Below are 213,831 nucleotides of genomic sequence, written 5' to 3'. Positions count from 1 at the left end.
TGCACTGTTTGGCACAGGCGTTGCGGAAACCATCTTGGCCAGTGGCCCTGTGCGGCCACACCGAAAGGCCGAACATATGGAAGCAAGCGATCCGATCAAAAAATCTGCAAAAAACACTTGCAAGGGGAAGCCGTCCACATAAGGGATGAGAGGAGAGATTGCACTCATCCGAAAAGTTTCCTACAGCGCCGCGCCTCTTATAAGACGCGCAAAGGTCGTTGTAGCCTTTCGAACTGCTGCACGTTTTTGTCCATTGATCGGCTAGGATCAAAGGAAACATGGCGTTGCAAGACAGTCACTTCATTTCATTCGATCGATTGACTTAGTCGATTGATTGGCGCATCATCGATGCATGATCAAGGATGGAAACCGCCCCACTGTGCTCCGAGCCGACCGCGGCGACGCGACGCGGGAGAAGCTGCTCAACACGGCCATCGACGTCTTCGGACGCTATGGCTTCGATGGCGCGACCACGCGAAAGCTCGCCGATGCAGCGGGCGTCAATCTCCAGGCGATTCCCTATTATTTCGGCGGCAAGGAAGGGCTTTATGTAGCCGCCGCCGAGCACCTTGCGTCGATGATCGGCGGCCATGTCGGCGACCTGCGGAGCATGATCCTCTCCCGCCTTGCCGAACTCGATGCCGAAGGCGCTGCGATGACGCCGATGGAGGCGCGGCGTTTCCTGACCCAGATGGTCCAGAGGATGATCGCTCTCTTCGTCAGCAAGGAATCGGAAAGCTGGGCACGCTTCATCATTCGCGAGCAGATGGAGCCGACCGAAGCATTCAAACGCATCTACGGCAGCATCATGGGGCCGATGATCGACATGGCGAGCCGGCTGATCGGCGCGATCATCGGGGACGACCCGGCTTCGGAGCACATTCGTCTGAGAACGCTCTCCTTCGTCGGAAGCGTTCTGGTGTTTCGAATGGCGCATGCAGCCGTCTATGCCCAGCTCGAATGGGAATCTGCCGGACCGAAGGAGATCGAGACATTGCACCGCCATGCCGCCGAACTCGTGGCGGTGCTCGGTGCCGAGAGGGACCGCCGGTCATGAGGAAGGTCGCCATACTCGTTGCAATCGTCGCCGCAGCTCTCGCCGGTGCCTGGTGGTTCGACCTGCCGGCGCGCCTCGGCTTTGCGGGTGAGCCGCGGCAGGCGGTGCTCTACGGCAATGTTGACATTCGGCAGGTGTCGCTTGGCTTTCGGGTGAGCGGGCGGATCGCTGAGTTGCGCGTCGACGAGGGCGATAGCGTGAAGGCAGGCGACGTGATCGCGAGGCTCGACGCCGAGCCGTTCCGCCAGGCACTCGGTGCCGCCGAAGCGGACGCCGAGGCTGCCCGGGCGACGCTGGCAAAACTCAAGGCCGGCGCCCGCGCAGCCGAAATCGCCCAGGCGAGCGCCACGCATGAAGAACGCCTTGCGGAGCTTGAGAATGCGAAGCTCGCCTATGAACGCGCAAAGCAGCTGCGTCCGAACGGCACGATCTCGCAGGCGGAGCTCGACCAGGCAAACGCCAGCCGTGCAGCGGCGGACGCACGCGCAAGGTCGGCCCGCGAGGCTTTGGTGCTTCTCGAAGAGGGAAATCGCGCCGAGGACATAGCGGCAGCAGCGGCCCAGGCGAATGCCGCGACGGCAAAGGCCGAGAGCGCCCGCATCTCGCTCGATGACACCCAACTTGCCGCCCCGAGCGACGGCGTCATCATATCCCGCGTGCGTGAAACCGGCGCGATCGTCTCGCCCGCCGATATCGTCTACGTGCTTTCGCTGACGGAACCGGTCTGGGTCCGCGCCTATGTCGCAGAGCCCGACCTCGGCCGTGTGCATCCGGGAATGAAGGTGACGATCACCTCCGACACCGCGCCCGATCGCAACTATGAGGGAACCGTCGGCTTCGTATCCCCGGTCGCCGAGTTCACGCCTAAATCGGTTGAGACACCCGAGCTCAGAACCGATCTCGTCTACAGGCTGCGCATCGTGATCGCCAATCCGGGCAAGGATCTTCGCCAGGGCATGCCGGTCACCGTGCACCTGCCGGAAGCGAAGGAGGCTTCCTGATGCCCGCCCCCGCAACGGAGCCCGGTACGGCCCCGTTCGTTCGGCTGAACGCCGTCACCAAGCGGTTCGGTACCGCGCCCCCGGCGCTCGACGCAGTTGCGGGTGAAATCTTCGGCGGATGGGTAACCGGTCTCGTCGGTCCGGATGGCGCAGGCAAAACGACGCTGATCCGGCTGATGACCGGCCTGATGCTGCCGGATGCAGGCACCATAGAAGTGCTCGGCTACGATACCCGGAGGGATCCCGCCAGTATCCAGGCGGCAATCGGCTATATGCCGCAGCGCTTCGGACTCTATGAAGACCTGTCGGTCCAGGAGAACCTCGACCTCTACGCCGATCTGCGCGGCCTGCCGAAGACCGAGCGCAGCCGGACCTTCGGCGAGTTGCTCGACTTCACCGATCTTGCCCGCTTCACGACGCGGCTTGCCGGCAAGCTCTCCGGCGGAATGAAACAGAAGCTCGGCCTCGCCTGCGCGCTCCTGCGCAAGCCGCGGCTCCTGCTTCTCGACGAGCCCGGCGTCGGCGTCGATCCGATTTCGCGGCGCGACCTCTGGAAGATGGTCGGAAATCTGAGGGCGGAGGGCATCGCCGTCGTCTGGTCGACCGCCTATCTCGAAGAGGCGGAAGCCTGCGACCATGTTTTCCTGCTCAATCAGGGGAGGCTCATGTTTTCCGGCCCGCCGGCGGAGATGACCGGCCGCGTCGAGGACCGCGTCTTTCGCCTCTCCGGCATCCGCGGCCGCCGCCGCGAAGCGCTTGCGCGCCTCGTCGAAGAGCAAGGCGTGGTCGACGGCGTGATCCAGGGCGAAGCCATACGTCTCGTCATGAAGCAGGGTCTTTCACCGCCGCTCGGCGACACGGCCGATGCCGCTCACGCAGCGATCACCCCGCCCCGCTTCGAGGACGCTTTCGTCGATATGCTCGGCGGAGGTCCCGGCGGCCGGTCGAGGCTTGCGGAAACACAGCGCGAGTTCGCCGAAGACGCCGGCAGACCCGTGATCGAGGCGCGGGGTCTGACGAAACGCTTCGGCGACTTTACCGCCGCCGACAACATCACCTTCGATATTCCACGCGGCGAGATTTTCGGCCTCCTCGGCCCCAACGGCGCCGGCAAGTCGACGACGTTCAAAATGCTTTGCGGCCTCCTGAAGCCGACCGCCGGCGAAGGCCGCGTCGCCGGCTTCGACCTCAGGCGCAACGCCCCCGAGGCGCGCAATCGGCTGGGTTACATGGCGCAGAAATTCTCTCTCTACGGTGATTTGAGCGTCATCCAGAACTTCAATTTCTTTGCCGGCGTCTACGGGCTGTCCGGCGCGAGAAAACGCGAACGCATCGCTCTGATGAGCGAAATCTTCGACTTCCGCACGATCCTCGACATGTCGGCCAAGGACCTGCCGCTCGGTCTCAAGCAGCGTCTGGCGCTTGCCTGTGCCGTGCTCCATGAACCGGAAGTGCTTTTCCTGGACGAACCGACCTCCGGCGTCGATCCAATCACCCGGCGCGAGTTCTGGACCCATATCAACGGCCTTGTCGAAAAGGGCGTGACCGTGCTCGTCACCACGCATTTCATGGATGAGGCGGAATATTGCGACCGCATTTCACTCATCTATCGCGGCCGCTCGATCGCACTCGGCTCGCCGGACGACATGAAGGCCCGTGTCGCAAGCAAGGATCTCCCCGACCCGACCATGGAGGACGCGTTCATCGCGCTCGTTCAAGGCTCCGAGGCGAAGGAGGCTGCATGAACGCCGAGAGGAAAATGGCGAAAGCGTACGAACCCGCGGGCCGGGCCCGGCGTTTTGCCGCCCTGGTGCGCAAGGAAACCTATCAGGTCGTACGCGATCCGAGCAGTATCCTGATCGCCTTCGTCCTGCCATTGGTCCTGCTCTTCCTCTTCGGTTATGGCGTGTCGCTCGATACGACGCGCACGCGCGTCGCCCTCGTGGTCGAGGAGGCGACCCCGCTCACGCGCGATCTCGCTGCCAGCTTCGAGGCATCGCGCTACTTTTCCGTCGTCACCGGACGCGACCGCAGGGAATTTGAGGACGACCTTGTCCTCGGACGGGTGCGCGGCATCCTCGTGATCCCCGCCGGCTTTGCCGCCGACCACGCGGCGGGGCGCCATCCGTCGGTCCAGGTGATCGTCGACGGCTCCGATCCGAACACCGCCAATTTCGTGCAGAACTATGCACAGGGTGCTGTTGCCAATTGGGAGCGCCAGCGCTTGAGCGAGGGCCGGAGCCCGCCTCCGGCGATCTCCGCCGAACAGCGCTTCTGGTTCAACCCGCAGCTGACAAGCCGCAACTTCCTGGTTCCGGGCTCGATCGCGATCGTGATGACGCTGGTCGGCACGCTGCTCACCTCGCTCGTCGTCGCCCGCGAATGGGAGCGCGGCACGATGGAGGCGATGATGGCGACGCCCGTCTCCGCCGCCGAGCTGCTCGCCGGCAAGCTGCTGCCCTACTTCGTCCTCGGCCTTACGTCGATGACGCTTTGCGTGCTTGTGGCGGTCTTTCTTTTCGATGTCCCCTTCCGGGGATCGGTGGCGGCGCTCTACGCCCTTTCGGCCACCTTCCTGATGCCGGCGCTCGGACAAGGGCTGCTGATCTCGGCCGCGACGAAGAACCAGTTTCTCGCTTCGCAGCTCGCGCTGATCTCGGCCTTCCTCCCGGCCTTCCTGCTGTCCGGCTTCCTCTTCGAGATCAATTCCATGCCCACCGTCATCCAATGGGTCACCTATGCCGTCCCGGCGCGCTACCTCATTCCCAGTCTGCAGACAGTGTTTCTCGCCGGCGATATCTGGCCGATGTTCGCACGCGCCATCACGGTGATGTTCCTGATCGGCTGCATGTTCTTCGCGCTGGCGGCGCGCAGCACCAGAAAGAGGATCGGCTGACATGTGGTGGACGCGGCTGAAAGCCCTGATCGTCAAGGAGCTGCTCGCGGTCCTGCGCGATCCGAAGGGCCGCACCGTTTTGATCGGCCCGCCGATCATCCAGCTCCTGGTCTTCTCCTATGCGGCGACGCTCGAGGTAACTGACGTCGATCTCATGGTGCTCAACCGTGACAGCGGCCAATGGAGCCAGGAACTCGTGCAGCAGATCGGCGGCTCTCCGACCTTTCGCTCGATAGAGCTCGCGAGCAGCCCTCACGAGGTCCGCCTCGCGATCGATACCCAGCGAGTCCTGGCCGCACTGGAGATCGGCCCCACCTTCTCCCGCGATATCGAGGCGGGGAGACCGGCGGAAGTGCAGATGATCCTCGACGGCCGGCGTTCCAACGCGTCGCAGATCGTCTCCGGCTATCTCGGCCGAATCGTCGGCGCCGTCGCGGCCGAAACGCCGGCGGGCAGGCGTGCGGCCTCCGAGACGATCCGGGTCGAGGTCCGCAACTGGTTCAATCCGAACCTCACCTACCAATGGTTCATGGTGCCGAACCTGGTCGCGAGCATCGCTCTCCTGATCGGGCTTATCGTCACGGCGCTGTCGGTCGCGCGCGAGCGGGAGCTCGGCACTTTCGACCAGCTCATCGTGTCACCGTTGCGCACCCATGAGATCCTGCTCGGCAAGCTCATCCCGCCGATGATGATCGGCCTCTTCCACATCACCATCTATATCCTTGCCGCGGTCTTCATCTTCGGCGTGCCGCTGCGCGGCTCTCTGTTCCTGCTCTATGGGAGCGCCATCTTCTATCTCGCCGCCGTCGTCGGCCTCGGTCTCTTCATCTCGGCGCTGTCCATGACGCAGCAGCAGGCAATCCTCGGGGCCTTCCTCTTCATGGTCCCGGCTATGCTGCTATCCGGCTTCGCGACGCCGATCGAAAACATGCCCTCCTGGCTGCAGCCAGTGACGCTGATCAATCCGCTGCGCTATTTCCTGGTGATCGTGAAAGGTGTGTTTCTAAAGGACATTCCCCTTGCCGAAGTCGTCCACCAGACGCTGCCGCTTTGCCTGATCGCGATCGTCACCCTCTCCTGCGCCGCGTGGCTGTTCCGCAGGCGGCTCGAATGAAGACTAAACAAGCCGGATAGGACCGCGGTAGCGGCTGACGACTTCATCGGACGTGACGAGCGTAAGTCCTTCGACGAGAGACTGCGCGATGAGAATGCGGTCGAATGGGTCCTTGTGGATCAGGGGGAGTTGATCAAGCGCCACCGCATGGGTGCCGTCGACCCGCAGTTCCCGGTAACCATTGTCCAGCAAACCTCGACGCAGGAGCCGTGGATCGGCATCGAAGTCCATCCGCCCCAAGCCACGCTTGATCGCGATCTCCCACACGCTCGCCGCACTGAAGTAAAGCGTATTCTCGGAGCTTTCGATAAGAGCGCGGGCCTCTTTCGACAAGCGGCCGGGTACACCGGCCGCCCAGAGGAGAATGTGCGTATCAAAAAGAATATTCATGCGCCAAAAAGATCTGCAACCTCGTCACGGCCCATCTGATCGAAGTCGTCCGGTACCGTAAACTGACCCGCCATGAAGCCGATCCGCTGCACTTTCGCATCGGAAGGCTGATCGATCGGGATCACCTTCACCATCGGCTTTCCCGCTTTTGCAATGATAAAGGGCTGCCCCTGCGCCGCCTTCTCGATCAGTCGCGATAAGTGGGTTTTCGCTTCGTGAATGTTGACGGTTTCCATCGGGGTCCTCGTAATCGAACTTAGTTCACTGAACTTAGTTCAATCCCCGTCTCTTTTCAAGGTACCGCGCCGCCAGCCCTTATGCTGTCAGCCTTTAACGAACGCTTCGATGGCGGCGATCTCGTTCTGGCGGATGTCGTGGCCGCCGGAATGCCACTCGAATTCCACCTTCGCCTTCTGCTTCGTGAAGTAGTCCTCGAGCGCCCGTGTCAGCGGGGCCGGGCAGATCGGGTCGCGTTCTCCGGCCGTAATCAGGATCTTGCGGCCGGCGAGCGCGGGATTGTCCTCCGGACGGAACGGGATCAGCGGATGCATGAGCACAGCCTTGTCGAAGAGGCCCTCTTCGATCAGTACATTCGCGAGAATGTTGGCACCGTTGGAATAGCCGAGACCGACAATCTCCGAGGCGTCGTGTTCGCCAGCGAGCGCCTTCACGAAACCCGCCATCTTCTCCGTCGCACGCGCGAGGTCCGCCATGTCGTAAACGCCCTCGCCCGTTCGCCGGAAGAAGCGGGCGGCCCCGTGTTCCGATACGTCGCCCCGCGGCGACACAACGGTGGCCTCCGGCAGGAGCTGCGCCCCGAAGCCGAAAAACTGGTTCTCGTCGCCGCCCGTCCCGTGAAGTACGAAAAGGATCGGACCGCCGGACCTGCCGGATTTCAATGTGTGCACATAGCCATGATCGACCATCGATTTCTCCTTTGTGCGCGCGTGGTTGCGAACACTTCTTCTATCTAAAGAAGTGCACTCCTTCCTGCGCCAGCGGAAGGAGCTTACAGGGTGCTGGCCGCTAGGCGTCCAGCTTCTGCAAATGGCTTTCGAGAACCGGGCGCAGATGCTTGTGTTGCTGCGGCAGCTTCAGCGCCTCTCCCAGATGCGCGATGTCCTCGTCCCGGTCGAAACCGGGCTCGTTCGTGGCGATCTCGAAGAGAACGCCGCCGGGCGTGCGGAAATAGATCGCCCAGAAATAGTCCCGGTCGATCACCGGTGTCACGTGGTAGCCGGTGTCCATCAGCGCCTTGCGCACCTCCAACTGCTTCTCGCGGTTGTCGACGGCGAATGCGACGTGGTGAACCGAGCCGGCACCCTGTGCGGCGCGGCTGATGTTTGGCAGCGTCTCCAGATCGACGAGGCTCGCGCCGTTGCCGCCGGGCACGATCAGCCTGGTTACGCCGTCCTTGCGGTCGAGTTCCTCGTAACCCATGAACTTCAGCAGTTCCGCAGTCGCGCCTTCGTCGCGTAGCCGCATGGCGACCGAGTGGAAGCCGCGAATGGCGTGATCCAAGGAGATGCCGCCTTCGGTCCAGGGCGTACGCGGGTCATCCTCGGCCTCGACGAGAGCGAAGCCGTCGCCGTCCGGACCGGCAAAGTTCAGGCGCTTTTCGCCAAAGCTTTCCGTCTGCTTGAGACCGCTCGCACCGAGTGTCGCCAGGCGCTCCTGCCAGAAGCCGAGCGAGCCCCGCGGGATTGAGAAGACGGTCGTCCCGACCTCTCCGGTGCCCGCGCGGCCGCGCGGCATCTGCGGAAAGGGAAAATAGGTCATCACCGTGCCGGGGGTGCCGGTCTCGTCGCCATAGTAGAGATGGTAGACGTCCGGCGAGTCGAAGTTCACCGTCTTCTTGACGCGGCGCAGGCCGAGCGTATCGGTGAAGAACCGGTTGTTCGTGCGGGCGTCGTTCGCCATCGACGTTACGTGATGCAGGCCTTTGATCTGGTCAAGCATGATCCGCTTCCTTTCTGCCCGCGCTTTGCGGGGTGCGTTGATGTCGGTTAGATGCTCTCTGGACGCCGAGAGCGAAAGACCGTTGCAAAAGAACGGATTGTCAATGGGATGTTGACACGACAGGATGACCGTTAACAATTACGACCACAGACCGGAGAGGACTGCCTGCATGGCAGCTTGCCACGCGTCAGAGCGCCATTTAGCATCGCGGCGGCCGGCAACATTCGATCCTGCGGCCAACACCGCGAGCGGGAGGAGGAGCCCGGCCATCCCGTGAAATACCGTCTCGTTCTTGCCCTCCTTCTCCTGCCGGCAGCCGCAGGATTGATCGCCGTCCAGGGAACCGCCGTCGCCACGCGCAGCTATATGCAGGAGGCCTCGTCGCAGGCGAACACGGCTCTGCGGCTGGCGGTTGCGGCCCTTAGCGGCCACCTGAACCGCTATCAGGCCCTGCCCGCGCTGATCGCCGACCATGATGACGTCAAGGAACTGGTCACGCGTCCGCGCGACCGGCGGCTGCGCGGGGCCGTCAATTCGTATCTCAAGGAGATCAACGAACTCCTCAAGTCTTCCGACATCTACGTCATCACACCGGACGGCAACACGATCGCCGCCAGCAATTACGATGGACCGACGAGCTTTGTCGGCGAGAATTTCAGTTACCGCCCTTATTTTCAGGATGCACTCAAGGGGAACCAGTCCCGCTTCTATGCTCTCGGCACGACATCGCTGAAGCGCGGTTACTATTTCGGTGCGCCGGTCCGCGTCGGAGGGGACATCCGCGGCGTGATCGTGTTCAAGGTGGATATCGAAACCATCGAAGCCTCCTGGCAGGGTGGCGAATACCGGATCTTCGTCTCCGACCCCGAAGGCATCATCTTCATGAGCGGCAATCCTGCATGGCTCTATGCCGGGATCCTACCGCTGACGCCTGACCGGCTTGCCCGGACGGAGGGGTCGCGGCGCTATGCGGACGCCACGCTCCGCCCCCTGCCGGTCGTACAAAGCGAGCTTTCCGGACATCGATTGCTAAAGGTGTCCGAGGGCAGCGAGCGGGAATATCTGGCCCTCTCGCATTATATGCCGGAGGCGGATTGGACCGTGAACGTTCTTACGGACACGGCATCCGTGCGGACCCAGGCCCTGACCACGGTTGCAGCCGTCATGCTGCTCCTTTGCCTCGCCGGCCTGGCGATCGCGATCATCATCCAACGGCGCGCAAGGCTCAGGGAACGCATTCTGATGCAGGAGCAGGCGCAGGAGGAACTCGAGCGCCGCGTCGAGGAGCGCACGGCGGATCTTGCACGCGTCAATTCGCAGATCGAAGCGGAGATCGCCGAACGGCGGCTCACCGAGCAGCAGTTGCGCCAGACCCAGGCCGATCTCATCCAGGCGGGCAAACTCGCCGGCCTCGGGCAGATGTCCGCTGCCCTGTCTCACGAATTCAACCAGCCCCTCGCCGCCGCCAAGACCTATGCCCACAGCGCCGCGCTGCTCATCGAGCGTGGCCGCACGGCCGAGGCGAGCGACAATGTCCGGCGGATTTCGGGCTTGATCGACCGTATGGCCTCGATCAGCCGTCACCTGCGCAATTTTGCGCGAAAACCCAATGAAAAGCTCGGCCCGGTCCGTCTCGACGAGGTGATGCGCGACACGCTGGAAATCGTGGCAGTCCGGTTGAAAGCGGCAGACGCCGAAATGGATACCGATCTCGGCGATGAGCTGGCGGTCCTCGCCGGTTCGGTCCGCTTGCAGCAGGTGCTCGTCAACGTGATCTCGAACGCCGCCGACGCCGTCGAAGGACTTGACGATCGCAAGCTTTCCGTGCGCGCCTGGCGCGAAGGCGGCAGGGTCGTGCTGACGGTGCGCGATCGCGGCGCGGGCGTTGCTCCGGCAGTTGCGGAACGCATCTTCGATCCGTTCTACACGACCAAGGGCGTGGGAAGAGGCCTCGGCCTCGGCCTGTCCATTTCCTACAACATCATCAAGGATTTCGGAGGAAGCCTCACCGTGTCGAACCATCCGGAGGGTGGCGCGGTGTTTCGTATCGAGCTTGCCGTTGCCGGAGAAACCGGGCGGGAGGCAGCTGAATGAGCGAAACCCGCATCCTGCTCGTCGACGATGAAGAGGAACTGCGTCGCTCCAGCGCTCAGGCGCTGGAACTCGCCGGCTTCCGGGTGGATACGTTTGCCAGCGCCGAGCATGCGCTCGAACGCATCGCCTTCAGCTTCCACGGCGTCGTCATCAGCGATATCCGCATGCCCGGAATGGACGGAATGACCTTTCTGCAGCGCATCCGCGAGATCGATGCCGAACTGCCGGTGATCCTGGTGACCGGACACGGCGATGTGCAGCTGGCGGTCCGGGCGATGCGCGAGGGCGCCTATGATTTCGTCGAAAAGCCCTTCACCGCCCAGATGCTTGCCGGCACCATTCGCCGCGCGCTCGATTGGCGTGGTCTCGTGCTCGAGAACCGCCGCCTGCGGGCCGTTGCGGGCAAACGCGACGACATAGAACAGCGGCTGCCCGGGCGAAGCCAGGCAATGGTCGACCTGCGCTACCGCATCAGGGCGATCGGCGCCTCCGACGCCGATACGCTGATCATCGGCGAAACGGGAGTTGGAAAAGAAGTCGTCGCCCGCGCGCTCCACGATTTGAGCAGCCGCGCGAGCGGCCCGTTCATCGCCATCAATTGCGCCGCTCTTCCCGAAAACCTGATCGAAAGCGAGCTCTTCGGGCACGAACCGGGCGCATTCCCCGGAGCGCTCAGGCCGCGCTACGGCAAATTCGAGCATGGCCGCGGCGGCACCATCCTGCTCGACGAGATCGGCTCCATGCCTTTCGATCTCCAGGCGAAATTCCTTCGCGTGCTGCAGGAGCGGGTCATAACGCGCCTCGGCTCGAACGAGACCGTACCGCTCGATGTTCGTTTCATCGCGACCAGCAAGGTCGACCTGGAACGCGAGGTAGCAAGCGGCCGCTTTCGTGCCGACCTGCTTTACCGGTTGAACGTCGCAACCTTGAGAGTGCCGACGCTTTCGCAGCGCCGTTCCGATATCTCCCTGCTCTTCATGCAGCTCGTCCGCGAATCCGCCGCTCGCTACGGCCGGGACGACATCGTCGTCTCGCCCGCGCTCGCTTCGGAAATGGCCGCACGCGAGTGGCCCGGCAACGTGCGCGAGTTGCGCAATGCCGCAGAGCGTCTGGTCCTCGGGCTCGAAGCCGAACGCGAAGAAGTGCTTGCATCGGCGAACGGCCGGCGCCTGGCCGACAAGGTGGCCGCCTTCGAAAAGAGCGTCATCGCCAGCGCTCTCGCGGCCCATGGCGGCGCGTTGAAGCCCGTCTACGAGTCGCTCGGCATTTCACGCAAGACGCTCTACGAGAAGATGCAGAAGTTCGGGCTCGACAAGAAGGCGTTATCGGAGGAGCGGTAGTGCTCCCCCGCACGCGGGGTGAGGGGATGCCCTGAAAATGTGCGGTCATGTTGACGAAGTCGGCCCATATAGTCCCTTCTCCCCGCCTGCGGGGAGAAGGTCGCGGCGGCGGGATGAGGGCAATCCGGCACGAGTTGCCTACCTCACACGTTGAACGCGGCTCCGATCAGCGTCTTGGTATAGGGCTCCCTCGGCGCATCGAAGATTGCGTCCGTTTCCCCCTCTTCGACGATCCGGCCGTTCTTCATCACGATCACATAGTCGGACATCGCCTTCACCACCGAAAGATCGTGGCTGATGAAGATGTAGGAGAGACCGTGCTTTTCCTGCAGATCGCGCAGGAGGTCGATCACCTGCCCCTGCACCGACCGGTCGAGGGCCGAAGTCGGCTCGTCGAGAATGACGACCTTCGGCTTCAGGATGATCGCGCGGGCGATCGCGATGCGCTGGCGCTGTCCGCCGGAGAATTCATGCGGATAGCGGTTGCGCGAGGCGGGGTCGAGGCCGACTTCCTTCAGCGCTGCGATGGCCCTGCGGTCGCGGTCGGCACGGCTCAGGTCGGGCTCATGCACATGGAGGCCTTCGGTGATGATCTCGCCCACGGTCCGGCGTGGCGAGAGCGACCCGTAAGGGTCCTGAAAGACGAGCTGCAGCTGGCGGCGCAGCGGTCGCATCGCGCCGCGGTCGAAGCCGGAAATGTCGGTCGAGCCGAAACGGTAGTAGCCGCTGCTCGGCAGAAGCCTCAGCAGTGCCCGGCCGAGCGTCGACTTCCCGGAGCCGGATTCGCCGACGATCCCGATCGTCTGGCCCTGCCTGAGCCTCAGATTGACGCCGTCGACTGCACGGAAAGCGGCCGAGGCTCCGCGGAAGAGGCCGCCAGGGATCGTATAGTCCACCGCGACATTGCGACCCTCCAGGATGATCGGGGCATTGTCGGAAGGCGGAGGCTTGCGCCCGCTCGGTTCGGCCTCCAGCAGCATCCTGGTATAGTCCGCCTTCGGCCGCTCGAAGATATCGGCCGTCACCCCCTGCTCCACGACCTCGCCGCGGCGCATGACCGCGACCCGGTCGGCGAAGTACTTGACGATGCCGAGGTCGTGGGTGATCAGAACGATCGCCATGCCGAAGCGCCTTTGCAGCGATTTGAGCAGATCGAGGATCTGGGCCTGGATGGTCACGTCCAGGGCGGTCGTCGGCTCGTCGGCGATCAGGATGTCCGGCTCGTTGGCAAGCGCCATGGCGATCATGACGCGCTGGCGCTGGCCGCCGGAAAGCTCGTGCGGATAGCTGTCGATGCGCCGCCCCGGTTCGGGAATGCCGACGAGCTCCAGGAGCTCGAGGACGCGCCTGCGCGCCTCCTTGAAGCTGCCGCCCCGGTGATGGACGATCGGCTCGGCGATCTGGCGGCCGATCGTGTAAAGCGGGTCGAGCGAAGTCATCGGCTCCTGGAAGATCATGGTGATCTTCGAGCCGCGCACCTTGTTCAGTGCCTTCGGTGCAAGGCCCACGAGTTCCTGGCCGCGATAGCGCGCCGAACCCGTCACCGTCCCGTTCTTGGCGAGCAGACCCATGATGCCCATCATGGTCTGGCTCTTGCCCGAACCGGATTCGCCGACAACTGCGAGCGTCTCGCCGGAACGGACGTCGAGATCGATGCCCTTGACCGCTTCGACGGTGCCGTCAGGGGTGGAAAAGTCGACCTTCAGGCCGCGCACAGCGAGAATGGAATCCTTCATCTCTGTCATGTCAGCGGTCCTTCGGGTCGAGCGCATCGCGCAGGCCGTCGCCGACGAAATTCAGCGAGAACAGCGTCACGACGAAGAAGATGGCGGGGAAGATCAAGAGCCACGGCGCCGACTGTATGTTGTTCGCACCTTCCGAGATCAGGGCACCCCAGCTCGTAAGAGGCGCCTGCACGCCCAGTCCGAGGAACGACAGGAAACTCTCGAGCAGGATGACCTTCGGCACGACGACGGTGACGAAGACGATGACCGGACCGATCGTATTCGGGATGATGTGCCGGCGGATGATCTGCCAGTCGGTCAGACCCAGCGCCTGCGCCGCTCCGACGAACTCACGCCGCTTGAGCGCCAGCGTCTGGCCGCGCACGATGCGGGCCATATCCAGCCATTCGACAGCCCCGATCACCAGGAAGATCAGGATGAAGCTCCGGCCGAAGAAGACGACGAGCACCACGACCAGGAAAACGAAGGGCAGCGAATAGAGGATCTCGACCAGGCGCATCATGACGTTATCGACGCGCCCGCCGATATAGCCCGATGTCGCCCCGTATACGACGCCGATGCCGAGCGAAACGAGACTCGCCAGCAGGCCGACGGCGATGGAGATCTGGCCGCCCAGCATCACCCGGACAAGCAGGTCGCGGCCATTGGAATCGGTGCCGAAGGGGAAATATTCCCGAGCCACCTCGCCCTCGACCTTCAGGGTACGGCCATCGTTCTCCGTCGCGACCACCTCGGTGTTCTCGAACTCGTTCGCCCGGTCGAAATAGCGCGTGGCGCGAGGATCGATAGGCTCGTCCGAAGTCACGGTGGCGGTGAAGGTCTGGCCTTCGACGTTGAATTCCGTGAGCGTGACGCGTGCACGCGTCGCCACGCCCTCCATCACGTCCTGAAGTGTCGAGGTGTCTGGACGCGGCTCGAGGCTGGGGCCGATCGTGACATAGGACGGAAAGACCTGATCGTAGCTGTGAGGCGAAAAAAGCGGCCCGACGAAGGAAAAGAGCGCGATGAGCACCAGCATGACGCAACCGGCCATGGCCGGGCGGTTGCGGCGGAAGCGGAGCGTTGCGAGCTGAAAGAGGCTTCGGCCTCTGGTGTCGGGCATCGATGCCGGGATCTGAGCGATATCAGTCATGGCGAACCCTCGGATCGAGCAGGCCGTAGAGAATATCGACCAGAAGATTGAAGAGGATGACGAAGATGGCGATGAGGATCACGGTGCCCATTACCAGCGTATAGTCGCGGTTGATCGCTCCGAGCACGAAGTAGCGCCCGACGCCCGGTATAGTGAAGATCGTTTCCACCACGGCCGAGCCCGTAAGGAGGGCGGCGGCGCAAGGAGCAAGATAGGAGACGACCGGCAGCATGGCACCGCGCATGGCGTGCGTCACGACCACGGCGCGGGACGGCAGGCCATAGGCTTTCGCGGTGCGGATATGATCCGTATTGAGGGCCTCGATCATCGAGCCGCGCGTGAGCCTGGCAAAGACCGCAAGCTGGGGAAGCGCAAGCGCGATCATCGGCAGGATGAGAAAGCGGAGAGAACCGTCGCCCCAGCCGCCGGCGGGCAGCCACGCGAGCACGATCGCAAAGATCAGCGTCAGCACGGGACCGACGACGAAGTTCGGGACGGTGACCCCGATCGTGGAAACCGACATGACCGCGAAATCCAGGAAGCTGTTCTGCCGCAAGGCGGCGATCGTTCCCGTTATGACGCCGCCGACGACCGCGAGCAACAGCGCGTAAAAGCCGAGCTCCATTGAATAGGGCAGTCCCTTGCCGATCAGCTGCGCGACATTGTTGTCGTGGTAAATGTAGCTCGGACCGAAGTCGCCCGTGATGGCATTGCCGAGATAGGTGGCGTATTGGCGCCAGAGCGGCTGATCGAGGTGATAGGTCCTCATCAGGTTCTCCATCGTGGAGGGCGGGAGAGGACGCTCGAGGTTGAAGGGCCCACCGGGGGCAAAACGCATCAGAAAGAAGGATATGGTGACGACGATGAACAGCGTCGGCACCGCACTCGCCAGCCGGCGAAGGATGAAGGAGATCATTGACTTTGCTCCGGAGGCGACGCGCGGGTGCCCGCGCGTCGCCTCAGTTCGTTATTCGGCGATGCTCAGGAACTTGCTCAGGTGCGCATTCGGCGCATTGTCCTGCCAGCCCTTGACCCGCTCCGAAACGAGCCAGAGGTCCGCCTGGGTCAGGAACGGCGCTATCGGCTGCTCCTTCATCAGCAGAGTTTCAGCCTCGTGCATGATCTTCGATCGTGCCGCCGGATCCTGTTCCTCATAGGACTTCTTCATCAGCGCATCGAATTCGGCGTTTTCGAAATGGCCGTAGTTGAAGGTCTTGTTGGTGCTGAGGCTCAGTGCCAGGAAGTTTTCGGCATCGGCGTAATCGGCGACCCAGCCGGCACGCGCGACGTTGAACTTGCCGCCCTCCTGCAGGTAGGCATAGTGCGACGACACGTCGAGATTCACCAGCGAGACCTTGGCGCCGAAGGTGTTCTTCCACATGTCGGCGACCGCCGTAGCGACACGCTCATGGTTGGGATTGGTGTTGTAGCGGATTTCGATGTTGAGCGGCTTGCCGCCCTCGCCGTAACCGGCTTCCTTCATCAACTCGATCGCCTTGTCCTCGCGGTCGAGTTGCGACATGTCGGCAAAGTCGGCCTTGGTGGGATCGCCGTAGCTCTCGATGCCCGGCGGGACCATCGAATAGGACGGCAGCTGCGAACCGCTGTAGATTTCCTTGGCAAGGAAGTCGCGGTCGACCGCCATCGAAAGTGCCCGGCGGACGCGGACATCGCTATAGGGCTCCTGGCGGGTGTCGAAAGCGTAGTAGTAGGTGGCAAGCGTCGGGGAAACGTGCACCTGCTCTCCATAGGACGTGCGCAGGCGCTCGATCTGGTCGGCGGAGAAGTTGTAGGCGAGATCCATTTCCTTCGCTTCGAAACGACGGACAGAGGCCGCCTGATCGTCGATCGGATAGAAGATCACCTTGTCGAGCTTGACATTGGCGGCATCCCAATAATTGGTGTTCTTCTCCACCGTCAGGCTGTCGTTCGGCACATGCGCCGTCAGCTTGAATGCGCCATTCGAAACCATCACACCCGGTTTGACGAAGTCCGCGCCGTTCTTTTCGACGCTCGCCTTGCTGACCGGAAGCGCCGTCTGGTGTGCGAGCAGTTCCAGGAAGAAGGGCGTCGGCCGTTCGAGGGTAACCTCCAGGGTCTTTTCGTCGACGGCCTTTACGCCGAGCTGGTCGACCGGCACTTCGCCCTTGTTGACCTTTTCGGCGTTCTTGATCGGGAAGAGGATGTTGGCGTATTCGGCCGCGGTCTTCGGATCCTCCACGCGGCGGAAGGAGAAGGCGAAATCCTCTGCCGTCACCGGCGATCCGTCCGACCACTTGGCATCGGCACGCAGTTTGAACGTGTAGACGGTACCGTCGTCCGAAAGCTCCCAGGTTTCGGCGGCGCCCGGAACGATCTTGCCCGCGGCATCGTAGATCGTCAGGCCTTCATAGAGGTCCTTGAGGATGAACTCCTCGATGTTGATGGAGGTGTGGGCCTGGTCGAGCGTCTGCGGTTCGCCGGCATTGCCGCGGTGAAGTACCGCCTCGGCGAGCGCGGGGCTTGCCCCGATGAGCAGCGAGCCTATGAGCGCAGCGGCCCTGAGATTGAGTTTCAGTGAAGCCATTTTTCTTCTCCTTCCCCTCGTTTTGGGTTCATTGATCGCAGGAGAGAAGTGCAAATTTTCAGCGAACGCAAGCGATCTGCCCGGAAAATTGCAGCCTTCTCTTTAAAACGCGAACGCCGATAATCGCTCAGGTTGTATAGGCGTTTGCGACGAATTTCCTCCCTTTCACGACGCAGGTCTGCCGGCCGGCCCCGGCGCGCGGAGATCCACCTGCAACGTTGTAGATCGCTTCGGCATGTTGCGCTTCGTTACGGAAGAATGCTCCGAAAGAGCAGTCATGCAACCTTCATGAATTGTAGCGGCACTTTACGTAATATGCATAAAAAATTGTCCCAATCGCTGCAATCTTTTTGCACATCGGCTCCCCCTCACGCGGACGCCGAACGCCGCCACGATCCGGACCGAACCTGCCGCCGGCCGCGAAAACCCGCGGCTGCTCTGCGGGCACAACTGAGATTGGCAACACCACCAGAGGGCGAAAGTAGCGATTTCTGGCAGGGGGATTTCTCATCCACAGCAATTTGGTCTGACGCACGTCCATCAAGCGACCGGCACGACCGCCGGCCCGGTTGCCAAACGCCCCGCATGAATTATTGTGCGCTTGAACTGGCGCCTGGAGTGGCGCGGAGCATCAGGGAGTTAAGAATGGCATTGATCACATTGCGGCAACTGCTCGACCACGCGGCAGAGAACAATTACGCACTGCCGGCCTTCAATGTGAACAATCTCGAATATATCCAGGCCGTCATGAGGGCCGCGGATGCGACCGACTCTCCTGTCATCCTGCAGGCAAGCCGCGGCGCGCGGGCCTATGCCGGCGATGCGTTTCTGCGCCATCTGATCCTCGGCGCTGCGGAAGAATATCCGCATATCCCCGTCTGCCTCCACCTCGACCATGGCGACCAGCCGTCGACCTGCATCTCGGCGATTACCAACGGCTTCACCTCCGTGATGATGGACGGCTCGCTGGAGAAGGACGGCAAGACCGTCGCGAGCTACGAATATAATGTCGCCGTCACCGCGGAAGTCGTGAAGATCGCCCATGCTGCCGGCGTTTCCGTCGAAGGGGAACTCGGCTGCCTCGGCAATCTGGAAACGGGTGCCGGCGACAAGGAGGACGGCCATGGATTTGAAGGCAAGCTCTCACGCGAGGAACTGCTGACCGACCCCGAGCAGGCCCTCGACTTCGTTTCGAAGACCGGCGTCGACGCTCTTGCGGTCGCCATCGGCACCAGCCACGGCGCCTACAAGTTCACCCGCGAACCCGACGGCGAGATCCTCTCGATCGAGACTATCGCCAAGATCAACAAGCGTCTGCCGAACACCCACCTCGTCATGCACGGTTCCTCGAGCGTCCCCGCCGATCTCCAGGAACTCTTCAACGCCTATGGCGGCAAGATGAAGAAGACCTGGGGCGTTCCGGTGTCCGAGATTCAGAAGGCCATTCCGCTCGGTGTGCGCAAGGTCAATATCGACACGGACCTCCGCCTCGCCTTTACCGGCGAGATCCGCAAGCACCATATCGAACATCCGGATAATTTCGATCCGCGCAACTATCTGAAGCCGGCAATTGCCCACATGACCGAGGTCTGCAAGGAGCGCTTCGAGGCCTTCCACGCCGCCGGCCAGGCATCGAAGATCCGGGTGCTGCGGTTGCCGGAGATGGCCAAGCGCTACGCCGCCGCATAATTTTCAGATCAGAGCCCCCCTCCGCCTGCCGGCCCCTTCTCCCCGTCCAAACGGGGAGGTCGCGGCAGCGGGTAGAGGGGCCGCGCCTCAGCGCCCGCAACCAGGGTCGATGGACAAGCAGCCGGGGTCCTCGCGCGCCCTGCATCCGGCAGTCTGCGCGCACACCGCAAACCTCTACCCTCCGCCCCCCGTGCCGGTCTCATGCTCGTAGAGCTGGTCCATGCTGAGCGACGCGACGTCCGCCAGCGCGGCCTGGCCCTTGACGCGCCCGGAGCCGAGGACCACGACGTCGTCGCAGAACGAGATCGTGCTCCGGTGATGGCTGATCACGATCGTCGTGCGCCTGCCGGCCCTCGATCTCAACGTCTCGACGATCGCCGCCTCCGACAGGCCGTCCACCGCATTCGTCGCCTCGTCGAGGATCAGGATCGCCGGATCGCGCACCAGCGCTCTGGCAAGCGCGATGCGCTGGCGTTGGCCTGCCGAGAGGCTTGCACCCCTGTAGCCGACGAGCGTCTCATAGCCCTGCGGCAGCAGCTCGATGAAGCCGTGCGCTTCGGCAAGCTTCGCGGCGCGTTCCGCTTCTGCAGGTGTGGCGCTTTGACCGTAGGTGATGTTTTCCAGGATGGTGCCGTCCACCAGTTCGAGGTCCTGGCTGGCGACCGCGATCTGGCGCCGCCACTGAACGGGATCGAGCTCGTCGAGCGGCACGCCATCGACGAGGATGCGTCCTTCATCCGGCTCGACGAAACGGCAGAGGAGATTGACGATCGTCGTCTTTCCGGCGCCGGAACGGCCGATGATTGCGGTGGAACGGCCGCTGCGGATTTCGAAGCTTGCGGAATGCAGCACCGGGGGACGCACCTCGGAACCGGGATACCTGAAGGTCACCCGGTCGAATTTCATGCCCTCGTGCAGGCCGTCGACCGGGGCATTGCCCTGAGGAGGCTTCGGCTTGTCGGAGGAGTCGAGAAGCCAACGCACCTCTTCGAGCGATCCGCTCCAGCCCTGAATCTGGCTCCAGGACATCTGCAGGGCGCGCATATGCGGCTGCAGTCGATATAGCAGCACGACGAAGGCGACGATCACCGGAAAGCTGACGCCGACGGACCAGGCGCTTACCACCACGGCCAGAAACAACGCCGAGTGGAGCACCTCGGTCAGCGGCGGCAGCGCCCCCTGTCGTGACTGGAGCGCAAAGCCGGCACGGCGAACGGCGTCGGACGCGGAATCGAATGCATCCTTCTCGCGTGTTTCCTGGCCGAACACGCGGATCAGCCTTCCGGCATGAACGAGATGCAGCATTCTGGCGGCAAGCTCGCTGTTGAAGGAGGTCACATGGCGGCTTGGGCCCTTGAGCGTCGCGGAGAGCGCTGCATGGGCAAGCTGGACAAGGACGAGGCCGAGCGCCACGAACAGCGTCATCTGCCAGGACATGAGCAAGAGAAAGGCGAGCAGGATGACCGCCGCCGAGCCGTGCACGATAGACGAAAGGACCGTCTGGATCGCGTCGGACGCGCGCCATGACTCGTTGGAGATGATGTTGAGCAGCCGGCCGGGACTTTGCTGCATGAAGAACGGATATCCAATCCGCAGGAGCTGATCCGAAAGCGCGCTGCGGATGGCGTGGCTGGCCTTGCCGTAGATGAAGGTCGTGAGCAGCGTGTTAGCGAAGGCGAGGATATTCTTGAGCACGATCAGCGCGAGCACGGCGGCCGCAATGACCAGCAGGCGTTCGCCGTCTCCCAAGCCCGCTCCTACCGCCTGAAAGTAAGCGGAAATGCCGCTCAAGCCGTTGGCTTGTCCATCTCCTGCGATGATGCCCAGCATCGGAATGATGAGGCCGATGCCGGCGCCTTCGAGCGCGGCGCTGGCAAGGCCGAGAATGACGACGACCGGCAGCAGGCGCATTTGCCGCCCCAGCGCGCCGCGCAGGACCTCCAGTCCCGGCAATAGGAATCTACGCATATGCGATCCTCACCTGAGCTTCGGTGCTGCTTGTTCGGGCTGGCGCCGTTCGGTCGGTTGCGCCGCGTTTGCCATGGCAATCCGCGCGAAGCGCGCGGCGCCGACAATGTTCATCGAAACGATCGGCCAATGTGACAGTTGCAGCTTTGGGTCGAAGCGGGCGCCTCCGAAAACTTCGCCGCATGCGGACCTGACGGTCCAGCCGAAATGCTTGAGGAGCCAGGGCGCGCCGAGCAGGTGCTTCAGACAGAGCCCGCCATTGCCGAGGCTGTAATTACGATGCAGTTCTTCGATCGCCGCACGAAAACGGCGGCCGTGATGATGATGGACGATCATATCCGGCACGTATTCGACCGGAATGCCGAGCCGAAATGCCCGGACCAGGTAATCCGTATCTTCCGCGGCCTTCAGCGGCGCGCCTGCGCCGAAGCGCTCGTCGAAAGGACCGATGCGTGCCGCGACGTCGCGATGCATGGTCATGTTGCAGCCGAGCACGAAGCCGCCGGGGTGGACATCGCGGGTCAGACGTGCCGCGACTTTCGACCGCTTGATGGTGAACGGCAGGTCGGCAGGATCGCCGAGTTCCACGCGTCCTCCGCGGATGACCCGCGCGTCGCCACTGGCGTAGTGCCGTTGGAGGTCGGCGAGATAGTTCCTGTCCACCTCGCAGTCGTCGTCGATGAAGACGAGAATCCGGCCCCGCGCGCGCGCCATCCCTGTATTGCGTGCCGCGGCGAGACCCGGGCGAGGCTCGGTGGCGAGCGTGATCGGCATTGTCGAGGCTGCTGCCATGCGTGCGAGTTCTTCCGGGGTGCCGTCCGTGGAGCCGTTGTCGACGACGACGAGTTCGCTCCTGTTCGCCGCATGGGCATGGCATGCGGCCTCGATCGATCGGATCGAGGCGCCAAGCGCCCGGACGCGGTTGCGCGTGCAGACGATGAAGCTGACCAACGGCTCCGACTCTTCGGACAATGAAGCGGCCACCGAGTGCCGAGCGGCCGCTGCTCTTAGATGTTTCTGCGCTTTTGCAGGCTGTTCGACGGCCATGTCAGATCCAGCCATGCCCGGAAAGCACGCTCGCGGCGGGCACCGACTGCAGGTGGCGCGCGAGCCGATCCACCCGCTTGCTCGCGGCGAGCGAAATCCGGCTGCACCAGGGTGCGCGAGCGGCCGCGAGCAGCCCGTATCGCTCGCGGCGGCGGATCAGGCCCCATTTCCCGGTCCGCGTCAGGAACTCATGGGTCAGTCGCGGCTGCTCCTCGTCGGCGATGAGCTGGTAGAGGAAGTAGAAGAAGCAAAGGGCGCCGTCCTCATAGGCACGCCGAACCTCGCCCGGCTGGGCCGAAATCTCACCCTCTAGCGCCAGGACCCAGTCGGCAAGACGTGCCACCGTCTCGCTCGTCACCGCGGCGCCGATCGCTTCGAGGGCTGCGGATTCTCCGAGAAGGGCATCCCGCGCCAGGTTCTCGGCGACGATGGTCAAATGGGTTCGGCGCATCTGCCGCTTGTGCTTGCTGGTCACGCTATCCTCATGGATGCGATAGGCGACCAGCGCCTCGTCGATCATGTGGACTGGGAAACGATCCGCGATCCGCCTGAAGAGATCGAAATCTTCCGCATGCACATAGTTCGGGTCGTAGCGGAGCATCTCTTCCGGGATGACGTTACGGTTATAGACGACGGTCGAGTGCATGAAGATGGTGAAGAACATCGACAGGATTCGCAGGCTTCCCGGGCGGTATATGGGATTGGGCTTGCCGCGGATGATCCGATTGCCAATCAGCATGTCGATGCCCGTGCCGGAAAGGGCGAGCCGGGGCTCTGCGGAAAACAATGCGACCTGACGCGACAGGCGCGACGGATAGGCGATGTCGTCGGCATCCATTCGCGCGACAAGCTCGCCCTTTGCAAGCGCGAGGCCTTCATTCAGTGTCGCTATGAGGCCGCGGTTCTCGCGGGAAATGATGGAAACGCGAGAATCGCTCTTGCGATAGCGTTCGAGAATGTCCCGCGACCGATCCGTCGACCCGTCGTCGATCGCGATTACCTCCAGACGCTCGTAGTCCTGGCGCAACACGCTCTCGATAGCTGCGGCGATGTACGGCTCCGCATTGTAGACAGGCAGGACGATGGAGACGAGGGGCGTCGGCATGGTTCGGCTCGTGAGCTTATCGGAGGTTCTGGGGCTGCAGGGCTTCGTCACGACCGGCGCCAGGGATAGCGACTGCCGCCCCGGCTCCGCCGTCGGAACGAATATAGGGAAAGTGCCGCTTCAGCCCGTTGAGCGGCTTTTCGAAGAACAGCCAGGAAACCGAGGCGAGCATCAGGGTCAGGGAGCCCGCAACGACGAACCGCCCTGCCCCCTGATCCGAGACATTGACCGGGATGAAAGGCTGCGCTTGAACGACCAGGGCCAGCACGACCGCGTGGAAAAGATAGACGCCATAGCTGATCCGGCCGAGCGCCGCCAAAGGCGAAAGCGCGACGAGCCGACCGGCAAGCCCGCCGATCCCCTTCGAACAGCCGCCGACCAGCATGGCGAGCGGCAGGAGCGGGAGGACCTCCAGGCCAATCCAGGCGAACCACGCGACGACCGGTGACATGGCAACAGGCTTCGACCACACGAGGACGAGCGAAGCGAGCGAAAGCGGCATCCAGCTCAGTTTTGCCCATGCCGGCCAACCGACTCGCCAGGATGGGCGGGCGGCGAGCAGCGCGCCCACGGCCAGCGCATCCATCGACGCCGGCGGCAAAAGATCCCGCGCGAGTGATGGAGTACCGGTGAGCGGCCAGTAAAAGCGGTAGGCGAGCGAGCAAACGATAACGCCGATGCAAACCCCGGCAACCGACCGGCGCGGCACGAGCAGCACGATCAATGGCCATACGAGGTAGAACTGCTCCTCGATGCTCAGACTCCACGTATGACAGAGAACCCACGGCGTCCATTCGTTCTGCAGCGCGTACCAGAAATTGGACAGATAGAGGGCGTGCCACGCCATGACCTCCTTCGATCGTTCCAGATCAAGGAAAAAGACGGCGGCGAGGACGGCGAAGTAAGGGGGGAAGATGCGAAGTGCGCGGCGCGCGTAGAAGGATTTGAGTGCCGTCGCCGGCTCGAAACGGGCAGCGTCGCGCGCATCGAGCAGCAGGCGCGTTATCAGGAAGCCGCTCAATACGAAAAACAGCCGAACGCCGAGATGGCCCCAATGGGATCCATCGGCTGCGAAGAAATGCGCATAGAGCACCATTGTGACAGCTACGGCTCTCAGGCCGTCCAGCTGCTGGTCGCGCACCATCTGCATCAACACTCCCTCTCCGTTCGAGCTTTCTTCCGTCGATTCGCGAACAGGTGCATCGTCTGCAATCAGGTTCGTTGAGCGCTTGGCGATGGAAGCAAGCAGTCGGGCAGGCTAAAGAACTGTTCGAGGCTGAACGGGGGAATCGGGCCAAACTTTGTTCCGCCCTTCATCAACATAGCCGGCCGATTCCCAAGACGCCGGGAGTGTGTCTTGGGCGCAATATTCAGCGTCGGCACGATCGAGTAGGCGTTGGTTGGCAGCGGCCCGACTCATTACGTCGGAATACATCTGTCAGCACATAAACATCTGAATTATTTTCACGCTGTAAGTGCCGATGTTTTCAAAACGTCGGCGGCGTGTTGATCCACAACAACACCGTTTCGCCGTCGTGCCTGTTCGACCAGGCATGGCGGCGGCGGCTCTCGAAATAAAGGGAGTCGCCCGGGTGGAGATCGTAGAACTGATCCGAATCCAGCACGAACTCCACATGTCCGGAGAGGACGTAGACGAATTCCTCCCCCTCATGCCGGTAGGCGCCCTCGCTCGAGGCGCCTGGCGCCAGAACGAAGCGATGGCAATCCATCTGGTTCTTGCCTTCGGCAAGCAATTGCACCGTCACCCCCGGTGTCGTGCGCGGCCAGTTGCGCCATTCGCCGGCCCGCACGAGCGCACGCGCTCTTGTCTCCCCTTCGCCGGAGAGGCTCGATACTGTGGTTCCGAAATATTCGGCAAGGTTGTGCAGAACGGCGACGGAGACGCCCTGCGACGTCCGCTCCAGGGTCGAGAGCACGGATGCGGCAATGCCGATGTCGCCGGCCACCTGCTCCAGCGTCTTGCCTGCGGCATGTCTCAGACTGCGCAGCTTCCGCCCGACCTGCAGGTCGCCATTGTCGTCGGTCGGCGTGGCGGAGCCATTTTCGTCTTCGGTGAAGGCGCTTTCAGCCTCCAGAGCCTCCCTGATCGCTGCGGGGTTGAGGCCGCGTTCGGAGCGGAACCAGGAAATGCGCTTCAGCCGGGCGAGATCGGCATCGGTATATTGTCTATGCCCCGTCACCGAACGCTCCGGCACGACGAGACCTTGCGTTTCCCAAAGCCTGAGCGTCGAGGCGGACACGCCCGCTAGCCTTGCCGCCTCGGCAACCTTGTAGCGAATGGTGCCAATACCGCCCATCAATTCATATCCTCATCACCGTGCCGGATCCGTGCCGCCGATCGCTGGCGGCTATCTAGCCGCGAGCGCGGCGGCTGCACAAGAAGCGCCCATCAATCCGGGTGTTGTCTCGATCAGCAAATTTGATTTGCAATCCATCCTGAAAAATGTACCTCTTCCTGAGAAAAGTTGCAGAAAAAATGCAATATATTCCCTCTCGACCAGGACGACAACGATGACGAGCCTCACAGATCGCAAGAATGCAGCCATCTCCCGCGGTGTCGGAATGACCACGCAGGTCTATGCCGAGCGCGCGGAAAACGCCGAGATCTTCGACAAGGAAGGCAACCGCTACATCGACTTTGCCGCCGGCATCGCGGTGGTCAATACCGGCCACCGCCACCCGAAGGTGATCGCTGCGGTCAAGGCGCAGCTCGATCGCTTCACCCACACCTGCCACCAGGTGGTGCCCTATGAAAACTACGTACATCTGGCGGAGCGCCTGAACGCGATCGTGCCAGGCGAGTTCGCGAAGAAGACCATCTTCGTCACGACCGGCGCGGAAGCCGTCGAGAACGCCGTCAAGATCGCGCGCGCCGCGACGGGCCGCCAGGCGGTTGTCGCCTTCGGGGGCGGTTTCCACGGCCGCACCTTCATGGGCATGGCGCTGACGGGCAAGGTCGTTCCGTACAAGGTCGGTTTCGGCGCGATGCCGGCAGACGTCTTTCACGCCCCCTTCCCGATCGAGCTTCACGGCGTGACTGTCGAGCAGTCGCTTTCGGCGCTGAAGAAGCTCTTCGCGGCCGATGTCGATCCGGCCCGTGTCGCGGCGATCATCATCGAGCCGGTTCAGGGAGAAGGCGGCTTCTACCCGGTCCCGACCGCCTTCATGAAGGCCCTTCGCGAGATCTGCGACCAGCACGGCATCCTGCTGATCGCCGACGAGGTGCAGACCGGCTTTGCCCGCACCGGCAAGCTCTTCGCCATGGAACATCACGGTGTCGCGCCGGATCTGACGACGATGGCGAAGAGCCTCGCCGGCGGCTTCCCGCTTGCGGCCGTCACCGGCCGTGCCGAGATCATGGACGCGCCCGGGCCGGGCGGCCTCGGCGGCACCTATGGCGGCAATCCGCTCGGCATCGCCGCCGCGCATGCGGTCCTCGACGTGATTGCCGAGGAGAACCTCTGCGAGCGGGCGAACCAGCTCGGAAACCGGCTGAAGCAGCGCCTTGCGGCCATCCGCGAGAAAGCACCGGAAATCGTCGACATCCGCGGACCCGGCTTCATGAACGCCGTCGAATTCAACGACGTGAGGACGAACCTGCCGAGCGCCGAATTCGCAAACAAGGTCCGCCTCCTTGCCCTCGAAAAGGGGCTGATCCTGCTGACCTGCGGCGTCCATGGCAATGTCATCCGCTTCCTGGCGCCGATAACGATCCAGGACGAGGTCTTCGCAGAAGCCCTCGACATTATAGAGGCATCGATCCTCGAAGCACGCGGTTGACGGCTGCCGGACCGGCCGCTATCGCGGTCGCCCATGCCGGGGCGCACGATTTGCGCCCTCACAAAGAATAGAAGCGAAGCCTGCGGTCGCCGCAGGCATCGCGGGAGGACGCCCCATGGCCCTGACGCCCGCACTCACCAGACACATCCGGCGACCGAAGGTCTTCGCCTCCCTCGGCGAAGTCACGCGGTCTTTCGGACAGCCGGCCGGCCCCACCTTCGATGTTTCCAACCCATCGACCGGCGAACTGCTCGCGACGCTTCCGGACATGGGAATCGATCACGCACGCGCGGCTATCGACGCGGCCGCCCTCGCCCAGCCTCTGTGGGCCGGCAAGCCGGCCAAGGATCGCAGCATCATCCTGCGCCGCTGGCACGACCTGCTCGTCGAGCATGCCGACGACCTCGCCTCTATCCTGACTGCCGAAATGGGCAAGCCCGTCGGCGAGGCAAAGGGCGAAGTCCTGCACGCCGCATCCTATGTCGAATGGTACGCGGAGGAAGCCAAGCGCGTCTACGGCGAGACCTTCCCGGCACCCGCCAACGATCGGCGTATGCTCGTGATCAAGCAGCCGGTCGGCGTGGTCGGCACGATCACGCCCTGGAATTTCCCGGCTTCGATGGTCGCGCGCAAGATTTCCCCGGCGCTTGCCGCCGGCTGCACGATCGTCCTGAAGCCCGCCGAACAGACGCCGCTGGTGGCCGGCGCGATGTTCGCGCTTGCCGAGAAGGCGGGCTTTCCCGAAGGCGTGCTCAATCTTCTTTACGCCTCCGAAGGCGCCCCGATCGGGCGCGAACTCTGCAGCAATCCCAAGGTTCGCAAGATCAGCTTCACCGGATCGACGGAGGTCGGAAGGCTCCTGATGCGGCAATGCTCCGACCAGATCAAGAAGGTAAGCCTCGAGCTCGGCGGCAACGCCCCGTTCATCGTCTTCGACGACGCCGATATCGACGAGGCGGTGGACGGCGCGCTCCAGGCGAAATTCCGCAATGCCGGCCAGACCTGCGTTTCGGCGAACCGCATCTATGTGCAATCCGCGGTGCATGACGCGTTTGCCGACAAGTTCGTCACGCGCGTGCGCGAACTCACGGTCGGTGACGGTTTTGCTCCCGACGTCGCCATCGGTCCGATGATCGACGTCCACGCGATCGACAAGATCGAAGCGCATGTGGCCGACGCGGTAGCCAAGGGAGCGCAAGTGCGCTCGGGCGGCAGCCGGATCGGAACGACCGGCACCTTCTTCGAACCGACGGTGCTTACCGGCATCTCGCACGACATGCGCATCGCCCAGGAAGAGACATTCGGGCCGATCGCCCCGATCATCCGCTTCGAGACCGCCGAACAGGTGGTGGCCGAGGCGAACGATACGATCTACGGTCTCGCGGCCTATTTCTACGCCGAGAACCTCAAGCGGGTCTGGCATGTCGCCGAGGCTCTGGAGTACGGCATGGTCGGCATCAATACGGGCCGCATGTCTTCTGAGGCCGCTCCCTTCGGCGGCATCAAGCAATCCGGCATCGGCCGGGAAGGCTCCCGCCACGGACTCGAGGACTATCTCGAGATGAAATATCTCTGCATGGGCAACATCTGACCGGGGTGCCTGCCGACCGCCGCGACGCCCCCCGAGACGCCCCCTCTGGCCTGCCGGCCATCTCCCCCCACAAGGGGGGAGACGATTTGCGGCACGGGTCACGCTTCAGCCGAAGCATGCCACATGTAGAAGCGTTCCGTATTGGGAGGGGAGCTGTCGGAACGACAAGATTTCGGGCCGGCTCTTCAAGGAGCACGGATGAGCGCAAGCGTATGGCGGGCGATCATCAGCTCCTCGTCGGTGGGCATGACGTGGAGCGCGACGCGGCTTCCTGCCTTCGAGATGACCGAGGCATCTGCATCGTTTGCGGCCGGATCGAGCTGCGCGCCGAGCCAGGCCAGGCCTTCGGAAATACGGGCCCGGATCGGCGCCGCGTTTTCGCCGACACCGGCGGTAAACACAAAAGCGTCGAGGCCTCCCAAGGCTGCGGCCAGCATGCCGGCGTTGAGCGTGCAGCGGTGCACGAAATGGTCTATCGCGAAGGAAGCGCGCGGGTCCTCGCTCGCCAGAAGCTCGCGCATGTCGTTCGATATGCCGGAGAGACCTTTCAGGCCGGACCGATGGTAGAGCAGGTCCGACACAGCTTGTGCACTCATGTCCCGGAGCAGGTGGAGAACGACGCCGGGATCCAATTGGCCCGGCCGCGTGCCCATCGGCAGCCCGTCAAGTGCGGTAAAACCCATCGTCGTCTCGACGCTGCGTCCGTCGTCCAGCGCGCACATCGACGCGCCGCTGCCGAGATGGGCGACGATCACCCGGCCGCGGGCGACCTCCGGCGCCACCTCGCGCAGTCGACCGGCGATATATTCATAGGAGATCCCATGAAAGCCATAGCGCCGCACACCCTGCTCATAGAAGGCGCGCGGCAGGGCATAGCAATCGGTATGCTCGGCGCGCCCTCGATGGAAGGCCGTGTCGAAACAGGCGACCTGCGGCACGTCGGGTTTGATTTCCATAGCGAGCCGGATCGGCGCGAGATTGTTGGGCTGGTGCAGCGGTGCGAGGTCCTGATAGCTTGACAGACGGTCGAGCACCGTCGTGTCGATCAGCACCGGCCGGACGTAATCCGGACCGCCATGCACCACCCTATGGCCGATCGCCCGGAGGTCGAAACCGCGAAGCGTCGCCAGCCAGTCGCGTGCGACCGACAGGGCCGCGGGAAGGTCGCGAACATCGGTCGTATCCAAGCTCCGATCGATGAGCTCGGTGCCGTCGGCTGCCGTCGCCTTCAGGCGCGACCGGGTTCCGATGCCGTCCAGTTTCGCACGAACCTGCCGCTCGAGCCCCGCCGTGGCGATCCCGAATATCTGGAACTTCAGGCTGGACGAGCCGGCATTGATGACGAGCAGCGCTTCCATCTGACAGGAGCTTCGCACCGAAGCGGGGCTGCCGCAAGACGACCCTTGAAATTCAGGCCGCGGCTTGCCAATTGGGAGCAAACGTCAACGAGGTCCGAAAACGCAATGAGTGAAGTCGAAACGTCCGTAGAGAAACATGTCTTCGAAGCCGACGTGGCGAAGCTGCTGCACCTGATGGTGCACTCCGTCTATTCCGATAAGAACGTCTTTCTCCGCGAGCTGATTTCGAATGCGGCCGACGCCTGCGAAAAGCTACGCTACGAAGCGATCGTCGCCCCCGAGCTCCTCGGCAGCGATCCCGCCTCGCGCATCACTCTGACGCTCGACGAGGAGAATGCCCGCCTGGTCATCGAGGACAACGGCATCGGCATGGGCCGCGACGAGCTTGTCGAATCGCTGGGCACGATTGCACGCTCCGGCACGCGTGCCTTCATGGAGCGGGTTGAAGCAGCGCAGAACAAGGACGGCGCCCAGCTCATCGGCCAGTTCGGTGTCGGCTTCTATTCGGCCTTCATGGTCGCCGACAACGTCGATGTCGTTTCCCGCCGCGCCGGCACCGACAAGGCCTGGCACTGGGCATCCGACGGCAAGGGCAGCTACACGGTTTCGGCGGTCAATCTCGCGGACGCGCCGTCGCGCGGTACGCGCATCACGCTGCATCTGATGGACGACGCCAAGACCTACACCTCGCGCTGGACGGTCGAGCGCATCATCAAGGAGCAGTCCGGTCACGTGCCGGTTCCGATCTCGATCGTCGAGAAGCCCGGTGCAGAACCGGCACAGGTAGCAGACGGCACGGCGCTCTGGACGAAGCAGAAAAGCGAGATCAGCAAGGACGATTATACCGATTTCTACCGCGGCGTTGCCGGGCAGTACGACGATCCGGCGCTGACGGTTCATTTCCGCGCCGAGGGGCGCCACGAATATACCGCGCTTGCCTTCGTGCCCGGCTCGAAGCCGTTCGATCTTTTCGACCCCGATCGCAAGGGCCGGATGAAGCTCTACGTCAAGCGCGTCTTCATCACCGACGAGGCGGAACTGCTGCCGCGGTACCTGCGCTTCGTGCGCGGCCTCGTCGACACGGCGGACCTGCCGCTCAACGTCTCGCGGGAAATGATTCAGGAAAGTCCTCTTCTCGCAAATATCCGCAAGGGGCTGACGAACCGCGTGCTGACCAGCATCGAAAAGCTTGCGGAAAGCGATCCCGAGGCCTTCGCCAAGATCTGGGAAAACTTCGGCAGCGTGATCAAGGAGGGCATTTACGAGGATTTCGAGCGGCGGGGCCAGCTCCTGGCGCTGTCGCGCTTCCGCACGACCGCGGATGACGACAAGCCGCGCGGTTTGAGCGACTACGTCAAGGAGATGAAGGACGGCCAGTCGGCCATCTACTACCTGACCGGCGACAACCTCGCCCAGCTGAAGGCGTCGCCCCAGCTCGAAGGTTTTCGCGCCCGCGGCATCGAGGTGCTGCTCCTGACATGCCCGGTCGACAGCTTCTGGGTGACGACCGCTCCCGATTTCGAAGGAAAGCCGTTCAAGTCGATCACCCAGGGTGCGGCCGATCTCGCCGCCATCGCCAAAAAGGACGATGCGGCCGCCGCTTCGACGGAAGCGGGCGCCGCCGTCACCGACTTCGTGGCCTTCGCGAGGGAGACGCTCGGCGACGTGGTTTCGGACGTCCGGACCTCCGACCGCCTCACGGAAAGCGCCGTCTGCCTTGTTGCGCCCGAACAGGGGCCTGACCTTCAGCTCCAGAAAATGCTCCAAGGCGCCGGACGTATGGAGGGCGCTCCCAAGCCAGTCCTCGAGATCAATCCCGGCCATAACCTGATCGCCGCGCTTGCCGCCTGCTCCGCGGAGGACAAGGGCTTCCGGGAGGACGCGGTCAAACTTCTCCTCGACCAGGCCCGCGTTCTCGACGGCGACAAGCCCGAAAACCCCCGCGCCTTTGCAGAGCGGCTTTCCCGCGTGTTCGATCGAGCCTTGAAGGTTTAGGGCTCAAGAGAAAGGCTCCTTCGTCCCGCAGGCGGGGCGAAGGAGATTGAGGCCGGCCTGACTTACCGGTCTTTCGGCAAGACCATTCCGATCTCAGCCAGCACCTCATCCGTATGTTCCCCGAGCCGGGGCACGCCGCGCTCGAGCGAAAGCGTTGCACCGGAGAAGCGGATCGGCGTGCGGACGCCCGGCGACGTTCCTGCCGCCGCGCCGGTATGGGGTGTCTCCACCCGCATCTGCCGGTGGACGACCTGCGGATCGGCGAAAACGTCGGCGACGGAGTTGATCGGGCCACCGGGGACGCCTGCGGCTTCGAGCCGGGCGAGCAACGTATCCCGCTCGAACTTCGCTGTTTCCGCCGCGAGCTCCGGTGTCAGGCTCTCGCGGTGCTGCACGCGGTCTGCATTCGTATGGTAGCGGGCATCCGAGGCGAGATCCGGCCGGCCGAGGAGTTCGCAGAATTTCACGAATTGGCGGTCGTTGCCGACTGCGACGATCAGATGCCCGTCGGCGGTCGGAAACACCTGATAGGGTGCGATATTCGGATGGGCATTGCCGAGCCGCCGCGGTGCCTTGCCGGAAACGAGAAAGTTCAGCGCCTGATTGGCGAGCACGCCCGTCATGCAGTCGAGCAACGCCATGTCGATCTGCTGGCCCTCGTCCGTGCGTTCCCGCTGTGCCAGGGCCGCCTGCACCGCGATAACACCATAGAGCCCGGTGAAAATATCAGCGAAGGCAACGCCGATCTTTTGCGGTTCACGATCCGGCTCGCCCGTCAGGTCCATGATGCCGCTCATGCCCTGGACGATGTAGTCGTAGCCGGCGCGGTGAGCATAGGGCCCGTCCTGCCCGAAGCCGGTGACCGAGCAATAGATGAGCCGCGGATTGATTTTCCTGAGGCTTTCATAATCGAGACCGTATTTGGCGAGGCCGCCGACCTTGAAGTTCTCGAGCAAGACGTCGGATTGCGCGGCAAGCCGGCGCACCGCCTCCTGCCCCTCTGCGGTCGTAAAGTCGAGAACGACAGACCTCTTGCCGCGGTTGCACGCGTGAAAATAGGCGGCATCCAGCCTTTCGTCGCCTTCGCCTTTCACGAAGGGAGGTCCCCAGGTCCGGGTGTCGTCTCCGGCCGGGCTCTCGACCTTGATGACGTCGGCGCCGAGATCGGCAAGGGTCTGCCCGATCCAGGGGCCCGCCAGTATGCGGGCAAGTTCGAGCACGCGGATGCCCTTGAGCGGCGCTTCCATGGCGGCGCCGCTCAGAAGAAGGCCTGCAGCCCGGTCTGGGCGCGGCCGAGGATCAGCGCATGCACGTCGTGCGTGCCCTCATAGGTGTTGACGGTCTCTAGGTTCATCATGTGGCGCATGACCTGATATTCCTCGGAAATGCCGTTGCCGCCATGCATGTCGCGGGCCATGCGCGCAATATCGAGTGCCTTGCCGCAATTGTTGCGCTTGACGATCGAGATCATCTCCGGGGCCATGCGGCCCTCGTCCATCAGCCGTCCGACCCTGAGCGAGCCCTGCAGCCCGAGCGCGATCTCGGTCTGCATGTCGGCGAGCTTCTTCTGGAAAAGTTGGGTCTGGGCGAGCGGTCGGTTGAACTGCTTGCGGTCGAGCCCGTACTGACGGGCCGCATGCCAGCAGAATTCGGCCGCGCCGAGCGCGCCCCAGGAAATTCCGTAGCGAGCACGGTTGAGGCAGCCGAATGGTCCCTTCAGCCCCTCGACATTCGGCAGCAGCGCGTCGTCTGCGACCTCGACATTGTCGAGGACGATTTCGCCGGTGATCGAGGCGCGCAGCGAGAGCTTGCCTGCGATCTTCGGTGCGGAAAGGCCTTTCGCGCCTTTTTCCAGTACGAAGCCCCGGATGGCATTGTCATGCGCTTCCGACTTCGCCCAGACGACGAAGACATCGGCGAGCGGCGCATTGGAGATCCACATCTTGGAGCCGACGAGACGGTAGCCGCCTTCGGTCTTGATCGCCCGGGTCTTCATGCCCGCCGGATCGGAGCCGGCGTCCGGCTCGGTCAGCCCGAAGCAGCCGATCCACTCGCCGCTGATAAGCTTCGGAAGGAACTTCCGCTTCTGCTCTTCCGAGCCGTAGGCGAAAATCGGATAGATGACGAGCGACGATTGCACGCTCATCATCGAGCGATAGCCGGAATCGACGCGCTCCACCTCGCGTGCGACGAGACCGTAAGCGACGTAGGACGCGCCGACACCGCCATAGGTGTCGGGAACGGTCACGCCGAGCAGGCCGAGGTCGCCCATCTCGCGGAAGATCGCCGGGTCCGTCGTCTCCTCGCGGTAAGCTTCGATCACGCGCGGCTGCAGCTTTTCCTGGGCATAGGCGCGCGCCGTATCGCGGATCATCCGCTCGTCTTCGCTCAGTTGATCTTCGAGGAGGAACGGATCGTCCCACTGGAATTGGCTTTTGCCGGCCATCTCTATCTCCCGTCGCATTGTCGCGCCTGTGTTATGACAAGCCGGGTCAAGGCTTTCAAACGAAATTGAGACACTGGCTCATGCGCCTGCTGCATGATTCATCTGATCGGCCCCGTGGCGATTGGCCTTGTGCAAGCGACCATTCTTCTGAATATGCATAAAGTACATTATCGCTCCGCCGGCCACCATGACCAACAACCGCCTTGAACGTTTCGCCCACAATCTCGATTGGAACCTGTTGCGCACCTTCGTCGTGGTCGTCGAGGAGGGCAGCATCACGGCGGCCGCAAACCGGCTGCTCCTGCAGCAGCCCGCCGTCAGCATGGCCCTCAAACGGCTCGAGCAGACCATCGGGCAGAAACTGATCGACCGCCGCCCGGGGCGTTTCGATCTGACGGAAGCAGGCGAGAAACTGCACCTCCAGTGCCGCGATATCTTCGCGGCCGTCATTCGCCTGCCGCATGTTCTGGAAACGGCGGGCGAGGAGATCACCGGTCATCTCAACATCCATGCGGTGAGCCACGCCCACAATCCCGCCTGGGACCGGAAGCTCGGCAGCTTCTTTCGCATGCATCCGAAGGTCACGATATCGATGACGGTGGCGACGACCGTCGACGTGTTGAGCGCCGTCGAGCGCAACATTGCGACGATGGGCCTCTGCGACGGCATCATACCGGAGGGCTTGAACAAGAGCTTCCACATACGCGAGCGCTACGCGCTCTACTGCGGCCGCGGCCACCGGCTTTTCGGCGTCGAGGGCGTTGATTTCCACGATCTGCGCGGCGATCCTTACATCGCCTTCATAGCCGATGTACTCGGCGGTCAGCACATGAATTCCGTGACCGCAGTCCGCGCCGTAGGCTCCTTCGGCCAGCAGGTTCGGGGCGTCTCCTGCAACGTCGAGGAGGTCATGCGGCTGATCGCCGCCGATGTCGGCATCGGCATGCTGCCCGATCATATCGCCCGCGAGGCCGTCGCGGCGGGAGATTTGTGGCAGTTGCCCCCCTATCGCGACCTGCCGACGACCGACGTGTTCCGCATTTCCAATCCGAATTCCATCCTCAATCCGGCCGAAGCCGCCTTCCTCGCCCACGTCGCCGACACCGAAGCGCTGGATCATTGCGACCATCAGCAGGATTGATAACGACATTTACAACTATAAATTTGAGCGGCACCCGCACCGTCCCTATTCTCCGCCGTCAAGTTGCGGGAGCGGTACATGCCAAACTACGACGTTGTGATTATCGGGGGCGGGATCGCCGGCTTGTCGCTCGCCTATTTCCTGAGCCCGCATCGTTCCGTCGCCGTCCTGGAACGGGAGGAGGCGCTCGGCTATCACAGCACCGGCCGCTCGGCCGCCGAGTTCGTGCTCAGATACAACGCGCCGGAGATCTGCAAACTCGCGACGATATCGAAAGCCTTTTTCGATCGGCCGCCGGAAGGCTTCAGCGACGTGCCGCTGTTAAGGCAACGCGGCGGCGTGATGATCGCGGGTGCCGGGAAACTCGATCGATTTGAAAAGCTGCTCGCCGAAGAACGCGAATTCACGCCTGAAATCGAACGGCTCACGAAAGACGAGGCGCTTGCCCGCGTTCCGATTCTCAATCCCGACTATGTCGCAGCCGCCTTCCACGACCCGAATTTCTGGGACATCGAGGTCGAGAACCTGCTCCAGGGCTACGTCAAGGGCGCCCGCCGCAACGGCTGCGACATCCTCGAGCGCCATGAAATCCTCGCCGCTCGGCATCATGGATCGGGCTGGCTGCTGGGCACGGCGGCCGGTGAGATCGGAGCCAGGATCGTCGTCAACGCCGCCGGGGCCTGGGCGGACCCGGTTGCCGCGGTCTTCGGCGTAAGGCCGAGCGGCATCGTCCCGCATCGGCGCACCGCCATCACCGTTGACCTTCCGGCAGGTATCGATGCAGCAAAGCTTCCTGAAATCAACGAGATAGATGAAGACTTTTACATGAAGCCCGAGGGCGGAAGGCTGCTCGCCTCGCCCGCCGACGCGACGCCGTGCGAAGCATCGGACGTACAGCCGGAGGAGATCGACGTCGCCTGGGCCGCACACTACGTCGAAGAGGCGACGACGGTCCCGGTAAGAAGAATTGTCAAGAGCTGGGCGGGTCTGCGCAGCTTTTCCCCTGACCGGCTGCCGGTCATCGGTTTTGCGCCAGGCTGCCCGGATTTCTTCTGGCTGGCCGGCCAGGGAGGCTACGGGATTCTCACCTCGCCTGCGCTGGGCGCTCTGGCGGCTGCCCTTCTGAGCGACACCGCACCGCCGGCAGCCTTCCGGGCCGAAGGACTCGATCCCCGACAGTTCGACCCGCGTCGCCTGCCGAGCTGAAGCAATTTTGCGAGCCTGGCCGCAATCGCGACAAATTCCAAAACCACAGGCCACAACTCCATTTATCGTCGTCGAACAGCCGTCACGCGACTGAGGAGCCGTTCCTGACATCGATCAGGCTGCCCACGTTCGCATCGTTCGCGAAGTGCCGATCCTTTCGGTGTTCAAGCTCTCAACGAAATCACCCCGGAAAGGCGCGTAGCGAGGAGGGTTCCTGCTGTGCAACGGCCACAAAAGATCTGCGTCTGCGCGCGCAATGTTGAACTCCGTTAAATCCGAGCTCTTAGGCAGCGCCATGGGCGAAGCTCCGGGGGCGATCAGCCGCTGATCGGACAATGGAAACGTGTGGCAGTTCAATTTTCGATTGACAGCCACCGCTTATCCAATATTCTTTTATAAGAACACATATAACATAATAGTGGAACAAGGGGAACTTCAACGTGAGAAAAGTGACTGCACTTCTGCTGGGAACTGCACTGACAATCCTTCCTTCCGGCCTTTTCGCTCAAGAAAAGGGCGGCATTGTCAATGTCGCCACGATCGGTGAGCCGCCGACGCTTGATCCGATGTCATCGACGGCCGATCTCGTCGGTATCGTCACGCAGCATATTTTCGAGACCCTCTACACATTCGACAAGAACTGGAACGTCACGCCGCTTCTGGCCGATAGCCTGCCGGACATCAGCGCCGACGGTAAAACCTACACAATCAAGCTGCGTACCGGCATCAAATTCCACGATGATACGGACATGACATCCGAGGATGTTGTCGCCTCTCTTGCCCGCTGGGAAAAGATTGCCTCGCGCGGCAAGCAGGCAGCAGGCTTCATTGCTTCCATCGAAGCTGCCGATCCGGCAACGGTGAAGATCACCCTGACGCAGCCCTACGCGCCGCTGGCGTCCCTGCTCGCCTTCAACAATTCGGCAGCCATCATCATCCCGTCGGAAAAGCAGGATGACGTGATGAAGGACTTCATCGGTACAGGTCCCTACATGCTCAAGGAGCGCAAGGCCGACCAATATATCCAGCTGACCCGTTTCGAGGGCTACAAGTCCCGGGCCGGCGAGAGCGATGGCTACGGCGGCGCTCGCCACCAGTATCTCGACGAAATCCGCTTTGTCCCCGTTCCTGATCCCAACACGCGCGTCGAAGCGGCAGTATCGGGCCAGTATGACTATGTGGATTCCATCCCGGTCGAATCTTTCGACAAGGTCAAGGCCTCGGCCTCGACGCAGCCGATTATGCTCAAGCCATTCGGCTATCCGGTCTTTGTCTTCAATACGGCCGAGGGGCTGAACAAGGACGTCGCCGTGCGCAAGGCCATCCGCCAGGCGCTCAGCATGGAAGACATGATGGCTGCGGCCTTCGGCAGCCCGGACTTCTTTTCCCTCGATGGCGCGATCTACCCGGAGGCCTATTCCTGGCATACCGAAGCGGGCACTGACGGAGCCTACAATGTGGCGGACCCGGAAGGCGCGGCGGCAGCGCTGAAGTCCGCCGGTTACAATGGCGAGCCACTGCGGATTCTCACCAGCCGCCAATATGAATTTCATTACAAGATGGCCCAGGTCGCGGCGGAATATCTCAAGCTTGCCGGCTTTACCGTCGATATGCAGGTGGTCGACTGGGCAACGCTGACGCAGCGCCGGGCCGATCCCAAGCTTTGGGACGTCTATATCACCCACAGCCCGTTCCTGCCGGAGCCGGCTCTGATCGGCTCGCTTTCGACCAGTTCGCCGGGCTGGTGGAACACCCCTGCCCGCAAGGCAGCCGTGGATGCATTCACTTCCGAGGTCGATCCAAACAGGCGTGTCGCGCTCTTCGCCGATGTCCAAAAAGCGATCTATGACGACGCGGCCTTCATGAAGATCGGTAATTTCAACGCGGTGGCTGCCAAGTCGACAAAACTGGAAGGCGTCGATCCGGCCCCTTGGCCATTTTTCTGGAACGCGTCGATTACGAAATGATCATTCCTCAGTCGGAGACATCGGCTCGCTCGAGCCGGTGTCCTTTACAGACCTGCGCGCTCTCCGGAGCATGAGGATCAGGCTTTCATGATACGGTATATTCTCCAGCGCCTCTTCGGCATGATCATCGTGATGTTCCTTGTCGTCACGATCGTGTTCGTGATCGTACGGGTGACGCCCGGCGATCCGGCAGCGGTCATGCTCGGGCCGGACGCCAGCGCCCAGGATATTGCGGAGCTGCGCATACGGCTGGGCCTCGACCGTTCGCTGGGCGTTCAATACATCTATTATATGGGTCAGCTGCTGAAGGGCGATCTCGGCCAATCGATCTTCCTCAACATGCCGGTCGCATCGGCCCTGCTCGAGCGGGCCGAACCGACCTTTTTCCTTACGGTGTTCTCGCTGCTCATCGCCAGCGCCATCGCCTTGCCGATCGGGATCTATGCGGCCTATCGGCGTGGTTCGCTCTTCGACCAGGCAGCAACAGCGCTGGCGATGCTGGCTGCCAGCATTCCGAGCTTCTGGCTTGGCCTGATCATGATGCAGGTCTTTGCCGTCCGTCTCGATCTGTTCCCCGTGTCGGGCTACGGCGGACCGGGATCGACGTTTGCTGAGCGGATGCATCATCTGACGCTGCCGGCGTTTGCGCTCGGCATCGTCTCCTCGGCGCTGGTCCTGCGCTTCACCCGCGCCTCGATGCTCGATGTGCTCGGAGATGACTATATCCGGACTGCGCGCGCCAAGGGTCTGATCGAGCGGCGTGTCATCCTCAAGCATGCGTTGAAGAATGCGCTGGTTCCGATCCTCACGGTGATCGGCCTGACTGCGGCGGTTCTCGTCTCGGGCGCCGTCGTGACCGAGACCGTGTTCGGCCTGCCCGGCGTCGGCAACCTGGTGGTATCCGCCGTGCTCAGGCGCGATTATCCGGTCATCCAGGGGGCGTTGCTGGTCATTGCCGCACTCTATGTCCTGATCAATTTTGCCATCGACATGCTCTACCTGCTGGTCGATCCGAGGGTGCGTTACTGATGACAGCAATCGTCTCGAAACCGGCGCTCAGTGAGCGCAACAAATTCATCCGGCGCCTGCTGAAGCGCAAGACCGTGGCCTTCGGACTGATCGTTCTGACGATCTTCGTGCTGCTTGCCATCTTTGCCCCGCTGATCGCGCCTTATGCGCCGTCAAAACTGTCCATCGTCAACCGGTTGAAACCGCCGGGCGGCACGTTCATCTTCGGTACCGATGAGTTCGGCCGCGACGTGTTTTCGCGGACCATCTATTCGGCGCGGCTGTCATTGCTGGTCGGCGCCGCCGTCGTGACATTGTCCGCGATCATCGGTGTGACGCTCGGGCTGATCGCCGGATTCTTCAAGCAATTCGATGCGCCGATCGCCCGGCTGATCGACGCGATGATGGCCTTTCCGGACATTCTTCTTGCCATCGCGCTTGTGGCCGCGCTGGGGCCATCGCTGACCACCGTCATCATCGCGCTCAGCATCGTCTACGCGCCGCGCCTGGCGCGTATCGTTCGTGCGTCGACCCTGGTGATCCGCGAGCTCCCCTATATCGAGGCCGCCCGGGCGCTTGGCATTTCGACGCGCCACATCATGACGCGGCATGTGCTGCGCAACCTGCTGTCGCCGATCCTCGTGCAGGCGACATTTCTCTTCGCCAATGCCATGCTGGCCGAAGCGGGACTTTCGTTTCTCGGGCTTGGCGTCAGCCCGGAAATCCCGACCTGGGGCACGATGATCTCCGCCGGCCGGCAATATATCGGCCAAGCCGACTGGATGACGCTGTTTCCTGGCTTCGCCATCATTCTCTCCGTGCTGTCGCTGCAGATGGTTGGCGACGGATTGCGCGATCTTCTCGATCCAAGGCTTCGAAAGGACTTATGAAACATGTCTTATCGATATGAGGCGAAGGGGCCCGTGCTCCTCGCCAATGTCAAACCCATTGCCTTCGGCGCCAGCACACCAAACGGCCCGATCGATATCCTGATCAATGCTGACGGCCGCATCGCCGAAGTCGGCCCGTCGCTTGCCGTATCCACTGAGGTGCAGCGCATCGATGGCAACGGCGCGTGGATCTCGCCCGGCTGGATCGATCTGCACGTGCACATCTGGCACGGCGGCACGGATATTTCCCTGCGCCCGTCCGAATGCGGCGCGGAGCGTGGCGTCACGACCCTGGTGGATGCCGGCTCTGCCGGCGAAGCCAATTTCCATGGTTTTCGCGAATATATCATCGAGCCGTCGCGCGAGCGTATCAAGGCTTTCATCAATCTCGGCTCCATCGGTCTTGTCGCCTGCAACCGCGTGCCGGAACTCAGAAGCATTCAGGACATCAATCTCGACCGCATTCTTGAGGTCTACGCCGAAAACAGCGAGCATATTGTCGGCATCAAGGTCCGAGCGAGCCACGTCATCACCGGATCCTGGGGCGTGACGCCGGTCAAGCTCGGAAAGAAAATCGCCAAGATCCTCAAGATACCGATGATGGTGCATGTCGGTGAACCCCCGGCGCTCTATGACGAAGTGCTGGAAATCCTCGGCCCAGGCGACATCGTCACCCATTGTTTCAACGGCAAGGCCGGCTCGAGCATCATGGAAGACGAGGATCTGTTCGATCTCGCCGAGCGATGTGCCGGCGACGGTATCCGGCTGGATATCGGCCATGGCGGGGCGTCCTTCTCGTTCAAGGTTGCCGAGGCGGCAATCAAGCGGGGTCTTCTGCCATTCTCTATCTCGACCGATCTGCACGACCACTCGATGAACTTCCCGGTCTGGGATCTGGCGACGACCATGTCAAAACTGCTGGTGGTCGGCATGCCGTTCGAAAAGGTGGTGGAGGCAGTTACTCAGGCGCCGGCGTCCGTTATCAAGCTGCCGATGGAAAACCGCCTCACCGTTGGCGAGCGGGCCGATTTCACCGTTTTCGATCTGGTCGATGCCGATATCGAGGCGACCGATTCGAATGGTGAAGTCTCGGTGCTCACCCGCATTTTCGAACCGCGCTATGCCATCATCGGCGCGGAAGCTGTGTCAGCCAGCCGCTATATCCCGCGCGCGCGAAAACTCGTGCGTCACAGCCACGGCTATTCATACCGCTAAGCCGGGGCCACTCTCATTTTTACAGGACACAGGAGTTCGCGTGAACAGTTCCACGGCAACCGCCGCCGACAGGACGGGTTCGCCTGCCGACCGGCTGACGTCGCTCGGCATCGTGTTGCCGCCGCCCCCGCCGCCGATAGCCAATTTCGTGACGCATGTGCGCGAAGGCAATCTGATCTATCTTTCCGGCCAGGGTCCGCGTGAGGCCGATGGTTTCATGCATACCGGCAAGGTGGGACCGGGCGGCGTCGATGTCGCCGATGCCTATAGCCACGCGCGACTGACAGGCATCAACCTGCTGGCCGTCCTGCAGGAGGCACTGGGAGACCTTTCCCGGGTACGGCGCGTCGTCAAGCTGCTCGGCATGGTCAATGCGACACCAGACTTCGAGGATCATCCCGGCGTCATCAATGGGTGCTCGGACCTTTTCGTCGAGGTCTTCGGCGATGCCGGGCAGCATGCCCGGTCCGCGGTCGGCTTCGGGTCGTTGCCCGGCAATATCACCGTCGAGATCGAAGCGATCGTCGCCTTGCACGGTTAAGAAAAAGCATGTCAGTGACCGCGCCAGCCCATCAGTTTTTCGATCCTGTCCGCGGAAGCGCGCGCATGCGAAGTGTAATGCGTTTCGTCGGAAAAGGCCTTCTGCTCCGGCAGAACGATCGAGATGGTCGCGACGCACCGGCCATCGCGATCGCAGATCGGCGATGCGATGCAGGCAACCGCATAGTCGGATTCGCCCGCCTGAATCGAAAGTCGCGCCTTCATCGCATCCACGGCCGCGGCAGACAGCTTGGCCGGATCGACATCGGCGCGTCCGGTCGGCGAGGAACGGGCGCATCGCCTGAAGAGCTCGAGCCGCTCATCGTCCGGCAGATGACCCACCAGAAGCCGGCCGGACGCGGTCCAGTTCAGCGGCACACGGGTTCCAACGCGCGAGGCGACCTGGAAATGGCTTGGACCTTCCGCCATCGCAAGCACCAGCATATGGTCGCCGTCACGGCCACAAAGCTGGACGGTTTCACCGACCTGGCGACAGAGATCGTGCATTTCATGGGTGGCGACACTCATGAAATCCAGCGAGCGGGCATAGGCCAGACCGAAGTGGTAAAGCCGCGCTCCAAGCCAGATCAAGCCATCGGCACCGCGCGTCAAAAGGTTCTTTTCCACCAGATCATCGACGATCACGTAGACCGTGGAAAGCGGCGCGCCAATTGCCTTGGCAATAGCATAGGCACTACAGGGCGCGCCGGTCTCGTAGAGGTGATCAAGAACCTGCAGGGCCCGGTCTATGCCGCTGACCCGAGAGCGTTTTCCGCTTTTCACGCTGTCCTCATCGATCACGGAAATGGGGTGGATTTTGGCGTTCAAGACACGAACTCACATGATGATTTTGGACTGTTATTACATTGTAATGGCATAGCTGTCGATGATCGGAAGGCAATCCCCTCCGTTTTCGGCCGCAATAATTTCGGAGAGCACAATGCCCAGTGAAGACATTCGCACATCCCTCGGACTGCGTCCGGTCATCAATGTTTCAGGCACTATGACAAGCCTGGGGGCATCGATCGTGGTTCCGGAAGCGATTGCCGCTATGACATCCATCCTGCCGCAATTCGTCGAGATGAATGACCTGCAGCGAAAAGCAAGTGCCGTGATCGCGCGGGTGACCGGCGGCGAAGCCGGTTTCGTGACGGCATCGTGCGCGGCAGGCATCACCCTTGCCGTTGCCGGAACCATCACCGGCAGCGACCTGCTCGCCATCGAGAAACTGCCCAGCGTCAGCACAGAAAAAAATGAGGTCCTTGTGCAGATGGGCCATATCGTCAGTTACGGCGCGCCGGTCGATCAGTCCATTCGTCTGGCGGGCGCCAAGACCGTGATGATCGGGCAAGCGACCTCGACCCATCGGTACCACATGGAGAACGCGATCACGGAAAAGACGGCTGCGGCCCTTTACGTCGTCTCGCATCACGTCGTCGACTACGGCCTGTTGAAGCTGACGGAATTCGTGGAAATCGCCCGCGCGAAATCAGTGCCCGTCATCGTTGATGCGGCATCGGAATACGATCTGCGTAGCTTTCTCGAGCAGGGAGCGGACATCGTGCTTTATTCCGGTCACAAATTTCTGGGCGGCCCGACTTCCGGCATCGTGGCTGGTAGGAAGGACCTCGTGCGCAACGCCTTCCTTCAGAATATGGGGATTGGGCGGGGCATGAAAGTCGGCAAGGAGAGCGTCTTCGGCCTCATGGCGGCCCTGGAAGCCTGGGAAAAGCGCGATCATGACGGTATCCGCGCCCGCGAGACCGGCTATCTCCATCTCTGGCGCGACACGCTGGAGAACCGACCAGGCGTCACAGCGCTGATCGAGCCCGATCCGACCGGCAATCCACTCGACAGGCTGCGGGTGATCGTGAGCGCGCGCGAAGCCCATATCACGGCGTGGGATCTTGCCGCTGCGCTGGCGCGCGGTACGCCGCCTGTCATCGTCCGCGACCACGAGGTCGAGCATCACTACTTCTACCTCGATCCCTGCAACCTGCATCCGGGTCAGGAGACCATCGTTGCCAACCGTCTGGCCGAGGAACTCGATAAGGCCAGCGCCTCGAACGACATCATCGCCACACCGCTGGAAAACCGCAGCAAGCACCGTTTCGATGGCGCACTGCGCTGGCCGGATTGAACCCGACGGCTTAAACCGAAGAAGGATCCCGACATGGCAACCCTCCCCGCCTTACAAACAGAACCCGTGCCGCCGATTTTGTCCGTGGAGAACCTGACGACGTCGTTCATCGTCGACGGGGAGTGGAGGTCCGTTGTGCGGGATATGTCGTTCACGGTGGCCCCTGGCGAGACCGTGGCGATCGTCGGAGAATCCGGCTCCGGCAAGAGCGTCACCTCGCTGTCGATCATGCGACTGCTCCCGGCCGATACCAGCCATATCGCGGGAAGGGTCGTGCTCGACGGCCGCGATATTCTGCAACTGCCTGAGACCACGATGCGGCAGGTGCGCGGAAACGATGTTGCGATGATCTTTCAGGAACCTATGACAAGCCTCAATCCGCTCTTCACTATCGGCGACCAGATCTCCGAAGCGCTTCTCTGCCACTCGCAGATGGGCAAGCGGGACGCCAGGGCCGAGACCATCCGGTTGTTGGAAAAGGTGCGCATTCCATCCGCCGCCTCCCGTTTCGATGAATATCCGCACCGGTTTTCGGGTGGTATGCGCCAGCGCGTAATGATTGCCATGGCACTTGCCTCACGACCAAAGCTGCTGATTGCCGACGAGCCGACGACAGCACTTGATGTCACCATCCAGGGACAGATTCTCGATCTCATCAAAACGCTGCAGGAGGAAGAGGGAACCTCCGTGCTCTTCATCACGCACGATATGGGCGTCGTTGCCGAAATTGCCGACCGAACGGTGGTAATGTACCGCGGCGAGCAGGTGGAATCAGGCCCAACGAGCGATATCTTCTTCCGCGCCAAACACCCGTATACGCGTGCGCTTCTGTCCGCCGTTCCTGTCCTTGGCTCGATGGGCGGCAGGGATCGGCCCATGCGCTTTCCTGTCGTCGATACGGCGACCGGGCTCTCCGATGTCCCGGTCGAGACGGCAGATACCGTTGCACTCGGGAAACGCCCGGTGCTCGAAGTCAGGAACCTCACTAAGCATTTCGACATCCATTCCGGCCTGTTCAGCCGCTTGAGTGGCCGCGTCCATGCGGTCGAAAACGTTTCCTTCGACCTCCATGCCGGCGAAACTCTATCTCTGGTCGGTGAATCCGGCTGCGGCAAGTCGACGACCGGTCGTGCGATTATGCGCCTGATCGAGCCGCAGGCCGGCTCCGTTCTGGTGGATGGAACCGAGATCTTGACGCTTGATGCAAGCGGAATGCGCGAGATGCGCAAGACCGTCCAGATGATCTTCCAGGATCCCTTCGCGAGCCTCAACCCACGCATGCGGATAGGTGCTGCAATCGCCGAACCCTATCTCGAACACGAGATGGGAACCGCCAAACAGGCACGTGATCTGGTGGCCGATCTCCTGGTCAAGGTCGGACTGACAGCCGACATGGCTTCGCGCTACCCGCATGAGTTTTCCGGAGGCCAGCGTCAGCGCATCTGTATCGCCCGGGCGCTGGCGCTCGATCCGAAGGTGATCGTCGCCGACGAGAGCGTCTCGGCTCTCGACGTTTCGATCAAGGCGCAGGTGATCAATCTGCTGCTGGATTTGCAACAGAGCCTCAATCTTGCTTTCCTCTTCATTTCCCACGATATGGCCGTCGTCGAGCGCGTCAGCCATCGCGTTGCAGTCATGTATCTTGGTGAAATCGTTGAGGTGGGCCCTCGCGCTGCGGTCTTCGGCAATCCGCAGCACGCTTATACGAAGAAACTGATTTCCGCTGTGCCGGTCCCCGACCCGGATCGCCGCCGGGGAAAGGGCCTTATCAGCAATGAGGAGATAAAAAGCCCGATCCGTCCGGTCGATTACAAGACTGTACCAATCCGGTACCACGAGGTTTCGCCGGGGCACTTTGTCGCCGCGTGATCTCGACGCAATGATTGGCCCTCTCCTCGCATCAGGCTGTTTCCCGAGGCTTCGTCTATGACGTGCCCAGCTCGGAGTTCGAATGAGGACCTTTGCTGCACGTCTGAAAGCTACGGCTTCGGCACCGACCATTCCGCGCTTCCGCTGCCGTTCGATCCGCGGCTGGAAGCCGACCTGCGCTGCAGGCTGCGGGGGTGACGGATGTCACCTGTCACGATGACTTCGGCCGGTGCGTTCGAGATTCATGAACCGCACCCGTGCACTGTTACAGAACCTACACGAAACTGACACTGCGCCTTCATGAAGCGCGGATATGGCAGGGTCATACCGATGATCGGTCTCCCCGAAAGAGGAAGCTGCCAATGTTTCAGTTGAAGAACGTAACCCGCCAGTTCGGCAAGAAAACAGCCGTCAGCTCGGTTACCTTCGACATTCCGCAGGGCCAGATGGTTGGCATTATCGGCCGCTCCGGCGCCGGCAAGTCGACACTCCTGCGCATGATAAACCGTCTGGTGGACCCCTCCTCCGGCTCGATCGAATTCGCCGGGGTACAGGTCTCCTCGATCAAGGGGGCGGCCCTGCGCGAGTGGCAGCGCGACTGCGCCATGATCTTCCAGCAGTTCAATCTGGTGCCTCGCCTCGACGTGCTGACCAATGTTCTCCTCGGGCGGCTCAACCATCGATCCACCGTATTGAGCGTCCTCAACATGTTCAGCCGCGAAGAGCGCATCATGGCGATCGGTGCACTGGAGCGTCTGGGGATCGAACAGACCGCCCTTCAGCCGGCCGGCACGCTCTCGGGTGGACAGCAGCAGCGCGTCGCAATCGCCCGCGCGCTGATGCAGCAGCCGAAGATGCTGCTCGCCGATGAGCCGATCGCGTCGCTCGACCCGCTCAACGCCAAGATCGTGATGGACGCGCTGCGCGACATCAACGAGCGCGACGGCATCACCGTGATCACCAACCTGCATACGCTCGATACCGCGCGGAACTATTGCGAGCGGATTATCGGCATGGCGCATGGACGAGTCGTCTTCGACGGACAGCCGAAGGATCTGACCGCCGCCGCGGTCGCGGCGATCTACGGCGCGGAAACGGCGATCGAAGAGTCGATGACCTCGACCAGCATCAACATCCCCGCGGAAGCACCGCAGGAAACAGCATCGGCCGGCTTGAAGCCGCTGGCACTGGCCGGCCCTTAAGGTCCGCCGCGATCGAATGCCCGCGTCAAGGGCGCCTTTTCGAAACCGAGAAAGACCCGGCGCGTCCGGGAAACGGGAGAACGAACCCAATGCTTAAAAAAGCTCTTCTGAGCGCGGTCGCGCTTTTCGCCCTCGTCGGCCACGCACAGGCCGAAGACCTGAAGGAATTCCGCGTCGGCATCATCGGCGGCGAAAACGAAGCCGACCGCCTGCGCAACTACCAGTGCCTCGTCGATCAGCTCCCGGCAGCCATCGGCGTCGAGAAGGTCTCCCTCTTCCCGGCGGCGGACTATGACGGCGTGATCCAGGGCCTCCTCGGTGGCACGCTCGATTACGCCGAACTCGGCGCCTCCGGCTATGCCAAGATCTATCTCGCCAAGGCTGACGCCGTCGAGCCGATCCTGACGACCGTCCAGACCGACGGCTCCACGGGCTATCATTCGATCATGGTCGCCCGCAAGGACTCCGGCATCACAAAGCTCGAAGACCTAAAGGGCAAGAAGCTCGGCTTCGCCGATCCGGACTCGACCTCGGGCTATCTCGTTCCCCTCGTCACGCTGCCGGAAGCGATCGGCGCGCCGATCAAGGAATATTTTGGTGAAACCGGCTTCGGCGGCGGCCACGAGAACCTCGTGCTTGAAGTCGTTAAGGGCACCTTCGATGCTGGCACGACCTTCGGCTCTGGCGTCGGCGAGTTCAAGGACGGCTACACCTCGGGCAACCTGCGCAAGATGGTCGACAAGGGTATCGTCGACATGAACGATCTCGTTGAACTGTGGAAGTCGCCGCTGATCCCGAACGGCCCGATCGTCGTGCGTACCGCATTGAACGACGACATGAAGGCCAAGTTCAAGCAATTCATGATGGATCTGCCGAAGACCGACGCCGCCTGCTTCTCCGCCATCCAGGGCGGCGACTTCACCGGTTTCGTCGAGGTCAATAGCGATTTCTACAAGCCGATCATCGACGCCCGCAAGGCGACGATCGGCGGCTGATCGCCGAACGCATCATCCTCGCCGGCCGCCAAGCTGCGGCCGGCGTTCGACTATCGGGCAGCTGCAGCCGCCCGCTCCCGGATCGTCTCGATCAAGCGATCCTACTTTTTGAAACGACGCACTTCCTCTTCCCGGAAGCGCTCTAGAGGCCGGCCCCTGGCCGGAAACCCAATGGCCACTTCCGTGTCAACACGACACCTCAGCGAGAACGGCGCCCTTATCGAGCGTCACTGGCAGGAGCTCAACAATCGCCGGCGTCTTTATACCTGGCTCGGTCTCGCATTTCTCGCGTTGACGCTTGTCGGTTCGCTCTGGTTCGCGAACGAGTCGAACGCGGGCAAGTTCTTCGACCGGCTGCCGCACTTCTTCGATTTCGTCGGCCATCTCATGCCGCGCGATCCGATAGAGATCGTTCGCGCCCTCTTCGATCTGCCTTCGCCCTATGACGACGGCAGCTTCAAATACAATTACCCGGAGGGCCGCCTCTACGTGACGGAGAGCTTCTACATCCCGGAATATGTTCACAAGATGCTGGAGACCGTGAACATCGCCATCTTTTCGACTGTTATCGGGGTCTTCTTCGGCTTCATCCTGTGCTTCCTCGCCGCGCGAAATCTGATGCCCAATCCCTGGATCAGGGGCATCGTACGCCGGCTGATGGAAATCCTGCGCGCCTTTCCGGAAGTCGTCATCGCCGGCTTTTTCCTGGCAATCCTTTCGCTTGGGCCTATTCCCGCCATCGCTGCGGTCTCGATCCACACGATCGGCGCGCTCGGCAAGCTGTTCTTCGAAGTGGTCGAGAATGCCGACATGAAACCGGAGGAAGGTCTGCGTGCCGTCGGCGCCAACTGGATCGAGCGGGTCTGGTTCGGCATGGTCCCCCAGGTGCTGCCCAACTTCACCAGCTATTTTCTGCTCCGGCTCGAAATCAACGTGCGCGCCTCGACGATCATCGGCGCCGTCGGTGGGGGCGGCATCGGCGAACTCCTGCGCCTGTCGATCGGCCAGGGCCATGAAGCAAAGACGCTCGCGATCGTCCTCCTGCTCTTCGCCACGATCTTCGCAGTCGATCAGTTCTCCGCCTGGCTTCGCCGCCGCCTCGTCGGCGACCAGGCCTTTCAGCTTGCGCAATAGGACCGCCTCATGATTGCCTCGACCAACCTCGACGCGCGCGAAATGGAAGCTATCGCCGCGCGCCACCCGCATCTTCTGCAGTCGTCGGCCGCCAAGCGGCGCAGCAAGGCATTGATAACGGCAGGCGTCGTTCTTTACATGATCTTCAGCTGGTGGTTCTTCTCGATCGGGCACGTGCTCGCCAACGCCAATTGGGGAATTGCCGGCATCTACCTCGCCGACTGGGTTTCCTACGAAGTCCGGCCGGAGATCGCCGTCGCGCCCGATGGAACGATGAGCATCTCATACGGACGCAATTCGCCGCTTGGAGACAATCCGAGCCCGGAATGGGTCACGCTCGAAAAGCAAACGGTCACGCGCACCGTTGAAACGTCGACGGCCCCGACGCAGGCCCCGAAGCCAAAGACCGCCTCCTCTTTCAGCTTTATGGCGCCGAACGCGGCGCGCGGCGGCGATACGAACGAGACGCCGCAGGAAGAGGCCGTCACGACCCGCACCGAAGAAGTCGTCACGCACGCCGTGGTGAACTTCGATAGCTCGACCCGCATCGAAGTTGCCGAAAAGCTCGTCACGGTCACGCATGCCGGCGAAACGCTCCGACTGAAGGTCGACGGCGCCGACACTGTCACGCCTGAAGGTGCCCTTCCCTCCTGGGCCGTCCAGAAACGTCCGGGCGAGAAGGTGACGCTGTCCTTCGGCGCCACCGGCTGGGCCCAGGTGGAGGGCGACGAGGTCTCCATCCGCAATCGCTTCTTCGGCTGGGTGAATTTCCTCTTCGACACCAACTCGCCCTTTTTCGGGAAGTCCTACAGCGACGTTGCCTCCTTGATCGTCTCCGGAGAACGGATCGATCCGGCGCGCTCAAACCTCTCGCTTGCCTGGAACAACATCCTCTACAATGCGGAATGGCAGCATCTGGATGTTTGGACCAAGCTCCTGCAGACGATCGTCATGGCTTTCGTCGGAACGCTCTTCGCCTCCTTCATCGCCTTCCCGCTTTGCTTCCTCGCGGCGCGCAACATCACGCCGAGCCGACTCACCAATCAGTTCGTGAAGCGCTTCTTCGACTTCCTGCGGTCGGTCGACATGTTCATCTGGGCGCTGTTCTTCACGCGCGCCTTCGGGCCTGGACCGCTCGCGGGCATCTCGGCGATCTTCTTCACGGACACGGGCACGCTCGGCAAGCTCTACTCCGAAGCCCTCGAGAACATCGACGACAAGCAGCGTGAGGGCGTCAAGTCGGTCGGCGCCGCGCCGGTCGCCGTGCAGCGCTTCGGCGTGCTCCCGCAGGTCCTGCCGATCTTTGCCAGCCAGGCTCTCTACTTCTGGGAGTCGAACACGCGTTCGGCCACCATTATCGGCGCCGTCGGCGCCGGCGGGATCGGCCTGAAGCTATGGGAGGCGATGCGCACAAATTCGGATTGGGAAAATGTCGCCTATATGGTGCTGCTGATCTTGATGGTTGTCTTCGTTTTCGACAGCATCTCCAATCTTTGCCGATCGCGTCTCATGGGCCGTACACGCTAGCGCGCGTTGAGATTCATTTTGAGTTTGTGACGGCTGCTGCGAGATGGATAATGGCGTTGAAGCTCTGGTCGGTCTTGTCGGCGCGCATGGCGATGCGCTTGAATTCCTTGAGTACCGAGCGTGCGCCCATTGCATGTTTCGATTGGTCGTAGCCGATCAATCGACAAAAACATGCAGCAGATCGTCTCATAAGACGCGCGGCGCTGTAGGAAACGTATCGGAGGACTGCAATCTCTCCTTTACCTCACCCTGTGCCCGTCACAGGGATCCAGCAGCGCCGCGTCTGCGGCGCGGAAGAGTTCTTTCAGCCCAAGGACTTGGTCTGGCTGGATTCCTGTGACAAGCACAGGAATGAGGGGGTCGGGATGTGCGGCTACTGCAACTTTCGCTTGCGGATATGCTAGGGAATGGTCAACCTGTCACGCAATGAAGGTTACGTCTACATTTTCGCATCGAAGCGAAGCGGGACGCTGTATGCGGGCGTGACCCGGGACCTGCCGTGTCGCCTCGCTATCTTCACGGTTTATGAAACGCGCCGAGGGGCCGCACCCTCTCCATCTTCATCCCTGTGCTCGTCACAGGGATCCAGCAGCGCCGCGTCTGCGGCGCGGAAGAGCCTTTCCAGCCCAAGGACTTGGTCTGGCTGGATTCCTGTGACAAGCACAGGAATGAGGAACCCGGGATGATGAGGAAAAGTGTGTGCGGTTTTCCGCCCGCTCATGATTTCAGGTTGTTCCGACCTAAGATCATCGTGGTCTAGAAACGGACCGGCCGATTCGGATAATGATGACTGATTCCGATCACTGGCGCGGGAACAGGCGAAGCTGCAAACAAATCCATCCCGCTCCCAACCGATTTGCGTTCTGGGCCGATGTCATCATGATGTTGTCATGCAAATCGGCTAGCTGCGCATTCGATCCCGCGAACCGTCGACTCGGGGCAACTGCGTCGAAGCGACTGATGAAGAAAGTGTGAACCCGTGCGCTATGCAATCTACTTCGCGCCGCCGTCCGATGACCGGCTGTCGCAGACCGCTTCCCGTTGGCTGGGACGCGACGCGTTCACCGGCGGCGCCCTGGACTGCCCGGAAAATCCGGCAGTAGGACGTGAAGAGCAGATGGCATTGACGACCGAGCCCCGCCGTTACGGCTTCCACGGGACCCTGAAAGCACCGTTCGAGCTTACCTCCGGCCGCGGTGAAGCCGACTTGATCGCGGCTTTCGACGAGTTCGCCGCGGAGATCGAGCCGTTCGAAGTGCCGGAGATCGCCTTGCATCAGATCGGCCCCTTCTTCGCGCTCGTCGCGGCCGATCCTTGCCCGCCTCTGCAGCGCCTTGCGGAGCAGGCGGTTCGCCGTTTCGAGCCATTCCGGGCGCCGCTTTCCGAAGCCGATCTCGCCCGCCGCAATCCGGACAGGCTTACGCAGCGTCAGCGCGAGTACCTGGCGGCATGGGGCTACCCATACGTCTTCGAGGAGTTCCAGTTCCATCTGACGCTGACGGGGCCGGTGCCGGAAGACATGCGGCGGCCCATGAGAAAGGCGCTCGAAACGGTCTTCGCCGAATTCATCGGCAAGCCGCTTGCCGTCTCGACGATTGCCCTTTTCGCCGAAGAGCGCCGCGGCGCTCCTTTCACCGTCCATTCCTTGCTGCCGCTTGGCGGCGCATCCGAACGAAAGATTGCATGACATGCCCAAAGAACAGGTTTTGACCAACGCCCGCATCGTTCTGGAGGACCGGATCCTCGACGGTTCGGTGCTGATCCGCGACGGCAGGATCGCCGACATCTCCGAAGGGGCGAGCGCCACGGGCGAGGATTTCGAGGGTGACTACCTGCTGCCCGGGCTGGTCGAACTGCACACCGATCATCTCGAGGCGCACTATTCTCCGCGCCCCGGTGTTCGCTGGCTGAAGATCGCGGCGATCCAGGCTCATGACGCCCAGGTCGTCACCTCCGGCATCACCACCGTCTTCGATTGTCTGCGCCTGGGCTCGGACGAGGACAGCGGCTTTCCGAAGGGCGAGATGCGCAGCATGGCCGATGCGCTCGCCCAGGCCAAGCAGGAGGGCCGTTTGCGGGCCGATCACCTGATCCACCTGCGCTGCGAAGTGTCGACCGCCGACGTGCTGGAACACTATGAGGATTTCCGGAACGATCCGCAGGTTCGTCTCGTCTCTCTGATGGACCACGCTCCCGGGCAGCGCCAGTTCCAGACCATGGACCAGTACATAATCTACTACAAAGTCAAACGCGGCCTTACCGACGAAGCCTTTGCCGCCTTCATCGACCGCCAGCAAGCGCTATCGGCGCGCTATGCGACCCCTCATCGCATCGCGCTCGCGAAAGCCTGCGCCGAGCGGGGCATTACGGTCGCCAGCCATGATGACGCGACGCTCGAGCATGTGGACGAGTCGATCGGCTACGGCATCCGGCTCGCGGAGTTCCCGACGAGCTTCGAGGCGGCCGAAGCCTCTCATCGCGCCGGTCTCAGCGTATTGATGGGGGCGCCCAATATCGTGCGCGGCAAATCGCATTCCGGCAACATCGCCGCGCGTGATCTCGCCGAACGCGGCGTTCTCGACGTGCTTTCTTCGGATTACGTGCCTTTCAGCCTCATCCATGCGCCGTTCATTCTGGCAGATGAGGTCGACTCGATCGACCTCCCCCAGGCCATCGCGATGGTGACGGCAACGCCGGCGCGCACTGTCGGGCTCGAAGATCGCGGCCGGATCGCCGTTGGGCTCCGCGCCGACATCGCGCGCGTCCGCAGGCCGGAGGGAATACCGGTCGTCCGCTCGGTCTGGCGCGAAGGACGGCGTGTCGCATGACCGCCGATCGAGGATCCGGAACGCTCATCGTCGTCGTCGGTCCGAGCGGTGCGGGCAAAGACAGCGTCATGGGCTTTGCCGCCCGCCATTTCGCGCAGCGGCCCGATATTCTCTTCGTCCGGCGGGCGATCACACGCCCCTCGGATGCAGGCGGCGAGGTGCACGAAAGCGTGTCCGACGCCGAATTCGAGGAGATGAGCCGGAGCGGCGCTTTCGCCGTTTCGTGGCAGGCGCATGGCTTGAGCTACGGCATCCCGGCGGAGATCGCCGAAAAGATCGCCAGAGGCATGACCGCGATCGTAAACGGCAGCCGTGCCGCCCTCCCTGCCATTCGCCAGGCGTTCGGTACGATCGCCGTTGCGGTGATCACCGCCGAGCCGCCGGTGCTGGCGAAGCGGCTGGCCGAGCGCGGCCGCGAGAGCGAGGAAGACGTGCTGCGCCGCCTGACGCGGCAGGCACCCGACGTCATCGCCGATCCCGACGTAACGGTGATCGACAACAGCGGCAGGCTTGATGTGGCCGGCCGGCAATTCGTCGCGCTGGTCGAGCGCCACTCGGCCAAGAGCCATCACCCTGCCTGAAGAAGCGGCGAGCGGTTAGGTAACCCTTTATCGCGCCTCGCCCTGTGCCAAAGCTTCCTCTGCATCCTCGATCTTCTTGACCATGGGCAGGTCCACCGCGGCGGCGATAATGGAATCGAGGAGGCCGGGAAAGCGGATGTCGAGATCGTCCCGCCGCAGCGTGATCAACCGGCTGGTGCCGGAGACCTCGGTACGCGTAATGCCCGCCTCGCGCAGCTTGGCCAGATGATAGCTGATATTGGTCTTGGAGCCGAAATCCGTGAAGTTCAGGCACATGGTCGGCCGTCCGTCGCGGCGGGCGAGATAGCCCACGATCGCCAGGCGCGTCGGATCGCCGAGAGCCGCGAGGACATTGGACAGAGTGATCTGGTCGGCGGTGGGATGCGGTAGGGTCATTGGATCAACAATTAGCAGTCTCGGCATATTGACACGGCGAGCCACCAAGTTCAATAGTTCAATATCTTTTGAACAAGAGAGGTCTCCCGATGGACAGGCGCATCATCTGGCTCGCCGTTGGCTCTTTCACGATGAGCACGGTCGGCTTCGTCTTTTCCAGCCTTCTGCCGTCGATCGCTGCCGATACGCACACGACCATTCCCCATGCGGGGCACCTGATCACGCTGTTCTCGCTATCCTATGCCATCGGTGCGCCGCTGCTTTCGGCCCTGGCAGGCGCGGCGGACCGGCGTCGATTGCTGGTGGCTGCAATGCTCGTCTTCGTCGTCGGCAATTGCATCGCGGCGATGAGCGTCTCCTTCACCACGCTGCTGCTCGCCCAGATCGTGATGGGAATGGCAAGCGGACTGTTCGCCGCCACGGCTCAAGCGACGGCGGTTTCACTGGCAGGACCGGAGCACCGCGCATTGGCGATTTCCATCGTGGTGGGCGGCACCACATTCGCGGTGGCGCTCGGCGCGCCCCTCGGCGCGCTGATTGCCGCCTTCTGGGGATGGCGCGGCACGTTCGGGGCGGTCGCGCTGCTTGGGCTCACCTGCGCTGCCGTGCTCTGGCTGCGCCTGCCGCGGGGCCTCAGCGGAACGAAGCTGACAATGTCCGAGCGCTTCGGCGCCATCGGCCGTCCGGGCGTGGCCTCGTCGCTCATGGTGACGTTTCTCTATCTTACCGGCGGCTTCATAATCATCTCCTATCTCGCGCCGCTGGCGATCGACGGAGCCGGGCTTTCGCAGTTGGCGCTGCCGGGGCTGCTGCTCGCCTTCGGGGTCGGCGCGGTGATCGGCAATCTCTCCAGCGGCTATCTGGCCGACCGGCTCGGCGCCACGCGCGTGGTGACAGCTTCGCTCATCGCCGCGCTCGCGGTCTCGCTGATGATCGCCTTCGGCCTGCACTTCCTCACGCGCGATCTCGCCGGCCTGCTGCTGATCGGCATAATGGTGCCATGGGGGATCGTAGGATGGGCGTTCCCGCCGGCCCAGGCGAGCCGTATCGTCGGCTTCGCGCCGGAGGTCGCCCATCTGACCCTGTCGCTCAACGCCTCGGCGATCTATCTCGGCATCGCGACCGGCACGGCGATCGGCGGACGGGTGCTCGAGAATACGGCTGCCGCCGATCTCGGCTTCTTCGCGGCACTGTTTCCGGTGGCTTCGCTCGCCGTCCTATATGCGGGGCTAAGATCCCATCGGCGCCGCCTGGCGACTGCGGCGGCGGAATAGACGCACATGGTACGCGGGCCCGCCGCGAAACAGCTTCCCGCTTCCGCATAGTCGCCGACGCGGGCCAGCCTCAGTTCTCTCCATAAGCCCCGGACGGAAGTTTCGGGGCTTTTCTGCGCTTCTTTCCATGCTTCTGGCCGGCAGCTCCCACCGCGTTATCTCACGGACCATAATCCCACTTGTCATCGCCGGTATTATGTATATACATTAACAGCGAAGAAAGGGCGGTATAGATGGACGGAAACGACAACCCAAATTCTGCCGGAACCAGTCTCTGGCGCAATGCACGCCTTGCCACACTTCGCGAGGACCTGGGGCCACTCGGGGTCATCGAAAACGGCGTCATTGCCGTGCGCGGCGAGCGGATCGTCTATGCCGGCCCGGAGGCCGGTCTGCCATCGGAGCTCGCGCGCGCCGACCAGGTCTTCGATTGCGAAGGCCGCTGGGTCACTCCGGCGCTGATCGACTGCCACACGCATATCGTTCATGGCGGCGACCGCGCTCGGGAGTTCCAGCTCCGCCTTGAAGGCGCGACCTATGAGGAGATCGCCCGTGCCGGAGGCGGCATCGCTTCGACCGTCGCGGCAACCAACGCCCTTTCCGTCGACGCACTCGTGGAGGCCGCACTTCCACGGCTCGACGCCCTTCTCGCCGAAGGCGTGTCCACCGTCGAGGTCAAGTCGGGCTATGGCCTCAACGTCGAGGCCGAACTCAAGATGCTGCGCGCCGCCCGCCGGCTGGAAAGCCTGCGCCCGGTGCGCATCGTCACCACTTATCTCGCAGCCCATGCGACCCCGCCGGAATATCGCGGACGCAACGGCGACTACATCGCCGAGGTCGTCCTGCCGGGCCTCGTTGCGGCTCACGCCGAAGGGCTAGCCGACGCCGTCGACGGCTTCTGTGAAGGCATAGCCTTTTCGCCGGCAGAGATCGCTTCGGTCTTCGACAAGGCGAAGTCGCTCGGCCTTCCCGTGAAGCTTCACGCCGAACAGCTTTCGGATCTCGGCGGCGCGAAGCTCGCTGCTTCCTATGGCGCTCTGTCGGCCGACCACCTCGAATATCTCGACGCTGCGGGAGCCGCCGCCATGGCAGACGCCGGCACGGTCGCCGTCCTCCTGCCCGGGGCTTTCTACACCCTCCGGGAAAAACAGCTTCCGCCAGTGGAAGCACTCCGAGAAAACGCAACGCGCATCGCCATCGCCACCGATTGCAATCCCGGTACTTCGCCGCTGACCTCGCTGCTCCTCACCTTGAATATGTCCGCAACGCTTTTCCGCCTGACGCTGGAGGAATGCCTCGCAGGCGTTACCCGCGAAGCCGCCCGTGCGCTCGGCATCCTCGAAGAGACCGGCACGATTGAATCCGGCAAGTCTGCGGATCTTGCCATCTGGAACATCGATCAGCCGGCGGAATTGATCTACCGCATCGGTTTCAATCCCCTTCGGGAGCGGATCTTCAAGGGTGAAAGGATTCTCCGATGACCGTCATTCTCAGTCCCGGCTCCGTTTCGCTCAGTGACCTCGAAACGATCTACTGGACCGGCGCGCCGGCGCGCCTCGACCCCGCCTTCGATGCCGGCATTGCCAAGGCCGCAGCGCGGATCGCCGAGATCGTAGCGGGCAATGCGCCCGTCTACGGCATCAATACCGGCTTCGGCAAACTGGCTTCGATCAAGATCGACAGCGCCGACGTGGCGACGTTGCAGCGCAATCTGATCCTCTCGCATTGCTGCGGCGTGGGCCAGCCGCTCACGGAAAACATCGTGCGCCTGATCATGGCGCTCAAGCTGATCTCGCTCGGCCGCGGCGCCTCCGGCGTGCGGCTGGAGCTCGTCCGGCTGATCGAAGCGATGCTGGACAAGGGCGTGATCCCGCTCATTCCCGAAAAAGGCTCGGTCGGCGCTTCCGGCGACCTGGCGCCGCTTGCCCATATGGCTGCGGTCATGATGGGCCATGGCGAAGCCTTCTTTGCAGGCGAGCGCATGAAAGGCGACGCTGCATTGAAGGCGGCGGGGCTCTCCCCTGTAACGCTTGCCGCGAAGGAAGGCCTGGCGCTGATCAACGGCACGCAGGTCTCTACGGCCCTCGCCCTTGCCGGGCTCTTCCGTGCGCACCGCGCCGGCCAGGCCGCTCTCATCACCGGCGCCCTTTCGACCGATGCGGCCATGGGCTCTTCCGCCCCCTTCCATCCGGATATTCACACGCTGCGCGGCCATAAGGGCCAGATCGACACGGCCGCCGCCTTACGGCAGCTGCTGACCGGCTCCCCAATTCGCCAGAGCCATATCGAGGGCGACGAGCGGGTTCAGGACCCCTATTGCATCCGCTGCCAGCCGCAGGTCGATGGCGCCTGCCTCGATCTCCTGCGCTCCGTCGCAGCCACGTTGACGATCGAAGCCAATGCCGTCACCGACAATCCGCTGGTGCTTTCGGACAATTCCGTTGTTTCCGGGGGCAACTTCCATGCCGAACCGGTCGCATTTGCCGCCGACCAGATCGCGCTCGCGGTATGCGAAATCGGCGCCATCTCCCAGCGCCGCATCGCCCTTCTGGTCGACCCCGCGCTCAGCTACGGCCTGCCGGCCTTTCTGGCCAGAAAGCCGGGCCTCAACTCCGGAATGATGATCGCCGAGGTCACTTCGGCGGCACTGATGTCGGAAAACAAGCAGCTTTCCCATCCGGCCTCCGTCGACTCGACGCCGACCTCGGCGAACCAGGAGGACCACGTGTCCATGGCCTGCCACGGTGCGCGCCGGCTGCTCCAGATGACGGAAAACCTCTTTTCGATCATCGGCATCGAGGCGCTTGCCGCGGTGCAGGGCATCGAGTTCCGCGCCCCGCTCACCACCAGCCCGGAACTTCAGAAGGCCGCCGCAGCCGTGCGCAGCGTCTCCTCCAGTATCGAGGAAGACCGCTACATGGCCGACGATCTCAAGGCCGCGGGCGATCTCGTCGCGTCGGGCCGGCTGGCTGCCGCCGTCTCCGCGGGCATTCTTCCGAAACTGGAGAACTGACATGGCCGTCTTCGAAGTCCGGCAGGGCAGCTCGCCCGTCATCCTGGGCTTTCCGCACACGGGCACCGACGTGCCTGCCTCGATCCGGGAACGCCTCAACGACAACGGCCGCATCCTCGCCGACACGGACTGGCACATCCACGATCTCTACGAAGGCCTTCTGCCGGATGCGACGACGGTTCGCGCGACCTTTCACCGCTACGTCATAGACGCCAATCGCGACCCTGCAGGCGTCAGCCTCTATCCCGGCCAGAACACCACCGGGCTCGTGCCCGAAACCGACTTCGACGGTCAGCCTATTTGGAAGGAAGGCGAAGGACCGACGGAGGCCGACATCGCGGAGCGCCTGCGCGCGTTCCATGCGCCCTATCACGCGGCGCTCGCCGCAGAGATCGCCCGTGTCAAGGCGATCCACGGCGTGGCGGTGCTCTACGATTGCCATTCTATCCGCTCGCATATTCCCTTCCTCTTCGAAGGCCGCCTGCCGGACTTCAATATCGGCACCGATACGGGAAAGACCTGCGCTCCTGAAATTGAGCAGGTAACCGCAGAAATCGCAGCCGGGGCAGACGGTTACAGCCATATTCTCAACGGCCGCTTCAAAGGTGGCTGGACGACCCGTCACTACGGCCGCCCGGAACAGGGCGTGCACGCGATCCAGATGGAACTGGCGCAATCGACGCATCTGGCGACGGAAGCACCGCCCTTCGCTTTGGACAAGGCGAAAGCCGACAGGCTTCGCCGTCCGCTGAAGACCATTCTGGAACGCATCGAAACAGTCGCTAACGAGCTCAAAAGGACAGGGAGCGAGGCATGAACATGAACAATCCGCGCCACAATATTCGCGAAGTGCGCAGCCCGCGCGGCACCGAGATCAGTGCCAGGAGCTGGCTGACGGAAGCGCCGCTTCGCATGCTGATGAACAATCTCGACCCTGATGTCGCCGAAAACCCGCACGAACTCGTCGTCTATGGCGGCATCGGCCGCGCAGCCCGAACCTGGGCCGATTTCGACCGCATCGTCGCGTCGCTGAAAGACCTCAATGAAGACGAGACCCTCCTCGTCCAGTCCGGCAAGCCGGTGGGCGTCTTCCGCACGCACAAGGATGCTCCGCGTGTGCTGATCGCCAACTCCAATCTCGTGCCGCACTGGGCGACCTGGGATCATTTCAACGAGCTGGATAAGAAGGGTCTCGCCATGTACGGCCAGATGACCGCCGGCTCGTGGATCTATATCGGTACGCAAGGCATCGTCCAGGGCACCTATGAGACCTTCGTCGAGGCCGGCCGCCAGCATTATGGCGGCAACCTGAAAGGCAAGTGGATCCTGACGGGCGGTCTCGGCGGCATGGGTGGAGCCCAGCCGCTTGCGGCCGTCATGGCCGGCGCCTGCTGCCTTGCCGTCGAATGCAACCCCGACTCGATCGATTTCCGCCTGCGCACGCGCTACCTCGACGAGAAGGCCGAGACGCTCGAAGAAGCCATGGAAATGATCGAACGCTGGACCGAGGCCGGCGAGGCGAAATCGGTCGGCCTTTTGGGCAATGCGGCGGAAATCCTCCCGGAAATGGTCCGTCGCGGCATCCGCCCCGACATGGTCACGGACCAGACCTCGGCTCACGACCCGATCAACGGCTATCTGCCCAAGGGCTGGACGATGGCCGAATGGAAGGCCAAGCGCGAGAGCGACCCGAAGGGGGTCGAAAAGGCCGCCCGCGCCTCGATGCGCGACCATGTCGAAGCGATGCTCGCCTTCTGGGATTCCGGCGTCCCGACCCTCGACTACGGCAACAACATCCGCCAGGTGGCCAAGGACGAAGGCCTCGAGCGCGCCTTCGATTTCCCCGGCTTCGTGCCGGCCTATATCCGTCCGCTGTTCTGCAGGGGCATCGGCCCGTTCCGTTGGGCGGCGCTCTCCGGCGATCCGGAAGACATCTACAAGACCGACCGGAAGGTGAAGGAGCTGCTGCCGGACAACAAGCACCTGCACAACTGGCTCGACATGGCGCGCGAGCGCATCGCTTTCCAGGGCCTGCCCGCACGCATCTGCTGGGTCGGCCTCGGCGATCGTCACCGCCTCGGCCTCGCCTTCAACGAAATGGTGCGCAGCGGCGAACTGAAGGCCCCCATCGTCATCGGCCGCGACCATCTCGACTCCGGCTCGGTCGCCTCGCCGAACCGCGAGACCGAGGCGATGAAGGACGGGTCCGACGCCGTCTCCGACTGGCCGCTCCTGAACGCGCTTCTCAACACCGCCTCAGGCGCAACCTGGGTGTCGCTGCATCATGGCGGTGGCGTCGGCATGGGCTTCTCGCAGCATTCCGGCATGGTGATCTGCTGCGACGGTACGGACGATGCGGCGCGCCGCATCGAGCGAGTCCTGTGGAACGACCCGGCAACGGGCGTCATGCGGCACGCCGATGCGGGCTATGACATTGCGCTCGACTGCGCTCGTGAAAAGGGCCTGCGCCTGCCGGGCATATTGGGCGAGTGAAGAACGGACAGGACGCCACGGCATCCTTCTGCCGCGTCTTCTTCAGGACGCAGACGCTTTTCCTCGGCCGTCGCCGTCGAGGAAAAGCAACAGCAAGAGCCCGGCGACGCCCGCAAGGGAGCTTAGAAGCGCGGTTCCCGAATAATCGCTGATGCGCGTTCCGAGTGCGAAAAGAACGGCGCCGAACCCCGCGCCCAGGAAGACGTTCACCGAGATCAGCGAACTGCCCAGACCGGGCCGGTCCGCGATCAGTTCCTGCAGGTAGCTGATCGGAATGCTGATCAGCGCCGCTGCGCCGAAAGCGCTGATCAGCGTCAGCGCATAAATGTGCCAACGCTCGGTCGAAAGCCCGAGCAGGGCCATGTTGACGACATAGATCGCCGTGCCGAGCGCGAGCGCATAGATATGGCTGAGCCGGTACTGGATACGTCCCCAGACCACGATGAACACCACCTCCAGCAATGCGACGATACCGACGATGATGCCGATGTCGCTCACCTGGCCGCCGGCTGCACCGGTGACGATCAGCGGCAGCACCGCCGCATTGACGTGCAGCATTGACGAGATCAAGGCGATGGCGAGAAGCCGCGCCAGAACGCGCAGCGACAATATCTCGCCGAAGGACGCGAGAAACGAGAGGCGTTTGCCCAAAGCACCGTCCACGCCCGCCCTCTCCGGCAGCAGCCGCAAGACGAGCACGAAATTGGCGAGACAACCGAGGCTTGCCAGAAGATAGGCCGGCAGCATGCTGCCGCGTGCCGACAGCACCAATCCGACCAGTCCGGGAACCAATACCCAGGAAAGCGATATGGCCGCGCGAATGCCGGAATTGACGGCAGCCGCATGCCTGCCGCCCATGTCTTTCGCAGCCGTGCGGACATAGGCGAAGAGCAGCGGATTGAGTGCGCCGTGAACCGGCAGCAGCATGAGGGCCGCGACCACGAAGCTCCCCTTCGTCGGCAGCAGATAAACCGCCCCGTAACCCACGACCCCGCAGAGAATGACCGCCAGCATCAGTGTCCGGTAGTTGCCGACGCGGTCGGCGACGATGCCGATCGTCACGCTGACCGCAACATTGACCAGCGCCGCTGCGAAGATCAGCGCCGAATAGAACCCGTCGCTCAATCCCAGTTCGGTGATGCCGACGACCGACTGGTAGGGCGACGTCGCGGCCCCCGACAAGCCGAACAGAACGATGGCGATCATGCTTGTCCGGATGACCGGATGGCGCATGGCGATCGACAGCGGGGAAGACATGAGGGGGCAAAGTCCGCGGAAGGGGAACGTCTTGATGAAACCCGCCCGGAGACCAGGGCGGGTTTACTATCTCAGGTCCAGCGGGCTGACAGGCTGGCGCTGGGGTGAAACTCGAAATCGCGGTCGAAGGGGAAGATCGGCCGCTGCCGACGCAGGCTTTCCAGCTTCTCGATATCCTGATTGACGACGCCGTTCGTCAGCGCCATCAGGTTCGGATTGGCGATCGGCGCAAGCTCCGGCGAGAGATAACCGGACTTGACGACGAGCAGCCGCACGGTCTTCGGGTCGAGACCGAGGAGAGCAAAGTCCTCGATGTTATGATAGGGGCGGCGCCGCGCCGACAACACGACCACTATGCCCCCGACCTGAACCACCGCCTGCCGCTCGGCAACCGCTCCCGGATCATTCAGATGCACCACTTTGGCCTCGACCTCTGCGGACGGGCTGGACGGGTCGAGACTGCCGCCGATCCGCAACGCCAGCGTCCTACCCGCGCCGGTCGCGAAACAGGCATTAACGGCCGGCCTATCGGCGATGCCGGCGATCAACGCATCGCGCCAGCCGCGCTCGAGAAGCGCGACCAACACATCCGCCCGGTCGCCGACCCCGCCACCCGTGGGGTTGTCGCCGGAATCGGCGAGGATTACCGGCGCCGTGGTCGCCCGCTCGGCGATGTCGAGCATCTCGGCAAGCGAGCCGGTGAGCGATCCGAAACGAAAATTTTCCCTCTGGTGCCAATAGTTTGCAGCAATTTCCTCAGCCGCCTTCGAAGCGGCGGCCTGGTCCGAGCCGGTGACGACGGCGCAGGCGGTCGCTCTCGGTTCATCGGCCCAGACGTAGCCCACCATCAGATTGGCGTCGAGGATGCCGGGCCGCCTGTCGAATTCAGGCAGGACGCGATAGAGGCTCGCCGCCGGCTCGTCCTCCGTCGAAGTGCGTTCCCCGGGAAGGAGAAGCGGTACAGGTGCCCAGGCGACACCGGGCCGCTTCCCGGAACGAAGCGTTTCCACCAGCATCGACCATGCCCGCACCATGGTCTCGCGCGTATCGATATGCGGCGCGGTCCGGTAGGCCGCGAAGATATCGACCTGATCGATGATCCGCTGACTGACATTGCCATGGAGATCGTAGCTCACGGCAAGCGGGCAATCGGGGCCGATGACGGCGCGGGCGGCGGTGATCCAGTCGCCCTCGGCGTCGTCCTTCCCATCGACCTTGATCGCGCCATGCATGGCGAGATAGAGCCCGTCGAGTGGGAGCGCCGCTTTCAGCCACTCCAGGAACTCGGTCTTGAAGGCGTCATAGGCCGGGCGCGAAACCGGTCCGCCGGGGACGGCCCGCGCGTGCAGGAGCGGAAGGTGGCTTATCCCTTCGGCGCTGAGGAAGCCGAAATAATCCGACCGCAAGAGGTCCTCTCCCCTCAACACCCGGAAATCTTCGGCCGCCATCAGGACGGGCGAATAGGTGCTGCATTCCGTATGAATTCCACCGACCGCGATCCGCATGGCTCAACTCACAGAATGGGGCTCAATGGCGCGATCGCTGCAAAGCGCAGCCAATCCTTCTTGTCCTTCGGGGTCCAGGCGGCCTCGGCGATTGCCGGCAGCCTTGGAAAAACGAGGCGGTTGAAATATCCGCGCGACAGGAAATGCTCGGACCAGATGCAGGCCTGGACTCCCTTCATCCGGCTTTTCAGCTCTTCCGGGAACTCTCCTTCCGCCTCGTAGGCATAGGTGTGCGCCGGCGTCGCCGTGCCGGCCCAGCTCGCGCCGGGTTCCTGCCAGGCATCCGCCTGGGCCATGTCGAGATAATAGGCCTGGCCAGGGGTCATTACGACGTCGTAGCCTTCGCGCGCGAGCTCGATGCCGACTTTCGGGTTCTCCCAGGCCATCAGCAGCGTGCCCTCGGTTCCGACGCCACCGCCATGCGCGACCTCGTTCCAGCCGACCAGTTTGCGCCCGCGCGCCGTCAGCATCTGCTTCACCTTCTTGAGAAAATAGGACTGCAGCGCGAAGGTGCCGGAAATCCCTTCCTGTTCCATGAGTTTTCGCGCCAGCGGTGACGCGAGCCACGAGCCGTCGGCCACCTCGTCGCCGCCGACATGGATATATCGGCTGGGGAAGAGCTCGACCATTTCGTCGAACACCTTCTCGAGGAATTCGTAGGTGAGCGGGATGGCCGGGTTGAGGGCGTTGTTCGGGTAGCCCTGGACCGAGTGATAGCTTTCCGGCGCCTCCTGGCCGTCGGAGAGTTCGGGAAGCGCCACGAGCGCGGCAGTGCTGTGGCCGGGTATGTCGATCTCCGGGACGACTTCGATGCTGAGTGCCTCGGCATGCGCGACGATCGCCTTCACGTCCGCGTGGCTATAGAAGCCGTCGACCGGTTCGGCGCCGTTGCCGAGTTGAGGCAGCATGGGCTCGTCCGGGCCGCGCATGACGCCGAGCGTCGTCAGCGTCGGATAGGCCTTGATCTCCAGCCGCCAGGCTTCGTCGTCGGTCAGGTGCCAGTGGAAGATGTTGAGCTTGAACCAGGCGAGAATATCGATGAGCCGTACGATGTCGGCGGTGGGGTAGAATTGCCGCGAGACGTCGAGATGACAGCCGCGCCAGCCATAGCGTGGCCGATCCGCGATTGCGCCGCCGGCGGGAAACCTGAATTCGCCTCCGTGGTTTCGCGCGCCGTCGATCAACTGCGCGAGCGTCGTCAGGGCATATTGCCTGCCTGCCGCCGCTCCATATTCAAGCCGTATCTCCCGCTCGGAAAAGGCAAGCCTGTAGGCTTCGCCTTCGAGCTCCGCTTTCTTCGTGAAGACGATCGGCAGCCCTTGCGAGGACGGCGCAAGACTGAAGGGAGCATGTCCGGCCGAAAACAGCCTATGGAAGAGCGCAAGGACGTTGGAAACGGCATCGATCTCGTCCGCATCGCTGCCCGCTGCGGGATAGAGGACGTCGGGAACCGCGTCCCCGGGCGCCGCGTCGATCTCGGCAGGCCAGGGCTGCAGTGCGAAAGGAAGTTCGAGCCAGCCTTCCGGAAGACGCACCGGCGGCGGTTCGCTTATGGCGCCTTCGAGACGCAGATCGGAGACCGCCACAGGAACATGTCTGCCATCGGCGAGCGTCAGATAGGCCGATTTCGCCCCGTCGGTGCAATGCTTCGCCTCGCGGTGCAGACCACTGACGGTGAACGTCCAGTGTTCGCCATGGGCGAGCGTCAGTCCGTCGGGTGGCGCGAATTCATGGAAATTGGCGTTGCGGCGCAGGAAGACCGCGTTTTCGCAGGCGGCCCCGTCGATGACGCGGGTGAGCGATGTGTAAACCAGCCGGAAGGCGCTGAGCGGCCCGCCCGAGAGATTGAAGAGGCTGAAGGTGAAGCGCCCGAACGGGCCGCCATCCGGTTGCCAGGCAGATTCAAGGCGATAGAGAACCGGCAGCATGAACATCCTCCCAAGCTGGGTTTGTCAGTAATGGATCGATTGCGAGAAGGTCCGCGCGACCTCCGCCTGTCCTGCGGTCAGCCCGCAGTCGACCGGCAGGCAGATGCCGGAAATGGCTCCGGCGGCGGGGCTGGCAAGGAAATGCACCGCTTCGGCGACGTCCTTCGGCTCGACGATACGCTGCAAGGGATACCAGCGCTTCGCCTCCTCGAAGACCTGCGCATTGGCGGCCGCGCGTGCCTCCCAGGCCTGCGTGCGCACCGTCGCCGGCGCCACCGCATTCGCGCGGATGCCGAACTTCCCGTATTCGACCGCGATCAGTCGCGTCAGGTGCAGAAGGCCCGCCTTGGCGGCGCTATAGGCCGGATGGCCGAAAACATTCATGCCGTTCACGGAGGCGATGTTGACGACCGAGCCCCTGCTCTCTTTCAGCATTTCCTCGACCGCCCGGAAACAGAGAAAGGCCGCTTCGAGGTTGAGTGCATTGTCCATGCGCCAGATGTCCTGCGTGGTGTCGTGCAGGCTGACCGCGCGGGCGGCACCCGCATTGTTCACGAGGGTGCGCACGGTACCGACGGATGCGGCGGCCTCCGCCATTGCGGCCACGCTTGCGGCGTCCGTCACATCGCAGGAAACGGACAGGAAGCGCTCCGTTCCGCCGAGATCAAGCGCCGTCCTCTTTACCGCCTCACCGTTGATGTCGGCCAGGAGAACGGCATCGTGTCCGTCGCCCAGGCGCGCGGCAATGGCGCGGCCGATGTCGCCGGCAGCTCCTGTGACGATCGCTACGGATTTCGGCATGGGCGTTCCTTCTGACACGTCAGTCTCCGAGAAGCTGTCGGTCGTCGCCATCCCTGTGCACCACCAGCTGCTGCTTGATGCGCCTGAGCGTCACCGTCGCCTGCGGCTGGACGCGATAGGCGACGAGGCTCGCGACGATATCGAGCACTGCGATATAGGCGATACGGGTGGAGGTCGGACGATAGATGTTGTTTCCTTCCGGCAGGTCGACCGGCACGGTGATATCGGCGGCCTGCGCGACCGGACTGCCGCTCTGGGTAAGGGCGATCGTCGGCACCTCGGCCTCGCGCGCAAGTGTGAAGGCGCGCACCATCTCCGCATTGCGTCCCGAAAAGGAGGAACCGACAATGACGTCGGCCGGCCGCGCGGCCGCCGCCATCATCATCTGCATGCTGTGATCGGAACTCGCGGTGATGCGCAATCCCAATCGGAAAAGACGGTTCTGGAACTCCCCGGCGATCATCGATGAGTTGCCGCCGGAGCCGAAGGCATAGATCATTTCCGCTTGCGCGAGCCGGTCGGCTGCGCGCTCGATCGCTGCAAGGTCGAGCGAACGGTGCAGCAGAAAGAGCGCATTCTGCGCCTTGGTGATGATGTCCTGCGCCACATCGCCGGGCTCCTGGCTCTTCGGCTCGGGCTTCAGGTAGCGCATGCCGACATAGGGGGTGCGTGCCAGCTGCACCTTGAAATCGGAAAAGCTCTCGCAGCCGAGGCGTCGGCAGAATCGCGTGACCGTCGGCGGCGAAACGTCGGCCTTGCCGGCAAGCTCGATGATGGAAGCGTTCACCGCAAACTCGAAATCATTGAGCAGGATATCGGCAATGCGGTTTTCCGATTGGGATAACCGCCCCTTCTCCTCCTGCAGTGTCGCGAAAATATCCATCGAACGCCGCCCTTCCCTGTTCAGGCGTCCTTCGGCTTGTAGGCGACGCAATCGATCTCCACCTTGCAATCGACCATCATGGAGGACTGTACGCAGGCGCGCGCCGGCGGATGAGCTCCGAAATATTCCTGATAGATCCGGTTGAAGCTCCAGAAATCGCGCGGATCGTCCAGCCAGACGCCAACTCTCACCACGTGCTCGACACCGTAACCGGCCTCTTTCAAGATGGCCAGAAGATTGCCGATCGCCTTGTGAGTCTGGGCGACGATGTTGCCGCCGATGATCTCACCGTTTTCCATCGCCACCTGACCCGAGACATGAAGCCAGCCGCCCGCCTCGACGGCACGTGCGAAAGGCAATGTTTTTCCGCCTGCGCCAACCTGTTCGGCACCATAGCGCTTGATCGACATCGAAGACCCGTTCTGCAAATTATTTTCTTTATCCGTTGACAAATGACCATAGAATACGGAATTTGACCAGTGAAAATCATCATTTATGAAAAGAATTTCAATCCAGGCGAAAATACATGCGGAATCCCTTCCAGAATCCGTTTCCAGATAGCGACACGGCCCGCCACTCCATATGGGAGATGCTGGTCACCCGCGATATCGACGCATTCCTGGCCGCCGATTGGTCGATGGTAGCCGACGATTTCGTCGAGGAGAGCTTCATCGGCATCGACGGACGGCGGGAGACGAACCCGGACAAATGGCGGCTCACCTTTCCCTCGCTCGCCGTCTATCGGGACGAATGGCTGCGCCAGGCGCGGGACTTCGCCGGGCAGTCCTTTGCCGAGGATCCGCGGGAAGCGATCTTCGCCACTACGACCCTGGAAGACATCGAGGTCGACGGAGAGCTTGCCCTTGCGCGCAAGAAATTCGACGGGGGGCTGAAGAAAGCGGACGGCACGTTCGATATAATGAAGTGGCAGACGGTTTACTATTGCCGCCTCCACCGGGGCCGGTGGAAAATCTGCGGCTTCACCGGCTATCTCCCCAATCCGATGGGATCGAACTGAGTTGAGGGACAAGGCGAAGCCATTGCGCATCTTCACGGCGGCGCTCGCGACCGAGACGAACACTTTCTCTCCCATCTGCATCGACAGGCGCGCATTCGAGGCATCGCTTTACGCTCCGCCAGGAAAGCACCCGGAAACGCCGACGCTCTGCACGGCGCCGATCACGGTCGGGCGCCGCGTGACCGCGCAAAAAGGCTGGGAACTGATCGAAGGCACCGCCGCCTGGGCTGATCCTGCCGGTCTCGTCAATCGGCAGACCTATGAGGATCTGCGTGACGAGATTCTCGACCAATTGCGTGCCGCCCTGCCCGTCGATGCCGTCGTTCTCGGCCTGCATGGGGCAATGGTCGCGGACGGCTGCGAGGATACCGAAGGCGACCTGCTTCAGCGCGTGCGCGAAATGGTCGGTCCGGACGTGCTCGTCTGCGCCGAACTCGACCCGCACAGCCACCTCACTGCCAGGAGAGCGGCGGCCGCGGATTTCTTCGTCTTCTTCAAGGAGTTCCCGCACACCGATTTCGTCGAGCGCGCCGAAGACCTCTGGCGGATCGCGATCGATAAGCTCGAGGGCCGCGTAGAGCCGGTGATGTCCATTTTCGACTGCCGGATGATAGACGTCTTCCCCACCTCGCGCGAGCCCATGCGCAGCTTCGTCGACAAGCTGATACAGATCGAACGGGACGATGCCGATGTGCTGTCATTGTCCGTCGTGCATGGCTTCATGGCCGGCGACGTGGCGGAAATGGGCACCAAGATGCTGGTCGTGACCAACGGCAAGGCGGAGAAAGGCGAGGCACTCGCCCGTGAACTGGGTCTGGAGCTCTTCTCCCGGCGCGGGACCTATCGCATGCCGGAGATCGACGAACGCCAGGCGGTGGCACAGGCGCTGGCGGCTCCAGCCGGGCCTGTGGTGATTGCCGACATGTGGGATAATCCAGGCGGCGGCACGGCGGGCGATGCGACGGTCGTGCTGGAGGAACTCATTGCGAGGAACGCCACCGACACGGCGATCGGCACGATCTGGGATCCCATGGCCGTGCAGATCTGCATGGCGGCCGGCGAAGGCGCCGAGATCCCCTTGCGCTTCGGCGCGAAATCAGCGCCCGGCACGGGGCGGCCGATCGATGGCATCGTCAAGGTCGTCAAGCTGGTGCGCAATGCTGAAATGCGCTTCGGCGAGAGCTTCGCTCCCTTCGGCGACGCCGTTCACATACGCGTCCACGGCATCGACATCATCCTGAACACGACGCGCGCCCAGAGCTTCGACCCGAGCCTTTTCTCCGTGATGGGCATCGACCCCACGTCGAAAAAGATCCTCGTGATCAAATCCACGAACCACTTCTTCGCGTCATTCTCCAGGATCGCGTCCGAGATCCTCTATTGCTCTGCCGGGACACCCTACCCCAACGACCCGGCGAGGACTCCCTATCGGCGCGCAAGGCGCGACATCTGGCCGATGGTCACCGACCCGCACGGGTTGGAAACGACGGCCTGAGCCGAGCGCCATCACTGGAGCGGGATTCAGCCCAGGGACGTGGTCTGGCTGGTGGACGAGCACAGCGATGAGGACATCAAACAAGCCGCGGCGGGAATCTTCGAATCTCAACGGGCCTCAGACCCCCAACATGCGCCCCAACCTTGCCGCATTTCGCCCGGTGCCTGCCTCAATCGCGGTCCATCCTCCAGGAAAACGCGCCCAACTTTGAAAATTCACAGTTGCGTCGCTCAACCGGCGATTGCCCCAAAATATTGCGGGGCGCAATTTCTGCAACATGCCGCGAAACCGGGATTTTTCAAGAATGCGACCCCCCTGCCGGCGGCTATCTTCTTTGCGCGAGCTCGCGGCTTAGGTGCACTGCAGCATGATTCTGTTCGCTTTTCTGCTGCAACGCCATATTTTTTCTTCGGGAGTGCCCTAGTTTCTCATCCTGCGGGCTGAGGTCTGCTCTGTTGAAACGGCTGCCGCGAGGCGCTGCCCGATAGGGAGTGACTGATATCGTGAGTATGGACGCGAATGTCTCGGCGCGCATCAACCTGATGCGTATTCTGCTGATCTCCGGCATCGTATTTGTGCACGTCCCGTACAATCCGCAGTGGAGTCCCTTTCTGGGCAACTACGGCATGTTGGACTGGATTCGCGTCTTTCTCGGCGAAAGCCTGTTTCGGATCGGTGTGCCGTGCCTCAGCGCGATCTCCGGCTATCTTCTCTTTCGCAGGGGCCTTGCCGATTTCGACTATTGGAAGACACTGAAGACCAAGGCGCGGACCGTTCTCCTGCCGTTCCTTATCTGGAGCGTCTCCTTCTTTGTGGTGGTCTACGCCATCCAGCGCCAGGGCCTCGGCTTCGGCTATCTGCCCGACACGATTAATGCGACCCCGCGCCAGTGGCTGAGCATGGCCTTCGCGCTCGAGGCAACGCCCGTCAATCTGCCCCTGTATTTCCTGCGCGACCTGATGCTCTGTATCCTGCTGTCGCCGCTTCTGGCATTGCTGGTGAGCCGTTATCCGCGCGTGACGCTCCTTGCACTGCTCGCCTATGCGATACTGCCGCTGCCAAACGGAATATTTCTCAAGAAATCCATCCTGTTCGGCTTCTCGGCTGGAATCTGTGCGAGCCTGCATGGCGTGAACATCAAAATGCTTGATCGCTTCGCTGCACCGATCGCGGCCGGGTTCCTGGCAATCGCAGTCGTGATCGCCGTCGGCCTCTATTACACCGGCCCGGATTTCCCGCTTTGGCTCGACATGGCACTTCGCCTGACGTCGATTGCGGGAATCATCGGCTCCTGGGCGATCTCGGAGCTGCTCGTGCGCACCCGCTTCGGTGAAAGATTTGGCCGCGGGAGTGGACTGAGCTTCTGGATCTTCTGCGGCCACTATCCGCTGCTCGTGTTGTTCTGGATGATCTGGAACCGCACCGGGCTCAGCTATTACCCGCTCTTCTATTTCACCGCGCCGTTCATCGCCATTGCGATCCTCGTTGCGTCCCACAATCTCGTAGGGCGCTTGGCGCCGGATCTGCTTGGAGTGCTCACCGGCAGCCGAACAGGTACGAAACGAATGGCCACGCAGCCGCCGCAAGGCGCGCAGGCAGGCTATTCGCCCCAGCAAAGGTAACGACCATGACAATCGATCGCTACAGACGCTTTGCCCGTCTCGCTTTCATCGCAACGCTCCCTCTCGCCGGCCTTGCAGACGCTGCGGCCGCGCAGGAAGGCGCCAACGGCACCTCCTTCAAGGACGACTTCGACACTCTCGACACCCGCGTCTGGTTCGTCTCGGACGGATGGAACAATGGCGGGCATCAGAATTGCACCTGGTCGAAGAAGCAGGTGAAGACCGTCGACGGCATTCTGGAACTAACCTTCGAGGAGAAGAAGGTAAAGGAGCGCAACTTCGCCTGCGGGGAAATTCAGACGCGCAAGCGCTTCGGCTACGGCACCTACGAGGCGCGGATAAAGGCGGCCGACGGTTCCGGGCTGAACTCGGCCTTCTTCACCTATATCGGTCCGACCGACAAGAAGCCGCATGACGAGATCGATTTCGAGGTTCTCGGAAAGAACACGGCGAAGGTCCAGATCAACCAGTATGTATCGGCAAAGGGCGGCAACGAATTTCTCGCCGACGTTCCGGGCGGCGCCAACCAGGGTTTCAACGACTACGCCTTCGTCTGGGAAAAGAATCGCATCCGCTACTACGTCAACGGCGAACTGGTTCACGAAGTGACCGATCCGGCGAAGATCCCGGTAAACGCCCAGAAGATCTTCTTCAGCCTCTGGGGGACGGACACGCTCACCGACTGGATGGGCACCTTCTCCTACAAGGAGCCGACAAAGCTCCAGGTCGATCGCGTCGCCTTCACTGCTGCCGGCGACGAGTGCCAGTTCGCCGAGTCGGTAGCGTGCCAGCTGGAGCGGGCGCAATCCGAGTGAATGGCGGGTAACTGAGTAATTTATCCATTTTGTTGCAGTGCACAAAGAATTGAACTAAGCTCAGCCCCGGGCTGGGCAGGAAAACGGACGTTTTCATGCTGCAGATACTCTATCTGGCACAGGATCTTGCCGATCCCGCAGTGCGCCGGAGAACCCTAACGCTCGTCGCGGGTGGCGCACGCGTGACGCTCGCCGGATTCCGCCGCGGCGACAATCCTCTGGCCGCCATCGACGGCGTCGAGCCGATCGAACTCGGAACCACCGCCGACGGCCGTTTCGCCCAGCGGATCGGTGCCGTCGCTCGCGCCTGCCTGTCGCTGCAACGCCAGCTCGGCCATGTCCGCAAGCCGGATGTGATCATCGCGCGCAATCTGGAGATGCTTGCCGTGGCGAGGAGAGCGGTCGCGTTCTTCGGCGGTACGGTTCCTATCGTCTACGAATGCCTCGATATCCACCGCCTCATGCTGCGCAAGGATATCGTCGGGCGGATGCTGCGCGGAGCCGAAAGCCAACTCGGCAAGAATGCGCGCCTGTTGATCACCAGCTCCCCCGCCTTCATCGAGCATTACTTCCGGCCCCTTTCCGGCATCGGCGCTCCGCCGATGCTTCTGGAAAACAAGGTGCTCGAAATCGACGGCACGGTCGAGCGGCGGACGGCCTCACCGGCCGAATGCCCGCCGCCCGGCGCACCCTGGAAGATCGGCTGGTTCGGAGCGCTGCGCTGCCGCAGGTCGCTCGCCCTTCTCGCGGAATTCTCGCGAAAGATGGAGGGCCGCTTCGAGATCGTTCTGCGCGGCAGGCCCGCCTATTCCGAATTCGACGATTTCGACGGCTTCGTTCGCAACGAGCCCTTCATGCGGTTCGAAGGCGCCTATCGCAATCCTGAAGACCTGGCGGAAATCTATGGCGAGGTCCACTTCACCTGGGCGATCGACTTCTTCGAGGAGGGCCAGAATTCTGCCTGGCTGCTGCCGAACAGGCTTTATGAAGGCTGCCGCCACGGCCGAATTCCGATCGCCATGAAGGGGACGGAGACCGCTCGTTTCCTGTCCGTGCGGAGCATCGGCTTCGTTCTCGAGGGAGCCGACCCCGAGAGCCTCGCCACAACTCTCGGCTCGCTGACGCCAAAACGCTATGCCGACGCCGCAGAGCGTATCGGCCGCTGCAATCCGGGATCCTGGGTGTTCGACCGGGCGGATTGCGAAACCCTGGTGCGGCAGCTGGCAGCGCTCACGCTCCAGGCGCCGCAGACCGCTCCCGTAGTCGCGATGGCCGGTTCCAGCCACAACGAAGGTGGATTTCTATGAGCTCCGATGAACTGACGTCCACGTCGAGCCTTATCGTCATACCCTGCCTCAACGAGGCCTCGCATATCGAGGCGCTGATCGAAAAGCTGCGTCCGTCGCTCACGCCCTTGAACGCGCGGGTGGTCATTGCCGACGGCGGCAGCACGGACGGAACGCGGGAGATCGCCCGTCGCCTTGCCACTGAGGATCCGCGGGTGCTCTTCCTCGACAATCCGAAGCGCATACAAAGCGCGGCGGTCAATCGCGCCGTCGCCGAACTCGGCGCCGGCAGCGACTACCTGATCCGCATCGACGCCCACGGGACCTATCCGGACGATTATTGCGAGCGGCTTGTCGAGGACGCGCTGGCGACCGGCGCGGATTCGGTCGTGGTCGCCATGCAGACCGTCGGTTTCAGCACCTTCCAGAAGGCAACGGCCTTCGCGCAGAACTCCAAGCTCGGCAATGGCGGCTCGAAGCACCGCACCGGTGCCGTCGGGCACTGGGCCGAGCACGGTCATCATGCATTGATGCGCATCGAAGCCTTCGAGGCTGTTGGAGGCTATGACGAGAGCTTCAGCCACAACGAGGACGCCGAACTCGACTATCGCCTCGGAAAAGCGGGCTACCGGATCTGGATGACCGACAAGACGAGCATGGTCTACTATCCCCGTGCCAAGCTCGTCCCGCTGTTTTGGCAGTATTTCGGCTACGGCCGCGGCCGGGCAAAGAACTTCCTCAAGCACCGGGCAATGCCGGGGCTCAGGCAGATGCTGCCGCTTGCGGTGGCACCCATCGCTTTCGGCGCGCTTCTCGCGATCGTCAACTGGATGGCCGTGGTGCCGGTGGGGGTTTGGGCTGCCGCGTGCCTCGGCTATGGCGTCTGGATGGCGCTCGGCCAGCGTAATCCTTACGGACCGCTTGCAGCCGTTGCAGCCATGGTCATGCACCTTGCCTGGTCCGCCGGGTTCTGGCGGGAACTCCTCGACTTCCGCCGCAGGGTGGCCTGATGCCGAACAAAACGCTTCACATCGACATCGGCGTCTGCACGTACCGCCGGCCGGAGCTTGCCGAAACGCTTCGCTCGCTGGCTGCGATGAACGTGCCGGAGCGCGCCAGCTTGCGCGTCATCGTCGCCGACAACGACGCGGAACCGAGCGCCAGGGCTCTAGTCGAAGGGCTTCGGCCGCAGATGCCGTTCGACATCCTCTACGTTCACTGCCCGCACTCGAATATCTCGATCGCCCGCAATTGCTGCCTCGACAACAGCACCGGCGACTTCCTTGCCTTCCTCGATGACGACGAGACCGTTTCCGGCGACTGGCTGATCCGGCTTCTGGAAACGGCGCGCATCACGGGCGCCGCCGCCGTGCTCGGTCCCGTCAGGGCGCATTACGGGCCTACGGCTCCCGGCTGGATGCGCAACGGGGATTTCCACTCGACACTGCCGGTCTGGGTAAAGGGAGAAATCCGGACCGGATACACCTGCAATGCGCTGCTCAGGCGCGATGCGGCCTCGCTCCATGGCCGGCGCTTCAAGCTTTCGCTCGGCAAGAGCGGCGGCGAGGACACGGATTTCTTCGCCGGAATGCACAGCGCCGGCGGAATGATCGCCTTTTCGCCGGAAGCCTGGGTGCATGAGCCGGTACCGGAAAACAGGGCCTCGCTTGCCTGGCTCGCGAAGCGTCGTTTCCGCTCCGGACAGACCCATGGACGCCTTCTCGCCGAGAAAGCCAATGGCTTGCGTCAGGCCTGGAATGTCGCCCTTGCCGGCGCAAAGTCCGGCTTTTGCGCAACTGCCGCGGTCCTCTGCTTTCCTTCGGCCGCAAGGCGGAACCGCTTTGCGCTACGCGCCGTACTGCATGCCGGCGTCATCAGCGGCCTGCTGGGGTTGAAGGAAATCGAACAATACGGAGCCCGCGAGGTGACCTCGGCATGACCCGTCCGGCGATCGATAAGGTCCCCGACGTCACATTCGTCGTGGCCGCCTATAATTCCGCGGATACGATCGTGCGCGCGATCGAAAGCGCACTGGCGCAGGAAGGCGTGACCGTCGAGGTCGTAGTCGTCGACGATCGCTCGGCAGATGCGACGCCCGCGCTCGTGGCGGCGATCCCGGATCCCCGGGTCCGCCTGATCGCCCTCGATCGCAACCGCGGTCCGGGCGGCGCGCGCAATGCCGGCATCGACGCGGCGCGCGGCCGGTGGATCGCCGTTCTCGATTCGGACGACACGGTCCGGGCGGACCGGCTCAGGCGGATGATCGAACGAGCGGACACGGCCGGGGCGCAGATCGCCGTCGACAATCTCGACGTCGTGTCGCTGGACGGGCGCAGTCTCAGGATGTTCTCCGAAGCCGACCTCGCCCGGCTGCCGCAGCTCACGCTTCCCGCCTTCATCGAATCCAACGTGCTCTTTCGATCCGAGCACAATTTCGGCTACATGAAACCGATCTTCGAGCGCCGTTTTCTGGAAAACCAGCAGCTTCGCTTCGACGAGACGCTGCGCATCGGCGAGGACTACATCCTGCTGGCATCGGCGCTTGCCTGTGGCGGGCGCTGCGCGGTCGAGCCTTCCGCCGGCTATATCTATCATATCCGCGAGGATTCCATCTCGCGTGTGTTGAGGCTCGATCATATAGACGCGATGATCGCCGCCGACGAAGCCTTCCTGCGCCGCTACGCGCTCGACGGCCCGGCGCAGAAAATGCAGCGCAGGCGCATGCGCGGCTTCCGCGAAGCTCGCTCGTTTCTGGTGCTCGTCGAGCAGTTGAAAAAGAGATCGTTGGCCGGTGCGTTCAAGACCGCGCTGGCCGACCCACTTGCGCTCCGGCATCTCAGCATGCCGATCGCTGCCCGATTGCGCCGCCTTGCCGCGCGATTCGTGCATCCCTCCTCCCATTCGGCCCCCCGTGCCGCCCCCATGACGGCGGCGGCTGAACGATCCCCGCTGGGCAACGACCCCCAATAAGCAAAGGATGATGAAATGGACCGTGTCAGGACCGTCAGAAAAGCAGTAATCCCGGTTGCCGGAAACGGAACGAGGTTCCTCCCGGCGACAAAGGCAGTGCCCAAGGAGATGTTGACGATCGTCGACCGGCCAGTCGTTCAATATGCCGTGGATGAGGCCCGCCAGGCCGGAATCGAGCATATCGTCTTCGTCACCAGCCGGAACAAGCAGGTGATCGAGGACCATTTCGACGACGCGCCGGAACTCATCTCGTCGCTTTCACGCTCGGGCAAAAGCGCGCAGATTTCCGAACTCGAGGCCATGTTGCCGGCAGCCGGCTCGGTCAGCTTTACCCGCCAGCAGGCCCCCCTCGGCCTCGGGCACGCGGTATGGTGTGCGCGTGACTTGATCGGCGACGAGCCCTTCGCGCTTCTGCTGCCCGACATGGTCTCCTTCGGCGCGCGCGGTTGCATGGCCGGCCTCATGGATCTCTATCACGAGGTTGGGGACAACGTCGTCGGCGTCGAGCAATGCGCCCCCGAGGAAGCATCGAAATACGGCATCGTCGGCAAGGGCGAGACGGTCCGGCACGGTTTCTCCGTGACCGAGATGGTCGAAAAGCCCGCCGCAGGAAAGGCGCCGTCCAACTACTATCTCAACGGTCGCTACATCCTTCAGCCGGAAATCTTCTCGATCCTGGCCCACCAGACGCGCGGCGCCGGCAATGAGATCCAGTTGACCGATGGCATGCTGACGCTTTCGCAATCCCAGTCCTTCCACGCGCATCCCTATGAGGGCCGCACCTTCGACTGCGGTTCGAAGCAGGGCTTCATCGAAGCCAATGTCGCCTTCGCGCTTGCTCGTGCGGACATCGGCGATATCGTTTTCGAATCCGTCCGCGACATGGTTCTGTCTCACGAAAGCCGCATCCGGGCGGCATAAGCGGCGGCTTCCGGCAGTCCTTCGGGACTGCCGGAACAAGGACCGGAGAAGAAGATGAACAGAACGGCCCCCATGAAACAAAGAAGCGTTCCATTGAGCAGCATCATACCCAGCGAAGAACAGTCAGACGGCTTTATCGACCTCGACCGGCTTGTCGCCGCAGTCTTTCGTCGTGCCCGGCTCGTGGCCGCATTCGTCCTGCTCTTCATTGCGCTGGGGGTCGCTTATCTCCTGTTTGCCACGCCCTATTACACGTCGATGACGCAGATCCTTCTCGACGAAAACCTGTCCAAATATGCCGAGGAGGAGCCTACCCCGGTAAACAGCCAAATGCTCGACACGCAGATTGCGAGTGCGGTCGAGATCCTGAAGTCCGGCGAACTCGCATTGCGCGTCGTCGACAAGCTCAAACTCGACGAAAACGATACGATACTCAATCCGCCGCAGTCGCCCGTTGCCGTCGTCAAGGACTGGTTGAAATCGGCAACCGGGCTTTTTTCCGGCGGTCCCGACGTTACGGAAGAACAGGCGCGCAACGGACGGCGGCAGAAGGCAGCCGCGATCATACAGCAATCGCTCGCGGTCGAGCGTGTTTCGCGCAGCTCGGTCGTGGCCGTTGCCTTTCGCTCAAGCGACCCCTTGCTTGCGGCGACCATCGCGCGCGGTTACGCAAGTGCCTATCTGACAGATCAGTTGAACGCCAATTTCGAGGCGACCGAGCGCGCTTCCGTCTGGCTGCAGGAACGGCTTACGGATCTTCAGCAGCGCTCGCAGGCTGCCGCGCTCGAAGTCGCGCATTTCAGGGCCGAGAACGGTCTGACGGCTGCACGGGGCGAGCTGATGTCCGAGCAGCAGATGGCCGATCTCAACAGCCAGCTCATCGTCGCCCAAGCCGATACGGCAAGTGCGTCGGCCCGTTACAACCAGTACAAGTCGATCGTCGATCAGGGACCGGAGAACGCGGTCAAGAACGCCACCATTTCCTCAAAGGAGGGTGACAATTCGGTGATCCGCGACCTTCGGACCCGCTATCTCACCGTCGGCAAGCGCGAGCGGGAAGTCTCGGACAATTTCGGCGCCGACCACCCGCAGGCGGTATCGCTCCGCGCCGAGCAGGAGGATGTCGCACGGCAGATCTACCAGGAACTGCAGCAGCTCACCGCAAGCTACAAGAACGAATACGAGGTCGCGCAGTCGCGCGAGGCATCGCTCAGGAAGAGCATTCAGGGCATTGCCGGCAAGACCTCCGACGCCAGCGAGCAACTCGTTCAATTAAGGGAGCTCGAACAGAAGGCAGCGGCTCTGAAGACGCTCTACGAATCCTATCTCGGCCGCTACGAACAGGCGACGCAGCAGCAATCCTTCCCGATCGCCAAGGCGCGCGTCATCTCCGAGGCCGGCGTGCCCGTGTCGCCGTCGAGCCCCAAGAAAACGATGACTCTCGCGCTCTCGGCCGTGCTCGGCATGATGGTCGGCGGGGCTTACGCGGCCTTCCTCGAATTCCGCGAACGGACTTTCCGCCTGGAAGGCGACATACGCTCGATCCTCGGCCATCGCTCGCTCGGCTACGTCCCGCTGCTCGGAACGCGCATGAAGAAGAAGGCACAACTGGTCCATGCGCATTTCGGCTCGGTGAAAAGACACGACGAAGCTGTGGACGACACGATGCCGTTCCAACGACTTTCGCGCATCGTCGTCGATGCGCCGCGTTCGACCTTCGCGGAGACCTTCCGCAACGCCAAGCTTGCCTGCGACCAGATGCTCGCCGGCAGCGAAAGCCGCGTGATCGCCATTGCATCGGCCCTTCCGGACGAGGGAAAGTCGATCATTGCCGCGAACTTCGCCGCACTTCTGGCGGCGAGCGGCAAGCGGACCCTGCTCATCGATGCCGATATACGCAAGCCGGGACTGACTCAGATGATCACGCCCGCCCCGCGCACCGGGCTCGTCGAAACGCTGACCGGAGAAGCCACCTGGCCCGCCGGAATCAAGGTGGACCAGCGCACCAAGCTCGCAATCCTTCCGGCCGGCGGCGCATCGCATCAGCGGCATCAGAGCAATGAACTGCTCGCCTCCCCGGCCATGGCGAACCTCATCGAGAACGCCCGCAACGCCTTCGACTACGTCGTCGTCGATCTTGCCGCACTCGCCCCCGTCGTCGACGCCAAGGCTTTCGCGCCGCTTGCCGACGGTATTCTCTTCGTGGTCGAGTGGGGAAGGACGCCTTCGCGGCTCGTACGCGATCTCCTCAACTCGGAACCATTGATCAACTCGAAGGTGCTTGGCGTCATCCTCAACAAGACGGACATGAACGAACTCGGCAAATACAGCGACTTCGACGGGGCGGAGAAATACCGCCACCGCTACGGCAAATATTACGTCGAGAATACGATTACGGAAAACAACGCCGCTTGAGGCGACCGCGGCCGCGCCACCTGTGCGCGGCCTTTTCGCCCTTCGCCGTCAGACCTTGCGGCGATCGACGATCCAAGCGGCTGCCATTAGCGCGATGACCGCCGTAAGGGCAACGAGTGCCAGCGCATAGAAAAGCGAATATTCGACCAGCGACGGCAGCATCGAAAGACAACGCCGCACCCTGCCAGGCGACCGCCGCCAATCCGGCAGGTCGTCACGGTTGAAAGCCTCCAGCCGGCGGGTAAGAAAATGCATATCGCGAGAACCGATCGCCAATCGAAGCCATGGACGCCGTCATGCTGCTGAACAACAGTGGCGATAGCGAGGCACTTCAGCTCCCCGAGCCGTCACCCGGCAGTCAATCTTCCCACCACCAGTGGAAATGATGGACCGGGCCGCGCCCCTGGCCTATCTCCAGGCGGTCGGCCGCAGAGATTGCGGCATGCAGATAGGACTTGGCGGCACTCACCGCTTCGACCAGCGGCAAGCCTTTCGCAAGGCCGGCGGCAATGGCTGCCGACAGCGTGCAGCCGGTGCCGTGGTCGTTGCGCGTCTCGATCCGCGCGGCGGGAAGGCGGACAAGAGTGTCGCCGTCGAAGAAGAGGTCTGTGGCCTCCTGGCCCTCCAGGTGCCCGCCCTTGACCAGAACCGCATATGCGCCGGTCCGCATGATCGCTTCCGCCTGGCGCGCCATCTCCGCCTCGTCCTCGGCGATTGCGCGCCCGGTCATGAGCGCGGCCTCGGCAAGATTGGGCGTGGCGACGAGCGCCAGCGGCAACAGCTCTTCGATGAGCGCCGTAACGGCATCCGGCCGAAGCAACGCGTCGCCGGAGGTCGCAACCATGACCGGATCCACGACCGCCCGTTTTCCGGACCGGCGCAATCCATCGGCAATGGCGGCGATTGTTTCCCGACGCGAGACCATGCCGATCTTGACGGCCTTCACGTCGAGATCGGAGAAGACGGCGTCCATCTGCGCCGACACGACTTCAGCGGAGACATCCTCGACGGCCGTCACACCCCTGGTGTTCTGGGCCGTGATCGCAGTGATGACGCTGGCGCCGTAAACGCCGAGCGCTGAAAACGTCTTGAGGTCCGCCTGAATACCGGCGCCGCCGCCGGAGTCCGAGCCGGCGATGGTGAGTGCAATCGCCGTCATGCCCAGTCCTCCTTCGCACGAGGGCGGATGATGCTTGCGAGCGGTACGGCAGTGGACGTCATCGATCGATCTCCAGACGGAACATCACGGAGATCCAGGAAAGGCGATGAAAAGGAGAACTTGCCGCTGGCGGCCTTCTTTCCGTTCCTACGCCGGCATGACCCGGATCAGGTTCAAGGGTCCGGCTCAACGCCATCTCAGCACCGTCTGGTGCTCCCCTCGGAATGCGCTATCTATGCGGCTGTGGCAAAGCGATGTCAACGCGCCCGCGCAAAGGCTTGTAAGACCTGGCTTTTAGGCCAGCCGGCAAAAATATACCCGCAGCCTGGCCACCTATGATGCAGTCATTCCTTCTGCCGCCGTCAATCGCTCGTTTCCTCCTCGAAAACGGCGGCGATTGCGTTATTCTTAGCGAAATTTCGTCGTACAGGAGGGAACACGCCATGAGTCTGCGCATCAACGATACCGCCCCTGATTTCACCGCCGAGACAACGCAGGGCACGATCAATTTCCATGAATGGATCGGCGACGGCTGGGCTGTCCTTTTCTCCCATCCGAAGAACTTTACTCCCGTCTGCACCACGGAACTCGGCGCCATGGCCGGCATCGAGCCGGAGTTCCGCAAGCGCGGCGTCAAGATCATCGGCATTTCGGTCGACCCGGTCGAAAGTCACACCAAGTGGAAGAACGACATCAAGGTCGCGACCGGCTTCGAGGTCGACTACCCGCTGATCGGCGACCGCGATCTGAAGGTGGCAAAGCTCTACGACATGCTGCCGGCCGGCGCCGGAGAGACGTCCGAGGGCCGGACGCCTGCGGATAACGCCACGGTGCGTTCGGTCTACGTCATCGGCCCCGACAAGAAGATCAAGCTGATCCTCACCTATCCGATGACCACCGGCCGCAACTTCAACGAGATCCTGCGCGCCATCGACTCGATCCAACTCACCGCCAAGCATCAGGTGGCAACACCCGCGAACTGGCAGCAGGGCGAGGACGTCATCATCACGGCCGCCGTCTCCAACGAGGACGCCGTGCAGCGTTTCGGGTCGTTCGACACCGTGCTTCCCTATCTCCGGAAGACGAAGCAGCCAACGGCCTAAGCAAACCCACTGGCCAACAGTCAGTCGGTCGGGCGCGTCAATTCATCAAGGTCGACGCGCCCTTGGCGTTTTTTGCTAACAAGTTTGTTTAACGCGCACAGAGCAGAACCATCTGCCTCAATCCGCTTTGGCGATGGAGATGATCTCTGCCAGCACCCCGTGCAGAGCGTCGCGATAGCCGTTGCGTGCCGAAGGGCCGCTTTCATCCGACGTCATGACCACCGTCAGGTCCAGGGACGGCACTATGTAGAGCATCTGGCCGCCATAGCCCCAAGCGTAATACACATCCTCGTCGCCGATCCGGCGCGTGAACCAGCCGTATCCGTAGCCGTCGCCGGTAAAACGGGAGGCCGTGCGCGGCTGCCAGGAAAGCTCCACCCAATCGGCCGGGACGACCTGCCGTCCGTCCGCGGTGCGGCCGCGGTTGCGATAGAGCTCACCGAAGGCAAGGAGCGATCGCGCGCTCATCGCCATCTGGTTGCCGCCGAGATAGATGCCCTGGGGATCCCGCTCCCAGGCACCGATCCGGAAACCCTCGACCGGACCGAGCCATTCGCGCGCAAGCGCCAGTGTCGACTTGCCGCCGACCTTGGTCAGTATTGCCGAGAGCAGATGGGTCGAGGCGGTCGAATAAAGCATCCGACCTCCGGGCTCTTCGTCGAAGGGCTGTGCCAGTGCGAAACGAACCCAGTTGCGGCTCGACACCCAGCGGCCGTAATTCGGTCCGGACATGCGCCCCAGTCCCGCTTGCATCGAAAGCAGGTTGCCGATGGTGATGTCGTTGATCCGGGGGTCGGCCTGCGACGGGAGGTCTTCCTTCAGGAACGGCGCGATCTTCTGCTCCGGGCCGTCGAGCAGACCCTTGTCGATCGCAATGCCCACAAGTGCGGATACGATCGATTTCGATGCGGACTTGATGTTGGTCGACTCCGAGGGCGTGTGGCCGCGATAACCCTTCTCGGCAATCGTCTCCCCGTCCCTGGCAACGACCACGGTCTTCAGCGGTTTCAACTCTTCTCTGGTCGCCAGGGCCGTCAGCAAGGTGGTGACGGACTGATCCTGCGCGGCTGCCGCCGAGTGGAAACCGAAGAGCGCAAGGAACGTAACAACGAGCATAGTCATGCGTTCGACCTAGGGCGAATGGCACGACAAGTCATCAAGTGCAGTCCAAGCTCACGACGATGTGACCTTGCCTGAAGGTCGGCTACATCGATGCTCCGGGGTTCATTCCCTCCAGATCGCAACATCGACGGGTTTCAGCGTGCGGCCCCCCAGGTAGAACTCGGCCGACGGCCCTGCGGGCACCTCCGCGGGGGTCCGGCCGAAATTGAAGGCGAAACGGAGATTGCCGCGGCGCGTCACGCGAAGATCGCCGAGGTCGGGCAGGCTTTCCAGTCCAGCCCAGCCGAGCGCGTCGCCGATCACCTTGTCGAGCAATGCGCCGTTGGCCGCAACGGCCAGATAGCGTGCCTTGTCGTTGCCGACGAGCGCCGGAGCGCCGTTACGATACTCCCCGTCGAAGCTTGCGAGAACGGTCTCGTTCGTCCTGACCGTCTCGCGCCAGCCGCCCGCCTGATAAGCCTCGTTGCCGTAGAGAACGGTCTCGCTATGAAACTCCGGCAACGATTCAACCCGCGAGACGCTGATATCGATGAGCTTCGCCAGCGGTCCCGGCGGCAGTCCCTCAGGGATGTGCATGTCCTTCGTCTTGCTGCCGCTGCGCGCGCCGAAGACCACCTTGGCGTCCGCTCGCGCGAGCCGCTCGACGAAAGCCTCCTCGGCAACGACGAGGTCCGGCGCAAGGATCAGCTTGTATCCGTCGAGGTCCGAGTGCTGGCCTATGAAATCCACATCGACCCCCAGACGCGCCGCCGTCGAATACCAATCGAGCGCAACCGCCGAAGCGGAATAGCTCCGCCCCTGCGGCAGGACGCGTGTCGCCCAGCGCGATTCGTAGTCGAGAAGGATCGCGACTTGCGCCTTGCCACGCACCTCTCCCTCGGGCAGGCGCTTCATTTCCGCGACGACTTCGGCGACTTCAAGATAGCCCTGATCCGCCTCGCTGTTTGGAAGAAGGAGGCCTGCGTGAAACTGTTCCTGCGCGAAAGGCGCCTGGCGCCAGCGGAAATAGGAGACCATGTCGACCCCATGGGCATAGGCGAGCCAGGTCCAGAGCCGAACCATGCCGTCGGCCGGCGACTGGTTGTGCGCCGCCCAGTTCACGGGCCCCGGCTGCTGCTCCATGACCCAGACGCGGCCGCGGCCGACGGCTCGGTAGAGGTCGTGGTTGAAGGCCGGCTGATCGGGATCCCCCACCCGGAGATAATGCTCCTTGTCCTTCGCTGCGAGCCGCCCGTTGAGCAGGCCGCCCATCGGGTAGACGTCCCAGGAGGCAATGTCGATGTCCTCGCCGACGGAGTAATGGTCGAAATCGGTATTCTGCGACATGAAGTTGTGCGTCACCGGACGGCCGGGCGAATGCGCCCGGATAATGTCGACCTGGGCCTTGTTGAAGCTCTTCACCTGATCGGAAGAGAAGCGGATGAAATCAACACCGTGGGTCGGGCTCGGCTCCTCCACCAGGCTGTTCGGCAGATCGATTTCCTCAAAGCTGTTGTAGTTCATCGACCAGAACGAGGTGCCCCAGGCGCGGTTCAGTTCCTCGATCGAGCCGTAGCGTTCGGCCACCCACAGGCGGAACGCCCTGACCGCTTCGGCGGAATAGCTGTAGATCGTGTCGTGGTCGCCATATTCATTGTCCGTCTGCCAGGCATGGACATAGATGTGTTCGCCATAGCGGCGCGCCATCGCCTCGGTGATGCGCGCCGCCTCGGAGCGGTAGCGCCGGCTCGAGAAGCAATAGTGGCGTCGCGCGCCGAATTTGCGGACCGCCCCCGTCGCGTCCACCGGCAGAATGTCGGGATAGCGGTCCACGAGCCATTTCGGCGGGGCCGCCGTCGGCGTGCCGAGGATGACCTTGAGGCCGGCCTTGCCCAGAACGTCGATCGCTTCGTCCAGCCATTCCCAATGAAATTCGCCCGACCGCGGCTCTATCTTCGCCCAGGCGAATTCGCCAATGCGGACCCAGGAGAGGCCGAGCTCGACCATCCGCCCGGCGTCTTCCGCCCATTTCTCGCGCGGCCATTGTTCGGGATAGTAGCACACGCCGAGTTCGAGCCTGTCAGGCGTCCGAAAGGCCGAATTGAAGCGATTGGGGCTCGTCAGCGGCATGTGCAAGGTAAAGTCCTTTGTCGTTTTTCTGGATTGGCGGCGGACGCACGTGGCGAGCAGGCGCGACGGGGCCGGATCGAACTTAAACGTTTATATTAACCGGCGACCTCGATGGAGGATTGGTCGCTCATAGCTTCGGCCTCAGTCGGTCGTCCGAGCGCTCGATGAGATCCGGCATCAGGAGCGTCTGCAGGGCCTCGGGCGGTTCTCCCTCCATCCGCCGCAGGATGAATTTGCCGAGCAGCGCGCTCGGCTCGCCGATCGGCAGGTAGTAGCTCGTGATCGGCGGTGCGAAATACTGGCTGACGTTCAGGTCGTCGGTCGCATTGATGACCGCGTCACGCCCATGCACCAGCCCGCGCGCGTGGAAGCCGGAAAAGGCGCCGAGCGCAGTGGCTTCGTTGGCACAGATATAGGCGGTGGGCGGATCGGCGAGCGCAGACATGGCCACCACATTTTCCCTGCCGAATGCGGGCGTCAGCCGACCATGAGCGACGAGCGCGGCATCGTAGGACAGGCCTGCCTCTTCGAGCGCTTTGCGGTAGCTTTCCAGGCGAACGACACCGTAGGTGAACTGCTCTTTCGGATTGAGCAGCGCGATGCGCCTGTGGCCACGCTCGATCAGCCGCGCCATGGACAGGCGGATCATCTGTGCGTTGTCGGCGTCGACATAGGCGTGCGGCGCATTGTGGATGCTCATGCCGTAGGTCACGAAGGGGAACTCCGCTTCCTGCATCAACCGGATACGCGGATCGTCGGCGCGCGTGCCCGAAATGATGATGCCGTCGGCCTTCTTCATCGAAACGATCTGCCTGATCGTTTCCTGGCTTTCCTCGAAGTCGCGCACGGCGTAGAGCGAGACGCGATAGGGGCTTTCTTCCAGCGCCCAGGAAATACCGCTGAGGAGCTGCGCATATTCCACGCCCTCCCATTCGTTTTCCTTCGGGCCCGGCGCCGTCATGATGGCGGCAACCTGATAGGTCTTGCCGGTGCGCAGCTGCACGCCATGAAGATTGAGCTCGTAGCCCACGCGCTCGGCCGCATCGAGCACGATGGCCCTCGTCTCCGGGCGAACCTGCGGAGAATGCTTCAGAGCCTTGGAGACCGTCGCAATCGACAGTCCCGTCTCCCGCGCTATCGTCTTTATGGTCGGTCGTTGCATGACGGCTTCAACTCTTCACCGGTTTTCGTCGCGGAGGGATTGCGCCAGCAGCAGGTAGACTGCGGACGTCCAGGCGAATGCCCGATCCCGAAGGCCCCTGCCCGAGCGCGCGTCGAAGTTTTCGGCCATACCGTGTGCATTGGCAAGTGCACAGAACCTCTGCGCGATTTCCCGCGCCAATGCACCCTCGCCCTGGCGGCGCAGTCCGTCCCAGAGGAGATAGGTCGTCGGCGCCCAGATAGGCCCGCGCCAATACCCATCGTCCTCGTAATAGGAACTCCGGGGGCTTTCCGTCGCCGGGCCCCAATCGGTAATGAATGCGCCTTCGACCAGCCGGGCGACGAGCTGGCGGCACATCGCTGCCGGCAAGCGGGAGCCCAGCAGCAGCGGCATGAACTGGATCAGACTATCCCCAGGGAGAATTCGTTCTGGGTCGGCGGCAAGACGCGCGGCAAAAGTCTCGCCGGTCCAGAGCGTGCCGACGAGGAGCGCTTGAAGTTCGTCTGCGGTGCGAAGCCAGCGGGCTGCCTTTTCCGGATCATCCTCCAGCAGATTGGCAAGCGCCTCGCAGGCCAGGATGAGGAAGACCGGAAGGTCGGGTGACAGAACCGGGCCGCCTTCGGCAAAGAAACTCGCATTGTCCCAGCCGCTGTCATTGCCGTGGAAGTAGCTCGGCAGCACGCCGCCGCCGGCGCGGCCGTGGGTCAGCCAGTAGGAGACCTGCCTGCCGATCGCATCGCGCAGATAGGCCCGTCGCTCCGGCGTCAGGAAGGCGGGATTTTCGCGCGCCAAGCAGGACACGGCCCAGCCGTGAACGGGGGGCTTGGTGAAGGCGAAGAGCGCTTCGCGGTCGTTCACGTAGTCCGGCAGCAGGCCGGAAGCGTCCTGATGGTCGAAGATCGCTGCGAACTGGTCGAAGGCGAGCTCTTCGTCGAAGCCGGCCACGCCAAGTGCCGAGAAGGCATTGTCCCAGCTCCAGATGTTGATCATGGCGTTTTTCGACATGTAGACCGCCGGCCGGGTCAGAACGCCTTCGGCCGGCACGGTATTCGCCCAGAGGAGATAGGCCGCGAGCCGTTGCGCTTCCTCCTGTCCGGGGACACCCGCCGGGATCGATCGATACCAGGCGCTGAACTCGGCTGCGACGGCTGCATGCGCCACCTCGAAGCTGCCGGGCCCTTTCGGCTGCGGGAGGGCGCGAAAGAAATCGACATTGCCCTCGAATGTCCCCTCGCCCGAGAGCGTGAAGGAAACGTCGGTGGACCGGTCCCTGTCCCATTTGCCGGAAACGGCCAGATCACCGAGACGCGCCCGCGGAATGAGTTTCACGTTCTCACTTGCTGCCACAAGGCACCATTCGCCGCCGGGCGTGCGGTAGACATAATCGTAGCGCGATCCTTCGACATGGAAACGCACGCCGGCATTTTCGCCGCGCACGTGCAAGCGTTCGCCGTCTCCGATGACGAAGCGGACGATGCCCCCGCCGGTCCACGCCACAAGCTGGTCCGGCGACAGTTCGAAGCGCGCCGCCGCCGGTCGGCCTTTCCCGTCCAGCAACTCGACCCGACACAGCCGTCCAAGCGAAGGACGCTCGTCGCCGCCACTGACGCATCTGAGATAAAGCGCACGCTCCCCGTCGCGCCCGGGAACACGCATCGTCGACAGCGTCAGGAAGCGCCCCTTTCGGCTGAAAGGAACATGGTCGATATCGAACAGCATCGCCTATCCCTTCACCGAAGAGCCGACGGCTCCATCCATGATATAGCGCTGCGCCAGGAAGAAGAGGGCGAGCGGCGGAAGGCAGAGGATGACGGTGATCGCCGCGATCGAGGTGACGTCGATCTCATGCAGGCCCTTGAACATCGAAAGCCCGAGGGTGAGCGTGTATTTCGACTGATCGTTGAGGAAGATCAGTGGTCCCAGATAGTCGTTCCACGCATTCATGAAATGGAAGGTACCGACCAGCACCAAAGCGGGCAGCATCAGAGGCAGATGGATGCGCCAGTAGATGTCGAAACTGTTGGCACCGTCCATGCGGGCAGCCTCGTCGATCTCCATCGGTATCGTCATGATGTATTGGCGGAGCAGGAAGACGAAGAAGGCGTCGGCGAAATAGGCCGGCACGATCAGTGGTTTAAGCGTGTTGATCCAGCCCAGCATGTTGAATTCCATGTAGAGCGGGATCATCTTCACGTCCCAGGGTATCATCATGGTCGCGAGTAGCAGCACGAACAGGGCGTCGCGTCCGGGAAACCGGAAGCGGGCGAAGCCGAAGGCGACGAGCGAACTCGAGAGAAGCTGGCCGAACGTCGAAAGGACGACGACGATCAGCGAGTTCGAAAGATAGGTGCCGAAGGGCTGCTTGTTCCAGGCGGCTGCGAAATTCTCCCAGTGCCACTCGGACGGCCAGAGGACCGGTGGGAACTGATATAGCTCCGCCGTGCTTTTGACCGCCGTCATGAAGGTCCAGTAGAACGGCGCGATGAACAGGGCGGACAGCAGGAGCAGCGTCGCATAGAGGACTGTCTTACGCATTGCGGTCTCCATCGGCCGGCCGGACCTCGCCCTCGTAATAGACCCATGCGGCGGACCAGCGCATGACGACCAGGCTGAGTGTCAGCACGATCGCGAACATCACCCAGGAGCCCGCGGCGGCATAGCCCATGTCGAAATATTTGAAGGCGTTGTCGTAGATGTACATCGCAAAGAAATAGGTGGAGCCGAGAGGGCCGCCCTTCGTCAGCAGAAGCGCTATCGTCAGCTGCTGGAATGCGGAGATGATCGAGGTGATGAAGGTGAAGATCAGCATCGGCCCGAGCATCGGCAGGGTGATGAACAGCATCTGCGCCCAGCCCGGAACGCCCGAGACGGTCGCGGCCTCATAGAGCTCTTTCGGAATGGCCTTGAGACCGGTCAGAAGGATCAGCATCGTACCGCCGAGGCCCCAGAGGCTTGCGACGATGATGGCGACGAGGGCCAGGCTGGGATCGCCGAGCCAGTTCGGTCCATCGATGCCGACGAGCGACAGCATGAATTTCAACAGCCCGTATTCCCTGCTGTAGATCCAGCTCCAGATCGTCACAAGCGCAACGCCCGAGATCACGCTCGGCAAATAGAACACCGTGCGAAAGAAGCCGCTGGCGAAAGTGGCATGGTGCAGCAACAGCGCCAGCAGAAGCGACATGACGATGTTGAACGGCACGTAGATCGCCGCGAACTTCACCGTGATCCAGAGGCTCTCCCGGAATTGCGGATCCTCCATGAACATGGAGCGGTAGTTGTCGAGTCCGACGAAGGTGCGCTCGCCGACGACGGGCCAGTCGAAAAAGCTCATCGTCAGCGAGAAGCAGAGCGGGCCGAGGGTGAAGAAGAGGAATCCGAGGATCCATGGGGAGATGAACAGGAAGGGCGCAAGATGCCTTCCGGCATTCGCTCGTCTGCGCCGAACGACATCCACCTTCGGTTCAGCATGGGCGGCCATGTCCATCCCCCGCACTCCTTACTTCAGCAGGCGCTTGGAGCGCTTGACCGCATCGTCGAGATGGGCCTTGGCATTGCCCTGCTCGATCATCGTCGCCTCGATGGCGCGCGCCAGATTGTCCTGGATCTTGCTCCAGTTGGCGTTCTTCAGATAGGCGTGCCTTTCGGTGTTGGAGGTGGCGAGAATATCGAAGAAAGGCTTGTAGACGGGGTCCTTCGTCATCCCTTTCGCCTCGGCCACGCTCTTGCGCACCGGCAGGTCGTTGACCCGCATCGCGACCGACTCGGGCGAGGAGAAGAATTTCACGAATTCCCAGGCCAGGTCGGGATGGGCGGCGTCCTTGGCGATGGAGATCGCCGAAACGCCGAGTGCGGAATGGGCGGGGCGGTCGCCGAATGTCGGCAGCGGTGCGACGCCATAGCTGAAGCCCGCGGCATCGATATCTGCCTTGTCCCACATGGCGCTCTGGAACATGGCGATCTTGCCGCCCTGGAACAGCGTGTCGCCCCCCGTTTCGTCTCCGAGGTGCAGTGTCACGGCTTCTTCTTTCCGGGCCATGTCGGCGAACATGCCGAGCACCGCGGCAGCCGCGTCGCTGTTCATGTAGCCGTCGATCTCCTTGCCGTCGTCCGAGATGTATTTCGTGCCGTTCGACCAGAGGAACTGCTCGAAATCATAGGGGTCCGGCTTGGCGTCGACGGCGAACCCGTAGACCTTGCCGGCCTTGTCGCGGAACTTGGCTGCCTTGGCGCGCAGATCGTCCCAGGTCCAGCCCTCCTTCGGCTCTTCCACACCCGCCTTTGCGAACATCTCCTTGTTGTAGAAGACGACCTGGGTGGTGAAACCCGAGGGCATGCCGTAGGTCTTGCCTTCGATACGTGCCGTGTTCATCAGGCCTTCCGGAAAATCGTCCGGCTTGATCTCGGCCGAGTCGCGCGCGATCAGCTCATCGAGCGGCATCAGCGACGTGTAGTATTGCGGGAAGTTCCACATATACATGACATCGGGCGGATTGCCCGCGCCGAAGGCGGCGACGAGCTTCTGGTCGTAGCCCTCGGCATAGGGCTCGACCTGAACCTTCACGCCCGGGTGCTTTTCTTCAAATTTTTTGGCGATCGCCTGCTGGATGGCAAGGCTCTCGCCCGTGTCCCAGGTCGCGAAGCGCAAGACCTCCTCTGCGCGCGCAGTCGCCGCGCCGGCAACCGACAGGGCCAGAAGCGATCCGATGATCGTCCTTTTCATATCAGGCATGTCTCTCCTCCAAAACCGGCGCACGCGCGCCCCTTGCCTTCTCGTTATCGATAAGTGCCTTCGTCTCCGGGTCGAGCCGCCTCGCGATCGCCGTGCCTTCTGCATCGAACAGATGGCAGTGCTCGGGGGGAAGGCGGAGATGAACTTGATCTCGGCTCGCGACGGGATGGGTGCCGCGCACCACGGCGGTCAGATCACCACCGCCCTCGACACGGATGTGAACGTGACTTTCGGTGCCGAGCCGCTCGACGAGCCTCACCGTGCCGGCGAGATGCGCCTCCTCCGGGGAGGTCAGTTCGAGTTTGTCGGGGCGAATTCCCAGGGTGACCGGACGAACCCGGTCGATCGGTTCGGACGAACACGTATCGAGCGTCACCGGCCGCGATAAGCCGCCTCCGGCAAGCGTCACGCGGGTTGCGCCCTGCTCCGCGACGCCCGCCGGCAGGAAATTCATCCGCGGCGAGCCGATGAAGCCGGCGACGAAGAGATTTGTCGGACGGTAGAACAGTTCGAGCGGGGTGCCGAACTGGCTGACGCGTCCCTTGTCGAGCACCACGACCCGGTGGGAGAGAGTCATGGCCTCGACCTGGTCATGCGTCACATAGATCATCGTCACGCCGAGGCGTTCGTGCAGCGACGCCAGTTCGACGCGCATCGTCACCCTCAAACCGGCATCGAGGTTGGAGAGCGGCTCATCGAGCAAGAAGAGCTTCGGCTCGCGCACGATCGCCCTGCCGATCGCCACACGCTGGCGCTGGCCGCCGGAAAGCTGGCGTGGCTTGCGGTCCAGGAGCTCCGTGATCCTCAGAATTTCGGCCGCATTGTTGACACGCCGCTCGATCTCGTTTCGCTTCATGCCGTTCAGCGCAAGGCCGAAGGAAAGATTCTTGCGCACGTTCATGTGCGGATAGAGCGCGTAGTTCTGGAAGACCATGGCGATGTCGCGCCTGGCGGATGGAAGATCGGTGATGTCGCGCTCGCCGAGGCGGATCGATCCCCCGTTGAGATTTTCAAGTCCCGCGATCGAGCGCAGGAGCGTGCTCTTGCCGCAACCGGACGGCCCCAGGAAGCAGACGAACTCGCCGCCGGCGATCTCGAGATCGATGCCCTTCAGAATTTCATGCGAGCCGAAGGACTTGCGAAGATTGTCGATGCGAATAGCGACCAAACTCTCCTCCCGCCAGGCGGCGGATCAACCGCCTGGTCGTCAGCCTGTTAAACGTTTTTATCAGAAATAAAAACGTTTAACTTCGTTGTAAAGGGAAAACTTTCGTCAGGCGGCCTCTACCCGTGCCAGCACCGCGTCGAGGGCATCGAGGAAACGGTCGCAATCGTCCGCGCTGAATGGCGCGGGCGGCTTGATCTTCAGTACGTTGTGCTGCGGTCCCTCGCTCGACAGCAGGATGCGGTGCCTGTCCTTCATTTCGGCAATGACGAAGTCGAGCTCCGCTGCGGCCGGTTCGAGGGTGTCGCGATCGCGCACGAGCTCGATGCCGTTGAAGAGACCGTAGCCGCGCACGTCGCCGATGATCGCGTGGCGGCTGGCGAGTTCGCGCGCTCCATCCATCAGACGGTTTCCAACGACCGCGCAATGGTGCATCAGGCGCTCGTCGCGGATGACGTCGAGTACGGCGAGGCCGATCTCGGCCGATACCGGATTTCCGCCGAAGGTGTTGAAATATTCCATTCCGTTTGCAAAGGCCGCGGCAATCGCCTCGGTCGTCACCACAGCCGCCATCGGGTGGCCGTTGCCGATCGGCTTGCCCATGGTGACGATGTCGGGCACGACCCCTTGCGTCTCATGCGCCCACATGTGACTGCCGACGCGGCCGAAGCCCACCTGAACCTCGTCCGCGAGGCACAGCCCGCCGGCCGCACGCACATGCGCATAGGCCTCTCTGAGATAACCTTCCGGCAGCACCAGTTGGCCGCCCGTGCCGAGAATACCCTCGCTGAAGAAGAGCGCGGGTTTGCGCCCGTCCGCCGCCAGCGCATCGATCTGCCGCTGCACGTCCCCGGCATATTTGCGCCCCGCGTCCGTATCGCCATAGCGATAGCGTCCCCGATAGAGGTCCGGCATCTCGGCAACCCGCACATGCGCCGACCGCCCTTCCCCGCCCTTGCCCGCGAATTTATAGGGACTGACATCGATCAGGCTCGTCAGATGGCCGTGATAGGCGTGATCGACGGTGATGACGTCGCGGTTGCCGGTATAGGCGCGCGCCAGCCGGATCGCGAGATCGTTGGCTTCGCTGCCGGAATTGACGAAGAAGCAGACGTTCAGCGGATCAGGGAAGAGCGCCGCAAGCCGTCGGGAATATTCCACCAGACTGTCATGCAGATAGCGCGAATTGGTATTGAGCCGCGCCGTCTGCATCTGCGCCGCCTTCACGACGCGTGGATGGCAATGGCCGACATGGCAGACATTGTTGACCATGTCGAGCCAGCGCCTACCCTCGTCATCGATCAGGTAGGCGCCCTCGCCGGCGACGATCTTCAGAGGCGCCGCGCCGTAGGCGATGCTTAAGGAACGACCGATGCGGCGCTGGCGTTCGCGCACCAGGAACGCCTTGTCGCGCTCGACGATCACCGACGCCGGAACGGAAAGGCCGAGCACGACGCTAGGATCCGGGCTGATCTCCCGCCAGACCTGCCACTGCTCTCTGACGCCGACGCCGTGCATGCGGCCCTCGAGGCCGAGATGATCGGTGACGATCTGGAAATGCAGGTGCGGAACCCAGCCGCCGTTTTCGGCGCGATCCCCCAGGGTCGCGAAAGCTTCGCCCCTGGCGACCGGCTGGCCGATCGAAAGCCGTGAGGCGCTTTCACGGGAGAGATGCCCGTAGAGCGTCCAGAACGTGTCGCCCTCGCCCGTCGTGTGTTCGAGCAGAATTGTCGGCCCGAAACCGTAAGGGACCGCGTCGTCGTGGTAGAAGGCGACCTTGCCGGCGAAGGGTGCATGCACCGGCTCGTTGGCGGGAGCGAAGAGATCGATGCCGAGGTGAATCGTGCGCCGCAGGCTTGCAGTCGCCTGGTAGGCGTCACCCTTGTAGACCGCTCTGTCCTCCCCGTAGAGGCCAAGGCCGAAATCCGCCCCCTCCGCATGGATATGCGCTTCGATGCGCGCTTGCGCCACGTCCTTGTCGAGACCTGCCCAGTTCTCCGAGCTGTTCGCCGAGAAATCGAAGACGGCTGCCTTCGGCCTTGCAATGCCCGGCTTGATGACGCCCGAAAAATCATGCGCATTGCGCTCCAGCCACCGCACCACCCGTGCGGCCCTCGGGATGGGTGCAAAGCCGCAGGCGTCGCGAAGGCGGGCGATGGCGAACGAGCGGTTCTCTTGCTCGAGGCGTCTCAGTTCGCGCCAGACGTCCTCCTGGCTGACGAGCAGATAGGCGTTCTCGGGGTTGTCGCGGATCTGCCTTGCCGCCATGCACATGCTGACGGCGTAGCGGGTGCGCACGAGATCGAAGATCAGCTCGGCCTCCGTTTCGCCGAGCCGATTGACGCCGTGATAGGCGCCCGCCAGCCGCGCGATGGCGCCGATCGGATCCGGCGTGCCGATCAGCGCATAGGCTGAGGCGACGGCCACTTCCACCACCCGATAGCTCTCGACCATATCGCCGAAGTCGAGCAGTCCGCTGACGCAGCCGTCGGCGCCGACGAGCACGTTATAGTCATTCGCATCGTTGTGGATGACCTGCCGGGGGCACGCCTCAAGGCGCGGCAGCACGGTGGAGACGAAGTGATCGAGGATCGCGCGAACCGCGCTCCGCTTTTCCACATCCTCGATCAGATCGACATTGGCGAGGTGCATTTCCGCCCGGGCGATATCCCAGGCGTACTCTCTCCTTGCGCCGGGATGCGAGAAACCGGCGAGGCTGCGGTCGAGCTTGCCGAGCAGCGCCCCAAGGGTCTCGGCGCTGTTGCTCGAGCGGTTGGCGGCTCGTGCCCAGATCTCCCCGGGCAGCCACGTCAGCAGACGTGCGACACGCTCTCCTTTGAATTCGACGCGGGTGAACGAGGCGCCGGAGCGGCTCGGCAAGGCCTTCGAGACGGGCAGATCCGTCGCCTCGCGCGCGAGATGGTCGAGAACTGCAATCTGCATGTCGAGCTCCTCGGGCGCGCCGAGGGCATGCAGTTTCAGGAGGAACGCGCGACCGTCGCTCGCCTGAATACGGAAATTGAGATCGTGCTCGCCGGGCAGCGCCACGATTTCTCCCGCGACGCCGTATTCGCGGGCAAGCAGCGCTTCGATTGCTTCTATTTCCTGCACGTTCTTGAACTCGCTCGTCGTCATCGTCCCCCTCGCTTCACCACGATACCGTTCTTCCGTCGAAGGCCCGGAAGCTGCCGCTCTCGTCGAGCCCGGCCCTGTCGATGATCGCCTTCAGGCCGGCGGCGCTTTCCGCAACCGGCACGCTCGCCTGATGGCCGCCCATATCGGTTCTGACCCAGCCGGGGTGGAGCGACAGCACGGTGACCCGGTGGGGGCGCAAATCCTGGGCGAGCTTGACCGTGGCCATGTTCAGCGCCGCTTTCGAGCAACGATAGGCATAGTCTCCTTCGTCGTCGTCGAGCGTGCCCTCGGCGAGCGATCCTGCGCGGCTGCTGATATTGGCGACGATGCGATCGCCGCCGGCGAGGAGATTTCGCAGCAGCGCCTGCACGACCAGGATCGGCGCAAGGGCATTGACACGCATGACCTCCAGGAAATCCTCGGGCCTGACGGTCGACAGTCCGCCTGTGTCGCCGCGGACTCCGGCATTGTTGATGAGGACATCGATCGGCCGCTCGCCGAGGCTTTCGGCAAGCGCCGCCATCGACCTCGCGTCCGTGACGTCGAGTATCCGACGTTCGATGCCGGTTTCCCCATCCCTCGCCGACGGTTGGCGGACGCAGGCGATCACCCGCCAGCCGGCGGCTGCATACTGCCGTGCAAGCTCCTGACCCAGGCCCCGCGATGCACCGGTGATCAGCACCGTGCGCGGACCCTCTTCCCCTCTCCTATCGATGCTTGATGTCATATTTCCGCTCGATCATGTTGATGAGGCTCGCCGCCGCGAGCGTCAGGAAGATGTAGAAGATGGCTGCCGAGTTATAGGGCGCAAAGGGCAGGAAACTCGCCGACTGGAACTCGCGCATGCGCTGGGTGATGTCGCGGATCGACAGAATCGATAGGAGCGACGTGTCCTTGAGGATCGCGATCAGCTCGTTGCCCAGCGGTGGAATGATGATCCGGAACGCCTGCGGCAGGACCACCAGCCGCGCCGTCTGCCACCGGTTGAGCCCGATGCTGCGCGCCGCTTCGATCTGGCCGACCGGGATGGCGTTGATGCCGGAGCGGAAGATTTCCGCCAGATAGGCGGAATAGGCAAGCGCCATGGCGACGATGCCGCGCATCAGATTCGGCGGGTCGAGCACGCCTTGCGTCGCATCCTTCAACGCCCCGCTCAAGGGCAGGCCGACATAGAGCACGATCACCAGCATCGGAATGCCGCGGATCGTATCGACGACGAATTCCGAGCCGATCGCCAGGGGATGACGACGGTGCAGATAGCCGCCGAAGGTGAGCAGACCGAGGATGATTGCCAGGACGGCGAAAGTGATGCCTGCGGCCCGGTCTCGATCGTTCAAAGCCGCCGTTTCCCAAAGGAGCGGCAAGCCCCCGGGCACGGCTTCGGCCGGCAGAAGCGCGGCCGTCACCTCGTCCTTTTCCATCGCCGCGACTGCCTCCGCCGGGCCAAGGAAGGTTCGTACCGCCGCCTCTTCAGCGGGCGCGCCCGGATATTGGCCGAAGCGCACCGCGCCTATGAGGCCGGACGGCGTGTTGCTGACGATCGCGACCCTGCCGTCGAGCCGCCCCGCAAGCACATATGGCGTGCGAGGCTGCAACAGGAACCAGGCGGCGACGAGCACCAGGCCGAGGGTCGCGAGCGCGAAGAAGAGGCTGGTGCGCGCCGTATAATGCAACTGAAGCAATCCGACCCAGATGAGGCCGATGATCGCAGCGAGAAGATAGGCGGCAATGGCCGCGCGGACCGTGGTCGCCACGCCGGCGGCAAAGGCGATATGCGCAAAGAAGAGGATGAACAGGAGCCCCGTACCGTTGACGAGGCCGATGCTCCACGCTCCTGCGCGATGCAGGATGCTCTCCTGCGCAGACGCCTTGCCGGCACCGAAGAAAAGCATGGAGCCGAACAGGGTCAGCGCGAAATAGGCCGGAAAAAGCACGGCTTCGATGCCGCGCAGGGTCATGTCCGCGGCGTCCGTCAATCGCCGGGGGCTAAGCCCCTTCACGACGAGATCGGACGTGAAGGGATCGACGGCATTGGCGACGACCGACGCAAGGTAGGGATGAACGGCGTCGCTCAGAAGCAGGATGGCCGCCGCAGCGAGATTGAGCACGGCGGCAGCGAGCGCCAGCCGCGGCCGCGGCGCCTTGGCTTGGGAAAAGACGAGAACGGCGATACCCGAGCCGAAGGCGACGAGCAGGGCAAGGAAGCCAGGTACGAAGGCGGACGAGCCGTTCTCGACTCCGAGAATGGCTCTCAGCGAACGTTGGTAGTCACCGGAGGAGGCGAAAAGATAGATGATGAACGGCAGCGCTGTCAGAATGATCAGATTGCTGGGCCGCACGCTTCTCAGGAACGACATTCATCCCTCCGGGGATTCTGCGCAGAAATTCGGCCCCGGAGCGCAGACTGCTCCGGGGTGCTCGGATGAGGTTATTTCACGCCCCAGTATTTGTTGACGAGCTGATCCAGCGTGCCGTCGTCGCGGATCATCTTCAGTCCTTCGTTGAAGGCGGCGACGTTGGCATCGCCCTTGCGGAAGACGAGGCCGAGCGGATCAGATTCGAGGTCCCGGATCGCGACCACGAGTTCGCCGACGAACTCGCGTTCGTAAGCGGCAGCATTGGCTCCGTTGATGACGACGCCGTCGACATCTTTGTTCTTGAGCGCGATGATCGCGGCGCTGAAGCTGTCATAGGCGACGACGTTTTCTTTGCCGACCACCCCTTCGGCGACCTGCGCATCCGTGGTGTTGGCCTGGGCGGAAAGCTTCTTCCCCTTCGACTTGAAGTCTTCCAGTGACACGCCCTGGTCCTCGACCCGCATCAGCACCGCCTGGCTGTTGACGATGTAGGGATCGGAGAAATCCATGGCCTTCTTGCGTTCCTCGGTGATCGACACGCCCGAGGCGACGAGATCGAAGTTGCCCTGATCGAGCGCTGCGAAGATGCCGTCCCAACCGGTGGTCACGAATTCCGCCTGGCAGTTGATCTTTGCGCAGATCGCATTCACCACGTCGATATCGAAACCGACGATCTGGCCGGTCGCGGGATCGACGCTCTCCATCGGCGGCGAGGTCGTGTCCGAGCCGACCTTCAGCAGCTTCCCGCCGAGATCGGCGGCCGACGCGCCGCCTGAGACGAGGGCCGCCATCGCAAGTGCAATTACGAGTGTTTTCACTTTGGTTCTCCTCCGTTGTGAATTCTTCTCCTACGCCGACTGCGCCAGGCGCCCGCCGAGATTGTCGGACTGCCTCTCGATCAGCGTTGGCCTGAAAACCTGCTTCAACGTTTGCGCGTCCTCTCCCGCCATGCGCCGCAGCAGAAACTCCCCGAGGGTTCGCCCGAGTATCTCGATGGGCTGATAGAAGGTCGTGATCGGCGGCGTGAAATAGGCGCTGACATTGATGTCGTCATAGGCGACCACGTCGACATCGACGCCGATCCGCCGTCCACGCGAGCCCAGGCCCGAAAGCACTCCGAGCGTGGTCGACTCGTTGCTGCAGACGAAGGCCGTCGGCGGCCGCGCCGCGTCGAGAAGACCGAGCGCGCTCTCGCGGCCGAACTGGGTAGAGAGATCGCCTTCGGCGATCAGATCGTCGGACGGCGATAGGCCCGCCTCGCGAAAAGCCCGCATGAAGCCGTCCACCCTGTCCTCGGCGTAGGAGAGATGCCGGAGCGGATTGACGAGCGCGATCCGCCGGTGTCCGCCGGCAATCAGCCGGGCGGTCGCCGCATGGGCCGCCCATTCGTTGTCGATATCGACATGTGCGTAGTCGAGGGGTTTCCGGCAGCGACCGAGAGAGACGAAGGGAAACTGGCTCTCGACCAGGAGATCGATGCGCGGGTCGTCGGCGCGTATGCCTGAGAATATCAGTCCGTCCGCCAGACCCTCATCGATGACCCGGCGCGCCGCCTCGCAGCCGTCCTCCACATTGCGCACGACATGGACCGACATGCGATAGTCGCTGCCTTCCAGCGCCTGACTGATGCCGCTGAGTATCTGGGTATATTCGACGCCGTCCCATTCATAGTCGCGCGCAGCCGTTACCGGCATGAGCACGGCAGCCTGGCAGGTCCGGCCGGTCCTCAGCGCCATGCCGCGGGCGTTGGCACGATAGCCGATCTCCGCCGCGGCACGATGGATGAGTGCCTTCGTGGCCGGGGCAACCATGGGAGAGCCGTTGAGCGCCTTCGACACGGTCGCAATGGAATAGCCCGTGGCCTCGGCCAGAGCCTTGATCCCCGGCCGTGCGCGCGGCGACTGCGTGTTTTCCATGATCGGCCTCCCGACGAAAGCCGTATCAGCTGATAAAAACGATTTCAATGAAAAATATAAACGTTTTTATTCCGTGTTCGCATGAGTACATGCGATCGATGGAATATGTCGGCGGGCGGAATTCTGGAGGATGGCCGCGCTACGAGACCCGGCGGTGCAACAGGATGCGAGGGAAACGAGCTCATGCCGATTACGGCGACGCCGGCAAGCGAACGCTCGTTTCTTCGGTTTCTGTTTTCTACTTCTCGGTCTTGCCGACAAAATCCGCGGGGTTCTTGTATTTCACCGTTTGCAGATGCTCGCAGTAGAGCACCAGCTCGCCCTCGTTCTTGAAGACTTGGTAGCTGGCGCGAATGAGCCCGAGGTCTTTGTAACGGGGCGTTTTTTCCATGTTGGTCCGGATCGTGTAGATGGTGTCATCGATGAAGACCGGCTTGATGAATCGGAGCTTGTCGTAGCCATAGGAAAAGGCGTTGACGCAATTGGTGGCGACGAGGCCGAGACCGGCCGAGAACACGAAGGCGCCGGCAACGAGACGACGGCCGAAGATGCCTTCCCGCTCCGCAAACATCTGATCCTGGACATAAGGATGGATGTCGACGACCAGGGTGTTGAAGAGGTGGCTATCGCTCTCGCCAATCGTGCGGCGTAACGACCGGATGCGCTGACCGACGGGCCAATCCTCGTAGAACCAGTTTTCGGCGTTCCAGACCGGCAAGGCGGCATGGTCTTCCGGCATGTCGGCGGGACGTGTCGAAGAAACTCCGACGGTGGGCGTGAACTCATCCATAGTCAGTACCTGCGTAAAAAGTCGGGATTATCGGAGCCGTTTCCGGCCTATGCGCCACCATGGCGCAGAGGCCGTCTTTCGTCGCGCTATTGGACCGCCGTCGTCCCATAGACCAGGTTCGGCAGCCAAAGCGACAGCTGGGGGAACATGCTCAGCATGACGAGAATGACCATCATCATCGCCAAGTATGGCAGCACCTCGCGGGCATAGGCCATCATCGGCACTTTCAGCACCATGGACGAAATGTACATCAATCCCCCGACTGGCGGCGTGATGCCGGCGATGGTCAGGTTCGTGATAAACACGACGCCGAAATGCACGCGATCGATGCCGACGCCATCGATGATCGGAATCAGCATCGGCGTCAGAATGATCAGTGCCGCCGACCCCTCGATCGCCGTGCCGATGACGATCAGCAGGACGTTGATGAGGAGCAGCATCAGGAGCGGATTGTCGGTGGCTTCGCCGAGCCAGCCGGACATGGCCTGCGGCACCTGCTCCCAGGCGAGATAGAAACCGAAGGCTGCCGCCGCGCAGATCATGATCATGACCACGGCCGAATCGCGCACGGCCTCGGCAAGCACCTCCGGGATCTGGCGAAAGGTGAATTCGCGGTAACCGAACACGGCGACGAAGAGCACATAGACGACGACCACCGCACCGGCTTCTGTGGTCGTGAAAAGACCGTATCGCGTACCGGCGAAGATCACCACCGGGATCGACAGCGCCCAGAGCCCGTCGATCAGCGCCCGGATGCCCTCCGCGCGGGTGGCACGCTCCTTGCGCAACGGCTTGTAACCGCGTTTGCGGGCGATGAAATAGGTGGTGACCATGAGCCCGGTCGCCAGCACGAGGCCAGGCACCACACCCGCTGCGAAGAGCCGGCCGATGGACGTCTCCGCGAGAAAACCATAGACGATAAGACCGATCGACGGCGGAATGAGGCTCGTGATGATGGCCGCCGACGATGTGATGACCGCGGCGAAGGCCCGGCTGTAGCCCCGTTGCGACATCTCGACGCCGAGCGTCTTGGCGAGCATCGCCGCATCGGCATTGGCAGATGCGGTAAGTCCGCCGAGCAAGGTGCCGAGCACGGTGCACATCTGCGCCAGCGCGCCCGTCATGTGGCCGACAAGCATGTCCGCAAGCGCCAAAAGGCGTCGGGTGATGCCGGACGCGTTCATGATGCAGCCGGCAAGAACGAACAGCGGCAGCGCCAACAAGGACACGGACTGGCTGCCCTCCGCCATTTCCTGGGCGAAATTGGCGAGCGGGATCATGTCCCTATTGATGAGGAAGAAAGCGAACGCTCCGATCGCCATGGCCCAGGTGATCGGCGTCGACAGCAAAAACAGGACGACGACGAGAAGCGAGGGACCGGCCAAATGGAACAGGGTCATATCAACGATTCCAAATTGCGGTGCTGACGGACGGTCCAGGGCCTCTCCACGATCAGATGCTGGACGAACATCCCGGCAGAGGCGAGCGCCAGAGGCGCATAGGACAGGCTGCGCGACAGATCGAGGGCGATCGTATGCACATTGCGTGAGATCCAGGCCTGCCACGCGAAGAGGATGGTCATGACGATGAAGAAGAGTGCCAGCAGCAGATAGTTGAACCAGGCGACGGCTTTTCGCCAGCTGTCCGGGAGAGCCGCGACAAGCACGTCGATCGCCGCGTGCGTGCCGAGACGGACGCCGGCGACGGCACCGAAGAAGACGAGATAGGCGAAGGCCATCATCGCCAGCTCATAGGTCCAGGCGGCCGGCTGGGGGAAGACATAACGGCTGACGACCCCCCAAAGGATCGAGAAGACGATGACGAGGAGCGCCACGACGCCGATTGCCTCATCGGCGCGGCGCAGGCTGATGAGAGGAATTATCTCCTCCGGCGGGCGTGAGCTTTCCATGATGCCTCGATTGTTGAGGGGCAATCCGAGCTGGCGTCGATGCAGGGCCCGATTGACGTTCGGAGCGCGATCCGGCCGGCGAAGACGGCCCCCCGCGGCAGCAGCGTCCAAGAGCGGGATGACGTGTATACGGTCTCTCCGCCCGCATCCCGCTCGAAACGGCGTCGCCTACTCTGCCATCGCCTTTTGCACCTGATCGTAGATGCCGGGCGTGATGTTCGGCACCTTCTCATAGGCTGCACGCGAGGCCTCGATGAATGCCGGAATGTCGACATCGGTCACGATCTCGACGCCGGAGGCGGCGAGCTGCTTTGCATAGGCATCGTCCGTGTCCAGCGTCATCTGCGTAAGCTCTTTGGCAATTGTCTGCCCTTCCTCCAGAAGAATCTTCTGCAGGTCTTCGGGCAGGCTGTTGAAGAGCTGGCTGGAAGCCACCCAGGCCGTGAACATGATCTGGTGGCCGGTTTTCGAAATGACCTTGCGGGTCTCGTTCAGCTTCGCTCCGGCTATCGACCCGAAGGGGCCTTCGGCCGCGTCGACGACTCCGGTCTGCAACGCATTGTAGACGTCTCCCCACGGCAATTCCGTCGGCCTTGCACCGTAATTGCCGAAAGTCGCCATCATGATCGGCGACGAGGGCACGCGAATGGTGACGCCGGCCAGGTCCGCGGGTGAGCGAACCGGCTTGTTGGCGATGATGTGACGGTAGCCGAATAGGCCGTTCGGCATGATGATCTTGATGCCCCGCGCCTCCAGCTTGCTGGAAAGGTCCCTATAGAGATCCGAAGCGAAGAGACGGTCCGTCGCCGCCAAATCCGGATAGACATAGGGGCCGGCAAGGATCGACAGATCCGGCACGAACTGGCCGAGCTGACCATAGTCAGTGGCGCTGAGCAGGCTTGCGCCGCTCATGACCATCTCGTTGACCTTTTTCTGCGCGCCGAGCTGATCGCCCGTCATGACGGTAATGGCGATGCGTCCGCTGGAGCGCTCACCGACACGCTCGGCATAGGTTTTCATGGCCTTGATGATCGGCTCGTCCGGATTCACCTGCGAGGTCGAAAATCGCAGGCTGTATTCCTGCGCGTTGGCAATGCCGCAGAACGACAATGCAGCCATTGCGGCCGCAGCGATCAAGGTCTTCATGCTGTCCTCCCTATTCCGGACTCCGCCTCCGGACTTTCACAAGTTTGAATAATGTATTCACAAATGAACGAATGGCGTCAAGCCGTGAATCGTCGCTCAAAGGCCATGAGGACAAAGAAAACCTTCAGGCTTTTCACATCGCCAGGGTTCCAGATTGCGCGAACAATCCATTCCCAAATGAATTTTTTCGGGCCGTCGGGATCTGGAGCGCCTGCAGTCAATCCTTCCGCAGCCCGCGATCCTCCGGCTTCTCACAGCGTCATCCTTGACCAAGGTCAAGCCGAAGGATGACGGAGTTAGGCAAGAACGGGCGCGGCGAGACCGTGCACACTCGGCTGATCAGAGGCGAGCCGCACAAAATTTCATCACTGCACGCAAACGGCTTATTTTTAAATCAGCGGGCTTACTTCGAAGACAAAGGGCGTTGTCCGCCTTTTGCAGATTTTTCAAGGAGATGGCCGGCGGGCGGATATCTGGCACGGCACTTGCATTTCTACACCTGCTTCGGTCAACGGCGATTGAAGCGAGCCAGGCGCCACATACGCCTGCCGAAGACACCGACGTCGCAAGGTCTTTGCCTCCGTAAGGGTTTCCTCCCGGTCCCGGAGCGCAGATTTCCGAGCGGCGTTTTTTAATGCCGGTTTTCGGCCGGCCAAATCGAACCGACCTGAACTGCCGCGAAGCACTGCTCGAATTCCTCTACGAGCGCGCGCTTCGTAAAGCTGCGGAGTGACCACATGACTGAAACTGCACTCGAAAAACTCGTCATCGTCGGCAACGGCATGGCTCCGGGCCGGATGCTGGAAGAGCTCTTCGAAAAGGCGCCCGGGCGTTATGCCGTGACGATCTTCAACGCCGAGCCGCGCGTCAATTACGACCGCATCATGCTTTCGCCGGTGCTATCCGGTGAGAAGGAGTATGAAGAAATCATCATCCATGGCGATGGGTGGTACATCAAGCACGGCATTACCCTCTACAAGGGCCACAAAATCGTTGCGATCGATCGCGACGCCAAGACCGTCACTTCCGACCACGGCGTTACGGAAAGCTATGACAAGCTGGTGATCGCCACCGGTTCGGTGCCCTTCATCATCCCTGTGCCGGGCAAGGAACTGCGCGGCGTCATCACCTATCGCGACCTGGACGATGTGCAGGCGATGCTGCTCGCGGCGCAATCGCGCGAAAAGGCCGTCGTCATCGGTGGCGGCCTGCTCGGGCTGGAGGCGGCAGCTGGTCTTCAGGCGCGCGGCATGGACGTCACCGTTCTGCACGTCATGCCGACACTGATGGAACGCCAGCTCGATCCGGCCGCAGGCTACCTCCTGCAGAAGGCCGTCGAAGAACGCGGCATCAAGGTCGTCACCAAGGCGAACACGAAACGCATCCTCGGCGAGGAGAAGGTCCAGGGCATCGAGCTCGACGATGGCCGGATCATTCCGGCGACGCTGGTGGTGATGGCTGTCGGCATCCGGCCGAATGCCGGTCTTGCCAAGGAGGCCGGGCTGGCCGTCAATCGCGGCATCGTCGTCGACGCCGGAATGCAGACGTCCGATGGGGACATCATGGCGCTCGGCGAGTGTGCCGAAGTCGGCGGCATGGTCTACGGCCTCGTCGCGCCCCTTTACGAAATGGCGCGCGTCGCCGCCTCCCACCTCGCTGGGGACCGCCGCGCCGCCTTCGCGCATTCCGACACGCCGACCAAATTGAAGGTGACGGGCATCAACCTCTATTCGGTCGGCGACTTCGCCGATGCCGACGGACGCGAGGAGATCGTACTGCGCGATGCCACCGCCGGCATCTACAAGCGGCTCGTACTGAAAGACAACCGTATCATCGGTACCGTGCTCTACGGCGACACCGCCGACGGAGCCTGGTTCAACGACCTTTTGAAGCGCGGCACGGATATCTCCGAAATGCGCGACACCCTTATCTTCGGCCAGGCCTATCAGGGGGGATCTCCGCTGGACCCTACGGCGGCCGTTGCAGCCTTGCCGGATGATGCGGAAATCTGCGGCTGCAACGGCGTGTGCAAGGGCAAGATCGTCGGAGCGATCGTCTCCAAGGGCCTGACCTCGCTCGACGACGTGCGCGCCCATACCAAGGCTTCCGCCTCGTGCGGTTCCTGCACCGGCCTGGTCGAGCAGATCATGTCGCTGACGCTCGGCGACACCTACAATCCGGCTGCGGTGCAGCCGATGTGCACCTGCACGGAGCTCGGCCATGACGACGTGCGGCGCCTGATCAAGGCGAAGAAGCTGAAGTCCATTCCCGCCGTCATGCAGGAACTGGAATGGAAGACCTCCTGCGGCTGCGCAAAGTGTCGCCCGGCGCTCAACTACTATCTCGTCTGCGATTGGCCGGACGAATATGCCGACGATTACCAGTCGCGCTTCATCAACGAGCGTGTCCACGCCAATATCCAGAAGGACGGCACCTATTCCGTCGTACCCCGCATGTGGGGCGGCGTCACCAATGCGAAGGAACTTCGCGCCATCGCCGATGTCGTCGACAAGTTCAACGTGCCGCTGGTGAAGGTGACCGGCGGTCAGCGCATCGATCTGCTCGGCATCGAGAAGGAGGATCTGCCCGCCGTCTGGGCCGATCTCGGTCAGGCGGGCTTCGTTTCGGGTCAGGCCTACGCGAAGGGGCTTAGAACGGTGAAGACCTGCGTCGGCTCCGATTGGTGCCGATTCGGCACACAGGATTCGACCGGCCTCGGCATCCGCATCGAGAAATTCATGTGGGGCTCCTGGACGCCGGCCAAGCTGAAGATGGCCGTCTCCGGCTGCCCGCGCAACTGCGCGGAGGCGACCTGCAAGGACGTCGGGGTCATCTGCGTCGACTCCGGCTTCGAGATCCATTTCGCAGGGGCGGCCGGCCTCGACATCAAGGGCACCGAGGTTCTGGGTCTGGTCAGGACCGAGGACGAGGCGCTCGAACATATCGTCGCGCTGACGCAGATGTATCGCGAGCAGGCCCGCTATCTCGAGCGCATCTACAAATGGGCAAAGCGCATCGGTCTGGACGAGATCCGCCGGCAGATCATGGAGGATGCGGAAAAGCGCAGGGCCTATTTCGACCGCTTCGTCTTCAGCCAGAAATTCGCCCAGGTCGATCCCTGGTCGGAGCGCGTCTCCGGCAAGGACAAGCACGAGTTCCGGCCGATGGCGACGGTCGGCTTCAATCAGGCAGCGGAGTGACCGATGAACATGAACTGGATTGCAATCGGCGACATCAACGACATCCCGCTGCGGGGGGCCCGCTGTGTCAGGACGCCCAACGGCAAGATCGCCGTCTTCCGGACTGCCGAGAACGAGGTCTTCGCGATCGAGGACCATTGCCCGCATAAAGGGGGCCCTCTTTCCCAGGGCATCGTACACGGCACGGCCGTCACCTGCCCGCTGCACAACTGGGTGATCTCGCTCGAGACCGGCAAGGCGCTCGGCGCCGACGAGGGCGAGGTGCGCACGATCCCCATCCGCAACGACAATGGCGCGCTGTTCTTCGCTCTTGAGAGCCTCTCGCTGGCAGCGGCGGAATAAGCATGGCGCAAGAGGTCAAGACCACCTGTCCCTATTGCGGTGTCGGCTGCGGTGTCATTGCCCGCGTGGATGATGACGGTGCAGTGAGCGTCAAGGGCGATCCGGAACATCCGGCCAATTTCGGCAGGCTCTGTTCGAAAGGGTCGGCACTCGCCGAGACCCTCGATCTCGACGGCCGCCTCCTTCACCCGGAAATCGGCGGCCGTCGCGCAGGCTGGAGCGAGGCGCTCGATCTCGTTGCCGAACGCTTTTCGCACAGTATCGCCAATCACGGTCCCGATTCGGTTGCCTTCTACGTCTCGGGACAATTGCTGACGGAGGACTATTACATCGCCAACAAGTTGATGAAGGGTTTCATCGGCTCGGCGAATATCGATACCAACTCCCGGCTCTGCATGTCCTCCTCCGTCGCGGGCCACCGCCGGGCCTTCGGTTCCGACACCGTGCCGGGCGTTTACGAGGACCTGGAACTCGCCGATCTCGTGGTGCTGACGGGCTCCAATCTCGCCTGGTGCCACCCGGTGCTCTATCAACGCCTCTCCGCAGCCAAGGCAAACCGCCCGGAGATGAAGATCGTCGTCATCGACCCCCGCCGCACGATGACGGCGGACATCGCCGACATGCATCTGGCGATCGCATCCGACGGAGACGTCGCCCTCTTCAGCGGGCTGCTTGCCCATCTCGCCGCAAGCGGTGCGGTCGACCGGAACTACGTTTCGAATTACACGGGCGGCTTCGACGAGGCCGTCGCGGCCGCATCGAGGCTCGATCCCCCGTCGCTTCCCAAGGCGACCGGGCTGACGCCGACGCAGCTTCGCGCATTCTTCCGACTTTTCGAGACGACCGAAAAGGTCGTGACCTGCTATAGCCAGGGAGTCAACCAGTCCGCTACCGGGACCGACAAGGTCAACGCCATCATCAACTGCCATCTTGCGACCGGCCGCATCGGCCGGCCGGGCATGGGGCCCTTCTCGCTGACCGGGCAGCCAAATGCGATGGGCGGGCGCGAGGTCGGGGGGCTGGCAAATATGCTTGCCGCCCATATGGACATCGAAAAATCACTCCACCGGGACAAGGTACGGCGCTTCTGGGGCGCGCCGGCAGTCGCGAACGGGCCCGGCCTCAAGGCGGTCGATATGTTCCGCGCCGTCGCCGACGGGCGCATCAAGGCGCTGTGGATCATGGCGACCAACCCGGTCGTCTCGATGCCCGACGCCGATGCCGTCGAAGCGGCGATCAAAGCCTGTCCCTTCGTGGTCGTCTCCGACATCGTGAGAGACACCGACACCGCCCGGCACGCCCACGTGCTCCTGCCCTCGCTCGGCTGGGGCGAGAAGGACGGTACGGTCACCAATTCCGAGCGCCGCATCTCGCGTCAGCGCGCCTTTCTCGCAGCTCCCGGCGAAGCGCGGCCCGACTGGTGGCAACTCGCCGCAGTCGGCAGGCGCATGGGCTTCGCCGCGGCCTTCGCCCATGTTTCACCAGCCGAGATCTTCGCCGAGCATGCCTCGCTTTCGGGCTTCGAAAACGACGGACGCCGCGACTTCGACATCAGCGCCCACGCGGAGATCGAAGGCCCCGCCTATGACGGCCTGAAGCCGTTTCAGTGGCCGCAGCCCAAGGGCAGCGCGCCGCACGAGAGGCGGTTCTTTGCCGAGGGCGAATTCTATCATCCGGATGGCCGCGCGCGCTTCGTCGCCGTCGAGGTGCCACGGCCAAGAAGCGCCGACGATGCCTTCCCCTTCACGCTCAACACCGGCCGGGTGCGCGACCACTGGCATACCATGACGCGCACGGGCAAGAGCGCCAGGCTGTCGGGTCATCTCGCCGAGCCCTTCGTCGAGATTCATCCGCGTGACGCACAGGCGCTCGGCATCAGCGACGCCGACCTCGTCACCCTGGAAAGTCCGCACGGCGCGGCGATCGTCCGGGCGCTGGTCACCGATCGGCAGGCGGAGGGCAATCTCTTCGTGCCCATGCATTGGAACGACCAGTTCGCCTCCAGGGCGCGGATCGATGCGCTGGTTGCGCCGGTAACCGACCCGGTCTCCGGCCAGCCGGCGTCGAAGAACATGCCGGTCCGCGCGAGCCGCTTTGCGGCTGCCGCCTATGGCTTCGCGGTTTCGGCGCGTAAACCAAGGGAACTCGACGCCGCCTATTGGGCGCTCGCGAGAGCCGAGGGCGGGTGGCGGGTGGAACTCGCCTTCGCCGAAACGAATGTCGACTGGCTCGACTGGTGCCGGAAGACTTTTGCGATCGCCGCAGAGATCGAACCGATCGGCTATACGGACCGCACCTCCGGCGAGCTTCGCCTGGCCTTTTTCGAAGGGGACCGGCTGCTCGCCAGCCTGTTCCTTTCTCCGCGGCCGGTCGCCGTGGCGCGCAGCTGGGCGGTATCGCAGCTCGGCGCTTCGCACCACAATCTCGCCAAGCGCATTGCGGTAACCGCCGGCCGCCCGGGCGCCGATACGCCCGATCCGGGCGCGACCGTCTGCTCGTGCTTCAGCGTCGGAGTCAACCAGATCACTGCGGCCGTCCGCGACGGTTGCCATAGCGTCGAAGCGGTGGGCGAGAGGCTCAGCGCCGGCACCAATTGCGGCTCCTGCCGCGCCGAGATCAGGGGGATCATAAATGGCTGCCTCACCCTCGCTGCTGAGTGATCCGGCCCAAAAGCCTCAGCGCGTGACCGCTCTCGCGACGCTGCCGCTCTTCTGGCCCCTGAACGGCAAACGGGCCGTTGTCGCCGGCGGCAGCGATGCGGCCGCCTGGAAGGCCGAACTGCTGGCGGCCTGCGGCGCGGAAGTTCATGTCTACGCGCCGCGGACGTCGCTGAGCGATCTCTTCCTCGACCTCCTCGCCCGTGGGCCCGCGCATGAACACGGCTTGCTCGTTCACCACGACCAGGCGTGGCATGAGGGTGTTTTTCGCGATGCGGCAATCGGCATTGCCGATTGCGACGACCAGGCCGACGCAGAAGCATTCTTCCGAGCCGGTCGGAGCGCCGGCGTGCCCGTCAACGTCATCGACAAGCCGGCTTTCTGCGCGTTTCAGTTCGGATCGATCGTGAACCGCTCGCCCGTGGTCGTTGCGATCTCGACGGATGGCGCGGCACCGATCCTGGCACAGGCGATCCGCCGGCGGATCGAGGCCCTGCTGCCGCCGGCACTCAAACGGTGGGCGACGGTGGCGCAGGCGATCCGCGACCGTGTGAACGCGCGCCTGAAACCCGGTGCCGCGCGCCGCGCCTTCTGGGAGCGCTTCGTCGACAGGGTCTTTCTGGATACACCGGAGGAGGGTGTAGAGACGCGGCTGATGGCGGAGGTGGATCGTCTGGTCACGCGCCCCTCCGCCATCGGCCGCGTCACCATCGTCGGCGCCGGACCCGGCGACGCGGAACTCCTCACCTTGAAGGCAATTCGCGCCCTGCAAGCCGCCGACGTGATCCTCTTTGACGAATGGATTCCTGACGACGTCCTGGAACTGGCGCGCCGGGAGGCAAGGCGCGTCCCCCTCGCGCCGAGCGCCAAGGGTCGAAACAGAGACATCGCGGCTCTCGTCGGGGAAGGGAAACGCGTGGTGCGCCTTCGGTCCGGGAACCCGATGGCGCTTGCCGGTGCCGTCGAGGAGATCGCAGCGCTTGAGAGCCTTGGAATTCCTGTCGAGATCGTGCCGGGTGTCGAGGCGGCACCTTGCCGTTCCGACGTAATCCAGGTGGCCTTCCGCAGGAGGGAAGTCTCGCAGCCGGGCCTGCGCGCTGCCCATTGATGCAGATCGGGCGTACGCAACCGCTCAGGAGGCGGAACCCGCGGAGCGGCTGGCGTTCCGCGAAGCCTCCAGCCGATCGATGAACGGGCGTTGGGAAACATTTATCTTGCCGCGCGCCTCTTCGAGCGTGAACCATCCGGCGCGGTCGACCTCCGGGAAGACCTGCATCCTGCCGCTCCGTGGCGGCCACTCTGTCTCGAACACGTTGCTGCGCAGGCTGGCGACGTCGAATTCGCTCTCATGCGCATAGGCGGTGACGAGCTTGCCGCCCTTTTGGCGCTCCTCGCCGAGAAACTCCAAGGGGCCCGTTATCGAGATGCCGGTCTCCTCGAGGAACTCCCGGCGCGCAGCGGCTTCCGGCTCTTCATCGGCATCATACTCACCCTTCGGGATCGACCAGGCGCCGAGATCCCGGTTCATCCAGAATGGCCCGCCCGGATGGACGAGCAGAACCAGGAGGTCGCTCGCCTCGTAACGATAAAGCAGAACGCCCGCACTTCTCTTCGGCATTTTCGACCTCTGTCTGAAGCGGCACCGAGCGCCAATCCATGTGTCCATTGATTGTAGCCGATCAATGGACAAAAGCATGCAGCAGCTCAAAGTGCTACAGCGACCTGCAATCTCTCCTCGCCTCATCCCTGTGCTCGTCACAGGGATGAGAGCAGCGCCGCGTCTGCGGCGCGGAAAACGTTCTTTCAGCCCAAGGACTTGGTCTGGCTGGATTCCTGTGCGGCCTTAGGAGGAACCCTCCTTCTTCGTCGCCAGCATGTCGGCGATCTCCATCGGGAACGGGAAGATTATCGTCGAGTTCTTTTCGCCGGCGATGACATTCAAGGTGCTGAGATAGCGCAGCTGCATGGCCTGGGGTTTCCGGGCGAGAATTTCTGCCGCTTCCAGCAATTTCGCAGCGGCCTGCTGCTCGCCCTCGGCATTGATCACCTTGGCGCGTCTTTCGCGTTCGGCCTCGGCCTGGCGGGCGATCGCCCGGATCATCGATTCGTTGATGTCGACATGCTTGATCTCGACGGTAGCGACCTTGATGCCCCAGGCGTCCGTCTGCACGTCGAGGATCTTCTGAATGTCCTCGTTCAGACGGTCGCGCTCCGCCAGCATCTCGTCCAGATCGTGTTTGCCTAGCACGGATCTCAGCGTCGTCTGGGCGAGCTGGCTCGTCGCGGCCATGAAATCCTCGACCTGGATCGTCGATTTCTCCGCGTCAATGACGCGGAAATAGATCACAGCGCTGACCCGCACCGAAACATTGTCGCGCGAGATCACGTCCTGGCTGGGCACGTCGAGAACACGGGTCCTGAGATCGACGCGCACCATCTGCTGCACATAGGGGAGGAGCAGGATCAGCCCCGGTCCCTTGACGCCGGTGAAACGGCCGAGCGTGAAGATCACGCCGCGTTCATATTCCCGGAGGATCCTGATCGCAAAGGCGATGACGATCAGCAGGAACAGGAGCGCGGCGGCAAAGGGCGCAAGATTTCCAAGCCAGGTCATGAGCGGTCTCCTTTTCCCCCGTGGTCGATTGGGGAGTTGGTGAGGGACGCGGGCGGAAAACCGCGCATGCTTTTCATCATCCCGCTCCAGCCGGTTTGCGCGCCACCTTGAGCGTGAGGCCCTCCCGGCCGACGACCATGACGTCCTCGCCCGGTCCAAGCGGTTCGCTGCTGACGGCTCTCCACCGCTCGCCGTGGGCGATCACGTAGCCGTCCGCTCCCGCCCAACTGTCGACCTTGCCGGAAATGCCGATCATCTCTTCCGCGCCGGTGGCGACCCTGTGCCGGCGCGAAACAAGGGCGAGACGCGCGACCAGCAGGCTGAACGCCAGACTGGCTATCGCAATACCGCTCAGTGCAGGCCAGGACACCTGCAGTCCGGGCATGTCCGTGTCGAAGAGAATGGCAGCGCCCAGCACCAGGGCCACGGTGCCGCCGAGGCCGAGCACGCCGAATGACGGCGCATGCGCCTCCGCCACCAGCAGTCCCGCCCCAAGGAGGATAAGGCCCACGCCGGCATAGCTCACCGGCAGCACCGCAAGTGCGTAGAGACCGAGCAGGAGGCTGATGCCGCCGATTGTACCCGGCACCACTGTGCCGGGCGCGAGAAACTCGAAGATGAGCCCGTAGATTCCGACCATCATCAGGAGGAGGGCGACGTTCGGGTTGGTGATCACCGACAGCAGCCGCGTCCGCCAATCCGGCGGAAGATCCTCTATGGCGAGCCCGGACGTATCGAGCCGAACGTCGGATTGGCCGATGCGGACGGGGCGGCCGTGGGCCTGCTTCAAAAGGTCGTCGACGCTGACGGCGGTGAAGTCGATGACCTGCTCGCGCGCGGCTGCGGCGGAGGAAAGGCTCGCAGCCTCGCGCACGGCCCGCTCCGCCCAATCGACGTTGCGGTTGCGCAATTCCGCCAGGCCGCGGATATAGGCGACCGCATCGTTGATGAGTTTCGCTTCACCGGCATTGGCCGGTTTGCGCGGTTCGGGCTCGTCGGGCTTGCCCGTCTTTTCCTCGCCTTCCTGCTCGTCATTGCCAAACAGTCCTCCGCCGATGGCGATCGGCGTCGCCGCGCCCAGATTCGTCCCCGGGGCCATGGCCGCAATATGGCTCGCATAAAGGATATAGGTGCCGGCGCTTGCTGCCCGCGCTCCGCTGGGCGCGACGAAACTCGCGACCGGCACGGGCGAATCGAGGATGGCGCGTATGATGTCGCGCATCGACGTATCCAGTCCGCCGGGCGTGTCCATCTGCAGGACCACCAGCGCGGCACCGCGATCCCTGGCCTGTTGAAGACCGCGCGTCACATATTCTGCCGCGGCGGGACTGATGGCTCCGTTGACGTGCAGGACGATTGCCGTGCGCTCGGCTCCGGGCACCGGCGTGACAGGAAATGCGAAGGCCGACAGGAGACTGAACAACAGGATGAGGATGCGGGCCATTCGCCGTCGATACCTCACGGCTTCTCGTCTGCGGGCGCAGGCGGATAGCTGCAAACCACCTCGCCCGCTCCACCTTTCGTCGAAATCAACACATCCTAATATAGTGCAGAATCGCGGAAAGCGTAAGCGATGCCGCAGGCATGCTGCCGCAGAAGTTGCATCGTCGTCGCCGCTCGGTCAGCGGGCCGGTGCCGCGGCCGAGCGCGGACGCGCGCGCCGGTGCACTCGGCGCGCCTGCGCCAGCGCAGCTATCTGCGCCGCCACGAAAATGGCGTGGTCGTTGACCTGCGGCAGGCCCATAAGTTCGCCAAAGGTGCCGCGGGCGAGAGGACCGGCGACGAAGAGGTCGTCCACCTCCCTGTTTTCGCTGTCGAGCGCCCTGCTCGTTTCGCTGCAGGCGAGGCCCAGCCCAACTGTATCGGGGCGCAGATAACCTGCGGCTCCGAGCGAATCCAGCCAGGATTGGCTTTGCAGGATCGACCGGTGCGCCGGGCCGGTGGTGATCACCACGGCGTCGAATTCCTCTTCTTCCGTTCCGCCAGCCCGCCGCCTCCGGAAAGTGACCGCGACATTCTCGCCGACGCGCGCCATATGAGCGACCGAACCGGCGAGGACGCGTATATCGCCGTCCCTCAGCCCCGCGCTCACGACCGCATCGATTTGCGGAGCTACACGGAAACGGTGCACGTCCCAGAAAGGCCGCACGTGACGGACAAGCCGCCGCCGCTCGCTCATCGGCAGATTGCGCCAGATCTCACCGCCTTGTGCTCTGAGGGCATCGAGGACCGCATGCCATGTAAAGCCTTCCGCTTCCGCATCGCGGATCGTCCGGCGTACCTGGGAGAGCAACTCCGCGGCCGATCTCCAAGGCCGTGAGATGAAGTCGCCATAGGGGTCCTGCGCCCGGTCGGCATGTCCACGAGAACGCAGACCCCGCCGGGAAAAGGCGGTGATCGGCCCCTTATGCCCGCCTCTGCGCAGGGTGGCGATCACATCGGCCGAAGTCAGCCCGGTACCGATGATCAGCACGCGGTCACCGGTCCGGATTCTGTCGAGCGCGCCGGGCTCGGTCGAATCCGGCACGTAGCGGGGGTACCCCGTGAGGATGGCGCCTACGCCTTCAGGAGCCTCCGGAGCCGGGTGCGTCGTCGCCACCACCAGCACGTCGGCGCGGCTTAGCGTCCCGCCGTCGCCGCGAACCGCCCAAGCCGCTCCCTGACGCTCGACGGCGATCACTCTCTCCCGATGGTGTGCGATGCGCCCGTGTTCCAGGAACGGCGCGATCGTTTCGGCGACATAGCGGCCGAAGAGCTGCCGGGCGGGATAGAGATGGCCGTCGCAGGCAAGCGCCTCGGGATCGTCGCGCGGTTCGCCCCGAAGCTCGAGCCAGCGCATGAAATGGTCGGGATCGCCCGGCTCGATGCTCATGCGTGCGGCCGGGACATTGACGCGATGCGCGGGCTCCGCGGTATCATAGGCAAGGCCGCATCCCAGCCGCTCACGCGGCTCGAAGACGGAAAGCTGCCAGCCATCCATGGCGCGAGACCGCGCCAGGTGCGTCGCGACCACGGCACCGGTGAAGCCGCCGCCGATGATTGCGACGGTGGGGCGCGTGAGGTAATGGCCGACGGCATCCGTCATATCGAAGACCTGCTGCGCAGCGACGACCCTGTCCGTCCTTGAGTCTACCGTTTGAATTTCCCTGAGCGCTACTGCCTGCAGCGGGCCGGATGACCGGCATTCGTCGGCCGCCATTCCGGCCGCCGCAGTCGTGTCTATCCGGCCTTCAGCGCCAGCCGCTTGCCTGTCACGATAAGCCGTGCTGCCGCATAGGTCTGGGTGACGATCTCAGGTACCAGGTCGATGTCGGGCAGGCTTCCCAATCCGAGCGGACCGATCGCGAAGAGGTTCGGCGTGCGTCCAGACGGGCTCAAGACTTCTCCCGTCGGACTGACCGCGACGCCGAGCTCGAGTTCATCGGGTTCGGCAAGCCCACCCGCAAAAAGACTCCGGAGCAAGGGCGTATCAAGCTCCGGGGCGGAACAGCGGCATTCGATCACCTGATCTGCCCTGAGCAGTTCCTCGGCATGCCGACCCGCCCAGCGCACCATGATGCCTTCCGGCAGGCGCCGCCCTGCCCGTCCGCGGCGAAGCACGGTCCGCCCCTCGGCAAGTTCCTGCTGCAGCCGCGCGTGGACAGCCGCCGGGAGGCGGTTTCTGTGGCTGTCGTAGATGGCCCGCAGGTGGCGGTTGAACTGCCGCTTTTCCTGCGCCGAAAGCGATTGCCAGAGCGAGCGCGCCCGCCGGCGCAGGCCGTTCATGGCCGACTGCCAGCTTTGCCCCTTCGCTTCGGCTTCGGCGCAGGCCTGACGCACGAACCGGACGATACGGCGCAGGCCCTGCGGCATCGGATCGACCGGGAAACTCGGGGCCGCTGCGAGCTGCGTATGCGCCTGCGGCAGGAAGCCGTGGCGCGAAACGAGCGTGATTTCTCCCGCATAACCGTTATCGCGCATCTGGAAAAGCTGGTCGACCACGCGAATGCCGCTGCCGAGCAGGACCGCGTGGCGCGGGTCGACGAGGCGGCGCGTCCGCACAAGCGGTCGCTCCTCGTCAGAAACCTCGAGGTCGCGCGGATGCACGCCGAAGCCCGTTGCAAGAATGACGATGTCGCATGCGTCATGTCCGCCGTCACGCACAAGACTGAAGCGACCGCTTGCGAGTTTGCGCAAGCCCGTGACCTGCTCGTGGGAAAACCTCACCGTGATGTCGGAACGTCGGGCAAGCGCCTCGGAAAAGCGTTGATGCACGTAGTCGCTGAAGATGCCTTTCGGCACGAAAATCTGCCGAAAGCCGGGAATGGCCGCCGGAACGGCTGTTCGGAACTCATCATTGGCGCAAAGCCAGTCGTTGAAATCGTCGGGCTGGCCGGCCGCGACCGACAGGTCGCGCACCCGGCTGTTGAGTATCTCGCAGCGCTGCGCCGCGGAAAAGGCCTGGCCGCCGCTGATAGATGGATGCGGGTCGTACATGGTGAGGTGAAAAGTTCCCCGCATCGACTTCATCAGCGCGATCGCCATCATGATGCCGGAAAATCCACGGCCGACGATCGCAATTTCCGGCTGCGAGGACGAGGCGGCCGCCGCTGACCTGCCGGCAAACAATCCACGAACGGTCATGTGAGCTCCTTTCGCGAGCTGGCTGTCGCTCCGTGGTCGGGGCAACTCTTAAGCAGGACTTCGAGACACACAAAAGCTCTGGTGAATTTCACGGGCTCGTATACCGCTCGCCCGTCGGGATTTTCCGGAACGACGCGCCAGCCAAGAACGCCTTGCGCCGCCTCCCTCCCGCTTCAAGCGAAATAATACTCCGGTCGAATACCGCCTAACGCGCGCAATGACCGCTGCAGCACTTCCAGTTCTTGCATGTTGTACCCTCAAATCGGCTCCGACGTAAGAAACATGCAGCAGCGTTTCGGCCTGACGGTCATCCTTCGAAGTAGTCTATAATTTTTGTATTCTATTGCAAATGCACCCCACGGCAAGCTATTTTTCTTAAGGCAACCGCAACAGCGCGCCGTCGTCACGCACAACTCAGTGATTCTACCGGGGAAATTTTCATTTTCCAAAGCGATTCCCCTACCGGGCGTCCACCTGCGCGACCGCCTCCGGGAGGGACTGGAAGAAAATAGCGCCTGCTCCATACTAAAGGGCGGCGGCAATGCTCCACGGAGGGACAAGGATGGGGAACATCTCGCAATTCGCCGGAAAGACCAAGCCGACGCCGCACCGCATCGAGAGCGAGGAAGAGGCCCTGGCGATTGCAAGGGAGCTGGCACTCCGGTTCTCCGACCGCGCCATCGAGCGCGACCTGGAGCGCGTCCTTCCTCACGACGAACTCGACCAGTTGGCCCAATCGGGACTGCTGGCGATCAGCATTCCATCGGAATACGAGGGCATCGACGTCTCCAACGTCGTGCTTGCCGAGATAACCGCGATCCTGGCGGAGGCCGACAGCTCCATTGGTCAGATCCCGCAAGGCCACTTTTACGTCCTCGAGGCGCTGCGTCAGCATGCCACCGAAGAACAGAAGCGGTTCTTCTTCGGGCGCGCCATGGCAGGCGACCGCTTCGGCAGCGCACTTTCGGAAAGCGGCGACGACAAAGCCCGGATCACCGGGAATGGCGCCGGCTACCGGATCAACGGCCGGAAGCAAAATTCCACGGGCGCTCTCTTCGCCGACTGGCTCGCCATCTCCGCGCTCGATCCCGCCGACCGCATGACCATGTCGTTCGTTCCGCGCGCGATGGACGGCGTCCGGATCATCGACGACTGGGACAGTTTCGGGCAGCGCGTCACCGGCAGCGGCACCGTGGTCCTTGAGGACGTTCATGTGGATCTCGGTTCTGTCGTGCCGCATCACCGCGGCTTCGAGCGACCGAATACGATCGGTTCCGTCGGCGAGATCATCCATGCCGGCGTCGATCTCGGTATCGCGCGGGCGGCGTTCCGAGAGACCCTCGATCTCGTCCGAAACGCGGCAGCAGCCAAGAGCGATGTGCTGGAGCGGGCATCGGAGGATGCTTTGACGATCGCAAGGGTCGGCGAAGTCGCAATACGCATCGAGGCCGCCACCGCGCTCATCGAGCATGCCGGTCGCAAGGTCGATACCGCTCAGGTCGATCCGACCGAGGAACACGCGGTCGAAGCCAGCCTCTCGGTTACCGCCGCCAAGGTCCTTGCCGCCGCGGCCGCGCTGGAGGCAGCCAATGCGCTTTTCGATCTCGCCGGCTCCGCCTCTGCGAAAGTTGCGCTCAATCTCGACCGCTATTGGCGCAACGCCCGCGCTCACACGCTGCAGGACCCGGTGCGCTGGAAACATCACCTTGTCGGCAACTACCACCTGAAGGGCGTAAAGCCGCGCAGCGGGTCACTGTGAGGATGAACGCTCGCATTGATGAGGATCGGACGTACACCTAAGTCTGCCGCGGGGGGACCGCACCCTCCGCGCTCAGCCCGCTTCGCTGAGAAGCGGCGCTACGGCGGCCTCTCTCTCGCTTGCTGCAAATTGCGCGAGCGTCATGTTGTCGAGAATGTCGGCCACGGCATCGCGCACGACGATCATCGAACGGCGCACGTGACAGGTTTCCGGATCCGAACAGTCATCGCAGACTTCATAGGCGGTCCGGCTCGCACAACGGATCGGCGCCAGCGGCCCGTCAAGCGTGCGGATCACCTGACCGACGCGGATCTCGGATGCGGGCCGCGCCAGCGCGTAGCCGCCGCCGGGGCCTTTCTTCGAGCGAAGAAAGCCGGCATTTCTGAGTTCGAGCATGATCGTGTCGAGAAACTTCTTCGGCAAGTTGTTGCGAACGGCGATTTCCGTGATGAAAGCCGTTTCGCCCGGCTGAAGCTGGGCAAGATCGACCATCGCCTTCAAACCGTACTTTCCTTTTTTTGTCAGCATGAGAACATCGCTTTTGAGACGGATCGCGGCAAACGAGAAAAGAACGCGATCTTCATCCGCGACCGCGCCCCAGACACATCGATCCCGACGACGCGGATCGTCCAATTCTCGCAGAGCCAAGTGCCGTTTCCCAGCCTGCCGAGCCAATCTGCCACGGCTCGCCAACGTCGGCATCCTAGGATTCAGTTATAGATCAAGCCTAAATTGGCGGCAAGGAAATCAATTCACCTGCTACATAGATTTACTCTATTAGCGCGGTAGATGGCATCAAAAAGCGCCGCAGTGCGAAACGAATCGTGAGTTCGTTTGCTGCCGCCGGAGCTCTCAGCGCCTTTTGCGCGCCTTCGACTCGAAGGGATTCTCCGACGCGCGGAAATGCACGCGGATCGGCACGCCCGGCAGGTCGAAGTCGTTTCGCAAGCCGTTGATGAGGTAACGGGTGTAGGACTCCGGCACCGCCTCGGGACGTGTACAGGAAATCATGAAACCCGGTGGCCGCGCCTTGACCTGCGTCATGTATTTGAGCTTGAGGCGGCGGCCCGAGACGGCCGGCGGGGGATGCTGCACCTGCTGCGTTTCCAGCCACCGGTTGAGGCGCGCCGTGGAGATGCGCCGGTTCCAGACCTTGTCCATTTCGATGATGGCCTGCATCAGCCGGTCGAGGCCGTAGCCGGTGTGCCCGGAAATCGGCACTGCACGGATGCCGCGCGCCTGCGGCAACAGCCGCTCGGTCTTTTCGCGCAAATCTACAAGCAGTGCCTGCCAGTTCTCGACCAGATCCCATTTGTTGAAGGCAAGCACGGCTGCACGCCCCTCGCGCAGCACCAGATCGACGATCTGCAGGTCCTGCTTCTCGAAAGGGATCGTGGCGTCGAAGACGATGACGACGGTCTCGGCGAAGCGGATCGCCCGCAGCGCATCCGCAACCGAAAGCTTTTCGAGCTTCTCCTGAACCTTCGCCTTGCGGCGCATGCCGGCCGTATCGAACATCTTTATGGTGCGGCCGCGCCAATCCCATTCGACAGAAATGGAGTCGCGGGTAATGCCCGCCTCCGGCCCCGTCAGCAGCCGGTCTTCGCCAAGGAACCGGTTGATCAGAGTCGATTTTCCGGCATTCGGCCGGCCCACGATCGCCACCCTAAGCGGCTTGGTCTCGTCATAGGCGGGCTCAACCTCCTCGTCCTCGGTACCTTCACCGGCAACGGGGCGGATATCCACATTCGTCTCGGCAACGTCTTCCGCCGGCGGGAACGCCCTCTCCTCGCCGAGTGCGGCGACGATCGCGTCACGCAGGTCGAGCATGCCCTGGCCGTGTTCGGCCGAGATCGGGCAGGGTTCACCGAGGCCGAGCGTGAAGGCGTCGTAGAAACCGCCTTCGGAGCCGCGGGCCTCGGACTTGTTGGCGACGACGACGACGGGCTTGCCCCGGCGGCGCAGCATCTCGCCGAGCGTTTGATCTGCCGGCGTCAGGCCGGCCTTGGCATCGACGACGAAGAGCGAGAGATCCGCCTCGTCGATGGCCGCCTCCGTCTGCGCCCACATCCGCCCCTGGAGGCTGTCTGGTGACGATTCCTCGAGACCGGCCGTATCGATGATGCGGAACTTGAGGTCGACCAGCTTCGCGTCGCCCGGACGCCGGTCGCGGGTAACCCCCGGCGTATCGTCGACGAGCGCCAGCTTCTTGCCAACCAGGCGGTTGAACAAGGTGGACTTGCCGACATTGGGGCGCCCGATAATGGCGACGGTGAAGGTCATCTTGACATCCGTGCTAAAGCGCCTCGCGTTCAGTGGTCACGCGACGCGCTTTAAGTTTCTGTTTTTGTGCATGTCGTTATCCCAAAACCGCTGCGCACTTTTGGGCGACATGCCTGCGTCAGGCCTTGCCTGTCGACGCGATCACATCCAGCAGCATCTGCGCCCGATTCATGATGCCGCGCGGGCTTTGCGCATCGTCGACGATCTGCTGGAACCAGCTCTTCGCCTTGGTATAGTCACCGGCCTTGTAGGCCGAAAGGCCGAGCGCCTCGCGCGCCGAATGACGCATGGCGTTCTGCGGAACGGCCAGTTGCTCGACCTCGGAGGACACCTGCTCGTAGGATCCTGCGTCGATAAGCAGATAGGCCGCACGCAGCCGCGCCGCATCGCGAAGCGCGGCCGGAATACGCGTATCCCTGCCGATTTCGGAGAACGCCGCGACTGCCGCATCCGTTTCACCCTTTTGCGCCTGCAGCGTCGCAACGCGCAACTGCGCCAGAACCGGATAGGATCCGTAACCGTCCTTTTCGAGTTCGGTCAGAGCGGCGAGCGCCTCGTCCGACTTGTTCTCCCGGGCAAGGTTGAGCGCCGCGAGGAAGGTGTCGCCCGATTGCGACGAGGAGGCCTCCTGCCAATAATCGTATCCGACCTTGCCGACGGTGCCGAGCACGATCAGAACGGCAATCCCGATGATGATACCGCCGAAGCGCGTCCAGACGGCCTTCATCTGGTCCGAACGGAGTTCGTCATTGACCTCGCGGATAAAGCTGTCGTCCTGGTTTACCATGTCCCGTCCCGGCCGCCCGGCCCTGATGTGAAGAAGTTGGCGCGTTCTACCCGATTTTACGCCTGATGTAAGGGGGAGATCGACATTTAGAGAACGACCGGCTGAACGCCTATCAGAAGTTCATGCAGCTTCCAGACGAAGAGCACAAAGGCGACGAGGCCGATAAGAACCGCCAATACGTCGTTGCGCGTCGATTTAAACACGGGAAGCACCTTCTCACCGGCGCGCTCGCGCCGTTTCAACGAGATGCGCAGGATCACCGCCCAGGCGAGAAAGGAACCGAAAAGCAGAACCGAGGACGTCTCGCCATTCGCAAGGAGGTGCGCCAGCGCCCATATCTTGATCGAGAGGACCTGCGGATGCTTGAGCGCGACGGCGATGCGGCCAGCCGGCAGGAAGCCGGCGGCAAGCACGATGAAGGCGACGAGCATCAGCAGAAGGGCGATATGGCGCAGGAATATCGGCGGATCGTAGAGTATGCCCGTTTCGCCGCGCGCCTGACCAAAACCGTAGATGATCAGACAGAGGCCGACGAGGCTGACGATCGTATAGAGCCCCATCCAAGTGCCCTTGCCGCGGCTTTCGATAATGCCGGCACGAAAGCCGGGCGCAACCACGCGGACGAGGTGCATGCCGAGAAATATGATGATGCCGAGAACGAGTATGGCCATGGGTCACCGCTTGTTCGAGAATGTCGGACCGCTACAGCGCTGCGCTTTGCCGATCCACCTGACTACGCACTACCTTCGATAGCGCCTGTTTTCCAGCCCAATCAAAGGATTGCCGCAATTTCCGGACAACTGCGACGAAACCAAACGTCACAGTTGAAACATGATTCGTATTTTCCTGGCTTTATCACTCGCTCTTTTTCCCGCTCTCGCCCTCGCCGATCCGCCGCCGGCACCCCCGTCGCCGGACGGCAAACAGCTCGTCGTCATCTCCTTCGACGGCGCGCACGACAATGCGCTTTGGGAGAAAAGCCTTGGCATGGCAAGGCGAACGGGCGCGCATTTCACCTATTTCCTCTCCTGCACCTTCCTGATGACGAAGGCCGACGGGAAGCAGATCTACCGGGCGCCCGGACAGAAGCAGGGACGCTCGAATGTCGGCTTCGCACAGAGCCGCGAAGAGATCGCGATCCGCGTCGGCCATATCTGGCAGGCGCATCGCGATGGTCACGACCTCGGCAGCCACGCCTGCGGCCATTTCGACGGCAAAGGATGGAGCAAGGCCGATTGGGAGCGGGAGTTTTCAGCGTTCCGCGCGGCGCTCGCCGAAGCCTGGAAGAGGGCCGGCAAGCCGGAAGCCGAGCCGGAAGGCTGGGCCGATTTCGCGAAGAACGGCATAAAGGGCTTTCGCGCCCCCTATCTGTCACTCAGCGACGGCCTGGTGCCTGCACTCGAGGCGTTCGGTTTCAGCTATGATGCGAGCCTCGTCACCAAAGGCCCCGGCTGGCCCAGCTTCGCCGACGGTCTGCCGCGCTTCGGCCTGCCGCTCATTCCCGAAGGCCCTTCCCACCGGCCGGTCATCGGCATGGACTACAATCTCTTCGTCCGCCATTCGATGGGAGTCGAGAACAGAAAGGACAGCGTCCGCTTCGAGGAGCGGACGCTTGCGGCGTTCCGCAATGCCTTCCGTAAAGAATATGAAGGCGAGCGGATCCCTCTTCAGCTCGGCTTCCACTTCGTCGAGATGAACGGCGGCGCCTATTGGCGGGCGCTCGATCGCTTTCTCTCGGAGACCTGCAACAAGCCGGACGTCGCCTGCGTCAGCTATGCCGAGGCGTTGCCGATTATCGAGGCTGCAAGAAAGAAGGCGGATCGCTCCGCCTTCTGATGCCGCCGCTACAGAGCCAGCTCTTCCTTACCGCCAGCGTCGATGAACTGCCGGTCGATCTCCGGCAGCGGCTCGTCGACCAGCACCGACTCGAAGGCTTTGAGGCGTTTGTAGATCGACAGCAGCTCGACGATGGTCGTCCAGGAATTGACGAGATACTGGAATGACTCCCGCACCTGCCCGAACACATTCAGCACCTGGTTCATGACGCCGAGTGTGAGCTTTCCCGCCACGATTGCCGGGACCAGCACGAAAGTGCCGAAGAGATTGTCGGCCTGCAGGTAGAAAATGCGGGCGATATTGAAGTACATGTAATGGAAATACAGGCGAAAATAGTTACGCCTGACGTTGTCGAAGAGCTGCGCGAGCGTTATCGGATCGGCACGGTCTTCATGGTCCTCGCCATAGACCAGTTCCTTCCGGTATGCGGCTTCGACGCGCTGATTGCGAAATTCCAGTCCCGGAAGCTTGATGCCGACTGCGGCCAGGAAAACCGTACCAAAGACCGACCAGAATACGGCCGCCCAGACAAGGGCGTGCGGTATCTCGCCGACAATGGGCAAGACGTTCACCTGTTCGGAAAACTTGAAGAGAACCGGGAGAAAGGCGATCAGCGTCATGATAGAACTGACAAGACCGACACCCAGCCTCTCGACTGTGCTGGAGAAGCGCATTGTGTCCTCTTGCACACGCTGCGATGCGCCTTCGACGTGGCGCAGTCTGGGCCAATGCGCGACATAAAATTCATTCATCGCCGTACGCCAGCGAAAGATGTAGTGGCTGACGAAAAAGAGGTTGAGCACACCGACCGTCACCGCCACGAAGGCAATGCCCGAAAATCCGACCATTCCCGAATAGAGCTGTCCTGCGGTGACCGGCGCCGTACGCGCCAGCGCCTGCTGGATCAAATCATAGAACGGGCCGTACCACGCGTTGATCGCGACGCTGACCTGAACCGAAAAATAGGTATTGAAAATGATCAGCGCCGTGCCGAGTACCGACCAATACTGCCACCGATGCGGGCTGTAGGCGAACCAGAACGCGGAGAATAATCCCGAGACCACCGCATAATAGATGTAAAACCAGAGAAAGGGGGTCGACCAGAAAACGGACACGCCGATGACGGGTTCCTGTCCTGGAGGAAGCGGCGGCAAGCCCACGTAGGCGCCAATGTCCCGCCCCCCGGCATACCAGGCAAGGACGGCGAGCAGGCTCCAGACGGCGGAAGATATGAAAAACAGCTTCGGCTTGGGAAAGAAGGATTGGAACAAGGGACGGCACTCTCGTTTCGGGGAGGTCAAGGACTTGCCTCCTGATGCGCCGAAACTAGGGCAAATCACATTGCGCAACAATTACGGAATGCGAATGTTACTGTTATTTCATGTGGCTGCCGACGCGGCCTGCCCGGATCAGTGAGGACCCGTCATCGTGCCAGAGCTTCACTTATCCGGCGCAATTCGGCGAGGACGACGATCCCGCAGATCATGAGAACGACGGCCGCGACGAGGGTCGGCAAAGCGTAGCTTCCGGTGCGCTCGGCGAGCCAGCCGGCGACCAGCGGCCCGACGATCTGGCCGACCCCGAAGGCAGCGGTCATGAAGGCGAGGGCCCGGCGCGGACTTTCGGGGGCGAGTTGTCGTCCGATCTGCAGTCCATAGGCCGTGACCATCATGAAGGTGGCGCCCAGCATCAGCCCGCCGACGAGCGGCGCAAAGGGGGAAGGCAACGAAACCGTCAGAATGAGGCCGGCCGCCTCGACCAGCAATCCGGCCGCATAGACCCCGGCCAATCCGAGACGCGGCACGGCGAAGCGCCAGAGATAGACCGACAGGGCGGCGCTCACTCCGGTGATCAGCCAGGAAAGAAACTCGATGCTGTGGCCGCCGCTCGCGTCGCGGGCCATGGCGACGAGGAACGTGGCAGTGATCACGTAGCCGAACCCGAAAAGGCCGTAGGTCAGCGTCATCGTCATGAGCGGCCGAGATCGGACGAGCCGCGCCTCCGGTGGACCGCCAATGGCGGCGTGACGGCCCGCCGGCAGCAACGCGGCCACCAGAACCGTACCCGCCAGCGCGACCAGACCGCCCGCGAACCAGTCGGCCTGCGACTTCGAAAGATCCGCGACGCCTGCGAGCGGCGCGATCCAGACCACGACGGAGGAAAGCGCGATGCCGAAACCGACGCCGCCGAAATGCACCGAAGGCACGTGCTCGGATCTGGCAGCGAGCCCCTGCCCCAGCACTATCCCCGAGATGAAGATCATCGCAAAGGCGCTCGCCAGACCCGCAAGAAAGCGGATGATGGAATAGGCAAGCACCGAGGACGTAAGTCCCATGGCGGCAAGCAGCACGGTCGTCGCGACGAGAGCCGCGAGGCCGACCCCGCGCTCGCGGCCCTGCGCCCAGCCATAGCCGGCAAGCACCGCGCCTGCGAGATATCCGATGAAATTCGCCGAGGCGACCAGGCCTGCATCAGCAGGAGAAAGGCCGGTGTCGATCATCATCGCCGGCAGGATGGGCGTATAGGAGAACCGGCCGAAGCCCATGGCCACCGCCATGGCGACCGCACCGGCGATCGCGGTCGCCGAGAGACTTCCGCTCGAGCCGCTGCCGGCGGACTCGAAGCCGCTCGGCTCTGTCGAGTGCCTGGGCGCCGGTTCGCGGTCCTGCCGTCTCTGGAGAGTGCTCATGCCCCGTTATTGCATCGCAGCAAGAGAGCGGCAAATCATTATAATTGAACGGTTCATTGATGGAATCGAATGATCTGCGCTGAGAAAAGCGGGAGCGGGTGTGATACCCCCCTCTGCCCTGCCGGGCAGAGGGGGAGAGCCTTCCGTCGCACACTTCTCCTAAGTTGCCTAACCCGGCAGCGTCACGACCAGCGGCCCGCTGCGGGTGACGACCACCGTGTGCTCATATTGGACAGTCGGTGCGCGCGGTTCGCTGTAGAGGGTCCAGTCGTCGTTGCCTCCTTCAGCCCATTGCGCGCCCATCGACAGGAAGGGTTCGACCGTGAAGACCATGCCCTCGGTCATCCGCCGCCGCTCGGACGGGTCCGGCCAGGTTGCAATTTCGCTCGGTTCCTCGTGCAGCGACCGGCCGATGCCGTGGCTCGCCAGATTGGCGACGAGGGAGTAGCGGTTCTTGCGCGCGAACTCGCCGATCGAATTGCCGATCGCGGCAAGCGACTGGCCTGGCTTGACCTGTTTCAAACCTACCCACATCGCCCGCTTGCCGTCGCGGCAGAGCCGGTCGATCTCGGTCTTGACCGGCGGCACGGGAAAGGACGCCCCCGTATCGGCGAAGAGCCCGCCCTTTTCGGCGGAAACGTCGATATTGACGAGATCGCCCGGCTGGATCACCCGGAGACCCGGTATGCCGTGGGCGATCTCCTCGTTGACGCTGATGCAAGTCGCGCCGGGGAAATCATAGCAAAGCTCGGGTGCCGAACGGGCGCCTGCCTCCTCCAGCACCTTGCGGCCGATCGCGTCGAGCTCGGCCGTGGTAATGCCGGGTTCCAGCGCCTCGCCCATCGCCTGTAGCGCATTGGCGCAAATCCGGCCGATTTCCTTCAGCCTTTCGAGGTCTTCGTCGTTGTTGAGGGTCATGGATGTCTCGCTTTCGCGGCCACATTTAGCGCTACGACGCCGCATATGCCAGTGCCGACGGAAGCGGCCGGCTTAGGAAGCGCGCTCCTCCGCCAGCATCTCGCGTACCAGAGGCGCGACCTTGGTGCCGTAAAGTTCGATGCCGTGCAGGATCCGGTCATGCGGCATCGGACCGATCGCCATCTGCAGCAGGAAGCGGTCGTTTCCGAAGAGCTTCCGATGCGCAACGATCTTCCTGGCAACGGTTTCCGGATCGCCGAGGAAGAGATTGCCCGTCGGGCTGATCGCCTGATCGAAATGGGCTCGGCTGGTCGGCCCCCAGCCGCGTTCGCGTCCGATGCGGTTCATCACCTCGGCCTGCGGCCCATAGAACTGATCTGCAGCTTCTTGCGTGCTATCGGCGACGAAGCCGTGGACGTTGATGCTCGTCTTCAGCTTCGACGGATCCTGCCCCGAACGGCGCGCAGCTTCGCGGTAGAGCTGGAAGAGCGGCGCAAACCGTGCCGGTTCGCCGCCGATGATCGCAAGCGCCATCGGCACGCCGAGCGCACCGGCACGCGCAACCGACTGCGGCGTGCCGCCGACCGCAATCCAGAGCGGCAGCGGGTCCTGCAGCGGGCGCGGATAAACGCCCCGATCGTTGATCGGAGAGCTCAGCGCACCCGACCAGGTGACCCTTTCACGATCGCGCAGCGCCAAAAGGAGATCGAGCTTTTCGGCGAAAAGCTGGTCGTAATCGTCCAGCGACTGGCCGAAGAGCGGGAATGATTCGATGAAGGAGCCACGTCCGGCCATGATCTCGGCGCGTCCGTTCGATAGGAGGTCGAGGGTGGCGAATTGCTGGAAGACGCGGACGGGATCGTCGGAGCTCAACACCGTGACCGCGCTCGTCAGCCGGATGCGGCTGGTGCGTGCGGCAGCCGCCGCGAGGATCACCGCCGGTGCCGACGCCGCATAGTCGGGCCGGTGATGCTCGCCGAGGCCGAAAACGTCGAGGCCCACCTGATCGGCAAGCTCGATCTCCTCCAGGAGATCGGCCAGACGCCGGCGCCCCTCGGCTCCCTTGTCGGCTGCATTCGGATCGACGTCGGCGAATGTATAGAGTCCGAGTTCCATGACTGACTTCCTGCGAGGTCTGCGCGCGATGAGGAAAAGTGCGTGAGGCTCCCCGCCCGCATTCCGCGCCTCAACTTATTGGATCTAGCGTGAGGCTAGAGATAATCGGCGCAGGACCAGGTCGCAAATGCGCCTTTGGGAAACGCACTGTTTCCCGCTGATGTCCGCTGGAGTCAGGCGCTCTTCGGCTTCTTCTGCAAACGGGCGCCTGTGCGTACTGATGTGTTCAGCGCCACCGCGGCACGAACGAGCGCGATGAACGCCTCTTCATCGATCTTCTCGCCCTCACGGAAATCGATGGCGCGCCGCGTATTGCCTTCCAGGCTGGAGTTGAAAAGGCCCGAAGGGTCTTCCAGCGAGGCACCTTTGGCAAAGGTCGTCTTCACGACCGCCTTGTAGACTTCGCCGGTGCAGATTATCCCGGCGTGTTCCCACACGGGGACCCCTCTCCACTTTACTTCCTCGATCACATCCGGGTCGGCCTGCTGGATGAGTTTCCGGATACTGGCGAGCGTCTCGCCGCGCCAATCGTCAAGAGCATCGATTTTCGCATCTATCAGTTTGGAGGGAGACGCTTCGTTCGAACCGCTCGTCCTGTTCTCCATGGTCTGCACTTTCCTGATGGTTGTGGCTTACATACGTTCGCCGGGCAATCGGCTGGCTTGCCTTACCCAGGCGGAGAATTGAGCTTCGTCGAGTTGCCCCTCGTAAACATCGAGGTAGCGTACTTCCGGATATTTGGACCTGCCGGGCGGCACAGGATCGAGCGCCGCGCCGCGGAAGAACGTCACCTTGATGTATTTGGTGAAGCAGTGGAAGCTGAGAAACCAGGCATTGTCCTCGACACCGTAGAAAGGCGAGTTCCACTTCACCGCCTTGTGCACGCCGGGAACGGCCTCAACAATCAGAGCATCGAGGCGCCGCCCGATATCGCTCTTCCAGCCCGGCATCGCCGTGATATAGGCCTGCACGGGGGCATCGCCATAGCCCTTCGCGATCTGGGGGTTGCCGCCCGAGAGCAGGGTCGGCCGTCCAGAGGCCGGCTCGGCGGCGGCCTTCTTCGCAACATTCCTGCTCTTCCCGGGCGTCTTGCCGACCATCGTCTTCACCTCATTGCCGCGGGCCGGCCGCTGCGCCTCCTCGCGGCATAGGGTAGCACGAACATATAGAGGCCGGTGAAAAGCAGCAGGAAGAGCGGCAGCAGCGGGGAATAGACCACCCATGCAGGAGGTTCTCCCAATCCCATGGCCGCGAAGTTGGCGATGACGGTTACCGTGAAGACGATGGACAACCACCGGTGGATCTGACGAATCCAGGCGTTCCATTCCATTGAATGATCTCCCATTGACATGAAGCGAGCGAGCCCGCACCGGCCCGACGGTCGGGTTTCAGTTCATACCCGCGAGAACGCGCTCCAGATTTTCGAAGAACTGCTGCCATCCGGCCCTGGCGCCGCCATAGGCCTGCCGCTGATCCGGCCGGAATCCAACCTGCTCCATGCGCAACTGGGTTCCCGTGCTTGTCGGGACGAGGGTGAAGGTCACCACGCTCTTCAAGTCGTAGGCCGGATCCTCATGGGCGAAATTCCAGGCGTAGCTCAGTCTTTTGTTCGGCTCCACGACGAGGACCTCGCAGTCCAACACGCCACCCCACTCGCCGCGCAGGTTGAAACGGTGCCCGACGACAGGACTGAAATCGTTCTTCATCAGCCACTCCTCCATCAGGTGTGGTTGGGTGAGCGCGCGCCAGATCTTCTCCGGCGGATAAGCGATCTCCCGCTCGACGACGACGGAACGTGTTTCGCTCGGCGTTTCGTTCATTGGTCCATCCTTTTCAGTAGGTCTTCGAGATCGTCGAAGCGGTTCTGCCAGAACCCGGCCATCTCACGCGTCCAGTCGACCAGCGGAGCAAGAGCACCGAGTTGCGCGCTATAATAGGTGTGGCGGCCTTCGTGCCGGTCGCGCACCAATCCAGCCTGCTTCAGGACGCCGAGATGTTTGGAGACGACCGGCTGCGAGACACCGGCGCGAGCCGTCAGAGCCCCGACCGTCCTCTCCCCTTCGCGGCACAGCCGCTCGAAGAGAGCCCGCCGAGTGGGATCGGCAAGCGTTCTGAAGAGCATGTCGTGCGCGTCGGACATCTGGGATATATACCCGATTGACTATGGGTTAATCTATAGCCAACGAGCTATGAATGAGTCAAGGGCGTTCGATCAAGACTTTACCAGCTTACCGCGGAGCACCGGAAGCAATACCCTGATAGCGATGCGTTGCATTGTTATCGATATCCTACCCCCCTCTGCCCTGCCGGGCAGAGGGGGGGTGCCGCCTTCGCATCGTAGACAGACAGCGGCCTATTCAAGCCGCAATCAACGTCCGCTTGACCGCGCTGCGCCAGCCCTTGAGCTTCACCTTGCGCGTGGCCTCGTCCATATCCGGTTCGAAACGGCGGTCGCGGGCCCAGGACTTGGCGAACGCTTCCTGGTTCGGCCAGACGCCGGCGCGGCTGCCCGCAAGCCAGGCGACGCCAAGCGCCGTTGTTTCGAGAATGACCGGGCGGTCGACCGGAGCGTCGAGCAGATCCGAAAGGCGCTGCATCGTCCAGTCGGAGGCGACCATGCCGCCATCGACGCGCAGGACCGTATCATTGCCGTTGCGGCGCCAATCCTTGTGCATGGCCTCCAGCAGGTCGCGAGTCTGGTAGCAGACCGCCTCGAGGGCCGCCCGTGCGAACTCTGCCGGGCCGGTATTGCGCGTCATGCCGAAGATCGCGCCTCGCGCATCCGGATCCCAATGGGGCGCTCCGAGGCCGGTGAAGGCCGGCACGAGATAGACCTCCTGCGAGGGATCGGCGCTCTCGGCAAGCGAGCCCGTATCGGGGGCCGCCTTGATCACCTTGAGCCCGTCGCGCAGCCACTGTACCGCAGCACCGGCCACGAAGATCGAGCCTTCGAGCGCGTAGGTCGTTTCGCCGTCGAGGCGGTAGGCAATGGTGGTCAGGAGACGGTTCTTCGAGCGGACCATGTCCTTGCCGGTGTTGAGCAAGGCGAAGCAGCCCGTACCATAGGTCGATTTCAGCATGCCCGGCTTGAAACAGGCCTGACCGATCGTTGCCGCCTGCTGGTCGCCGGCAACGCCGAGGATCGGGATCGCGGCGCCGAAGAGGGAGGGCTCCGTGACGCCGAAGTCGGCCGCGCAGTCCTTCACTTCGGGCAGCATCTCCTTCGGCACGCGCAGAATGTCGGTGAGCTCCTCGTCCCAGGCATTCTCGGCGATATTGTATAAGAGGGTACGCGAGGCATTCGTCGCGTCGGTGCAGAAGCACTTGCCGCCCGTCAGCCGCCAGATCAGAAAGGTGTCGATGGTGCCGAAGCAGAGTTCGCCCCTGGCGGCGCGCGCCTGCGCGCCCTTGACATTGGAAAGCAGCCAGTTGAGCTTCGTTCCCGAAAAATAGGGATCGAGCAGCAGGCCGGTCTTCTTGACGAAGGTCTTTTCCAGTCCCTTCTTCTTGAGCTTGTCGCAGAAGGCGGCAGTACGGCGGTCCTGCCACACGATGGCATTGTGTACCGGCTTGCCGGTCTCGCGATCCCAGACGACCACAGTCTCCCGCTGATTGGTGATGCCGATCGCGGCAACATCGTTCGCGGTGATGCCGGCCTTCTGGATCGCTTCCTTGACCGTGCTGACGACCGTCTGCCAGATCTCCTCCGGGTCGTGCTCCACCCAGCCCGATTTCGGAAAGTGCTGCTTGAACTCTTTCTGCCCGACGCCTGCGATTTTCTGGTTGCCGTCGAAAACGATCGCGCGCGTCGACGTCGTGCCCTGATCGATCGCGAGAATAAATCCGCCCATATGCCCCTCCTCGGCACGCGATTGAAAAGGCCGACCGGAATGCGAGCGGAAGCCCGCATACGCTTTCCTTATACCGCCCCCTCGCCCTTCCTCGAGGGCGACATTCGAACGACTTCAATACGATAGAAAAACGAATGTCAAACGAAAACAAAACGCAACTTTTGCCAAGTGCTGTCGCGGACAGGGACTCTGCTTTGCCGGGCGGAAAAACACAATTGTCACTGCCGCGCATTTGCGCGTAGGCTGATGCTGTTGCGTCGCAATAACCTGTGCGGCATCAGGACGGAGAGAGCGGGAATGACCAGAACTGCGGTGATAACGGGTTCCACGAGCGGCATCGGATTGGCGATCGCCCGGACCCTGGCAAAGACCGGCGCCAATATCGTCCTGAACGGCTTCGGTGCGCCGGACGAGATCAGAGCCGTCACGGACGAAGTCGCAGGCCTGAGCTCCGGTACGGTGCTTCATCACCCGGCCGACATGACCAAGCCCTCCGAAATTGCCGACATGATGGCGACGGTTGCCGATCGCTTCGGCGGCGCCGATATCCTCGTCAACAATGCCGGCGTGCAGTTCGTCGAAAAGATCGAGGATTTTCCCGTCGACCAATGGGACCGGATCATCGCCGTCAACCTCTCCTCCTCCTTTCACACTATTCGCGCCGCCATTCCGCCGATGAAGACAAAAGGCTGGGGCCGGATCATCAATATCGCGTCCGCACACGGCCTCGTGGCCTCCCCCTTCAAGTCCGCCTATGTCGCCGCCAAGCATGGTATCATGGGGTTGACGAAGACCGTGGCGCTGGAGGTGGCGGAGAACGGCATCAGTGTGAACTCGATCTGCCCCGGCTACGTTCTGACGCCGCTCGTCGAAAAGCAGATACCGGATCAGGCGAGAACGCGCGGCATCACCGAGGAGCAGGTGATCAACGAGGTGATGCTCAAGGGACAGCCGACGAAAAAGTTCATCACCGTCGAACAGGTTGCCTCCCTGGCGCTTTATCTTGCAAGCGACGATGCCGCCCAGATCACCGGCACGCATGTCTCGATGGATGGCGGCTGGACGGCGCAGTAATCGACGGCTGAGGGACAAGGAAGTGGCATGGCACAGGCATCCGACAGCATCCGCTTCATCCTGAACGACACCGAGATCGCCCTTTCCGACGTGGCGCCGACAGCGACGCTGCTCGATTTTCTGAGGCTGGAGCGGCGCCTCACCGGCACCAAGGAAGGCTGCGCGGAGGGCGATTGCGGCGCCTGTACGGTGCTCATCGGCCGGCTTTCCAGGGATGGCAGCGGAGCCGAAAACCTCGTCTATGAAAGCGTCAACGCCTGCATCCGCTTCACAGGATCGCTGAATGCCACGCATGTGGTGACGGTCGAGCACCTGGCCGCTGCAGACGGCACGCTTCATCCGGTGCAGCAGGCACTGGTGGATTTTCACGGTTCCCAATGCGGCTTCTGCACTCCGGGGATCGTGATGTCGCTTTACGGGCTCTGGCTTACCACTGAAAAACCAAGCCGCGGGGCGATAGAAAAGGCGCTGCAGGGCAATCTCTGTCGCTGTACCGGCTACGAACCGATCGTGCGCGCGGCGGAAGCCGCGGCGGCGGAGCGCCCGGCCGTTCTCTTCGACCCGATCACCCGCACGCGGGAAGCGGTTACGGCGCGCCTCCAGGCGCTGGGGCAAACGGAGAGGATCGTCGTCCGCAGCGGCGCGGACTGTCTGATCGTACCCGTGGATGCTGCGGATCTTGCAGGCGTTCTCTCGGATCATCCCAGCGCGACGATCGTCGCCGGCTGCACCGATGTCGGGCTCTGGGTGACGAAGCAGATGCGCACGCTCAATCCGGTGGTCTTCATCAACGGCATCGCCGAACTGCAGCGGGTCGAAAGCTCGAAAGCAGGGCTGACGATCGGTGCAGGCGTAAGCTATACGGCGGCGCACGAGGCCCTTTCCTCAGCCTATCCGTCCTTCGGCCGGCTGCTCGACCGCATCGGCGGCGACCAGGTGCGCAACATGGGCACGATCGGCGGCAATATCGCCAACGGCTCGCCGATCGGCGACAGCCCGCCGCCCCTGATCGTTCTCGGCGCGACGGTTACCCTGCGCTCGAAGGACGGTCAGCGCACGCTTCCGCTCGAGGATTTCTTCATCGCCTATGGCAAGCAGGATCGCAGGCCCGGAGAATTCGTCGAGAGCCTCTTCGTCCCGGCTCTGCCCGCGAACGAGCGTTTTGCCGCCTACAAGATCTCGAAGCGCCGCGACGAAGATATTTCCGCCCTGCTCGGCGCCTTCCGCATCGCGTTCGACGGCGACCGGGTGAAAGCCGCAAGAATAGCCTTCGGTGGCATGGCGGCAACGCCGAAGCGGGCGAAGACCGTCGAAGCCGCCCTTGTCGGTCAGCCATGGAACGAGGAGACGATCCGCAAGGCGCAAGCCGCCTTCGAGACCGATTACCAGCCGATCACCGACTGGCGCGCCACCGGCGCCTATCGCATGCTGGCGGCGAAAAACCTGCTGATGCGCTTTTTCCTCGAGAGCATGGGGGAAACGGTGCAGCTTCAGCGGTTCGAGGAGGTGGCATGAGTACCCGTCGCAATATCGGCGAGTCGAAATTGCCCCTCACCGGTTGGCGGGAATGGCTGCCCACCCTAATTCTCTCCCCACTGGCGCGGAGAGCGGACGAGGGCGGCGCGGCAACGTCCCTTCTCCCCGTCAAAACGGTGAGAAGGTGGCCGGCAGGCCGGATGAGGGGCCTCTCCATGCATGGGAGCTCGCGGCATGGATAAGTCCACCCTCGAAGCCCGCACCATCACCGGCCCGATGCACGCACCGCTCCGTCACGATAGCGCCCACAAGCATGTGGCGGGCACCGCGGATTATATCGACGACATGCCGGAACCCGCCGGCACGCTGCATGGCGCGCTCGGCCTCACGGACCGGGCGCATGCGGAAATCCTGGAGATGGACCTCTCCGACGTCGCGGCAGTGCCCGGCGTCGTTTGCGTGATCACCGCCAGGGACATGCCGCATTCCAACGACATCAGCCCCACCCATCTGCACGACGAGCCGGTGCTAGCCGACGGGCGGGTGGAGTTCCATGGCCAGCCGGCCTTCGCGGTCATCGCCGAAACGCGCGACATCGCCCGTCGCGCCGCGCGGCTCGCCAGGATCACCTATCGTGACTTCCTGCCGGCGATCGATGTCATCGATGCCGTGGCAACCGGCGGCGAACTGGTGACCCCCCCGCTGACACTCGAGCGCGGCGACGCCGAAGGGGAGCTGGAGCGGGCGCCCCGCCGCATCCAGGGGCACATGCGAATCGGGGGCCAGGAGCACTTCTATCTGGAAGGCCATATCGCGCTTGCTATTCCCGGCGAGGACGACGAAATGGCAGTCTGGGTGTCGACGCAGCATCCGAGCGAAGTCCAGCGTATGGTCGCGCAAGTGCTTGGCGTTCCATCCAACGCCGTCACGGTGAATGTCCGCCGCATGGGCGGCGGCTTCGGCGGCAAGGAGACGCAGGGCAACCAGTTTGCGGCACTCGCCGCCGTCGCCGCGCGCAAGCTTCGCCGCGCCGTCAAGTTCCGCCCGGACCGGGACGACGACATGACCGCCACCGGCAAGCGGCACGATTTCCTGGTCGATTACGATGTCGGCTTCGACGAGGAGGGACGCATCAAGGCGGTCCAGGCGAATTATGCCGCGCGGTGCGGCTTCTCCGCCGATCTCTCCGGCCCGGTCACCGGCCGCGCCCTTTTCCATGCGGACAACGCCTACTTCTATCCGCATGTGAAGCTCACCTCCCAACCGCTTAAGACCAATACGGTCTCCAACACTGCCTTTCGCGGCTTCGGCGGGCCGCAGGGCATGCTCGGCGGCGAGCGGATAATCGAGGAGATCGCTTACGCCCTCGGCAAGGACCCGCTCGAAATCCGAAAGCTGAACTTCTATGGCGACGCGCATTCCGGCCGCAACGTCACGCCCTATCACCAGAAGATCGAAGACAACATCATCGGCCGGATCGTCGATGAGCTGGAAGCGAGCGCCGACTATCAGGCGCGCCGGGCGGCGATCATCGAATTCAACAGATCGAGCCGCGTGATCCGCAAGGGGATTGCATTGACGCCGGTGAAATTCGGCATCTCCTTCACCCTCACCCATCTGAATCAGGCCGGCGCCCTCGTCCACATCTACACGGACGGTTCGGTCCACCTGAACCACGGCGGCACCGAAATGGGCCAGGGCGTCTATACGAAAGTGGCGCAGGTCCTTGCAGACAGTTTCCAGATAGACATCGACAGGGTGAAAATAACCGCGACGACGACCGGCAAGGTGCCGAATACGTCTGCGACCGCCGCCTCCTCCGGCTCCGACCTCAACGGCATGGCTGCCTTCGATGCGGCGCGTCAGATCAAGGAGCGCCTCGTCGCCTTTGCGGCCGAGCGCTGGCAGACGACGGCCGAAAACGTCACCTTCATCGCCAATCATGTCAGGATCGGTGACGAGCTCGTACCGTTTGCACAGTTCGTGCAGGAGGCCTACGGTGCACGTGTCCAGCTCTCCGCCGCCGGCTTCTATGCGACGCCTGGCATCCACTGGGACAGGGCCGCCGGCCGCGGCACACCCTTCTACTACTTTGCCTATGGCGCGGCCGTTTCCGAGGTCTCAATCGATACGCTGACAGGCGAATACATGGTCGATCGCGTCGACGTGCTGCATGACGTGGGCCGTTCACTCAATCCGGCGATCGATCTCGGCCAGATCGAAGGCGGCTTCGTCCAGGGGATGGGCTGGCTCACGACGGAAGAGCTCTGGTGGGACGAGAAGGGACGGCTGAGGACGCATGCGCCCTCGACCTACAAGATACCCCTTGCCTCGGATCGGCCGAAGATCTTCAACGTGCGCCTCACCGAATGGTCGGAAAACGCGGAAAAGACGATCGGCAGGTCGAAGGCCGTGGGAGAGCCGCCCCTCATGCTGCCGATCTCGGTGGTCGAGGCCCTGTCGATGGCCGTCGCCAGCGTCGCCGACTATCGCGAGTGCCCCCGGCTCGATACGCCGGCAACGCCCGAGCGTGTCCTGATGGCGGTGGAGCGGCTTAGAGGGACCTGAACCGCATCGAGGATATTTCCCCCTATCGCAGGATTTCATCGTCCGGCCGCGGTTCGCGACCATCCATGAAGCCCAAATCTCTCTTCATGTAATCGGATGTCGATTCCAGATCGAGCCGCGCGCTGCGCCCTCGCACCCGCCGCAGGGCTGATGCGGCAAGCCGCATCGCCCCGTTCAACGAGAGGAGTGGTTTTCTTTCAGTATATTCCAATGTATCGCAAGACATCTGAGCACCCTTTGCAAGCGGTGAAGTTGACTTGCAGGATGCCGGGAAAGATGCTCGAATTCCAATCGAACATCCGTCTGTATGCATCAAGAGACCTTATCCATGAAGATGTCGAAGCAGTTCCCGCTGAATGCGCTGAGGGTCTTCGAAGCCGCCGCCCGGCTCGGCAGCTTCACCAAGGCCGGCAACGAGCTCGGCATGACCCAGACGGCCGTCAGCTACCAGATCAAACTCATCGAAGAGAGCGTCGGCGAGCCGCTGTTCCTGAGGCGTCCCCGCCAGATCGCACTGACCGAAGTCGGCCAACGCCTGGCGCCGAAGGTGACGGAAGCCTTCGAACTGATGCAGGAGGCGGTCGCCTCCGCGCGCGGCGATGCAGCGTCGGCCCTGCTCATCAGTTCGACTGCGACCTTCGCCTCGCAATGGCTCGCCCGCCATATCGGCACCTTCCAGCTCGCCCAGCCGAACATGGCCGTTCGGCTGTCGGCGAATGATGCGATGATCGACTTCAGCAAAGAGGCAGTGGACGTGGCAATCCGGTCCGGGTTGGGCGTTTGGCCGGGTCTCGTCAGCCATCGACTGATGAAAGTAGAGTTTACGCCGATGCTCAGTCCCGCGCTCGCCGCGACGATCGGCGGCGTGAATGAACCGCGCGACCTCCTGAAGCTGCGCATCATCGACCCTCAGGACCGCTGGTGGCCGCAGTGGTTTCGCGCTGCCGGCGTCCACGACGCGGACCTCGACGGTCGGGTCCCGACACGGCTCGGCGCCCAGTCCTTCGAAGCAGGCGCCGCGATCGCCGGGCAAGGCGTTGCGATCCTCACTCCTCAATTCTATACCGATGACGTCGCGCTCGGTCGGCTTTATCAGCCCTTCGATTTGCGCGGCAGCGATGGCCACGACTATTGGCTGGTCTATCCGCATGCTCGACGCAACGTCCCGAAGATCCGCAATTTTCGCGACTGGATTCTTTCAGAGTTCAATCAGGATTGCGGCGCCTGAACCTGCAGAGTGGATTGCCGAGAACGCCCCTTTCCCGTTTCGGCTTTTTCTCGCAAGCTGCGTCAACGGAGAGAAAAGGGACCCCGAATGTATGAATTCGCCATTGCCTGGGAATGGCTGGCCTTCGCCGTCCGCTGGCTGCATGTCGTCACCGCCATCGCCTGGATCGGCTCGTCCTTCTATTTCATCGCGCTCGATCTTGGTCTCGTAAAACGCGATCATCTGCCTCCGGGCGCCTATGGCGAGGAGTGGCAGGTCCATGGCGGGGGCTTCTATCACATCCAGAAATATCTGGTGGCGCCGGCCGCCATGCCGGAGCACCTCACCTGGTTCAAGTGGGAGTCGTACGCGACCTGGCTCTCGGGCTTCGCCATGCTCTGCATCGTCTATTACGGCGGCGCCGACCTCTTCCTCATAGACCGGCATGTCCTGGACATTTCGGCCACCACCGCGATCCTGATCTCGCTCGCCTCGCTCGGTCTCGGCTGGGTCCTCTATGACCTTCTCTGCAAATCGCCGATCGGGAAGAGCACCTGGGGACTGATGGCGCTGCTCTATCTGGTCCTGGTCGCCATGGCCTGGGGCTATACCCAGGTCTTCACCGGCCGCGCCGCTTTCCTGCATCTCGGCGCCTTCACCGCCACCATCATGTCGGCCAACGTCTTCCTGATCATCATCCCCAACCAGAAGATCGTGGTCGCCGACCTGATCGCCGGCCGCATGCCGGATCCACGGCTCGGCGCGCAGGCGAAGCAGCGTTCGCTGCACAACAACTACCTGACGTTGCCCGTCATCTTCTTCATGCTCTCGAACCACTATCCGCTCGCCTTCGCGACGGCCTTCAACTGGATCATCGCGGCGCTCGTCTTCCTGATGGGCGTGACGATCCGTCATTGGTTCAACACCACGCATGCGCGCAAGGGCAAGCCGACCTGGACCTGGCTCGTCACCACACTCCTTTTCATCCTGATCATGTGGCTCTCGACGGCGCCGAAAATACTGACGGGAGAAGAGCGAGCCGAGACGGCACCGGCCTTCAGGCGCTTTGCGGAAAACGCGCATTTCCCCGCAGTCCGGGAAACGATCTCGACCCGCTGCAGCATGTGCCACGCGGCCGATCCGGTCTATGAAGGAATCGTTCGGGCTCCCAACGGCGTCATGCTCGAAAGCGACGCCGAAATTGCTGCCCGTGCGCGGGAAATCTATATCCAGGCGGGACGCAGCCATGCCATGCCGCCCGGCAACATAAGCGACATGACGGTGGAAGAGCGCAGGTTGGTGACGGCCTGGTTCGAAAGCGCCGTCGGGGAGACACGATGACATCCACCCTCATTCGCGGCCGCCTGCTGAGCTTCCATCGCGAACCTCAAGGCATCGAAGACAGTGCTGCCTATGCTTACGAAAGCGACGGCGCCCTTCTCGTCGAGAACGGCGTGATCATGGCATCCGGCGCCTATGCAGCGGTCAAGGCGGCAGCACCCGAGGATGTCCCCGAGCTCGATCACCGCCCGCATCTGATCGTGCCGGGCCTCATCGACACGCATCTGCATTTTCCGCAGATGCAGGTGATGGCTTCTTACGCGGCCGATCTGCTCGAATGGCTGAACACCTACACCTTTCCCGAGGAATGCCGCTTCGTCGAAACGGCGCATGCGGAGCGGATCGCCCGCCATTTCTTCGACGAGATGATCCGCCACGGCACGACGACGGCGACGGCCTACTGTTCGGTGCACAAGACCTCCGCCGACGCCTTCTTCGCCGAGAGCCTGAAGCGCGGCATGTGCATGGTTGCCGGCAAGGTGATGATGGACCGCAATGCGCCTCAGGGCCTGCTCGACACGCCGGAAATGAGTTATGACGAGACCCGCTCCGTCATTGCCGACTGGCATGGCAAGGGCCGCAACCATGTGGCGATCACCCCCCGTTTCGCCATCACCTCGACGCCGGAGCAGATGGAGGTCGCAAAATCGCTCGTCGGCGAGTTTCCCGACCTGCATGTGCAGACGCATCTCTCGGAGAACCGCGACGAAATCGCCTATACCTCGCAACTCTATCCGGAGGCGACCGACTATACCGACGTCTACGCCCGCTATGGTCTGCTGGGACCGAAAAGCCTGTTCGGTCATTGCATCCACCTCTCCGAGCGCGAGGCGGATGCGATGAGCGAGACCGGCTCGGTGGCCGTCTTCTGCCCGACCTCCAATCTCTTCCTCGGTTCCGGCCTGTTTCCGCTGCGGGCGCTGAAGCGCCGCCAAAAACCGGTGCGCGTTTCCGTCGCCTCGGACATCGGCGGCGGCACCAGCTACTCGATGCTGAAGACGCTCGACGAGGCCTACAAGATCCTGCAGTTGCAGGGCGAAAGGCTGAACCCCTTCGACAGCTTCTACATGATGACCCGCGGCAATGCCGAGGCACTGTCTCTTGCCGACCGCATCGGCACGCTCGAGCCCGGATCCGATGCGGACCTTACGGTGCTCGACATGGCGGCGACGCCCGCAATGGCGCTCAGGGCCGAAGTGGTCAATTCGCTGGCCGACGAACTCTTTCTGCTGCAGACGATGGGCGACGACCGCGCCGTGGTCGAGACCTACGTCGCCGGAAAGCCTTGTAAATCGACCCTTGGCGCCGATTGAGCAGCCCTGAAAACAAGAGGTAAGATTTTTTGACCTCTTGTTTTCTGCGTCTATTACAAGTCCTCCGAAATCATGATAAGGGCTCGCCTGTCATTCACTCGATGAGGCCGATCCATGACGCAGATTCTCGAAATACGGGACCTCAAGGCCCTGGCCAGACGGCGCGTGCCGAAGCTTTTCTTCGATTATGCGGACAGCGGCGCATGGACGGAGGGAACCTACCGCGCCAACGAGGAGGATTTCGCCGGGATCAAGCTGCGTCAGCGGGTGCTGGTCGACATGTCCGACCGGTCGCTCGAAACGACGATGATCGGGCAGAAGGTTTCGATGCCGGTCGCGCTCGCGCCCACCGGCCTGACGGGCATGCAGCATGCCGACGGCGAGATGCTGGCGGCCCAGGCGGCCGAGGCTTTCGGCGTCCCGTTCACGCTGTCGACCATGAGCATCTGCTCGATCGAGGACGTCGCCTCGGTGACGACGAAGCCGTTCTGGTTCCAGCTCTATGTCATGCGCGAGCGCGAATTCGTGCTTAATCTGATCGACCGGGCCAAGGCCGCGAAGTGTTCCGCGCTGGTCTTGACGCTCGACCTGCAGATCCTCGGCCAGCGCCATAAGGACCTTCGCAACGGCCTGTCCGCGCCGCCGCGACTGACGCCGAAACACCTCTGGATGATGGCGAGGCGGCCCGGCTGGTGCATGAAGATGCTCGGCACCAACCGCCGTACCTTCCGCAACATTCTCGGCCACGCCAAGAGCGTAACCGACCTCTCCTCGCTTCAGGCCTGGACGAACGAGCAGTTCGACCCGCAGCTTTCCTGGAAGGACGTCGAGTGGATCAAGGAGCGCTGGGGCGGTCCGCTGATCCTCAAGGGCATTCTCGATCCGGAAGACGCGAAAATGGCGGCTAAGACCGGCGCCGACGCGATCATTGTCTCGAACCATGGCGGCCGTCAGCTCGACGGCGCGCATTCCTCGATCAGCATGTTGCCGCGCATCGTCGACGCCGTCGGCGACCAGATCGAGGTACACCTCGACGGCGGTATTCGTTCCGGCCAGGACGTCCTGAAGGCGATCGCGCTCGGTGCGAAAGGCACCTATATCGGCCGCCCGTTCCTCTACGGCCTCGGCGCGCTCGGCAAGGAAGGCGTCACGCTCGCGCTCGACATCATCCGCAAGGAGATGGATACGACCATGGCGCTCTGCGGCAAACGCCGCATCACGGAGGTCGGCCGCGACATCATCGCCGAGTAGCAAGTGCAGGAAGCGTGTAGCGGTTTCCGTCGGGAGTGCGTAGCTTCAAAGACTTAGGGCGGAACCGCACGATAAGCAAACGGCCGAGGCAAGCATTTCGCTGATCTGAACGAGCTCCCCTATCGGCTGGGCCAAAGTCCCTCGGGAGGCGCCTGACGTCTCCACCCCTGCCGCAATACGCTCACTTATCGCGTCAAGGCCGCGCCATCGTGATGGAGCAAACGATCGTCAGCGGTGGCTCCCGGCGTGAAACCGCCTAATGCCTTTACATCCGCCCCTCAGGCTGGCGGCGCATCGCGGGACGCTGAAGCCCGCGTGATCGAGAACGAGGTCCGATCGCGAAGGCAACCTATCCTGGAGGATAGATTTCCCCCCTCCGAGAGTTCTTATATTTTCCCCTGCATCACACAACGCGCGAACAACCAAAGCACCGCGACATTGCTCGCGACATTCGGGATATCATGGGCAGTAGGACTGGCAGTGTCGGCCATCACATGCGGATGCCCATCGATCCTGCAATTGTTGGCGGGGTCATATGTGAGCACCGTCAGTCGACGAGCGCGCAGTCATGAGCGCGCCTTACTCCCGCAAATCCCGCGAGAGCGAAGCGAATGCTCCAACCCGGGCGACCGCGGACGGCATGCGGGTTGCCGATCACGCACCTGCAACTGAGATGTCGCGCGTTCTGCGGACAGCCCCTATTCATCTTGCGGCGGATTCCTCCGGCGGTGCAATTGCCCATTGGAATCATGGCCCCTTGCATGACGTCGTCGAGCCCATGACCGACCACGTCATCATGGCTTACAACGGCACAGTGCAGCGCATGGAACGACGGTCAGGAAGATCGGTCGAGAGTGGCACGTTTCGTCGTGGGGTTGTGATAATCATCCCGGCCGGGTCGAGCTCCCGCTGGGATATTCCAAAGCCGGTCGATGTCGTTCAGCTCTATCTCCCTCACACGACACTGACACGCATTGCCGAGGCAGCCGATACTTTCACGCCGACCGATCTTCTGGAGCGAACGGCGCATCCGGACCCCATTACGTCTCGGTTGCTCCTGAGCGCAGCCGATGTCCTGGAAGGCAATAGGGCACTGGATACACTTTTCAGGCAACAGCTAACTGATCTTCTGGCCACACGCCTGCTGGCTGCGCATACCGGCAAGGCGCCGAGCTACCAACCAGCGCTCGGCGGCCTGGCGCCGAATGTGCTGCGCCGGGCCATCGAACGATTGCGGTCCGATGCCGATGCGGACGTCTCCCTCGCAGCCCTCGCAGCTGATTCCGGGCTGTCACGTTTTCATTTCTGTCGCGCGTTCAAGGAAAGCACCGGGCTCTCCCCGCACAACTGGCTGCGTCAATATCGGCTTGAGCAGGCCATAAACATGCTGCGCAATCCAGCAAATTCGGTGGCTTCGATCGCGGCCTCCCTCGGTTACGCCTCGCAAACTGCATTCGCGGCTGCGTTCCGTAAATTGACCGGCGAAACACCGACCGATTGGCGGCGCAGCCACGCTGACGGTTAAGTTCCTCTCGTCTTCGTTTCCGAAACCGTTCGTTATTCTTCGATGCACTCGGCTCGACCGCGTGATTACTATGTCCGCACGCCCCCGTTTTTCCTGCGCGCCCAGTTTCGGCCACTCTTTCGAAAGCTGACCGATAAGGGACCGGGCGATGTGCGTCGGCGCGATCGCTAAACCGCAATTGCGCTTTAACGGCGCCAATCCCTCTGGCGCAGCCGCAGTCCTGCTTCGCTAAACCATCATTGCGCCCAAGCCAAATAATCCTGGCGACACGGGATGGTCTGGGCTCGGACTGCGGGTCGATCGCGTGCGGCGACCTGTAGCGGCCAGCATGGCCGATTTTAGCCACTGCCCCTTCACTTCGATGGGCGGCGTAAAACAAATATGTGCAAAGGATCAATACAATGGCCTCCATTACAACCAGCGACGGCGTTCAGATTTTCTACAAGGATTGGGGACCGAAGTCCGCGCAACCCATCGTCTTTCACCATGGCTGGCCCCTCAGCTCTGATGATTGGGATAATCAAATGCTCTTCTTCCTCGGTAAGGGCTTTCGCGTGATCGCTCACGATCGCCGCGGTCATGGCCGATCGAGCCAGGCGAGCGAGGGCCACGACATGGATCACTACGTCTCCGACGTCGCCGCACTGATCGACCACCTCGATCTTCGTAACGCGGTCCATGTCGGTCACTCGACCGGCGGTGGTGAAGCCGCGCGGTATGTCGCGCGCTATGGCAAGAACCGCGTTGCCAAACTCGTTATGATTGCGGCAGTGCCGCCCCTGATGCTGAAGACCGCCGCCAATCCCGGCGGTTTACCGCTCGAAGTATTCGACGGACTACGCAGCCAACTGGCCGCCAATCGTTCACAGTTCTATCGAGATTTTCCGAGTGGCCCATTCTACGGCTACAACCGCCCGGGTGCCGAGCCTTCGCAGGCGGTCATCGCAAATTGGTGGCGTCAGGGCATGATGGGCGGCGCCAAAGCGCATTACGAAGGTATCAAGGCATTCTCGGAGACGGATTTCACCGAAGACCTGAAGAGCATCTCCGTACCGACATTGGTGTTGCATGGCGATGACGACCAGATCGTTCCGATCGGCACCTCCTCTCTATTGTCGGCGAAGCTGATCGAGGCCGCGACACTGAAGATTTACGAGAAGCTGCCGCATGGGGTGTGCACGACCCATGCAGATATCGTCAACGCCGACATACTGGCCTTCGTCACGGCCTGAGCAACGTCACTTCAACAACCCGCGCTGCGTCAACCGTCTCCCATTCGGAGCGGCAACGGTGGCGCGCAAACCCCAGGACACGGAGTAGACATTATGAGACTTGTGATTGTAGGCGCCGGTTTCGCCGGCATGTACGCTGCACTTTCCGCAGCCCGTCTGCGCGATATCGAAGGCGTCTCGGCCGAAGAGCTTGAAATCGCGCTGGTATCCCCGGAACCGACGCTTGTCATCCGCCCACGGCTTTACGAGCCGAATCCCGAGACCCTGACGGCGCCTTTGCAGAATGTATTTGACGCCGTCGATATCGCCTACGTGCAGGGTAGTGTCGAAGCGGTTGATACGAAGGCCTGCACCGTAGAGGTCGTCAACGCCGCGGGAGAACGAAAGTCCCTTCAGTATCATCGCCTTGTGCTCGCAACCGGCAGCCGGCTGTTCCGCCCGAATATTCCGGGCCTCGCCGAATACGCCTTCAGCATCGACAATGTCGATGACGCCATTGCCCTCGATCGCCATCTCCACGAGCTTGCTAAGCTGCCGGCCTCGGCCGCGCGTGACACCATCGTCGTTGCCGGCGCCGGGTTCACAGGTATCGAGGCGGCGACCGAGATGCCTTCGCGGCTGCGGACCCTATTCGACAAAACCGCCAATCCGCGCGTCATCATCATCGACCGCAGCAGCGCGGTCGCCCCCGACATGGGTGAAGGCCCTCGCCCGATCATTGAGGAAGCGCTGCGCAGCCTCGGCGTGGAGACGCGGCTCAACGCTGGAGTTTCGTCGCTCGACAAGTCCGGCGTGACGCTGAGTACTGGCGAGCATATCGAAACCATGACCGTGATCTGGGCGGCAGGCATGCGGGCCAATCCGATTACCACTAAAATTCCCGGCGAACGTGACAAGTTCGACCGGCTACTGGTCGACGGCTGCTTGCGTGTACCGTCCGTGCCAGGCGTCTTCGCCACCGGGGATGCTGCGCGCGCTGCTTGCGACGACTGCGGCAACTACGCACTGATGTCGTGCCAGCACGCCACACGCATGGGCGCCTTCGCGGGCAACAATGCCGCTGCCGAACTGTTAGGCGTACCGGCACGGCAATACCATCAGAAAGCCTATGTCACCTGCCTTGACCTCGGCGATGCCGGGGCCCTCTTTACCCGGGGTTGGGATCGAAAGGTGGAGATGGTCGGCGAGAAAGCGAAGGCGACAAAGCAGGAGATCAACACCGTCTGGATCTATCCGCCGAAGCCCGAGCGTGCCGCTGCACTGGCTTCTGCCGATCCGGAGCGTGTGACGAACCTCTGATTGCGAGCTGCGCTCTGAGCAAGAGCGCAGCTTTCCACATTCGGGCCTGCTCGTGAGGCACCCCGTCGGTTCATGGATAAGCTTCTGTGGCGCGATGCGGAGCCGATCGGGGAGCATCTCGTGGATGCGATTCCAGCTTTGCGTGCATCACCGGCATCTCTATCCGTGGCTGCACCTACAACCATCGACATCGCAGGCAGGCCAGGGTTCGCGGCGAGACCGTCACTCCGCTCAAACTGAGCCATATTGACGCGTTTGACAGCCCACAATCCCCCGACCGCTTTTTGCAGGTCGCACCGATGCTCACCAAACGGGCCATCCGCAGGGCGCATTTGCCGCGACGGCCTCCGAACATCAGTGAACCGCGTAATTCGGTTAGACTTCCTGTACCAGGGCAAGCGAGATCGCTACAACTGGCTACGATCTTATGAGCCGGTGACCCGGACCGGCCGGGATGATTGATCGTCGATCGGTGAAGGCATGAAAGCAAGGCTTTCAGCCGGTATAGCGAGCGAAAGCCCGTTCGCTCCGCATTGGTCATGAAGGAGGTCGATGATCTCATTCTTGGCAGGAGTTCGGATTGCCACGTTGTCCACGCGGAATTGAAGTTCTATTTCGATGGCGATGGCATCGATTGCTTTCAGGGCAGCGACCGGCGGCGGGCTCTTGTTGACGAGGACACTGGATTGCAGCACAGACCGCATGATTTCCTCGACGACACGCGGTCTTTGCGTTGCAGCGACGCGCACACGGAGCGTGATCAGGTGGGTCTCGTCGGGGCGGCTGAGATTTGTCATGCCCTGCTTTGCCAAGACGCTGTTCGGTAGCACGACGACATTGTGGGTAGCGGTCAACAGGTTGGTGGAGCGCCAGTTGGTTTCGATGACGCGTCCTTCGGTTCCGTCGGTCAACTCAATCCAGTCCCCTATCGCATAGGCTCTGCCGAGTGTCAGCGCGATGCCGGAGAAGACATCGCTGAGCGTATTTTGTAACGCAAGGCCGAAGATAACGGCGATGACGCCGGAGGTCGTGACCAAGGTGCCGACCGGCATGCCGAAGACGAAGCCTACAACGGAAAGCGCCACACCAAGATAGATGGTGGCAATGGCCATATCCTGGATGAGGTGTGCTTCCCGCGGCCTGCGGTTCAATCTGACGTAGATCTGGATGAAACCGATGACGGCCCAGGCGAGATGGGTCCACCACAGGATTCTGGCCGATTTTGAAAGCAGCGCTTCAATGCCCTGCAAATAGACGCCATCAGGCCGATACGGAGCGATACCCCCAAGGTAAAGCACCGCGCTCATGGCGCTGAAGAATAGAATCTGGACGATCAGACGGTCCGTCGGTCGGGTGACGCCCTGGATGTGCCAGACGAGAATCCCGGCAACTCCCAGAAAGTTGACCAGGACAAGCGGTACGGCGTTGTCATCACCAAACATGGCACAGATCACCGATTGTGGTTGAATCAAAGATCAGGCCGGGCGCCAACAGTGGAGGCCCGGCCTGATGGTCTATTCCTTGATCGGGAAGGTCAGTTCCGTTTCAGCGGTATCGACCACAAAGACGGCGAGCAGCTTTGCCGGCTTGGTCTTGCTGACGTTTTCGCTGATTCCGTGGCGATCGCCTGGCAATTCCGAAAAACTTTCACCCGCGCTATAGACAGTGACGGGACCGTCATTGACCTGACTGCGGATCGCGCCCTCGAGAACGGTAGCGTAAATGAAGGCGGATACTGGATGCGTATGGCCCTCCGAAAAGCCGCCCGGATCGTATTCGACGAGAACGCCCTTCACGCTCTTGCCAGGAACGTTCGGCAATTCATGCTCATAGACGAGCGTAACCTTCGCGCCCTCATCGCCACCTGGCGAATCATGTGCGAGCGCCGCACCTGAGAGAAGAGCCGCCAAGGCGACGGCAAAATGCAATGTCTTGATCATGTCTTCCATCCTTTCGTGACTGGGGCACCGGGCTGCTCAATAGACCGCCGGTGCGCCGATCGTTACTTGCTGCGCGTCGTCGCAAACCACTCATCGAAACCGATGCGGCCGACGCGAGGGTGCTTGTCGGAGACGAGTGAACCCTCTTCCAGCTTTGCCCCAAAATACCGGGCATCCGGATCTGCGATGACGGTGCGGGAATCTCCGATCGCCTTGAGATAGCGCGCGGCAAAATCGCAAAGACGAGCGTGCTCGGGCCCGCAGATTTCGATGATGCCGTTCGCCGGCGCGGCAACGGCCGCCTCCGTCACGAAATCGGCGACGTCTTCGGACGCTATCGGCTGCAACGAACCCGTCGACAGGCGAGCAGTGCCGTTGACCGTGCCCGCCTCGGCGATACCGCCGAGAAACTCCATGAACTGTGTGGACCGCACGATCGTATAGGGTATGCCGGCTGCCCGAATGATCTTTTCCTGAGCAATCTTGGCTCGAAGATAGCCACTTTCCGGCAACCGATCTGCGCCGACGATGGAGAGCGCGACATGGTGCTTTACGCCGGCTGCCAATTCCGCCGCCATCAGGTTCTTGCCCGCTTTCTGAAAGAATTCGAGCACGGCGTTGTCCTCGAAGGATGGGGAGTTCGCGAGGTCGATAACCACCTCTGTATGCTTCAGTGCCTCCGCCAAGCCCTCGCCGGTCAGGGTATTGACGCCGGTTTTCGGGGCAGCGGCAATGACCTCATGCCCTTTCTTGCGCAGGCGCTCTGCAGTCTTCGAACCGATCAGGCCGGTTCCGCCGATGATAACGATTTTCATAAGAGGCTCCATTTGCGAGCGCCTATACGGTGCGCGTCGTTCGACAGGGGAATTTGAGAAAGCCCGATGCGTCAGGGATTTGAAGGCCGCGCTGAACACGGCCTTCAAAGTTGCACGTCTGGTTCGACCTCAATTCCACAAGCGGTCAGTAGTCCCAGAAGACCGGCACCCAACGAAAGGCCTCGCCATCGACCGCGACATGGCCAACGGAAGGAAACGGCATATGTGTTGCCACCAGCAGTTCGCCGGTGGCCGCCAGCTCCTGCAAAAGCCGGACGCGAACGCGAGCCGCCTCCTCGGGGTCGTGTTCGAAACCGTTGTGCCAGTCGGGGTGGTCGAATCCGACCGCGAACACGGCGTCGCCGGCAAACATGAGACGGTCCTTGCCCGATGCCACGCGGACCACGCTGTGTCCGGGGGTATGCCCGCCGGTGCGAGACACGACCACGCCCGGCGCCACCTCATGCTCATCCTCGAACAGCCGCAGGTGACTCTGATAATCTTTGACGAACCGCTTAGCGGCCGCCCGAAGCGCGTCCGGGAACCCCTCCGGCATCACCGCGTGTGTGAAATCGGGCGACTCCCAGAACTTAACCTCGGCAGCGGCAACGTGGATCCGCAGATCCGGATTCAGCTGCTCCTTCACCCCGTCGACCAGCAGTCCGCCAACATGATCCATGTGCATGTGGGTCAGTACCACGTCGGTTACGGATGCGAGGTCGATGCCGGCGGCCGCCAGCCGCTTCATCAACTGCCCAGCACGCGGCAAGTTCAAATCGGGGTCGAGTCCCAGGCCAGCATCGATGAGAATGGTCTGCTCGCCGCTACGGACTACGACGACGTTCAGCGCCCAGTCGAACGCGTCCTGCGGCAGAAACATGTCGCCCAACCAGGCGGCACGGGCGGCCGGCTCGGCGTTATGGCCCAGCATCGCGGTTGGAAGAGGTAGCACACCATCGCTGATCACCAGGACTTCAATCTCGCCGATTTGTACGGCGTAGCGTGACGGCACCAGTTCCTCGGATGCGGACCTACCGATATGTGAGGCGCTCTCCAGTTTCACGCTTGCCTCCTGAGTATTGCTGCTCATCTGGTTCATCTTTGAACGCTCCTCTGTTCTATGTCGTGGATGGCTTCCGCTTCGTGGGTGGGAAGCGGAGTGAAAGTCGATCGCGACACACTCAATGCCGGCGTGTCCTCTTTGATCTATCGAAAGCGATCTACGGCTGCGCCAGAACGATTGCTGCCGCTGTAGAGCTATTGCTGCTGACGCATCCGCATGCGGCGATCGCCCGGTGTCGCGCTCGGTCGAATTCCTGTGCGCGATAAATGTCCGGCGATGATCATTGGGATCGTCATTCGCGTAGCGCTCGGTTGCTTTGCCGGCACATGACAAGGCATCACTCGTCTGGCGACCTGGTGTCTGGGCCTTTCCCATAGCCTTGGTGATCAACGTCGCGGAGCTCGTTGAGGCTCGGCGCTATTTCTCAAGGAGCGCCCAACCATGGATTTCCGCAAGTTGCGGCCGCACGGCTGCCAGACTAGGGTGCGCGCAACCGCCAGCACCAAACTCGAAGCTGACTCGCCCTGACGCTGGTGATCTTATGTTTCATTTGTTGTCGGAGCAGCCGATGATGCTCATCTGGCCGTATCGTCCCCACCCCTGGCATCTGGGTCTCTTTGTCGTAGCCTACGTCCTGGGCTGCGGCTTTGCGCACGCCCTGGCAATCGTCCCTGGAACCGGGATCTCCTTTTGGGCTCCTAGCGGGCTCTTCATTGCCACGCTCGCTCTTGTCCAACGGCAGAGCTGGCCGTGGTGGCTTCTAGCGGGATGTTTCGCCGAGATGCTAAGCAATGTCCTGTGGTTCCACAGCCCGTTCCCTGCCGCCACGCTGATATATGTCGGCAATGCCCTGGAGGCAGTCATCGGTGCCTCGCTGGTCAATTGGGCCTTAAAGAAATCGATGCGGTTGGAAACCTTGCGGGAGGTTCTCGCTTTCATCGTGCTGGGTGCTGGAATTGCACCGGTGGTGAGCGCCACCGTCGGAAGTGCGACACTCGCCTGGTTCGGCATATTGTCGCAAACCTTCACCGGCGCTTGGCCGCTCTGGTGGATTGGAGACGCCACCGGCGTCTTGATCGTTGCACCGCTGACATTCATCGTAATCCAGAACCGGCGCGACAAGACCGAGCTTTCGGCCGCGCGTTTGGCGGAAGCCTGCGTTCTTGCGCTGATTTTTCTTGGAGTCGCCGCCCTCTCGCTCGGTGGCTACTTACCCTTTGCATACATCATCATGCCGCCGCTTCTTTGGGCCGCGGTGCGCTTCGAACTCGAGGGTGCGGTCGTCGCCCTGGTCCTCCTCACACTGATCACGGCGATATTCACGATATCCGGAACCAGTCCGTTTGCCGGCGACGACGAGACCCAGCGCCACAAGCAGTTCATGCTACAGCTTTTCTTGGCAGTTTCGGCCGTTTCAGCGCTTATCGTCGCCGCCATATCCCGCCAGCATCAACTGGCATTGTCGAATCTGCAACAAAGCGTGGCTGCTTTGCGGGAGAGAGAGCGGGAACTCTCTCAGATCGTGAACATGGTCCCAGTTCATATCCGGCGGCTGACCCCCGAAGGCGAGCCAACGTTCTTCAATAAGCGTCTTACCGATTTTTTCGGCCTTGACCTGCAACAGTTGCAAAAGCCGAATGCAAGCGGGCTGGTGACGGCCGTGCAAACCCTCGTCCATCCCGATGATGCCGATAGGTTGCTGCAAGCCGTTCGCAGGTCCATGGCTACGGGCGAACCGTACTCCATAAAATATCGCATGCGGCGCGCGGACGGCGCCTATCGGTGGGTCGATGGCAGGGCCGAACCTTTGCGGGATGAAAGCGGAACCGTCTTGCAATGGTTTGCAATCTCTATCGACATCGATGATGAGGTCCGAATGCAAGAGGCGCTCAAGCAGAGCGAGCGTCGCTACCGCGAACTCTTCCACTATATGCCCATCGGTCTTGCCCAGATAGATGCAGGCAAGCTTATCCCGATGTTCAAGGAATTGCGGGCACAGGGCGTCGTCAGTCTCGAAACTTACATCGACGAGAACCCCGAATTCCTCAGCCACGCGCTGGAAGCGCTGGAGGTCGAAGAGGCCAACCAGCATGTCGTCGACATGTTCCGCGCAAAAAGCGCGGAAGAAATGGGCGGCTCGATCACTCGCTACTGGCAGCCGTCCCTTGCCACCATCCGCCGCTCCATCGAAGCACGCTATCGCGGCGAAGAGGTCTTCCAGGAAGAAACCAGAGTGGCGCGAATGGACGGCAGCGTCATGGACGTCGTTTTCGCCACCGCTCGGCCCGGCGCCATTGCCGACAAGAGCCTCGTCGGCTTTATCGACATCACAGAGCGCAAGAGGGCCGAAGAGGCTCTGCGCACGCGCGAGCGGGAATTCTCGCTGCTTGTGAACATGGTTCCCAGCTATCTCTGGCGGTTGACGCCCGACGGTGTCCCGAACTTTCTAAACCAGCGACTGATCGACTTTCTGGGCCCGGACGTCGTTAACGCGAATGTTGAAGGCGTTCATCCTCTGGCTGCCATCATTGGGGCTGTCGTGCATCCAGACGACGAAACGCGCATGAGAAAGGCGCTGTTTCACAGCGTTGCGACCGGCGAACGATTCTCCATGAAGTATCGACTGCGACGCGCCGATGGCGTCTATCGTTGGGTGGAGGGGAGCGCTGAGCCGATGCGCGATGAGGAGGGACGTATCCTCCAGTGGTACGGCCTCTCGCACGATATAGACGATATTATGCAGGTAGAAGAAGCGCTGCGGAACAGCAAGCAGCAGCTGGAGCAGATGATCGAGGCCATGCCCTTCAGCACCTTGAGCTTCGCGCCAACGGGCGAACTGACCTATGTCAGCAAGCGATATCAGGATCAGGCTGGCGCGCCGGGGGCGCAGATCAAGGACTTCGATGCACTGGCCCGGGAAGTGGCTCACCCCGACGACTTTCCAACAATGTTTGCACGCGCAAGGAACGGCTTTGCGACCGGCCAACCCTTCGTCAATCGGTTTCGTCGGCGCCTGAAGGACGGCAACTATCGCTGGATTGAGGCGCGCGCTCAGCCTTTGCGCAATGCGCACGGCGCAATCGTACAGTGGTACTTTGCTTCAATCGACATCGAAGAGGAGATGCGCGCACAGGAGGCATTGCGCGAGAGGGAACGTTTCCTCTGGCAACTGGTGGAAACCCTGCCGGCCATGATCGATTGCGCTGCGCCAAACGGCGAGCCGGTCTATCGAAACCAGCAACTCCGTGATTTCCTTGGTTACGAGCTTGAAGAACTCGACGGAAGGGCGAAATCCCGACTGGATGCAACGTTCGATGCCGGCGTTCATCCGGATGACCTTGCGGGCGTCAAGGAGCAGTATGCGCTTTCGTTGGAAAGCGGAGAACCTTATCGCAGAAAACATCGTCTGCGGCGTTTCGATGGCGAATATCGCTGGATCGAGATGCGCGCGGCGCCGATGCGCGACGATAAAGGCGCCATCGTGCAATGGAATGTTATTTGTCTGGATGTCGAGCGAGAGGTTCGGATGCAGGAAGAATTGCGACTGGCACAAGAACGGCTTGCGCGCGCCGGCCAGGCAGCGAGCCTTGCCGAGCTGTCGGCTTCCATCGCACATGAAGTAAACCAACCCTTGGCGGCGATCGTCGCCAATTCGCACGCATGCTACCGATGGCTTTCGGCAGACCCCGTCAACATCGAACGCGCCAAGATCACGACCGAACGTGTGATCCGCGACGCCAAGTCAGCGGCGGACGTCGTCAGCCGGATTCGAGCCCTCTTCAAGCAGTCGGTGGAGAATAGAAGCATTCTGGTTCTTTCGGACGTTATCTCGGAAGCGTCTAGTCTGGTCGCCGCCGAAGCCTTGCGCCGTCGCATCCGGCTCAACATCGACGTGGAACCCAACCTTTCGCCGGTTACAGTCGACCGGATCCAGGTACAGCAGGTGCTCGTCAATCTCATTCGCAACGGCATGGAAGCAATGGATCCCATTGAGGACAACAAAACTGTTTATGTGCGCATGCATGAAATGGACGACGAGGTGCGGATCGAAATAGGCGACAACGGAAACGGGATCGCGTTTCCCGAGCGCATTTTCGAGCCATTCTTCACGACGAAGGAAAATGGAATGGGCATGGGTCTCGCCATCAGTCGCTCGATCGTCGAAGCACACGGCGGACGTCTATGGACGGAAAAAAACGAGCCGCGCGGCGCAAGGTTCGTTTTCACCTTACCAGTTGTAGCGAAGGGGGCGACATGACGAGGGAGTATGTGCTTTCCTTGTCTACGACGCGGCAGCATCAATGGGCGCTCGGCGAGCTCCTGGAGCGTACGATGCGGAAGGCATTCTAAACATGCACAAAACAAGACCGATGATCGCGGTTGTCGACGACGATCCAAGGCTGCTTGACTCACTGGAGGAGCTTCTGGAATCCGCTGGATATACCGCCCGTTGCTTTGATTCGGCGAGCGGCCTGCTCGATCACGGACTTTCGAGTCTGGACCTGCTCATAACCGACATCGGGATGCCCCGCATGAATGGCTTCGAACTTCGTGACCGGGTGAAGAGTGCCTATCCGGAGTTGCCGGTATTCCTGACTACAGGTCGCCACGAAATCGCTGACCAGGATCGCGTCCAGGGCGTTAACGGCTTTTTCCGTAAGCCCTTCGACGCTCCTGACCTGCTGGTCGCTGTCAGCAAAGCGTTGCAAAAATCGAGAGATAGAGGGTGACATGAGACTTGGCCAGTCGGCTGGAACATCAGCCCTCCTGTTGCCACAAGGCAAAGAAAGTTCAGCCGAATCAACTGTCGTCGTCGTCGATGACGATGCAGCCGTGCGAGAGGGTTTGTCCGAGTTGATCCTCTCGGCGGGCTTTCAGCCCGCCAGTTTCGCCTCGACTCAGGAACTGCTGAACGCCGTCGACATATTGGATGGCCCGGGCTGCCTGATTCTCGACGTCCACATGCCAGGAGAAAGCGGGCTCGATCTCCAGCACCACCTGGCCGAGCGCGGCATTGCCAAGCCCATCATTTTCCTGACCGGTCGCGGCGACATTCCGACGACGGTTCGAGCGATGAAGGATGGCGCAGTGGATTTCCTCACCAAGCCCGTGTCGGACCGGACGTTGCTCGATGCGGTCATAGCCGCTATCGCGTTGGATCAAAGCCAGCGAGCGGTAGCGGTCGTGGTCAAGCGCAATGTTGAACGTTTAACCACACTGACGCGACGCGAGCGGGAAGTCCTACGCGAGGTGGTGACGCGCGGACGCCTCAACAAGCAAATTGCCTTCGACCTTGGCATCAGCGAGGCCACGGTCAAGCTGCATCGTGCCAACGTAATGCGTAAGATGGAGGTCCGTTCCATTGCCGAACTGATCAGGGTATGGGAAACCTTGCCCCCGACGGTGCGCGAGAGGGCGGAAGCAGGGGCTTGACCACCCGACACCGCTGCTCAGATGACGGCGATGGCTTTTGCCTCCCGGGCGATAAAATCACAGACTAGTTTTACCCGCGACGGCACCGTGCCTCCAAAGGCGTGCAGGGCACTAAACGGAGCGCTGGGGAACGAAAAACCTGTCGCGAGTGCAACAAGCCTGCCTCCTTCCAGGTCTTTCGCTACGAGACACCGCAAAAGATAGGCCGCTCCGAGCCCACTAAGCGCAGCCTGAATGAGTGCGGTTCCTGAGTCGCAATCGACGCGCCCCGAGGGTATGAAGCTCGTCCCATCCGGCAGACGCATTGGCTGAGTGATACCGCCCAGAACATAGCGGGCGAAGGGCAGAGCTGCCAGCGCTTCGGCGGTCGCAGGATTTCCCCAGGTTTCAAGGAAGGTCGGAGACCCGACAATCGTCATCGGCAGGTCAGCCAAGTGACGAACCATATAATCCCCCGGAGCGGAATTCCCGACGCGCAACGCAACATCGTAGTCCTCCCTGATCAGATCGACAAACCGGTCTGTCAGGCCGACTTCGATATGCAGGTTCGGATAGTCGGCTGCGAAACTTCCGAAGAGACGAGGCAGCAGTAAAGGGGCCATTTCGTTCGGCATGCTGATGCGCAAGCGGCCGGAGGGTACGATGTCTGATCTGATCGCCTCTTCACTTGCCCCCAAATCCCGCAACAACGGCGCAACGCGCTCGAACAACAACTGACCATCCTGGGTAAGCATCAGGGCGCGCGTGGAGCGCAGGAAGAGCCGGGTACCGATTTTCTTTTCCAGGCGTGCAACCCCTTTCGACACCGCCGACGGTGTTGTTCGCAGGTCGCGGGCCGCAGCGCTGAACGATCCGGCCTCTACCGTCCGCACAAAAGCCATCAGCCCGGAAATTTCGTTGAGAAGGTTCGGCAATTGCGCCTCCGCGGCACATTTCATGTGCCCGCCCATGATCTAATTATCTCGGGCGGCACCGTTTATCTGGTTTCTCGTCGAAAGGAGATAAACAATGCACCACCTCAAAGACAAGGTCGCCGTGATCACCGGCGGTAACAGCGGGATCGGCAAGGCAACTGCTCAGCTGTTCGCGAAAGAAGGGGCGAAGGTCATCATTACCGGACGGCGCCAGGATGTTGTAGATCGGGCCGTACAGGAAATCGGTCCGTCGGCCATCGGCTTCGTGGGCGACGCGGCCGACCGTGCCGATCATCGCAGGCTCGCGGACACCGTGAAGAGCCGCTTCGGCGGACTGGACATCTACATGGCCAATGCTGCGGTCATCAATCTCACTCCCTCCGCGGACGTGACTCCGGAAGACTATGACCGGCATTTCGCAATCAATACGCGCGGCGTGTTTTTCGGCGTGCAGACGATGGCCCCTTTGATTCGCGACGGCGGAAGCATCATCGTCACAAGCTCGCTCGCGGCCACGAAAATTCTTCCGGATCACACCGTCTATGCCGGTTCAAAGGCAGCAACCGCCGCCTTTGCTAAGAACTGGGCGCTCGAATTCAGGTCGCGCAGGATTCGCGTAAACATCCTGAGCCCGGGACCGGTCGAAACCGAAATCCTCGCCAAACTGGGCGTATCGGAGGCCGAGCGGCCGGCTTTCGAAGAAAGCATGGCTTCCTTGATCCCCGCCGGCCGGCTTGGTCGACCGGAGGAGTTGGCGCGCGCCGCTCTTTTCCTAGCCTCCGATGCGGGAAGCTTTGTCAATGGGGTCGAGCTTCATGTCGATGGCGGCATGGCCCTGACTTCAGATGCGGCCCACGAGGGGTTGGCCACTCCATCGGCCAGCCGCATTTCTCGTAGTGGCTGTGCCACTCAGCAGCCATCGTGGGCTGCTTTGCGGCTTGCAAAGGCATGGGCGTCGTAGTCTTCATCCGTCATGTCCTGCCGGCGACCTTTCCGCCGACGCGTTATCAACTGCCGCGATAGGTGGAATAGCCGTAAGGCGAGAGCAGCAGCGGCACGTGGTAATGGCTGTCGGCATCTGCAATGCCGAAGCGAAGGGGAACGAGCTCGAGAAAGGCGGGATCCGGAAGCGTCACGCCGGTTGACCTTAAATAGTCACCGGCATGGAAGACCAGTTCGTAGGTCCCGGTCGCAAACCCGTCCCCTTTCATGAGCGGCTCGTCGACGCGGCCGTCACTATTGGTATGGACCGTACGGATCAGGTGCCGCGCATCGCCTTCGAGCCGGTAGAGATCGATCTTCAGCCCGTGGGCGGGTCTGCCGAGCGCGGTGTCGAGAACATGGGTCGTCAGGCGGCCTGACTTGCTCATCACGTTCACCCTTTGGATGGATCGGGAATGACGAAAGCCTCGTCGTAATGGAACTCTTCCAGGTTGTTGCCCGGCCCCTCGCGGTCGACGACGATGAACTCGCTGACGGCGCCCACTGACATCAACGGATGATGCCAGACATTGCGGCCGTAATTGACACCCTGCCTGCCATTCGCGAGGAAGACTCTCGGCCGGCCGGGACGGTCGCCTTCATCCTCGGCGACCACAACCAGCCACGGCCGGTCCCGGAGAGGCGAAAAGCTCTGGCTGCCGAGCGGGTGGCGCTCCATCATCGTCACGGAATAGGGAAATGCCCGGGGCTGCCCGCGAAAGATGTTGATGATGACGCCGGCGCCCTCTCCCGCCGCATCGACACGTGCGAGCGCGTGAAACCGCTCGGTATTGCCGCCGTTGATGAAGCGCATCGAGGCCGGGTCGGCCTCGATGATGCTGCCGAACGGCGCGAAAGCCTCCCTGGTCAGAGGCTCGATCGAAAGCATATGCGACATCAGCCTGCCGTTCCGGCTCTCTGTGCGCTGGCGCCCGAAGGCTCGGACGCTGAACGCGTCATCCCCGTCGCGCGGTCGGACAGATCAGGAATGGTGTCAGGCATTGTCGTCTCCCGGAAGCATGGATCGGAGCCGCAGGCGGGCGATCCGCTCCACCTCGGCACAGGCCGTTTCAAATTCCTCTTCCTTGGAATTGTCAATGCGCCTCTCGAAAGCGGCGAGGATGTCTTCCTTGGTCAGCCCCTTCACCGCGATGATGAAAGGAAAGCCGAATTTCCTGGTGTAGGTCGTGTTCAGCCCGGTGAAGCGCGCATGCTCTTCGGCGGAGAGCCGGTCGAGACCGGCAGACGCCTGCTCGGCTTTCGAATCGGCCGTGAGTTCGCCGGCCACCGCAAGCTTGCCTGCGAGATCGGGATGTGCCCGCAATACCCGGAGTCGTTCGGCCGGGGAAGCCGCGCGGAATGCGTTGCAGAGCGCCGAATGGACATTGCCTGCGGTCAAGCCGGAGGAAGCCGCACGATCATAGGCGCGTTCCGCCACCCAGGGCGAGTGCTCGAAGATGCCGCCGAAGCGCCGGATGAAATCATCGCGCCCCGACATCAGCGCGTACCGTTGGGTTTGTGATGTTCGTACCAGTGGCGCGCGATGTCGATGCGGCGCGGCACCCAGACCTTGTCGTGGGACATCACATAGTCGATGAACCGCGCGAGCGCCGCAGCGCGACCGGGACGCCCGACCAGGCGGCAGTGCAGGCCGATATTCATCATTTTCGGGCTGCCTTCCTTGCCCTCCGCATAGAGCACGTCGAACGTGTCCTTGAGATAGGTGAAGAACTGGTCGCCGGAGTTGAAACCCTGATTGGTCGCGAAACGCATGTCGTTGGCGTCGAGCGTATAGGGAATGATGAGATGCGGATTGCCCGGCGTCAGTCCGGGGACCCAATAGGGAAGCTCGTCGGCATAGGAGTCGCAGGAATAGAGGAAGCCGCCCTCCTCCAGTACGAGCTTGAGCGTGTTTGCCGAGGGCTTGCCCTGATAGATGCCGAGCGGACGTTCGCCGGTCAGTTCGGTGTGCAGCCGCACGACCTCGCGGATGTGCTGGCGCTCGATGTCTTCGGGAACGTCCTTGTATTCGAGCCAGCGCAGGCCGTGGCTGGCGATCTCCCAGCCGGCCTCCTTCATGGCGGCGACGGCTTCCGGATTGCGTGCCATGGCAAGCGTCACGCCATAGACCGTCAGCGTCACGCCCCGGCTCGTGAACATCCGCCACAACCGCCAGAAGCCGGCGCGGGCGCCATATTCGTAGATCGACTCCATATTGAGGTTTCGCTGTCCAGCCCATGGCTGAGCGCCGACGATCTCCGACAGCAGACATTCGGACGCCGGATCGCCGTCGAGAATGCAGCTTTCGCCGCCCTCCTCATAGTTCAGCACGAACTGCACGGCGATATTGGCATCGCCCGGCCAACGCACCTCGGGCGGCCTGCGTCCATAGCCGACGAGATCGCGCGGATAGGAATTCTCGGACATGATTTCACCCTTCGACTTTTCCGGAACGGTAGCATCCCGCACCGGATTGTCGAGATGGGAAAAATGGCGATTCCGAAGTTACGGCCCGCCGGGAAGCGAGGCGGTCACCGCGACCGGCGGCGTGGCCCGAGTGTTGGGGCCGGGGCGCTGCCCGATCGACAGTCCTGCCTTGGCGCGCGGGCGCGCGGAAATCTTTCCAAGCGGATGCTGCGAATGCACGCGCATCGGCGCTCCGGGCTCGTGCTCGATGAACAGAGCGAGGCTGCCGATCAGGAGCGGTTCGGTCAGCAGCGGTTCGAACAATCCGCGCAAGGGTGCCTCAACCCGCCGCCCCACGTCGCCGTTCAGGGGGCCGGTCAGCGGCATGTGGAAACGATACTCGTCCATCACATGGGGATCGCCCCAGCGATGCAGATTGGTGAATTGCGGAGCCGTGAGCCTGTCCGGGTCCGCCCGCTCGATATCGTCCTCACTCAGCGGAGCGCGGAACCGGTCCAGCGCCTGCAGGACGCGGGCGGCGAGCAGATGCATCGACTGGCTGGGCACCTCCGGCATCAACCCCCAGCACTGGCTGAGGCGTGCAACCTCCAGCCGCTCGATTTGAAACGGCGTCTCCCCGCTCGTGAAGAGCATCATCGCCTTGAGCAATTGCGCTTCGTCCATATCCGGCTTCAGGCGGAAGGGCGCCATGATCATCGCATGAAAGCCGAAGCGGCGTGGAACGGCCGTGTAGAAGGCCATCTCCGAAACGGCGAGGCCGGCAATCGACGGCAGTTCCACGGCCTCCCCGGAATAGACGCTGCGGCCGAGCCAGCTGGCAGCCGCCGCAGAAAGCGGGTCTCCCATCGGCGGGGTGAAACAGATCGCATAGCGCATGGCGCAAGCTCCGGAAGTCCGTGAAGGCGGAATGGCCCGCATCCCGTTCGAGGTCCAATGGCGGCGTGTTAAGTGATTTGCGTGACAGATTGACGAATTTGGCCGGCCATAACGGGGTCGTGAAGCCTGCCTCGCCTATCGCAATGCCGCGATATGGTGCGCACAGTGGAACGTTTCAGGAAGCGCGACGGCTGGACGGCCGGCAATCTCGTCGACCACGGATCGCGCCAGAGCATGCGCCAATCCGAAGCTCACCTTGAAGCCGCCCGTCAGCACGAAGACCCTTTCGTGATCGGGGTGACGGCCGACCATGGGTTCGCGCCCCGTAGATCTGGGGCGCAGGCCCGCCCAGCGCTCGACCACCGGGGCGCCGCGCAATGCGGGTGCAAGAGCCGTTGCGCGGGCAAGCAGTGCATCGAGCTGGCCATCGGTGGAAAAGGGTTCCTCGAACCGGTTCTCGCTCGTGCTGCCGACCGCCACGTGGCCGCTTTCATGCGGGACGACATAGAGACCGTCGGCAAAGATGATGGGCAAGGCCGGATCGATGTCGGCGCGAAGCAGCGCGGCCTGTCCTTTGACCGCACCGCCGCTCGGCGCCCGCCGCGGCTGGGTCAAACGGTCGATGAAGGAGAAGCTTTCGACGCCCGCGGCGAGGATCAGGCGCTCAAAGGTCAAATCGCGCCCGTCGGCTAGCGCAAGCCGGCCGACCGCCGGGTCGAGCGAGACGACTTCCGCCCCTTCCTCGCATCGGACATGCGGAAACTGGTCCAAGGCAGCCCGCAGCATCGCAAGCAGGCTGCGCGGCGCCAACCGGGCGGCCAGCGTGTCATTGACGACACCGAAGGGCGCCGCATCGGCGGCCGGCCAACCGACTGCGTCGGCATCGCGGACTTGCCAATGGAACGGGCGTGCCGGAGTATGCCAGTTCTGCGCCGCATCCTGCTCGCGACCAAGGGCGATCTCCCGCAGATGCGGCTTACCGAGGGGCATGACACGGCCGCAGCGACGATAGCCTGCCGAGAGGCCCGTGGCTGTTTCAAGCTCGGCAATCTCGCCTTCGAGCGACACCAGGGCATCGAACTGGAACTGCTTCTTGTCGTTCCACCGGTCGGGCATATGCGGCATGAGCGCGCCGAGGAGACCGCCGCTCGCGCCGGAACCGATCAGCCTGCGCTCGAGGAGCCGCGTCGCGAACCCGGCGCGGGCAGCCATCACGGCGGCCCAGAGCCCCATGACGCCGCCGCCCACGATCAAAACTTCGCACATCGATTGACCTTCCCGGTCCGGAGAATTATCGGGTTCACCATGACAGGAACCGATCCCGGCCAGAGCCCTTCACCCTCGCGGCAAAACCTCGAATGGCACGAGGGCGATATGCCCTATTCGAAGGAATTTGGCGATCACTTTTATTGCCGCACCGACGGGCGGCTCGAATGCGGCCACGTCTTTCTTGCCGGCAACCGGCTGCCGGAACGCTGGCAGGCGGGCGGCTTGTTCACGATCGGCGAACTCGGCTTCGGCACGGGGCTCAATTTCTGCGAAACCTGGCGCCGCTGGAAACAATCGCCGGCCGCGGCCAGGAGCCTCCATTTCGTTTCCTTCGAGCGCTTTCCCATGCAAGCGGTGGATATCGGCCGGGCGCTGGCCCATTGGCCGGAAATCGACGAAGAGCGGCAGGCGCTCGTTGCCAATTGGCCCACGAACCCGGCCGGCCAGGTCGACATCGCATTCAGCGAAGAGGTTCGGCTCACGGTGGTGATCGGCACGGCGCTCGACGGCGTGTCAGCCTCCCCTCCGGACTTCGACGCCTGGTATCTCGACGGTTTCGCACCCTCTCGCAATCCGGACATGTGGTCGGAAGAGCTCATGCGGCTGGTGTTCGACAGGACCGTCTCAGGCGGCAGCTTCGCGACTTATGCCGCAGCCGGCTTCGTCCGCCGCAACCTGGCGGCGGCGGGTTTCACCGTCGAACGTCGTCCCGGCTTTGCCGGCAAGCGGGAGATGCTGCGCGGCGACAAAGCCTGATTGCCCGAATCCGGACGTGCTTATCCGGGGAAGACTACGGACTTGACCGTCGCGATCAACTGATCGGTCGGAACCGCGACGCAATTGCGGTCGATCTCGGCAAGGGTCTTTTCCTTGACCTGGTGCGAGAGCAGCTTCCTCAGGTCGCCGAGCGTCCTGGGTGCCGCGCAAATCACGAGATTTTCGAAGGCCTGGTCGTGGGCATAGTGTTCGAGCTTCCCGGCGATCTCCACGGCGAAGCGATGTTGCTCCTCACGTACGGGGTCGCTGCTATATTCCATCGCCGAACGGCCGTGACCGACGGACGAATGGCTGCGTCCGGGTTTGTCGGCCATGATGTCCTGGCGACGCTTGGTCTCGATTTGAAATGTCTCCTCCTCCGGCTGCTGCCTGCCATCCTTCAGCAGGTTGACGTCCTTCACGATGCGCGCCGTGTTTCCATCGGCTGTCAAAATCCAGATCCGGTTCCGCACTATTGTCTCCCCGTGTAGATGGCAGATAGGTTGGCGAGGTACACGGACAGAACGGCTGAGGCCGCGTCAGGTTCCTTGCCGCCGAACATCTGCGCATTCCGTGTCGCGCGGCCCGCTCGCATCAGCAGCCCGTCAGCAGCCGACAATCGGCGAGGTCAAGCGGCTAGATTGTACGCTCAGGCCCTTCTTCTGCAAGGGGAACATAGGTGACGCGCTGCTTCTTTGGCGGCTATCGTCGCGGATGCAGGCGTGTGGTCATGCCCTTTCGCCGGGGGCGCCGTTTCGCGCCTGCCGGCGCGACGAGACGGCATGCTTTCGCACCTGCGAAAAGATGCAGCTTGACTTTCCGGCGCAAAACAACGATCTAAGGCCTGCGTCACCTTCCGGCCGCCGCGTGAGCGCGCCCTCGGCATCACTTCGAAGCCGTGAAGAAGGAAAAGCGCGAAACATCGCCGCCCTCTGCGGCAGCACAGGCGCCTGACGATTTTCTATTAACCCACAAGTTCCCAATTCACGCGGGGTTCTTGACGCCAGATGACACCGGAACCGCATCCTGCTGTTCCGGCGAGAGCGTTTGGCGCCCCGAAAGGTATATGCATTGACCACTTTCAAAGAGCTTGGCCTCTCCGAGCACATTGTGGCGACACTCTCCGCCAATGGTTTCGAAAAGCCGACGCCCATTCAGGCTCAAGCCATTCCGCTGGTCCTGAAAGACCATGACCTGATCGGCCTTGCGCAGACGGGCACCGGCAAGACCGCTGCATTCGGCCTGCCGATGATCGAAAAGCTCGTCGCCGATGGCAGACGTCCCGATCCGCGCAACATCCGCGCGCTCGTGCTTGCCCCCACGCGCGAACTGGTGAATCAGATCGCGACCAACCTGAAGCTTTTCGTGAAGAAGAGCCCGCTCAAGATCGGCCTCGTCGTCGGTGGCGTTTCGATCAACAAGCAGACCGAACAGCTCGCCCGTGGCGTCGACATTCTCGTCGCGACCCCTGGCCGCCTGCTCGACCTCGTTTCGCGCAAGGCGGTGACGCTGACCCAGGCTCGCTATCTCGTTCTCGACGAGGCCGACCAGATGCTTGATCTCGGCTTCATCCATGACCTGCGCAAGATTTCCAAGCTGGTGCCGAAGAACCGTCAGACGCTGCTCTTCTCCGCAACCATGCCCAAGCTGATTGCCGAGCTTGCCGGCGAATACCTGACCGACCCGGTCAAGGTCGAAGTCTCGCCTCCGGGCAAAGCCGCCGACAAGGTCGAACAATATGTACATTTCGTCCCCGGCAAGGACCTGAAGACGACGATCCTGAAGCAGACGCTGACTGCCAATCCCGATGGGCTGTCGCTGATTTTCAGCCGCACCAAGCATGGCGCCGAGAAGCTGATGAAGCATCTCGACCATGTCGGCTTCAAGGCCGCCTCGATCCATGGCAACAAGAGCCAGGGTCAGCGGGAGCGTGCGCTGAAGGCATTCCGCGACGGTGAGATCCGCGTGCTCGTGGCGACGGACGTGGCCGCCCGCGGGATCGACATTCCGGGCGTCACCCACGTCTACAACTACGACCTGCCGGAAGTGCCCGACGCCTATGTGCACCGTATCGGCCGTACGGCCCGCAACGGCCGCGACGGCATCGCGATCGCCTTCTGCGCGCCGGACGAAATCCGCCTGCTCCGCGACATCGAAAAGCTGATGGGCATCCAGATCGCTGTCGCCAGCGGCGAAGCGCCGGCCGACCAGGCCCGCCCCTCCAAGGGCCGTGGCGGCCGCGGCAACGGTCAGCCTCGCGGTAACGGCCAGCCTCGCGGCAATGGCGCAGGACAGCGCCAGGGCGGACCTCGCCGCGATCGGCCGCAGCGCCAGGCGGCAGCGGGCGGATTCGCCGGCGACGACCTGCTGCGCGACGAGCGCTCGCACGAGCGCCGCGACCAGCGCGCTGCCGGGCATGGACCGGCGGACGGAAGGCCGGAAGGCCACCGCAATCACAAGGCGCAGAAGCACCATGGGCGGCCCGGACCACAGCAGGCCGGCCGCCGCGGAAGCGAACAGTCCGGCGAACGCAATGGCGGCGGCAATCGACCGCAGCGTGCCGACGGTCGCGGCCATCAGCGCTAGAGCACTTCGAGGATAAGTGCGTAGCGATAGAGACTTCGAGTGTTTGATGTTTCAATGCATTGAACGCTCTTAGGCGCCAAGCGTCGTCGAAACGGCGGGTAGATCCCCGCCGTTTCGACACCCTGCATCACCTGCGCCGGTCAGCCCTTGGGCCTGACAGACTGATAGATCGCGCTGGTGCCGTCCCTGTTCACCGCGAACACGTCATAGGATGCGCGCGGGTCGTCTCCCATGCCCAGCGATCCGACGGGCATGCCCGGGACCGCGATGCCGGCAATGTCCGGACGCTCGGCGAGAAGCCTTTCGACGGCATCGAGCGGCACGTGGCCCTCCACGTAATAACCGCCGACCACGGCGGTATGGCAACCCTGCATCTCATCCGGGATCGCATGGCGCTGCTTGATCGCAGACAGGTCGTCGACGTTCTCGATCTTTACCTGGAAGCCGGCTCCCTTCATCGCCGCGGCCCACTCATGGCAGCAGCCGCAATTGGGGTCCTTGTAGACGACCATTTCGCGCCCGGCTGCCAAGGCCGGCCCGATCATCCAAACCGACGCGGTCGCGGCCGCGGAAATCAGAAACGCTCTTCTTCTCATCGCTGCTCTCCATTGTACGCTGGTTGTGCGGCATTGGCCGGCTTTCGTCGACACACCCGGTGAGGGCAGCCGCCAGCCCTTCACGAGGCCATACACAGCCGGAATGACCACCAAGGTGAGGATCGTCGAGGATAGCATTCCGCCGATCATCGGGACAGCGACCCGCTGGACCCGGTCGGACCCGTTCGACCGCCCACACCATGAGTTGCGACCGACGATACCGGGCAGTGCGATCGACAGGGCTTCGAGTGCACCCCGTCATCCAGTTCGTCAAACCGCCTGCGCTTCCTTTGCGCTGTCGCTCGCGGCTGTTCCGTTGGCCGGCTTGCGGTTGGTGAGATAGACCCCTGTGACGGCAATTACCGTGCCGATGATCATCGGCCAGGTCAGCGCTTCTCCGAAGAACAGAGCCGCCTCGCCGGCGGCAAGCGGCGGCACCAGATAAATCAGCGATGCCGCTCGCGATACCTGCCCGCGCCGAATGAGATAGAGCAGGAGTGCGATCGCTCCCATCGAGAGGCCCAGCACCGACCAGGCGAGCGCCGCCACAAGTTCGATATTCCAGGTGACCCGCAGGTCCTCGAGCATGAGCGCCAGAGGAATGGTCACGAGGAGCGCTCCCACGTATTGCAACGCTGCAATCGACCGGATGTCGCCAGTCTGCAGATATCGTTTCTGATAAAGCGTCCCGTAGGTGACGGCGGCCATGCCGAGAACGTTGACGGCCAGCGGCAGCAGGTGGATCGGCGTTGCGGCCGAGTCAATCGCCAGCATTTTCGGCGCAACCGCAAGCGCGATGCCGCAAAAGCCGAGGATAAGGCCCAGCCTCTGCTGGCCCGCCAGCTTCTCGCCGATCAGCCAAGGCGCGACCGCAGCCGTCATCAGGGGCTGCAGGCCGGCAATGATGCCGGAGATCGCCGCGGGCACACCCTGCCCGATCGCCCACCATACGGCACCGAGATAGAGGCCGTGGAGGAAGATGCCGGACACGACGGCATGGCCGATCGCCGTCGCCGAGCGCGGCCAGCGCGCGCCGCTCAGGAGACAGAAGCCGATGAAGAGCAGAATGGCGAAGCTGTAGCGCAGCGCCAGGAAGGTCAGCGGTTCGGCGAAGATGGCCGCATATTTTGCAACGACCCAGCCTGTCGACCAGAGCAGCACGAAGATGGCCGGGGCCAGGCGGGCGAGCATGAAATCTTTCCTGAGCAAATGGATACGGGACGATCCGGCAGGATCGCCGCTGCCGCGATAGAGCGGCGACAGCGCCCGGTCAAAGGAATTTTTCTGATCGATAGTATCAGCGAATCGGAACGGCCGCTCCACAACCTGCTGAACGCGTTTTCGCGAATCCTATGGGCCTAAAATCCGGGCATCAGCCTGTTTTTTCTGCGCAGCCCGAAGTCCAGGCTGTGCGTGCCGCTGCCCCGGTTCTCGCCAGGAAACGCGGAAAACGGCCGCGCCGCCGCCCGCCAAAATTCTTCGATCGCAAATGTGCACGCTTCTTGCATTGCACTCTGCGTTGTATTCAAATGGTCGAAAATAAGGGGATCACGCCTTTGGTATTTGACGAAATGATCAATGCGGACAGCAGTCCGCGCCAGCCATATTCGACCTATCATCAATGGTATGCCAGTCAGGACAGAAACCGGCTCATCGCGAAATCGAAGGAAGCCGAAAAGATTTTTCGTAAGACGGGCATCACCTTCGCAGTCTACGGACACGCGGACTCCTCCGAGAAACTGATCCCCTTCGATCTCATACCCCGCATCATCTCCGGGCGCGAATGGCGCCGGCTCGCCCAAGGCATCGAACAGCGCGTCATCGCGCTCAACGCCTTTCTCGACGACATCTATCACAAGCAGGAGATCATCCGCGCCGGGCGCATCCCGCGCGAACTGATCGAGAAGAACGACACCTTCCTTCCGCAGATGATCGGCTTCCGGCCGCCGGGCGGCGTCTACACCCACATCGTCGGTACCGACATCGTACGCACCGGCGAAGACCAGTACTATGTTCTGGAGGACAATGCCCGCACGCCCTCCGGCGTCAGCTACATGCTGGAAAACCGCGAAACCATGATGCAGATGTTTCCGGAGCTGTTTCACCAGAACCGCGTGCGGCCGGTGGAGAACTATCCCAATCTGCTTCGCCAGAGCCTTTCCTCGCTCGCCCCGGCCGGCTGCGAGGGCAAGCCGCGCGTTGCCGTCCTCACGCCCGGCATCTACAACTCGGCCTTCTACGAGCACGCGTTCCTAGCGGATATGATGGGCGTCGAACTGGTGGAGGGCTCGGACCTGCGCGTCATCGACGGCAGGGTAAAGATGCGCACGACGCGCGGCTACGAGGCGATCGACGTACTTTACCGGCGCGTCGACGACGATTTCCTCGACCCCCTCACCTTCCGCCCGGATTCCGCCCTCGGGATACCGGGGATCATGGATGTCTATCGCGCCGGCAACATCACCATCGCCAATGCCCCCGGCACCGGCATTTCCGACGACAAGGCGATCTATTCCTACATGCCGGAAATCGTCGAGTTCTATACCGGCCGCAAACCCCTGCTCGAGAACGTGCCCACCTGGCGCTGCTCGGAACCGGAGAGCCTCAAATACGTGCTCGAGCATCTCGCCGAACTCGTCGTCAAGGAGGTTCACGGCTCCGGCGGCTACGGCATGCTCGTCGGCCCGACCGCGACAAAAAAGGAATGTGCAGCCTTTGCCGAGAAGCTCAAATCCCGCCCCGGCAACTACATCGCCCAGCCGACATTGTCGCTCTCGACGGTGCCCATCATGGTCAAAAAGGGCATTGCGCCGCGCCACGTCGATCTGCGTCCCTATGTGCTCGTCTCCGACAAGGTTCAGATCATTCCGGGCGGCCTGACCCGCGTGGCCCTGAAAGAAGGCTCCCTGGTGGTGAATTCCAGCCAGGGCGGCGGGACCAAGGATACCTGGGTGCTGGAGGACTGAGGCCATGCTGGGAAGAACTGCGAACGGCCTCTACTGGATGTTCCGCTATATCGAGCGCGCGGAGAACAGCGCCCGCCTCATCGATGCCGGATTGCGCATGTCGCTCACGCGCAGCGAAGCGGCCGAGGACGACTGGGACGGGGTGCTGCAAAGCGCGGACGTGCGAGAGCTCTATGACCAGGTCCACGAAGGATTGACCAGCGGCGACGCGATCGACTTCCTCCTGCGTGACCGTGCCAACCCGTCAAGCGTGATGTCGTGCATCGAGGCCGGGCGCAACAACGCCCGCATGGTCCGAACGGCGCTCACGCGCGAGACATGGGAAGCGATCAACGAATGCTGGATCGAAATGAAGGGAATCCTCGCCAGGAGGGCGAAGACCACCGACATGCCGGAGATCATCGACACGATCAAGCGGCGGGCCGGGCTTATCCGGGGCGCCTTCCACGGCACGATGCTTAGGAACGAGATCTTCAACTTCTCTCGCATCGGCACCTTCATCGAGAGGGCCGACAACACCGCACGCATCCTCGACGTCAAATATTACGTGCTACTGCCGGCCGTCTCCGCGGTCGGATCGTCCATGGACAACGTCCAGTGGGAATCGATCCTGCGCTCGGTCTCCGCACACCGCTCCTATGGCTGGGTCTATGATGCCGAACTCAGGCCCGCAAATATTGCCGACTTCCTGATCGCAAACGGCCGCATGCCGCGCTCGCTGGCCTATTGCTACGACAAGCTCGTCTCCAATCTCGGTTATCTCGCGCGCGAATACGGCGAGCGGCACGCGGCCCACGAGACCGCCGAGCAGACGCTCGGCTTGCTGCGCAGCCAGTCGATCGCGGAAATCATGGATCAGGGGCTACACCAATATCTCAAGGAGTTCATCAGCCAGAACAATCGCCTCGGCCGGGAAATCTCAGATGGTTACCGGTTCTATCAATGAGCTCCAGGGGGCGTAGATGTATCTGAAAATCAGCCACACGACCGAGTATCATTACGACCAACCGGTACAATATGCATTGCAGCGACTGCGCCTCACGCCGGTAAATCTGCCGGGCCAGACGGTGCGGAACTGGAAGACGCTGGTGGACGGGGCAGCCATCGAAGTGAGCTATGACGACCAGTTCGGCAACCGCACGCATCTCGTCAGCGTCGACGCCGATCGAACGACCCTTTGCGTAGAGGCGAGAGGCGAAGTCGAAACGGAAGACCGGGCCGGCGTATTCGGCGCTCACCAGTCCTATGTACCGCTGTGGCTCTACGCCCGCGAAACCCCGCTGACCAAGCCGGGCAAGCGGATCCGCGAGCTCGCGAAAGCCGCCGGAGGCGCCACTGAACTCGAGCGCATGCACGCGCTTATGGCGATCATTCACGAGACCGTACGCTACGAACCGGGCGAGACCCAGGTCGGGACCTCCGCCGAGGAGGCGCTGGAGCGCGGCAAGGGCGTATGCCAGGATCATGCCCATATCCTGATCTCCGCCGCGCGCACCCTTGGCCTGCCGGCACGCTACGTCTCCGGCTATCTCATGATGGAGGATCATCCGCAGCAGACCGCAAGCCACGCCTGGGCCGACGTGCACATTGCCGGCCTTGGCTGGGTCGGGTTCGATCCCGCCAACAAGGTCTGCCCGGACGACCGCTATGTCCGTATCGCCTCGGGACTATGTTACCGCGATGCTTCGCCGGTGTCGGGACTGGTGCACGGTACAGGCACCGAGACCCTGAAGGTGGCCGTGACGGTCGAGCAGCAAGGACAGAGCCAAGCTCAGAATTGAAGCGGCCCTTAGAGCACTTCCGGGAGAAGTGTGTAACGGGTTTTCCGTCCGCAAGTGCGTCGATTAAAATGGGTAGAGCATTTCAGTGTTTCCATTGAAATGCTCTGTTGTGGAAGTACCTGGATCATTTCCCGTTTCATTGAAAGCGTGAAAGGATCCAGGTAGCCCTTCAGCTCCACTTACCGCGATGCAGTCGACTGCAGGATCCGGCAAAGAGCGACCAGTCCCCGGTCATAGCCGCCACTGACGACATCACGGCAGCGCTTCAGTACCGTGCGCCGCTCGTTGGGGGACATGGCGTTGAAAGCTGCGATCGGGGTCTGGCCGGGGGTGCCTATACCGCCCGCGCCCCCACCGGCACCCGGTCCGCCACCGCTGCCACCGCTGCCGCCGTTGCCGGGACCACCTCCGCCGCCCGCGCTGCCGCCGCCAAGACCGAGGCCAACATCCAATCCGGCTCCGCTTCCGCCGCCGGCATTCGCACTCACATTGGCGTTGAGACCGCGGCTGCCTCCGAGCGAAACGTCCGCATCGGCGTCGATGCCGTTGCCGCCGCCGACATTTGCGCTGACAGTGCTGTTGAGGCCGCGGCTGCCGCCCGCATTTGCATTGGCATTGGCGCTGATGCCGCGGCTGCCGCCGACGGATGCCGTGGCCGAAGTGTTGACCCCGCGCGATCCTCCGACGGACGCATCGACGTCGGCGCTGACACCTCTGGATCCGCCAAGCGATGCGCCGACATTGGCGTTGACGCCCCGCGAACCTCCGAGAGACACTCCGACGTTCAGGCCACCATTGCCTCCGACGCTTTGGGCAAAGCCGGGAGTACTGGGAATAAAGGTCAGACTCGTCATGAGACCGACAGAGAGAACGAAGGCTTTCTTCCGCATGTTCACTTCCTCTTGCAACGGAAAGCGATTGCCCGATTGAGGATAATTCCGAACACGCGAATAAGTTTCACGAACAGGCGGAAGGCGCACAACTTGTCGAGGCGGCGCAGTGTGCAGCCGCCCCGTCGGTGATGAGGTCGCGGCGGAGATTCGTACCCGAACGCTCCGCCGCGGTTCTTCGCATCAGTGGCTGTCGCGCTCGACCACCGATCCACGCGCGCCGACCAGGAAGTCCAGATCGGCGCCGGAATCCGCCTGCATCACGGTCTTGAGATAGAGACCGCCATAGCCGCCCGTGAGCGGTTTCACCGGCGATACCCAGGCCGCACGGCGTCGTGCAAGTTCCTCGTCGGAAACATGGAGATGGAGCGTGCGGTTCGGGATGTCGACCTCGATCATGTCGCCATTCTCGACCAGCGCCAGGGGTCCGCCTTCCGCAGCTTCCGGCGCGGTATGAAGGATGACGGTGCCGTAGGCCGTACCCGACATGCGCGCATCCGAAATGCGGATCATGTCGGTGATCCCCTTCTTCAATACCTTCGGCGGCAGGCCCATATTGCCGACCTCGGCCATGCCCGGATAGCCCTTGGGACCGCAATATTTCAGCACCATGATGCAGGTCTCGTCGATTTCGAGATCCTCACGGTTGATGCGTGCGTGATAGTCCTCGATGCTTTCGAATACGACGGCACGGCCCTTGTGCTGCATAAGGTGCGGCGAGGCGGCCGAAGGTTTCAGAACAGCACCGCGCGGCGCCAGATTGCCGCGCAGCACGGCGATGCCGCCCGATTTCGTCAGCGCCTTTTCCCGCGGCAGGATCACGTCCTCGTTGTAGTTCACGACGGCCTTGACGTCGTTCCAGATCGTGTCGCCGCTGACGGTGATGGCATCGTTGTGCAGGAGGCCCATCTCTGCGACCGCCTTGATCACGACCGGCAGACCGCCGGCATAATAGAACTCCTCCATCAGATATTTGCCGGAGGGCTGCAGGTTAACGATGGTCGGCACATCGCGGCCGAGCCTGTCCCAATCGTCCAGCGAAAGATCGACGCCGACACGGCCCGCAAGCGCGAGCAGATGCAGCACCGCATTGGTCGAGCCGCCGACGGCGCCGTTGACGCGGATCGCGTTCTCGAATGCCTCCTTGGTCAGGATGTCGGAGGGCTTCAGGTCCTCCTTGACCATTTCGACGATGCGGCGGCCGGTAAGCTGCGAAATCACCCGGCGGCGCGCATCGACCGCGGGAATGGCCGCATTGCCCGAAAGGGTCATGCCGAGCGCTTCGGCCATCGACGCCATGGTCGAGGCCGTGCCCATGGTCATACAGCTTCCCGCGGAACGGGCCATGCCCTGCTCGGCGTCCATGAACTCCTCCAGCGACATCTCGCCGGACTTCACCATCTCGGAAAACTGCCAGATCGCCGTGCCGGACCCGACGTCCTTGCCGCGCCACTTTCCATTGAGCATGGGACCGCCGGATACGACGATCGCCGGAATGTCCACGCTTGCCGCACCCATCAACAGGCTGGGCGTGGTCTTGTCGCAGCCGCCGAGCAGGACGACGCCATCGACCGGATTGCCGCGGATCGATTCCTCGACATCCATCGCCGCCAGGTTGCGGAACATCATCGCCGTCGGGCGCAACGTGCTTTCACCGGTCGAGAAGACCGGGAATTCCACCGGGAAGCCCCCCGCCTCGTAAACCCCGCGCTTCACACGCTCGGCGAGGTCGCGCAGATGCGCATTGCAGGGCGTGAGCTCGGACCAGGTGTTGCAGATGCCGATGATCGGCCGCCCGTCGAAGGTGTCGGCGGGAAGCCCCTGGTTCTTCATCCAGGAGCGATGCATGATGGCATTCTTGCCAGTACCGCCGAACCACTCCTGCGAACGGAGCTTGCGCGGCCACTCAGCTTTCTTCTTCATTTCTTCCTTCCTTGCGCCCTGCGCGGGCTGGACATGCCGGCTTTACGCCCGGTTTCTTCAGGCAAGCGTGTAGGCTGTCTTGACGTTGGTGTAGAACTCTGCGGCGTATTTGCCCTGCTCCCGCGGGCCGTAGGAGGAAGCCTTGCGGCCGCCGAACGGCACGTGGAAATCGACCCCCGCCGTCGGCAGGTTGACCATCACCATGCCGGCCTCGGCATTGCGCTTGAAGTGCGTCGCATGCTTCAGGCTGGTGGTGGCGATGCCCGAAGACAGGCCGAACGGCGTGTCGTTGGCAACAGTGAGCGCCTCGTCGTAATCCTTGACGCGAATGACGGCCGCGACCGGTCCGAAGATTTCCTCGCGCGAGATGCGCATCTGGTTGGTCGCCTCGGTGAACAGCGCCGGCTGCAGGTAGAAGCCGGGCGTGTCGCGCGAGATCACCTCGCCCCCGAAGGCGAGCTTGGCGCCTTCCTGCTTGCCGATGGCGATATAGTCGGTGTCCTGGTTGAGCTGGCTCTGATCGACCACCGGACCGATATGGGTGCCGGCCTTCAGCGCGTCGTCGACGACGAGACCCTTGATCCGCTCACCCATCTCGGCGACGAACCGGTCGTGAATGCCCTCGGTAACGATGATGCGTGAGGAGGCGGTGCAGCGCTGGCCGGTCGAGAAGAAGGCGGAGTTGACCGCCGCTTCGACGGCGACGGACAGATCGGCATCGTCGAGTACGACGAACGGGTTCTTGCCGCCCATCTCCAGCTGGTACTTGCGGTTATGTTCGACCGAGGCGACGGCCACCCGCTTCCCGGTGGCGGTCGAGCCGGTGAAGGTGATGGCGTTGACGTCGGGGCTGTCGAGCATTGCCTGGCCGACGACGGAACCCTTGCCCATGACGAGGTTCAGGACGCCCTTCGGCAGACCCGCGCGATGGAGGATATCGACGATCGCCCAAGAACAGCCCGGTACCAGCTCTGCCGGCTTGAAGACGACGGTGTTGCCGTAAGCCAGCGCCGGGGCGATCTTCCAGGCGGGAATGGCGATCGGGAAGTTCCAAGGCGTGATGATGCCGACGACGCCGACCGGGTCGCGGGTGATCTCGACGCCGATCCCCGGCCGGACCGACGGGACGACCTCACCCGCAAGACGCAGGGTTTCCCCGGCAAAGAACTCGAAGATCTGGCCGGCGCGCACCGTCTCTCCGATACCTTCGGCGAGCGTCTTGCCCTCTTCTCGCGAGAGAAGGCGCCCGAGCTCGTCCTTGCGCGCCAGGATCTCGTCGGCGGTCTTCTTCAGAATCGCATGGCGTTCGAGAATGCCGGAGCGCGACCAGGCGGGAAAGGCGGCCTTGGCCGCGGCGATCGCGGCTTTCGCGTCTTCGGCGCTGGCGCGGGCATATTCGCCGACGACATCATCGGTGTTCGACGGATTGATGTTCGCAACGCCGTCTCCGCCGACCCATTCGCCGGCGATCAGGTTCTGGTGAAGTGTCATGGGCTTCAGCCTCCTTGTCTTCTTGCCGCAAGCGGCCGCGGTCACTGCCTCGCGCTTGCCATTGGAGAAATGTCAGAGCTGGTGGACAGCGACCTCTTCCTCCGCCGCGATCGCCAGCGGATTGCGCAGTGGCAGGCCGAATTCCTTGGCTTCGATCTCGAATACGTCTCCCTCCTCCGTGCGGATGCCGTCGCCGAAAGAGAGCGTCGCCGTGCCGAACATGTGGACGTGGATGTCTCCCGGTGCGCGGAAGAGGCCGTACTTGAAATGGTGATATTCGAGATTGGCGAAACTGTGCGACATGTTCGCCTCACCGGAAAGGAAAGGCTTCTCCCACAGCACCTTGCCGCCCCGAAGGATGCGCGATGCCCCGCGAATATCCTCTGGAGCCGCGCCGATGCGGATTTCCGGCCCGAAGCTCGCCTGCCTGAGCTTCGAATGTGCGAGCCACAGATAATTGACCCGCTCGGTCTTGTGATCTGAGAACTCGTTGGCAACCGCAAAGCCGAGCCGGAAGGGTTCGCCCTTGTCGGAGATCACATAGATGCCGGCCATTTCGGGCTCTTCGCCGCCGTCCTCCGCAAAGGACGGAGACACGAGCGGCTCGCCGGGCGCCACAGCCGTGGTCCCGTTGCCCTTGTAGAACCATTCCGGCTGCACGCCCTTCTCACCGGACTTCGGCTTGCCGCCTTCGAGCCCCATGCGGAACATCTTCATCGAGTCGGTCAGCGTTTCCTCGGCGGCTTCCGTCGCCTTCTTGTGCATCGCGTCGCGGGTTGCAGCGGAGCCAAGATGCGTGAGCCCGGTCCCCGTCAGATGCAGATGGGCGGGATCGGGATGCGTGATCGGGGAAAGCAGCCGCCCCTGGGAATAGGCTTCCTCGAGATCGATCGTTTCGCCAAGGCCCTTGGCGTCGACGACGTCCCTGAGGCTCCTGCCGCTATTGGCCGCTTCCATCGCCAGAGCATAGACGCTCTCCGCTCCCCTGACGGCACGCGCCGCCTCGCCCGGGGCCCGCACGGCGACGATAACCGAACCGTCTTCTTTCCTGACCTGAGAAATCAGCACGTTCTGTCCTTCCTGATGAATTGGCTCCCACGATGCCTTCCCTTGCGGAAAAGCAACGCTTCGCCCGAGAGTGGCTTACGCCACCCGGTTACGGCAAACATGCCGCGTATTTCTGTTGCGATCATCGAGGGCCGAGCGGAAGCCGGTCAGCCCTTGCCCTTGTTCTTGTTGTAAACGTCGAAGAACACGGCTGCGAGCAGCACGAGGCCCTTGATCAATTGCTGGTAGTCGATGCCGATGCCCATGATGGACATGCCGTTGTTCATAACGCCCATGATGAAAGCGCCGATCACCGCGCCGGTGATCTTGCCGACGCCACCCGAGGCGGACGCCCCGCCGATGAAGCAGGCCGCGATCACGTCGAGCTCGAAGCCGACGCCGGCCTTCGGGGTCGCCGAATTCAGACGCGCGGTGATGATCATGCCGGCAAGCGCCGCGAGCGCGCCCATGTTCACGAAGGCGTAGAAGGTCAGCCGTTCGGTGTTGATGCCGGAGAGCTTGGTCGCCTTCTCGTTGCCACCCATCGCGTATATCCGGCGGCCGATCGTCGAGCGCGTGGTGACGAAGGTGTAGACGGCGATCAGCACGCCCATGACGACCAGGACGTTGGGCAGGCCCCGATAGGTCGAAAGCTGGAAGCCGAGGAACAGGGCCACCAGGCTGATGACCGCCATCTGGATCGCGAAGAAGGCGAACGGCTCGTTCTCCGTGCCGTGCTGGTCGTTGATCCGGCGGTTGCGAATCCCGGCAAAGACCGCATAGCCGACGAGCAACAGCACGGCGACCAGCGCGACCATGTTCTTGATCGTCTCCGGGCTCGGGTTGAGGAAATAAAGGAAGTCGGGAACGAATCCGGTCGAGAGAATCTGGAAGTCCTTCGGAAACGGTCCGATCGGGCGGCCGCCGAGGACCACATAGGTCATTCCCCGGAACACCAGCATGCCGGCGAGCGTGACGATGAAGGACGGGATCTTCTGATAGGCGACCCAGTAGCCCTGCGCCGCGCCCATGATGCCGCCGACGATCAGGCAGGCGGGAATGACCACGAAGGCAGGCAAGCCCCATTTGACGAGCATGATCGCGGAAATCGCGCCGATGAAGGCCACGATGGAGCCGACCGACAGATCGATGTGCCCGGCAACGATGATCAACAGCATGCCCAGCGCCATGATGACGATGAACGAGTTCTGCAGCACCAGGTTCGTGATGTTGACGGGCCTGAAGAGGACGCCGTTGGTGACGAACTGGAAGAACAGCATGATGATGACGAGCGCGACCAGCAGGCCATATTCGCGAATGTTGTTCCTGAGGTAGTCACCGATCGACGGTTTGGTGGTTTCGGTGCTCGTATCGGCGACCATTAGTGTTTCTCCCCTGAACGCATGATGGCGCGCATGATCGATTCCTGGCTTGCTTCCTCCTTGGAAAGCTCGGCCACCATGCGCCCCTCGTTCATGACATAGATGCGATCGCAGGTCCCGAGCAGCTCCGGCATCTCCGACGAGATCATCAGGATGCCTTTGCCCTCGGCCGCGAGCTGGTTGATGATGGTGTAGATCTCATACTTCGCGCCGATATCGATACCGCGCGTCGGCTCATCGAGTATGAGGACTTCGGGGTTGGTGAACAGCCACTTGGACAGGACGACCTTCTGCTGGTTCCCGCCGGAGAGGTTGACCGTCTCCTGATAGATCGAATGGGAACGGATGCGGAGCTTCGAGCGATACTCGGCGGCGACCTTGCGCTCCTTGCGCTCGTCGATGACGCCGTTCGATGCGACCGCGTGCAGGTTGGCGAGCGTGGTGTTGTGCATGATGTTGTTGATCAGCACGAGGCCGAGCTGCTTGCGGTCCTCCGTTACATAGGCAAGACCGGCCTTGATGGCCTTGGGAATCGTGCTCACGTCCACCGGCCGGCCATGCATCGTCACCTCGCCGGTGATCTTGTGGCCCCAGGACTTGCCGAAGAGGCTCATCGCCGTTTCGGTGCGTCCGGCACCCATCAGTCCGGCGATGCCGACGACCTCGCCGGCGCGGACCTTGAAGCTGACGTCGTGCAGAAACTGCCGGTCGCGGTGATGCTGATGATAGACGTTCCAGTTCTTCACCTCGAGCAGCGTGTCGCCGATCTTCGGTTCGCGCGGCGGATAGCGGTCTTCCATGGCCCGGCCGACCATGCCGTTGATGATCCGGTCCTCGCTGATGTCTTCCTTATGACAGTCGAGCGTCTCTACCGTTCCGCCGTCGCGCAGGATGGTGATCTGATCGGCAACCTTCTTAATCTCGTTGAGCTTGTGAGAGATGATGATCGACGTCATGCCCTGACTGCGGAACTCCATGAGCAGCTTCAAAAGCGCGTCGGAGTCGTTTTCGTTGAGGGATGCGGTCGGCTCGTCGAGGATCAGCAGGCGGACTTTCTTCGAAAGCGCCTTGGCAATCTCCACCAGCTGCTGCTTGCCGACGCCGATGTCGGTGATCAGCGTTGCGGGAGACTCGTTCAGGCCCACTTTCTTCAAGAGTTCCTGGGTGCGGGCAAAGGTCTGCGGCCAGTGAATGACGCCCTTTTCGGCCACCTCGTTGCCGAGAAAGATGTTCTCGGCGATCGAAAGCAGCGGAACGAGCGCCAGTTCCTGATGGATGATGATGATGCCGAGCTCTTCGCTGTCCGAGATCGTGCTGAACCGGCGAAGCTCGCCGTCGTAATGGATCTCGCCCTCATAGGTACCGGCCGGATAGACGCCGCTCAGCACCTTCATCAAGGTCGACTTGCCGGCGCCGTTTTCCCCGACAAGCGCGTGGATCTCGCCTTCGCGGACCTTGAACGAGACATTGTCCAGGGCCTTGACGCCCGGAAACGTCTTCGTGATGCCCCGCATTTCAAGAATGATATTGTCCATACTCAGCCATTCCAGCTGCAGTCGGAGAGACTGCAGGCGCTCTCCCGTGCTGCGCGGTTCTTTCGACCGGCTCCGATACGAAATAAAACCACGCGGCGGGCCAAAGTGCTACAGCGACATTGCGACGAGACGCATGCCGCCTGGATTAAGAGGGTGCGCGAGCGTGTCGCGCACCCTCCCGGTTCGCCGCATCAGTTGTTGAGCTGATCTTCCGTGTAGTAGCCGGAACCGACGAGAACCTCCTTGGCATTGGACTTGTCGACGGAAACGGGCTTCAGGAGGTAGGACGGAACGACCTTGACGCCGTTTTCGTAGGTCTTCGTGTCGTTGACCTCCGGCTCCTTGCCATCCATGATCGCGTTGACCATGTTGACGGTGACCTTGGCGAGTTCACGGGTGTCCTTGAAGACCGTGGAATACTGTTCGCCGGCGAGGATCGACTTGACCGACGGCAGTTCGGCGTCCTGACCGGTGACGATCGGCATCGGCATGTCGCCGGAGCCGTAACCGACGCCCTTCAGAGCCGAAATGATGCCGATCGACAGACCGTCATAGGGCGACAGAACGCCATCGACCTTCGCGTCCGTATAGGCGGACGACAGAAGATTTTCCATGCGGGCCTGGGCCACGGCGCCATCCCAGCGCAGCGTGCCGACCTGGTCCATGCCCATCTGACCGGACTTGACGACGATCTTGCCGCTGTCGATCAGAGGCTGCAGAACAGACATCGCGCCGTCGTAGAAGAAGAAGGCGTTGTTGTCGTCCGGCGAGCCGCCGAAAAGTTCGATGTTCTTCGGCTCGGTGGCACTGTCGAGTTTCAGGCCTTCGACGAGCGAGGTCGCCTGCAGCACGCCGACCTGGAAGTTGTCGAAGGTGGCGTAATAGTCGACATTGCCGGAATCGCGGATCAGGCGGTCATAGGCGATGACCTTGACGCCGGCATCGGCCGCCTTCTGCAGGATGTCGGAGAGCGTCGTGCCGTCGATGGCGCCAATGACGAGAACCTTCGCGCCCTTGGTCACCATGTTCTCGATTTGCGCCAACTGGTTCGGAATGTCATCGTCGGCGAACTGCAGGTCCGGCGTATAGCCGGCTTCCTTGAACAGCTTCTCCATGGTCTCGCCGTCGGAGATCCAGCGCGTCGACGTCTTGGTCGGCATGGAGATGCCGACCATGCCCTTTTCCTGGGCGACTGCCGGCGCGGCAAAGCCGGCGACCGTGATCGCCGCAGCCGCGAGAAGCGAAGTAAAGAATTTCATCAGATCTCTCCCTGAGTGTTGAACCGGCAGGCACGGGGCCTCCGTCTATGCGCAGCGACCACCGTCGCGAGCGTGACCCCCGGCGGTGGTTCAAGATAAAGGAAGCCCTCCCCGTCTTATCATACTCCCGCATGCGCTGGCGCATATGCTGGGAAACTGGAATCAATTGCCATAACTGTCAAATACAATATCGCTTTGCATGCATACCAAAATTGATATATCGCTTTAAAAGAGTGTGATTTTTGAAACTCTTGAAAACGGAACCCAATGCGATGCTCGATGGCAGGCAGAATGCAGCCGGGCTTACCGGAGAACTGCTGGAGACGGGGCTTTTCCGCTCCGGCTTGAAGATCAACCACTTGCGGCTCATCCTGGCGATCGATGACCATCGGCGCATCAGCGCCGCAGCCGACTCGCTTGGGATTTCGCAGCCGGCAGCCTCACGCATGCTCGCGGAGATCGAAGCGATCGTGAAGGCGCCGATATGCGAGCGCGTGGCGCGCGGCGTCGAACTGACCCGCTACGGCGAGGCCCTGGCACGCCGGGCCCGCACCATCTTCCTCGAGTTGCGCGAGGCTGCGCGCGAGATCAACGAGCTGAAGACCGGCAGCGGCGGGTCGGTTTCGCTCGGATCGGTCACCGGTCCGGGGCTCAATCTCGCAGTGCCGGCGATCCGCCAGGTGTCGACCGCCTATCCGGGCATCGAGATCAACGTTCAGATCGACAACAGCAACGTGCTGACGCGGGAGCTTCTGGCGGCGCGGCACGATTTCATCGTCGGGCGGATCCCCGACGACCTCAATCCGCGGCTGTTCAACCTGGTCGAAATCGGTTTCGAGGAGGTCTGCCTCATCGTCCGGGAGGGCCACCCGCTGTTGGACAAGGCGTCAGCCAGCGCCCACGACCTCCCGGGCTACGACTGGGTGTTCCAGCCGCCCGGTACACTGCTTCGACGCGCGGTCGAAGACAGTTTCGCTTCCGCCGGCGTCCGGCTTCCGGCTACGGTCATCAATACTTCATCGACCATCCTGACGCTGTCGATCGTGCGGAACACCAATGCGATCGCTCCCGTTGCGCTCGACGTCGCCAGGCTGGTCGCGGGCAACGGCACGGAAGCCGGCGAGATCCGGATTTTGCCGACCGAATTTGCGATCCGCATCAAACCCTATGGGCTGATCACCGCCGAAGGCCGGGCCCTCCCCCCGAGCGCAAAGCTGCTTTACGATCTGATCCTGAAGCAGAGCAGGGCGTGATCAGGTCCGCATAATCTTGATATCGCAAGCTCCGGCCAACTCAGTGCCTGCCCGGAGAGACTTGATGTTCGGCATGTCGGTATTCCACTCGGTGCTCGAGCGCCTCAAGGCCGAGCAGGACGACGGGCTGTCGGACGAGGCCAGCGACGGATGGCGGGGCACCGCCATCGGCGCGGCGCTGGGCTTCGTTGCCGAAAACGCGGCCCACACCTGGGCATCCCGCAGCGCGGTGGAGCAGGCCTATCGCGCAGTGGCGGCGGAGGAACGATCCGAACCGTTCTCCATGCCCGATCATCTGAAGCGCACAGGCCTTGCGGAGGTCGCCTCCGAGCTCTCGCTGGGCGAAACGGAAACGGCGCTGACGCTCGCCGCCAAGCGGAGGCGTTTCGCCGCGGCGAATCATCCCGACAGGCTGCCGGTGGAAGCGCGGCTCAATGCGACCTTGCGCATGAAGCTTGCTAACATGCTCATCGACGAGGCTTTGAGGCGGATCGAAGGGCGGAAGGTGACTGGATAAGCGTCAGTTCGTTCCGTCGGTGGTGTCGCCGGCGGCTTCGCCTTTGCTCTGGCTCTCCTCCTTCGGCCGGTAAAAGAGGAGAAGGGACGCGCCCGCATAGGCGGTCACGACCATAAAGATCGTCCCCCACATCACCTGCCCGCCGTAGAATTCCACCGCCGTCCACACGGCGCAGAACACGATGATCAGCAGCCGGATCCACAAGGGACGATAGAAGGGGTGATCCGGATCGATGAATTTGATCATCCTGGTTCCTCTGGGAGACTTTATATCGAATTCATCTACTGCACATTTCCGCAATGAGAGCAAATGCAGCAAAAGCGCGCAGAGGTCTGCCGTTCGCGGCGCAGAACGAAGCGGACGGTTTCCGCATTTCCGCTGCTCGCAACAGAGCGGCACTTCAAATCGTTGGCAAACAGGCTTATAAGCTAGACAGGCTAGCTAGGTTGGAGCAAAATAATGGATTGGCAGCTGCAGGACGCGAAGAACCACTTCTCGAAAGTGGTGCAGAAGGCGCGCAACGAAGGGCCGCAGATCGTCACGCTGCGTGGCGAGCGCACGGCCGTGGTGCTGTCCGCCCGCGACTATGACGCTCTGCGCGCCGGCCGGCCGACCCTGGTCGATGATCTGCTTGGCGGTCCCCCTTGGGACGATGAGCTCGCCGATGCCATCGAAGCGCGCGCCAAAACGCCGAGTCGCGGCGTGGCCTTCTGATGTATCTGGTTGACACCAACATCGTTTCGGAGGCGCGACGCGGCACGCCGCAGGCGCTGTCCTGGTTGCGTTCCGTCGATCCGCTCAGCATCCATCTGAGTGCACTGACCCTTGGCGAGATCATGCGCGGCATCGCACTGAAACAAAAGTCGGATCCGAAGGCTGCCGCTCACCTCACCGAATGGCTGCGCAAGCTGCGCCACGACCATGGCGACCGCATCCTTCCGGTGACCGACCAGATCGCCGTCGAATGGGGCCGCATCGCCACGATTCGGTCGCGTGGCGATATTGACGGGCTCCTCGCCGCGACCGCGATCGTCCACGATCTGATCCTCGTCACGCGCAACGTCAGGGATTTTGAAGACACGGGCGCGTCAGTGATCAATCCTTGGGAGACACCGGCGTGAGCGGCTCGGGGCCGCCCGCAACCGTCAGAAGCCGGTTTCTCCCGGCCGCGCCTCTTTCGCTCGATCAGGCCCGGGGTGAGGACTTGGGGCCGGACCGGTGAACCGACCGCGGTTGACACTTGACGGCGCCAAGCCAATTGGAATAAATATTCCGCATAGGCAATAATTGGCCGTTTCATTCCAGTTCCTCCGCGGATGGCCCGCGACGCCTTTGCGCGATGAGCGTCAATCATCGTGTGCCAACCCGGTCGCGCACCGGAATTCAAGGACGACAGTGATGACAGTGAGATTTGGTCTTCTGGGCGCCGGGCGTATCGGCAAGGTTCATGCGAAAGCCGTCAGCGGCAATGCCGATGCCCGCCTCGTCGCGGTGGCGGATGCCTTTCCGGCCGCCGCGGAAGCGATCGCCGGCGCCTATGGCTGCGAAGTCCGGACGATCGATGCGATCGAAGCCGCCGGCGACATCGACGCCGTGGTGATCTGCACGCCGACGGATACCCATGCCGATCTGATCGAGCGCTTCGCCCGTGCCGGCAAGGCAATCTTCTGCGAGAAGCCGATCGATCTCGACGTTCAGCGCGTCAGGGGCTGCCTGAAGGTCGTATCCGAGACCAAGGCCAAGCTGATGGTCGGCTTCAACCGTCGTTTCGACCCGCATTTCATGGCCGTACGCAGGGCGATCGACGACGGGCGCATCGGCGAGGTCGAGATGGTGACGATCACCTCGCGCGATCCCGGTGCACCGCCGGTCGACTACATCAAGCGTTCGGGCGGGATCTTCCGGGACATGACGATCCATGATTTCGACATGGCGCGTTTCCTGCTGGGCGAGGAGCCCGTTTCCGTCACCGCGACTGCGGCCGTGCTCGTCGACAAGGCGATCGGCGAAGCCGGCGACTATGACAGCGTCTCGGTCATCCTGCAGACGGCATCCGGCAAGCAGGCGATCATCTCGAACTCGCGCCGCGCCACCTATGGTTACGACCAGCGTATCGAGGTTCACGGCTCCAAGGGCGCCGTCGCTGCTGAAAACCAGCGCCCCGTTTCGATCGAGATCGCGACCGGCGAAGGCTACACGCGCCCGCCGCTGCACGATTTCTTCATGACGCGCTACACGGAAGCCTACGCCAACGAGATCGAAAGCTTCATCGCCGCAATAGAAAAAGGCGCCGAGATCGCCCCGTCGGGCAAGGACGGCCTTGCCGCGCTGGCGCTCGCCGATGCGGCGGTCCGCTCCGTTGAGGAAAAGCGCCAGATCAGCATCGCCTGACGACCTGCCGCCCTATTGAAAAGACAGGCCGGGCAGTGTCCGGCCTTTTTCGTCTCACCGCGCTTCAGGCTCCCATCCGATGCGGCACCGTGGAGGATGATGAGGCCGCGTCCACGCTCGGTGCCAGCCCGGGTCGGCCGGTCAGAAAGCCCTGGATATGCCGGCAACCCTCGTCGACGATGATCTGTCTCTGCCGCTCCGTTTCGACGCCTTCGGTGACGACCGGAAGGTTGAGGCTGTGGCCGAGCGCGATGATCGCGCGGATTATGGCATGGGCTGCCGGGTCCTTGTCGAGCGAGGCGGTGAAGCTGCAGTCGATCTTGAGCTTGTCGAATGGAAACGTCTGGAGATTGCTGAGCGAGGAGTGCCCGGTGCCGAAGTCGTCCATCACGATCCTGACGCCAAGGAGGCGCAGCCGGACGAGAGTTGCGAGGACGTCATCGCGGTTATGCATCAGCGCGGCTTCGGTGATTTCCAGTTCGAGCCGCCTCGGTTCCAGCCCAGTCCGCAGCAGAATGGATTCGATCCGGTCGAAAAGGTTCGGGAGGAGGAATTGCACCGGTGAGACATTGACCGAGACCGGCAGCGGCTGGTGCCAGCGCACCGCCTCCATGCAGGCCTCTTCCAGCACCCATTCGCCGATCTGAATGATCGAGCCGCTCTCTTCGGCAATCGGAATGAACACATTCGGGCCGACGAGACCGCGATCGGGATGGCGCCAGCGCAACAGCGCCTCGTAACCGACGATCCGGTCGTCCCGCACATCGACAAGCGGCTGATATTCGAGGAAGAGCTGCCGCCTGACGACCGCATGCCTCAAATCGTTCTCGATCTGCCGGCGCGTGCGCACGGCTTCGTCCATTTCGGCGTCGAAGAAGCAGGCGATGCCCTTGCCGGTCTGCTTCGCCCGATAAAGCGCCGTATCGGCATTGCCGTAGAGCCGCTCCGTGGTGGTGCCGTCGCCCGGACAGATCGCTACGCCGATGCTGACCCCCACCGCCATCGGATCGCGCCGCGTATCCATCTCTTCCGAAAAGAGCTTGAGGATACGGTCCGCCAAGTGTCGCGCGGCTTCCGGCTGCGCCGCTCCGCTCTGGACGATGGCGAACTCGTCGCCGCCCAGTCGCGCGATCGTGTCGGCCTCTCCTGCTGCCGCCCGGAGGATATCGGCCACCTTCCTGAGGATACGATCGCCTTCCCCGTGGCCGAAAATGTCGTTCACGGCCTTGAAGCGATCGAGGTCGAGACACAGGACCGCCAGCGCTTCATTGTGGTGGACGGCGGCGGCCAGGGCCTGTTTCAGGCGGCGGTCAAAGGAGCTTCGATTGGAAAGATCCGTCAGCGCATCGTGGTGAGCCAGGTGTTCGATCGTCCGTTCGGCATCCTTGCGCGCCGTCAGATCCCGCACGAAGATCACGTCGCATTGCCGGCCCTTGTATTCGATCGTTCGGCAAACCCGTTCGACGGGCACGTATCCGCCGTCCGCGTGAAGGAGCTCTCCCTCGCTTGCCCCCTCTCCGGCCCCAAGGTCTTGCGCGCTCCGTCTTCCGGGCGCATCGGCGAACAGCTCCCGCCGTTGCCTGCCGATGAGCTCGGCGGACTTTCGACCACAGAGAGTGACGAACCGTTCGTTGACTTCGATGACCTCGCCGCCGCGAAGGATCACCATGCCCTCCAGCGAGGCGTTGGCGAGCCCCTTGAGGTCCGTCAGGTGCCTGTCGACGAAGAGAGCGCCGAAGGCCGTAAGAATGAGCGTGGTTGATGCGGCGATGGCGCCCCCCGCGAGCCAGAACGGATCGAAGACGTCCGTTGCCGCGACGCTCGGGTCGGGGATCAGGACGACGCCGCTCATCGACGTGAAGTGCAGGGCGCATATCGCCACCACCAGGAGCAGGATGGATGCGGCGAGCCCGCGCACGCCGCGCAGTGCCTGGAACGAATGCAAGGCGAGCGCGGCGATCGACGTGCCGAGAAGAACGGCGGCGAAACTCGTTTCCGGATCGAATGCGACCCGTCCCTGCACCTCTATGGCACGCATGCCGGTCACGTGCATGGCGGCGATTCCGAGCCCGAGCAGCAAACCGCCCACGGCTGGAGCATGGCGGGAGCCTCCGGCCAGGCCGACCGAGAAGGCAATCCAGGACGCCGCGATCGCAACCGCGATGGAAAAGCTCGTGCCGCCGGCCCCGTAGGCGATGGGGATTCCCCCGTCATAGGCCAGCATCGCGATGAAATGCGTCGACCATACGCCGATGCCGCAGGCAAAGGCGCAGACTGCAATCCAGAGGCGCCGCTGACTGCCTGCGCTGCGCCGGGCGCGCTCGAGAAGCAGCATCGTCGCGACGCTGCCGGCCAGACAGACGACCGTCGCCACCACGATCAGGCGCCAGTCATGATCATCGCGTATGCATGCAATCACTGAAAACATCGCCGTCCCCCAAGCCGAAGACAGCTTGGCAACGAGACTCTAAATAACCGTAAATTGAAGACTGCGCAGCACTCGCGTCTGCCGGAACTCTGCGGTGCCGACCCGACAGACCCGCCGCCTCACGGATGTCCTGCTGCTGCAATGTCGCCGTCGATCGCGCCGAGCGCCCGATCGATATGACCGTCGAAAACGAGCCGCTGCTCGTCCGGGACCACCCTTATCTGCGGCATGCCCTGCAGGCGGACCTGCAGTGATTGCGCGAGGCCCTCCTCCAGTCCCTTCTCCAGAAGATCGAAATAGCGCGTGCCCGGCCCCGTCACGAAGATCGGCATCGGCTCATAGAGACTGAGCATCCGCGAAATGCCGTTGCCGAGCGCCAAGCCGGCCTGGCGGAAGGCATAGCCGGCCATCCGGTTTCCCTGGCGCGCGCTCGCGGCGATCTTGTCCATCTCCGAAGGCGGAACGAACTTCGCCGGTATGGTGTCGGAGGGCACCTCGAAAGCCGTGCGCAGTATCCCGTAGAAGCCCGCTGCCGCCTCGATGCAGCCATAGCTGCCGCAGCGGCAAAGCCCCGCGGACGGCTGATGCAGCATATGACCGAAATTCGGCGCCGAGACATCGAGCTCGCCGGACCTGCCCCTTCTGGCAAGCCCGAGGCCGATGCTGTGGCCGAGCGAAACGGCCGCAAGCGCATGGAAGCCGCTCTCGCTTTCCTCTTCTCTTACCGCGAGGGCGTGCGCCACCAGCAACGACTCGTTGCTGAGCATGATCCGCGCGCGCCAGGCGGGCCGGAGCAGTTCCACGAAGTCGAGTTGCTCGCTGCCGAAAACCGGCGACCAGATGAGCCGCGCGCCGTCGCCGGCCACGAGCCCCTTGCTGCTGATCGAAATGGCAAGCACCTCGTCCTTCGAGATATTCGAGCGGACGAGCAGGCGTTCGAGCGCTGCTGCCAGAACCTCCCCGAAAACGGCGGTGCCGCGGAGATCGTGGCTGCGCGGATCCTCGAAACGGTCGAGCAGGATGCCGCCATAATCCGCAAGCGAGTATTGCACGACGTCGGAGGAAATGCGCACCACGATCACGTAGCCGCAGCCGCGTCTCGGCTCGAAGAGAACCCGCGGGCGGCCGCGGCCGATCTGGACGTGCTGCTCGGTCTTGGCGATGATCCCGGACCGCTCCAACTCAGCGGTGATGACCGAGATCGTCGCCGAGGCAAGACCCGTCTGTGCCGCAATCTCCGTGTGGGAGAGTGATCCTTTACGGCGGAGCGCCGAGAGAACGAGGGCGCTGTTCTGCTGACGCACAAGCTCGGTGCTGGATTTGGTCAGCATCGTTTACCCTTGCAGCGCCGCGCGCCCGACGAGGCGCTCAAAGGGCGCTGTCGCTCTTTAGGGTGCCGCATGTTCAATCCCTGAACCTGCGCGATCAATTGAAACATGCATTAGCGGTAGCGGGTCCCTCGAAGACATGCCCTTCCCAAAACATCCGGCGGCCTACAAGACAAGGCGCATTTCCATGATTACGCAGCCATTTCAACGTGCTGCGGCAATGATTCACACGCTGCGGCGGCCTTGTTGACAGCTTGCGGAAACTCTGACATTTATTTTCTCGACTGTCGAGAAAAAACGCGGCGACGCGATAGCGACAGCATCTGGAGGCTCGTCGGGGATGCGTGCGGGAGGTTCGTGCGCGCGGCCGGGCCATTTGGGAGGATAGGATGAAATCCATTTTGAAGCTGTTGGCGGGGGCTGCCATCATAACGTCCATGCATTCCGCGGCGATCGCCAAGGATCTGGTCATCGGCGTTTCCTGGTCCAATTTCCAGGAAGAGCGCTGGAAGACCGACGAGGCAGCCATCAAGGCCGCGCTCGAAGCTTCCGGCGACAAATATATCTCGGCCGACGCGCAGTCTTCCGCCGCCAAGCAGCTCACCGACATCGAGTCGCTGATTGCCCAGGGCGCCAACGCGCTCATCGTGCTTGCCCAGGACTCCGACGCAATCGGCCCGGCGATCGAGAAGGCAGCCGCCGAGGGAATTCCGGTCGTCGGCTATGATCGCCTGATCGAAAATCCCGACGCCTTCTACATCACCTTCGACAACAAGGAAGTCGGCCGCCTGCAGGCGCGCGAGGTATTCAAGCAGAAGCCGGAAGGCAACTTCGTCTTCATCAAAGGCTCCTCCGCCGATCCGAATGCCGATTTCCTCTTCTCCGGGCAGCTGGAAGTCCTGAAGGAGGCGATCGACGCGGGCAAGATCAAAAACGTCGGCGAAGCCTATACCGACGGCTGGAAGCCGGAGAACGCCCAGAAGAACATGGAGCAGTTCCTGACCGCCAACGACAACAAGGTCGACGCGGTCGTGGCCTCCAACGACGGCACTGCCGGCGGCGCGATCGCGGCGCTCGACGCCCAGGGCCTTGCCGGCTCGGTCCCGGTTTCCGGCCAGGATGCCGACAAGGCCGCGCTGAACCGCGTGGCGCTCGGCACGCAGACGGTTTCGGTCTGGAAGGACTCCCGTGAGCTCGGCAAGAAGGCAGCCGAAATCGCCGTGGCGCTTGCCGGCGGCAAAACCATGGACGAAGTCGAAGGCGTACAGACCTTCAACGGCGGGCCGAAGGGCGTCGCCATGAAGTCCGTCTTTCTCGCGCCGCTGGCGATCACCAAGGACAATCTGAACGTCGTCATCGACGCCGGCTGGATTTCCAAGGAAGAAGCCTGCCAGGGCGCCAAGAGCGACGTTGCTGCCTGCAAATAACCGCAACGACATGGCCGATCTCTGATCTTCAAGAGCGCCGCAACGCACACCGTTGCGGCGCTCTTGCAAGGTGCGAAGCGGACCGAACGACATCGACAGATAAGTGGGGGATGGCATGGCCATGGCCGACATCACAAAAGCCAACCAGACAGGGGCCGATCAGATACCGGGCACGCAAGCCGGCCGCGCCCGCACGACGGACGAAAACCCGGTGAAACGCTTCTTCCGTGCCACCGAAATCGATACCCGCCTGCTCGGCATGGTCGGCGCGTTGGTCATCATATGGCTCGGTTTCCAGGTGATGACCGGCGGACTGTTCGACGGCCTGTTCCTCAAACCGCGCAACCTGTGGAACCTGACCGTCCAGACCTCGTCCGTCGCCGTCATGGCGACCGGCATGGTGCTGGTCATCGTCACCCGCAACATCGACCTCTCGGTCGGCTCGGTGCTCGGCTTCTGCGGCATGATCATGGGCGTCCTGCAGGCGCAGGTCCTGCCGCAATATCTCGGGCTCGGCCATCCCGCCATCTGGGCGATCACCCTTGCCTGCGGCATCGCGGTCGGCGGCGCCATCGGGGCGCTCCACGGATCGATCGTCGCCTTCCTCAACGTTCCCGCATTCATCGTGACGCTCGGCGGCCTGCTGGTCTGGCGCGGCGCCACCTGGTTCGTGACAAGCGGCCAGACGGTTGCCCCGATGGACGCCACCTTCCGTCTCATGGGCGGCGGCACCGAGGGCTCCATTGGCGCGACGGCCAGCTGGATCGTCGGCTTTCTCGCCTGTATCGCCATCGTCGGCGCCATTTTGAATTCGCGCAAGCAGCGCAAGCGCTTCGGCTTCCCGCTGCGCCCCGTCTGGGCCGAGTATTTCCTGGCAATCCTCGGCTGCGCTCTGGTGCTTGGCGCCGTGGCCGTGGCCAACCATTATTACTGGCCGGTGAATATCGCCCGCAGATATGCCGATGCGAACGGCATCGCCTGGCCGGACGGCGGCCTGCAGATCTCGCACGGCATCGCCATTCCCGTTCTGGTCGCGATCGTCGTCGGTATCGTCATGACCTTTATCGCCACCCGCCTTCGCTTCGGCCGTTACGTCTTCGCGCTCGGCGGCAACCCCGAAGCGGCTGAGCTCGCCGGCATCAAGACGCGCTGGGTCACCGTCAAGATCTTCACGCTGATGGGCGTGCTCTGCGCCATTGCGGCGGCCATCTCGACGGCGCGCCTGAACGCGGCGACCAATGCCCAGGGCGAACTCGACGAACTCTATACGATCGCTGCCGCCGTCATCGGCGGGACCTCGCTCGCCGGCGGCGTCGGCACCATTGCCGGCGCGATGATCGGCGCGCTCGTCATGCAATCCCTGCAGTCGGGCATGGTCCTTCTGGGCATCGATACGCCCTTCCAGCGGATCGTCGTCGGCGTCGTGCTCGTCACCGCCGTCTGGCTCGACACCGTCTATCGCGCCCGCGCAAAATAATCAGGAGTTCGAACATGACTGAACAACGCACTCCGCTCGTGGAAATGAAGAACATTTCCATCTCCTTCGGCGGCATCCATGCGGTGGACGATGCCTCCGTCGACCTCTATCCGGGCGAAGTGGTCGCCCTCCTCGGCCATAACGGCGCCGGCAAGTCGACGCTCATCAAGATTCTCTCCGGCGCCTACAAGCGCGATGCCGGCGAGATCCTGATCAACGGCGACCCGGCCGAGATCAACAATCCGCGCGACGCCAAGAAATACGGCATCGAGACGATCTACCAGACGCTCGCCGTCGCCGACAACGTCGACGCCGCCGCCAATCTCTATCTCGGCCGCGAACTGCGCACCCCCTGGGGCACGCTGGACGACGTGGCGATGGAAGCCAAGGCCCGCGAAGTGATGGGCCGGCTCAACCCCAACTTCCAGCGCTTCAAGGAACCGGTGAAGGCGCTCTCCGGCGGCCAGCGGCAATCGGTGGCGATCGCCCGCGCCATCCTCTTCGACGCCCGCATCCTGATCATGGACGAGCCGACCGCGGCACTCGGGCCGCAGGAAACCGCGCAGGTCGGCGAGCTCATCAAGCAATTGAAGCGCGAGGGCATCGGCATCTTCCTGATCAGCCACGACATCCACGACGTCTTCGACCTCGCCGATCGCGTCTCCGTCATGAAGAACGGTCAGGTCGTCGGCCACGCCCGCACCGAGGACGTGACCAAGGACGAGGTGCTCGGCATGATCATCATGGGCAAGGTACCCCCCAAGGCCATCCCCGGCCCCGGCGCCATGCAGATGGCGTGAGCAAGGTACAAACGCCGCCAATGCCGCGTCGACGGACGCGGCATTTTCTTCGTAAAAGCCGCCTCCCCCAGACACCAAACGCAAATTTCCGCTGCAAACCCCGTCAATCACCATTGAAGCGGCGCGCAAGCTAGGCTAAGAACCGCTCACAGCCTGCTTCGGCGGCCCTGCCGCCAAACGGATGCACCCGTAGCTCAGCTGGATAGAGTGTTGGATTCCGATTCCAAAGGTCACAGGTTCGAATCCTGTCGGGTGCGCCATTTCCATAGGAAAAATCCAATAAAATCAATGCGTTTCGCCCTTTAACTGGCATTTTGCTACCTTTTCCGCCTGTCGTTTGCTACTTTTTTGCCCCTTCAAAAGCGGCGAAACGGCAGCGCCTTGGAAAAACATTCCACCATTGCGTTTCTGCAAGAATAGAGAATTTGATTTTAGTTTCAAATTCCAAGTATATCTCCGCTTTTCAAAATACCTCACTCCGCGGGTGCGTAGTCGGCATACGCATCTCATTTCATCAGCATCACTATCGAAGCGGCATCGGTGCGGGATTACCCTGCAATGATGAGCCGGGGCATTGAGATCTTGGAGACGATCAAGAAACCCGACATTGCCGAAATTGCAGCTATCGGCGGTGCCATCGAACCGCCCCGCGCTCGACATGCTCCAACTGTTTGACATCTACGTTGATCTGTCCGGGGACAAGTTCCTTGGCTTGGACAAGCGGGCACGCGACAAGAAAGTGAACCGATACAAGGCAGCGGCTACCGATTTCGTCGCCATCATGGGTGAAATCGATGTCGTCCAGTTGGTTCCCAAGCAAGCATTCGAGTTCGCCGCAAATCTCACAAACCGCGTTGCAAACGAAGAAATCGAGCTTGAGACGGCACAGAAGAAGCTTCAGTCATCAACATGTTCGTCCGCAAGGTTTTTCGCTCGCACTACCCCACCAAAACCAATCCGTCGAAGATGCGAAGATTGAAAGCAATGGTGCTGTCGAGACCGGTAAGCGCCGCTCGTTCACCGAAGCTGAAGTCCTCGCGTTCAATGACAAGCTGGCAGAGTCGGACGCCAATGACCAGTTGGTCGCGATCCTTGCGATTTCCGAATGCACCGGGGCAAGCATGAAGAAATTTGCTTGCTCACGGAATCCGACTTCCACATAGATGGTGTGGACCATCCGTTCATCACTATCGGACCGAACAAACACCGTAAATTTGTGAAGACCGGAAAATCCAGACACCGAGATTTGCCGTTGCTCGGAAAGGCGCTTGAAGCCGCCAAGAAATACGCCAAGGCTTTCCCCGGTATGCCCGTCCCGGTGGTGCTGAAGCTCTTTCAGCGGCGGCAAACAAGCTAATCAAGCCTGTGGCACCGGGGGCAACCACCTACTCATTCCGCCACCGCATGGCGGACCTTCTGCGCAACTCCGGATGCGTGGACACGATGAAGAATTCTCTGCTGGGGCACCATTCACCGGGAAGAGCATGCGATACGGCGACGGATTCGACATGCCTAACAAGCACAAGGCGTTGAAGAAGGCGCTTGCCCTTGCAGAGAAGAAACAGAAGCACGTGAAGAATCAAACCCCTAACCGACAACCAAATATGCCCGAAGCGAAATAAAGCGGCTTAATGTCGCCCTACCCTACATCATGAAAGAACGGCATATTCCCATTGAGGAATATGCAGAATTGCAAGGATACAACTACAAAACATTACCCACGAATAAGAAGGCGCGAACCGAATTTCTGGCGCAGCAGGAGCGGCTTATTAAGCTGCTCAAAAGCAAGGGATTCGTCGAAGCAGCGTTGATCCACGGGAGAAAGCGAAAGCAGCTGCAAGACCAGCTAAACGATGATTTGGCACTGTTGGCTGATTGAAGTCCCTTGGCGAAGCTCTTGAAGGGCAGCCATGAGGCGCTTGAACCCGCTTAAGACGAAACCCCGGCACCCGACGACCGGGGTTTTTGTCTAGTCCGTGACTAGCGCGACCAGCTTGCGTTCCACGACGCAAGCTTCGACGAGAGTGGTTTCGTCATTAAGAACACGAAGTAGCGTTTGCTGATCGGGCATTTTCATCTCGCACCGATATACTGCCATCGCAGCAAGTTCGCCTTCGTCGGGATCATTCTCAATGAAGTCGCGACGTTGCTCCAAAGCGGCAGCTTGGCATTGTTCAAGCGTCTCTGTGAAAAAGAGTAAATCGTCATTGCCCGGAGAAATCTGGTACGCGTACAGAGTGGCTGTTTCCATCTTTGGGATACTCCCTTTCAAAAATCACCCGCGCAGGTATAGTCCAATCCTCGAGGTTTGAAATTGTCGAATCCTACAAACCGGGTTGGGGAAAGAATGAACCGTCTCGTGGTTTGGCTATGGATTGCGCTCGCTACCGCGGCGAATGCACAAGCAAAAGTCGGTGCGGACTATTCCGGCAGTTACCTATGCAAGACCACAGCGAGCGGCGGTCCTTGTTCGTGGCAACGATGGCGTTTGGCAAGCGACGACGTCCAACGTTGTGGATGATGCCTATGTGATCTCTTGTCTCGTCGACGATCGACGGACTGGCTCCAGACGGTTTGGAGAACTGGGATAGTGACCTCTAAACTTGCTCTGGGCACGCCCCGAAAATGAGCGGCAGCCTTCCGCGCTACCCGCTCCGACAAATCGACGAAGCAGACCGTCCGCCGACTCAGCCTTGAACCATCCGTGATCGCGGCACGATGGGGGGCGGTTGTACTTGGAAGAAACGCGGTGGATCTCGCCACTAAGGGCAGTCAGCTGAGGTCTATCGACGCCAGAAATAACTGGGAACCATGCACGGAGGGCCTCGCCCCGTTCGTGTTCTAACGGTCGAGGCCCCAAACGTCCGGATTTCGTGCGAAGTACTCGATCAGCATTTCTACGAGGACACGGACTTTCCGGGCGGGGTGCTGACCCGGGGGCCGGACGACATACGCGCCTGCCGAAGGTGGGGGGTAGCGTCTCATGACCGGGACGAGCGCGCCGGAGGCCACATACTGGTATGTGATGCAATCGGGGAGCCAGGCGATGCCGAGTCCTGCCGCCGCGGCAGCGGCAAGCGCCGTAGCGTTGTCGGCCTTGAACCTGCCCTGCGGCTGAACCGTGACAATCCTGCTGCCATCCATGAACTGCCAGGTTTCCGTTCCCTGCATCAGGGCCTGATGGTTGACCAGTTGCTCCGGCGTCTCAGGTGAACCGTGCGCTTCGATATAGGCCGGGCTTGCGACAAGCTTTCCATAGATCGGCCCGACGCGCTTCGCGATGAGGTTGGAGTCCTGAAGGTAACCAACCCGGATCGCGCAATCGAAACCTTCGGAGATGAGATCGACGAAGCGATCGCTGTAGGAGGTATGGATGTGCAGTTGCGGGTGTTGTTGCGCCATTTCCGCAAGCACGGGGGCGAAGTGGGTCGGGCCGAAAGAAAGCGGCATGGCAACCCTCAGGCGGCCACGCAACTCACCGGTGGGAAGGATCGTTTCCCTGGCCGCATCGATCTCGGCGCTGGCTCGGGCCGCATGGTCTCTGAACGTCACTCCCGCTTCTGTAAGCGCGGCGCCGCGGGTCGTTCGTGCAAGAAGCTGAACCCCAAGCTCCGCTTCAATCCGAATGAGCCGCCGACTGACGATCGATTTGGAGACGCCGAGCCGGCGCGCGGCAGCCGATACGCCCCCGGCATCGGCCACTGCGACGAATGTCTGTAGATCCTCGATATCCAATCCGGCGTTCCTCATTTCGCGACACAGCTTGTCTGACTATGGCACTATCGCACCACCAAAAGGAACAGCAAATTGAGTCCAGGCAACGTCGCCCGCTGGCGCATGTCTCCCGTGAAACCCGTTGCCGTCCATAGCGGCAGAGAAAGGAAGTCTTGATGACCCCTCGTAACGGCCTCGATTCGCTTCTTCGTCCCGAAGACTCGGTCCTCGTTCTGATCGACCACCAGCCCTATCAGCTCACAAACGTGAACAGCCACGAACCGCAGATGGTGGTCAACAATGCGGCGGCTCTGGCGAAGGCCGCCAAGGCCTTCGCCGTGCCCACGATTCTGACGAGCGTGATCGCTGATCGGGGCGGCCGCATCTTCCCCCAGATCACTGACGTGTTTCCCGGCCAAGAAGTGATCGATCGGACGTTCATCAACACCTGGGAGGATGAGAAGGTCGTGGACGCAGTCAAGGCCACCGGACGCAAGCAGCTCATCATCGCGGGCCTGTGGACCGAAATATGCGTTGCGATGCCGACGATCCAGGCGCTCGGCGAAGGTTGGGACGTGACGGTCGTCACCGATGCGTCCGGCGGCACTTCGGTCGAGGCCCATGAGGTCGCCATCCAGCGCATGATCATGGCTGGCGCGAACATGATGACGTGGCTGTCGGTGGCTGCGGAATGGCAGCGCGACTGGGCCCGCACGGAGCATGCCGCCGAGCTTTCGGAGGTGCTCGTGCAGCATGCCGCCGGCAGCGGCATCGCCTTCCTGTGGGAGCAGCAACTGCTCAACACGCCGGTACCACGGGACGCGGGCTGATCCGAGCGGGGATGACGAGAATCTTGACCGGCGCATTGTGAGCCGATCGTTTGTCGAGCCTCGTCATCCCCATTCTGCTGGGCTGCGTAAATCTTCAGAGAGATTTGCCCCGTACCGGAACAAAGCGGAATGCGATTCGGTTGACTCCCCGGATATACAGGGAGTTAGCCATGGCAGTCTCGGCACGAGCCCAATGGAAGGGCTATCTCCGATTTGGTGAAGTCACTGCGCCGGTGGCGCTGTACACCGCCACGTCGACCTCCGACCGGATCGCCTTCCACACGGTCAACCGCGAAACCGGAAACCGGGTACGGCGCGAGTTCGTCGACAGTGTCTCCGGCAAGCCGGTGGAAAAGGAAGATCAGGTCAAGGGCTACCAGATCGGCGACGAGCGATATGTGGTGCTCGAGCCGGAGGAAGTCGCCTCCGCCGTTCCGGAGAGCGACAAGACGTTGCGGGTCCAGGCGTTCATTACCTGCGACGACGTCGACAAGGTCTATTTCGACAAGCCCTATTATCTGACACCCGACAAGATGGGCACCGACGCATTTGCCTTGCTTCGCGAAGGCATGCGCAAGAAGAAGGTCGCCGCAATCGCCCAAACGGTCCTTTTCCGCCGCATCCGCACCGTTCTGCTTCGACCGCATGACAAGGGACTGATCGCTACGACCCTGAACTTCGACTACGAGGTCCGGAGCGCCAAGGAGGCCTTCAAGGAGATTCCGGACATCAAGATCGAGGGTGAGATGCTCGACCTTGCCAAGCACATCATCGGCATGAAGAAGGGCACCTTCTCGGCCGAAGAATTTGACGATCGCTACGAGGCTGCGCTCGCCGAACTGATCAAAGCCAAGCTCGAGGGCAAGTCGCTGCCGAAACGCGCACCGCCGAAGGTCTCGAAAGCCAATGATCTGCTTGAGGCGCTCCGCCAGAGCGCCGGGATGAAAAAGCCGCCGGCGGCATCGAAGAAGCGCGCGAGCAAGGAAAGCGCAGCAAAGGCCAAGGCGAAACCGGCTGCAAAGAGCGCGCCCGCCCAGCGCCGCCGCGCGAGCTAGAGCAGAATGAGGAAAGTGTGCGCGATTTTCCGCCCGCATCCCGCTCTAGCTGTTGGAACCGGTCACGTACATGTTTTCAGGTCGAACCGACCTAAAAACATCATGATCCAGGGAGGTGAACGATGGCGCCCCCGCGTCCATATTGGAAAGGCTACCTGAAACTCTCGCTCGTCACCTGCCCCGTTTCGATGATGCCGGCGACCAGCGAGTCCGAAAAGGTCCGCTTCCACACGCTCAACCGCAAGTCCAACAACCGTGTCGTCTCCCGGTACGTCGATGCGGTGACCGGCAAAGAGGTCGACGAAGACGACGAGGTAAAAGGTTACGAGCGCGGCGAAAACGACTTCCTCGTAATCGAGGACGAGGAGCTGGAGAGCGTCGCGCTCGAAAGCGCCAGGACGATCGACATCGAGAAGTTCGTTCCGCGCGAGGCGATAGAATGGATCTGGCTGGAGAAGCCTCACTACCTTACGCCCTCGGACGAGGTCGGCCACGAAGCTTTCAGCGTGATCCGCGACGCCATGGTAGCCGAGAAGGTCGCCGGCATTTCACGGCTCGTGATCGGCCGGCGCGAACGCGCCGTGATGCTGGAACCGTGCGGCAAAGGCATCATTGTATGGACCCTTCGCTATGGCGACGAGGTGCGCAAGCCGGAGACTTATTTCGCCGATATTGGCGATGGGGATGACGATCCGAAGCTGATGAGCCTCGTCACCTCGCTGATCGAAGAACGCAGCAAGCCATGGAACCCGGATATGGTCAGCGATCCCGTTCAGGAAAAGCTGCTCGAAATCATAGAAAGCAAGCGGAAGCATGCGAAGAAGGTAGCCAAGCCGAAAGGCAAGGAGGGAGAGCCGGTCCACGCCGGAAATGTCATCGACCTCATGGCGGCGCTCAAGGGAAGCCTCGAGAAAAAGAAACCCGGGGGCAAGAAGTCTTGAGGCGAGCGGCATGCGTTTCCGGAGCGATCCGGGTACCCCGAGGGTGGCAACATCGGTTCATCCAATATCGCCGGGTCGGTCGCGGCATCCGTGCGGCGGCTATCGCAAGTGTAGCCTTGCCGATATGGTGGGTATAATTGAATGGTTTTCTTCGTATTGTTCCAGAAAGTTGGAAAGTGTCGAATCCAGGAACTCCGACCTTCGAGCAACTCCGCGTCTTTCTGGCGGTAGTCGATAGCGGAAGCTTTGCCGGGGCCGCGCGCAAGCTCAACCGTGCAGTCTCGGTCATAACCTACGGGGTGGCCAATCTCGAAGCGCAGCTTGGCCTTGAGCTGTTCGAGCGCAAGGGCACGCGCAAACCGCAACTCACGGCCGCGGGGCGCGCAGTGCTCGCCGAAGCGCGCGGCCTCGCCGAGGGCATCGAGGGCCTGCGCGCCAAGGTCAAGGCGCTGCATGACGGCCTGGAAGCAGAAGTGGATATGGCCGTCGACGTGATGCTGCCGACGGAGCGGCTGGGAAAGGTGCTGCGAGCCTTCGCCGAAGCCTTTCCGACGGTATCGCTCCGACTGCATGTCGAGGCGCTCGGAGGGGTGACTGCGGCAGTACTGGACCACAAGGCGATGATCGGCATCTCCGGTCCCTTGGCGACCGGTGTTCGAGGCGTGGAGTGCATCGCGGCAGGCTCCGTATCAATGGTCCCGGTGGCGGCACCCCATCACCCGCTCGGGCGCATGGAGCGGATAGCGCCTGGCGATGCCCGCGATCATGTCCAACTTGTGCTGACGGACCGTTCCCCTTTTACCGCAGGCCGGGACTTTTTCGTGCACAGCCCGCGTACATGGCGGCTGGCGGATCTTGGCGTGAAGCATGCGCTGCTGCGCGAGGGAATCGGCTGGGGAAACATGCCTCTTCCACTCATACGACCCGATCTGGCAAGCGGCGCGTTGCTCCGGCTTTCCATGCCGGATCACAGGGGTGGCATCTACCGGTTCGGCGGCATCTGGCGCCGGGATACCCCGCCGGGACCGGCCGCGGCGTGGCTGCTGAACCAGTTCGTGATACTCGGAGCCGCTGACATCGAGGAAGCCGGACTTTCCGACATTTAGAGCACTTCCGGGAGAAGTGTTCCCGTCCGGTGTGGTCTCGGGTGAAGATTACAACGGTCTCAGCAGATGACGCACGATCGGCGGGTGATCACCGATATGAAAGGCGTTGAGCGTCTGCTGGTCGATCTGGTCGGCATGGGTGACGCGGGCGTGCTGGCGCTGATGCTCCAGCCAGCTTTCGACCACGAAGCTCTCGACAACCCGCCCGGGCTCGGCAACGTCTTCCCACACATCCCAGCGTATCGCTCCGTCGCGTTGCCGTACCGATCGGAAGCGACGCAGGGCCGCGACGAACTCGGCCGTCCTCTCGGGTGCAATCCGATACTCGATCTCGACCAGAACTGGCCCGCGCTCGCCGGCGGGCTGAACCGAGACCACGGGTTCAGCCCAGTGGTGCGAGGGCGCCAAGTCGGCGCCCGCATCCCTGGGAAGACGCCAGATCGCCGCGAGAACGAGTGCCGCAGCCTGGCCGATGGCCGCGATGGTGAGCGCCGTCGTGACATCGGTTCGTGCGGCGACCGAGCCCCACAGGACACTGCCGCCCGTCATGGCTCCCTGGAAGGCGAGAAGATAGACAGCAAGCGCGCGCGCTTTCACCCAGCCGGGCGAGGCCATCTGCGCGGCGACGTTGAGAGATGTCAGCATGGCGATCCATGCAAGGCCGGCAATCGCCATGACGGCGCCCGCCGCCCAGGCGTTCGACGTGATGGCCAGCAACAGGGTGGCGAGAGCGAAGAGCAGCGTCGCGCCGATGGAGAGCGTGTTGGCAGGAACATGCCGGCGCAGCTTCTTGAGCAGCAACGCCCCGACAACCGCTCCGGCACCCATGCAGCCGAGCAGGGCGCCATATCCGGCTGCGTCGAGCCCCAGACCGCGCCGCGCGACCAGCGGCAGCATGGCCCACAGCGCGCTGCTGAAGACGAAGAAGCCGACGGCGCGGACGAGCACCAGACGAAGTGCCGGCGCATGCCGGGCATAGCGATATCCGGCCTTCAGCGCGCCGACGAAGTGCTCCGGCGGCAGGGAGCGCGAGTCGGCCGGACGCTTCCATCTGACGAGCACGACGAGCACCGCAATGACCGATAGGGCATTGAGCGCAAAGACAGCGGCGGTTCCGGCCACGGCAACGATCACACCACCGAGCGCCGGGCCGATCGCGCGGGCGATATTGATCCCAAGGCTGTTGAGTGCGACGGCATCCGGCAGCGTGGGCTGATCGACCAGTTCCGGTACAATCGCCTGGAAGACAGGCGCGGTAAGGGCGGCGGATATCCCTAGCACCAATGTGGCGGCCAGCAACACATAGGGCGTCGTCAGGTCCTGCCAGGTCAGCCCGGCCAGGACTGCCGCGGCAACCAGACCGAGCGTCTGGCTCGCCAGCAGCATGCGACGTCGGTCGACAGTATCGGCCAGCGCGCCCGCGGGCAGCGCGAGCAGGAACATCGGCAAGGTGGTCGCTGCCTGCACGAGCGCAACCAGCAGAGGACTCGGCGACAGCGAGGTCATCAGCCAGCCGGCGCCGACATCGTGCATCCAGGTGCCGATGTTGGAAACGATGGTTGCGATCCACAGCGCCCGGAAAATCGGAAAGCTCAGCGGGCCGGCCTTACTTGCCGCGGCAGATTGGTGTGCAGTCAATGTCAGCTCCGTCCGATGGCTGGAAATGGCAATCGATATGAGTTCCCCGATCAACCGAGATGCTCGAGGAGCGTATTGACCTGTCACCGTCACACTGCCCAACAGCCGCAGCCCAATGCACCCCAGAACGTTCTGGAATCGGCCGTGGGAACACTGGCGCCGAGCGGGGCGGCGTGGTCGTGGCCATGCACGGCGCAGCCGTTCGCGCATCCGCAGCGCAGCGACAACTTGGCGCGCGCCTCCGGCGTCTTATGGTAGCCGCCGAAGGTGCTGACCGGCGACCAGTCGGGCATCGGTTTAGGAAGCTCCGGCGCAAGCGGGGTGTATTCGCCGTCCCCATGCACAACCTTACCGCCGAGAAGAGTGAGCACTGACCGCAGATGCACGATGTCGTCATCCGGCACAGCGAAATAGTCGTCGGAGAGCACAGCCAGATCGGCAAGTTGCCCTACCTTTATCTGACCTTTCTTGCCTTGCTCGCCGGAGAACCAGGTGTTGCCCTCGGTCCAGAGCCGAAGCGCGGTCTCGCGGTCGAGGCGATTGGCTTGCGGATAAAGACGCAGACCGCCGACGGTCTTTGACGTCACCAGCCAGGAGAGCGACACCCAGGGATTGTAGCTCGCAACCCGCGTCGCGTCGGTTCCGGCGCCGACGGGAACCCCTGCCTGCATCATTCTCCGGATCGGCGGCGTGCGTTCGGCCGCCTTCGCGCCATAGCGCTCGACGAAATACTCGCCCTGATAGGCCATGCGATGCTGCACGGCGATGCCACCGCCAAGCGCGGCGATGCGGTCGATATTGCGATCGCTGATCGTCTCGGCATGATCGAAGAACCAGTTGATGCCGGTGAACGGGATGTCCCGATTCACCTTCTCGAAGACATCGAGCGCGCGGCCGATCGTCTCGTCATAGGTGGCATGGAGCCTCCACGGCCAGCGGTTCTCCGCCAGCAGGCGAATGACCGGCTCGAGGTCAGCCTCCATATTCGGTGGCATCTCCGGCCGCTCGACGCGGAAATCCTCGAAGTCGGCCGCTGAGTAAACCAGCATCTCGCCGGCACCGTTATGCCGGTAACTGTCATCTCCCTTACCCGGTGAGACCTGCTTCACCCAGGAGGAGAAATCGGCGAGTTCCTGCTTGGGCTTCTGCGTGAAGAGATTGTAGCTGATGCGGACGGTAAGCTGGCCGTCGCGGTGCAGCCTCTCAACGATCTCATAGTCATCGGGGTAGTTCTGGAAGCCCCCGCCGGCGTCGATTACGCTGGTGACGCCAAGCGCATTGATCTCGCGCATGAAGTGGCGGGTCGAGTTGAGCTGGTATTCGGGCGGCAGCTTCGGCCCCTTGGCGAGCGTCGAATAGAGGATCGTCGCGTTCGGCTGAGCGAGCAGAAGGCCGGTCGGATTGCCGGCCGTATCGCGCAGGATCTCGCCGCCGGGTGGATTGGGCGTATCCTTCGTGTAGCCGACAACGCGCAGCGCTGCCGCATTCAACAGCGCCCGGTCGTAGAGGTGGAGGATGAAAACCGGCGTATCCGGCGCGGCTGCGTTCAATTCGCCGATGGTCGGCAGACGCTTCTCCGCGAATTGGTGTTCGGTAAAACCTCCCACGACACGCACCCATTGCGGTGCAGGCGTCCGGTCGACCTGCTCCTTGAGCATCGCCATCGCCTCAGCGAGGCTGGGCACGCCATCCCAGCGCAGCTCCATATTGTAGTTCAACCCACCACGGATGACGTGCGTGTGGCTGTCGGTCAACCCCGGAATGACGCGGCGCCCTTTCACGTCGATGATGATTGCATCGGGTGCCGCAGCCCGCGCCGCGGCTTCGGAACCGACCGCCAGGAAACGCCCGTTGCGGATCGCTATGGCCATTGCGGACGGGTTTTGACGATCGAGCGTGGTCACCTTGGCGTTGACGAGGACCAGGTCATTATTGGGCATGGGAGTCTCCTTGGCATAGGCTCGGAATGGCGAGGAGAGCGCCGCCGCGGCGACGCCGGCGATGGTCTGGCGACGGGTGAAGCTCATGAGTCCTTCTCCCGATTGTGAGGCATCGGCCCGAGCACGTGCTCGGCGCACCCGGTCTTGACGAAGGAAGTCACGTCCTGTCCGGCGAAGGCACGCTTGGCGATCGGTAGCATCTGCTCGCCGAGCAGCATGCCGAACAAACCGACGAGGGCGACGACGGGCGGCGCCGGCGAGCGGACGCCGAGCAGACTATAGACTACGCCCACCAGCAGGCCGGCGCCGAGCGAGAGCAGGTAGATCTTCATGCGGTCTCTCCTTCCCTGCGTTTGGATCGATTCCGGGATGGCTCCGCCCGCCCCCGGAAGGCGGCGCGCGCTTTCCGAGGACCACGGTCGGCCTGCCGCCGGATTGCGGCGCCGAGGATCGCCTTTCCTCGTTCCGCTCTAGCCGTGACCGCCCTCGGAGGCACCGAACATGGCCGTGGCATAGGTGATCCCGATGCCATAGGCGCCGCCCCACTTCTTCGCGATGCCGGTCGTGAGCTCGTAGGTGTCGGCCCGGGCCCAGTCGCGCTGCAATTCGAGAAGGTATTGCACCGAGGTCACCGGGCGGGCACCGGCCTGGACCATGCGCTCCACCGCACGCTCGTGGGCTTCGGCCGAAACATCGCCGCAGGCATCGGTGATCACATAGACTTCAAAGCCTTGGTCGAGCGCCGATAGCGTCGGACCGACGATGCAAACAGACGTCCACAGGCCGGCGAACACGATCCGATCCTTGCCGATACGGTTCACCTCCTCGATGACGGCCGCATCCTCCCAGGTGTTCATCGAGGTACGGTCAAGAAGCCGCTGGCCGGGAAAGGCGTCCGTGACTTCCGCAAACATCGGTCCCGAGAAGCTCTTTTCGGCGACGGTCGTGAGGATGGTGGGCACCTCGAAGCCGGCTGCCGCGCGGGATATGAGCGCCGCATTGTTGCGGAGCAGTTCCGGCGCGATGGACTTGGTCGCAAACGCCATCTGCGACTGGAAGTCGATAAGGACGAGCGCATGATCGGTCGGGGACAGCAACGTCTTGCCGGGCGTCGTGGTGGCGGTGATGCTCATCGTAGATCTCCTGCTGTTAACTCGTTTCGGCCGACCCGAATTCTTCAGGGGCGGGACCGTGATCCATGCTTTACAAAGGGACGGAGCGCGCATGTAGTTGTATAATTTCTCTGCATTCGTTCTAGAAAATTGAAAAGCAGCATCAGCAGGAACAAATCGGAAAGCGTCTCAGTTAGTTCGATTGCTGGACTCTCGGCGGCTTTGAGCTTCTTCAGATGTATCAGCACGTCGACCCAGCAAGGGAGACCATATGGCCGACTCCCTCGACCACGCACCGGCTCGAGCGAACAATCTGCCGCAGTTTCTGGCGCTGACCATTGGAGCAATCGGCGTCGTCTACGGCGATATCGGGACCAGTCCTCTTTACGCCTTCCGCGAGGCGCTGCGCCCTTTTGGGGCGGGTGGCGTCGGGCGAGAAGAGGTTATCGGTCTCGTGTCGTTGGTGATCTGGACGCTTACAGCCATCGTCACCATCAAATACGTGCTCTTCCTGCTTCGTGCCGATAACGATGGTGAGGGCGGCACTCTGTCCTTGCTTGCCCTGTTGCTGAAGAAGGGAAGCGGGTATCCGGTCATGATGTTTTTTGCCGGCGTTCTCGGTGCCGCTTTATTCATCGGCGACGCGATGATCACGCCTGCGCTGTCGGTGCTCTCGGCCGTCGAAGGCTTGAAGCTCGTGACGCCGGCACTCGACGACTACGTGCTGCCGATCGCCATTGTGATAATCCTGCTGCTTTTTGCCGTCCAGTCACGCGGAACCGGGGCTGTCTCGATATTTTTCGGTCCAATCACCCTGATTTGGTTTCTCGTCATGGCGGCCGCAGGGATTGCGCATATAGGCGACGATCTGGCGATCCTTTCAGCCTTCAACCCCCTCAACGCGGTCGGTTTCTTATGGGATGCCGGTCTCGTGGGCTTTATCGTGCTCGGCGCCATCTTCCTTACCGTAACAGGCGCTGAGGCGCTTTATGCCGATCTGGGCCACTTCGGGCGGCGGCCCATCCAGTCGGCCTGGTTTACGGTCGTGTTCCCCGCCCTTGCGTTGAACTATCTCGGACAAGGCGCGCTGGTGTTGTCCCATCCGGATGCCATCTCGAACCCGTTTTTCCTGATGTTCCCGAACTGGGCTTTGTTGCCGATGGTGGTTCTTGCAACTGCCGCAACGATCATCGCCAGCCAGTCCGTGATCACCGGAGCCTTTTCTCTCATACGGCAAGCAATCCACCTCGGCTTCCTCCCGCGGTTCGAGATCTGCTATACCTCGGAAACCCAGACCGGTCAGATATATCTACCTCTGGTCAACACCACCCTCCTCATCGGCGTGCTCGCCCTCATGCTGGTGTTCGGCAGTTCCGAGGCTCTTGCTCCGGCCTACGGCGTATCCATTACCGGCGCGATGGTGATTGACACGATTCTTGCCTTCGAGTTCGTGCGGCGCCAATGGGGCTGGTCCGCCTCGACAGCTACAGCGGTTCTGCTTCCCTTGTTCAGCCTTGAACTGATCTTTCTTGGCGCCAACCTGTTCAAGGTTCATCACGGCGGATACGTGCCTATCCTCATTGCCGGCGCCTTGATCACGATGATGTGGACCTGGCGAAAGGGTATCGGCCTGCTGCGCGAGAAGACTGCTCGTCAGGACATTCCGCTCAACCAGTTCATAACCATGGTTGAACGAAAGTCCGAGCATGCTCCTGTCGACGTGCCCGGAACTGCGATCTTCCTGACAGCCACACCGGAGACGACACCGGCTGTTTTGCTGCACAACATCAAGCACAATCACGTGCTGCACAGGCATAACGTCATCCTGACCATCAGGACTGCCAAAGTCCCCTACGTACCGGAGAAAGAGCGCTACACAATTACAAAGCTGTCTGACCGGTTCAGCCTATTGGAGCTGAGATTCGGCTTCATGGACGATCAGAATGTCTCAAAAGCCCTGGCGCGCTGTCGAAAGGAAGGATTCAAGTTCGACATAATGTCGACGTCCATTTATCTCGGCCGGCGTAAACTTATAGCGGATTCTCAATCAGGATTGCCGCAGTGGCAGGACAGGCTCTTCATCGCCATGGCCGACTCGGCGATTGATCCAACCGAGTACTTCCATCTGCCCGCAAATCGCGTGGTCGAGTTGGGAGAGCAAGTCATCATTTAAGGCCTCGAGAGAATCTGAAGTTTATGACGGCTGCACTGCGCAGGTCTGTCGACGCGCGCGTGATGTGTGCCGCCTTGGCAACCCCTTCTCACAGGTCTAGATTGGGTCCCCGCGGCGAGGGAGGCCCTGATGACATCAAGCTTCAACGTGCATGATGCAGCCGGTTATGAGCAGCTCATGGGCCGCTGGAGCCGGAAGCTTGCGCCGAAATTCATAGATTTTGCCGGCGTCGCCGATGGAGAGAAGGTTCTGGATGTCGGCTGCGGAACCGGCAGTCTCACCTTCGCGCTCGCCGACGCCGCCAGGCTCGAAGAGATCGCCGCGATCGACTATTCGCCCGTCTTCGTGGAGGAGGCGATCCGGCGCAACACCGATCCGCGCATAAAGATAAGAGAAGCGGATGCCTGCGCCCTGCCGTTCGAAGACCGGACCTTCGACCGCGCCTTCGCCCTTCTCGTGCTCCACTTCGTACCCGAAGCGGGCAAGGCCGTGGCCGAGATGCGCCGCGTGGTGCGTCCCGGCGGCGTCGTCGCGGCGGCGGTGTGGGACCATTTCGGCGGAATGCCCGGCATGCGCATGATGGTCGACACGGTGGCGGCGCTCGGCGAAGGCGGGCGCGCACTTCGCGCCCGCTACTGCTCCCAGCCGATGATGCAGCCGGGAGAAATGAAGCGGACATTTGTCGAGCAGGGTCTCGCAAACGTCATGGAAACCGAGCTGATGATCCGCATGGATTACCGGAACTTCGACGATTACTGGGCGCCGATCGGCGCGGGCGAAGGGCCGCTCGGAAAATATGTGGCAACGCTCGATGCGGAAGAGCGGGCACGCACCCGTGCCGCCGTGCGCGACGCCTACGAAGCCGGCCGGCCCGACGGTCCGCGCTCATTTGCGAACGTCGCCTGGGCCTGCCGGGGCACAGTTCCGTGATCGAGCCGCTCGCGATCGCGTGCACCGACATTCTCAGCCGGTCCGCCTGGCCAGCATAGGCACATGAACTAAGGCCTGTTGAGATTCGGGCCACCCGCGGCGGCTTGTTTGAGTTCCTCATTCCTGTGCTTGTCACAGGAATCCAGCCAGACCAAGTCCTTGGGCTGAAAGAAAGCTTCCCGCGCCGCAGACGCGGCGCTGCTCGATCCCTGTGACGAGCACAGGGATGAGAGTGAGGGGAGATGCAGTCCTCCGATACGTTACCCACAGCGCCGCGCGTCTTGTGAGACGCGCAAAGGTCGCTGTAGCACTTTGAGCTGCTCAACAGGCCTTAATGCAGAACGGGCGGCGCTTGACGCCGGAACAGTGCGATCAGTGAGATACCGTGCTGCAAAAGAAGTTCCGCGGCCGGCAAATCCATTGTCGCGACGTCTTCGGCGCAACCGCTGATAATTCTGGCGAGACTGATCGAGTTTGCTGCAAACCGATCATCGCCGATTTCCTGTGCCTCGTCCGCGGTGGCTTCAAGTGCGTCCGCGACAAGGGTCATCAGGTTTGCGCGCTCGCGAGGCGTCATCTCATTCAGGGTCTTGGCAGAATCCCGCATTGCTGGCTCCTTTGGTCGTTAAGGCGGCCTCCGCAGGCGCGGCCGGTCGGCCGGGCGGACGTTTGCCACGTTTATTGTTGGAGTACGGGTCGAAGCTTTCATCGCATAAATCGGTATCAGGCACGGCGAATGCAAGGAATGGCTACTATGCGGCTACCGCATGCCCGGGTTGATACCGGCAACCGCGGACGGAATGTCGCGTGAACAAGGGCGGTCATTGTCCACGTCTTCGGAGCGGGACGAGGCGAACCGTGTGCGGTTTTCCGCCCGTATGCCGCCCTGCTTACCAGAATCGATTACGATTTTAGGCCGATCCGACCTGCAATCATAGGGACTAAGAGGCCCCTCCCCGCTCCAGCCACGCCTTCAGCGCAACCGCATTGTTGTGCGCCTCGTCACGCGCGGCATAAAGCAGCGTCAGCGGCCCCTCTTTCCATCGTTCGCGCAACTCCGCTACCGCCGCCTGCGCGGCCCCGCTCTCGAGCTCCTCCGCATAGGCGGCACAGAACGCATCCCAATCCTGCGGCTTCCCATGAAACCGCTTGCGCAGCTCGTCGCTCGGCGCGATGTCCTTGAGCCAGAAGTCGATGCCGGCCTTTTCCTTGGCGACGCCGCGCGGCCAGAGCCGGTCGACGAGGACGCGCGTACCGTCGGACGCGCCGGGCGCCTGGTAGACACGCTTCAACTGGAGTGATGCCATAGGGTCCCCACGATGCGTGCCGGGGCGGCCGCAACCGTCCCGGGGAGGAAAACTGCTTTCATCCAGCGTAGCGGAGCCTTGCTAATCGTGGAAGAAGCCCTGTATCTCTTCCGGCGTGACCTTGCCGTCGCGGTTGATATCGACCTTGTCGAAAACCCGCTTGTGGATGGTGCTGATCTCCTCGAAGGAAAGGGCGCCGTCATTGTCCGCATCGGTGATGGCGAACATGATTTTCATCATCTGACGGTGCATCGTCTGCCGGTGCATCATCATGCCCCGCATCCGGTCGCGGTGCCGCATCCGGTCGCCGCGCTTCCCGTCGCCACGTATCATGTCCTCGCGCATCATGTCTGGTTGATCGCCTTGGGTGACGCTTCCACCGCCCCCCTGATCGCCGGGTTGCATGTCGGGTTCAATGCCCTGGTCCTGGGCCGGCATTTCTCCTGCGGGCGGAATTGGAGCGGGTGCCTGGGCGGCAGTGGCCGTTGCGGCGCTGATGGCCATGATGGCGGCAAGGGCCGTCACGGTCGGAAATTTCATCAGTGACATGTGAGCTCCTCCTCGAGTTGCACGTCGGTGTGCGGTAGCGGCTGCATTGTCCTCAGACGGCGCGGCGGTTTCGCCGCGGTCATAAAACAGCCGCCCCATCGCCTGCTAACCGCAAGGGCGTGGAGAGGTTCCGATACGGGCCGCCCTTCTTTCGGAGCCGGGCAAAAGCGCCTTACACCTCAGTGCCATCGCGAACGGCGCGCCAGGCAGCGATGATCGCCCCGGCGGTCCTCTCGCCGGCGCGGTCGTCCGTCAGCCAGGAGATGACCGAGAGCCGCATCACCTTGCGGCCGCGCCAGACGGCGCCGCCGGCGAACAGGATGCCATCGGCCTGCAGCCTGGCGATCGTCGCCTGGGTCATCCGGTCGCCTTCATCGCCCGGCATCGCCGCTTCGAAACGTACCAGGATCTGATTGAGGACCACCTCGTTCAGGACGTTTATGCGCTCTTCGCCGCTCAGCCGCTCGGCGATGGCGCGGGCGACGCGGCAATGCCGGTCGACCATGGCGGCGATGCCTTCGCGTCCCAGATGCTTGATCATCGCCCAGGTGGCAAAACCGCGGGCTCGGCGCGACAGTTCGGGCACGAAATGGCTCGGGTCCCGCTCGCCCTCGGTGGTCGGCGGCAGGTAGCTCGCGGCGATCGTCATCGCCCGGCGATGCGCTTCCTGATCGCGGATGATGGCATATCCGCAGTCATAGGGCGTCTGCAGCCATTTGTGGCCATCGGTCGCCCAGGAGTGTGCTTCTTCGATCCCGTCGGTGAGCCCGCGCTTTCCGGGAGCGGCGCGCGCCCAGAGGCCGAAGGCGCCGTCGACATGAACCCAGGCGCCCAGGCGCCGGGCAATCGGCATGATGCCGGCGAAGTCGTCGAAGGCACCGGTATTGATCTGTCCTGCCTGCAGTATCGCAATGCAGGGACCGGAGACCTGCGCCGCTGCCTCGGCGAAAGCCGATCCGGTGATGCGACCCATGTCGTCGGTCCGGACGCGCAGCACGCGGTCGTGCCCGAAGCCCAGGAACTGCAGCGCCGAAAAGACCGTCGCATGCGCGTCGTCGCCGATCAGCACCGCGACCGGCGGCGCGCCGAAGAGGCCCTGCGCCTCGACATCCCATCCGGCCTGCCGCAGCACCTCTCCGCGCGCTGCGGCGAGGCAGATGAAATTGGCAAGCGTCGCCCCGGTCGCAAAGCCGACGGAACTCTCCCGCGGGAGATCGAGAAGATCGAGCAGCCAGTTGGCCGCGATTGCCTCGGCGGCGGCTGCGGCCGGCGCCGCGTGATGGTTGCCGGCGTTCTGTCCCCAGGCGCTCGTCATCCAGTCGGCCGCAACCCCGACCGGATGGGAACCGCCGATGACCCAGCCGAAGAAGCGTGGCCCCGTCATCGCGTGAAGCCCCGGCTCCGCTTTCGCGGCAAGCTCGTCGATCACTATTGTACCGGCGCTTCCCCGTTCCGGCAGAGCTTCCCGAAACATCTTCAATGCGGCCGGATACGATTGCTCCGGCCGCTGCTGCAGCTCCGTAATTTTCTCGCGGAAACGCGCGGCGTGCTCCGCCGCGCGTTGAAGAATTTCGCCGGTCGTTTGCTCCTTCATGAACTGCCTCCAGACGTTACCTACGAACGAGGCCACCCGCTTCAGGCCGCCCCGCGTTCCTCTATCGGCCGAACGTTCTGGTTCATCCGGAAGAGATTGAGCGGGTCGTAATGCCGCTTGACCTCGACGAGCCGGCCATAGTTCGCGCCGTAGGCCGCCTCGACCCGGTCCATCTCGTCTTCAGGCATGAAATTGACGTAGGCCGTGCCGGCGGCATAGGGCTTTGCTGCCTCGAAGAGATGCCGCGCCCAGTCGATGCAGGCCTGGTCCATCGCCGCGTCCCGCCATCGGCCGTGCACGTTCATGACGAAGTGCGAGTTGCGCTGCGGGAAAGCGGTTTCCTCTGCCGCAACGCGGCCGGCGGCGCCGCCGACATGGGCGATGAATACCTCGCATTCCGGGCCCGGCAACTGACGGATCGATTCGGTGAGAATGCCGATCGCCTGATCGGAAAGCTCCATGAAGTCGTGGCTCTTCCAGTAGTTGCGGGCACCCGGAGCGAGTAAGGGGTCGAAAGCCTGCTGCCAGCCGACGAAGGGATGCGGCGATACCACGTCGGCGATCGGATTGCCGATCGCCCGCAGCTCCGCCACCGCCTTCTCGCCCGCCTCGAGATCGCCGCAATAGCACATGGCGAGCACGACGACCTCCTTGCCGTGCCATTCGGCCGGTATGAAGGGCAGCGGCGGCGCCCGGCGCATCACCACCCAGCAGGTGAGTTCGTCCGGCGCATTTTCGAGGGCCTGCCTGTATTGCTGCAGCACGCTTTCGGCTTCGGCAAAGGGATGGACGACAAGCCCGGAGAGCACGTCGGGGCCGAGTTCGTGCAGGCGGAATTCGAAGGCCGTCACGACCCCGAAATTGCCGCCGCCGCCCCTGATGGCCCAGAACAGGTCGCGGTGCTCGGTGGGGCTCGCGCGCACCAGTTCGCCGTTGGCCGTGACCACATCGGCCGATAGCAGGTTGTCGATCGTCAATCCGAATTTGCGCGTGATCCAGCCGAACCCGCCGCCGAGCGTCAGGCCGGCAATGCCGGTCGTCGAGTTGATGCCGGTCGGCAATGCAAGACGGAAGGCCTGCGTCTCCACGTCGAGATCAGCAAGCGTCGCCCCCGGCTCGACCCAGGCCGTCTTCGTCGTCGCATCGACCCGCACCGATTTCATCGGCGTGAGGTCGATCACCATGCCGCCGTCGCAGACCGCGTTGCCGGCGATGTTGTGACCGCCGCCGCGCACCGCGACGAGCAACCGGTTCTCCGCCGCGAAGCGCACCGCATTGACGACGTCGGCCGCTCCGGCGCATTGCACGATCAGCCCGGGCCTTCGGTCGATCATGCCGTTCCAGATCGTGCGCGCCCCGTCATAGGCGGCGTCGGTCGCAATCAGGACGCGCCCGCGAAGGCGCGCAGCAAAGGCCTCGATTGCCGCGGCGCTGATCATTGTTATTCCGTTTTGCAGATTGATGAGGCTCATGTCGTTCATGATTCGCTCCTCCCGCGGTGAACCATTGCCCCCAGCGGCGGGCATTCTGCGCCTTTGCCCTACACCCGGCAAGCAGACCCGCGGTCGCCGCACCTAGTCCTTTGGGGTTAGCTTGCAGGGCGCCAACACGGCTTCCCGCCAGCGCGATTCTTGCAATCGTGGCTAAAATGCTCCAATGAACCGCCGGCGCGGCAATCCGCGAAATGGCGGTCGAAGGCAGTATGGAGAGGGAAGTCGTGGGCATGAAGGTGGTCATTCTCGCCGGCGGATACGGCACCCGCATTTCGGAGGAGAGCCACCTCAGGCCGAAGCCTATGATCGAGATCGGCGGGCGCCCGATCCTCTGGCACATCATGAAGATCTACAGCCATTACGGCTTTTCGGATTTCGTGATCTGCCTCGGCTATCGCGGCTACATGATCAAGGAGTACTTCTCCAACTATATCCTGCATTCCTCCGACGTCACCTTCGACATGACGACGGGCGAGACAGCCTATCACACGAAGAGTGCCGAA

Annotated in this window: 183 protein-coding genes, 1 tRNA gene, 1 pseudogene and 1 riboswitch (1 of these 186 running past the window's edge); of the genes and pseudogenes, 87 read left to right on the top strand and 98 right to left on the bottom strand. The window is 62.5% G+C overall.

Features of this window, described 5'->3' with window-relative positions; all coding sequences use genetic code 11:
- The first annotated feature begins 352 nt into the window (after positions 1 to 352).
- The 5 genes from ACFHWW_RS16815 to ACFHWW_RS16795 are packed head-to-tail and all read left to right on the top strand — an operon-like array spanning position 353 to position 6,068.
- On the top strand, positions 353 to 1,057 hold the full coding sequence (locus tag ACFHWW_RS16815) for a CerR family C-terminal domain-containing protein (protein ID WP_100670203.1): 705 nt from the start codon (positions 353 to 355) through the stop codon (positions 1,055 to 1,057).
- Positions 1,054 to 2,058, top strand: a complete 1,005-nt coding sequence (gene hlyD, locus ACFHWW_RS16810) for a secretion protein HlyD (RefSeq protein WP_100670202.1) — start codon at positions 1,054 to 1,056, stop codon at positions 2,056 to 2,058. The genes ACFHWW_RS16815 and hlyD overlap by 4 nt, the downstream gene beginning before the upstream one ends.
- On the top strand, positions 2,058 to 3,803 hold the full coding sequence (locus ACFHWW_RS16805) for an ATP-binding cassette domain-containing protein (RefSeq protein ID WP_379939381.1): 1,746 nt from the start codon (positions 2,058 to 2,060) through the stop codon (positions 3,801 to 3,803). Before hlyD ends, ACFHWW_RS16805 begins: the two co-directional genes overlap by 1 nt.
- Positions 3,800 to 4,954, top strand: coding sequence for an ABC transporter permease (locus tag ACFHWW_RS16800; RefSeq protein ID WP_018098437.1), 1,155 nt, complete (start codon positions 3,800 to 3,802; stop codon positions 4,952 to 4,954). The genes ACFHWW_RS16805 and ACFHWW_RS16800 overlap by 4 nt, the downstream gene beginning before the upstream one ends.
- A gap of 1 nt (position 4,955) precedes the next feature.
- On the top strand, positions 4,956 to 6,068 hold the full coding sequence (locus ACFHWW_RS16795) for an ABC transporter permease (protein WP_379939379.1): 1,113 nt from the start codon (positions 4,956 to 4,958) through the stop codon (positions 6,066 to 6,068).
- 3 nt (positions 6,069 to 6,071) lie between these two features.
- Here ACFHWW_RS16795 and ACFHWW_RS16790 read toward each other — a convergent pair whose 3' ends face one another.
- The 4 genes from ACFHWW_RS16790 to ACFHWW_RS16775 all read right to left on the bottom strand — a co-directional run bounded on the left by ACFHWW_RS16790 (position 6,072) and on the right by ACFHWW_RS16775 (position 8,417).
- On the bottom strand, positions 6,072 to 6,458 hold the full coding sequence (locus ACFHWW_RS16790; RefSeq protein WP_324763645.1) for a type II toxin-antitoxin system VapC family toxin: 387 nt from the start codon (positions 6,456 to 6,458) through the stop codon (positions 6,072 to 6,074).
- Positions 6,455 to 6,694, bottom strand: a complete 240-nt coding sequence (locus tag ACFHWW_RS16785; RefSeq protein WP_100670198.1) for a type II toxin-antitoxin system Phd/YefM family antitoxin — start codon at positions 6,692 to 6,694, stop codon at positions 6,455 to 6,457. The genes ACFHWW_RS16790 and ACFHWW_RS16785 overlap by 4 nt, the downstream gene beginning before the upstream one ends.
- Positions 6,695 to 6,781: 87 nt before the next feature.
- Positions 6,782 to 7,384, bottom strand: a complete 603-nt coding sequence (locus ACFHWW_RS16780; protein WP_379939376.1) for an alpha/beta hydrolase — start codon at positions 7,382 to 7,384, stop codon at positions 6,782 to 6,784.
- Between the two features lie 100 nt (positions 7,385 to 7,484).
- Positions 7,485 to 8,417 carry a VOC family protein gene (locus tag ACFHWW_RS16775; protein ID WP_324763644.1) on the bottom strand — a complete coding sequence of 311 codons (933 nt, stop codon included), beginning with the start codon at positions 8,415 to 8,417 and terminating at the stop codon, positions 7,485 to 7,487.
- Between the two features lie 273 nt (positions 8,418 to 8,690).
- Here ACFHWW_RS16775 and ACFHWW_RS16770 point away from each other — a divergent pair, with 273 nt between their 5' ends.
- Both ACFHWW_RS16770 and ACFHWW_RS16765 read left to right on the top strand, forming a co-directional pair.
- Positions 8,691 to 10,511, top strand: a complete 1,821-nt coding sequence (locus tag ACFHWW_RS16770; protein ID WP_379939374.1) for an ATP-binding protein — start codon at positions 8,691 to 8,693, stop codon at positions 10,509 to 10,511.
- The gene (locus tag ACFHWW_RS16765) at positions 10,508 to 11,851 is read left to right on the top strand and encodes a sigma-54-dependent transcriptional regulator (protein ID WP_379939372.1); all 1,344 of its coding nucleotides are present in this window, start codon (positions 10,508 to 10,510) and stop codon (positions 11,849 to 11,851) included. Before ACFHWW_RS16770 ends, ACFHWW_RS16765 begins: the two co-directional genes overlap by 4 nt.
- A 143-nt stretch (positions 11,852 to 11,994) precedes the next feature.
- Here ACFHWW_RS16765 and ACFHWW_RS16760 read toward each other — a convergent pair whose 3' ends face one another.
- Genes ACFHWW_RS16760 through ACFHWW_RS16745 form a run of 4 tightly spaced genes read right to left on the bottom strand, consistent with a single transcriptional unit; the run spans position 11,995 to position 17,294 of the window.
- The gene (locus tag ACFHWW_RS16760; RefSeq protein ID WP_100670194.1) at positions 11,995 to 13,596 is read right to left on the bottom strand and encodes an ABC transporter ATP-binding protein; all 1,602 of its coding nucleotides are present in this window, start codon (positions 13,594 to 13,596) and stop codon (positions 11,995 to 11,997) included.
- A gap of 1 nt (position 13,597) precedes the next feature.
- Positions 13,598 to 14,728 carry an ABC transporter permease subunit gene (locus ACFHWW_RS16755; RefSeq protein ID WP_338281327.1) on the bottom strand — a complete coding sequence of 377 codons (1,131 nt, stop codon included), beginning with the start codon at positions 14,726 to 14,728 and terminating at the stop codon, positions 13,598 to 13,600.
- Positions 14,721 to 15,644, bottom strand: a complete 924-nt coding sequence (oppB, locus tag ACFHWW_RS16750; RefSeq protein ID WP_379939369.1) for an oligopeptide ABC transporter permease OppB — start codon at positions 15,642 to 15,644, stop codon at positions 14,721 to 14,723. The genes ACFHWW_RS16755 and oppB overlap by 8 nt, the downstream gene beginning before the upstream one ends.
- Before the next feature lie 51 nt (positions 15,645 to 15,695).
- A complete protein-coding gene (locus tag ACFHWW_RS16745; RefSeq protein WP_379939367.1) occupies positions 15,696 to 17,294 on the bottom strand; it encodes a peptide ABC transporter substrate-binding protein in 1,599 nt (532 codons plus the stop codon).
- 645 nt (positions 17,295 to 17,939) lie between these two features.
- Here ACFHWW_RS16745 and fba point away from each other — a divergent pair.
- The gene (fba, locus tag ACFHWW_RS16740) at positions 17,940 to 18,983 is read left to right on the top strand and encodes a class II fructose-bisphosphate aldolase (RefSeq protein WP_018098425.1); all 1,044 of its coding nucleotides are present in this window, start codon (positions 17,940 to 17,942) and stop codon (positions 18,981 to 18,983) included.
- A gap of 174 nt (positions 18,984 to 19,157) precedes the next feature.
- Here fba and ACFHWW_RS16735 read toward each other — a convergent pair whose 3' ends face one another.
- From ACFHWW_RS16735 to ACFHWW_RS16715, 5 genes are all read right to left on the bottom strand, one after another.
- Positions 19,158 to 20,951: an ABC transporter ATP-binding protein gene (locus ACFHWW_RS16735; RefSeq protein WP_379939365.1), complete on the bottom strand. Its 1,794-nt coding sequence runs from the start codon at positions 20,949 to 20,951 to the stop codon at positions 19,158 to 19,160.
- A gap of 9 nt (positions 20,952 to 20,960) precedes the next feature.
- Positions 20,961 to 21,998 (bottom strand): glycosyltransferase family 2 protein, encoded by a 1,038-nt coding sequence (locus ACFHWW_RS16730; RefSeq protein ID WP_379939363.1) that lies wholly within the window; start codon positions 21,996 to 21,998, stop codon positions 20,961 to 20,963.
- A 1-nt stretch (position 21,999) separates the two neighbouring features.
- Positions 22,000 to 23,103, bottom strand: a complete 1,104-nt coding sequence (locus tag ACFHWW_RS16725; RefSeq protein WP_379939361.1) for a glycosyltransferase family 2 protein — start codon at positions 23,101 to 23,103, stop codon at positions 22,000 to 22,002.
- 16 nt (positions 23,104 to 23,119) lie between these two features.
- The gene (locus ACFHWW_RS16720; RefSeq protein WP_379939399.1) at positions 23,120 to 24,253 is read right to left on the bottom strand and encodes an acyltransferase family protein; all 1,134 of its coding nucleotides are present in this window, start codon (positions 24,251 to 24,253) and stop codon (positions 23,120 to 23,122) included.
- A 337-nt stretch (positions 24,254 to 24,590) separates the two neighbouring features.
- The gene (locus ACFHWW_RS16715; RefSeq protein WP_018098420.1) at positions 24,591 to 25,421 is read right to left on the bottom strand and encodes a MerR family transcriptional regulator; all 831 of its coding nucleotides are present in this window, start codon (positions 25,419 to 25,421) and stop codon (positions 24,591 to 24,593) included.
- A 214-nt stretch (positions 25,422 to 25,635) separates the two neighbouring features.
- On the opposite strand from ACFHWW_RS16715, the gene ACFHWW_RS16710 reads away from it, so the two are divergent.
- Positions 25,636 to 26,904: a 4-aminobutyrate--2-oxoglutarate transaminase gene (locus ACFHWW_RS16710; protein ID WP_324763634.1), complete on the top strand. Its 1,269-nt coding sequence runs from the start codon at positions 25,636 to 25,638 to the stop codon at positions 26,902 to 26,904.
- A gap of 115 nt (positions 26,905 to 27,019) precedes the next feature.
- A complete protein-coding gene (locus ACFHWW_RS16705; RefSeq protein ID WP_379939358.1) occupies positions 27,020 to 28,495 on the top strand; it encodes an NAD-dependent succinate-semialdehyde dehydrogenase in 1,476 nt (491 codons plus the stop codon).
- A 185-nt stretch (positions 28,496 to 28,680) separates the two neighbouring features.
- Here the strand turns inward: ACFHWW_RS16705 and ACFHWW_RS16700 are convergent, their stop codons facing one another.
- Positions 28,681 to 29,853 (bottom strand): acetate/propionate family kinase, encoded by a 1,173-nt coding sequence (locus ACFHWW_RS16700; RefSeq protein WP_379939356.1) that lies wholly within the window; start codon positions 29,851 to 29,853, stop codon positions 28,681 to 28,683.
- Between the two features lie 105 nt (positions 29,854 to 29,958).
- Here ACFHWW_RS16700 and htpG point away from each other — a divergent pair, with 105 nt between their 5' ends.
- The gene (gene htpG / locus ACFHWW_RS16695; RefSeq protein ID WP_379939354.1) at positions 29,959 to 31,848 is read left to right on the top strand and encodes a molecular chaperone HtpG; all 1,890 of its coding nucleotides are present in this window, start codon (positions 29,959 to 29,961) and stop codon (positions 31,846 to 31,848) included.
- Between the two features lie 62 nt (positions 31,849 to 31,910).
- Here htpG and ACFHWW_RS16690 read toward each other — a convergent pair whose 3' ends face one another.
- Both ACFHWW_RS16690 and ACFHWW_RS16685 read right to left on the bottom strand, forming a co-directional pair.
- A complete protein-coding gene (locus ACFHWW_RS16690; RefSeq protein ID WP_379939352.1) occupies positions 31,911 to 33,095 on the bottom strand; it encodes a CaiB/BaiF CoA transferase family protein in 1,185 nt (394 codons plus the stop codon).
- Positions 33,096 to 33,106: 11 nt separating this feature from the next.
- The gene (locus tag ACFHWW_RS16685) at positions 33,107 to 34,294 is read right to left on the bottom strand and encodes an acyl-CoA dehydrogenase (RefSeq protein ID WP_018098414.1); all 1,188 of its coding nucleotides are present in this window, start codon (positions 34,292 to 34,294) and stop codon (positions 33,107 to 33,109) included.
- A gap of 187 nt (positions 34,295 to 34,481) precedes the next feature.
- Here ACFHWW_RS16685 and ACFHWW_RS16680 point away from each other — a divergent pair, with 187 nt between their 5' ends.
- The 7 genes from ACFHWW_RS16680 (at position 34,482) to ACFHWW_RS16650 (ending at position 42,262) form a co-directional block, all read left to right on the top strand.
- On the top strand, positions 34,482 to 35,435 hold the full coding sequence (locus ACFHWW_RS16680; RefSeq protein ID WP_018098412.1) for a LysR family transcriptional regulator: 954 nt from the start codon (positions 34,482 to 34,484) through the stop codon (positions 35,433 to 35,435).
- Between the two features lie 78 nt (positions 35,436 to 35,513).
- Positions 35,514 to 36,641, top strand: a complete 1,128-nt coding sequence (locus ACFHWW_RS16675; protein WP_379939350.1) for an NAD(P)/FAD-dependent oxidoreductase — start codon at positions 35,514 to 35,516, stop codon at positions 36,639 to 36,641.
- A 449-nt stretch (positions 36,642 to 37,090) separates the two neighbouring features.
- Positions 37,091 to 38,608: an ABC transporter substrate-binding protein gene (locus ACFHWW_RS16670; RefSeq protein ID WP_379939397.1), complete on the top strand. Its 1,518-nt coding sequence runs from the start codon at positions 37,091 to 37,093 to the stop codon at positions 38,606 to 38,608.
- Between the two features lie 87 nt (positions 38,609 to 38,695).
- Positions 38,696 to 39,637, top strand: a complete 942-nt coding sequence (locus ACFHWW_RS16665) for an ABC transporter permease (protein ID WP_379939348.1) — start codon at positions 38,696 to 38,698, stop codon at positions 39,635 to 39,637.
- The gene (locus ACFHWW_RS16660; RefSeq protein WP_379939346.1) at positions 39,637 to 40,506 is read left to right on the top strand and encodes an ABC transporter permease; all 870 of its coding nucleotides are present in this window, start codon (positions 39,637 to 39,639) and stop codon (positions 40,504 to 40,506) included. Before ACFHWW_RS16665 ends, ACFHWW_RS16660 begins: the two co-directional genes overlap by 1 nt.
- Before the next feature lie 3 nt (positions 40,507 to 40,509).
- The gene (locus tag ACFHWW_RS16655) at positions 40,510 to 41,721 is read left to right on the top strand and encodes an amidohydrolase/deacetylase family metallohydrolase (RefSeq protein WP_275599200.1); all 1,212 of its coding nucleotides are present in this window, start codon (positions 40,510 to 40,512) and stop codon (positions 41,719 to 41,721) included.
- A gap of 40 nt (positions 41,722 to 41,761) precedes the next feature.
- The gene (locus ACFHWW_RS16650) at positions 41,762 to 42,262 is read left to right on the top strand and encodes a RidA family protein (RefSeq protein WP_275599201.1); all 501 of its coding nucleotides are present in this window, start codon (positions 41,762 to 41,764) and stop codon (positions 42,260 to 42,262) included.
- A gap of 11 nt (positions 42,263 to 42,273) precedes the next feature.
- Here the strand turns inward: ACFHWW_RS16650 and ACFHWW_RS16645 are convergent, their stop codons facing one another.
- Complete coding sequence (locus ACFHWW_RS16645; protein ID WP_100670173.1) at positions 42,274 to 43,089, bottom strand: IclR family transcriptional regulator; 816 nt, start codon at positions 43,087 to 43,089, stop codon at positions 42,274 to 42,276.
- 112 nt (positions 43,090 to 43,201) lie between these two features.
- On the opposite strand from ACFHWW_RS16645, the gene ACFHWW_RS16640 reads away from it, so the two are divergent.
- The 6 genes from ACFHWW_RS16640 to phnE (ACFHWW_RS16615) all read left to right on the top strand — a co-directional run bounded on the left by ACFHWW_RS16640 (position 43,202) and on the right by phnE (ACFHWW_RS16615) (position 51,128).
- On the top strand, positions 43,202 to 44,401 hold the full coding sequence (locus tag ACFHWW_RS16640) for an aminotransferase class V-fold PLP-dependent enzyme (protein ID WP_379939343.1): 1,200 nt from the start codon (positions 43,202 to 43,204) through the stop codon (positions 44,399 to 44,401).
- Between the two features lie 33 nt (positions 44,402 to 44,434).
- Positions 44,435 to 46,270, top strand: a complete 1,836-nt coding sequence (locus ACFHWW_RS16635; RefSeq protein ID WP_379939341.1) for a dipeptide ABC transporter ATP-binding protein — start codon at positions 44,435 to 44,437, stop codon at positions 46,268 to 46,270.
- Positions 46,271 to 46,632: 362 nt separating this feature from the next.
- Positions 46,633 to 47,472 carry a phosphonate ABC transporter ATP-binding protein gene (phnC, locus tag ACFHWW_RS16630; RefSeq protein WP_102762531.1) on the top strand — a complete coding sequence of 280 codons (840 nt, stop codon included), beginning with the start codon at positions 46,633 to 46,635 and terminating at the stop codon, positions 47,470 to 47,472.
- A gap of 89 nt (positions 47,473 to 47,561) precedes the next feature.
- Positions 47,562 to 48,467 (top strand): phosphonate ABC transporter substrate-binding protein, encoded by a 906-nt coding sequence (gene phnD / locus ACFHWW_RS16625; RefSeq protein WP_018098401.1) that lies wholly within the window; start codon positions 47,562 to 47,564, stop codon positions 48,465 to 48,467.
- 171 nt (positions 48,468 to 48,638) lie between these two features.
- Positions 48,639 to 49,601 carry a phosphonate ABC transporter, permease protein PhnE gene (gene phnE / locus ACFHWW_RS16620; RefSeq protein WP_379939338.1) on the top strand — a complete coding sequence of 321 codons (963 nt, stop codon included), beginning with the start codon at positions 48,639 to 48,641 and terminating at the stop codon, positions 49,599 to 49,601.
- 9 nt (positions 49,602 to 49,610) lie between these two features.
- Positions 49,611 to 51,128 (top strand): phosphonate ABC transporter, permease protein PhnE, encoded by a 1,518-nt coding sequence (gene phnE, locus ACFHWW_RS16615; RefSeq protein WP_275599205.1) that lies wholly within the window; start codon positions 49,611 to 49,613, stop codon positions 51,126 to 51,128.
- A 13-nt stretch (positions 51,129 to 51,141) separates the two neighbouring features.
- On the opposite strand, the gene ACFHWW_RS16610 is transcribed toward phnE (ACFHWW_RS16615), so the two are convergent.
- Entirely contained in the window at positions 51,142 to 51,288 is a 147-nt protein-coding gene (locus ACFHWW_RS16610; RefSeq protein ID WP_379939336.1) for a hypothetical protein, read from the bottom strand.
- 819 nt (positions 51,289 to 52,107) lie between these two features.
- On the opposite strand from ACFHWW_RS16610, the gene ACFHWW_RS16605 reads away from it, so the two are divergent.
- Genes ACFHWW_RS16605 through phnN form a run of 3 tightly spaced genes read left to right on the top strand, consistent with a single transcriptional unit; the run spans position 52,108 to position 54,537 of the window.
- Positions 52,108 to 52,815 carry a DUF1045 domain-containing protein gene (locus ACFHWW_RS16605; RefSeq protein ID WP_379939334.1) on the top strand — a complete coding sequence of 236 codons (708 nt, stop codon included), beginning with the start codon at positions 52,108 to 52,110 and terminating at the stop codon, positions 52,813 to 52,815.
- Position 52,816: 1 nt separating this feature from the next.
- Positions 52,817 to 53,956 (top strand): alpha-D-ribose 1-methylphosphonate 5-triphosphate diphosphatase, encoded by a 1,140-nt coding sequence (locus ACFHWW_RS16600; RefSeq protein WP_018098396.1) that lies wholly within the window; start codon positions 52,817 to 52,819, stop codon positions 53,954 to 53,956.
- Positions 53,953 to 54,537: a phosphonate metabolism protein/1,5-bisphosphokinase (PRPP-forming) PhnN gene (gene phnN, locus ACFHWW_RS16595; protein ID WP_018098395.1), complete on the top strand. Its 585-nt coding sequence runs from the start codon at positions 53,953 to 53,955 to the stop codon at positions 54,535 to 54,537. Before ACFHWW_RS16600 ends, phnN begins: the two co-directional genes overlap by 4 nt.
- 27 nt (positions 54,538 to 54,564) lie before the next feature.
- On the opposite strand, the gene ACFHWW_RS16590 is transcribed toward phnN, so the two are convergent.
- Positions 54,565 to 54,933 (bottom strand): helix-turn-helix transcriptional regulator, encoded by a 369-nt coding sequence (locus ACFHWW_RS16590; protein WP_324764624.1) that lies wholly within the window; start codon positions 54,931 to 54,933, stop codon positions 54,565 to 54,567.
- 89 nt (positions 54,934 to 55,022) lie between these two features.
- Here ACFHWW_RS16590 and ACFHWW_RS16585 point away from each other — a divergent pair, with 89 nt between their 5' ends.
- The 5 genes from ACFHWW_RS16585 (at position 55,023) to hutU (ending at position 61,713) form a co-directional block, all read left to right on the top strand.
- Complete coding sequence (locus ACFHWW_RS16585; protein ID WP_100670162.1) at positions 55,023 to 56,207, top strand: MFS transporter; 1,185 nt, start codon at positions 55,023 to 55,025, stop codon at positions 56,205 to 56,207.
- Between the two features lie 233 nt (positions 56,208 to 56,440).
- The gene (gene hutI, locus ACFHWW_RS16580) at positions 56,441 to 57,688 is read left to right on the top strand and encodes an imidazolonepropionase (protein ID WP_379939331.1); all 1,248 of its coding nucleotides are present in this window, start codon (positions 56,441 to 56,443) and stop codon (positions 57,686 to 57,688) included.
- Positions 57,685 to 59,220: a histidine ammonia-lyase gene (gene hutH, locus ACFHWW_RS16575; protein WP_100670160.1), complete on the top strand. Its 1,536-nt coding sequence runs from the start codon at positions 57,685 to 57,687 to the stop codon at positions 59,218 to 59,220. The genes hutI and hutH overlap by 4 nt, the downstream gene beginning before the upstream one ends.
- A 1-nt stretch (position 59,221) precedes the next feature.
- Positions 59,222 to 60,037 carry an N-formylglutamate deformylase gene (gene hutG, locus ACFHWW_RS16570; protein WP_379939329.1) on the top strand — a complete coding sequence of 272 codons (816 nt, stop codon included), beginning with the start codon at positions 59,222 to 59,224 and terminating at the stop codon, positions 60,035 to 60,037.
- Positions 60,038 to 60,039: 2 nt separating this feature from the next.
- Entirely contained in the window at positions 60,040 to 61,713 is a 1,674-nt protein-coding gene (hutU, locus tag ACFHWW_RS16565; RefSeq protein ID WP_379939395.1) for a urocanate hydratase, read from the top strand.
- 42 nt (positions 61,714 to 61,755) lie between these two features.
- Here the strand turns inward: hutU and ACFHWW_RS16560 are convergent, their stop codons facing one another.
- From ACFHWW_RS16560 to ACFHWW_RS16535, 6 genes are all read right to left on the bottom strand, one after another.
- Positions 61,756 to 62,970 (bottom strand): MFS transporter, encoded by a 1,215-nt coding sequence (locus tag ACFHWW_RS16560; RefSeq protein WP_379939327.1) that lies wholly within the window; start codon positions 62,968 to 62,970, stop codon positions 61,756 to 61,758.
- Between the two features lie 71 nt (positions 62,971 to 63,041).
- Positions 63,042 to 64,475: a M81 family metallopeptidase gene (locus tag ACFHWW_RS16555; RefSeq protein WP_379939325.1), complete on the bottom strand. Its 1,434-nt coding sequence runs from the start codon at positions 64,473 to 64,475 to the stop codon at positions 63,042 to 63,044.
- 8 nt (positions 64,476 to 64,483) lie between these two features.
- Positions 64,484 to 66,403: a beta-N-acetylhexosaminidase gene (locus ACFHWW_RS16550; protein ID WP_379939323.1), complete on the bottom strand. Its 1,920-nt coding sequence runs from the start codon at positions 66,401 to 66,403 to the stop codon at positions 64,484 to 64,486.
- 24 nt (positions 66,404 to 66,427) lie between these two features.
- Positions 66,428 to 67,204: an SDR family oxidoreductase gene (locus ACFHWW_RS16545; protein WP_379939321.1), complete on the bottom strand. Its 777-nt coding sequence runs from the start codon at positions 67,202 to 67,204 to the stop codon at positions 66,428 to 66,430.
- A 19-nt stretch (positions 67,205 to 67,223) separates the two neighbouring features.
- On the bottom strand, positions 67,224 to 68,087 hold the full coding sequence (locus ACFHWW_RS16540) for a MurR/RpiR family transcriptional regulator (protein WP_018098385.1): 864 nt from the start codon (positions 68,085 to 68,087) through the stop codon (positions 67,224 to 67,226).
- Positions 68,088 to 68,107: 20 nt separating this feature from the next.
- Complete coding sequence (locus tag ACFHWW_RS16535) at positions 68,108 to 68,497, bottom strand: RidA family protein (RefSeq protein WP_003534336.1); 390 nt, start codon at positions 68,495 to 68,497, stop codon at positions 68,108 to 68,110.
- A 116-nt stretch (positions 68,498 to 68,613) separates the two neighbouring features.
- Between ACFHWW_RS16535 and ACFHWW_RS16530 the strand changes: the two genes are divergently transcribed.
- From ACFHWW_RS16530 to exoP, 10 genes are all read left to right on the top strand, one after another.
- The gene (locus ACFHWW_RS16530; RefSeq protein WP_338281384.1) at positions 68,614 to 69,105 is read left to right on the top strand and encodes a hypothetical protein; all 492 of its coding nucleotides are present in this window, start codon (positions 68,614 to 68,616) and stop codon (positions 69,103 to 69,105) included.
- Between the two features lie 22 nt (positions 69,106 to 69,127).
- Positions 69,128 to 70,600, top strand: a complete 1,473-nt coding sequence (locus ACFHWW_RS16525) for a M81 family metallopeptidase (RefSeq protein ID WP_379939318.1) — start codon at positions 69,128 to 69,130, stop codon at positions 70,598 to 70,600.
- Between the two features lie 509 nt (positions 70,601 to 71,109).
- Positions 71,110 to 72,222: a succinoglycan biosynthesis protein ExoH gene (gene exoH, locus ACFHWW_RS16520; protein ID WP_379939393.1), complete on the top strand. Its 1,113-nt coding sequence runs from the start codon at positions 71,110 to 71,112 to the stop codon at positions 72,220 to 72,222.
- Positions 72,223 to 72,227: 5 nt separating this feature from the next.
- The gene (gene exoK / locus ACFHWW_RS16515) at positions 72,228 to 73,037 is read left to right on the top strand and encodes an endo-1,3-1,4-beta-glycanase ExoK (protein ID WP_379939316.1); all 810 of its coding nucleotides are present in this window, start codon (positions 72,228 to 72,230) and stop codon (positions 73,035 to 73,037) included.
- A gap of 95 nt (positions 73,038 to 73,132) precedes the next feature.
- Positions 73,133 to 74,344, top strand: coding sequence for a succinoglycan biosynthesis glycosyltransferase ExoL (exoL, locus tag ACFHWW_RS16510; RefSeq protein WP_379939314.1), 1,212 nt, complete (start codon positions 73,133 to 73,135; stop codon positions 74,342 to 74,344).
- Complete coding sequence (gene exoA, locus ACFHWW_RS16505; protein ID WP_324763611.1) at positions 74,341 to 75,333, top strand: succinoglycan biosynthesis glycosyltransferase ExoA; 993 nt, start codon at positions 74,341 to 74,343, stop codon at positions 75,331 to 75,333. The genes exoL and exoA overlap by 4 nt, the downstream gene beginning before the upstream one ends.
- Positions 75,333 to 76,262, top strand: coding sequence for a succinoglycan biosynthesis glycosyltransferase ExoM (gene exoM / locus ACFHWW_RS16500; RefSeq protein ID WP_324763610.1), 930 nt, complete (start codon positions 75,333 to 75,335; stop codon positions 76,260 to 76,262). Before exoA ends, exoM begins: the two co-directional genes overlap by 1 nt.
- A complete protein-coding gene (gene exoO, locus ACFHWW_RS16495) occupies positions 76,259 to 77,293 on the top strand; it encodes a succinoglycan biosynthesis glycosyltransferase ExoO (RefSeq protein WP_379939311.1) in 1,035 nt (344 codons plus the stop codon). The genes exoM and exoO overlap by 4 nt, the downstream gene beginning before the upstream one ends.
- Before the next feature lie 15 nt (positions 77,294 to 77,308).
- Positions 77,309 to 78,214 (top strand): UTP--glucose-1-phosphate uridylyltransferase, encoded by a 906-nt coding sequence (locus ACFHWW_RS16490; RefSeq protein ID WP_379939309.1) that lies wholly within the window; start codon positions 77,309 to 77,311, stop codon positions 78,212 to 78,214.
- Between the two features lie 54 nt (positions 78,215 to 78,268).
- Positions 78,269 to 80,629, top strand: a complete 2,361-nt coding sequence (gene exoP / locus ACFHWW_RS16485) for a succinoglycan biosynthesis transport protein ExoP (protein ID WP_275599225.1) — start codon at positions 78,269 to 78,271, stop codon at positions 80,627 to 80,629.
- A gap of 48 nt (positions 80,630 to 80,677) precedes the next feature.
- On the opposite strand, the gene ACFHWW_RS16480 is transcribed toward exoP, so the two are convergent.
- Positions 80,678 to 80,884 (bottom strand): hypothetical protein, encoded by a 207-nt coding sequence (locus tag ACFHWW_RS16480; RefSeq protein WP_201269672.1) that lies wholly within the window; start codon positions 80,882 to 80,884, stop codon positions 80,678 to 80,680.
- Positions 80,885 to 80,987: 103 nt separating this feature from the next.
- Positions 80,988 to 81,788: a bifunctional hydroxymethylpyrimidine kinase/phosphomethylpyrimidine kinase gene (thiD, locus tag ACFHWW_RS16475; RefSeq protein ID WP_379939306.1), complete on the bottom strand. Its 801-nt coding sequence runs from the start codon at positions 81,786 to 81,788 to the stop codon at positions 80,988 to 80,990.
- 127 nt (positions 81,789 to 81,915) lie between these two features.
- Positions 81,916 to 82,018: riboswitch (TPP riboswitch) on the bottom strand.
- A 213-nt stretch (positions 82,019 to 82,231) separates the two neighbouring features.
- On the opposite strand from thiD, the gene ACFHWW_RS16470 reads away from it, so the two are divergent.
- On the top strand, positions 82,232 to 82,891 hold the full coding sequence (locus ACFHWW_RS16470) for a peroxiredoxin (protein ID WP_018098374.1): 660 nt from the start codon (positions 82,232 to 82,234) through the stop codon (positions 82,889 to 82,891).
- 117 nt (positions 82,892 to 83,008) lie between these two features.
- On the opposite strand, the gene ACFHWW_RS16465 is transcribed toward ACFHWW_RS16470, so the two are convergent.
- The 17 genes from ACFHWW_RS16465 to ACFHWW_RS16385 form a co-directional block, all read right to left on the bottom strand.
- Entirely contained in the window at positions 83,009 to 84,013 is a 1,005-nt protein-coding gene (locus tag ACFHWW_RS16465) for a serine hydrolase domain-containing protein (protein WP_379939304.1), read from the bottom strand.
- A 102-nt stretch (positions 84,014 to 84,115) separates the two neighbouring features.
- Positions 84,116 to 86,128, bottom strand: a complete 2,013-nt coding sequence (locus ACFHWW_RS16460) for a beta-galactosidase (RefSeq protein ID WP_379939302.1) — start codon at positions 86,126 to 86,128, stop codon at positions 84,116 to 84,118.
- A 121-nt stretch (positions 86,129 to 86,249) separates the two neighbouring features.
- On the bottom strand, positions 86,250 to 87,284 hold the full coding sequence (locus ACFHWW_RS16455) for a LacI family DNA-binding transcriptional regulator (protein WP_379939300.1): 1,035 nt from the start codon (positions 87,282 to 87,284) through the stop codon (positions 86,250 to 86,252).
- Positions 87,285 to 87,299: 15 nt separating this feature from the next.
- Positions 87,300 to 89,003, bottom strand: coding sequence for an amylo-alpha-1,6-glucosidase (locus ACFHWW_RS16450; protein ID WP_379939298.1), 1,704 nt, complete (start codon positions 89,001 to 89,003; stop codon positions 87,300 to 87,302).
- Positions 89,004 to 89,006: 3 nt separating this feature from the next.
- Positions 89,007 to 89,819, bottom strand: coding sequence for a carbohydrate ABC transporter permease (locus ACFHWW_RS16445; protein ID WP_379939296.1), 813 nt, complete (start codon positions 89,817 to 89,819; stop codon positions 89,007 to 89,009).
- Positions 89,812 to 90,771: a carbohydrate ABC transporter permease gene (locus ACFHWW_RS16440; RefSeq protein WP_379939294.1), complete on the bottom strand. Its 960-nt coding sequence runs from the start codon at positions 90,769 to 90,771 to the stop codon at positions 89,812 to 89,814. Before ACFHWW_RS16440 ends, ACFHWW_RS16445 begins: the two co-directional genes overlap by 8 nt.
- 12 nt (positions 90,772 to 90,783) lie before the next feature.
- Complete coding sequence (locus tag ACFHWW_RS16435; protein WP_379939292.1) at positions 90,784 to 92,016, bottom strand: ABC transporter substrate-binding protein; 1,233 nt, start codon at positions 92,014 to 92,016, stop codon at positions 90,784 to 90,786.
- Positions 92,009 to 93,184 carry an ABC transporter ATP-binding protein gene (locus ACFHWW_RS16430; RefSeq protein ID WP_379939290.1) on the bottom strand — a complete coding sequence of 392 codons (1,176 nt, stop codon included), beginning with the start codon at positions 93,182 to 93,184 and terminating at the stop codon, positions 92,009 to 92,011. The genes ACFHWW_RS16435 and ACFHWW_RS16430 overlap by 8 nt, the downstream gene beginning before the upstream one ends.
- A 105-nt stretch (positions 93,185 to 93,289) precedes the next feature.
- Complete coding sequence (locus ACFHWW_RS16425) at positions 93,290 to 96,316, bottom strand: aminotransferase class III-fold pyridoxal phosphate-dependent enzyme (RefSeq protein WP_379939288.1); 3,027 nt, start codon at positions 96,314 to 96,316, stop codon at positions 93,290 to 93,292.
- A 13-nt stretch (positions 96,317 to 96,329) separates the two neighbouring features.
- Positions 96,330 to 96,998, bottom strand: coding sequence for an SDR family oxidoreductase (locus ACFHWW_RS16420; RefSeq protein WP_379939391.1), 669 nt, complete (start codon positions 96,996 to 96,998; stop codon positions 96,330 to 96,332).
- 25 nt (positions 96,999 to 97,023) lie between these two features.
- Positions 97,024 to 98,673 carry an amino acid ABC transporter permease gene (locus ACFHWW_RS16415; RefSeq protein ID WP_379939286.1) on the bottom strand — a complete coding sequence of 550 codons (1,650 nt, stop codon included), beginning with the start codon at positions 98,671 to 98,673 and terminating at the stop codon, positions 97,024 to 97,026.
- Positions 98,674 to 98,744: 71 nt separating this feature from the next.
- A complete protein-coding gene (locus ACFHWW_RS16410; protein WP_275599235.1) occupies positions 98,745 to 99,491 on the bottom strand; it encodes a transporter substrate-binding domain-containing protein in 747 nt (248 codons plus the stop codon).
- 30 nt (positions 99,492 to 99,521) lie between these two features.
- The gene (locus tag ACFHWW_RS16405; protein WP_379939284.1) at positions 99,522 to 100,589 is read right to left on the bottom strand and encodes a LacI family DNA-binding transcriptional regulator; all 1,068 of its coding nucleotides are present in this window, start codon (positions 100,587 to 100,589) and stop codon (positions 99,522 to 99,524) included.
- A gap of 238 nt (positions 100,590 to 100,827) precedes the next feature.
- Entirely contained in the window at positions 100,828 to 101,379 is a 552-nt protein-coding gene (locus tag ACFHWW_RS16400; RefSeq protein ID WP_324763593.1) for a MaoC family dehydratase, read from the bottom strand.
- A gap of 86 nt (positions 101,380 to 101,465) precedes the next feature.
- Positions 101,466 to 102,779, bottom strand: coding sequence for a TRAP transporter large permease (locus tag ACFHWW_RS16395; RefSeq protein WP_379939281.1), 1,314 nt, complete (start codon positions 102,777 to 102,779; stop codon positions 101,466 to 101,468).
- Positions 102,776 to 103,288, bottom strand: coding sequence for a TRAP transporter small permease (locus ACFHWW_RS16390; protein ID WP_026168964.1), 513 nt, complete (start codon positions 103,286 to 103,288; stop codon positions 102,776 to 102,778). Before ACFHWW_RS16390 ends, ACFHWW_RS16395 begins: the two co-directional genes overlap by 4 nt.
- A gap of 168 nt (positions 103,289 to 103,456) precedes the next feature.
- On the bottom strand, positions 103,457 to 104,434 hold the full coding sequence (locus tag ACFHWW_RS16385; RefSeq protein WP_379939279.1) for a C4-dicarboxylate TRAP transporter substrate-binding protein: 978 nt from the start codon (positions 104,432 to 104,434) through the stop codon (positions 103,457 to 103,459).
- 737 nt (positions 104,435 to 105,171) lie between these two features.
- On the opposite strand from ACFHWW_RS16385, the gene nirB reads away from it, so the two are divergent.
- The 4 genes from nirB to ACFHWW_RS16365 are packed head-to-tail and all read left to right on the top strand — an operon-like array spanning position 105,172 to position 111,741.
- Positions 105,172 to 107,634: a nitrite reductase large subunit NirB gene (nirB, locus tag ACFHWW_RS16380; protein WP_379939277.1), complete on the top strand. Its 2,463-nt coding sequence runs from the start codon at positions 105,172 to 105,174 to the stop codon at positions 107,632 to 107,634.
- Positions 107,635 to 107,637: 3 nt separating this feature from the next.
- Positions 107,638 to 107,976: a nitrite reductase small subunit NirD gene (gene nirD, locus ACFHWW_RS16375; RefSeq protein WP_379939275.1), complete on the top strand. Its 339-nt coding sequence runs from the start codon at positions 107,638 to 107,640 to the stop codon at positions 107,974 to 107,976.
- Positions 107,977 to 107,978: 2 nt separating this feature from the next.
- On the top strand, positions 107,979 to 110,636 hold the full coding sequence (locus ACFHWW_RS16370) for a molybdopterin-dependent oxidoreductase (protein ID WP_338281500.1): 2,658 nt from the start codon (positions 107,979 to 107,981) through the stop codon (positions 110,634 to 110,636).
- Positions 110,608 to 111,741 (top strand): SAM-dependent methyltransferase, encoded by a 1,134-nt coding sequence (locus tag ACFHWW_RS16365; RefSeq protein ID WP_379939272.1) that lies wholly within the window; start codon positions 110,608 to 110,610, stop codon positions 111,739 to 111,741. Before ACFHWW_RS16370 ends, ACFHWW_RS16365 begins: the two co-directional genes overlap by 29 nt.
- A 24-nt stretch (positions 111,742 to 111,765) precedes the next feature.
- Here the strand turns inward: ACFHWW_RS16365 and ACFHWW_RS16360 are convergent, their stop codons facing one another.
- From ACFHWW_RS16360 to ACFHWW_RS16340, 5 genes are all read right to left on the bottom strand, one after another.
- Positions 111,766 to 112,251 carry an NUDIX domain-containing protein gene (locus ACFHWW_RS16360; RefSeq protein ID WP_100670123.1) on the bottom strand — a complete coding sequence of 162 codons (486 nt, stop codon included), beginning with the start codon at positions 112,249 to 112,251 and terminating at the stop codon, positions 111,766 to 111,768.
- 225 nt (positions 112,252 to 112,476) lie between these two features.
- Positions 112,477 to 113,247 (bottom strand): slipin family protein, encoded by a 771-nt coding sequence (locus ACFHWW_RS16355; protein WP_018098351.1) that lies wholly within the window; start codon positions 113,245 to 113,247, stop codon positions 112,477 to 112,479.
- A 76-nt stretch (positions 113,248 to 113,323) separates the two neighbouring features.
- Positions 113,324 to 114,691: a nodulation protein NfeD gene (locus ACFHWW_RS16350; RefSeq protein ID WP_275599244.1), complete on the bottom strand. Its 1,368-nt coding sequence runs from the start codon at positions 114,689 to 114,691 to the stop codon at positions 113,324 to 113,326.
- A gap of 177 nt (positions 114,692 to 114,868) precedes the next feature.
- Positions 114,869 to 116,332, bottom strand: a complete 1,464-nt coding sequence (locus ACFHWW_RS16345; protein WP_379939389.1) for an FAD/NAD(P)-binding protein — start codon at positions 116,330 to 116,332, stop codon at positions 114,869 to 114,871.
- 134 nt (positions 116,333 to 116,466) lie between these two features.
- On the bottom strand, positions 116,467 to 117,870 hold the full coding sequence (locus ACFHWW_RS16340; RefSeq protein WP_379939269.1) for an FAD/NAD(P)-binding protein: 1,404 nt from the start codon (positions 117,868 to 117,870) through the stop codon (positions 116,467 to 116,469).
- Between the two features lie 562 nt (positions 117,871 to 118,432).
- On the opposite strand from ACFHWW_RS16340, the gene ACFHWW_RS16335 reads away from it, so the two are divergent.
- Entirely contained in the window at positions 118,433 to 119,629 is a 1,197-nt protein-coding gene (locus tag ACFHWW_RS16335; protein ID WP_379939267.1) for an SfnB family sulfur acquisition oxidoreductase, read from the top strand.
- A gap of 72 nt (positions 119,630 to 119,701) precedes the next feature.
- Here ACFHWW_RS16335 and ACFHWW_RS16330 read toward each other — a convergent pair whose 3' ends face one another.
- The 4 genes from ACFHWW_RS16330 to ACFHWW_RS16315 form a co-directional block, all read right to left on the bottom strand.
- Entirely contained in the window at positions 119,702 to 120,157 is a 456-nt protein-coding gene (locus tag ACFHWW_RS16330) for an Rrf2 family transcriptional regulator (RefSeq protein WP_033047739.1), read from the bottom strand.
- A 324-nt stretch (positions 120,158 to 120,481) separates the two neighbouring features.
- Positions 120,482 to 121,912, bottom strand: a complete 1,431-nt coding sequence (der, locus tag ACFHWW_RS16325; RefSeq protein ID WP_379939265.1) for a ribosome biogenesis GTPase Der — start codon at positions 121,910 to 121,912, stop codon at positions 120,482 to 120,484.
- A 118-nt stretch (positions 121,913 to 122,030) separates the two neighbouring features.
- The gene (locus ACFHWW_RS16320) at positions 122,031 to 122,699 is read right to left on the bottom strand and encodes a tetratricopeptide repeat protein (RefSeq protein ID WP_324763586.1); all 669 of its coding nucleotides are present in this window, start codon (positions 122,697 to 122,699) and stop codon (positions 122,031 to 122,033) included.
- An 86-nt stretch (positions 122,700 to 122,785) separates the two neighbouring features.
- Positions 122,786 to 123,370: an NnrU family protein gene (locus ACFHWW_RS16315; RefSeq protein WP_100670116.1), complete on the bottom strand. Its 585-nt coding sequence runs from the start codon at positions 123,368 to 123,370 to the stop codon at positions 122,786 to 122,788.
- A gap of 160 nt (positions 123,371 to 123,530) precedes the next feature.
- Between ACFHWW_RS16315 and ACFHWW_RS16310 the strand changes: the two genes are divergently transcribed.
- Positions 123,531 to 124,535 (top strand): polysaccharide deacetylase, encoded by a 1,005-nt coding sequence (locus tag ACFHWW_RS16310; RefSeq protein WP_379939262.1) that lies wholly within the window; start codon positions 123,531 to 123,533, stop codon positions 124,533 to 124,535.
- A gap of 8 nt (positions 124,536 to 124,543) precedes the next feature.
- On the opposite strand, the gene bacA is transcribed toward ACFHWW_RS16310, so the two are convergent.
- The 10 genes from bacA to glpK form a co-directional block, all read right to left on the bottom strand.
- On the bottom strand, positions 124,544 to 125,806 hold the full coding sequence (gene bacA / locus ACFHWW_RS16305) for a bacteroid development protein BacA (protein ID WP_379939387.1): 1,263 nt from the start codon (positions 125,804 to 125,806) through the stop codon (positions 124,544 to 124,546).
- Between the two features lie 152 nt (positions 125,807 to 125,958).
- Positions 125,959 to 127,224 carry an MFS transporter gene (locus tag ACFHWW_RS16300; protein WP_379939260.1) on the bottom strand — a complete coding sequence of 422 codons (1,266 nt, stop codon included), beginning with the start codon at positions 127,222 to 127,224 and terminating at the stop codon, positions 125,959 to 125,961.
- 168 nt (positions 127,225 to 127,392) lie between these two features.
- Positions 127,393 to 128,142, bottom strand: a complete 750-nt coding sequence (gene map / locus ACFHWW_RS16295; protein ID WP_102762492.1) for a type I methionyl aminopeptidase — start codon at positions 128,140 to 128,142, stop codon at positions 127,393 to 127,395.
- 72 nt (positions 128,143 to 128,214) lie between these two features.
- Positions 128,215 to 129,258: an LLM class flavin-dependent oxidoreductase gene (locus ACFHWW_RS16290; RefSeq protein WP_379939258.1), complete on the bottom strand. Its 1,044-nt coding sequence runs from the start codon at positions 129,256 to 129,258 to the stop codon at positions 128,215 to 128,217.
- Positions 129,259 to 129,431: 173 nt separating this feature from the next.
- Positions 129,432 to 129,863: a DUF1801 domain-containing protein gene (locus tag ACFHWW_RS16285; RefSeq protein ID WP_379939256.1), complete on the bottom strand. Its 432-nt coding sequence runs from the start codon at positions 129,861 to 129,863 to the stop codon at positions 129,432 to 129,434.
- 27 nt (positions 129,864 to 129,890) lie between these two features.
- The gene (locus ACFHWW_RS16280; protein ID WP_379939254.1) at positions 129,891 to 130,358 is read right to left on the bottom strand and encodes a DUF1801 domain-containing protein; all 468 of its coding nucleotides are present in this window, start codon (positions 130,356 to 130,358) and stop codon (positions 129,891 to 129,893) included.
- A gap of 5 nt (positions 130,359 to 130,363) precedes the next feature.
- Positions 130,364 to 130,588, bottom strand: coding sequence for a hypothetical protein (locus ACFHWW_RS16275; protein WP_379939252.1), 225 nt, complete (start codon positions 130,586 to 130,588; stop codon positions 130,364 to 130,366).
- Positions 130,589 to 130,646: 58 nt separating this feature from the next.
- Positions 130,647 to 131,078, bottom strand: a complete 432-nt coding sequence (locus ACFHWW_RS16270; protein ID WP_379939250.1) for an SRPBCC domain-containing protein — start codon at positions 131,076 to 131,078, stop codon at positions 130,647 to 130,649.
- Positions 131,075 to 131,398, bottom strand: coding sequence for an ArsR/SmtB family transcription factor (locus ACFHWW_RS16265; RefSeq protein WP_379939248.1), 324 nt, complete (start codon positions 131,396 to 131,398; stop codon positions 131,075 to 131,077). Before ACFHWW_RS16265 ends, ACFHWW_RS16270 begins: the two co-directional genes overlap by 4 nt.
- Before the next feature lie 217 nt (positions 131,399 to 131,615).
- Complete coding sequence (glpK, locus tag ACFHWW_RS16260) at positions 131,616 to 133,109, bottom strand: glycerol kinase GlpK (protein ID WP_379939246.1); 1,494 nt, start codon at positions 133,107 to 133,109, stop codon at positions 131,616 to 131,618.
- 297 nt (positions 133,110 to 133,406) lie between these two features.
- Between glpK and ACFHWW_RS16255 the strand changes: the two genes are divergently transcribed.
- The 10 genes from ACFHWW_RS16255 (at position 133,407) to ACFHWW_RS16210 (ending at position 147,395) form a co-directional block, all read left to right on the top strand.
- A complete protein-coding gene (locus tag ACFHWW_RS16255; RefSeq protein ID WP_379939244.1) occupies positions 133,407 to 134,183 on the top strand; it encodes a 3-hydroxybutyrate dehydrogenase in 777 nt (258 codons plus the stop codon).
- A gap of 27 nt (positions 134,184 to 134,210) precedes the next feature.
- The gene (xdhA, locus tag ACFHWW_RS16250; RefSeq protein ID WP_379939242.1) at positions 134,211 to 135,698 is read left to right on the top strand and encodes a xanthine dehydrogenase small subunit; all 1,488 of its coding nucleotides are present in this window, start codon (positions 134,211 to 134,213) and stop codon (positions 135,696 to 135,698) included.
- 195 nt (positions 135,699 to 135,893) lie between these two features.
- Complete coding sequence (xdhB, locus tag ACFHWW_RS16245) at positions 135,894 to 138,227, top strand: xanthine dehydrogenase molybdopterin binding subunit (protein WP_379939240.1); 2,334 nt, start codon at positions 135,894 to 135,896, stop codon at positions 138,225 to 138,227.
- A gap of 328 nt (positions 138,228 to 138,555) precedes the next feature.
- Positions 138,556 to 139,455 (top strand): LysR substrate-binding domain-containing protein, encoded by a 900-nt coding sequence (locus ACFHWW_RS16240; RefSeq protein WP_198516614.1) that lies wholly within the window; start codon positions 138,556 to 138,558, stop codon positions 139,453 to 139,455.
- 87 nt (positions 139,456 to 139,542) lie between these two features.
- Positions 139,543 to 140,775, top strand: coding sequence for a urate hydroxylase PuuD (locus ACFHWW_RS16235; RefSeq protein ID WP_379939238.1), 1,233 nt, complete (start codon positions 139,543 to 139,545; stop codon positions 140,773 to 140,775).
- A complete protein-coding gene (gene guaD / locus ACFHWW_RS16230; protein ID WP_379939236.1) occupies positions 140,772 to 142,088 on the top strand; it encodes a guanine deaminase in 1,317 nt (438 codons plus the stop codon). The genes ACFHWW_RS16235 and guaD overlap by 4 nt, the downstream gene beginning before the upstream one ends.
- 114 nt (positions 142,089 to 142,202) lie before the next feature.
- The gene (locus ACFHWW_RS16225) at positions 142,203 to 143,339 is read left to right on the top strand and encodes an alpha-hydroxy acid oxidase (protein ID WP_324763573.1); all 1,137 of its coding nucleotides are present in this window, start codon (positions 142,203 to 142,205) and stop codon (positions 143,337 to 143,339) included.
- A 568-nt stretch (positions 143,340 to 143,907) separates the two neighbouring features.
- Positions 143,908 to 144,864: a helix-turn-helix domain-containing protein gene (locus tag ACFHWW_RS16220; RefSeq protein WP_379939234.1), complete on the top strand. Its 957-nt coding sequence runs from the start codon at positions 143,908 to 143,910 to the stop codon at positions 144,862 to 144,864.
- A 401-nt stretch (positions 144,865 to 145,265) separates the two neighbouring features.
- Positions 145,266 to 146,096, top strand: coding sequence for an alpha/beta hydrolase (locus tag ACFHWW_RS16215; protein ID WP_324763571.1), 831 nt, complete (start codon positions 145,266 to 145,268; stop codon positions 146,094 to 146,096).
- A gap of 93 nt (positions 146,097 to 146,189) precedes the next feature.
- Positions 146,190 to 147,395: an NAD(P)/FAD-dependent oxidoreductase gene (locus tag ACFHWW_RS16210; protein ID WP_275599266.1), complete on the top strand. Its 1,206-nt coding sequence runs from the start codon at positions 146,190 to 146,192 to the stop codon at positions 147,393 to 147,395.
- Positions 147,396 to 147,820: 425 nt separating this feature from the next.
- On the opposite strand, the gene ACFHWW_RS16205 is transcribed toward ACFHWW_RS16210, so the two are convergent.
- From ACFHWW_RS16205 to ACFHWW_RS16190, 4 genes are all read right to left on the bottom strand, one after another.
- Positions 147,821 to 148,837: a mechanosensitive ion channel family protein gene (locus ACFHWW_RS16205; protein WP_379939231.1), complete on the bottom strand. Its 1,017-nt coding sequence runs from the start codon at positions 148,835 to 148,837 to the stop codon at positions 147,821 to 147,823.
- Between the two features lie 72 nt (positions 148,838 to 148,909).
- Entirely contained in the window at positions 148,910 to 149,335 is a 426-nt protein-coding gene (locus tag ACFHWW_RS16200; protein WP_100670095.1) for a cupin domain-containing protein, read from the bottom strand.
- A 62-nt stretch (positions 149,336 to 149,397) separates the two neighbouring features.
- Positions 149,398 to 150,150 carry an SDR family oxidoreductase gene (locus ACFHWW_RS16195; RefSeq protein WP_100670094.1) on the bottom strand — a complete coding sequence of 251 codons (753 nt, stop codon included), beginning with the start codon at positions 150,148 to 150,150 and terminating at the stop codon, positions 149,398 to 149,400.
- A 145-nt stretch (positions 150,151 to 150,295) separates the two neighbouring features.
- Positions 150,296 to 151,249 (bottom strand): MBL fold metallo-hydrolase, encoded by a 954-nt coding sequence (locus ACFHWW_RS16190; RefSeq protein ID WP_100670093.1) that lies wholly within the window; start codon positions 151,247 to 151,249, stop codon positions 150,296 to 150,298.
- A gap of 532 nt (positions 151,250 to 151,781) precedes the next feature.
- On the opposite strand from ACFHWW_RS16190, the gene ACFHWW_RS16185 reads away from it, so the two are divergent.
- The 3 genes from ACFHWW_RS16185 (at position 151,782) to ACFHWW_RS16175 (ending at position 156,646) form a co-directional block, all read left to right on the top strand.
- On the top strand, positions 151,782 to 155,471 hold the full coding sequence (locus ACFHWW_RS16185) for an MASE1 domain-containing protein (RefSeq protein WP_379939385.1): 3,690 nt from the start codon (positions 151,782 to 151,784) through the stop codon (positions 155,469 to 155,471).
- A gap of 94 nt (positions 155,472 to 155,565) precedes the next feature.
- Complete coding sequence (locus ACFHWW_RS16180; RefSeq protein ID WP_100670091.1) at positions 155,566 to 155,943, top strand: response regulator; 378 nt, start codon at positions 155,566 to 155,568, stop codon at positions 155,941 to 155,943.
- A 1-nt stretch (position 155,944) separates the two neighbouring features.
- The gene (locus tag ACFHWW_RS16175; RefSeq protein WP_379939228.1) at positions 155,945 to 156,646 is read left to right on the top strand and encodes a response regulator transcription factor; all 702 of its coding nucleotides are present in this window, start codon (positions 155,945 to 155,947) and stop codon (positions 156,644 to 156,646) included.
- A gap of 17 nt (positions 156,647 to 156,663) precedes the next feature.
- Here the strand turns inward: ACFHWW_RS16175 and ACFHWW_RS16170 are convergent, their stop codons facing one another.
- The gene (locus ACFHWW_RS16170; protein ID WP_198516613.1) at positions 156,664 to 157,596 is read right to left on the bottom strand and encodes a LysR family transcriptional regulator; all 933 of its coding nucleotides are present in this window, start codon (positions 157,594 to 157,596) and stop codon (positions 156,664 to 156,666) included.
- 58 nt (positions 157,597 to 157,654) lie between these two features.
- Here ACFHWW_RS16170 and ACFHWW_RS16165 point away from each other — a divergent pair.
- A pseudogene (locus ACFHWW_RS16165) lies at positions 157,655 to 158,398 on the top strand (SDR family NAD(P)-dependent oxidoreductase); the annotation flags it as partial.
- A 169-nt stretch (positions 158,399 to 158,567) separates the two neighbouring features.
- Here ACFHWW_RS16165 and uraH read toward each other — a convergent pair.
- The 6 genes from uraH to ACFHWW_RS16135 all read right to left on the bottom strand — a co-directional run bounded on the left by uraH (position 158,568) and on the right by ACFHWW_RS16135 (position 163,110).
- Entirely contained in the window at positions 158,568 to 158,930 is a 363-nt protein-coding gene (gene uraH / locus ACFHWW_RS16160; protein ID WP_100670088.1) for a hydroxyisourate hydrolase, read from the bottom strand.
- Positions 158,931 to 158,935: 5 nt separating this feature from the next.
- Positions 158,936 to 159,439, bottom strand: a complete 504-nt coding sequence (locus ACFHWW_RS16155; protein WP_100670087.1) for an ureidoglycolate lyase — start codon at positions 159,437 to 159,439, stop codon at positions 158,936 to 158,938.
- A gap of 96 nt (positions 159,440 to 159,535) precedes the next feature.
- The gene (gene uraD / locus ACFHWW_RS16150; RefSeq protein WP_018098322.1) at positions 159,536 to 160,039 is read right to left on the bottom strand and encodes a 2-oxo-4-hydroxy-4-carboxy-5-ureidoimidazoline decarboxylase; all 504 of its coding nucleotides are present in this window, start codon (positions 160,037 to 160,039) and stop codon (positions 159,536 to 159,538) included.
- Entirely contained in the window at positions 160,039 to 160,968 is a 930-nt protein-coding gene (puuE, locus tag ACFHWW_RS16145; protein WP_100670085.1) for an allantoinase PuuE, read from the bottom strand. Before puuE ends, uraD begins: the two co-directional genes overlap by 1 nt.
- 78 nt (positions 160,969 to 161,046) lie before the next feature.
- The gene (locus ACFHWW_RS16140) at positions 161,047 to 161,844 is read right to left on the bottom strand and encodes a DUF1045 domain-containing protein (RefSeq protein ID WP_379939223.1); all 798 of its coding nucleotides are present in this window, start codon (positions 161,842 to 161,844) and stop codon (positions 161,047 to 161,049) included.
- Between the two features lie 135 nt (positions 161,845 to 161,979).
- Complete coding sequence (locus ACFHWW_RS16135; protein ID WP_379939221.1) at positions 161,980 to 163,110, bottom strand: NAD(P)/FAD-dependent oxidoreductase; 1,131 nt, start codon at positions 163,108 to 163,110, stop codon at positions 161,980 to 161,982.
- A 39-nt stretch (positions 163,111 to 163,149) separates the two neighbouring features.
- Between ACFHWW_RS16135 and mnmD the strand changes: the two genes are divergently transcribed.
- The gene (mnmD, locus tag ACFHWW_RS16130; protein ID WP_379939219.1) at positions 163,150 to 163,869 is read left to right on the top strand and encodes a tRNA (5-methylaminomethyl-2-thiouridine)(34)-methyltransferase MnmD; all 720 of its coding nucleotides are present in this window, start codon (positions 163,150 to 163,152) and stop codon (positions 163,867 to 163,869) included.
- Positions 163,870 to 163,889: 20 nt separating this feature from the next.
- Here the strand turns inward: mnmD and ACFHWW_RS16125 are convergent, their stop codons facing one another.
- A complete protein-coding gene (locus ACFHWW_RS16125; protein WP_018098317.1) occupies positions 163,890 to 164,342 on the bottom strand; it encodes a host attachment protein in 453 nt (150 codons plus the stop codon).
- A gap of 598 nt (positions 164,343 to 164,940) precedes the next feature.
- Between ACFHWW_RS16125 and ACFHWW_RS16120 the strand changes: the two genes are divergently transcribed.
- Complete coding sequence (locus tag ACFHWW_RS16120; RefSeq protein WP_100670081.1) at positions 164,941 to 166,455, top strand: DEAD/DEAH box helicase; 1,515 nt, start codon at positions 164,941 to 164,943, stop codon at positions 166,453 to 166,455.
- Positions 166,456 to 166,595: 140 nt separating this feature from the next.
- Here ACFHWW_RS16120 and ACFHWW_RS16115 read toward each other — a convergent pair whose 3' ends face one another.
- Both ACFHWW_RS16115 and ACFHWW_RS16110 read right to left on the bottom strand, forming a co-directional pair.
- Entirely contained in the window at positions 166,596 to 167,051 is a 456-nt protein-coding gene (locus ACFHWW_RS16115) for a DUF411 domain-containing protein (protein ID WP_100670080.1), read from the bottom strand.
- 270 nt (positions 167,052 to 167,321) lie between these two features.
- On the bottom strand, positions 167,322 to 168,242 hold the full coding sequence (locus tag ACFHWW_RS16110) for a DMT family transporter (RefSeq protein WP_338281582.1): 921 nt from the start codon (positions 168,240 to 168,242) through the stop codon (positions 167,322 to 167,324).
- A gap of 380 nt (positions 168,243 to 168,622) precedes the next feature.
- On the opposite strand from ACFHWW_RS16110, the gene ACFHWW_RS16105 reads away from it, so the two are divergent.
- Genes ACFHWW_RS16105 through ACFHWW_RS16095 form a run of 3 tightly spaced genes read left to right on the top strand, consistent with a single transcriptional unit; the run spans position 168,623 to position 171,798 of the window.
- Positions 168,623 to 170,017, top strand: a complete 1,395-nt coding sequence (locus ACFHWW_RS16105; RefSeq protein ID WP_018098310.1) for a circularly permuted type 2 ATP-grasp protein — start codon at positions 168,623 to 168,625, stop codon at positions 170,015 to 170,017.
- 4 nt (positions 170,018 to 170,021) lie between these two features.
- Positions 170,022 to 170,963 carry an alpha-E domain-containing protein gene (locus ACFHWW_RS16100; RefSeq protein ID WP_338281584.1) on the top strand — a complete coding sequence of 314 codons (942 nt, stop codon included), beginning with the start codon at positions 170,022 to 170,024 and terminating at the stop codon, positions 170,961 to 170,963.
- Between the two features lie 16 nt (positions 170,964 to 170,979).
- Positions 170,980 to 171,798, top strand: a complete 819-nt coding sequence (locus ACFHWW_RS16095; protein WP_102762470.1) for a transglutaminase family protein — start codon at positions 170,980 to 170,982, stop codon at positions 171,796 to 171,798.
- Positions 171,799 to 171,977: 179 nt separating this feature from the next.
- Here ACFHWW_RS16095 and ACFHWW_RS16090 read toward each other — a convergent pair whose 3' ends face one another.
- From ACFHWW_RS16090 to chvE, 7 genes are all read right to left on the bottom strand, one after another.
- Entirely contained in the window at positions 171,978 to 172,688 is a 711-nt protein-coding gene (locus ACFHWW_RS16090; protein WP_324763555.1) for a hypothetical protein, read from the bottom strand.
- 183 nt (positions 172,689 to 172,871) lie between these two features.
- The gene (gene araD, locus ACFHWW_RS16085) at positions 172,872 to 174,611 is read right to left on the bottom strand and encodes an L-arabinonate dehydratase (protein ID WP_379939214.1); all 1,740 of its coding nucleotides are present in this window, start codon (positions 174,609 to 174,611) and stop codon (positions 172,872 to 172,874) included.
- Positions 174,612 to 174,668: 57 nt separating this feature from the next.
- Positions 174,669 to 176,102: an aldehyde dehydrogenase family protein gene (locus ACFHWW_RS16080; protein WP_379939212.1), complete on the bottom strand. Its 1,434-nt coding sequence runs from the start codon at positions 176,100 to 176,102 to the stop codon at positions 174,669 to 174,671.
- A 72-nt stretch (positions 176,103 to 176,174) separates the two neighbouring features.
- Positions 176,175 to 177,170 carry an AraD1 family protein gene (gene araD1, locus ACFHWW_RS16075; protein ID WP_379939210.1) on the bottom strand — a complete coding sequence of 332 codons (996 nt, stop codon included), beginning with the start codon at positions 177,168 to 177,170 and terminating at the stop codon, positions 176,175 to 176,177.
- A 146-nt stretch (positions 177,171 to 177,316) separates the two neighbouring features.
- The gene (gene mmsB, locus ACFHWW_RS16070; RefSeq protein ID WP_100670074.1) at positions 177,317 to 178,531 is read right to left on the bottom strand and encodes a multiple monosaccharide ABC transporter permease; all 1,215 of its coding nucleotides are present in this window, start codon (positions 178,529 to 178,531) and stop codon (positions 177,317 to 177,319) included.
- Entirely contained in the window at positions 178,531 to 180,066 is a 1,536-nt protein-coding gene (gene mmsA / locus ACFHWW_RS16065; protein WP_100670073.1) for a multiple monosaccharide ABC transporter ATP-binding protein, read from the bottom strand. The genes mmsB and mmsA overlap by 1 nt, the downstream gene beginning before the upstream one ends.
- Before the next feature lie 191 nt (positions 180,067 to 180,257).
- Entirely contained in the window at positions 180,258 to 181,325 is a 1,068-nt protein-coding gene (gene chvE / locus ACFHWW_RS16060; protein ID WP_100670072.1) for a multiple monosaccharide ABC transporter substrate-binding protein, read from the bottom strand.
- 272 nt (positions 181,326 to 181,597) lie between these two features.
- Between chvE and ACFHWW_RS16055 the strand changes: the two genes are divergently transcribed.
- Both ACFHWW_RS16055 and ACFHWW_RS16050 read left to right on the top strand, forming a co-directional pair.
- A complete protein-coding gene (locus ACFHWW_RS16055; RefSeq protein ID WP_100670719.1) occupies positions 181,598 to 182,578 on the top strand; it encodes a LysR family transcriptional regulator in 981 nt (326 codons plus the stop codon).
- 64 nt (positions 182,579 to 182,642) lie between these two features.
- Positions 182,643 to 183,095 (top strand): hypothetical protein, encoded by a 453-nt coding sequence (locus ACFHWW_RS16050; protein WP_379939207.1) that lies wholly within the window; start codon positions 182,643 to 182,645, stop codon positions 183,093 to 183,095.
- A 3-nt stretch (positions 183,096 to 183,098) separates the two neighbouring features.
- Here the strand turns inward: ACFHWW_RS16050 and ACFHWW_RS16045 are convergent, their stop codons facing one another.
- Positions 183,099 to 183,341: a hypothetical protein gene (locus tag ACFHWW_RS16045; RefSeq protein ID WP_026168958.1), complete on the bottom strand. Its 243-nt coding sequence runs from the start codon at positions 183,339 to 183,341 to the stop codon at positions 183,099 to 183,101.
- 213 nt (positions 183,342 to 183,554) lie between these two features.
- Here ACFHWW_RS16045 and ACFHWW_RS16040 point away from each other — a divergent pair, with 213 nt between their 5' ends.
- The 3 genes from ACFHWW_RS16040 (at position 183,555) to iolG (ending at position 185,486) form a co-directional block, all read left to right on the top strand.
- Positions 183,555 to 183,809 carry a type II toxin-antitoxin system Phd/YefM family antitoxin gene (locus ACFHWW_RS16040; RefSeq protein WP_018098297.1) on the top strand — a complete coding sequence of 85 codons (255 nt, stop codon included), beginning with the start codon at positions 183,555 to 183,557 and terminating at the stop codon, positions 183,807 to 183,809.
- Positions 183,809 to 184,216, top strand: coding sequence for a type II toxin-antitoxin system VapC family toxin (locus ACFHWW_RS16035; RefSeq protein WP_338281600.1), 408 nt, complete (start codon positions 183,809 to 183,811; stop codon positions 184,214 to 184,216). The genes ACFHWW_RS16040 and ACFHWW_RS16035 overlap by 1 nt, the downstream gene beginning before the upstream one ends.
- A 277-nt stretch (positions 184,217 to 184,493) precedes the next feature.
- Positions 184,494 to 185,486 (top strand): inositol 2-dehydrogenase, encoded by a 993-nt coding sequence (gene iolG / locus ACFHWW_RS16030; RefSeq protein WP_379939204.1) that lies wholly within the window; start codon positions 184,494 to 184,496, stop codon positions 185,484 to 185,486.
- A gap of 64 nt (positions 185,487 to 185,550) precedes the next feature.
- Here iolG and ACFHWW_RS16025 read toward each other — a convergent pair whose 3' ends face one another.
- Complete coding sequence (locus ACFHWW_RS16025; protein WP_379939202.1) at positions 185,551 to 187,914, bottom strand: EAL domain-containing protein; 2,364 nt, start codon at positions 187,912 to 187,914, stop codon at positions 185,551 to 185,553.
- A gap of 119 nt (positions 187,915 to 188,033) precedes the next feature.
- Complete coding sequence (locus ACFHWW_RS16020; protein ID WP_379939200.1) at positions 188,034 to 189,245, bottom strand: ROK family transcriptional regulator; 1,212 nt, start codon at positions 189,243 to 189,245, stop codon at positions 188,034 to 188,036.
- A 386-nt stretch (positions 189,246 to 189,631) separates the two neighbouring features.
- Between ACFHWW_RS16020 and xylF the strand changes: the two genes are divergently transcribed.
- The 7 genes from xylF to ACFHWW_RS15985 all read left to right on the top strand — a co-directional run bounded on the left by xylF (position 189,632) and on the right by ACFHWW_RS15985 (position 194,825).
- Positions 189,632 to 190,669, top strand: a complete 1,038-nt coding sequence (gene xylF, locus ACFHWW_RS16015) for a D-xylose ABC transporter substrate-binding protein (protein ID WP_100670065.1) — start codon at positions 189,632 to 189,634, stop codon at positions 190,667 to 190,669.
- A gap of 115 nt (positions 190,670 to 190,784) precedes the next feature.
- The gene (locus ACFHWW_RS16010; RefSeq protein WP_080636707.1) at positions 190,785 to 192,146 is read left to right on the top strand and encodes a sugar ABC transporter permease; all 1,362 of its coding nucleotides are present in this window, start codon (positions 190,785 to 190,787) and stop codon (positions 192,144 to 192,146) included.
- 14 nt (positions 192,147 to 192,160) lie between these two features.
- Positions 192,161 to 192,946, top strand: a complete 786-nt coding sequence (locus ACFHWW_RS16005; RefSeq protein ID WP_379939198.1) for an ATP-binding cassette domain-containing protein — start codon at positions 192,161 to 192,163, stop codon at positions 192,944 to 192,946.
- A 183-nt stretch (positions 192,947 to 193,129) separates the two neighbouring features.
- Positions 193,130 to 193,206 (top strand) — tRNA-Arg (locus tag ACFHWW_RS16000).
- A 347-nt stretch (positions 193,207 to 193,553) separates the two neighbouring features.
- Positions 193,554 to 193,925 (top strand): hypothetical protein, encoded by a 372-nt coding sequence (locus tag ACFHWW_RS15995; protein WP_379939196.1) that lies wholly within the window; start codon positions 193,554 to 193,556, stop codon positions 193,923 to 193,925.
- Between the two features lie 156 nt (positions 193,926 to 194,081).
- Positions 194,082 to 194,303, top strand: coding sequence for a hypothetical protein (locus tag ACFHWW_RS15990; protein ID WP_275599285.1), 222 nt, complete (start codon positions 194,082 to 194,084; stop codon positions 194,301 to 194,303).
- A gap of 294 nt (positions 194,304 to 194,597) precedes the next feature.
- On the top strand, positions 194,598 to 194,825 hold the full coding sequence (locus tag ACFHWW_RS15985) for a hypothetical protein (RefSeq protein WP_379939193.1): 228 nt from the start codon (positions 194,598 to 194,600) through the stop codon (positions 194,823 to 194,825).
- A 90-nt stretch (positions 194,826 to 194,915) separates the two neighbouring features.
- Here ACFHWW_RS15985 and ACFHWW_RS15980 read toward each other — a convergent pair whose 3' ends face one another.
- Both ACFHWW_RS15980 and ACFHWW_RS15975 read right to left on the bottom strand, forming a co-directional pair.
- Positions 194,916 to 195,197: a hypothetical protein gene (locus ACFHWW_RS15980; RefSeq protein ID WP_324763543.1), complete on the bottom strand. Its 282-nt coding sequence runs from the start codon at positions 195,195 to 195,197 to the stop codon at positions 194,916 to 194,918.
- Between the two features lie 590 nt (positions 195,198 to 195,787).
- Positions 195,788 to 196,681 carry a LysR family transcriptional regulator gene (locus tag ACFHWW_RS15975; RefSeq protein WP_379939191.1) on the bottom strand — a complete coding sequence of 298 codons (894 nt, stop codon included), beginning with the start codon at positions 196,679 to 196,681 and terminating at the stop codon, positions 195,788 to 195,790.
- A gap of 155 nt (positions 196,682 to 196,836) precedes the next feature.
- Between ACFHWW_RS15975 and ACFHWW_RS15970 the strand changes: the two genes are divergently transcribed.
- The 4 genes from ACFHWW_RS15970 (at position 196,837) to ACFHWW_RS15955 (ending at position 200,592) form a co-directional block, all read left to right on the top strand.
- The gene (locus ACFHWW_RS15970; protein ID WP_100671585.1) at positions 196,837 to 197,490 is read left to right on the top strand and encodes a hydrolase; all 654 of its coding nucleotides are present in this window, start codon (positions 196,837 to 196,839) and stop codon (positions 197,488 to 197,490) included.
- A 170-nt stretch (positions 197,491 to 197,660) separates the two neighbouring features.
- On the top strand, positions 197,661 to 198,545 hold the full coding sequence (locus ACFHWW_RS15965; protein WP_379939189.1) for a Ku protein: 885 nt from the start codon (positions 197,661 to 197,663) through the stop codon (positions 198,543 to 198,545).
- A gap of 122 nt (positions 198,546 to 198,667) precedes the next feature.
- The gene (locus tag ACFHWW_RS15960; protein WP_324763541.1) at positions 198,668 to 199,486 is read left to right on the top strand and encodes a Ku protein; all 819 of its coding nucleotides are present in this window, start codon (positions 198,668 to 198,670) and stop codon (positions 199,484 to 199,486) included.
- A gap of 176 nt (positions 199,487 to 199,662) precedes the next feature.
- Complete coding sequence (locus ACFHWW_RS15955; RefSeq protein WP_275599290.1) at positions 199,663 to 200,592, top strand: LysR family transcriptional regulator; 930 nt, start codon at positions 199,663 to 199,665, stop codon at positions 200,590 to 200,592.
- A gap of 48 nt (positions 200,593 to 200,640) precedes the next feature.
- On the opposite strand, the gene ACFHWW_RS15950 is transcribed toward ACFHWW_RS15955, so the two are convergent.
- The 4 genes from ACFHWW_RS15950 to ACFHWW_RS15935 all read right to left on the bottom strand — a co-directional run bounded on the left by ACFHWW_RS15950 (position 200,641) and on the right by ACFHWW_RS15935 (position 205,297).
- Entirely contained in the window at positions 200,641 to 202,230 is a 1,590-nt protein-coding gene (locus ACFHWW_RS15950; RefSeq protein ID WP_379939186.1) for an MFS transporter, read from the bottom strand.
- Positions 202,231 to 202,319: 89 nt separating this feature from the next.
- Complete coding sequence (locus ACFHWW_RS15945) at positions 202,320 to 204,257, bottom strand: amidohydrolase (RefSeq protein WP_379939184.1); 1,938 nt, start codon at positions 204,255 to 204,257, stop codon at positions 202,320 to 202,322.
- Positions 204,254 to 204,502: a XapX domain-containing protein gene (locus ACFHWW_RS15940; protein WP_324763538.1), complete on the bottom strand. Its 249-nt coding sequence runs from the start codon at positions 204,500 to 204,502 to the stop codon at positions 204,254 to 204,256. The genes ACFHWW_RS15945 and ACFHWW_RS15940 overlap by 4 nt, the downstream gene beginning before the upstream one ends.
- 138 nt (positions 204,503 to 204,640) lie before the next feature.
- Entirely contained in the window at positions 204,641 to 205,297 is a 657-nt protein-coding gene (locus ACFHWW_RS15935; RefSeq protein WP_338282302.1) for a hydrolase, read from the bottom strand.
- A 256-nt stretch (positions 205,298 to 205,553) separates the two neighbouring features.
- Here ACFHWW_RS15935 and ACFHWW_RS15930 point away from each other — a divergent pair, with 256 nt between their 5' ends.
- Both ACFHWW_RS15930 and ACFHWW_RS15925 read left to right on the top strand, forming a co-directional pair.
- On the top strand, positions 205,554 to 207,455 hold the full coding sequence (locus tag ACFHWW_RS15930) for a potassium transporter Kup (protein ID WP_338281621.1): 1,902 nt from the start codon (positions 205,554 to 205,556) through the stop codon (positions 207,453 to 207,455).
- Between the two features lie 129 nt (positions 207,456 to 207,584).
- On the top strand, positions 207,585 to 208,385 hold the full coding sequence (locus ACFHWW_RS15925; protein WP_338281622.1) for a class I SAM-dependent methyltransferase: 801 nt from the start codon (positions 207,585 to 207,587) through the stop codon (positions 208,383 to 208,385).
- 331 nt (positions 208,386 to 208,716) lie between these two features.
- Here ACFHWW_RS15925 and ACFHWW_RS15920 read toward each other — a convergent pair whose 3' ends face one another.
- The 5 genes from ACFHWW_RS15920 to ACFHWW_RS15900 all read right to left on the bottom strand — a co-directional run bounded on the left by ACFHWW_RS15920 (position 208,717) and on the right by ACFHWW_RS15900 (position 213,316).
- Positions 208,717 to 208,992: a hypothetical protein gene (locus ACFHWW_RS15920; protein WP_018098276.1), complete on the bottom strand. Its 276-nt coding sequence runs from the start codon at positions 208,990 to 208,992 to the stop codon at positions 208,717 to 208,719.
- Positions 208,993 to 209,326: 334 nt separating this feature from the next.
- A complete protein-coding gene (locus ACFHWW_RS15915) occupies positions 209,327 to 209,692 on the bottom strand; it encodes a DUF488 domain-containing protein (RefSeq protein ID WP_379939181.1) in 366 nt (121 codons plus the stop codon).
- Between the two features lie 81 nt (positions 209,693 to 209,773).
- Entirely contained in the window at positions 209,774 to 210,241 is a 468-nt protein-coding gene (locus ACFHWW_RS15910; RefSeq protein WP_275599296.1) for an EF-hand domain-containing protein, read from the bottom strand.
- 172 nt (positions 210,242 to 210,413) lie between these two features.
- Complete coding sequence (locus tag ACFHWW_RS15905) at positions 210,414 to 211,835, bottom strand: pyridoxal phosphate-dependent decarboxylase family protein (RefSeq protein ID WP_379939179.1); 1,422 nt, start codon at positions 211,833 to 211,835, stop codon at positions 210,414 to 210,416.
- A 41-nt stretch (positions 211,836 to 211,876) separates the two neighbouring features.
- Positions 211,877 to 213,316 (bottom strand): FAD-binding oxidoreductase, encoded by a 1,440-nt coding sequence (locus tag ACFHWW_RS15900; RefSeq protein ID WP_379939177.1) that lies wholly within the window; start codon positions 213,314 to 213,316, stop codon positions 211,877 to 211,879.
- A gap of 242 nt (positions 213,317 to 213,558) precedes the next feature.
- Here ACFHWW_RS15900 and rfbF point away from each other — a divergent pair, with 242 nt between their 5' ends.
- On the top strand, positions 213,559 to 213,831 hold the beginning of the coding sequence (gene rfbF / locus ACFHWW_RS15895; RefSeq protein WP_100671623.1) for a glucose-1-phosphate cytidylyltransferase. Its footprint extends 495 nt past the window's final position; 273 of the gene's 768 nt are visible here — the first part of the coding sequence; the start codon lies at positions 213,559 to 213,561; its stop codon lies off the right edge, out of view.

The organism is Sinorhizobium sp. P24N7 (assembly GCF_042436655.1).
Lineage (GTDB): Bacteria > Pseudomonadota > Alphaproteobacteria > Rhizobiales > Rhizobiaceae > Sinorhizobium > Sinorhizobium meliloti_A.
This window is presented reverse-complemented; position numbering and strand designations above follow the sequence as displayed.

Bases quoted from the DNA above. Each gene is read 5' to 3' on its own strand.
- ACFHWW_RS16815 (WP_100670203.1), top strand. From the start codon at position 353: ATGATCAAGGATGGAAACCGCCCCACTGTGCTCCGAGCCGACCGCGGC.
- hlyD (WP_100670202.1), top strand. From the start codon at position 1,054: ATGAGGAAGGTCGCCATACTCGTTGCAATCGTCGCCGCAGCTCTCGCC.
- ACFHWW_RS16805 (WP_379939381.1), top strand. From the start codon at position 2,058: ATGCCCGCCCCCGCAACGGAGCCCGGTACGGCCCCGTTCGTTCGGCTG.
- ACFHWW_RS16800 (WP_018098437.1), top strand. From the start codon at position 3,800: ATGAACGCCGAGAGGAAAATGGCGAAAGCGTACGAACCCGCGGGCCGG.
- ACFHWW_RS16795 (WP_379939379.1), top strand. From the start codon at position 4,956: ATGTGGTGGACGCGGCTGAAAGCCCTGATCGTCAAGGAGCTGCTCGCG.
- ACFHWW_RS16790 (WP_324763645.1), bottom strand. From the start codon at position 6,458: ATGAATATTCTTTTTGATACGCACATTCTCCTCTGGGCGGCCGGTGTA.
- ACFHWW_RS16785 (WP_100670198.1), bottom strand. From the start codon at position 6,694: ATGGAAACCGTCAACATTCACGAAGCGAAAACCCACTTATCGCGACTG.
- ACFHWW_RS16780 (WP_379939376.1), bottom strand. From the start codon at position 7,384: ATGGTCGATCATGGCTATGTGCACACATTGAAATCCGGCAGGTCCGGC.
- ACFHWW_RS16775 (WP_324763644.1), bottom strand. From the start codon at position 8,417: ATGCTTGACCAGATCAAAGGCCTGCATCACGTAACGTCGATGGCGAAC.
- ACFHWW_RS16765 (WP_379939372.1), top strand. From the start codon at position 10,508: ATGAGCGAAACCCGCATCCTGCTCGTCGACGATGAAGAGGAACTGCGT.
- ACFHWW_RS16760 (WP_100670194.1), bottom strand. From the start codon at position 13,596: ATGACAGAGATGAAGGATTCCATTCTCGCTGTGCGCGGCCTGAAGGTC.
- ACFHWW_RS16755 (WP_338281327.1), bottom strand. From the start codon at position 14,728: ATGACTGATATCGCTCAGATCCCGGCATCGATGCCCGACACCAGAGGC.
- oppB (WP_379939369.1), bottom strand. From the start codon at position 15,644: ATGATCTCCTTCATCCTTCGCCGGCTGGCGAGTGCGGTGCCGACGCTG.
- ACFHWW_RS16745 (WP_379939367.1), bottom strand. From the start codon at position 17,294: ATGGCTTCACTGAAACTCAATCTCAGGGCCGCTGCGCTCATAGGCTCG.
- fba (WP_018098425.1), top strand. From the start codon at position 17,940: ATGGCATTGATCACATTGCGGCAACTGCTCGACCACGCGGCAGAGAAC.
- ACFHWW_RS16735 (WP_379939365.1), bottom strand. From the start codon at position 20,951: ATGCGTAGATTCCTATTGCCGGGACTGGAGGTCCTGCGCGGCGCGCTG.
- ACFHWW_RS16730 (WP_379939363.1), bottom strand. From the start codon at position 21,998: ATGGCCGTCGAACAGCCTGCAAAAGCGCAGAAACATCTAAGAGCAGCG.
- ACFHWW_RS16725 (WP_379939361.1), bottom strand. From the start codon at position 23,103: ATGCCGACGCCCCTCGTCTCCATCGTCCTGCCTGTCTACAATGCGGAG.
- ACFHWW_RS16720 (WP_379939399.1), bottom strand. From the start codon at position 24,253: ATGCAGATGGTGCGCGACCAGCAGCTGGACGGCCTGAGAGCCGTAGCT.
- ACFHWW_RS16715 (WP_018098420.1), bottom strand. From the start codon at position 25,421: ATGGGCGGTATTGGCACCATTCGCTACAAGGTTGCCGAGGCGGCAAGG.
- ACFHWW_RS16710 (WP_324763634.1), top strand. From the start codon at position 25,636: ATGACGAGCCTCACAGATCGCAAGAATGCAGCCATCTCCCGCGGTGTC.
- ACFHWW_RS16705 (WP_379939358.1), top strand. From the start codon at position 27,020: ATGGCCCTGACGCCCGCACTCACCAGACACATCCGGCGACCGAAGGTC.
- ACFHWW_RS16700 (WP_379939356.1), bottom strand. From the start codon at position 29,853: ATGGAAGCGCTGCTCGTCATCAATGCCGGCTCGTCCAGCCTGAAGTTC.
- htpG (WP_379939354.1), top strand. From the start codon at position 29,959: ATGAGTGAAGTCGAAACGTCCGTAGAGAAACATGTCTTCGAAGCCGAC.
- ACFHWW_RS16690 (WP_379939352.1), bottom strand. From the start codon at position 33,095: ATGGAAGCGCCGCTCAAGGGCATCCGCGTGCTCGAACTTGCCCGCATA.
- ACFHWW_RS16685 (WP_018098414.1), bottom strand. From the start codon at position 34,294: ATGGCCGGCAAAAGCCAATTCCAGTGGGACGATCCGTTCCTCCTCGAA.
- ACFHWW_RS16680 (WP_018098412.1), top strand. From the start codon at position 34,482: ATGACCAACAACCGCCTTGAACGTTTCGCCCACAATCTCGATTGGAAC.
- ACFHWW_RS16675 (WP_379939350.1), top strand. From the start codon at position 35,514: ATGCCAAACTACGACGTTGTGATTATCGGGGGCGGGATCGCCGGCTTG.
- ACFHWW_RS16665 (WP_379939348.1), top strand. From the start codon at position 38,696: ATGATACGGTATATTCTCCAGCGCCTCTTCGGCATGATCATCGTGATG.
- ACFHWW_RS16660 (WP_379939346.1), top strand. From the start codon at position 39,637: ATGACAGCAATCGTCTCGAAACCGGCGCTCAGTGAGCGCAACAAATTC.
- ACFHWW_RS16655 (WP_275599200.1), top strand. From the start codon at position 40,510: ATGTCTTATCGATATGAGGCGAAGGGGCCCGTGCTCCTCGCCAATGTC.
- ACFHWW_RS16640 (WP_379939343.1), top strand. From the start codon at position 43,202: ATGCCCAGTGAAGACATTCGCACATCCCTCGGACTGCGTCCGGTCATC.
- ACFHWW_RS16635 (WP_379939341.1), top strand. From the start codon at position 44,435: ATGGCAACCCTCCCCGCCTTACAAACAGAACCCGTGCCGCCGATTTTG.
- phnC (WP_102762531.1), top strand. From the start codon at position 46,633: ATGTTTCAGTTGAAGAACGTAACCCGCCAGTTCGGCAAGAAAACAGCC.
- phnD (WP_018098401.1), top strand. From the start codon at position 47,562: ATGCTTAAAAAAGCTCTTCTGAGCGCGGTCGCGCTTTTCGCCCTCGTC.
- phnE (WP_379939338.1), top strand. From the start codon at position 48,639: ATGGCCACTTCCGTGTCAACACGACACCTCAGCGAGAACGGCGCCCTT.
- phnE (WP_275599205.1), top strand. From the start codon at position 49,611: ATGATTGCCTCGACCAACCTCGACGCGCGCGAAATGGAAGCTATCGCC.
- ACFHWW_RS16600 (WP_018098396.1), top strand. From the start codon at position 52,817: ATGCCCAAAGAACAGGTTTTGACCAACGCCCGCATCGTTCTGGAGGAC.
- phnN (WP_018098395.1), top strand. From the start codon at position 53,953: ATGACCGCCGATCGAGGATCCGGAACGCTCATCGTCGTCGTCGGTCCG.
- ACFHWW_RS16590 (WP_324764624.1), bottom strand. From the start codon at position 54,933: ATGACCCTACCGCATCCCACCGCCGACCAGATCACTCTGTCCAATGTC.
- ACFHWW_RS16585 (WP_100670162.1), top strand. From the start codon at position 55,023: ATGGACAGGCGCATCATCTGGCTCGCCGTTGGCTCTTTCACGATGAGC.
- hutI (WP_379939331.1), top strand. From the start codon at position 56,441: ATGGACGGAAACGACAACCCAAATTCTGCCGGAACCAGTCTCTGGCGC.
- hutH (WP_100670160.1), top strand. From the start codon at position 57,685: ATGACCGTCATTCTCAGTCCCGGCTCCGTTTCGCTCAGTGACCTCGAA.
- hutG (WP_379939329.1), top strand. From the start codon at position 59,222: ATGGCCGTCTTCGAAGTCCGGCAGGGCAGCTCGCCCGTCATCCTGGGC.
- hutU (WP_379939395.1), top strand. From the start codon at position 60,040: ATGAACAATCCGCGCCACAATATTCGCGAAGTGCGCAGCCCGCGCGGC.
- ACFHWW_RS16560 (WP_379939327.1), bottom strand. From the start codon at position 62,970: ATGTCTTCCCCGCTGTCGATCGCCATGCGCCATCCGGTCATCCGGACA.
- ACFHWW_RS16555 (WP_379939325.1), bottom strand. From the start codon at position 64,475: ATGCGGATCGCGGTCGGTGGAATTCATACGGAATGCAGCACCTATTCG.
- ACFHWW_RS16550 (WP_379939323.1), bottom strand. From the start codon at position 66,403: ATGCTGCCGGTTCTCTATCGCCTTGAATCTGCCTGGCAACCGGATGGC.
- ACFHWW_RS16545 (WP_379939321.1), bottom strand. From the start codon at position 67,204: ATGCCGAAATCCGTAGCGATCGTCACAGGAGCTGCCGGCGACATCGGC.
- ACFHWW_RS16540 (WP_018098385.1), bottom strand. From the start codon at position 68,087: ATGGATATTTTCGCGACACTGCAGGAGGAGAAGGGGCGGTTATCCCAA.
- ACFHWW_RS16535 (WP_003534336.1), bottom strand. From the start codon at position 68,497: ATGTCGATCAAGCGCTATGGTGCCGAACAGGTTGGCGCAGGCGGAAAA.
- ACFHWW_RS16530 (WP_338281384.1), top strand. From the start codon at position 68,614: ATGCGGAATCCCTTCCAGAATCCGTTTCCAGATAGCGACACGGCCCGC.
- exoH (WP_379939393.1), top strand. From the start codon at position 71,110: ATGGACGCGAATGTCTCGGCGCGCATCAACCTGATGCGTATTCTGCTG.
- exoK (WP_379939316.1), top strand. From the start codon at position 72,228: ATGACAATCGATCGCTACAGACGCTTTGCCCGTCTCGCTTTCATCGCA.
- exoL (WP_379939314.1), top strand. From the start codon at position 73,133: ATGCTGCAGATACTCTATCTGGCACAGGATCTTGCCGATCCCGCAGTG.
- exoA (WP_324763611.1), top strand. From the start codon at position 74,341: ATGAGCTCCGATGAACTGACGTCCACGTCGAGCCTTATCGTCATACCC.
- exoM (WP_324763610.1), top strand. From the start codon at position 75,333: ATGCCGAACAAAACGCTTCACATCGACATCGGCGTCTGCACGTACCGC.
- exoO (WP_379939311.1), top strand. From the start codon at position 76,259: ATGACCCGTCCGGCGATCGATAAGGTCCCCGACGTCACATTCGTCGTG.
- ACFHWW_RS16490 (WP_379939309.1), top strand. From the start codon at position 77,309: ATGGACCGTGTCAGGACCGTCAGAAAAGCAGTAATCCCGGTTGCCGGA.
- exoP (WP_275599225.1), top strand. From the start codon at position 78,269: ATGAACAGAACGGCCCCCATGAAACAAAGAAGCGTTCCATTGAGCAGC.
- ACFHWW_RS16480 (WP_201269672.1), bottom strand. From the start codon at position 80,884: ATGCATTTTCTTACCCGCCGGCTGGAGGCTTTCAACCGTGACGACCTG.
- thiD (WP_379939306.1), bottom strand. From the start codon at position 81,788: ATGACGGCGATTGCACTCACCATCGCCGGCTCGGACTCCGGCGGCGGC.
- ACFHWW_RS16470 (WP_018098374.1), top strand. From the start codon at position 82,232: ATGAGTCTGCGCATCAACGATACCGCCCCTGATTTCACCGCCGAGACA.
- ACFHWW_RS16465 (WP_379939304.1), bottom strand. From the start codon at position 84,013: ATGACTATGCTCGTTGTTACGTTCCTTGCGCTCTTCGGTTTCCACTCG.
- ACFHWW_RS16455 (WP_379939300.1), bottom strand. From the start codon at position 87,284: ATGCAACGACCGACCATAAAGACGATAGCGCGGGAGACGGGACTGTCG.
- ACFHWW_RS16450 (WP_379939298.1), bottom strand. From the start codon at position 89,003: ATGCTGTTCGATATCGACCATGTTCCTTTCAGCCGAAAGGGGCGCTTC.
- ACFHWW_RS16445 (WP_379939296.1), bottom strand. From the start codon at position 89,819: ATGCGTAAGACAGTCCTCTATGCGACGCTGCTCCTGCTGTCCGCCCTG.
- ACFHWW_RS16440 (WP_379939294.1), bottom strand. From the start codon at position 90,771: ATGGACATGGCCGCCCATGCTGAACCGAAGGTGGATGTCGTTCGGCGC.
- ACFHWW_RS16435 (WP_379939292.1), bottom strand. From the start codon at position 92,016: ATGCCTGATATGAAAAGGACGATCATCGGATCGCTTCTGGCCCTGTCG.
- ACFHWW_RS16425 (WP_379939288.1), bottom strand. From the start codon at position 96,316: ATGACGACGAGCGAGTTCAAGAACGTGCAGGAAATAGAAGCAATCGAA.
- ACFHWW_RS16415 (WP_379939286.1), bottom strand. From the start codon at position 98,673: ATGTCGTTCCTGAGAAGCGTGCGGCCCAGCAATCTGATCATTCTGACA.
- ACFHWW_RS16405 (WP_379939284.1), bottom strand. From the start codon at position 100,589: ATGGAAAACACGCAGTCGCCGCGCGCACGGCCGGGGATCAAGGCTCTG.
- ACFHWW_RS16400 (WP_324763593.1), bottom strand. From the start codon at position 101,379: ATGGATGAGTTCACGCCCACCGTCGGAGTTTCTTCGACACGTCCCGCC.
- ACFHWW_RS16395 (WP_379939281.1), bottom strand. From the start codon at position 102,779: ATGACCCTGTTCCATTTGGCCGGTCCCTCGCTTCTCGTCGTCGTCCTG.
- ACFHWW_RS16390 (WP_026168964.1), bottom strand. From the start codon at position 103,288: ATGGAAAGCTCACGCCCGCCGGAGGAGATAATTCCTCTCATCAGCCTG.
- ACFHWW_RS16385 (WP_379939279.1), bottom strand. From the start codon at position 104,434: ATGAAGACCTTGATCGCTGCGGCCGCAATGGCTGCATTGTCGTTCTGC.
- nirB (WP_379939277.1), top strand. From the start codon at position 105,172: ATGACTGAAACTGCACTCGAAAAACTCGTCATCGTCGGCAACGGCATG.
- nirD (WP_379939275.1), top strand. From the start codon at position 107,638: ATGAACATGAACTGGATTGCAATCGGCGACATCAACGACATCCCGCTG.
- ACFHWW_RS16370 (WP_338281500.1), top strand. From the start codon at position 107,979: ATGGCGCAAGAGGTCAAGACCACCTGTCCCTATTGCGGTGTCGGCTGC.
- ACFHWW_RS16365 (WP_379939272.1), top strand. From the start codon at position 110,608: ATGGCTGCCTCACCCTCGCTGCTGAGTGATCCGGCCCAAAAGCCTCAG.
- ACFHWW_RS16360 (WP_100670123.1), bottom strand. From the start codon at position 112,251: ATGCCGAAGAGAAGTGCGGGCGTTCTGCTTTATCGTTACGAGGCGAGC.
- ACFHWW_RS16355 (WP_018098351.1), bottom strand. From the start codon at position 113,247: ATGACCTGGCTTGGAAATCTTGCGCCCTTTGCCGCCGCGCTCCTGTTC.
- ACFHWW_RS16350 (WP_275599244.1), bottom strand. From the start codon at position 114,691: ATGGCCCGCATCCTCATCCTGTTGTTCAGTCTCCTGTCGGCCTTCGCA.
- ACFHWW_RS16345 (WP_379939389.1), bottom strand. From the start codon at position 116,332: ATGACGGATGCCGTCGGCCATTACCTCACGCGCCCCACCGTCGCAATC.
- ACFHWW_RS16340 (WP_379939269.1), bottom strand. From the start codon at position 117,870: ATGACCGTTCGTGGATTGTTTGCCGGCAGGTCAGCGGCGGCCGCCTCG.
- ACFHWW_RS16335 (WP_379939267.1), top strand. From the start codon at position 118,433: ATGGGGAACATCTCGCAATTCGCCGGAAAGACCAAGCCGACGCCGCAC.
- ACFHWW_RS16330 (WP_033047739.1), bottom strand. From the start codon at position 120,157: ATGCTGACAAAAAAAGGAAAGTACGGTTTGAAGGCGATGGTCGATCTT.
- der (WP_379939265.1), bottom strand. From the start codon at position 121,912: ATGACCTTCACCGTCGCCATTATCGGGCGCCCCAATGTCGGCAAGTCC.
- ACFHWW_RS16320 (WP_324763586.1), bottom strand. From the start codon at position 122,699: ATGGTAAACCAGGACGACAGCTTTATCCGCGAGGTCAATGACGAACTC.
- ACFHWW_RS16315 (WP_100670116.1), bottom strand. From the start codon at position 123,370: ATGGCCATACTCGTTCTCGGCATCATCATATTTCTCGGCATGCACCTC.
- ACFHWW_RS16310 (WP_379939262.1), top strand. From the start codon at position 123,531: ATGATTCGTATTTTCCTGGCTTTATCACTCGCTCTTTTTCCCGCTCTC.
- ACFHWW_RS16300 (WP_379939260.1), bottom strand. From the start codon at position 127,224: ATGAGCACTCTCCAGAGACGGCAGGACCGCGAACCGGCGCCCAGGCAC.
- map (WP_102762492.1), bottom strand. From the start codon at position 128,142: ATGACCCTCAACAACGACGAAGACCTCGAAAGGCTGAAGGAAATCGGC.
- ACFHWW_RS16290 (WP_379939258.1), bottom strand. From the start codon at position 129,258: ATGGAACTCGGACTCTATACATTCGCCGACGTCGATCCGAATGCAGCC.
- ACFHWW_RS16285 (WP_379939256.1), bottom strand. From the start codon at position 129,863: ATGGAGAACAGGACGAGCGGTTCGAACGAAGCGTCTCCCTCCAAACTG.
- ACFHWW_RS16280 (WP_379939254.1), bottom strand. From the start codon at position 130,358: ATGGTCGGCAAGACGCCCGGGAAGAGCAGGAATGTTGCGAAGAAGGCC.
- ACFHWW_RS16275 (WP_379939252.1), bottom strand. From the start codon at position 130,588: ATGGAATGGAACGCCTGGATTCGTCAGATCCACCGGTGGTTGTCCATC.
- ACFHWW_RS16270 (WP_379939250.1), bottom strand. From the start codon at position 131,078: ATGAACGAAACGCCGAGCGAAACACGTTCCGTCGTCGTCGAGCGGGAG.
- ACFHWW_RS16265 (WP_379939248.1), bottom strand. From the start codon at position 131,398: ATGTCCGACGCGCACGACATGCTCTTCAGAACGCTTGCCGATCCCACT.
- glpK (WP_379939246.1), bottom strand. From the start codon at position 133,109: ATGGGCGGATTTATTCTCGCGATCGATCAGGGCACGACGTCGACGCGC.
- ACFHWW_RS16255 (WP_379939244.1), top strand. From the start codon at position 133,407: ATGACCAGAACTGCGGTGATAACGGGTTCCACGAGCGGCATCGGATTG.
- xdhA (WP_379939242.1), top strand. From the start codon at position 134,211: ATGGCACAGGCATCCGACAGCATCCGCTTCATCCTGAACGACACCGAG.
- xdhB (WP_379939240.1), top strand. From the start codon at position 135,894: ATGGATAAGTCCACCCTCGAAGCCCGCACCATCACCGGCCCGATGCAC.
- ACFHWW_RS16240 (WP_198516614.1), top strand. From the start codon at position 138,556: ATGAAGATGTCGAAGCAGTTCCCGCTGAATGCGCTGAGGGTCTTCGAA.
- ACFHWW_RS16235 (WP_379939238.1), top strand. From the start codon at position 139,543: ATGTATGAATTCGCCATTGCCTGGGAATGGCTGGCCTTCGCCGTCCGC.
- guaD (WP_379939236.1), top strand. From the start codon at position 140,772: ATGACATCCACCCTCATTCGCGGCCGCCTGCTGAGCTTCCATCGCGAA.
- ACFHWW_RS16225 (WP_324763573.1), top strand. From the start codon at position 142,203: ATGACGCAGATTCTCGAAATACGGGACCTCAAGGCCCTGGCCAGACGG.
- ACFHWW_RS16220 (WP_379939234.1), top strand. From the start codon at position 143,908: ATGAGCGCGCCTTACTCCCGCAAATCCCGCGAGAGCGAAGCGAATGCT.
- ACFHWW_RS16215 (WP_324763571.1), top strand. From the start codon at position 145,266: ATGGCCTCCATTACAACCAGCGACGGCGTTCAGATTTTCTACAAGGAT.
- ACFHWW_RS16210 (WP_275599266.1), top strand. From the start codon at position 146,190: ATGAGACTTGTGATTGTAGGCGCCGGTTTCGCCGGCATGTACGCTGCA.
- ACFHWW_RS16205 (WP_379939231.1), bottom strand. From the start codon at position 148,837: ATGTTTGGTGATGACAACGCCGTACCGCTTGTCCTGGTCAACTTTCTG.
- ACFHWW_RS16200 (WP_100670095.1), bottom strand. From the start codon at position 149,335: ATGATCAAGACATTGCATTTTGCCGTCGCCTTGGCGGCTCTTCTCTCA.
- ACFHWW_RS16195 (WP_100670094.1), bottom strand. From the start codon at position 150,150: ATGAAAATCGTTATCATCGGCGGAACCGGCCTGATCGGTTCGAAGACT.
- ACFHWW_RS16190 (WP_100670093.1), bottom strand. From the start codon at position 151,249: ATGAACCAGATGAGCAGCAATACTCAGGAGGCAAGCGTGAAACTGGAG.
- ACFHWW_RS16185 (WP_379939385.1), top strand. From the start codon at position 151,782: ATGATGCTCATCTGGCCGTATCGTCCCCACCCCTGGCATCTGGGTCTC.
- ACFHWW_RS16180 (WP_100670091.1), top strand. From the start codon at position 155,566: ATGCACAAAACAAGACCGATGATCGCGGTTGTCGACGACGATCCAAGG.
- ACFHWW_RS16175 (WP_379939228.1), top strand. From the start codon at position 155,945: ATGAGACTTGGCCAGTCGGCTGGAACATCAGCCCTCCTGTTGCCACAA.
- ACFHWW_RS16170 (WP_198516613.1), bottom strand. From the start codon at position 157,596: ATGGGCGGGCACATGAAATGTGCCGCGGAGGCGCAATTGCCGAACCTT.
- uraH (WP_100670088.1), bottom strand. From the start codon at position 158,930: ATGAGCAAGTCAGGCCGCCTGACGACCCATGTTCTCGACACCGCGCTC.
- ACFHWW_RS16155 (WP_100670087.1), bottom strand. From the start codon at position 159,439: ATGTCGCATATGCTTTCGATCGAGCCTCTGACCAGGGAGGCTTTCGCG.
- uraD (WP_018098322.1), bottom strand. From the start codon at position 160,039: ATGTCGGGGCGCGATGATTTCATCCGGCGCTTCGGCGGCATCTTCGAG.
- puuE (WP_100670085.1), bottom strand. From the start codon at position 160,968: ATGTCCGAGAATTCCTATCCGCGCGATCTCGTCGGCTATGGACGCAGG.
- ACFHWW_RS16140 (WP_379939223.1), bottom strand. From the start codon at position 161,844: ATGCGCTATGCGATCTGTTTCACCCCGCCGATGGGAGACCCGCTTTCT.
- ACFHWW_RS16135 (WP_379939221.1), bottom strand. From the start codon at position 163,110: ATGTGCGAAGTTTTGATCGTGGGCGGCGGCGTCATGGGGCTCTGGGCC.
- mnmD (WP_379939219.1), top strand. From the start codon at position 163,150: ATGACAGGAACCGATCCCGGCCAGAGCCCTTCACCCTCGCGGCAAAAC.
- ACFHWW_RS16115 (WP_100670080.1), bottom strand. From the start codon at position 167,051: ATGAGAAGAAGAGCGTTTCTGATTTCCGCGGCCGCGACCGCGTCGGTT.
- ACFHWW_RS16110 (WP_338281582.1), bottom strand. From the start codon at position 168,242: ATGCTCGCCCGCCTGGCCCCGGCCATCTTCGTGCTGCTCTGGTCGACA.
- ACFHWW_RS16105 (WP_018098310.1), top strand. From the start codon at position 168,623: ATGATCAATGCGGACAGCAGTCCGCGCCAGCCATATTCGACCTATCAT.
- ACFHWW_RS16100 (WP_338281584.1), top strand. From the start codon at position 170,022: ATGCTGGGAAGAACTGCGAACGGCCTCTACTGGATGTTCCGCTATATC.
- ACFHWW_RS16095 (WP_102762470.1), top strand. From the start codon at position 170,980: ATGTATCTGAAAATCAGCCACACGACCGAGTATCATTACGACCAACCG.
- ACFHWW_RS16090 (WP_324763555.1), bottom strand. From the start codon at position 172,688: ATGCGGAAGAAAGCCTTCGTTCTCTCTGTCGGTCTCATGACGAGTCTG.
- araD (WP_379939214.1), bottom strand. From the start codon at position 174,611: ATGAAGAAGAAAGCTGAGTGGCCGCGCAAGCTCCGTTCGCAGGAGTGG.
- ACFHWW_RS16080 (WP_379939212.1), bottom strand. From the start codon at position 176,102: ATGACACTTCACCAGAACCTGATCGCCGGCGAATGGGTCGGCGGAGAC.
- mmsB (WP_100670074.1), bottom strand. From the start codon at position 178,531: ATGGTCGCCGATACGAGCACCGAAACCACCAAACCGTCGATCGGTGAC.
- mmsA (WP_100670073.1), bottom strand. From the start codon at position 180,066: ATGGACAATATCATTCTTGAAATGCGGGGCATCACGAAGACGTTTCCG.
- chvE (WP_100670072.1), bottom strand. From the start codon at position 181,325: ATGAAATTCTTTACTTCGCTTCTCGCGGCTGCGGCGATCACGGTCGCC.
- ACFHWW_RS16055 (WP_100670719.1), top strand. From the start codon at position 181,598: ATGCTCGATGGCAGGCAGAATGCAGCCGGGCTTACCGGAGAACTGCTG.
- ACFHWW_RS16050 (WP_379939207.1), top strand. From the start codon at position 182,643: ATGTTCGGCATGTCGGTATTCCACTCGGTGCTCGAGCGCCTCAAGGCC.
- ACFHWW_RS16045 (WP_026168958.1), bottom strand. From the start codon at position 183,341: ATGATCAAATTCATCGATCCGGATCACCCCTTCTATCGTCCCTTGTGG.
- ACFHWW_RS16040 (WP_018098297.1), top strand. From the start codon at position 183,555: ATGGATTGGCAGCTGCAGGACGCGAAGAACCACTTCTCGAAAGTGGTG.
- ACFHWW_RS16035 (WP_338281600.1), top strand. From the start codon at position 183,809: ATGTATCTGGTTGACACCAACATCGTTTCGGAGGCGCGACGCGGCACG.
- iolG (WP_379939204.1), top strand. From the start codon at position 184,494: ATGACAGTGAGATTTGGTCTTCTGGGCGCCGGGCGTATCGGCAAGGTT.
- ACFHWW_RS16025 (WP_379939202.1), bottom strand. From the start codon at position 187,914: ATGTTTTCAGTGATTGCATGCATACGCGATGATCATGACTGGCGCCTG.
- ACFHWW_RS16020 (WP_379939200.1), bottom strand. From the start codon at position 189,245: ATGCTGACCAAATCCAGCACCGAGCTTGTGCGTCAGCAGAACAGCGCC.
- xylF (WP_100670065.1), top strand. From the start codon at position 189,632: ATGAAATCCATTTTGAAGCTGTTGGCGGGGGCTGCCATCATAACGTCC.
- ACFHWW_RS16010 (WP_080636707.1), top strand. From the start codon at position 190,785: ATGGCCATGGCCGACATCACAAAAGCCAACCAGACAGGGGCCGATCAG.
- ACFHWW_RS16005 (WP_379939198.1), top strand. From the start codon at position 192,161: ATGACTGAACAACGCACTCCGCTCGTGGAAATGAAGAACATTTCCATC.
- ACFHWW_RS15985 (WP_379939193.1), top strand. From the start codon at position 194,598: ATGAAAGAACGGCATATTCCCATTGAGGAATATGCAGAATTGCAAGGA.
- ACFHWW_RS15980 (WP_324763543.1), bottom strand. From the start codon at position 195,197: ATGGAAACAGCCACTCTGTACGCGTACCAGATTTCTCCGGGCAATGAC.
- ACFHWW_RS15970 (WP_100671585.1), top strand. From the start codon at position 196,837: ATGACCCCTCGTAACGGCCTCGATTCGCTTCTTCGTCCCGAAGACTCG.
- ACFHWW_RS15965 (WP_379939189.1), top strand. From the start codon at position 197,661: ATGGCAGTCTCGGCACGAGCCCAATGGAAGGGCTATCTCCGATTTGGT.
- ACFHWW_RS15960 (WP_324763541.1), top strand. From the start codon at position 198,668: ATGGCGCCCCCGCGTCCATATTGGAAAGGCTACCTGAAACTCTCGCTC.
- ACFHWW_RS15945 (WP_379939184.1), bottom strand. From the start codon at position 204,257: ATGAGCTTCACCCGTCGCCAGACCATCGCCGGCGTCGCCGCGGCGGCG.
- ACFHWW_RS15940 (WP_324763538.1), bottom strand. From the start codon at position 204,502: ATGAAGATCTACCTGCTCTCGCTCGGCGCCGGCCTGCTGGTGGGCGTA.
- ACFHWW_RS15930 (WP_338281621.1), top strand. From the start codon at position 205,554: ATGGCCGACTCCCTCGACCACGCACCGGCTCGAGCGAACAATCTGCCG.
- ACFHWW_RS15925 (WP_338281622.1), top strand. From the start codon at position 207,585: ATGACATCAAGCTTCAACGTGCATGATGCAGCCGGTTATGAGCAGCTC.
- ACFHWW_RS15920 (WP_018098276.1), bottom strand. From the start codon at position 208,992: ATGCGGGATTCTGCCAAGACCCTGAATGAGATGACGCCTCGCGAGCGC.
- ACFHWW_RS15915 (WP_379939181.1), bottom strand. From the start codon at position 209,692: ATGGCATCACTCCAGTTGAAGCGTGTCTACCAGGCGCCCGGCGCGTCC.
- ACFHWW_RS15910 (WP_275599296.1), bottom strand. From the start codon at position 210,241: ATGTCACTGATGAAATTTCCGACCGTGACGGCCCTTGCCGCCATCATG.
- ACFHWW_RS15905 (WP_379939179.1), bottom strand. From the start codon at position 211,835: ATGAAGGAGCAAACGACCGGCGAAATTCTTCAACGCGCGGCGGAGCAC.
- ACFHWW_RS15900 (WP_379939177.1), bottom strand. From the start codon at position 213,316: ATGAACGACATGAGCCTCATCAATCTGCAAAACGGAATAACAATGATC.